Annotated in this window: 226 protein-coding genes, 8 pseudogenes, 1 riboswitch and 1 other annotated feature (1 of these 236 only partly in view); of the genes and pseudogenes, 199 read left to right on the top strand and 35 right to left on the bottom strand. The window is 37.0% G+C overall.

The window, feature by feature from the left end:
* The first annotated feature begins 127 nt into the window (after positions 1 to 127).
* The 15 genes from E8M05_RS11535 (at position 128) to queF (ending at position 16474) form a co-directional block, all read left to right on the top strand.
* On the top strand, positions 128 to 352 hold the full coding sequence (locus E8M05_RS11535; protein WP_003065296.1) for a hypothetical protein: 225 nt from the start codon (positions 128 to 130) through the stop codon (positions 350 to 352).
* A 600-nt stretch (positions 353 to 952) separates the two neighbouring features.
* Entirely contained in the window at positions 953 to 1939 is a 987-nt protein-coding gene (locus E8M05_RS06700) for an aldo/keto reductase (protein WP_003065290.1), read from the top strand.
* Between the two features lie 336 nt (positions 1940 to 2275).
* Positions 2276 to 4039 (top strand): 1-deoxy-D-xylulose-5-phosphate synthase, encoded by a 1764-nt coding sequence (locus E8M05_RS06690; RefSeq protein ID WP_041973158.1) that lies wholly within the window; start codon positions 2276 to 2278, stop codon positions 4037 to 4039.
* Positions 4040 to 4444: 405 nt separating this feature from the next.
* Positions 4445 to 5113: a glucosaminidase domain-containing protein gene (locus E8M05_RS06685; RefSeq protein WP_003065287.1), complete on the top strand. Its 669-nt coding sequence runs from the start codon at positions 4445 to 4447 to the stop codon at positions 5111 to 5113.
* Between the two features lie 125 nt (positions 5114 to 5238).
* On the top strand, positions 5239 to 5619 hold the full coding sequence (locus tag E8M05_RS06680) for a DUF1149 family protein (RefSeq protein WP_003065285.1): 381 nt from the start codon (positions 5239 to 5241) through the stop codon (positions 5617 to 5619).
* Positions 5619 to 6467, top strand: a complete 849-nt coding sequence (locus E8M05_RS06675) for a DegV family protein (RefSeq protein WP_003065283.1) — start codon at positions 5619 to 5621, stop codon at positions 6465 to 6467. The genes E8M05_RS06680 and E8M05_RS06675 overlap by 1 nt, the downstream gene beginning before the upstream one ends.
* Before the next feature lie 19 nt (positions 6468 to 6486).
* A complete protein-coding gene (gene dapB / locus E8M05_RS06670) occupies positions 6487 to 7254 on the top strand; it encodes a 4-hydroxy-tetrahydrodipicolinate reductase (protein ID WP_003065282.1) in 768 nt (255 codons plus the stop codon).
* The gene (locus E8M05_RS06665) at positions 7251 to 8456 is read left to right on the top strand and encodes a CCA tRNA nucleotidyltransferase (RefSeq protein ID WP_003065280.1); all 1206 of its coding nucleotides are present in this window, start codon (positions 7251 to 7253) and stop codon (positions 8454 to 8456) included. Before dapB ends, E8M05_RS06665 begins: the two co-directional genes overlap by 4 nt.
* Positions 8453 to 10324, top strand: a complete 1872-nt coding sequence (locus E8M05_RS06660) for an ABC-F family ATP-binding cassette domain-containing protein (protein WP_003065278.1) — start codon at positions 8453 to 8455, stop codon at positions 10322 to 10324. Before E8M05_RS06665 ends, E8M05_RS06660 begins: the two co-directional genes overlap by 4 nt.
* A 78-nt stretch (positions 10325 to 10402) precedes the next feature.
* Positions 10403 to 12142, top strand: coding sequence for an ABC transporter ATP-binding protein (locus E8M05_RS06655; RefSeq protein ID WP_136596452.1), 1740 nt, complete (start codon positions 10403 to 10405; stop codon positions 12140 to 12142).
* A gap of 2 nt (positions 12143 to 12144) precedes the next feature.
* A complete protein-coding gene (locus tag E8M05_RS06650) occupies positions 12145 to 13914 on the top strand; it encodes an ABC transporter ATP-binding protein (RefSeq protein ID WP_003065275.1) in 1770 nt (589 codons plus the stop codon).
* A 250-nt stretch (positions 13915 to 14164) separates the two neighbouring features.
* Positions 14165 to 14818, top strand: coding sequence for a 7-cyano-7-deazaguanine synthase QueC (queC, locus tag E8M05_RS06645; protein ID WP_013851967.1), 654 nt, complete (start codon positions 14165 to 14167; stop codon positions 14816 to 14818).
* On the top strand, positions 14818 to 15264 hold the full coding sequence (gene queD / locus E8M05_RS06640) for a 6-carboxytetrahydropterin synthase QueD (protein ID WP_003065271.1): 447 nt from the start codon (positions 14818 to 14820) through the stop codon (positions 15262 to 15264). The genes queC and queD overlap by 1 nt, the downstream gene beginning before the upstream one ends.
* On the top strand, positions 15257 to 15970 hold the full coding sequence (gene queE, locus E8M05_RS11300; RefSeq protein ID WP_003065269.1) for a 7-carboxy-7-deazaguanine synthase QueE: 714 nt from the start codon (positions 15257 to 15259) through the stop codon (positions 15968 to 15970). Before queD ends, queE begins: the two co-directional genes overlap by 8 nt.
* Before the next feature lie 12 nt (positions 15971 to 15982).
* Entirely contained in the window at positions 15983 to 16474 is a 492-nt protein-coding gene (gene queF, locus E8M05_RS11295; RefSeq protein ID WP_003065267.1) for a preQ(1) synthase, read from the top strand.
* Between the two features lie 55 nt (positions 16475 to 16529).
* On the opposite strand, the gene E8M05_RS06630 is transcribed toward queF, so the two are convergent.
* Positions 16530 to 17027: a DUF308 domain-containing protein gene (locus E8M05_RS06630; RefSeq protein ID WP_003065265.1), complete on the bottom strand. Its 498-nt coding sequence runs from the start codon at positions 17025 to 17027 to the stop codon at positions 16530 to 16532.
* A 245-nt stretch (positions 17028 to 17272) separates the two neighbouring features.
* On the opposite strand from E8M05_RS06630, the gene gdhA reads away from it, so the two are divergent.
* From gdhA to E8M05_RS06555, 15 genes are all read left to right on the top strand, one after another.
* Positions 17273 to 18622, top strand: coding sequence for an NADP-specific glutamate dehydrogenase (gdhA, locus tag E8M05_RS06625; RefSeq protein ID WP_003065263.1), 1350 nt, complete (start codon positions 17273 to 17275; stop codon positions 18620 to 18622).
* Positions 18623 to 18898: 276 nt separating this feature from the next.
* Positions 18899 to 19408 carry a GNAT family N-acetyltransferase gene (locus E8M05_RS06620; protein WP_117479609.1) on the top strand — a complete coding sequence of 170 codons (510 nt, stop codon included), beginning with the start codon at positions 18899 to 18901 and terminating at the stop codon, positions 19406 to 19408.
* Complete coding sequence (locus E8M05_RS06615; protein WP_136596451.1) at positions 19405 to 19815, top strand: peptide deformylase; 411 nt, start codon at positions 19405 to 19407, stop codon at positions 19813 to 19815. The genes E8M05_RS06620 and E8M05_RS06615 overlap by 4 nt, the downstream gene beginning before the upstream one ends.
* A 172-nt stretch (positions 19816 to 19987) precedes the next feature.
* Positions 19988 to 20428, top strand: coding sequence for a MarR family winged helix-turn-helix transcriptional regulator (locus E8M05_RS06610; protein WP_061100410.1), 441 nt, complete (start codon positions 19988 to 19990; stop codon positions 20426 to 20428).
* 3 nt (positions 20429 to 20431) lie between these two features.
* Positions 20432 to 22246: an ABC transporter ATP-binding protein gene (locus E8M05_RS06605; protein WP_003065252.1), complete on the top strand. Its 1815-nt coding sequence runs from the start codon at positions 20432 to 20434 to the stop codon at positions 22244 to 22246.
* Positions 22236 to 24008, top strand: a complete 1773-nt coding sequence (locus tag E8M05_RS06600) for an ABC transporter ATP-binding protein (protein WP_058692202.1) — start codon at positions 22236 to 22238, stop codon at positions 24006 to 24008. Before E8M05_RS06605 ends, E8M05_RS06600 begins: the two co-directional genes overlap by 11 nt.
* Before the next feature lie 265 nt (positions 24009 to 24273).
* On the top strand, positions 24274 to 25251 hold the full coding sequence (locus E8M05_RS06595) for a zinc-binding dehydrogenase (RefSeq protein WP_117479603.1): 978 nt from the start codon (positions 24274 to 24276) through the stop codon (positions 25249 to 25251).
* Positions 25241 to 25693, top strand: coding sequence for a MarR family winged helix-turn-helix transcriptional regulator (locus E8M05_RS06590; protein ID WP_003065246.1), 453 nt, complete (start codon positions 25241 to 25243; stop codon positions 25691 to 25693). Before E8M05_RS06595 ends, E8M05_RS06590 begins: the two co-directional genes overlap by 11 nt.
* Complete coding sequence (locus tag E8M05_RS06585) at positions 25683 to 26318, top strand: ABC transporter permease (protein WP_013851963.1); 636 nt, start codon at positions 25683 to 25685, stop codon at positions 26316 to 26318. Before E8M05_RS06590 ends, E8M05_RS06585 begins: the two co-directional genes overlap by 11 nt.
* Positions 26308 to 27228 carry a glycine betaine ABC transporter substrate-binding protein gene (locus E8M05_RS06580; protein WP_013851962.1) on the top strand — a complete coding sequence of 307 codons (921 nt, stop codon included), beginning with the start codon at positions 26308 to 26310 and terminating at the stop codon, positions 27226 to 27228. The genes E8M05_RS06585 and E8M05_RS06580 overlap by 11 nt, the downstream gene beginning before the upstream one ends.
* 27 nt (positions 27229 to 27255) lie before the next feature.
* Entirely contained in the window at positions 27256 to 28014 is a 759-nt protein-coding gene (locus E8M05_RS06575; protein WP_172473475.1) for an ABC transporter ATP-binding protein, read from the top strand.
* Positions 28007 to 28633 carry an ABC transporter permease gene (locus E8M05_RS06570; RefSeq protein ID WP_003065238.1) on the top strand — a complete coding sequence of 209 codons (627 nt, stop codon included), beginning with the start codon at positions 28007 to 28009 and terminating at the stop codon, positions 28631 to 28633. The genes E8M05_RS06575 and E8M05_RS06570 overlap by 8 nt, the downstream gene beginning before the upstream one ends.
* A 135-nt stretch (positions 28634 to 28768) precedes the next feature.
* Positions 28769 to 29392, top strand: coding sequence for a GTP pyrophosphokinase (locus E8M05_RS06565; RefSeq protein ID WP_003065236.1), 624 nt, complete (start codon positions 28769 to 28771; stop codon positions 29390 to 29392).
* A gap of 29 nt (positions 29393 to 29421) precedes the next feature.
* Complete coding sequence (locus E8M05_RS06560; protein ID WP_013851959.1) at positions 29422 to 30102, top strand: response regulator transcription factor; 681 nt, start codon at positions 29422 to 29424, stop codon at positions 30100 to 30102.
* 8 nt (positions 30103 to 30110) lie between these two features.
* On the top strand, positions 30111 to 31340 hold the full coding sequence (locus E8M05_RS06555) for a sensor histidine kinase (protein ID WP_013851958.1): 1230 nt from the start codon (positions 30111 to 30113) through the stop codon (positions 31338 to 31340).
* 151 nt (positions 31341 to 31491) lie between these two features.
* Here the strand turns inward: E8M05_RS06555 and E8M05_RS06550 are convergent, their stop codons facing one another.
* Both E8M05_RS06550 and E8M05_RS06545 read right to left on the bottom strand, forming a co-directional pair.
* Positions 31492 to 32331: an aldo/keto reductase gene (locus E8M05_RS06550; RefSeq protein WP_136596450.1), complete on the bottom strand. Its 840-nt coding sequence runs from the start codon at positions 32329 to 32331 to the stop codon at positions 31492 to 31494.
* A 66-nt stretch (positions 32332 to 32397) separates the two neighbouring features.
* Positions 32398 to 33303: a LysR family transcriptional regulator gene (locus E8M05_RS06545; RefSeq protein WP_136596449.1), complete on the bottom strand. Its 906-nt coding sequence runs from the start codon at positions 33301 to 33303 to the stop codon at positions 32398 to 32400.
* Positions 33304 to 33879: 576 nt separating this feature from the next.
* On the opposite strand from E8M05_RS06545, the gene E8M05_RS06535 reads away from it, so the two are divergent.
* From E8M05_RS06535 to fni, 9 genes are all read left to right on the top strand, one after another.
* Positions 33880 to 34884 carry a uroporphyrinogen decarboxylase family protein gene (locus tag E8M05_RS06535; protein ID WP_181965709.1) on the top strand — a complete coding sequence of 335 codons (1005 nt, stop codon included), beginning with the start codon at positions 33880 to 33882 and terminating at the stop codon, positions 34882 to 34884.
* 26 nt (positions 34885 to 34910) lie between these two features.
* Positions 34911 to 35789 (top strand): transporter substrate-binding domain-containing protein, encoded by an 879-nt coding sequence (locus tag E8M05_RS06530; protein WP_136596448.1) that lies wholly within the window; start codon positions 34911 to 34913, stop codon positions 35787 to 35789.
* A gap of 9 nt (positions 35790 to 35798) precedes the next feature.
* On the top strand, positions 35799 to 36491 hold the full coding sequence (locus tag E8M05_RS06525) for an amino acid ABC transporter permease (protein WP_003065219.1): 693 nt from the start codon (positions 35799 to 35801) through the stop codon (positions 36489 to 36491).
* Positions 36492 to 36500: 9 nt separating this feature from the next.
* Positions 36501 to 37181 (top strand): amino acid ABC transporter permease, encoded by a 681-nt coding sequence (locus tag E8M05_RS06520; RefSeq protein WP_136596447.1) that lies wholly within the window; start codon positions 36501 to 36503, stop codon positions 37179 to 37181.
* A gap of 20 nt (positions 37182 to 37201) precedes the next feature.
* Positions 37202 to 37960, top strand: a complete 759-nt coding sequence (locus E8M05_RS06515; protein WP_009854375.1) for an amino acid ABC transporter ATP-binding protein — start codon at positions 37202 to 37204, stop codon at positions 37958 to 37960.
* 122 nt (positions 37961 to 38082) lie between these two features.
* Positions 38083 to 38961: a mevalonate kinase gene (gene mvk, locus E8M05_RS06510; protein WP_003065213.1), complete on the top strand. Its 879-nt coding sequence runs from the start codon at positions 38083 to 38085 to the stop codon at positions 38959 to 38961.
* Positions 38943 to 39893: a diphosphomevalonate decarboxylase gene (mvaD, locus tag E8M05_RS06505; RefSeq protein ID WP_136596446.1), complete on the top strand. Its 951-nt coding sequence runs from the start codon at positions 38943 to 38945 to the stop codon at positions 39891 to 39893. Before mvk ends, mvaD begins: the two co-directional genes overlap by 19 nt.
* Positions 39880 to 40887: a phosphomevalonate kinase gene (locus tag E8M05_RS06500; RefSeq protein ID WP_058692212.1), complete on the top strand. Its 1008-nt coding sequence runs from the start codon at positions 39880 to 39882 to the stop codon at positions 40885 to 40887. The genes mvaD and E8M05_RS06500 overlap by 14 nt, the downstream gene beginning before the upstream one ends.
* A gap of 41 nt (positions 40888 to 40928) precedes the next feature.
* On the top strand, positions 40929 to 41927 hold the full coding sequence (gene fni, locus E8M05_RS06495; protein WP_136596445.1) for a type 2 isopentenyl-diphosphate Delta-isomerase: 999 nt from the start codon (positions 40929 to 40931) through the stop codon (positions 41925 to 41927).
* Between the two features lie 39 nt (positions 41928 to 41966).
* Here fni and trhA read toward each other — a convergent pair whose 3' ends face one another.
* The 4 genes from trhA to E8M05_RS06475 form a co-directional block, all read right to left on the bottom strand.
* Positions 41967 to 42623, bottom strand: a complete 657-nt coding sequence (trhA, locus tag E8M05_RS06490; RefSeq protein WP_003065204.1) for a PAQR family membrane homeostasis protein TrhA — start codon at positions 42621 to 42623, stop codon at positions 41967 to 41969.
* Positions 42613 to 43056, bottom strand: a complete 444-nt coding sequence (locus E8M05_RS06485; protein WP_058692214.1) for a DUF1836 domain-containing protein — start codon at positions 43054 to 43056, stop codon at positions 42613 to 42615. The genes trhA and E8M05_RS06485 overlap by 11 nt, the downstream gene beginning before the upstream one ends.
* 176 nt (positions 43057 to 43232) lie before the next feature.
* Positions 43233 to 44516: a hydroxymethylglutaryl-CoA reductase, degradative gene (locus tag E8M05_RS06480; protein WP_136596444.1), complete on the bottom strand. Its 1284-nt coding sequence runs from the start codon at positions 44514 to 44516 to the stop codon at positions 43233 to 43235.
* The gene (locus E8M05_RS06475; RefSeq protein ID WP_069788934.1) at positions 44491 to 45669 is read right to left on the bottom strand and encodes a hydroxymethylglutaryl-CoA synthase; all 1179 of its coding nucleotides are present in this window, start codon (positions 45667 to 45669) and stop codon (positions 44491 to 44493) included. Before E8M05_RS06475 ends, E8M05_RS06480 begins: the two co-directional genes overlap by 26 nt.
* A gap of 320 nt (positions 45670 to 45989) precedes the next feature.
* Here E8M05_RS06475 and E8M05_RS06470 point away from each other — a divergent pair, with 320 nt between their 5' ends.
* The 9 genes and pseudogenes from E8M05_RS06470 to E8M05_RS06435 all read left to right on the top strand — a co-directional run bounded on the left by E8M05_RS06470 (position 45990) and on the right by E8M05_RS06435 (position 52299).
* Positions 45990 to 46829, top strand: a complete 840-nt coding sequence (locus E8M05_RS06470; RefSeq protein WP_069788935.1) for a thymidylate synthase — start codon at positions 45990 to 45992, stop codon at positions 46827 to 46829.
* 87 nt (positions 46830 to 46916) lie between these two features.
* Positions 46917 to 47411, top strand: coding sequence for a dihydrofolate reductase (locus E8M05_RS06465; protein ID WP_009854361.1), 495 nt, complete (start codon positions 46917 to 46919; stop codon positions 47409 to 47411).
* 15 nt (positions 47412 to 47426) lie between these two features.
* Positions 47427 to 47597, top strand: coding sequence for a hypothetical protein (locus E8M05_RS06460; RefSeq protein WP_136596443.1), 171 nt, complete (start codon positions 47427 to 47429; stop codon positions 47595 to 47597).
* A gap of 32 nt (positions 47598 to 47629) precedes the next feature.
* On the top strand, positions 47630 to 48859 hold the full coding sequence (gene clpX, locus E8M05_RS06455) for an ATP-dependent Clp protease ATP-binding subunit ClpX (protein ID WP_003065195.1): 1230 nt from the start codon (positions 47630 to 47632) through the stop codon (positions 48857 to 48859).
* Positions 48860 to 48869: 10 nt separating this feature from the next.
* The gene (yihA, locus tag E8M05_RS06450) at positions 48870 to 49463 is read left to right on the top strand and encodes a ribosome biogenesis GTP-binding protein YihA/YsxC (protein ID WP_136596442.1); all 594 of its coding nucleotides are present in this window, start codon (positions 48870 to 48872) and stop codon (positions 49461 to 49463) included.
* Between the two features lie 224 nt (positions 49464 to 49687).
* Positions 49688 to 50431 (top strand): annotated as a pseudogene (locus E8M05_RS06445) (amino acid permease); the annotation flags it as partial.
* A 23-nt stretch (positions 50432 to 50454) separates the two neighbouring features.
* A complete protein-coding gene (locus tag E8M05_RS11215) occupies positions 50455 to 50682 on the top strand; it encodes a homocysteine S-methyltransferase family protein (RefSeq protein WP_325052498.1) in 228 nt (75 codons plus the stop codon).
* A gap of 50 nt (positions 50683 to 50732) precedes the next feature.
* Positions 50733 to 51632, top strand: coding sequence for a helix-turn-helix transcriptional regulator (locus tag E8M05_RS06440; RefSeq protein WP_117508652.1), 900 nt, complete (start codon positions 50733 to 50735; stop codon positions 51630 to 51632).
* 58 nt (positions 51633 to 51690) lie between these two features.
* On the top strand, positions 51691 to 52299 hold the full coding sequence (locus tag E8M05_RS06435) for a GyrI-like domain-containing protein (protein WP_058692219.1): 609 nt from the start codon (positions 51691 to 51693) through the stop codon (positions 52297 to 52299).
* Positions 52300 to 52380: 81 nt separating this feature from the next.
* On the opposite strand, the gene E8M05_RS06430 is transcribed toward E8M05_RS06435, so the two are convergent.
* The 4 genes from E8M05_RS06430 to E8M05_RS06415 form a co-directional block, all read right to left on the bottom strand.
* On the bottom strand, positions 52381 to 53049 hold the full coding sequence (locus tag E8M05_RS06430; protein WP_039694591.1) for a YoaK family protein: 669 nt from the start codon (positions 53047 to 53049) through the stop codon (positions 52381 to 52383).
* 108 nt (positions 53050 to 53157) lie between these two features.
* Positions 53158 to 53805, bottom strand: coding sequence for an endonuclease III domain-containing protein (locus E8M05_RS06425; RefSeq protein ID WP_048791465.1), 648 nt, complete (start codon positions 53803 to 53805; stop codon positions 53158 to 53160).
* A gap of 105 nt (positions 53806 to 53910) precedes the next feature.
* The gene (locus E8M05_RS06420) at positions 53911 to 56019 is read right to left on the bottom strand and encodes an AAA family ATPase (protein WP_136596440.1); all 2109 of its coding nucleotides are present in this window, start codon (positions 56017 to 56019) and stop codon (positions 53911 to 53913) included.
* A 315-nt stretch (positions 56020 to 56334) separates the two neighbouring features.
* Positions 56335 to 57288, bottom strand: a complete 954-nt coding sequence (locus E8M05_RS06415) for an IS30 family transposase (protein ID WP_003067143.1) — start codon at positions 57286 to 57288, stop codon at positions 56335 to 56337.
* A gap of 179 nt (positions 57289 to 57467) precedes the next feature.
* Positions 57468 to 57603: a sequence feature (ribosomal protein L10 leader region), on the top strand.
* 28 nt (positions 57604 to 57631) lie between these two features.
* On the opposite strand from E8M05_RS06415, the gene rplJ reads away from it, so the two are divergent.
* Both rplJ and rplL read left to right on the top strand, forming a co-directional pair.
* Positions 57632 to 58135 carry a 50S ribosomal protein L10 gene (gene rplJ, locus E8M05_RS06410; RefSeq protein ID WP_003065189.1) on the top strand — a complete coding sequence of 168 codons (504 nt, stop codon included), beginning with the start codon at positions 57632 to 57634 and terminating at the stop codon, positions 58133 to 58135.
* 69 nt (positions 58136 to 58204) lie between these two features.
* The gene (gene rplL / locus E8M05_RS06405; RefSeq protein WP_003065188.1) at positions 58205 to 58573 is read left to right on the top strand and encodes a 50S ribosomal protein L7/L12; all 369 of its coding nucleotides are present in this window, start codon (positions 58205 to 58207) and stop codon (positions 58571 to 58573) included.
* 281 nt (positions 58574 to 58854) lie between these two features.
* On the opposite strand, the gene E8M05_RS11530 is transcribed toward rplL, so the two are convergent.
* Together E8M05_RS11530 and E8M05_RS06390 are read right to left on the bottom strand one after the other, a co-directional pair.
* Complete coding sequence (locus E8M05_RS11530) at positions 58855 to 59019, bottom strand: hypothetical protein (RefSeq protein ID WP_233437503.1); 165 nt, start codon at positions 59017 to 59019, stop codon at positions 58855 to 58857.
* Positions 59020 to 59562: 543 nt separating this feature from the next.
* Positions 59563 to 60513, bottom strand: a complete 951-nt coding sequence (locus tag E8M05_RS06390) for a polysaccharide deacetylase family protein (RefSeq protein WP_058692265.1) — start codon at positions 60511 to 60513, stop codon at positions 59563 to 59565.
* 420 nt (positions 60514 to 60933) lie between these two features.
* Between E8M05_RS06390 and E8M05_RS06385 the strand changes: the two genes are divergently transcribed.
* The 24 genes and pseudogenes from E8M05_RS06385 to E8M05_RS11505 form a co-directional block, all read left to right on the top strand.
* Entirely contained in the window at positions 60934 to 62220 is a 1287-nt protein-coding gene (locus tag E8M05_RS06385) for a homoserine dehydrogenase (protein ID WP_136596439.1), read from the top strand.
* 57 nt (positions 62221 to 62277) lie between these two features.
* Positions 62278 to 63144: a homoserine kinase gene (gene thrB / locus E8M05_RS06380; RefSeq protein ID WP_117508655.1), complete on the top strand. Its 867-nt coding sequence runs from the start codon at positions 62278 to 62280 to the stop codon at positions 63142 to 63144.
* Positions 63131 to 64018 (top strand): EamA family transporter RarD, encoded by an 888-nt coding sequence (gene rarD / locus E8M05_RS06375; RefSeq protein ID WP_136596438.1) that lies wholly within the window; start codon positions 63131 to 63133, stop codon positions 64016 to 64018. The genes thrB and rarD overlap by 14 nt, the downstream gene beginning before the upstream one ends.
* Positions 64019 to 64252: 234 nt before the next feature.
* Entirely contained in the window at positions 64253 to 64456 is a 204-nt protein-coding gene (locus tag E8M05_RS11725; RefSeq protein ID WP_003065073.1) for a chorismate-binding protein, read from the top strand.
* Between the two features lie 71 nt (positions 64457 to 64527).
* Positions 64528 to 64686 (top strand): chorismate-binding protein, encoded by a 159-nt coding sequence (locus E8M05_RS11720; protein ID WP_253066431.1) that lies wholly within the window; start codon positions 64528 to 64530, stop codon positions 64684 to 64686.
* Positions 64687 to 64696: 10 nt separating this feature from the next.
* Positions 64697 to 64876 carry a chorismate-binding protein gene (locus E8M05_RS11520; protein ID WP_233437502.1) on the top strand — a complete coding sequence of 60 codons (180 nt, stop codon included), beginning with the start codon at positions 64697 to 64699 and terminating at the stop codon, positions 64874 to 64876.
* A gap of 217 nt (positions 64877 to 65093) precedes the next feature.
* Positions 65094 to 65381 carry an aminotransferase class IV gene (locus E8M05_RS11515; RefSeq protein WP_317581073.1) on the top strand — a complete coding sequence of 96 codons (288 nt, stop codon included), beginning with the start codon at positions 65094 to 65096 and terminating at the stop codon, positions 65379 to 65381.
* Between the two features lie 443 nt (positions 65382 to 65824).
* The gene (locus tag E8M05_RS06365; protein WP_048791459.1) at positions 65825 to 67078 is read left to right on the top strand and encodes a bifunctional folylpolyglutamate synthase/dihydrofolate synthase; all 1254 of its coding nucleotides are present in this window, start codon (positions 65825 to 65827) and stop codon (positions 67076 to 67078) included.
* 37 nt (positions 67079 to 67115) lie between these two features.
* Positions 67116 to 67679, top strand: coding sequence for a GTP cyclohydrolase I FolE (folE, locus tag E8M05_RS06360; protein WP_136596437.1), 564 nt, complete (start codon positions 67116 to 67118; stop codon positions 67677 to 67679).
* 37 nt (positions 67680 to 67716) lie between these two features.
* Positions 67717 to 68517: a dihydropteroate synthase gene (folP, locus tag E8M05_RS06355; protein WP_117567072.1), complete on the top strand. Its 801-nt coding sequence runs from the start codon at positions 67717 to 67719 to the stop codon at positions 68515 to 68517.
* Between the two features lie 66 nt (positions 68518 to 68583).
* Complete coding sequence (folB, locus tag E8M05_RS06350; RefSeq protein WP_048791456.1) at positions 68584 to 68946, top strand: dihydroneopterin aldolase; 363 nt, start codon at positions 68584 to 68586, stop codon at positions 68944 to 68946.
* The gene (folK, locus tag E8M05_RS06345) at positions 68943 to 69422 is read left to right on the top strand and encodes a 2-amino-4-hydroxy-6-hydroxymethyldihydropteridine diphosphokinase (protein WP_048791455.1); all 480 of its coding nucleotides are present in this window, start codon (positions 68943 to 68945) and stop codon (positions 69420 to 69422) included. The genes folB and folK overlap by 4 nt, the downstream gene beginning before the upstream one ends.
* A 128-nt stretch (positions 69423 to 69550) precedes the next feature.
* A complete protein-coding gene (murB, locus tag E8M05_RS06340) occupies positions 69551 to 70453 on the top strand; it encodes a UDP-N-acetylmuramate dehydrogenase (protein ID WP_003065052.1) in 903 nt (300 codons plus the stop codon).
* Between the two features lie 27 nt (positions 70454 to 70480).
* Positions 70481 to 71635 carry an ABC transporter ATP-binding protein gene (locus E8M05_RS06335; RefSeq protein ID WP_003065050.1) on the top strand — a complete coding sequence of 385 codons (1155 nt, stop codon included), beginning with the start codon at positions 70481 to 70483 and terminating at the stop codon, positions 71633 to 71635.
* Complete coding sequence (locus E8M05_RS06330; RefSeq protein ID WP_117567074.1) at positions 71619 to 72413, top strand: ABC transporter permease; 795 nt, start codon at positions 71619 to 71621, stop codon at positions 72411 to 72413. The genes E8M05_RS06335 and E8M05_RS06330 overlap by 17 nt, the downstream gene beginning before the upstream one ends.
* Positions 72410 to 73198 (top strand): ABC transporter permease, encoded by a 789-nt coding sequence (locus E8M05_RS06325; RefSeq protein ID WP_003065045.1) that lies wholly within the window; start codon positions 72410 to 72412, stop codon positions 73196 to 73198. The genes E8M05_RS06330 and E8M05_RS06325 overlap by 4 nt, the downstream gene beginning before the upstream one ends.
* Positions 73191 to 74264, top strand: a complete 1074-nt coding sequence (locus tag E8M05_RS06320; RefSeq protein ID WP_003065044.1) for an ABC transporter substrate-binding protein — start codon at positions 73191 to 73193, stop codon at positions 74262 to 74264. Before E8M05_RS06325 ends, E8M05_RS06320 begins: the two co-directional genes overlap by 8 nt.
* 154 nt (positions 74265 to 74418) lie before the next feature.
* On the top strand, positions 74419 to 75951 hold the full coding sequence (locus E8M05_RS06315; protein WP_117567078.1) for a ClC family H(+)/Cl(-) exchange transporter: 1533 nt from the start codon (positions 74419 to 74421) through the stop codon (positions 75949 to 75951).
* 196 nt (positions 75952 to 76147) lie between these two features.
* Positions 76148 to 76987: a BglG family transcription antiterminator LicT gene (gene licT, locus E8M05_RS06310; protein ID WP_003065040.1), complete on the top strand. Its 840-nt coding sequence runs from the start codon at positions 76148 to 76150 to the stop codon at positions 76985 to 76987.
* 360 nt (positions 76988 to 77347) lie between these two features.
* Positions 77348 to 79267, top strand: coding sequence for a beta-glucoside-specific PTS transporter subunit IIABC (locus E8M05_RS06305; RefSeq protein ID WP_136596436.1), 1920 nt, complete (start codon positions 77348 to 77350; stop codon positions 79265 to 79267).
* A gap of 570 nt (positions 79268 to 79837) precedes the next feature.
* Positions 79838 to 81514 (top strand): carboxylesterase family protein, encoded by a 1677-nt coding sequence (locus E8M05_RS06300; protein ID WP_013851892.1) that lies wholly within the window; start codon positions 79838 to 79840, stop codon positions 81512 to 81514.
* Positions 81515 to 81520: 6 nt separating this feature from the next.
* Positions 81521 to 82840: a DUF1593 domain-containing protein gene (locus tag E8M05_RS06295; RefSeq protein ID WP_233437501.1), complete on the top strand. Its 1320-nt coding sequence runs from the start codon at positions 81521 to 81523 to the stop codon at positions 82838 to 82840.
* The gene (locus tag E8M05_RS11510) at positions 82837 to 83061 is read left to right on the top strand and encodes a hypothetical protein (protein ID WP_233437500.1); all 225 of its coding nucleotides are present in this window, start codon (positions 82837 to 82839) and stop codon (positions 83059 to 83061) included. Before E8M05_RS06295 ends, E8M05_RS11510 begins: the two co-directional genes overlap by 4 nt.
* 91 nt (positions 83062 to 83152) lie before the next feature.
* Positions 83153 to 83326 (top strand): annotated as a pseudogene (locus tag E8M05_RS11505) (transposase); the annotation flags it as partial.
* Positions 83327 to 83408: 82 nt separating this feature from the next.
* Here the strand turns inward: E8M05_RS11505 and E8M05_RS06285 are convergent.
* Complete coding sequence (locus tag E8M05_RS06285) at positions 83409 to 84314, bottom strand: helix-turn-helix domain-containing protein (RefSeq protein ID WP_069788941.1); 906 nt, start codon at positions 84312 to 84314, stop codon at positions 83409 to 83411.
* Positions 84315 to 84773: 459 nt separating this feature from the next.
* On the opposite strand from E8M05_RS06285, the gene E8M05_RS06280 reads away from it, so the two are divergent.
* The 12 genes from E8M05_RS06280 to E8M05_RS06225 all read left to right on the top strand — a co-directional run bounded on the left by E8M05_RS06280 (position 84774) and on the right by E8M05_RS06225 (position 95362).
* Positions 84774 to 85067, top strand: a complete 294-nt coding sequence (locus tag E8M05_RS06280) for a phasin family protein (RefSeq protein WP_069788942.1) — start codon at positions 84774 to 84776, stop codon at positions 85065 to 85067.
* A gap of 8 nt (positions 85068 to 85075) precedes the next feature.
* Positions 85076 to 86647, top strand: a complete 1572-nt coding sequence (locus tag E8M05_RS06275; RefSeq protein WP_136596435.1) for an ABC1 kinase family protein — start codon at positions 85076 to 85078, stop codon at positions 86645 to 86647.
* A gap of 99 nt (positions 86648 to 86746) precedes the next feature.
* On the top strand, positions 86747 to 88180 hold the full coding sequence (locus E8M05_RS06270) for a 6-phospho-beta-glucosidase (protein WP_136596434.1): 1434 nt from the start codon (positions 86747 to 86749) through the stop codon (positions 88178 to 88180).
* Between the two features lie 72 nt (positions 88181 to 88252).
* Positions 88253 to 88492 (top strand): SemiSWEET transporter, encoded by a 240-nt coding sequence (locus E8M05_RS06265; RefSeq protein ID WP_003065019.1) that lies wholly within the window; start codon positions 88253 to 88255, stop codon positions 88490 to 88492.
* Positions 88493 to 88686: 194 nt separating this feature from the next.
* Positions 88687 to 88881 carry a hypothetical protein gene (locus tag E8M05_RS11500; RefSeq protein WP_233437499.1) on the top strand — a complete coding sequence of 65 codons (195 nt, stop codon included), beginning with the start codon at positions 88687 to 88689 and terminating at the stop codon, positions 88879 to 88881.
* Positions 88882 to 89205: 324 nt separating this feature from the next.
* Entirely contained in the window at positions 89206 to 89523 is a 318-nt protein-coding gene (locus E8M05_RS06255; protein WP_003065015.1) for a PTS cellobiose transporter subunit IIB, read from the top strand.
* Between the two features lie 49 nt (positions 89524 to 89572).
* Positions 89573 to 91561, top strand: coding sequence for a BglG family transcription antiterminator (locus tag E8M05_RS06250; protein ID WP_136596433.1), 1989 nt, complete (start codon positions 89573 to 89575; stop codon positions 91559 to 91561).
* Positions 91562 to 91568: 7 nt separating this feature from the next.
* Positions 91569 to 91883, top strand: a complete 315-nt coding sequence (locus E8M05_RS06245) for a PTS cellobiose transporter subunit IIA (RefSeq protein WP_003065011.1) — start codon at positions 91569 to 91571, stop codon at positions 91881 to 91883.
* A gap of 17 nt (positions 91884 to 91900) precedes the next feature.
* Positions 91901 to 92413 carry a hypothetical protein gene (locus tag E8M05_RS06240; RefSeq protein WP_231097578.1) on the top strand — a complete coding sequence of 171 codons (513 nt, stop codon included), beginning with the start codon at positions 91901 to 91903 and terminating at the stop codon, positions 92411 to 92413.
* A 40-nt stretch (positions 92414 to 92453) separates the two neighbouring features.
* Positions 92454 to 93779: a PTS cellobiose transporter subunit IIC gene (gene celB / locus E8M05_RS06235; RefSeq protein WP_048791447.1), complete on the top strand. Its 1326-nt coding sequence runs from the start codon at positions 92454 to 92456 to the stop codon at positions 93777 to 93779.
* Between the two features lie 51 nt (positions 93780 to 93830).
* The gene (locus tag E8M05_RS06230; RefSeq protein WP_048791446.1) at positions 93831 to 94934 is read left to right on the top strand and encodes a DUF871 domain-containing protein; all 1104 of its coding nucleotides are present in this window, start codon (positions 93831 to 93833) and stop codon (positions 94932 to 94934) included.
* A 56-nt stretch (positions 94935 to 94990) separates the two neighbouring features.
* Positions 94991 to 95362, top strand: a complete 372-nt coding sequence (locus E8M05_RS06225; protein ID WP_267899342.1) for a TSUP family transporter — start codon at positions 94991 to 94993, stop codon at positions 95360 to 95362.
* A 416-nt stretch (positions 95363 to 95778) separates the two neighbouring features.
* Here the strand turns inward: E8M05_RS06225 and E8M05_RS06210 are convergent, their stop codons facing one another.
* Positions 95779 to 96666 (bottom strand): MurR/RpiR family transcriptional regulator, encoded by an 888-nt coding sequence (locus E8M05_RS06210; protein WP_117508669.1) that lies wholly within the window; start codon positions 96664 to 96666, stop codon positions 95779 to 95781.
* 157 nt (positions 96667 to 96823) lie between these two features.
* Here E8M05_RS06210 and E8M05_RS06205 point away from each other — a divergent pair, with 157 nt between their 5' ends.
* From E8M05_RS06205 to E8M05_RS06150, 12 genes are all read left to right on the top strand, one after another.
* On the top strand, positions 96824 to 97222 hold the full coding sequence (locus E8M05_RS06205; protein WP_003065003.1) for a Lin0368 family putative glycerol transporter subunit: 399 nt from the start codon (positions 96824 to 96826) through the stop codon (positions 97220 to 97222).
* On the top strand, positions 97212 to 97553 hold the full coding sequence (locus E8M05_RS06200; protein WP_003065001.1) for a Lin0368 family putative glycerol transporter subunit: 342 nt from the start codon (positions 97212 to 97214) through the stop codon (positions 97551 to 97553). Before E8M05_RS06205 ends, E8M05_RS06200 begins: the two co-directional genes overlap by 11 nt.
* A 92-nt stretch (positions 97554 to 97645) precedes the next feature.
* A complete protein-coding gene (locus E8M05_RS06195) occupies positions 97646 to 99079 on the top strand; it encodes a 6-phospho-beta-glucosidase (RefSeq protein ID WP_117508671.1) in 1434 nt (477 codons plus the stop codon).
* 254 nt (positions 99080 to 99333) lie between these two features.
* Positions 99334 to 100152, top strand: coding sequence for a Cof-type HAD-IIB family hydrolase (locus E8M05_RS06190; protein ID WP_048791442.1), 819 nt, complete (start codon positions 99334 to 99336; stop codon positions 100150 to 100152).
* Complete coding sequence (locus E8M05_RS06185) at positions 100149 to 100976, top strand: Cof-type HAD-IIB family hydrolase (protein ID WP_136596430.1); 828 nt, start codon at positions 100149 to 100151, stop codon at positions 100974 to 100976. The genes E8M05_RS06190 and E8M05_RS06185 overlap by 4 nt, the downstream gene beginning before the upstream one ends.
* Positions 100973 to 101629 carry a GDSL-type esterase/lipase family protein gene (locus tag E8M05_RS06180; RefSeq protein ID WP_003064992.1) on the top strand — a complete coding sequence of 219 codons (657 nt, stop codon included), beginning with the start codon at positions 100973 to 100975 and terminating at the stop codon, positions 101627 to 101629. Before E8M05_RS06185 ends, E8M05_RS06180 begins: the two co-directional genes overlap by 4 nt.
* A 91-nt stretch (positions 101630 to 101720) precedes the next feature.
* Positions 101721 to 103226 (top strand): glycoside hydrolase family 1 protein, encoded by a 1506-nt coding sequence (locus E8M05_RS06175; RefSeq protein WP_003064990.1) that lies wholly within the window; start codon positions 101721 to 101723, stop codon positions 103224 to 103226.
* Positions 103227 to 103543: 317 nt separating this feature from the next.
* Positions 103544 to 104365 carry a Cof-type HAD-IIB family hydrolase gene (locus tag E8M05_RS06170; protein ID WP_136596429.1) on the top strand — a complete coding sequence of 274 codons (822 nt, stop codon included), beginning with the start codon at positions 103544 to 103546 and terminating at the stop codon, positions 104363 to 104365.
* Between the two features lie 130 nt (positions 104366 to 104495).
* Positions 104496 to 105071, top strand: coding sequence for an NAD-dependent epimerase/dehydratase family protein (locus E8M05_RS06165; protein ID WP_048791439.1), 576 nt, complete (start codon positions 104496 to 104498; stop codon positions 105069 to 105071).
* The gene (locus E8M05_RS06160; RefSeq protein WP_013851884.1) at positions 105071 to 105550 is read left to right on the top strand and encodes an RrF2 family transcriptional regulator; all 480 of its coding nucleotides are present in this window, start codon (positions 105071 to 105073) and stop codon (positions 105548 to 105550) included. Before E8M05_RS06165 ends, E8M05_RS06160 begins: the two co-directional genes overlap by 1 nt.
* Positions 105551 to 105697: 147 nt before the next feature.
* The gene (locus E8M05_RS06155) at positions 105698 to 105967 is read left to right on the top strand and encodes a hypothetical protein (protein WP_013851883.1); all 270 of its coding nucleotides are present in this window, start codon (positions 105698 to 105700) and stop codon (positions 105965 to 105967) included.
* A 29-nt stretch (positions 105968 to 105996) separates the two neighbouring features.
* Positions 105997 to 106365 (top strand): hypothetical protein, encoded by a 369-nt coding sequence (locus tag E8M05_RS06150; protein WP_003064981.1) that lies wholly within the window; start codon positions 105997 to 105999, stop codon positions 106363 to 106365.
* Positions 106366 to 106400: 35 nt separating this feature from the next.
* On the opposite strand, the gene E8M05_RS06145 is transcribed toward E8M05_RS06150, so the two are convergent.
* Together E8M05_RS06145 and E8M05_RS06140 are read right to left on the bottom strand one after the other, a co-directional pair.
* Positions 106401 to 106961, bottom strand: coding sequence for a TetR/AcrR family transcriptional regulator (locus tag E8M05_RS06145; protein ID WP_136596428.1), 561 nt, complete (start codon positions 106959 to 106961; stop codon positions 106401 to 106403).
* Positions 106962 to 107029: 68 nt separating this feature from the next.
* Positions 107030 to 108358, bottom strand: a complete 1329-nt coding sequence (locus tag E8M05_RS06140; RefSeq protein ID WP_048791437.1) for an alanine/glycine:cation symporter family protein — start codon at positions 108356 to 108358, stop codon at positions 107030 to 107032.
* Between the two features lie 135 nt (positions 108359 to 108493).
* Positions 108494 to 108683: riboswitch (glycine riboswitch) on the bottom strand.
* Positions 108684 to 109345: 662 nt separating this feature from the next.
* On the opposite strand from E8M05_RS06140, the gene pcrA reads away from it, so the two are divergent.
* The gene (pcrA, locus tag E8M05_RS06135; protein ID WP_048791435.1) at positions 109346 to 111661 is read left to right on the top strand and encodes a DNA helicase PcrA; all 2316 of its coding nucleotides are present in this window, start codon (positions 109346 to 109348) and stop codon (positions 111659 to 111661) included.
* A gap of 58 nt (positions 111662 to 111719) precedes the next feature.
* Here the strand turns inward: pcrA and E8M05_RS06130 are convergent, their stop codons facing one another.
* Positions 111720 to 112826, bottom strand: a complete 1107-nt coding sequence (locus E8M05_RS06130; RefSeq protein ID WP_231729882.1) for an MFS transporter — start codon at positions 112824 to 112826, stop codon at positions 111720 to 111722.
* Between the two features lie 66 nt (positions 112827 to 112892).
* Positions 112893 to 113846 (bottom strand): IS30 family transposase, encoded by a 954-nt coding sequence (locus E8M05_RS06125; RefSeq protein ID WP_003067143.1) that lies wholly within the window; start codon positions 113844 to 113846, stop codon positions 112893 to 112895.
* 552 nt (positions 113847 to 114398) lie between these two features.
* Here E8M05_RS06125 and E8M05_RS11930 point away from each other — a divergent pair.
* Together E8M05_RS11930 and E8M05_RS06120 are read left to right on the top strand one after the other, a co-directional pair.
* Complete coding sequence (locus tag E8M05_RS11930; protein WP_425314571.1) at positions 114399 to 114872, top strand: recombinase family protein; 474 nt, start codon at positions 114399 to 114401, stop codon at positions 114870 to 114872.
* 104 nt (positions 114873 to 114976) lie between these two features.
* The gene (locus E8M05_RS06120) at positions 114977 to 116281 is read left to right on the top strand and encodes a DUF4368 domain-containing protein (protein WP_438672069.1); all 1305 of its coding nucleotides are present in this window, start codon (positions 114977 to 114979) and stop codon (positions 116279 to 116281) included.
* Positions 116282 to 116387: 106 nt separating this feature from the next.
* On the opposite strand, the gene E8M05_RS06115 is transcribed toward E8M05_RS06120, so the two are convergent.
* A complete protein-coding gene (locus E8M05_RS06115) occupies positions 116388 to 117533 on the bottom strand; it encodes an IS110 family RNA-guided transposase (RefSeq protein ID WP_058692283.1) in 1146 nt (381 codons plus the stop codon).
* 261 nt (positions 117534 to 117794) lie between these two features.
* On the opposite strand from E8M05_RS06115, the gene E8M05_RS06110 reads away from it, so the two are divergent.
* The 12 genes from E8M05_RS06110 to E8M05_RS06060 all read left to right on the top strand — a co-directional run bounded on the left by E8M05_RS06110 (position 117795) and on the right by E8M05_RS06060 (position 127492).
* The gene (locus E8M05_RS06110) at positions 117795 to 118610 is read left to right on the top strand and encodes a VapE domain-containing protein (protein WP_136596427.1); all 816 of its coding nucleotides are present in this window, start codon (positions 117795 to 117797) and stop codon (positions 118608 to 118610) included.
* A gap of 137 nt (positions 118611 to 118747) precedes the next feature.
* On the top strand, positions 118748 to 119083 hold the full coding sequence (locus E8M05_RS06105; RefSeq protein ID WP_058692285.1) for a hypothetical protein: 336 nt from the start codon (positions 118748 to 118750) through the stop codon (positions 119081 to 119083).
* Between the two features lie 284 nt (positions 119084 to 119367).
* Positions 119368 to 119532, top strand: coding sequence for a transposon-encoded TnpW family protein (locus E8M05_RS06100; RefSeq protein ID WP_081048584.1), 165 nt, complete (start codon positions 119368 to 119370; stop codon positions 119530 to 119532).
* A 77-nt stretch (positions 119533 to 119609) separates the two neighbouring features.
* A complete protein-coding gene (locus E8M05_RS11290; RefSeq protein ID WP_197417965.1) occupies positions 119610 to 119855 on the top strand; it encodes a hypothetical protein in 246 nt (81 codons plus the stop codon).
* Complete coding sequence (locus E8M05_RS11285) at positions 119848 to 119988, top strand: hypothetical protein (RefSeq protein ID WP_197417966.1); 141 nt, start codon at positions 119848 to 119850, stop codon at positions 119986 to 119988. Before E8M05_RS11290 ends, E8M05_RS11285 begins: the two co-directional genes overlap by 8 nt.
* Positions 119989 to 120088: 100 nt before the next feature.
* Complete coding sequence (locus E8M05_RS06090) at positions 120089 to 120778, top strand: response regulator transcription factor (RefSeq protein WP_048791012.1); 690 nt, start codon at positions 120089 to 120091, stop codon at positions 120776 to 120778.
* Positions 120779 to 120906: 128 nt separating this feature from the next.
* The gene (locus E8M05_RS06085; protein WP_211116047.1) at positions 120907 to 122079 is read left to right on the top strand and encodes a sensor histidine kinase; all 1173 of its coding nucleotides are present in this window, start codon (positions 120907 to 120909) and stop codon (positions 122077 to 122079) included.
* A gap of 252 nt (positions 122080 to 122331) precedes the next feature.
* The gene (locus tag E8M05_RS06080) at positions 122332 to 122748 is read left to right on the top strand and encodes a YjdF family protein (protein WP_048791013.1); all 417 of its coding nucleotides are present in this window, start codon (positions 122332 to 122334) and stop codon (positions 122746 to 122748) included.
* A 97-nt stretch (positions 122749 to 122845) separates the two neighbouring features.
* Positions 122846 to 123280, top strand: coding sequence for a GNAT family N-acetyltransferase (locus E8M05_RS06075; RefSeq protein ID WP_048791014.1), 435 nt, complete (start codon positions 122846 to 122848; stop codon positions 123278 to 123280).
* A 116-nt stretch (positions 123281 to 123396) separates the two neighbouring features.
* On the top strand, positions 123397 to 124122 hold the full coding sequence (locus E8M05_RS06070; RefSeq protein WP_162261894.1) for a CPBP family intramembrane glutamic endopeptidase: 726 nt from the start codon (positions 123397 to 123399) through the stop codon (positions 124120 to 124122).
* A gap of 254 nt (positions 124123 to 124376) precedes the next feature.
* On the top strand, positions 124377 to 125051 hold the full coding sequence (locus E8M05_RS06065) for an ABC transporter ATP-binding protein (RefSeq protein ID WP_048791016.1): 675 nt from the start codon (positions 124377 to 124379) through the stop codon (positions 125049 to 125051).
* Entirely contained in the window at positions 125048 to 127492 is a 2445-nt protein-coding gene (locus E8M05_RS06060; RefSeq protein ID WP_048791017.1) for an ABC transporter permease, read from the top strand. The genes E8M05_RS06065 and E8M05_RS06060 overlap by 4 nt, the downstream gene beginning before the upstream one ends.
* Positions 127493 to 127651: 159 nt before the next feature.
* Here E8M05_RS06060 and E8M05_RS06055 read toward each other — a convergent pair whose 3' ends face one another.
* The gene (locus tag E8M05_RS06055; RefSeq protein ID WP_136596426.1) at positions 127652 to 127888 is read right to left on the bottom strand and encodes a DUF6061 family protein; all 237 of its coding nucleotides are present in this window, start codon (positions 127886 to 127888) and stop codon (positions 127652 to 127654) included.
* 364 nt (positions 127889 to 128252) lie between these two features.
* Here E8M05_RS06055 and E8M05_RS06050 point away from each other — a divergent pair, with 364 nt between their 5' ends.
* The 3 genes from E8M05_RS06050 to E8M05_RS06040 are packed head-to-tail and all read left to right on the top strand — an operon-like array spanning position 128253 to position 129261.
* Positions 128253 to 128648 (top strand): DUF6483 family protein, encoded by a 396-nt coding sequence (locus tag E8M05_RS06050; protein ID WP_005337294.1) that lies wholly within the window; start codon positions 128253 to 128255, stop codon positions 128646 to 128648.
* A gap of 54 nt (positions 128649 to 128702) precedes the next feature.
* Positions 128703 to 129017, top strand: a complete 315-nt coding sequence (locus tag E8M05_RS06045; protein ID WP_048791020.1) for a DUF3784 domain-containing protein — start codon at positions 128703 to 128705, stop codon at positions 129015 to 129017.
* A gap of 46 nt (positions 129018 to 129063) precedes the next feature.
* Positions 129064 to 129261: a DUF6019 family protein gene (locus tag E8M05_RS06040; RefSeq protein ID WP_048791021.1), complete on the top strand. Its 198-nt coding sequence runs from the start codon at positions 129064 to 129066 to the stop codon at positions 129259 to 129261.
* A gap of 553 nt (positions 129262 to 129814) precedes the next feature.
* On the opposite strand, the gene E8M05_RS06035 is transcribed toward E8M05_RS06040, so the two are convergent.
* Positions 129815 to 130363, bottom strand: coding sequence for a TetR/AcrR family transcriptional regulator (locus tag E8M05_RS06035; RefSeq protein WP_048791022.1), 549 nt, complete (start codon positions 130361 to 130363; stop codon positions 129815 to 129817).
* A gap of 140 nt (positions 130364 to 130503) precedes the next feature.
* Here E8M05_RS06035 and E8M05_RS06030 point away from each other — a divergent pair, with 140 nt between their 5' ends.
* The 32 genes from E8M05_RS06030 (at position 130504) to E8M05_RS05870 (ending at position 164302) form a co-directional block, all read left to right on the top strand.
* The gene (locus tag E8M05_RS06030; protein ID WP_048791023.1) at positions 130504 to 131205 is read left to right on the top strand and encodes an ABC transporter ATP-binding protein; all 702 of its coding nucleotides are present in this window, start codon (positions 130504 to 130506) and stop codon (positions 131203 to 131205) included.
* A 10-nt stretch (positions 131206 to 131215) separates the two neighbouring features.
* Entirely contained in the window at positions 131216 to 133858 is a 2643-nt protein-coding gene (locus E8M05_RS06025; RefSeq protein WP_048791024.1) for an FtsX-like permease family protein, read from the top strand.
* A gap of 212 nt (positions 133859 to 134070) precedes the next feature.
* Positions 134071 to 135846, top strand: a complete 1776-nt coding sequence (locus E8M05_RS06020) for an ABC transporter ATP-binding protein/permease (RefSeq protein ID WP_048791025.1) — start codon at positions 134071 to 134073, stop codon at positions 135844 to 135846.
* Entirely contained in the window at positions 135839 to 137503 is a 1665-nt protein-coding gene (locus E8M05_RS06015) for an ABC transporter ATP-binding protein (RefSeq protein ID WP_048791026.1), read from the top strand. Before E8M05_RS06020 ends, E8M05_RS06015 begins: the two co-directional genes overlap by 8 nt.
* Positions 137504 to 137586: 83 nt before the next feature.
* Positions 137587 to 138171, top strand: coding sequence for an MptD family putative ECF transporter S component (locus E8M05_RS06010; protein WP_048791027.1), 585 nt, complete (start codon positions 137587 to 137589; stop codon positions 138169 to 138171).
* A complete protein-coding gene (locus tag E8M05_RS06005; RefSeq protein WP_136596425.1) occupies positions 138171 to 138860 on the top strand; it encodes an energy-coupling factor transporter transmembrane component T in 690 nt (229 codons plus the stop codon). Before E8M05_RS06010 ends, E8M05_RS06005 begins: the two co-directional genes overlap by 1 nt.
* Positions 138860 to 140251: an ABC transporter ATP-binding protein gene (locus tag E8M05_RS06000; RefSeq protein ID WP_136596424.1), complete on the top strand. Its 1392-nt coding sequence runs from the start codon at positions 138860 to 138862 to the stop codon at positions 140249 to 140251. The genes E8M05_RS06005 and E8M05_RS06000 overlap by 1 nt, the downstream gene beginning before the upstream one ends.
* A 179-nt stretch (positions 140252 to 140430) precedes the next feature.
* Positions 140431 to 141027 (top strand): restriction endonuclease subunit S domain-containing protein, encoded by a 597-nt coding sequence (locus E8M05_RS05995; RefSeq protein ID WP_048791029.1) that lies wholly within the window; start codon positions 140431 to 140433, stop codon positions 141025 to 141027.
* Positions 141028 to 141106: 79 nt separating this feature from the next.
* Positions 141107 to 142621, top strand: a complete 1515-nt coding sequence (locus E8M05_RS05990) for a DUF2130 domain-containing protein (RefSeq protein ID WP_048791030.1) — start codon at positions 141107 to 141109, stop codon at positions 142619 to 142621.
* Between the two features lie 238 nt (positions 142622 to 142859).
* A complete protein-coding gene (locus E8M05_RS11495) occupies positions 142860 to 143021 on the top strand; it encodes an N-acetyltransferase (protein WP_231729901.1) in 162 nt (53 codons plus the stop codon).
* Positions 143022 to 143103: 82 nt separating this feature from the next.
* Positions 143104 to 143343, top strand: coding sequence for a DUF1858 domain-containing protein (locus E8M05_RS05980; RefSeq protein ID WP_009854267.1), 240 nt, complete (start codon positions 143104 to 143106; stop codon positions 143341 to 143343).
* Positions 143336 to 144691 (top strand): DUF438 domain-containing protein, encoded by a 1356-nt coding sequence (locus E8M05_RS05975; protein ID WP_048791031.1) that lies wholly within the window; start codon positions 143336 to 143338, stop codon positions 144689 to 144691. Before E8M05_RS05980 ends, E8M05_RS05975 begins: the two co-directional genes overlap by 8 nt.
* A gap of 85 nt (positions 144692 to 144776) precedes the next feature.
* A complete protein-coding gene (truB, locus tag E8M05_RS05970; protein ID WP_048791032.1) occupies positions 144777 to 145655 on the top strand; it encodes a tRNA pseudouridine(55) synthase TruB in 879 nt (292 codons plus the stop codon).
* Positions 145656 to 145670: 15 nt separating this feature from the next.
* The gene (locus E8M05_RS05965) at positions 145671 to 146603 is read left to right on the top strand and encodes a bifunctional riboflavin kinase/FAD synthetase (protein ID WP_048791033.1); all 933 of its coding nucleotides are present in this window, start codon (positions 145671 to 145673) and stop codon (positions 146601 to 146603) included.
* Between the two features lie 42 nt (positions 146604 to 146645).
* On the top strand, positions 146646 to 147050 hold the full coding sequence (locus E8M05_RS05960; RefSeq protein WP_003064911.1) for a Spx/MgsR family RNA polymerase-binding regulatory protein: 405 nt from the start codon (positions 146646 to 146648) through the stop codon (positions 147048 to 147050).
* 142 nt (positions 147051 to 147192) lie between these two features.
* Positions 147193 to 147468: a UPF0223 family protein gene (locus tag E8M05_RS05955; protein ID WP_003064909.1), complete on the top strand. Its 276-nt coding sequence runs from the start codon at positions 147193 to 147195 to the stop codon at positions 147466 to 147468.
* Complete coding sequence (locus tag E8M05_RS05950; RefSeq protein ID WP_003064907.1) at positions 147458 to 148216, top strand: inositol monophosphatase family protein; 759 nt, start codon at positions 147458 to 147460, stop codon at positions 148214 to 148216. Before E8M05_RS05955 ends, E8M05_RS05950 begins: the two co-directional genes overlap by 11 nt.
* A gap of 17 nt (positions 148217 to 148233) precedes the next feature.
* Positions 148234 to 148791: a DNA-3-methyladenine glycosylase I gene (locus E8M05_RS05945; protein ID WP_048791034.1), complete on the top strand. Its 558-nt coding sequence runs from the start codon at positions 148234 to 148236 to the stop codon at positions 148789 to 148791.
* 114 nt (positions 148792 to 148905) lie between these two features.
* The gene (locus E8M05_RS05940) at positions 148906 to 149730 is read left to right on the top strand and encodes a ZIP family metal transporter (protein ID WP_136596423.1); all 825 of its coding nucleotides are present in this window, start codon (positions 148906 to 148908) and stop codon (positions 149728 to 149730) included.
* Positions 149731 to 149867: 137 nt separating this feature from the next.
* Positions 149868 to 150191, top strand: coding sequence for a putative quinol monooxygenase (locus tag E8M05_RS05935; RefSeq protein WP_048791036.1), 324 nt, complete (start codon positions 149868 to 149870; stop codon positions 150189 to 150191).
* Between the two features lie 116 nt (positions 150192 to 150307).
* Positions 150308 to 150640 carry a DUF6568 family protein gene (locus E8M05_RS05930; RefSeq protein ID WP_039695217.1) on the top strand — a complete coding sequence of 111 codons (333 nt, stop codon included), beginning with the start codon at positions 150308 to 150310 and terminating at the stop codon, positions 150638 to 150640.
* 12 nt (positions 150641 to 150652) lie between these two features.
* On the top strand, positions 150653 to 152008 hold the full coding sequence (gene gorA / locus E8M05_RS05925) for a glutathione-disulfide reductase (protein ID WP_003064902.1): 1356 nt from the start codon (positions 150653 to 150655) through the stop codon (positions 152006 to 152008).
* A gap of 937 nt (positions 152009 to 152945) precedes the next feature.
* Positions 152946 to 154256 (top strand): RsmF rRNA methyltransferase first C-terminal domain-containing protein, encoded by a 1311-nt coding sequence (locus E8M05_RS05915; protein WP_048791037.1) that lies wholly within the window; start codon positions 152946 to 152948, stop codon positions 154254 to 154256.
* 152 nt (positions 154257 to 154408) lie between these two features.
* The gene (locus tag E8M05_RS05910; RefSeq protein ID WP_370695860.1) at positions 154409 to 155266 is read left to right on the top strand and encodes a phosphate ABC transporter substrate-binding protein PstS; all 858 of its coding nucleotides are present in this window, start codon (positions 154409 to 154411) and stop codon (positions 155264 to 155266) included.
* Positions 155267 to 155275: 9 nt separating this feature from the next.
* A complete protein-coding gene (pstC, locus tag E8M05_RS05905; RefSeq protein ID WP_003064892.1) occupies positions 155276 to 156193 on the top strand; it encodes a phosphate ABC transporter permease subunit PstC in 918 nt (305 codons plus the stop codon).
* Complete coding sequence (gene pstA / locus E8M05_RS05900) at positions 156183 to 157070, top strand: phosphate ABC transporter permease PstA (RefSeq protein ID WP_013851856.1); 888 nt, start codon at positions 156183 to 156185, stop codon at positions 157068 to 157070. The genes pstC and pstA overlap by 11 nt, the downstream gene beginning before the upstream one ends.
* Positions 157071 to 157080: 10 nt before the next feature.
* Positions 157081 to 157884 carry a phosphate ABC transporter ATP-binding protein PstB gene (pstB, locus tag E8M05_RS05895; protein ID WP_003064889.1) on the top strand — a complete coding sequence of 268 codons (804 nt, stop codon included), beginning with the start codon at positions 157081 to 157083 and terminating at the stop codon, positions 157882 to 157884.
* A gap of 11 nt (positions 157885 to 157895) precedes the next feature.
* The gene (gene pstB, locus E8M05_RS05890) at positions 157896 to 158654 is read left to right on the top strand and encodes a phosphate ABC transporter ATP-binding protein PstB (protein WP_013851855.1); all 759 of its coding nucleotides are present in this window, start codon (positions 157896 to 157898) and stop codon (positions 158652 to 158654) included.
* 31 nt (positions 158655 to 158685) lie between these two features.
* Positions 158686 to 159339, top strand: a complete 654-nt coding sequence (phoU, locus tag E8M05_RS05885) for a phosphate signaling complex protein PhoU (protein WP_136596422.1) — start codon at positions 158686 to 158688, stop codon at positions 159337 to 159339.
* Between the two features lie 222 nt (positions 159340 to 159561).
* Positions 159562 to 162105 (top strand): M1 family metallopeptidase, encoded by a 2544-nt coding sequence (locus E8M05_RS05880; protein ID WP_048791038.1) that lies wholly within the window; start codon positions 159562 to 159564, stop codon positions 162103 to 162105.
* Between the two features lie 192 nt (positions 162106 to 162297).
* On the top strand, positions 162298 to 162972 hold the full coding sequence (locus E8M05_RS05875) for a response regulator transcription factor (RefSeq protein ID WP_013851854.1): 675 nt from the start codon (positions 162298 to 162300) through the stop codon (positions 162970 to 162972).
* Positions 162962 to 164302: a sensor histidine kinase gene (locus E8M05_RS05870; RefSeq protein ID WP_003064880.1), complete on the top strand. Its 1341-nt coding sequence runs from the start codon at positions 162962 to 162964 to the stop codon at positions 164300 to 164302. Before E8M05_RS05875 ends, E8M05_RS05870 begins: the two co-directional genes overlap by 11 nt.
* A 115-nt stretch (positions 164303 to 164417) precedes the next feature.
* On the opposite strand, the gene rpsT is transcribed toward E8M05_RS05870, so the two are convergent.
* Together rpsT and coaA are read right to left on the bottom strand one after the other, a co-directional pair.
* Positions 164418 to 164669, bottom strand: a complete 252-nt coding sequence (gene rpsT, locus E8M05_RS05865) for a 30S ribosomal protein S20 (RefSeq protein WP_003064878.1) — start codon at positions 164667 to 164669, stop codon at positions 164418 to 164420.
* A 74-nt stretch (positions 164670 to 164743) separates the two neighbouring features.
* The gene (coaA, locus tag E8M05_RS05860; protein WP_048791039.1) at positions 164744 to 165664 is read right to left on the bottom strand and encodes a type I pantothenate kinase; all 921 of its coding nucleotides are present in this window, start codon (positions 165662 to 165664) and stop codon (positions 164744 to 164746) included.
* Between the two features lie 115 nt (positions 165665 to 165779).
* On the opposite strand from coaA, the gene E8M05_RS05855 reads away from it, so the two are divergent.
* The 6 genes from E8M05_RS05855 to E8M05_RS05830 all read left to right on the top strand — a co-directional run bounded on the left by E8M05_RS05855 (position 165780) and on the right by E8M05_RS05830 (position 172455).
* Positions 165780 to 166373, top strand: coding sequence for a class I SAM-dependent methyltransferase (locus tag E8M05_RS05855; protein ID WP_048791040.1), 594 nt, complete (start codon positions 165780 to 165782; stop codon positions 166371 to 166373).
* 455 nt (positions 166374 to 166828) lie between these two features.
* Positions 166829 to 167491 carry a deoxyribose-phosphate aldolase gene (gene deoC, locus E8M05_RS05850; protein ID WP_013851852.1) on the top strand — a complete coding sequence of 221 codons (663 nt, stop codon included), beginning with the start codon at positions 166829 to 166831 and terminating at the stop codon, positions 167489 to 167491.
* A 194-nt stretch (positions 167492 to 167685) separates the two neighbouring features.
* Positions 167686 to 168750: a BMP family lipoprotein gene (locus E8M05_RS05845; protein WP_003064867.1), complete on the top strand. Its 1065-nt coding sequence runs from the start codon at positions 167686 to 167688 to the stop codon at positions 168748 to 168750.
* A gap of 163 nt (positions 168751 to 168913) precedes the next feature.
* A complete protein-coding gene (locus E8M05_RS05840; RefSeq protein WP_041973424.1) occupies positions 168914 to 170452 on the top strand; it encodes an ABC transporter ATP-binding protein in 1539 nt (512 codons plus the stop codon).
* Complete coding sequence (locus E8M05_RS05835) at positions 170445 to 171497, top strand: ABC transporter permease (RefSeq protein WP_013851851.1); 1053 nt, start codon at positions 170445 to 170447, stop codon at positions 171495 to 171497. Before E8M05_RS05840 ends, E8M05_RS05835 begins: the two co-directional genes overlap by 8 nt.
* 1 nt (position 171498) lies before the next feature.
* Positions 171499 to 172455, top strand: coding sequence for an ABC transporter permease (locus E8M05_RS05830; RefSeq protein WP_003064861.1), 957 nt, complete (start codon positions 171499 to 171501; stop codon positions 172453 to 172455).
* Between the two features lie 64 nt (positions 172456 to 172519).
* Here E8M05_RS05830 and E8M05_RS05825 read toward each other — a convergent pair.
* Positions 172520 to 172837: pseudogene (locus E8M05_RS05825) on the bottom strand (transposase); the annotation flags it as partial.
* Positions 172838 to 173000: 163 nt separating this feature from the next.
* On the opposite strand from E8M05_RS05825, the pseudogene E8M05_RS05820 reads away from it, so the two are divergent.
* Both E8M05_RS05820 and nox read left to right on the top strand, forming a co-directional pair.
* A pseudogene (locus E8M05_RS05820) lies at positions 173001 to 173218 on the top strand (IS3 family transposase); the annotation flags it as partial.
* Between the two features lie 140 nt (positions 173219 to 173358).
* Positions 173359 to 174726 carry a H2O-forming NADH oxidase gene (gene nox, locus E8M05_RS05815; RefSeq protein WP_048791194.1) on the top strand — a complete coding sequence of 456 codons (1368 nt, stop codon included), beginning with the start codon at positions 173359 to 173361 and terminating at the stop codon, positions 174724 to 174726.
* Between the two features lie 59 nt (positions 174727 to 174785).
* Here nox and E8M05_RS05810 read toward each other — a convergent pair whose 3' ends face one another.
* Positions 174786 to 175775 (bottom strand): L-lactate dehydrogenase, encoded by a 990-nt coding sequence (locus tag E8M05_RS05810; protein WP_003064856.1) that lies wholly within the window; start codon positions 175773 to 175775, stop codon positions 174786 to 174788.
* 207 nt (positions 175776 to 175982) lie between these two features.
* Between E8M05_RS05810 and gyrA the strand changes: the two genes are divergently transcribed.
* From gyrA to E8M05_RS05745, 13 genes and pseudogenes are all read left to right on the top strand, one after another.
* On the top strand, positions 175983 to 178439 hold the full coding sequence (gene gyrA / locus E8M05_RS05805; protein WP_048791193.1) for a DNA gyrase subunit A: 2457 nt from the start codon (positions 175983 to 175985) through the stop codon (positions 178437 to 178439).
* Position 178440: 1 nt separating this feature from the next.
* Positions 178441 to 179187 carry a class A sortase gene (locus E8M05_RS05800; protein WP_003064852.1) on the top strand — a complete coding sequence of 249 codons (747 nt, stop codon included), beginning with the start codon at positions 178441 to 178443 and terminating at the stop codon, positions 179185 to 179187.
* 50 nt (positions 179188 to 179237) lie between these two features.
* Positions 179238 to 179651, top strand: a complete 414-nt coding sequence (gene gloA2, locus E8M05_RS05795; protein WP_013851848.1) for an SMU1112c/YaeR family gloxylase I-like metalloprotein — start codon at positions 179238 to 179240, stop codon at positions 179649 to 179651.
* Between the two features lie 107 nt (positions 179652 to 179758).
* Positions 179759 to 180706 carry a DUF1002 domain-containing protein gene (locus E8M05_RS05790; RefSeq protein ID WP_370695859.1) on the top strand — a complete coding sequence of 316 codons (948 nt, stop codon included), beginning with the start codon at positions 179759 to 179761 and terminating at the stop codon, positions 180704 to 180706.
* A 218-nt stretch (positions 180707 to 180924) separates the two neighbouring features.
* Positions 180925 to 181389, top strand: a pseudogene (locus tag E8M05_RS05785) (divalent metal cation transporter); the annotation flags it as partial.
* A gap of 364 nt (positions 181390 to 181753) precedes the next feature.
* Positions 181754 to 181999, top strand: a pseudogene (locus tag E8M05_RS11870) (hypothetical protein); the annotation flags it as partial.
* Between the two features lie 97 nt (positions 182000 to 182096).
* The gene (locus E8M05_RS05775; protein ID WP_061100427.1) at positions 182097 to 183008 is read left to right on the top strand and encodes a conjugal transfer protein; all 912 of its coding nucleotides are present in this window, start codon (positions 182097 to 182099) and stop codon (positions 183006 to 183008) included.
* A gap of 146 nt (positions 183009 to 183154) precedes the next feature.
* Complete coding sequence (locus E8M05_RS05770; RefSeq protein ID WP_197417989.1) at positions 183155 to 183856, top strand: lantibiotic protection ABC transporter ATP-binding protein; 702 nt, start codon at positions 183155 to 183157, stop codon at positions 183854 to 183856.
* A gap of 1 nt (position 183857) precedes the next feature.
* Positions 183858 to 184601, top strand: coding sequence for a lantibiotic immunity ABC transporter MutE/EpiE family permease subunit (locus E8M05_RS05765; RefSeq protein WP_048791190.1), 744 nt, complete (start codon positions 183858 to 183860; stop codon positions 184599 to 184601).
* The gene (locus E8M05_RS05760) at positions 184601 to 185347 is read left to right on the top strand and encodes a lantibiotic immunity ABC transporter MutG family permease subunit (RefSeq protein ID WP_048791189.1); all 747 of its coding nucleotides are present in this window, start codon (positions 184601 to 184603) and stop codon (positions 185345 to 185347) included. The genes E8M05_RS05765 and E8M05_RS05760 overlap by 1 nt, the downstream gene beginning before the upstream one ends.
* A 40-nt stretch (positions 185348 to 185387) precedes the next feature.
* The gene (locus E8M05_RS05755; protein ID WP_048791188.1) at positions 185388 to 185720 is read left to right on the top strand and encodes a NisI/SpaI family lantibiotic immunity lipoprotein; all 333 of its coding nucleotides are present in this window, start codon (positions 185388 to 185390) and stop codon (positions 185718 to 185720) included.
* A gap of 34 nt (positions 185721 to 185754) precedes the next feature.
* The gene (locus tag E8M05_RS05750) at positions 185755 to 186414 is read left to right on the top strand and encodes a response regulator transcription factor (protein ID WP_048791187.1); all 660 of its coding nucleotides are present in this window, start codon (positions 185755 to 185757) and stop codon (positions 186412 to 186414) included.
* A gap of 2 nt (positions 186415 to 186416) precedes the next feature.
* Positions 186417 to 187769, top strand: a complete 1353-nt coding sequence (locus E8M05_RS05745; protein WP_197417991.1) for a HAMP domain-containing sensor histidine kinase — start codon at positions 186417 to 186419, stop codon at positions 187767 to 187769.
* A gap of 424 nt (positions 187770 to 188193) precedes the next feature.
* On the opposite strand, the gene E8M05_RS05735 is transcribed toward E8M05_RS05745, so the two are convergent.
* Together E8M05_RS05735 and E8M05_RS05730 are read right to left on the bottom strand one after the other, a co-directional pair.
* A complete protein-coding gene (locus E8M05_RS05735; RefSeq protein WP_048791185.1) occupies positions 188194 to 189486 on the bottom strand; it encodes a sensor histidine kinase in 1293 nt (430 codons plus the stop codon).
* Positions 189480 to 190166 carry a response regulator transcription factor gene (locus E8M05_RS05730; protein ID WP_048791184.1) on the bottom strand — a complete coding sequence of 229 codons (687 nt, stop codon included), beginning with the start codon at positions 190164 to 190166 and terminating at the stop codon, positions 189480 to 189482. Before E8M05_RS05730 ends, E8M05_RS05735 begins: the two co-directional genes overlap by 7 nt.
* A 193-nt stretch (positions 190167 to 190359) precedes the next feature.
* Here E8M05_RS05730 and E8M05_RS05725 point away from each other — a divergent pair, with 193 nt between their 5' ends.
* The 8 genes from E8M05_RS05725 (at position 190360) to E8M05_RS05685 (ending at position 196875) form a co-directional block, all read left to right on the top strand.
* Entirely contained in the window at positions 190360 to 190824 is a 465-nt protein-coding gene (locus tag E8M05_RS05725; RefSeq protein ID WP_048791183.1) for a hypothetical protein, read from the top strand.
* Between the two features lie 11 nt (positions 190825 to 190835).
* On the top strand, positions 190836 to 192059 hold the full coding sequence (locus E8M05_RS05720; RefSeq protein WP_048791182.1) for an ABC transporter permease: 1224 nt from the start codon (positions 190836 to 190838) through the stop codon (positions 192057 to 192059).
* 3 nt (positions 192060 to 192062) lie between these two features.
* The gene (locus E8M05_RS05715) at positions 192063 to 193508 is read left to right on the top strand and encodes an ABC transporter permease (protein ID WP_082144662.1); all 1446 of its coding nucleotides are present in this window, start codon (positions 192063 to 192065) and stop codon (positions 193506 to 193508) included.
* A gap of 13 nt (positions 193509 to 193521) precedes the next feature.
* On the top strand, positions 193522 to 194157 hold the full coding sequence (locus E8M05_RS05710) for an ABC transporter ATP-binding protein (protein ID WP_048791181.1): 636 nt from the start codon (positions 193522 to 193524) through the stop codon (positions 194155 to 194157).
* Between the two features lie 272 nt (positions 194158 to 194429).
* Positions 194430 to 194870 carry an RNA polymerase sigma factor gene (locus E8M05_RS05705; protein ID WP_048791180.1) on the top strand — a complete coding sequence of 147 codons (441 nt, stop codon included), beginning with the start codon at positions 194430 to 194432 and terminating at the stop codon, positions 194868 to 194870.
* The gene (locus tag E8M05_RS05700; protein WP_048791179.1) at positions 194855 to 195088 is read left to right on the top strand and encodes a helix-turn-helix domain-containing protein; all 234 of its coding nucleotides are present in this window, start codon (positions 194855 to 194857) and stop codon (positions 195086 to 195088) included. Before E8M05_RS05705 ends, E8M05_RS05700 begins: the two co-directional genes overlap by 16 nt.
* A gap of 314 nt (positions 195089 to 195402) precedes the next feature.
* Complete coding sequence (locus E8M05_RS05690; RefSeq protein WP_048791178.1) at positions 195403 to 195606, top strand: excisionase; 204 nt, start codon at positions 195403 to 195405, stop codon at positions 195604 to 195606.
* Between the two features lie 78 nt (positions 195607 to 195684).
* On the top strand, positions 195685 to 196875 hold the full coding sequence (locus tag E8M05_RS05685) for a tyrosine-type recombinase/integrase (RefSeq protein ID WP_048791177.1): 1191 nt from the start codon (positions 195685 to 195687) through the stop codon (positions 196873 to 196875).
* Positions 196876 to 197116: 241 nt separating this feature from the next.
* Here E8M05_RS05685 and E8M05_RS05680 read toward each other — a convergent pair whose 3' ends face one another.
* From E8M05_RS05680 to E8M05_RS05665, 4 genes are all read right to left on the bottom strand, one after another.
* Positions 197117 to 198832 (bottom strand): phospho-sugar mutase, encoded by a 1716-nt coding sequence (locus tag E8M05_RS05680; protein ID WP_048791176.1) that lies wholly within the window; start codon positions 198830 to 198832, stop codon positions 197117 to 197119.
* A gap of 220 nt (positions 198833 to 199052) precedes the next feature.
* On the bottom strand, positions 199053 to 199625 hold the full coding sequence (locus E8M05_RS05675) for an ECF transporter S component (RefSeq protein WP_013851845.1): 573 nt from the start codon (positions 199623 to 199625) through the stop codon (positions 199053 to 199055).
* Between the two features lie 110 nt (positions 199626 to 199735).
* Positions 199736 to 200281 (bottom strand): phosphopantothenoylcysteine decarboxylase, encoded by a 546-nt coding sequence (coaC, locus tag E8M05_RS05670; protein WP_003064838.1) that lies wholly within the window; start codon positions 200279 to 200281, stop codon positions 199736 to 199738.
* On the bottom strand, positions 200274 to 200960 hold the full coding sequence (locus tag E8M05_RS05665) for a phosphopantothenate--cysteine ligase (RefSeq protein ID WP_048791175.1): 687 nt from the start codon (positions 200958 to 200960) through the stop codon (positions 200274 to 200276). The genes coaC and E8M05_RS05665 overlap by 8 nt, the downstream gene beginning before the upstream one ends.
* Positions 200961 to 201122: 162 nt before the next feature.
* Between E8M05_RS05665 and E8M05_RS11865 the strand changes: the two are divergent.
* Both E8M05_RS11865 and E8M05_RS05655 read left to right on the top strand, forming a co-directional pair.
* Positions 201123 to 201666 (top strand): annotated as a pseudogene (locus E8M05_RS11865) (phosphodiester glycosidase family protein); the annotation flags it as partial.
* Between the two features lie 609 nt (positions 201667 to 202275).
* On the top strand, positions 202276 to 203946 hold the full coding sequence (locus E8M05_RS05655; protein WP_003064828.1) for a formate--tetrahydrofolate ligase: 1671 nt from the start codon (positions 202276 to 202278) through the stop codon (positions 203944 to 203946).
* A gap of 139 nt (positions 203947 to 204085) precedes the next feature.
* Here E8M05_RS05655 and E8M05_RS05650 read toward each other — a convergent pair whose 3' ends face one another.
* Complete coding sequence (locus tag E8M05_RS05650; protein ID WP_048791174.1) at positions 204086 to 204379, bottom strand: cadmium resistance transporter; 294 nt, start codon at positions 204377 to 204379, stop codon at positions 204086 to 204088.
* A gap of 279 nt (positions 204380 to 204658) precedes the next feature.
* Here E8M05_RS05650 and cls point away from each other — a divergent pair, with 279 nt between their 5' ends.
* The 3 genes from cls (at position 204659) to dapA (ending at position 208700) form a co-directional block, all read left to right on the top strand.
* Entirely contained in the window at positions 204659 to 206248 is a 1590-nt protein-coding gene (gene cls, locus E8M05_RS05645) for a cardiolipin synthase (RefSeq protein WP_043910179.1), read from the top strand.
* A 337-nt stretch (positions 206249 to 206585) separates the two neighbouring features.
* The gene (locus tag E8M05_RS05640; RefSeq protein WP_003064818.1) at positions 206586 to 207662 is read left to right on the top strand and encodes an aspartate-semialdehyde dehydrogenase; all 1077 of its coding nucleotides are present in this window, start codon (positions 206586 to 206588) and stop codon (positions 207660 to 207662) included.
* A gap of 102 nt (positions 207663 to 207764) precedes the next feature.
* Positions 207765 to 208700 (top strand): 4-hydroxy-tetrahydrodipicolinate synthase, encoded by a 936-nt coding sequence (gene dapA / locus E8M05_RS05635; RefSeq protein WP_003064817.1) that lies wholly within the window; start codon positions 207765 to 207767, stop codon positions 208698 to 208700.
* A gap of 72 nt (positions 208701 to 208772) precedes the next feature.
* On the opposite strand, the gene E8M05_RS05630 is transcribed toward dapA, so the two are convergent.
* The gene (locus E8M05_RS05630) at positions 208773 to 210035 is read right to left on the bottom strand and encodes an aminotransferase-like domain-containing protein (protein WP_048791173.1); all 1263 of its coding nucleotides are present in this window, start codon (positions 210033 to 210035) and stop codon (positions 208773 to 208775) included.
* Positions 210036 to 210160: 125 nt separating this feature from the next.
* Between E8M05_RS05630 and E8M05_RS05625 the strand changes: the two genes are divergently transcribed.
* The 10 genes from E8M05_RS05625 to E8M05_RS05580 all read left to right on the top strand — a co-directional run bounded on the left by E8M05_RS05625 (position 210161) and on the right by E8M05_RS05580 (position 222124).
* Entirely contained in the window at positions 210161 to 211021 is an 861-nt protein-coding gene (locus E8M05_RS05625) for a pyridoxamine kinase (protein WP_061100428.1), read from the top strand.
* Positions 211018 to 211572 carry an ECF transporter S component gene (locus E8M05_RS05620; RefSeq protein ID WP_003064814.1) on the top strand — a complete coding sequence of 185 codons (555 nt, stop codon included), beginning with the start codon at positions 211018 to 211020 and terminating at the stop codon, positions 211570 to 211572. Before E8M05_RS05625 ends, E8M05_RS05620 begins: the two co-directional genes overlap by 4 nt.
* A gap of 170 nt (positions 211573 to 211742) precedes the next feature.
* Positions 211743 to 213281 (top strand): ABC-F family ATP-binding cassette domain-containing protein, encoded by a 1539-nt coding sequence (locus tag E8M05_RS05615; protein WP_048791171.1) that lies wholly within the window; start codon positions 211743 to 211745, stop codon positions 213279 to 213281.
* Positions 213282 to 213629: 348 nt separating this feature from the next.
* The gene (locus E8M05_RS05610) at positions 213630 to 215165 is read left to right on the top strand and encodes an MFS transporter (RefSeq protein WP_013851833.1); all 1536 of its coding nucleotides are present in this window, start codon (positions 213630 to 213632) and stop codon (positions 215163 to 215165) included.
* Positions 215166 to 215214: 49 nt separating this feature from the next.
* Complete coding sequence (locus tag E8M05_RS05605) at positions 215215 to 216246, top strand: sugar kinase (RefSeq protein ID WP_003064810.1); 1032 nt, start codon at positions 215215 to 215217, stop codon at positions 216244 to 216246.
* Between the two features lie 10 nt (positions 216247 to 216256).
* Positions 216257 to 218056: a beta-glucuronidase gene (uidA, locus tag E8M05_RS05600; protein WP_048791169.1), complete on the top strand. Its 1800-nt coding sequence runs from the start codon at positions 216257 to 216259 to the stop codon at positions 218054 to 218056.
* A gap of 30 nt (positions 218057 to 218086) precedes the next feature.
* Positions 218087 to 218806 carry a FadR/GntR family transcriptional regulator gene (locus E8M05_RS05595; protein WP_003064808.1) on the top strand — a complete coding sequence of 240 codons (720 nt, stop codon included), beginning with the start codon at positions 218087 to 218089 and terminating at the stop codon, positions 218804 to 218806.
* 138 nt (positions 218807 to 218944) lie between these two features.
* Positions 218945 to 219580, top strand: coding sequence for a bifunctional 4-hydroxy-2-oxoglutarate aldolase/2-dehydro-3-deoxy-phosphogluconate aldolase (locus E8M05_RS05590; protein ID WP_048791168.1), 636 nt, complete (start codon positions 218945 to 218947; stop codon positions 219578 to 219580).
* Positions 219567 to 220964 carry a glucuronate isomerase gene (gene uxaC, locus E8M05_RS05585; RefSeq protein WP_048791167.1) on the top strand — a complete coding sequence of 466 codons (1398 nt, stop codon included), beginning with the start codon at positions 219567 to 219569 and terminating at the stop codon, positions 220962 to 220964. Before E8M05_RS05590 ends, uxaC begins: the two co-directional genes overlap by 14 nt.
* 65 nt (positions 220965 to 221029) lie before the next feature.
* Positions 221030 to 222124 carry a mannonate dehydratase gene (locus E8M05_RS05580; RefSeq protein WP_048791166.1) on the top strand — a complete coding sequence of 365 codons (1095 nt, stop codon included), beginning with the start codon at positions 221030 to 221032 and terminating at the stop codon, positions 222122 to 222124.
* Here the strand turns inward: E8M05_RS05580 and E8M05_RS11280 are convergent.
* Positions 222034 to 222378, bottom strand: a complete 345-nt coding sequence (locus E8M05_RS11280; protein ID WP_193389817.1) for a hypothetical protein — start codon at positions 222376 to 222378, stop codon at positions 222034 to 222036. The genes E8M05_RS05580 and E8M05_RS11280 overlap by 91 nt on opposite strands.
* A gap of 221 nt (positions 222379 to 222599) precedes the next feature.
* Here E8M05_RS11280 and E8M05_RS05570 point away from each other — a divergent pair, with 221 nt between their 5' ends.
* The 7 genes and pseudogenes from E8M05_RS05570 to E8M05_RS05545 all read left to right on the top strand — a co-directional run.
* A complete protein-coding gene (locus E8M05_RS05570; protein WP_048791165.1) occupies positions 222600 to 223439 on the top strand; it encodes an SDR family oxidoreductase in 840 nt (279 codons plus the stop codon).
* A gap of 33 nt (positions 223440 to 223472) precedes the next feature.
* Positions 223473 to 225005, top strand: a complete 1533-nt coding sequence (locus tag E8M05_RS05565) for a hypothetical protein (protein ID WP_048791164.1) — start codon at positions 223473 to 223475, stop codon at positions 225003 to 225005.
* A 595-nt stretch (positions 225006 to 225600) separates the two neighbouring features.
* Positions 225601 to 226401 carry an HAD family hydrolase gene (locus tag E8M05_RS05560; RefSeq protein WP_082144659.1) on the top strand — a complete coding sequence of 267 codons (801 nt, stop codon included), beginning with the start codon at positions 225601 to 225603 and terminating at the stop codon, positions 226399 to 226401.
* A gap of 10 nt (positions 226402 to 226411) precedes the next feature.
* Positions 226412 to 228202, top strand: coding sequence for a glycoside hydrolase family 3 protein (locus E8M05_RS05555; protein ID WP_048791162.1), 1791 nt, complete (start codon positions 226412 to 226414; stop codon positions 228200 to 228202).
* A gap of 43 nt (positions 228203 to 228245) precedes the next feature.
* Complete coding sequence (locus E8M05_RS05550; protein WP_048791161.1) at positions 228246 to 229970, top strand: glycoside hydrolase family 3 protein; 1725 nt, start codon at positions 228246 to 228248, stop codon at positions 229968 to 229970.
* Between the two features lie 284 nt (positions 229971 to 230254).
* A pseudogene (locus E8M05_RS11860) lies at positions 230255 to 230452 on the top strand (hypothetical protein); the annotation flags it as partial.
* Positions 230453 to 230657: 205 nt separating this feature from the next.
* A protein-coding gene (locus tag E8M05_RS05545) for a GntR family transcriptional regulator (RefSeq protein WP_041973410.1) crosses the window boundary here: on the top strand, positions 230658 to 230686 show its 5' portion. 343 nt of this gene lie beyond the right edge of the window; 29 of the gene's 372 nt are visible here — the first part of the coding sequence; the start codon lies at positions 230658 to 230660; its stop codon lies beyond the right edge, outside the window.

Raw genomic sequence — 230686 nt, 5'->3', positions numbered from 1 at the left:
CGTTTTTTGTTATAATAGACACAAATAAATTAAGGTTTAAGGGGAAGAAAGATAGTTTCGATGAAGTACAAATTGGGTAAAATAGTTTAACCAATATTTTATTGCGGAAGAATGGTCAACGAATTTTGTGCCACTTATTTTACCAATGGCTTTTATTTCTCTGTTTCTTTTGTTGCAATATGTGATTGCGTATTTCAATACTAAAGCAGAAGCAGACCGTAGTTTGATTTGTCAATATTTTGGGAATACGTTCTCTGACTTTGTTTATTTCAATTTTTTACCTTATCAGTTCGGGCTGATTTTGCCGGTTTATGGTGTGCTGTTAATGTGGATTTTACTTAATCCCAAATAAGGTCATGTCTCATAGAAAAGGTGCACTATTAATTTTCTGCATTTGGTTGGAGGCTTATCACTTCTGGTGAAATGATTATCGGCATAGCCCCGTATTTTTCAGTGGATAATTTGTCTGTGGCTTCTTTCTTAATTTTCATCATTGTAACCAATCTTTTTATGGTGTATATTATTGAAATTGATCACATGATGGATGTCAGCCAAAACCGTGTGATAGGAAATGGTGCAAGCTACTATTTTCAGTTTACCTTCTTATCTTGGTATATTACTGTTTGATGCATTTTTACATCAGCATAATAATAAATCAAGTCATCAAAATACCAATAGGCTTTATGGGGTTGAATTTGGTATGCCAATACTAGGATTGCTTTTAAGTTTCTTGATGCTTCAATCCGCATTTGCTTTAATTGCAATTGCTTGTCTTGTGACACTTATCATGATTTCCTTTAACTTAAAACGAATTTAATGTGAGAGTTTATCAGTTTTTGGGGGTGATAAACTTTTTTATTTTTTAAAATAATGTTTTCACTTGACTTAGAGTTAACTCTAAGGTGTACAATGAAAGCGTTCAGAAAAAATTGAAATATCTTGGAGGTTTCGTATGGAATACACAAAATTTGGAAATACAGGTCTTGAAGTGTCAAAATTGTGCCTTGGTTGCATGAGTTTTGGTGATGCTAGTCTTGGTTTTCATTCTGGTTGGCTTTTAGATGAAGAAAAATCACGTATCATCATTAAGAAAGCTTTAGATTTGGGTATTAACTTTTTTGATACAGCAAATGTTTACGGAAAAGGAACAAGTGAGGAATATCTTGGTCGTGCTATTCGTGATTTTGCGGACCGTGATGAAGTGATTATTGCCACTAAGGTTTTCTTTGGTGATGGTTTACACGAGGGACGAAATACAACTGGTTTGTCACGAAAAGCAATTTTTAGCCAAGTTGAAGCTAGTCTTAAACGTTTAGGAACAGATTATATTGATGTGCTTTACATTCATCGTTGGGATTATAACACACCGATTGAAGAAACTATGTCTGCACTTAATGATTTAGTGCGCTCTGGTAAGGTGCATTATCTTGGTGCGTCAGCAATGTATGCTTGGCAGTTCCAAAAAGCGCAGTATGTGGCTGAGAAAAATGGTTGGACAAAATTTTCAGTCATGCAAAATCATTACAATATGCTTTATCGTGAGGACGAACGTGAAATGATTCCGTTTTGTAAAGATTCAGGTGTTGGTTTAGCGCCTTATAGTCCTTTGGCAGCAGGTCGCGTGGTGCGCGATTGGGATGCGGATACTGCACGTAGTAAGACAGATGAAACAGCCAAAATGAAATACGATAGCACTGAAGAACAAGATAAGGCTATCGTAGCGCGAGTGGCAGAAGTTGCAGAAAAATACGGTGTTACTCGTGCTCAAGTTGCTCTTGCTTGGCTATGGCAAAAAGGGATTGACTCACCGATTGTTGGAGTGACAAAAGAAAAATACTTAGATGATTTCATGGGTGCTTTTGACGTGACTTTGACAGATGACGATATGGCTTATTTGGACGAAAAATATTTACCACATAAAATCGTTGGTGCTTTGTAGGGTGATTTTTAAGCTTTGCTTTCGGTTCAAAGCGAAAGGAGAAAGTGATGCCCACATTGAAATGGATAATTTGCTGAAAAATCCTGTCAAGGGGCGTATTTTATCAAGCGAAACGTCAATTAATAGTTGGTTGGCAGATAACGGTCTGATTAGTTAGTTTATTATTATTGAAAAAAATTAAAAAAGTATTTGACTTGGAGTGCACTCTATGGTGTATGATAGCATTACTTGCAAAAATTAGTGAGTTTTTAGCTAATTTTTGAAGATATAAATCAATTTGAGAACAGAATGTTATGAAACTTTTCAATTGATTCTTAGATGAAAGAAGGAGAATTTATGGTATTTGAAACAATTTCATCACCACAAGATTTAAAACAATTATCACGTGAAGATTTGCACCGTGTTGGTGATGAAGCACGACAAGCGCTTCTTGAAAAAACAAGCCAACATGGTGGACACAACGGACCAAACTTTGGTATGGTTGAAATGACAGTTGCTATGCACTATGTCTTTAATTCACCAGTAGATAAATTCATTTTTGACGTGTCACATCAATCATACGTTCATAAAATGTTGACTGGGCGTGCGCAAGCTTTTCTTGACCCAGCGCATTATGATGACGTATCAGGTTACACAAATCCTAAAGAAAGCGAACACGACCTCTTCACAGTAGGTCATACGTCAACATCATTGTCACTTGCTTCTGGTGTGGCTAAAGCGCGTGATTTGAAAGATGAAGCTTATAATGTTGTGGCGGTTATTGGTGATGGTTCTCTTTCAGGTGGTATGGCGTATGAAGGGCTAAACCAAATCGCAACAGAAGGGACAAATACGATTGTCGTTATTAACGATAACGACCAATCAATCGCTGTTAACCCAACTGGCGGTATTTACACAGCACTTCGTGACTTACGCGAAAGCAACGGTCAAGCTGATAATAATCTTTTTAAAGCTCTCGGTTTTGATTATCATTACCTTGACGCAGGAAATGATCTCGACCAATTGATTGCTTTATTTGAAGAAGTCAAAGACGCTAGTCACCCAGTTTTGCTACACATTCATACGCAAAAAGGATACGGTGTGTCATTCATGGAAGAAAATCGCGAAGCTTTCCATGCAGGTGGACCATACAATCCTGAAACAGGAGAATATCTTGGTGGTGCAGGTGCTGCTGAAACATACAATAGCATTACAACAGATTTTGTCTTAAATAAAATCAAAAATGACTCAACAGTAGTTGCCGTCAATGCAGGAACACCAATGTTTATGTTGAGCCAAGACCAACGCAAACAAGCAGGTAAACAATTTGTTGATGTAGGTATTGCTGAAGAAGAAGCAGCTACAATGTCAGCTGGGCTTGCTAAAAACGGTGCAAAACCAGTCTGGTATGTTGCCTCTACATTTATGCAACGTACTTATGACCAATGGTCACATGACATCGCTTTGAATAATTTGCCAGTAACAGCTCTTGTTTACATGGCGTCTGTTAGCTCTTTGAACGACGAAAGTCACCTCGGTTTCTTTGATATTCCATTCTTAGCTCACATTCCAAACGTGGTTTACATGGCACCAACAAGTAAGGAAGAACATCTTGCCATGCTTGATTGGGCAATTGAGCAAAAAGAACACCCAGTAGCTATCCGCATCCCAGTTGGTCCACTTCGTGAAACTGGTATTGCAGACACAACGGATTACTCGATTCTTAATAAGAACCAAGTGACTCAAAAAGGTAGTCAAGTAGCGCTCTTTGGTCTTGGTAATTTCTACGGATTGGCAGAGGAAGTTGCTAAAGAACTGGCTGACAAACATGGTATTACAGCGACAATTGTTAATCCAAAATTCATCACAGGATTGGACGAAGAATTGCTTGATAGTTTAGAAGCTGAGCACCAAGTCGTGGTTACTTTGGAAGACGGTATTTTAGAAGGTGGCTACGGTCAAATGATTGCAAGTTACCTTGGTGATACGGAAGTTAAAGTCCAAAATTACGGTGTTGAAAAAGCCTTCCATGACCGCTACAATGCGCAAGAATTGTTAGCAGAAAATGGCATTACTGTCGAAAATATCGTTAACAACGTTTTAAAAAATTTGGCAGAATAAAAACTTTTCAGTGTAAGTAACAGTCAACATGATAAAAGGCAAAACTTGCCTTCCAAGAAGCTGAGACCAAGTGCTCAGTTTCTTTGTTTATGCAGTTACAAATCTGTAAGACGCAGTGGTTTGGACTTTAACAATTCAGAAATAGATTGTTAAAGGTCGCTGTCAAGGCATATTAAAACAGCGCTTGTCACCTTTGGTTAATTTAGATTTCCCATGCTCAATTGATTAGGCACTTTTTAATATTTGCTTTGTAAGCTAGATTTCCAACCTCAAACAATCAATTACTGGGGTCTAATACGCTGATAATCGGCACTCTTTTGGGTGCTGATTTTTATTTTTGACAACAGTTATCAGTCTCTTTTTTATTAAAAATTTGTTATACTGGAAGGTGAATTTGCGAAAGGATTGACAGATTTGACAAAAACAAGAAAACGCAAGATTAGAAAAAAAGCGAGAAGTCATCGTCGGCAGAAAAAAGTTCCTAAATGGGCTTTATATGGCATGAGTTTGTTGGCGGTTTTAGCTTGTGTCACCCTAGTGATTTTTACTTATCAAGCGCAAGAAGCAGATAATACGGCAACTGCTGACACCACAAGTCCTACTACAATACCTGACCAAATAACGATAAATTTTATTGAAAGTATTGGCGAAGCCGCACGGCAAATTGCTGCGCAAAATGACCTTTATGCTTCGGTGATGATTGCGCAAGCGATTCTAGAGTCAAACAGCGGTCAATCAGCTCTTAGTCAAGCACCTAATTATAACTTTTTTGGCATAAAAGGGGACTACAATGGGCAATCAGTCACGATGAAAACGTGGGAAGATGACGGAAGTGGTAATGCTTATACCATTGATGCCCAATTTCGCTCGTATAGTAGCCAAGCAGAGTCATTGGAAGACTATGCCCAATTTCTCCAAAAAGATATTTATGCTGGTGTGCATAAATCAAACACAACTTCCTACAAGGATGCAACCAAAGCTCTTACAGGTACCTATGCTACGGACACTTCATATGGGACAAAACTTAATCGACTGATTGAACAATACGGACTTACTGTTTATGATAGTTGGTGAGTGTGACTTTTTGTATTTTTCGATAAAAATAATGTTCAGTATTATTTCAAACTTCAAAGAAAAATGTGCAAAATATAGGCTATTTATGCTATAATGAATGGTGATATACAAAATAGGAGACCAGTATGGAATTAGTACGCGAAAAAGAATTTGTAAACCAGTACCATTATGATGCAAGAAATCTCGAATGGGAAAAGAAAAATGGTACACCAAAGACTAATTTTGAAGTGACGTTTCAGTTAGTAAGAAAAGATACAGAAAACAACCAAACGATGATTGTATCAGTATTACAATTTACGGTTGTTAAAAAAGAATTCGTTATTAGTGGTGTTGTTTCACAAATGGTTCACATTAAAAAGCGTATTGTTAACGAACCAAGTGAATTCACCAAAGAAGAAGTTGAAAATTTAGCCGCACCGCTATTAGATGTTGTACAACGTCTAACATATGAAGTAACCGAAATTGCCCTGGACCGTCCAGGGATTAAATTGGAGTTTAGAAACTAATGAAATTAGCAGTTATTACAGATACAACCGCAGTTTTGTCAGATGACATCAAACAAAAAGAGAACCTTCACATTTTGGATATTCCAATCATGATTGGTGAGATTAGCTACCTTGAAGGTAAGGATTTGAGCTTAGATGATTTTTATAAGAAAATGGCAATGTCGCCTGTTCTTCCAAAAACAAGCCAACCAAGTTTGGCAAAATTAGACGAGATTTTGTCACAGTTGTCTTCAGAAGGTTATACACACGTTATCGGTTTATTCTTATCTTCAGGAATTTCAGGATTTTGGCAAAATATTCAATTTCTAGCTGACGATTATCCCGAATTAACCATTGCTTTCCCAGATAGCAAAATTACATCCGCACCTCTTGGTAGCATGGTAAGAAACACATTGAATTGGGCAGAAGCTGGTGTGGATTTTGATGATATTTTAGCTAAATTGCAACAGCAAATTGACGGAACAAGTGCTTTTATCATGGTTGATGACTTGAATCACTTGGTAAAAGGTGGGCGTTTATCAAATGGCTCCGCACTTATCGGAAATTTACTTAGTATCAAGCCAATTCTTTATTTTAATGACGAAGGTGTTATTGAAGTTTTCGAAAAAGTGAGAACTGAGAAAAAAGCTATCAAGCGTTTAGTTGACGTTTTGTCTGAAGTGACTGTTAACGGTGATTACGAAGTTTTCATCATTCATTCACGAGCTGAAGAAAAAGCGCAACAGTTTTATCAGACTTTAGCTGACAGAGGTCAGGCTGAAAATCTTAAAATTGTCACATTTGATGGCGTTATTGCTACTCATTTAGGGGAAGGCGCAGTTGCATTTGGTTTCACACCAATTGTTTAAGTGTTAGAGAGGAAAAAACATGAGTATTAAAGTTATCATTGCAGGTTTTAAAGGACGAATGGGCTCAGCAGCAGTTAATATGGTTAAGGGAGATGACGAATTAGCCTTAGCCGCATTACTTGACCCATTTGCGACAGAATCAGACGTGGACGGTGTTCCAGTATTTACAGACAAATCACAATTAGTTGGGTTTGATGCAGATGTTTGGGTTGATTTTACTATGCCAGCAGTTGCTTATGAAAATACCCGCTTTGCTTTGGAAAATGGCTTCGCTCCCGTTGTTGGAACGACAGGATTTTCAGAAGATGAAATCGCTGAATTAATCGCTCTTTCTGAAGAAAAGAAAACAGGTGGTTTGATTGCTCCAAACTTTGCAATTGGTGCTATTTTACTCATGGAATTTGCCGCTAAGGCTGCCAAATATTTTCCGGACCTTGAAATCATTGAACTACATCATGACAATAAGAAAGATGCTCCTTCAGGTACAGCTGTGAAAACAGCGGAATTGATTCGTGAAGTTCGTCAACCTAAAAAACAAGGGGCTGCAGATGAAGTTGAAACGTTAAAAGGAGCGCGTGGAGCTGATTTTGATGGTATGCGTATCCATAGTGTTCGTTTACCTGGATTGGTTGCGCACCAAGAAGTCATCTTCGGTGCCCAAGGTGAGGGATTAACACTTCGTCATGATTCTTATGATCGTATTTCGTTTATGAGTGGTGTTAATATTGGAATTAAAGCAGTTGTCAAACGAGATAAACTCGTTTATGGTTTGGAAAAATTACTATGAAATTAAACAATCTGCCTTCTGAATTTCAGGAGGCTTTACCAATCTTGAAAAAAATTCGCGAAGCTGGCTACGAAGCTTATTTTGTCGGTGGTAGCGTTCGTGATGTTTTACTAAATCGTCCGATTCACGACGTTGATATTGCAACAAGTTCTTATCCAGAAGAGACAAAGAGCATTTTTCATCGTACGGTTGATGTTGGGATTGAGCATGGCACAGTTCTTGTTTTAGAAGAAGGTGGCGAGTATGAAATCACTACTTTCCGTACAGAAGATGTTTACGTGGATTACCGCAGACCTAGCAGCGTGTCATTTGTTCGTTCTCTAGAGGAAGATTTGAAACGCCGTGATTTTACAGTCAATGCTTTTGCACTTGATGAGACAGGTTTAATTATTGATAAATTCAACGGTTTGGCAGATTTGGAAGCTAAGTTATTACGTGCGGTGGGAAATCCTGCGGAGCGTTTTAACGAAGATGCGCTGCGTATTATGCGCGGTTTCCGCTTTGCGGCTAGTCTTGATTTTGATATTGAACCTGATACGTTTACTGCTATGGCAGCACATGCGCCCTTACTTGAAAAAATTTCGGTAGAGCGCTCTTTTATTGAATTTGATAAATTATTGATGGCACCTTTCTGGCGTAAAGGGATTAAAGCCATGATTACTAGTCAAGCTCAAAAATATTTACCATATCTTGAGAATGCTCATGACAATTTACAGCAATTACTTGACGATTTGGCTTGTAATTATCACTTTAAAACGTCTGAACAAGCTTGGGCAGCTTTGCTATTAGCTTTAGATGTCAAAGACGTTCGTGTCTTTTTGAAAGCATGGAAAACATCAAGTCAATTTCAAAAAGATGTCGAACAGATTGTGGCGATTTACCGTTTCCGTCTAGAAAATGAGCTTGATAAGATGGAAATGTACCGTTATGGCAGTTGTTTGATTGAACAAGCAGAAGATTTGCGTGCTGGTTATGGTTTGCCAGTTGATTTTAAACGTATTGAGCGTTTAGATAAAGAATTAACCATTCATGATAAACACGAAATTGTTATCAATGGCGGAGTTTTAATCAAAGAATTACAATACAAACCTGGTCCAGAATTAGGGCAGGTATTAAAAGAAATCGAGGAAAAAATTGTTCTTGGTGAGCTTGCCAATGACAAAGAAGCTATTTTTGACTTTATTAGAAAGGAAAACAAATGAGTGATTTTATCGTAGAACACTTAACAAAATCAGTCGGTGATAAGACTGTTTTTCGTGATATTTCCTTTATTATTCATGATTTTGACCGCATTGGGATTATTGGTGTCAATGGAACGGGGAAAACAACGCTCCTTGATGTCATTTCTGGTCGTCTTGGCTTTGATGGCGATGTGTCGCCGTTTGCAGCTAAGAACGGTTATAAAATTGCTTATTTGACCCAAGAGCCTGAATTTGATGATGATAAAACTATTTTGGATACAGTTTTGTCGTCTGATTTGCGTGAGATGACTTTGATTAAGACCTATGAGACCTTGATGGCTGATTACAACGAAGCCAATCAAGCTAAACTTGAAAAAGTCATGGCAGAGATGGATTCGCTTGATGCTTGGGCGATTGAGAGTGAAGTCAAAACTGTTCTTACGAAGCTAGGTTTGGACGACTTGTCACAAAAAGTTGGTGCTTTGTCTGGTGGACTTCGTCGTCGTGTTCAGTTGGCGCAAGTTTTGTTAAATGATGCAGACTTGTTATTATTGGACGAGCCAACCAACCACTTGGATATTGATACCATTGCTTGGTTGACGAATTTCCTAAAAAATTCTAAGAAAACGGTACTTTTCATCACCCACGACCGTTATTTCTTGGATAATGTGGCAACGCGTATTTTTGAATTGGCTAATAGTCAATTGACTGAATATCAAGGAAATTATCAAGATTATGTGCGTTTGCGTGCGGAGAAAGATGAGCGTGATGCTGCAACGCTTCACAAGAAAAAACAACTTTACAAGCAAGAATTAGCTTGGATGCGTACGCAACCACAAGCGCGTGCGACAAAACAGCAAGCTCGTATCAATCGTTTCAACGAGTTGAAGACTGATTTGTCAGGAGCGACACAATCAACAGAGCTTGAGATTAATTTTGAAACAAGCCGAATCGGTAAAAAAGTTATCAATTTTGAGAATGTTTCCTTTGCTTATCCTGATAAACAGATTTTGACTGACTTTAACTTTTTGGTGCAAAATAAAGACCGAATCGGAATTGTTGGTGATAACGGTGTCGGAAAATCAACGCTTCTTAATTTGATAAATGGTGATTTGCAGCCGACAATTGGGAATCTTGAAATTGGTGAAACGGTTCGTATTGGCTATTTCTCACAATTGACAAAAGACATGGATGAAAATAAACGTGTCATCAATTATTTGCAAGAAGTAGCAGATGAGGTCAAAACAAGCGTTGGAACAACAAGTGTCACAGATTTGTTAGAACAATTCTTATTCCCACGTTCAACACATGGCACATTGATTTCAAAATTATCTGGTGGTGAGAAAAAACGCCTTTACTTGTTGAAAATTTTGATTGAAAAACCAAATGTGCTTCTTCTTGACGAACCAACCAATGACCTTGATATTGCAACCTTGACAGTTATAGAAAGTTTCTTGCAAACATTCTCAGGACCAGTTATCACGGTTAGTCACGACCGTTATTTCCTTGACAAAGTGACTAATAAAATCTTGGCGTTTGAAAATGGTCATGTTCGTGAATTCTTCGGAAATTATACGGATTATCTTGATGAAAAAGCGTTTGAAGAAAATGCCGTAGCGGAACAAGCTAAAAAAGCGTTCTCACAAAAGACTGAGAAGGAAAAAACGAAGAAAAAACGCATGTCTTACTTTGAAAAACAAGAGTGGGAAGTCATTGAAGATGAGATTGCCAAATTTGAAGAGGATATCGACACTATTGAAGCGCAAATGCAGGAAAATGCCAGTGATTATGGCAAACTAGCAGAGCTTCAACGTTCATTAGACAAAGCTAATGAAACCCTACTTGAAAAATATGAAAGATATGATTATTTGAGTAACTTAGCTGAATAAGCCCAGTCACTCTTTCTTGCAGAAAGAAGGTATTTCGTTACTTAAAAATAGAGAAACAGATTAGAAGGGAAAGTTACTATGAAACTAGTTTGGACTTATTTGAAAAAATATCCCAAATGGCTCATTTTGGATGTGTTAGGAGCTTTTACATTTGTCGTGGTTAATCTTGGTTTGCCAACAGCACTAGCTCGTATGATTGACCAAGGGATAACAACTGGAAATAAAGATAAGGTTTATTTCTGGGCAATTGTCATGTTTATCGTGATTATTGTTGGAGCGATTGGTCGTGTTACTCTGGCTTATGCGGCAGGAAAAATCACAACTAATATGATTAAAGACATGCGTAATGACATGTATGATAAATTGCAGGAATACTCACACCATGAATACGAACAAATTGGTGTGTCATCACTTGTCACTCGCATGACAAGCGATGCTTTTATTCTTATGCAATTTGCTGAACAATCTTTGCGTATGGGGGTTGTGACACCGCTCATGATTATTTTTAGTGTTGTCATGATTTTGGTAACAAGTCCGTCTTTAGCATGGATTGTTGCGGTGGCTATTCCCTTTTTGGTACTTGTGGTTTATTACGTCGCGACACATACACGGCCTCTATCTGAAAAACAACAAGGCACTCTTGATAAAATTAACCAATATGTTCGTGAAAATTTGACTGGTTTACGTGTCATTCGCGCCTTTGCCAGAGAAGATTTTCAAGAAGAACGCTTTGATAGTAAAAACGAAGAATATAAAGGCATTTCAAGTCGGCTGTTCAAGCTAACTGGTTTAACAGAGCCATCATTTGTCTTTATCATCATCTCAATGATTGTTGCCATTGTTTGGTTTGCCTTGAATCCGCTCTCAAGAGGTGATTTGCAGATTGGTAATTTGGTTGCTTTTATTGACTATGGCTTCCATGCGCTCTTTTCATTCTTACTTTTTGCCAATCTCTTTACCATGTATCCTCGTGTTGTTGTCTCAAGCGAGCGTATTTCAGAAGTTATGGCAATGCCAATTTCAATTACTCCTAATGAAAATGGTGTGACTGAGACTGAAACAAAAGGTTATTTGGAATTTGACAAGGTGACTTTTGCTTACCCTGGTGAGACAGAAAGTCCAGTTTTAAAAGACATTTCCTTTAAAGCCAAGCCTGGGGAAACTATTGCCTTTATCGGTTCAACAGGTTCTGGGAAATCTTCTCTGGTTAATCTGATTCCACGTTTTTACGATGTCACACTTGGTAAAATTTTGGTTGACGGTGTTGATGTTAGAGACTATCAATTGAAAGCTCTACGTCAGAAGATTGGTTTTATTCCTCAAAAAGCGCTTTTGTTTACGGGAACTATTGCCGAAAATCTAAAATACGGTAAAACGGATGCAACAGTTGATGAATTGCAAGAAGCAGCAGATGTTGCACAAGCTAAGGAATTTATCGAAAGCCGTGATGAGCGTTACCAAACACATTTGGCAGAAGGCGGAAGCAATTTATCAGGAGGACAAAAACAACGGTTGTCCATTGCGCGTGCAGTTGTTAAGAAACCTGATATTTATATTTTTGATGATTCTTTCTCGGCTCTTGATTACAAGACGGATGCGCAATTGCGTACGCGTTTGAAAGAAGTCACTCAAGAAGCAACCGTCCTTATTGTGGCACAACGTGTGGGAACTATCATGGATGCTGATCAAATTATTGTACTCGATAAAGGTGAAATTGTGGGACGTGGCACACACGATGAATTGATGCAAACAAACACGATTTATCGTGAAATTGCTAACTCACAATTGAAAAATGCAGATGAGATGAAAGGAGAATAACAATGTCAAAACGCAATGTTTTTCTACGTTTATGGGATTATCTCCAACAATATAAAGGTGCGCTTTTTCTTGCCGTTTTCTTGAAAGTTTTCAGCAGTGTCATGAGTGTATTGGAACCTTTTATTTTAGGGCTTGCCATTACAGAATTGACGGCAAACCTTCTTGACATGGCGCACGGTGTAGCAGGTGCTCATATCAATATTTCTTATATTGCAATGATTTTAGCTCTTTATTTCTTGCGAGGTTTGGGTTATGAGCTAGGAAGCTATTGGTCAAACTATTTCATGACTGACGCTGTGCAAAAAAGTATTCATGATTTGCGCCGAGATTTAAGTGAAAAAATCAATAAAATTCCAGTTTCTTATTTTGACAGTCAACAATTCGGAAATGTCTTGGGGCGTTTTACGTCAGATGTTGAAACAGTTTCAAACGCTTTACAACAAAGCTTTCTTCAGATTATCAACGCCTTCTTAACCATTTTCTTGGTTATTTGCATGGTGCTTTATCTCAATTGGCGTTTGGCTTTGGTGGTTATTTTAATCATTCCAATCACTTATATCAGTGCTCAGTTTATTTTGAAAAAATCTCAACCCTATTTCAAAAAACAAGCTGACGCTCTTGGTGATATGAACGGTTTTGTTCAGGAAAATCTAACTGGCTTTAACGTTATCAAACTTTATGGTCGTGAAGAAATTTCAAGTGAAGAATTTCGTGAAATCACTCAAAATTTGCAAGAAGTTGGTTTCAAGGCAAGTTTTATTTCAGGAATTATGATGCCAGTTCTTAGTGCAATTTCTGATATGGCTTACCTGATTGTGGCAGTTTTGGGAGCTTTGCAAGTTCTTTCTGGGAACTTGACGGTTGGTAATATGCAAGCTTTCGTTCAATACGTTTGGCAAGTCAGTCAACCCGTTCAAACCATTACACAGTTGGCAAGTATTCTTCAAAGTGCCAAGTCATCACTTGACCGTATCTTTGAAGTTCTAGATGAACCAGAAGAAGTTGCTGATGTAACAGAGCATTTGACACATGATTTAACAGGTCAAGTTAGCTTTGAAAATGTTTCCTTCCAATACGTGGCAGACAAACCATTGATTCAAAATTTCAATCTTGATGTCAAACCAGGTGAAATGGTGGCGATTGTTGGTCCAACAGGAGCTGGTAAGACAACGCTGATTAATCTTTTAATGCGATTCTACGACGTTACCTCTGGTTCGATTAAAATTGATGGGCATGATATTCGCAACTTGTCACGTCAAGAATATCGAAAACAATTTGGAATGGTCTTGCAAGATGCGTGGCTCTATGAGGCAAGTATCAAGGAAAATCTCCGTTTTGGAAACTTGGATGCGACAGATGAAGAGGTTGTTGAGGCTGCTAAAGCTGCCAATGTTGACCACTTTATTCGCACGCTACCTGGTGGTTACAATATGGAAATGAACCAAGAATCAAGTAACGTATCGCTTGGTCAAAAACAATTGTTAACCATTGCGCGTGCCTTGCTTGCTGACCCTAAAATCTTGATTTTGGACGAAGCAACGTCATCTGTTGACACACGTTTGGAATTATTGATTCAAAAGGCTATGGCTAAATTAATGGAAGGGCGTACAAGCTTTGTCATTGCTCACCGCCTATCAACCATTCAAGAGGCTGATAAGATTTTGGTGCTTAACAATGGTCAAATCATTGAACAAGGCAATCATGAAAGCTTACTAGCTGCTAAAGGTTTCTATTACGATCTTTACAATAGCCAGTTTACTAAAAACAAATAAGCTATCTTGGTGATAATTATTAATAAAAAACAGGATTTTATTTTAAGCAAGTCCTGTTTTCTTATTCTTGCATTTTTTAGTCATTGAATATCTGTTGCAAAGATGATATGATAGTAATGTTAATAATAACGATGTTTGGGAAAAGCCATCGCTAAAAAAAACCAGCCTAATGACTGAATTAGCGCCCTTGTGGATTCCCATGAGGGCTTTTCTTTTGCCCAAATATCTGAAAAGATATAGAGGAGATAAGATGAAACGTCAATCTGCACTTGTCGTCTTTAGTGGCGGACAAGATTCAACAACTTGCCTGTTTTGGGCTTTGAAACATTACGACCACGTGGAAACTGTCACGTTTAATTATGGTCAACGTCACAGTTTGGAAATTGAAGTAGCCAAACACATCGCTGCCGAACAAGGGGTTAAAAACCATTTGCTAGACATGTCTTTATTAGGACAATTAACTGAAAATGCCTTGACTCGTGATATTGTAATCGAAAATCCAGACGATGATTTGCCAAATACTTTTGTTGATGGTCGAAATCATTTGTTTTTATCGTTTGCAGCTGTGCTGGCGAAGCGTCTTGGTATCACAGACATTATTACTGGCGTTTGTGAAACGGACTTTTCAGGTTATCCAGACTGTCGTGATGCCTTTGTCAAATCACTCAATGTTACGCTGAATTTGGCAATGGATTATAATTTTGTTATTCAAACACCGCTGATGTGGCTTGATAAGTCAGAAACATGGGAATTAGCTGACCAACTTGGCAAATTTGATTATGTTCGAGAAAATACGCTAACGTGCTACAACGGCATTAAAGGAAGTGGTTGCGGTGAATGTCCTGCTTGCAAGCTTCGTCAGGCAGGTCTTGAAAAATACCTTGCAAAGAAAGGGCAAGCCTAATGTTTGAAATACCAAAAGAGCTAAAAGTCCCAACTGGTGAATCCTTGGTTTATTGCCCACGTCGTGTCATGGTTTCAAAAGAATTCACCTTTGATGCGGCACACCATTTGTTCAATTATGATGGTAAATGTAAGGCTTTGCATGGGCATACTTATCGTTTGCAAATTGCGGTTTCTGGACTGCTTGATGACCGTGGTATGGCAGTTGATTTTGGCGACCTCAAACAGATTTACAAAAAACATTTGGAACCAAGTTTAGACCACCATTACCTTAATGAAAGCCTGCCCTACATGAACACTACAGCAGAAAATATGGTTTACTGGATTTTTAAGCAAGTCGCGCAGTATTTGCCAAAAGAACGTGAGATTCGTGTAGAATATGTCCGCTTGTATGAAACGCCGACATCATTTGCGGAATTTAGGAGGGAGTGGGAGCTTGATGACTAAACGTCAGTTAACCCTTCCGATTCTTGAAATTTTTGGTCCAACTTTTCAAGGCGAGGGCAGAGCAATTGGGCAAAAGACCATGTTTGTGAGAACGGGTGGCTGTGACTATCATTGCGATTGGTGCGATTCTGCTTTTACTTGGGATGGCTCGGAAAAGCCTAAGCGAATGACTACTGATGAAGTGATTGAGCAGCTTGACCAATTGGGAACGTACGATTATGTGACTTTATCAGGTGGCAATCCATGTTTATTGGCGAATAATATGGCAGAGCTTGTTGCCAAATTAAAGGCACGTGGGGTGACCTTAGCTATTGAAACGCAAGGCTCGCGCTGGCAAACGTGGCTAAAGGACATTGACCAAGTAACGCTTAGTCCCAAGCCACCGTCAAGTAAGATGACGGTTAATTTTGAAACGCTTGATTTTATTGTTTCGCAATTGAAAAAAGACCAAATCACCTTTAAAGTTCCAGTTTTTGATGATGCTGATTTGGTATTTGCTAAAATGATTCAAAAACGTTATCAACCTGATGTTTTGTATTTATCAGCTGGTAATCCAGAACCGCACGCCAACGGCAATATCGTGGAACACCAGCTCGAGCGTTTGCGACAACTATGGGAGACAGTAGCAACTGACCCAGAATGGCAAAGCGTGCGCGTGTTGCCACAATTACACACGCTTTTATATGACAACCAACGCGGTGTTTAAAAGGAGAATGAGATGACTAGAACAGATGAAATGAAAGATTTGACCCTTTTGGGAAATCAAAAGACGACTTACACTTACGATTACGACCCAAGTATTCTGGAATCATTTGATAATCGTCATGTTGACAATGATTACTTTATCAAATTCAATTGTCCAGAGTTTACATCACTTTGTCCGATTACTGGGCAACCAGATTTTGCAACGATTTATATTTCTTATATCCCAGATAAACTTTGCGTGGAATCAAAATCATTGAAACTTTACCTTTTCAGCTACCGTAATCACGGTGATTTTCACGAAAATTGTATTAATACGATTGGTAAAGATTTGGTTGACTTGCTTCAGCCACGCTTTCTTGAAGTCTGGGGAAAATTTACACCACGTGGTGGCTTATCAATTGACCCATATTTTAATTATGGAGAGCCAAATACCAAGTATGAAAAAATGGCAGATTATCGCCTAATAAATCACGACTTGTACCCAGAAAACATTGATAATCGTTAATTGAGAACTAAAAAGAACTTCGTTCAAAAAAACGAAGTTCTTTTTATAGTCATAGTTAAATACGGAATGAAAAGGCGATTCCTGACCCCCCAACTGCCATTAAAAGTAATCCTGTTAGACGCCCAATAAAAATAGCTGAAAGTGCAGGATTGAGCAGGAGGAAGAGTCCTAAAAGAATGGCAAGGACCGCAGAGCCTAGGAAACGATTAGCGTCATAAAACCCTGCTTTACGCATTTGGAAACCACCAATTAAACGAAGGATGCCGCTAATAAGAATCCAATAAGCAGCAATCGTGATAACAGCACTCGATAAAGACATGGCTGAGCTTGATAGAAGAATAATTCCAAAAATAATAGATAAAATACTTTGCAACAAATACCAAAATGATCGCTCGACACTATTGGTATACATCAAAAGGCTGGTGATTCCAGACATGAAAACTAATAAAGCGATTATCCAACCAATCATTGCAGTCGTGGTAAAAGGATGCACAAAAAGAAAAATACCAATAAGTAGTGCTAGAATACCTGACCATAGTGATAAACGTTTCATAATATACCTCCTAATAATATACCATTATATTACCATATTTTTCGTGAAAAGGAGAACATAAAGTCCGCCAGAATGACGAAATCTAGCCCTCAACTTCACAAACGATGTTATATTTTATGACATAAAAACGGAATTTTTTCAAAAAAGTACGGTAAATACTTGACATAAATTTTCAGAAAATTTATAATATTCCTTGTAGTCTATTGATTACAAGATTTATAATCTGATTTTCGGAGGAAATATATATGACAACAGGTAAAGAGTATGTAGCTGGTGTCTTTGATAAAGTCAAAGCGCAAAATGCTCATGAACCAGAGTTTTTACAAGCAGTAGAAGAAGTATTTGAGTCACTTGTTCCAGTGTTTGATAAATATCCAAAATACATTGAAGAAAATCTTCTCGAACGTTTGGTTGAACCAGAACGTATCGTTTCTTTCCGTGTTCCTTGGGTTGATGACAAAGGTCAAGTTCAAGTAAACCGCGGTTTCCGCGTACAATTCTCATCTGCTATTGGACCTTACAAAGGTGGTCTTCGTTTCCACCCATCAGTAAACCAATCAATCATCAAATTCCTTGGTTTCGAACAAATCTTTAAAAACTCATTGACTGGTCAACCTATCGGTGGTGGTAAAGGTGGTTCAAACTTTGATCCTAAAGGTAAATCAGACAACGAAATTATGCGTTTCTGCCAAAGCTTTATGACAGAGTTGAGCAAACACATTGGTGCGGATACTGATGTTCCTGCTGGTGATATCGGTGTTGGTGGGCGTGAAATCGGCTACCTTTACGGTCAATACAAACGCCTCCGCAATGAATACACAGGTGTTCTTACTGGTAAAGGACTTACTTACGGTGGTTCTCTTGCTCGTACAGAAGCAACTGGTTACGGTGCTGTTTACTTTGCAGAACAAATGCTTAAAGCTCGTGGTGAAGATTTTTCCGGTAAAGTCGCTCTTGTTTCGGGCTCAGGTAACGTAGCGATTTACGCTACTGAAAAACTTCAATCTCTTGGTGCTAAAGTTGTTGCTGTTTCAGATTCATCTGGTTATGTTTATGATCCAGAAGGTATTGATGTCCCTCTTCTTAAACAATTGAAAGAAGTTGAACGTGCACGTATTGTCAAATACGCTGACGCTCGTCCAAGTGCAACATTTACACCTGCTGGTGAAGGCTCAATCTGGTCAATCAAAGCTGACCTTGCATTCCCATGTGCTACACAAAATGAAATTAACGAGGAAGATGCGAAAGCTCTTGTAGCTAACGGTGTTATTGCTGTTACAGAAGGTGCAAATATGCCTTCTACACTTGAAGCTATCGAAGTTTTCCAAAAAGCTGGCGTTTCATTTGGTCCTGCCAAAGCTGCAAATGCTGGTGGTGTAGCGGTATCAGCTCTTGAAATGGCTCAAAATAGCCAACGTACACCTTGGTCATTCGAAGAAGTAGATGCTAAACTTTATGACATCATGAAAGGTATCTACGATAATTCTGCAGCAGCAGCTAAAGAATTTGGTGCTGAAGGTAACCTTGTTGTCGGTGCCAATGTTGCTGGATTCCTTAAAGTTGCAGAAGCAATGTCAGCACAAGGTATCGTTTAAAATCTTGTCTTTCACAAGACTGTTGTATAACTCTTAATGACTTAATCAACAATCTTTTATAATCTTTAATTACATTCTCTAATATCAAATAACCGAAAATGAGTCCACGAAGTGTGGGCTCTTTTGGTTGGTATCGTTGCAACTCATTTTCTTTGAGAATTAGTTATTCTCAATTTTGTTGGTGCAATAAAATCTTGTGACAAATGTGAGAAAGCGCATGGTAGCAAGGTTTTATTTATTTTGTTATAATGTTTTTAGCGAAAGCGAGGGCTTGATATGGTTATAGTGAGAAATGCTTTGGCTAGTGATGCTGGGGCTATTTTGGCATTTTGCCAGCAGATTGGTTCAGAAACAGATAACTTGTCTTATGGAGAAGAAGGGGTGTCTGTTTCTGTTGCAGATGAGGGAATCTTATTAAGTGAGATTCAAAAATCTAAGACATCACATTTCTTAGTAGCCGAAGAAGCTGGTGAGATAGTAGGAACGTGTAATTGTAGTGCTTTTCGTAAAAAACGATTGGCGCATCGTGCAGAAATTGGTATCGCGGTGAAAAAAGCCTACTGGAATCAAGAAATTGGGCGTCAGCTATTAACGCGATTGATTGCAGCAGCGCAGCAATCAGGCTTAAAAGTCTTCTCACTTGAAGTTCGGTCTGATAACGACCGAGCGATTCATCTTTATGACAGTCTTGGTTTTCAAAAGATTGGAACGTTTAAGCACTTTATGGAAATTGATGACCAAGCTATTGATTTTGATATTATGGAATTACTATTGGAGAAAAAATGATTAAACAGATTGTAAGAGACACCTTTTTCTTGGCGCAAAAGTCAGAAGAAGCAACAAAAGAAGATTTGTATTTGGCACAAGACTTGCAAGATACTTTAGTGGCAAACCGTGATAATTGTGTCGGCATGGCTGCTAATATGATTGGCGTTAAAAAGCGAGCAATTATTGTTAATATGGGAGTAGCAGATTTGGTGATGTTCAATCCAGTTTTGCTTAACAAATCACTTCCATTTGACACGAAAGAGTTTTGTTTATCATTGACAGGAGCACGACCAACACGTCGTTACCAGAAAATTGAAGTGGCTTTTTTAGACAAAAATTGGAGCCAACAAACCTTAACCTTGACAGGGTTGCCAGCACAAATTTGCCAACACGAATTAGATCATTTGGAAGGTGTTATCATTTGATTTTCAAAAAAAACAAAAACAAACGTTGATATATCAATGTTTGTTTTTGTTTTCAGAAAATAATTGAAAAAATAAAGTAGAAGTGAAGCTTTTTCTTGACAATAGTTCTCATAAGAACTATAATGTATCCTACAAGAATAAATCTTGGTATTTTTCAGAAAGTGAGTAAAAGATGCATAAGAAAGATCCGTTTTCACAGTTTAGGGATTTTATCAATTTAGCGGAAAATCGTGTCCATGCTCTTGCGGAAAGTCATGGTGTTGAAAATCTGGCTGGTCCACAGGGATTTGCAGTGTTGTATCTCCATGATAATCCTGATAAAGAAATTTATATCAAGGATATTGAGAAGAGACTAAGAATTTCAAAGTCAGTAACTAGTAATTTGATTAAGCGCATGGAGAAAAATGGTTTTATCCGAGTTATTTCGTCAATAGAAGATAAGCGTTATAAGCAAGTGGTGTTGACTGAACTTGGAAAATCAAAGGCTCAAAACATTCAAGATTTCCATGATGAAATGCATAGACAAATCTTAGCTGGTGTTGACCATGAGGATCTCAAAATTTCGTTTCGCGTCTTTGACCGCATTTTGAAAAATTTAGAAAACAAGGAGTAACGCATGTTAAAAATTTTGAAACGCTTAACAGTAAAAGAAGTTACGATGCTTATTTTTGCTGTATTATTTGTGTGTTTGAATGTTTATCTTGAGTTGAAAATTCCAGATTATATGTCGGATATCACAACCTTGCTATCAACAGAGGGAACAAAAGTAAAAGATATTTTTGCTTGGAACTTTGATGCGCCAGGGATGCGTATGGTCTTGCTTTCTTTGGGAAGCTTTGCGGCATCCGTCGTTGTCGGTTTCCTGGCTGCTCGTATTGCGGCAAGTTTTAGTACACGTCTACGTGATGACATTTTCCATAGTGTCTTGAATTTTTCAGATGCTGAAATCAAGAAATTTTCAATTCCTAGTCTTTTGACACGTACAACCAATGATATTACACAAATTCAATTGGTTTTCACAATGGGAATCCAAGTCATTACTAAAGGACCTATCATGGCAATTTGGGCAATAACCAAGATTGCTGATAAAAATCATGAATGGCTATTGGTTCTTATTGTCGCAGTTGCGGTTATGTTCTTGATGATTATGTTCTTGTTGATGATGGTGATGCCTAAACAACGCATGATTCAAACATTAACCGATAAATTGAACAGTATTACGCGAGAATCATTGACAGGTATCCGTGTGGTGCGTGCATACAATGCCGAAGATTATCAAGATGCCAAATTTGCACAAGCCAATGATAATGTTACCAATCTTAACCTCTTTATTGGACGTTCAATGGCGTTGTTATCTCCAGTAATGACAGGAATTTCAAGCGGAATGACACTTGCTATCTACTGGATTGGTGCGCATTTGATTGAAAATATTGCCATTCCGACAGATCCAACGAAAATTGCTGGCGCTATGCAAGATAAAGTTGATTTGTTCTCAGATATGGTTGTTTATTCATCATATGCCATGCAAGTTGTTATGGGATTCATGATGATGATTGTTGTATTCTTCATTTTACCTCGTGCTGTTGTTGCTGCTGGGCGTATTAATGAAGTTCTTGAAACAAAATCTTCAATTGAATATCCAGAAACAAATCAAGCTAAACCAACTGAAAAAGGTTCTGTTGAATTTGACAATGTTTCATTCCGTTACAGCAAAAATTCAGAAGCTGTTTTGGAACACGTTTCCTTTAAAGCGAAAGCTGGAGACACGATTGCCTTTATCGGTTCAACTGGTTCTGGTAAATCAACTTTGGTGAACTTGATTCCACGTTTTTATGACGCGACAGAAGGAACGATTAAAGTCGATGGCATTGATGTTCGTCAATATGACCATGATACGCTTCATAAGATTGTTGGTTATATTCCGCAAAAAGCAGTGCTTTTCAGTGGGGATATCGCTTCAAATATGGATATGGGAGAAAGCAATAGTTCGCCACTTGATGATGACAAGATGTGGGAAGCTCTTGATTTAGCTCAAGGTAAGACATTCGTTGAAATGAAAGACGGTAAGTTAAAAGCACCTGTTGCTCAAAGTGGTCAAAACTTCTCAGGTGGTCAAAAACAACGTTTGGCAATTGCGCGTGCTCTTGCTCGTAAACCTGAGATTATCATCTTTGATGATTCGTTCTCAGCACTTGACTACAAGACTGACCGAATCCTTCGTTCACAGTTGAAAGAACGTACAGCTGATATGACGAAATTAATCGTGGCACAACGTATCTCAACGATTATGGACGCTGACCAAATTTTGGTCTTGGATGAAGGTAAAGTTGTTGGTCAAGGTACGCACGAAGAATTGCTTGCAAACAACGATGTTTATCGTGAAATTGCTTACTCACAACTATCTAAGGAGGAATTAGAAAATGGAAAATAAGAAAAAAACATCTTTCTATGACAGAATGAAGCCCTATATTAGAGGTTTCCAGCTTCCATTTCTTCTTGCAGTGATTGGAGCAATTGTTTCTGCGACGGTTACGGTTATTGGACCTGATAAATTAAAAGAAATCACCAATACAATCACCAAAGGTTTGACACCAACGGCGACTGGTATGATTCCAGGAATCGACTTGGATAAAGTTGGTAAAATTGCATTAACTTTGGCAATTTTATACGTTATTTCAGCAGTAGTTGGTTATATTCAAAGCTTTACCGTAGCGACTATCGTTCAACGTTTTTCACAACGTTTACGTAAAGCTATTCAGACCAAAATTGACAAGGTTCCATTGAATTACTTTGATAGTCATTCGCAAGGGGACACCCTTTCTCGTGTGACAAATGACGTTGACTTGCTTGGTCAATCGCTTAACCAAAGTTTGGGAACTTTGGTGACATCAACCATGTTATTGATTGGATCAATTTTCATGATGTTCCATTCAAATGTCAGCATGGCTCTAACAGCGATTGGGTCTGTTCTGATTGGTTTTGTTTTGGTTATGGTTATCATGGGCTCATCACAACCATTGTTCAAACGTCAACAAAATAACTTGGCTGCGATTAATGGTTATGTTGAAGAAATTTACTCTGGTCATAATGTGGTAACAAGTTATAACGCTGCTGGTGAAACAAGCGAAACCTTTAAAAAATTAAACACCAATCTTTATAAATCAATGTGGCAATCACAGTTCTTGTCAGGTATTATGATGCCGCTTATGATTTTCGTTGGGAACTTTGGTTATGTTATGGTCTGTGTGGTTGGTGCCGTTAAAGTTATCAATGGTGATATTACCATGGGGGATGTGGTTGCCTTTATGACTTATGTTCGTATCTTCTCACAACCATTGTCACAAATTGCGCAAGCTTTCACACAAATGCAATCAGCAACAGCTGCCATGAGCCGTGTCTTTGAATTCCTTGAAGAAGATGAAATGGAAGATGAGTCTGATAAGGAACGTCAACTTAGTGATGTTAATGGTGAAGTTACCTTTGATAATGTTTTCTTTGGTTATTCTAAGGATAAAACAATTATCCATGATTTCTCCGCTGTGGCGAAACCTGGTCAGAAAGTTGCCATTGTTGGACCAACAGGCGCTGGTAAAACAACCATTGTTAACCTGCTCATGAAATTCTATGAAATCGATAAAGGTCAAATCACTATTGATGGTGTGGATACACGTTTGATGACACGTGAAGAAGTGCATGACCAATTCTCAATGGTGCTTCAAGATACGTGGTTGTTTGAAGGAACAATCAAAGAAAACTTGATTTACAATCAAGAAAATATTACAGACGAACAAGTTATTGCAGCGGCTAAGGCTGTTGGTGTTCATCACTTTATCATGACACTTCCAAAAGGTTATGACACTTATCTTGATGATTCTGTAACACTTTCAATTGGTCAAAAACAACTCTTGACGATTGCGCGTGCTCTTTTGAAAGATTCACCGCTCCTTATTTTGGACGAAGCAACGTCATCAGTTGATACACGTACTGAAGAATTGATTCAAAAAGCCATGGATAAATTGATGGAAGGTCGTACATCATTTGTTATCGCTCACCGTTTGTCAACGATTAGAAACGCTGACCTTATCCTTGTGATGAAAGATGGTAACATCATCGAACAAGGCAATCACGATGATTTGATGCAACAAGGCGGCTTCTATGCTGACCTCTACAATTCACAATTTGAAGTAGCTTAAAACTAAACGAGTCTGGGACAACGTGCTCAGCCTCGTTTTTTATTGTCTGCATAGTCTGGCTAGAAGATTTTAGAAAGTTAGGCAAGTACCTAGCTTTTTCTTTTGTTTTTATTTTGTAATGGCATTTATATAACTTGCAATCAATTTTTAAAGCAAAAGTGGCATTTGTTTAGGAATTGAAAAATAGTCAAAATATTTGACTAATTTTGGTGGATATGACATAATAATGGGAAATTATTGAAAACGTTTAAAAGGAGGGAAGAAAGTGAAAGCTGTTATTGTTAGCAAAGCAGGAGATAGTAGTGTTTTAAAGGTGACTCAGATTGCTAAACCGCAAGTGAAATCAGGTTGGTCTTTGGTGAAAATTATGGGATTTGGGATTAATCGTTCTGAAATTTTTACCAGACAAGGCTTGTCGCCGAGTGTCACCTTTCCAAGGATTCTTGGGATAGAATGTGTTGGCGTCATTGAAGAGACGACGGACGAGCAACGTTTGCCAGTTGGTCAAAAAATCATTTCGATTATGGGAGAAATGGGACGTGATTTTGATGGATCGTATGCTGAATATGTCCTTTTGCCAAATGAGCAGATTTATCCTATCTCAACGCAGTTGGATTGGGCAACGTTGGCGACGATTCCAGAGACTTATTATACTGCCTTTGGTGCTTATCAAAATTTAAAAATCACCTCCCGTGATACGGTTTTGGTGCGTGCTGGTGCTAGTGGTATCGGGACGGCTTTTGTGAAATTGGTAAAAGCTAAATTTCCTGACGTGAACGTCTATGCAAGTGTGCGCAATACTGCTAAAAAAGCGCAACTTTTGGACGCTGGATATGATGATTTGGTTATTGATGATAATGGTGTGCTAAAGACGGATGTGACATTCACGAAAATCTTAGAATTAGTTGGACCTGCCACCATCAAAGACAGTCTAGGGCATTTGCAAGAAAACGGAATTATTTGTTCCTGCGGTCAATTGGGACGAAAATGGTATCTGGAAGAATTTGATCCAATTATGGAACTTAAAAATAATGTCTATTTGACAACATTTTATTCAGGCAATGTTTCACAAGATAAGATTCAGAAAATGTTAGCTTATATTGAGCAAGAACAAGTAGATGTTCGCCCTGAGCGTGTATTTGATTTGGATAGTATCCAAGCTGCACATGATTATCTTGATAGTGTTGCAGCATTTGGCAAGGTCATTATTTTAAATAAGGAGGAAAATTTTAGTGATAAGTAATGCAAAAAAATACGCTCGTTTGCGTGATGAGCAATTTTCCCTCTATGAAAGCTACGCTAAAAAGCATGGGCTAAATAGTAAATCGTTATTAGTTTTTATGTGGATTTATCATAATCCACATGGAATGACACAGGAGAGCATTGCAAAACGAACATTTTCAACGAAACAAGTGATTCAAGCAATTGTTAAAACTTATATGAAAAAAGGAATATTATATTTGGAGCCTTCTCGAATTGACAGGCGCAAGAAGTTGATTCGTTTAACTGAAACAGGTCAGCAGTTTGCTGCTGAATTATTGGATCCGTTAGCAGATTTTGAAGCGCAAGCAATGAGCGCTTTGACTTTGGAAGAACAGGAAGTTTTATTGTCAGCGACAGCGATGTTCACTGATAGGTTAACAGAACTTTTAGAAAGTCATCAGGTAAAGGAACATGTTAAATGATATAGCTGCATATTTTGCAGATAATGGAAATACTTATTTAGGATACGTTTGGCAACACATTAGCCTAAGTTTCGAGGCTTTGGTGATTGCCTTAATCATCGCTCTACCACTTGGCTATTTTTCTTATGAAAAGCCGTTTGTACGACAATTGTCAACGCTTTTGACGCAAGGGCTACGCGTTATTCCAAGCCTTGGAATCTTATTTATTTTGATTCCATTCATTGGAGTGGGGCGCTTACCTGCCTTGATTGCTTTAGTGATTTTGGGAATACCACCCATTTTATTAAATACGATTGTTGGGTTTGCGTCGGTTTCAGAAAATTTGCTAGAAACAGCTTTGGGACTTGGTATGACAAGGTCTCAATTATTAACAAAAGTCCAGTTTCCGTTAGCTCTGCCACATATTTTAAATGGCATTAAATTGGCATTGGTGGAAATTATTGCTAGCGCAACCTTGGCGACCTATATTGGAGCAGGTGGACTTGGTACTTTGATTTTTACAGGATTAGGACTTTATCGTTATGATTTATTGCTAATTGGTGGTGGTTCGGTTGCGATATTGTCGTTCCTTAGTATGATTATTTTTGATTTAAGCATAAAAGGGGTAGAACATTATGAAAAATAAAAAGGTGATTTCAGGAGCGTTACTGGTAGTCATTTTGGTGGCAATTGTTGGTGGGATTTGGGCGTGGCGCAATAATCAATCTTCTGAAGTGCAGCAATCGTCAACCACTATTCGTGTGGGGTCGAAAGATTTTACGGAAAATCTAGTCATTGCTGAAATTTATGCGCTTGCGCTTGAGGACAATGGTTATACCGTCGAGCGTGTGTCAAATATTTCAAGTTCTTTGATTCATAATTCAATTGTCAATGATGAGATTGACTTATATCCAGAATATACAGGAACTGGTTTGCTGTCAGTTTTGGGTGAGGATATGGAAACAGACTCAGAGAAAGTTTATAAGACTGTCAAAAAAGAGTATGAGGAACAATTTAACCTGACTTGGCTTGATTACGCGTCAGCAAATGATAGCCAAGGTTTGGTTATTCGTACGGAAGTCGCCAATTCACTCAACATCAAGACGATTTCTGATTTGCAAGCTCATGCTAGTGAATTGCGCTTTGCTTCACAAGGGGAATTTGATGAACGTGAAGATGGTTTACCAGGACTTGAAAAGACTTATGGTACCTTTAACTGGCAATCTTCAAAGGTGTATGATAATAGTTTGAAATACAGTGTTCTTGAAAATGATGAGGCAGATGTAACGCCAGCTTACACGACCGAAGGTCAGTTGGTTAGTACGGATAAATTCACATTATTGGAAGATGATAAACAGTTCTGGCCACCTTATAATTTAGCGCCCGTTGTGCGAGATAATATTTTGGATGACAATCCAGATATTAAAACCATTTTAAATAATATTTCGGCAAAACTTGATACTGAAACAGTTACGGAACTTAATGCTAAAGTGGATGTTGACGGTCAAGAATATACAGATGTCGCGAAAGAATACTACGATAGCATAAAAGGTTAGAAAGATAGATTTATGACAGAAAAGACAATGATTCAATTTGAGCATGTGAGCAAAGTTTATGGTGATAAAACGGTTGTTAATGATATTAACTTAACCATTGAAAATGGCGAATTTATCACAATTTTGGGAACATCAGGTTCTGGTAAGACAACCATGCTAAAAATGATTAACAAGCTGATTGAACCAACGTCAGGGACGATTTTCTTTGCTGGGCAAGATATTGAGCAGATGGATTCCGTTAGCCTTCGTCGTCAGATTGGTTACGTTGTCCAACAAATCGGCTTATTTCCACATATGACGGTTGCTGAAAATATTGCAACTGTTCCCAAGTTATTGGGCTGGGATAAGGAACGCATTGAAAATCGTGTGGGAGAACTTTTAGATTTGGTGCAATTGCCTGCAGTGGATTACGGCGAACGTTATCCGAGTGAATTATCTGGTGGTCAGCAGCAGCGGATAGGTGTTGCGCGTGCTTTAGCTGCTGACCCTGATGTCATGTTATTTGATGAACCATTTGGTGCCATTGATGCTATTACTCGTAATGATTTACAAGAGGAATTGCAAGCGATTCATCAGAAATTAAGTCAAAAGACATTTGTTTTTATCACTCACGATATTTATGAGGCATTTAAACTGGGAACACGCGTGGTTATCATGGATAATGGTACCATTTGCCAGTTTGACACACCAGAAAATATTATCAAAAATCCAGGAAATGAATTTGTTCAAAGATTGATAACAACTGCGCAGGAACAAGAAAAACTGTGGAGGGCTAGCTATGATTGATTATTTTAAGACATCTTCTGATAAGTTAATCACGGCGCTCATTGAACATATTGAATTGACGAGCTTTTCCCTACTGTTTGCTTTGTTATTTGCTAGTGTCATCACGGTAATTTTGCTGTTTTACCCTAAAATAAGGCTGGCTTCTGTTTACGTCTTATCGCTATTGTACGCCATTCCGAGTTTTGCGCTATTTACCTTGTTGATTCCCGTGACAGGTCTGGGGACGCGAACAGCCATAATAGTTTTGGTAATCTATGCACAATATACGTTAGTTCGCACATTTTTAGCAGGATTGACACAAGTTGATGACAGTATTGTTGAAGCGGCGACTGGTATGGGGATGACAAGGTGGCAAATATTAGCAAAAATTCAGTTGCCATTGGCGCAATCCTCTATTTTTGCAGGATTACGTTTGGCAGCAAGTTCAATGATTGCTATCGCAACAATTGCCTCAACGATTAATGCAGGCGGTCTAGGTAGTATTTTGTTTGACGGACTCCGCACAATGAGTTTGCCTAAATTGCTTTGGGGTATCATTTTGACTGTTGCCCTAAGCTTATTAGTCAACCTCATCTTGTATCTTGTTGAAGAATTAGTCAAGAACGAAAGCGTGAGTTAATGCGTCTTGCAATAATAAGAACACAAACCAAGAAGTTGGGCATTTTGCTCAACTTTTTAGCTCTTAAAAATGCCCCTTTTAGCTTCTTATAAGGAATTTTGTTATAATGAAACTATCATCTAGTTAGGAAAAGTTATGACAGATATGATTTATGGAGAATATGCGGATTACCTGCCTTTGATTTTGGAGGACTTTAGTCAGCGTATTCGCAAGAAAAATGATGAGGTTAAAAAAGAGACTGGTTATAAGCTGTTTGAACATTTTATCGCTCGCGTTAAGACACCTGAAAGTATGACAGAGAAGTGTCAACGCAAAAATCTTCCAGTAACAACCGAGTCTGCCTTGAAAAAAGTGCGTGATAGTATTGGTCTGAGGATAATATGTGGTTTTGTTGATGATATTTATACTTTAGTGGACCTTATCCGTTCTTTTGATGATTGCACCATTGTTGCTGAGAAAGATTACATCAAAAATGCGAAACCAAATGGTTATCGTTCTTACCATTTGATAGTAGAGGTTGTGACGCCTTATCCTGATTGTTTGGGAAATAGGCAGGGATCATATTTTATTGAAATACAGCTTCGTACCATTGCTATGGATTCTTGGGCTAGTTTGGAACATCAAATGAAGTATAAGCATGATATTAAAGACCCAAAACGGATTGTCCGTGAGCTCAAACGCTGCGCAGATGAATTAGCGTCTTGTGATTTGACCATGCAAACCATTCGAAACCTCATCCAAGAAAGCTCCCAAGATTAATGAATATGAGCTACGATAGGAGATAGCATATGAAAATATTAGTTGCAGAAGATGAAATTCAAATGAATCGTGTGTTGACTACGGCGTTAACCCATGAAGGTTATGATGTGGATTCGGTTTATGATGGACAGGCAGCTATTGATATGGCAAATGAAAATGCCTATGACGTTATGGTCATGGACATTATGATGCCTGTCAAATCTGGCATCGAAGCTGTGCAAGAAATTCGTCAAACAGGCAACCAGTCACACATTATTATGTTGACTGCCATGGCTGAAGTTGATGACCGTGTGACAGGCTTAGATGCTGGAGCAGATGATTATTTGACCAAACCCTTTTCATTAAAAGAACTATTAGCGCGTTTGCGGTCGATGTCACGTCGTGTGGATACCAATTTCACGTCTAATATTTTGACCGTTGGAACAGTTACTTTGAATGTTGGTGAGCAGGAACTTGTCAGTCAAAACACTATTCGCCTAGCAGGGAAAGAATCTAAAATGCTAGAATTCTTCATGCTCAATGCAGGTAAGAAACTATCAACTGACCAGATTTTTAACCATGTTTGGGCAAATGACAAAGATGACCCAGAGATTGATAATGGCTATGTTTTTATCTACGTTTCCTACCTTCGTCAAAAATTGAAATCAATTGGTGCAAATGTAGTGATTGAGGGCGAGGAAATGGGTGGTTATGAGTTGAAAGAATTGTAGGTGATGCCATGTTTCGAAAATTAAGGCTTCGTTTTATTGCGATTACCTCTTTAGCAATTCTGATTGTATTGTTTTCAGTGGTTGGGGTGCTCAATTCTGCCCGTCACATTCAAAAGGTAAATGAAATCAACAAGATTTTAACCTTGATTTCAGATAATGGCGGAACCTTTCCAAGCGTCTCCAAAGCAACTAGTGAATTGGGTGATACTGTTTCTGTCGATACGCTCTTTCAATATCGGTATTTTAGTGCTGTTGTTGATAAGGATGGCAATATCACTTCGTTAAATTTGAGCAGTATTTCTGATTTGACCAACGAGCAAGTGGAAAATTACCTGATTAAGATTAATAAATCAGGTGATACGAGAGGTGATTTTCGTTACAGTAATCACACCTATTCTTATCTTGTAACGGACGAATCAGATGATTCGACATTGATTGTGGTCTTGGACTCAACAAATCAAGTCGAGGAAAATATGACACTAGTTCATCTTTCCTTATGGATGTCAGGGGTTAGTTTTGCCTTCTTTGTTCTCATGGTTTCTATTTTTTCTGGTAGGGTTATTGAGCCTTTTATCCGAAATTATGAACGGCAACGTCGTTTTATCACGAATGCTGGTCATGAATTAAAGACACCTTTGGCGATTATTTCGGCTAATAATGAATTGGTTGAGATGATGAACGGTGAATCAGAATGGACAAAAAGTACCAACGACCAAGTTGAACGTATGACTGGCTTAATTAATAGTTTGGTGGCTATGGCCCGTCTAGAGGAACAACCTGAAGTAGTATTGACTGATTTGAATTTTTCAGCAATTGCTGAAGATGCTGCCGAGGACTTTAAGGGTCCTGTCATCAAAGACGGCAAGCAATTTATTATGGAAATTCAACCTGATATTCATGTCAAAGCAGAAGAAAAATCACTTTTTGAATTGGTGACCCTTTTGGTTGATAATGCCAACAAATATTGTGATGCAGGAGGAACGGTCTCAGTTAAATTAAGCAAAGCTAATCGCCTCTCAAAAGCACGTTTGGAAATTTCCAATACCTACGTCGAAGGCAAGAACGTTGATTATAGCAAATTCTTTGAACGTTTTTACCGTGAAGATGAATCACATAATAACAAAAAATCAGGTTATGGTATCGGATTGTCAATGGCACAGACCATGGTTAAACTCTTCAAAGGAAGCATTAGCGTTTCTTATAGCGGAGATACCATTACATTCCTAGTAAGTTTGTAGGGGCGAAAACTCTAAAGCTGATTTGCAAGTAGAGTAAGCAACACTCTAATAACTTACTTTCTCCTGTTCAAAACTCGTTAACATCAACAAAAGACGATTTCCGTTTGGAAGTCGTCTTGTTTTACTATTGTATATAAACTCGTTTTCTGACTTACAAGCCCAATAAGCGTTTGACGTGTTCTGGGCTTTCATTTGGTCCGTAGTTGTTTGGAAAACGGTCGAGTGACTGAATTTGCTTGATGTCATCTGGTGTGAGTTCAAAATCAAAAATATCAAAGTTTTCTTTCATGCGTTCTAAGTGAACGGATTTTGGAATGGTAAGGATGTCGTTTTGAACTTGCCAACGTAGAATGACTTGTGCCACAGTCTTGCCATGTTTTTCAGCTATGCTATTGAGCGTAGCGTCCTTAAAAATATTATCTTCTCCACGGTTGAAAGGGCTCCAAGCTTGGGTAGCTATGCCAAATTGGGCATTGGCAGCTTGAATGATAGGGTGTTGTTTGTAGGGGTGAAGCTCAATTTGGTTGAGTGCTGGCACAACTTCGGTATTGAGCGCAAAATCTGTTAAACGTCCAGTAGAGAAGTTAGAAACCCCAATAGCACGGATATATCCTTCCTTATAAAGCTCAATCATCGCACGCCAAGCGCCATGAGTATCACCATATGGTTGATGAATGAGATAAAGGTCAAGGTAATCAGTATCCAGTTTGCGTAGCGTTTCCTCAAAAGCCTTTTTCGTTTCGGTATAACCAAGGTGGTCAATCCAGACTTTACTAGTCAGAAAGACATCTTCACGTGAAAGACCAGAAGCCTTCACCGCACGCCCGACAGCTTCTTCATTTTTATAAATAGCGGCAGTATCAATTAAACGGTAGCCCACCTCAAGGGCGTTTTCGACTGATTCTTGGCATTGTGCTTGGTCGAAAATTTGCCAAATACCAAAGCCTAAAACAGGGATTTGGATACCATTATTTAACGTTTTAAAATTCATAATGTTTCCTCCTTAGTTTCATTTTAGCACAAAAGAAAGCAAAATAATGGTATGACGATTGCTTTATCAGTTTGCTTCAGGAAAGTCATTGAGGCTTTTCTTGATTTCTTGAATAAAGGCTGTTCCAATTTTTGAAACTTTTTTCTTTTTATTGGTCACATATCCAAGGATATGTTTAGGACTATCTTGCAGAGGAATGAGGACAATTTGGTTACGAACGAAGCTATTTACAATTCCAAGACCAGAGGCGTAGGCGTCTGTTGCACAAAGTAAATTCATGACTGTTCCACGGTCATTGCTATAGAGCACGTGCTGTTCATCGTGAATTTGCAAGGCATCCTCGTCAAAATTCAAACCTGATTGTTCCTGACGGAAGCGAATTTGGTCGTAACCTTTTAAGTCGCTTTCAGAAATGACATCCTTATGTGCCAATGGGTGATTGCGTCTAAGAAAAACACGTGTTGGAAAATCACCCAAAGACGTAAATTCCAAATCATGGTGTTCCAGGGAAGATTCCAAAATATGCTTATTTTCGTCATCCAGATAAATAATACCCAAATCAGCTTCAAAACGAGCAACACTTTCTAAAATTTTCTTAGTGGTCGTTTCAATCGTTTGAAATTCTTGATAATCTTGATTGAATTCTTGGGCAACCTTTACCAACGGAATTGACAAGAAATCATAATGATGCGATGCTACCGTGAAACTCTTTTTAAATTGGTCATGGTAACGTTGCTCAAGCAAATCAAGCTCACCGATAATACGTTTGGCATATTTCAAAAAATCATAGCCATCTTCAGTTAAGCGCGTGCCTGTATTGGAACGTGTGAACAGTTGAACCCCTAATTCATTTTCTAAATCCTTAATAGAACTTGATAAATTGGGTTGAGTCATAAATAATTCCTTAGCTGCCTGACTAAAAGAACCTACACGAGCGACTGCTTCAACATAACGACATTGTTGAAAATTCATAAAACCTCATCCCTTCTTCATAATAGTTGTTGTCATTATAGCAAAAATAAGATTAAAAAATCAGTAAATTTCTGATAGAAAAAAATAAAGCCGTGATAAGATTTTTGTATAACCTGTCATTAGTTTTCTAGATTATAAGCAGATTTTATGGATAATAATAAAAAATTTAGATTATACGAATGAAAAGAGACGTGGTAAGATAGGATTACTAAAAATCTTGAAGGAAGACGTGTCTATGATAGTAACCGAAAAGCAGTTAAGAAACATTTCAATAGTAACACTAATCATTTTTATCTTATCTCTTCTTATTTTTTGAAAATATCTCCTTTTAACCCATTGATTTCTGATTACCAGAGATCTGAAATCACGAAAGAAGATTTACAGTATCTTAATTGCTTAAAAAGTTTGACACATTTGCCTTGAAGATAAAAAGTCAGTCGAGAGAATATCTTGACTGGCTTTTTCTTTGGTTTTTGCTATAAGCAAATCTTATGGCTATTCATAAAAAATATAGATTTTTCAAGTATAAAAATGCATGATAGTATAATTGTCATACCAAAAGCAAAGGAGAAACAGATTATGACAACAAAGAGAGAATGGGTTTTAAAAGCATTTAAAAATGAAAAAGTCGACAAAGTTCCTGTCGGATTTTGGTATCATTTCACAACGGATGATGAAAGAGGCGACGGTTTTAATCCTGAGATTTTCAATAAAAATATCGCAGGACATAAAAAATTCGTTTCAGACGTCAATCCAGATTTTGTCAAGGTGATGAGTGATGGCTTCTTCACTTATCCTAATGAACAAATTCATCAAGGTGTCACTTCTATCAAAGAATTAGAAGGAATTGTCTCTATCGGTGAAAATCATCCTTGGATTACACAACAAGTTGAATTAGCCAAAAAAATACGTGAAGATTTCCCAGAAGATATTGCTTCTTTCTATAATATTTTTGCTCCTGTGACTTATTTGAAGTGGCAATTGGCAGGAAAAGGTGGCAATGGTGATGAAATCATTGAAAACTTTATCAAGGAAGATGCTGAGTTGACTAAAGAAGTTTTGGACGTGGTTGCTGGCGACATTGGCATCCTAACAAAACGTTTAATTAAAGAAGCAGGAGTTGACGGTATTTACCTCAGCGTTCAAAATTTGCAAGATTCACGTTCAAGCAAAGAAGAATACAACCAAGTGATTAAACCAGGTGAGCTTCACATTTTGAATCGTGCGATTTCTGCTGGTGGTACGAATATTCTTCACATCTGTGGTTATGAAGGCGCAACAAATGACATTATGTATTACACAGATTATCCCGCAGATGTCATTAACTGGGCAGTTGAATTGGAAGGTGTCAGCTTATCAGAAGGACGTCAATTGTTCGGTGGCAAAACAGTTCTTGGTGGCTTTGAAAATACTGAAAAAGGTTTATTATACCTTGGCAGTAAAGAAGCTATTCAAGGAAAAGTCAAAGAATTGCTTGATGAAGCAGGACGTCAAGGCGTTGTGATTGGAGCAGATTGTACCGTACCAAGTGATATTTCGTCAAAACGTATTGATTGGGTGAAAGAAGCAGTTGCTTTATGAGTTTTTAGGAAAAGGAGTGGATGTATATGAGTAAGAAAAAATGGATTGTTGCTGGTGGAATTGTTGTAGCGCTTGTTGCAGCGACAGTAATTGGACGTCAATTAACAGGTAAGACGACCGCAAGTGCTCAAAGCTCATCTGGCGATTCAGACAAGGTGACTATCCTTCAAGTCGCTCATACACAAAACTATGTGCCATACGATTATGTCGATGAAAATGGTGAAAGTGACGGATTTGAAGTTGCTGTTTTGAAAGCCGTTGATAAAAAATTGAAAAATTATAAATTCGAATACACAGGAACAAGTGACGAAGATTTGCTGATTGGTCTTGAATCTGGAAAATACGATATTGGTGTCAAAGGTGCATGGTACACTGCTGAACGTGCTGAAAAATTTGTGATTCCAGACGAAGCCATTGGTGCTAGTGTGATTGGCTTTGCCATTCGTAAAGAAGATGAATCAAAATACACAGATATCGATTCATTTGCTAATAGCGGTGGTAAACTCGTTCCAATTTCACCACAAAATGCTCAATATAATGTGATTCAAGAGTACAATAAAACAGCTAAAAATCCGATTGAATTGATAGAATCAGAAAGTTTCTCTGTTGCGGATGCCTATGCTTGGGTTCTTGAAGGACGTTACGATGCTTATTTCTCAATCAAGTTGTCATTTGAAGAAGCTGTTCAAGACGAAGATGGTGCTTATCATCAATATGCTGACCAATTAACATGGTTCCCATATAAAGGCATTGAAACTTATCCATTGATTCATAAAAATGCTACTAATGAAGCCTTTGCCGAAGAATATGATAAAGCTATTAAAGAGTTGAAAGAGGACGGTACAATCGCAAAACTTTCTGAAAAATACTTTGGAGAAGATGTCTTTAGTTACGTCACAGACTAGGAGATGCCTATGGTTTCTTATGAACCGTCTCGTGTGATAACATTTCTTCCGGAAATTTTATCAGCTTTACCTCTGACTTTATGGGTTTTAGTATTGACCATTTTATTTGGAAGCCTGTTAGGACTGTTTTTGGCTTGGTCACAGTTGTCAGGTGAAAAAAGCTTACCCTCTTTTGCAAGAGGATATGTCTTTATTTTAAGATGTACGCCCCCTATTGTGCTTATCTTTTTGGTTTTTTATGGTTTACCTCGTTTTTTAGAATGGTGGTTAGGCATCGATGTCAATGGTTGGTCTCGTTCAGTGTTTGTTATTTTAGCGATGACATTGTTGTTTGCAGCTAGTATCTCAGAAGTTTTTAAATCCTCTTATCAAGCACTTCCTAAAGGTCAATTAGAAGCAGGGCTTAGTATTGGTTTAACAGATTATCAGACATTTGTCAGAATCCTTTTGCCACAGGCGTTTCGGATTGCACTCCCCAATATCACGACAGCGATTATTAATCTATTAAAAGACATTGCTTTAGCCTATACGATTGGTCTAGTTGATTTAATGGGTGCTGGAAATTTGGTTATTTCACGAAATCTGGGCAATTATTCGCTTGAAACCTATACAGCGGTTGCCATTATTTACTGGGTTTTAGCGTTAATTTTAGCTGTTGGAACACATTTCATTGAAAATGAGTTAGACACGACACGAGGTTAAGGAGGGATTATGGATTTTTCTTACATTTTAGAAACATTTGTCAAAACTCTTTCTGGGATTCCAGTAACCTTGGGAATTATGGTTATTTCCATTCTTTTGAGTTTCTTTCCAGCTCTTTTTCTAGCTTTAGGGCGGATTTATAAGGTGAAAGGTGTTACGGGATTTTCAGTTATTTATCTCGCCTTTATTCGTTCGACTCCAGCTATTTTACTGATTTTATTTTTTTATAGTCTTTTTCCAAGTTTGATTAACCAGCTATTGAAAGCCACAGGTTTTAATATTTTTGACATTAATCCTATTTATTACGCTTACATTATTTTTGGGCTTATGACTACTGGAAGCCTATCTGAGATTATCCGCTCTGCCATTTTAACGGTTGATAAAGGACAGTTAGAAGCTGCACAGGCGCTTGGGCTTTCGACCAGTCAAGCTTATATTAGAATAGTTTTTCCGCAAGCTATTCGTCAGGTGCTACCAAATCTTTGCAACTTGGTGATTAATCTCGTCAAGGGGACCTCTCTTGTTTTTGTGATGACGGTGAAAGATATCACAGCGATTGCTAAGATTGAAGCTGCTTATGGTTACCATTATTTTGAATCCTATTTTGTTATTTTCATTATTTATATTATGATTTGTGGACTTATTCAATACGGTTTTAAATTTTTAGAAAAACGTGCTCAAATTGTTTGAGGTCAAGTTAGGAGTTTTCTATGTTATCAGTTAAAAATATCGAAAAATCATTTGGAGATAAAAAAGTTTTAGACGGGATTAGTTTGACAGTCAATCAAGGTGATGTTGTTGTCATCTTGGGACCTTCGGGTTCAGGAAAAACAACTTTCTTGCGGTCTCTTAATTATCTTGAAAAAGCTGATGCTGGGGAGTTGATACTAGATGGCAAGACCTACGATTTGGCAAAAATCAGTCGCAAGGATGTCCTTGAAATTCGCAAAAAAACAGCCTTTGTTTTCCAAAATTATAATTTATTTGCTAACAAAACGGCTATTGAAAATATTTTGGAAGGATTAGTCATTGCTCGCAAGATTCCAAAAGAAGAAGCTATCCCAATTGCTGAAAATGCGCTGAAAAAAGTTGGGCTTTTAGAGAAAAAAGACTACTATCCTAGTCAATTGTCTGGTGGGCAACAGCAACGGATTGGAATTGCGCGTGCTATCGCTGTGAAACCTGATGTCATTTTATTTGACGAGCCGACATCTGCTCTTGACCCAGAATTGATTGGAGATGTTCTTGATGTCATGAAAGAATTAGCCCAAGAAGGGGTCACTATGGTAGTCGTCACTCACGAAATGAGCTTTGCGCGTGATGTGGCAACACATGTCATCTTTATGGAAGGCGGACACATTATCGAAGAAGGCGACCCAAAAGAATTCTTCAGCAAACCAAAAGAAGAACGCACCAAACAATTCTTAACCCGCATCATCCCAGAACTCAATATAGACCCAGTGATTTAAACCAGTCCTTGACTGGTTTTTCTATTTTTTTATGATAAGGGCTAACATTTTCCAGTAAAAGTCGCTTTTTTTGTGGAACAATGATAAAATGGAGTATAAACTAAAAATTGTAAGAGAAGAGCATGACTAAGAAAATTGGCGTCGGTAAGGCGCATAGTAAGATTATTTGGATGGGTGAACATTCCGTTGTTTATGGTTATCCTGCCATTGCGATTCCGCTTCAAGGAATTAAGGTTGAATGTCATATTTATCCAGCTGAAGAAAAGATTCACTTTGATTTTTATGATACGTTATCAACTGCCGTTTATGCGGCGTTAGAGTACCTAAATCACACAGATGTTTCCATTACCTATGCGATTCGTTCTGAAATTCCACAAAAACGTGGCATGGGGTCATCAGCAGCGGTTTCTATCGCAGCTATCCGTGCTGTTTTTGATTATTTTGAGCAAAGCATTGATATGAATACTCTGGAAATTTTGGTGAATAAAGCAGAGATTATTGCACATTCAAATCCAAGTGGGCTTGATGCCAAGACTTGTTTGAGTGATAAAGCCATTACTTTTATTCGTAACATCGGTTTTAGTACCCTTGATTTAGATTTGGATGCTTATTTGGTTATTGCAGATACAGGAATTTATGGTAATACGCGTGAAGCTGTTGAGAAGGTTGCACAGGCAGAAGAGGCCAATTTACCACATCTAGCAGCCCTTGGCGACTTAACCGAAATTGTTCAAAAAGCTATTCAAGACAAAGATATTCAAAAAATTGGTCACATGATGACCAAAGCACACGCTCATTTACAAGCTATTGGTGTCAGCATTGACGTTTCCGACCAACTGGTTAAGCTTTCTTTGGGAAATGGTGCCCTTGGAGCCAAGATGAGTGGCGGCGGACTTGGAGGCTGTATTATTGCCCTTGCAAGTACCAAAGCTGACGCAGAAAAAATAAGTAACGCATTAAAAGAAGGAGGAGCGGTTCAAACGTGGATCGAAAAATTGTAACGGTAAAATCATATGCCAACATTGCTATTATCAAATACTGGGGGAAAGCTGATGCTGTCAAGATGATTCCAGCAACTAGCAGTATTTCTTTGACTCTGGAAAATATGTTTACCACAACAACTGTTTCTTTTTTACCACAATCGGTTGGTCATGATGAATTTTACATCAATGGTGTCTTGCAAGATGAAAAAGAACACGCAAAAATTTCTGCCATTATCGACCAATACCGTGGTGGACGTTCCGAATTTGTCAAAGTTGAAACTAGCAATAACATGCCAACCGCTGCAGGTTTATCATCAAGTTCAAGTGGACTTTCAGCGCTTGTAAAGGCTTGTAATGAACTTTTCGAAACTGGCTTAAATCAATCAGAGTTGGCACAAAAAGCCAAATTTGCTTCAGGCTCATCATCACGTTCATTCTTTGGACCGATTGCTGCGTGGGATAAAGACAGCGGAGATATTTATCCAGTGCAAACCAATCTCAAATTAGCAATGATTATGCTTGTTTTAAGCGATAGCAAGAAACCAATTTCTAGTCGTGAAGGCATGAAACGCTGTGCTGAAACGTCAACAACTTTTGCGGATTGGGTTAAACAATCTGAGCAAGATTATAAGGATATGCTTGCTTATTTGGAAGCCAATGATTTTGAAAAAGTTGGAGAATTGACAGAACGCAATGCACTTGCCATGCACGATACTAATACACACGCTAATCCACCATTCAATTATTTGACAAATGAGACCTATACAGCTATGGATTTTGTTAAATCGTTGCGCGCTCAAGGTGAAAAATGCTATTTCACAATGGATGCAGGTCCAAATGTTAAAGTTCTTTGTTTGGAAGAAGATTTAGAGCGCTTAACAAAACGTTTTGAAGAAAACTATCGTGTGATTGCATCACGTACTAAGGTGTTACCAGATGAAAACGATTAGTGTGCAGACAGGTGGAAAGCTCTATATTGCAGGCGAATATGCCATACTAACCCCTGGGCAAACTGCTATTTTGAAAAATATTCCCATTCCTATGACAGCGATAGTCAAAGAAGCCGAAAAAATTTCCCTTTTTTCAGATATGTTTGACTACGCTACTGATATGACAGCGGATAAGAATTATGCGCTCATTCAGCAAACCATTGTCACTCTGGCTACTTACCTTGACAAATCTTTGCATGATTTACCAGCATTTAAACTCGATATTACTGGAAAGTTAGAGCGTGACGGTAAGAAATTTGGCATTGGGTCAAGTGGTTCAGTGACGGTGTTAACGCTCAAAGCCTTGTCCGCATTTTATGAGCTAAAGTTATCAGCGGATACCATTTTCAAGCTTGCTTCCTATACGCTTTTAAAACTGGGGGACAATGGTTCTATGGGCGACATAGCTTGTATTGCTTACGATGATTTGGTGGCTTTCACCTCTTTTGACCGTCAAAAAGTGTCAACGTGGATTGCAACAGAAGACATCAAAACTGTACTTGCTAAAGACTGGGGCTATCGTATCGAAATCATCAAACCTGCGTTACTATGTGACTTCTTGGTAGGCTGGACAAAACAACCGTCCATTTCAAAAGATATGATTAATTTAGTCAAATCGGCCATTACAAGAGCATTTCTTGAGGATACAGAAAGAAATGTTCAAATCTGTAAGCAAGCCCTTCAAACAGGTGATAAGATGGCTGTTAAGGCAAGCCTGCAAAAAGTTAGTGATTTGTTGCTCGGTTTAAGCTCAGCTATTTACAACGACAAGTTAAAGGCGTTGAAATCTGCTGAAAAAGGTTTAGATGTCATTGCAAAATCATCTGGCTCAGGCGGAGGCGACTGTGGTATTGCAATATCATTCTCAGAAAGCGACAGCCACGAACTCGCCCAACGTTGGCAGAAAGCTGGTATTGAAATACTATATCAAGAAAGATTAAGTGATGAAAGATAAATTAAGTTTAGTCAGACCAATTTGGATTGAGGTAACCAAGAATGATTAATCGCAAAGATGAACACATTAAGTACGCTTTAAAATATCAATCTCCTTATAATTCTTTTGACGATATGGAGTTGATTCATCATTCTCTTCCTGATTATGATTTAAGTGAGATTGATTTGCACACCCATTTTGCGGAGCGTGATTTTGAGTTTCCTTTTTATATCAATGCCATGACGGGCGGTTCAGAAAAAGGCAGAGCTGTTAATCAAAAATTGGCTCAAATTGCACAATCAACAGGGCTTGTTATGGTTACAGGCTCCTACAGTGCTGCGCTGAAAAATCCTCATGATGATTCTTATCCTAGCAAAGAAGAATTTCCAGAGTTGCTGCTAGCGACTAATATCGGAATTGACAAACCTTATGAATTAGGGTTACAAACCATTCACGAAATGCAGCCCATTTTTCTCCAAATTCATGTCAATCTGATGCAGGAGCTTTTAATGCCAGAAGGTGAACGTGAGTTTCGCCAATGGAAAGAAAATCTCGCCGATTATGCCACAAAAATGCCAGCTCCTGTCATTCTTAAAGAAGTCGGCTTTGGCATGGATTTAAAAACAATTGAAATGGCTCACAAGTTAGGTATTAAAACTGTTGATATTTCAGGACGTGGTGGCACAAGTTTTGCCTATATTGAAAATCAACGAGGGCATAATCGTTCTTATCTCGATGAGTGGGGACAAAGCACGGTTCAAACGCTGTTGAATGCTCAGCCGATGATTGATAAGATTGAAATCTTGGCATCTGGCGGCGTTCGTCATCCTTTGGATATTGTAAAATGCTTGGTTTTAGGAGCAAAAGCGGTAGGATTATCGCGAGCAATCCTAGAACTTGTCGAAAAATATTCTGTTGAAGAAGTCATCACAATCATTAATGGCTGGAAAGACGACTTGCGCCTCATCATGTGTGCTCTGAATTGCAAAACAATTGCCGAACTTAGACAGGTAGATTATCTCCTATACGGAAAATTAAACGAAGCAAACCAAAAACGCTGATTCTTTTGAATCAACGTTTTTTATATATTACTAAATTTATCACAACATGTAATAAACAATGGCAATGTAATGTAGCACTGAAGCTAGTAAAATGAAGAGATGCCAAATCATGTGGTCGTAAGGACGTTTTCTAGCGTAGAAGATTGCTCCGATAGTATATGAAAGACCACCAGCAAGCATTAGTAGCCAGAAAGCAACACCAGTTTTGCTAACAATGCTTGGAATAATGAAAATCACTAGCCAGCCCATAAGCAAGTAGAGAAAGAGTGAGAATCTTTCATTAATCTTCTTGGCAAAAATTTTATATAAAATACCAAAAATAGTTGCGCCCCATTGCAAGATAATAATAACATATCCGAGCCAGCCACCTACTAAAGAGAGAGCGACAGGAGTGTAAGAACCTGCAATAGCAATGTAAATCATACTGTGGTCGATAATCCGCAAAATGAATTTCTGTGGTGAATCATATTGCATAGAATGATAAATTGTCGATGATAGAAACATCAAGAAAAGGCTAATATCAAAGATAGACATGCCGACAGCTGCTTCTATACCATAATGTTGATAACTATAAATGGCAGTGATAGGAAGCAGGACAAGCATTGCCACAGCTCCAACAGCGTGAGTGACACTATTTGCGACTTCTTCGCCGAATGAAAGACGTTTACTTAATTTCATAGTCATGCTAGCATTCATCTTTTTCTCCTTCTAATTCTTGAACTAATTGGTGAGTTTGGTAATACAGCTGCAATGTTTGACAAGCTGAAACGACAACAGGAGGTAAGTCGTCTATCTTTTCACCATTCATGCAAGCAACAAAATCATCATAACGTTTTTGTGATTGGTTGTCCGCTGTTAAAATCGCCAATGTTTGGCTAATTTCTTGAATGGAAAAGACGTTTTTTAAACTTGTAATGACAATTAATCGTGCCACCTGCTTACGACTGTATTTTTTCTTAATCGGCTTTTCGAGATGCCCATGTTTAACATAATTGTTAATCATAGAAGCCGTTAATCCTTTTTCGTTTTGATGATTGGCTTCGCCGATTTGGTTGACATACAGCAGTACCTGATCTAAATATAAATCTATATCTGGTAATTCAGACCATTTTGGATAAGATATTGTCATAAAGTTTTATTTACCTCTTTATCTAGTATCGATAACTAGATTATATAATCTCTAAAAAATATTGTCAAGAAAAAAACTTCATTTTGGAGAAATAATGTCAAAAAAATCAGAAAACTTAATCTTTTTCGTTCATTTACAGTTATAAAAAAGCGTCCGGGAGGTTCCAGACGCTTTGTCTATTTCAGATTTTTTAGAATTGTTTTGGCAGTTTCTAAATTCATATGTGGTGCTTGCAAGAGTTGTTGAACCACTTTGCCAACTTCGTTTTCAGTGGCACCAGCAAGAAGTGCTAATGATTTGGCTTGCAATTTCATGTGTCCTGCCTGAATACCAGTAGAAGTCAAGGCTTTCACGGCAGCGAAATTTTGTGCTAGCCCAACAGAAACAATGATTTTTGCAAGTGTTTGTGCATCTGGATGCCCTAATAGTTCGTGAACGATTTTAACGGTTGGGTTAAGTCCGATAGAACCACCGCGTGTTGCGATTGGCATTGGGAGCGTTAATTGACCGCGAAGTACTTGTTGCTCTTTATCAAATGACCAAGTTGCTAAACCACGGTATTGTCCGTCTTTGCAAGCATAGGCGTTAGCGCCTGCTTCGATAGCTCGCCAGTCATTTCCAGTTGCCAAGACAACGGCATCTATACCATTAAAAATCCCTTTATTATGTGTGGTAGCACGATAAACATCAACTTGAGCAAGTTTGCTTGCCAGTTGGAATTTACTTGCTAATGCTTGGGCTTCTGTTTTGTTGCGGCTGAGGTAGCGAAGGTCAACTTGACATTCGGTGGTAACCAGCGCCTGCGTTGCATAGTTTGAAAGAATTGCCATTAGACTTTTTCCGCCAGAAAGTTCTTCCAAACTAGGCACTAAAGCCTCCATCATGGTGTTGACCATATTGGCTCCCATAGCTTCTTGTGTATCAACCGTCAAGTAAACAATCAGAAACTCATCTTTTTCTTCCACAGTCAATTCTCTAGCGCCGCCACCACGTTTTACGATAGAAGGGTGAGCTTCATTGGCTAAGGTCAATAGCTGCGCAGAATGATTCAAGATAGTTTCTTTTGCGATAGCTTTGTCTACCACATCATAAAGGGCAACTTGACCAATCATTTTTCGAGAATGAACTTTGGTCTTAAAACCACCTGAACGTTTGATGATTTTAGCTGCAAAACTAGCCGCCGCCACCACTGAAGGTTCTTCAGTTACCATTGGAACGTTGAAAGTAGCACCATCAACCTGAAAATCAGGAGCAACTGAAAACGGCAAAGAGAAAGTTCCCAAAACATTCTCTGTTAGCTGATTGGCTGTTTCAAGCGATAGCAAGGTATTTTCTTTTAAGTCATTAAGCGTTTCAGTGCTTAAAAGACGATTATTTTCCAAATGTTCAAGACGTTCAGTTATTGCTTTTTTGGAGAATCCACTCCAGTTAACTTTAGTCGATTTCGTTTGTTTTTCCATAAATTCTTTCGTGTCCACGAATTTCTTTGAGGGCAAATGTTCCAGTTTTGTAATTTGCAAAAGAAGCATTACCGTCAGCATCTAAAACAGGTTCTTCAAAGAAGATTCTTTCGTAATCTTCAACAGAAAGAGCAATACGTTGTTTGAGTTCTTGAAGTCGGCTATTTTTAAGTTTGTCTTTGAAACCTTCAACCAATGTTCCAGTGAAAATTTCAGCAACTGCGCCACTTCCATAGCTGAAGAAAGCGATATTGTCACCGCCTACCAAGTTTTCACTATTTTCAAGAAGTGAAAGGAGTCCAAGGAAGAGTGAACCAGTGTATATATTTCCGACTTGTTTACTATAAAGGATAGAACTTTCAAAGTTAGCTTTAAGTTTTCCTTGCAAATCAGCTGGCAATGTTTTATCCATAATTTTATTAAAGCCTTTAAGGGCTAATTTTGGAAATGGTAAGTGGAAACAGAAAGCTGAAAAATCAGAAAGTGATGTATTAAAGCGTTTTTGAAATTCTGCCCATGTCGTTTTCAACATATCAAGGTATTGTTTGGTTGAATAAATACCATTGACGTAAGGCGTTGTTGAATAATTAGGACGCCAGAAGTCCATAATGTCGCGTGTTTGAGCAACGAAATTATCATTTAAGAGTAAAATTTGTGGGTCTTGTGAGATAAGCATGGCAATGCTACCAGCACCTTGCGTTGGTTCCCCTGAAGTGTGGGCTCCGTAACGAGCAATGTCAGAAGCAATAACGAGGACTTTTGATTCTGGGTGTTTTTCAACGTGTAAGCGAGCGTAATCAAGCGCTGCTGTCGCACTGTAACAAGCTTCTTTCATCTCGATACTACGTGCAAAAGGTTGAATTCCCAAAAGGTTGTGAATACAAGTTGCTGCCGCTTTACTTTGGTCAACAGATGATTCTGTCGCAACGATAACCATATCAATGGCTTCTTTGTCATCATTAGTAAGAATGCTGTCAGCAGCAGAAGCACCAAGAGTTACAATGTCATCATTGACAGGTGCAATACTAAGCGTTCTTAACAGCAAACCTTTGCTGTACTTTTCAGGGTCAACTTGACGACTTTCAGCTAAATCATCCATGTTTAGCATATATTGTGATGTCGCAAACCCGATTTTATCAATACCGATTTTCATGAATAAACCTTTCTGAATGATTGAACTCACCTGATACTACAATGTTTACGAGTACCTGCCTAGCTAACTCATAATGAGCTCAAATGTCTTATGGCATATTGAGTTCGTGATTATTATTAATTGAGTGACTAAATGTCCAAAGATAATTCTACCATAAAGTTGTGAAAATGCTCTACAAAAAAATTATTTATTTCATTCGTCAAAGTAATGGCAAAATATCTTGAATACAAGAAAAATACTAGCTTTTTTTGTTTATTTCAGATAAAATAGGAAAGAATGATTTTTTTTACAAAATCAAAAAATCCAAAGGAGTGAATGGCATGACAAAAGCTGATGTGATTTTTAAAGAAAATATCAAAAAAATTATGGAAGAAGGTGTCTTTTCAGAAAATGCTCGCCCTGTTTACCAAAACGGTGGACAAGCTAATTCAAAATACGTTACGGGAGCGTTTGCTGAATATGATTTGAGTAAGGGGGAATTTCCGATTACAACCCTCCGCCCTATTCCGATTAAAAGTGCTATTCGCGAAATCTTTTGGATTTATCAAGACCAAACGAATGATTTATCAGTTTTAAATGATAAATACAATGTCAAATATTGGAATGACTGGGAAGTTGACAACTCTGGAACGATTGGCGAACGTTATGGTGCTGTTGTCAAAAAACACGACATTATCCGTAAAATATTGAAACAATTAGAGGAAAATCCATGGAATCGTCGTAATGTCATCTCACTTTGGGATTACGAAGCTTTTGAAAATACAGACGGACTTTTGCCATGTGCTTTTCAAACAATGTATGATGTGCGTCGTGTTGACGGTGAGATTTACCTTGATGCAACTTTGACTCAACGTTCAAATGATATGCTTGTTTCACACCACATCAATGCTATGCAATATGTTGCCCTTCAAATGATGATTGCTAAGCATTTTGGTTGGAAAGTGGGAAAATTCTTCTACTTTGTCAATAACTTGCATATCTACGATAATCAATTCGAGCAAGCTCGAGAATTGATTTCTCGCGAATCTACGGATTGTAAACCACGTTTGGTACTCAACGTGCCAGACGGAACAGATTTCTTTGATATTAAACCAGAAGATTTTGAATTAGTTGATTATGAGCCAGTTAAACCACAAATAAAATTTGATTTGGCTATTTAATCCCTCTTTTGTGGTCGTTTCCGTATCACATTTCTGTATTTTTTAGGGAAATCTGATAAAATGAAATAGACGAAATGAGAGGACTGTATGACAAAGAAAATCGTTGCCATTTGGGCAGAAGATGAAAATCGTTTAATCGGAGTAAATGATGGCTTGCCATGGCGTTTACCAAAAGAATTAAAACACTTTAAAGAAACAACCATGGGACAAGCCCTTTTAATGGGGCGTGTAACCTTTGACGGAATGAATCGCCGTATTCTTCCAGGACGCGAAACATTGATTTTAACAAGAGACAAGTCCTTTGAGGCAGATGGTGTAACAATCGTTCATGACATGGACGAGGTTTTTGATTGGTTTGAAAAGCAGGATAAGACCCTTTATATCGTTGGTGGGGCTAGTATCTATAAAGCTTTTCTACCGCATTGTGATGCTATTATTAAAACAACGGTTCATGGTGTTTTTGAAGGTGATACGTATTTCCCAGACGTTGATTTGACAAGCTTTAGAAAAGTCTCTGAAACCTTCAACGAAAAAGATGATAAAAATGCCTACGACTTTACCATTACAGTCTTAGAAAAATAAAATAGGGAGATAGGAATGCAAAGAAGTATTTTTGGTGTATTCACGGCTTTCTTAGCGGTTATTTGTATTTTATGTGCCCTCCCAGCACTTAGAAAAAAACGATATGGATTGGCAGTTCTTTTGTTTTTAAATGCCTTTACAAATATAGTCAATACCATTCATGCCGTGTATGCTACCTTATTTTAATTTAGAGAGAATAGAATTAGAGAGAATAAAAGATGGTTGGAAATCGAACAAATGATGTAAAAGTTTATTGCTCATTCTGTGGAAAAAGCCAAGATGAAGTAAAAAAAATCATTGCAGGAAACAATGTTTTTATCTGTAATGAGTGCGTGGCTTTGTCACAAGAAATTATCAAAGAAGAACTTGCTGAAGAAGTTCTTGCAGATTTAGCGGAAGTTCCAAAACCTAAAGAGTTGTTAGCAACTCTTGACGAATATGTCGTTGGTCAAGACCGTGCCAAACGCGCGCTTGCCGTAGCTGTTTATAACCATTACAAACGTGTTTCTTTTGCGGAAAGTCGCAACGAAGAAGATGTTGATTTGCAAAAATCAAACATTTTGATGATTGGTCCCACAGGTTCAGGAAAAACATTCCTAGCTCAAACTTTGGCTAAAACATTGAATGTACCGTTTGCGATTGCTGATGCGACATCATTGACAGAAGCAGGATACGTTGGTGAAGATGTTGAAAATATCCTTTTGAAATTAATTCAAGCAGCTGATTTTAATATCGAACGCGCAGAACGCGGTATCATTTACGTGGACGAAATTGATAAAATCGCTAAAAAAGGCGAAAATGTCTCAATTACACGTGATGTTTCAGGTGAAGGTGTTCAACAAGCACTTCTTAAAATCATTGAAGGAACAGTTGCTAGCGTACCACCTCAAGGTGGACGTAAGCACCCTAACCAAGAAATGATTCAAATTGATACTAAAAATATCCTATTCATTGTCGGCGGTGCTTTTGATGGTATCGAGGATATTGTCAAACAACGTTTAGGTGAAAAGGTTATCGGTTTTGGCCAAAATAACCGTAAAATTGATGAAAATGCTTCTTATATGCAAGAAATCATTTCAGAAGATATTCAAAAATTTGGCTTGATTCCAGAGTTTATCGGACGTTTGCCAGTTGTAGCGGCACTTGAACAGTTGACGGCTGATGATTTGGTTCGTATCTTGACAGAACCACGTAATGCCTTGGTTAAACAATATCAAACACTATTATCATATGATGGTGTTGAACTAGAATTTGATAAAGATGCTTTGCAAGCTATTGCTAACAAAGCCATTGAACGTAAGACAGGAGCTCGTGGTTTACGCTCAATTATTGAGGAAACTATGATGGATATCATGTTTGAAATTCCTAGCCAAGAAGAAGTGACCAAGGTTCGTGTCACTAAAGCGGCTGTTGAAGGCAAAGATAAACCAATTTTGGAAATTGCGTAAGGAGCTGACGATGACTGAGTATTTAAATACCCACAACGCTTCGCTTCTGTTGAGCGCAGCCAATAAATCCCATTATCCGCAAGATGATTTACCAGAAATTGCGCTTGCTGGGCGTTCAAACGTTGGAAAGTCGAGCTTTATTAATACCCTTTTAGGGCGTAAGAACCTAGCTCGTACATCTAGTAAGCCAGGAAAAACCCAATTGCTTAACTTCTATAATATTGATGATAAATTGCGTTTTGTCGATGTGCCTGGTTACGGCTATGCCAAAGTTTCTAAATCAGAACGCGCCAAATGGTGCAAGATGATTGAAGAATATTTGGTAAGTCGTGATAATTTGCGTGCCGTTGTCAGCTTGGTTGATTTGCGTCATGAACCAAGCGCTGATGACGTTCAAATGTACGACTTCCTAAAATATTATGAGATTCCCGTTATTGTCGTTGCCACAAAAGCTGACAAGATTCCACGTGGCAAATGGAACAAGCACGAATCAGCAATCAAAAAGAAATTAAACTTTAATAAATCAGATAAATTTATTATCTTTTCATCCGTTGACCGCACAGGTTTAGATGAATCTTGGGATAGTATTTTAGATGAATTATGATAAGAGGCTGGGTTTTGAACTGCACCTCAAAAGTTAGACAGAAAAAATCTAACTTTTGAAGTGTTTTTATATGAAATTAAGTTATGAAGATAAAGTAAAAATATATGAGATGATAAAATCAGGCGTTACTTGGTCATACATTCATGACCAGTTCGGTGTGAAGACTAATAACTTAATATGTTCCGCTTAATTGAACGTTATGACATAGAGATTATAAAAAAATGGTTGTTTGGCTATACTGGATTCATTGGACGGTTGCACTAGGGATAGAGTTCCTTGGGCGACTATACTAATGGGGTGTGGTTTTCCCAATGTTCCAGCGTGGCTTTTTGCGACTTTTTTTGCGCTGATTATTTTTTCGGTTAACGCTCTAAGCGTGCGCAGTTTTGGTGAAGCAGAATCTTTCTTTGTCTCAATCAAGGTGATTGCTATTATTATTTTGGGATTGGGAGCGATGTTTGGTTTAGTCTCATTTGACGGCAAACACAAAGCAATTCTTTTCACGAATCTAACAGCAGGTGCTTTTCCGAAGGGAATTGTAGCTGGTGAAATGGACAATCCTAAAGAAGCTGTGCTTAAGGCAATCAAACCAATGATTGGTCGTCTAGTGATTTTCTTTGTTTTGACAATCGTGGTTCTCGCTTCGCTATTACCAATGAAGGAAGTTGGGAGTTCGATAGCGCCATTTATTGATGTATTCGATAAAATTGGAATTCCTTTTGCTGCAGATATTATGAATTTTGTCATTCTAACAGCGATTTTATCGGCAGGAAATTCAGGACTTTATGCTTCTAGCCGTATGCTTTGGTCTTTGGCAAACGAAGGAATGTTGTCAAAAAGGTCGTCAAAATCAATGAACACGGTGTCCCAATGCGTCCCTTCTTTTGTCAATGGCAGGTGTGGTCTTGTCACTATTTTCAAGTATTTATGCGGCAGATACGGTTTATCTTGCCTTGGCATTAATTGCAGTAGCCCTGCCGTTATTTCTGGCTTGCTAAAACGGATTCGAACGGTTTCGCCCAAGCCTTTGGAGACCTATCCAAATTCTGGCGAGATTTACGACGGTGCAACACAAACTTGGAAATCCATACCAGATAATTCACACACTCTTCTTAAAAATAGCAGAGCTTGGAACCAATTAGGCGCAAAAATAGTCGGCGGTAGCTGTCGCACAAGCCCAGAAGATATCGCATGCCTAGCCCAAGCCTTTCGAGAATAACTAAAGTAGGCAGATTATGGTGAGTTAAGATATAAGGAGTAGAAACTTTTATGCAGGAAAGTCGATTGTTTAGGATTGTTTATTACTTACTCAAAAAGGGAAAAGCTACAGCTCCAGAATTAGCCAAAAAATTCGAAGTATCAGTCAGAACAATTTACAGAGACATTGACGCTATTAGCGCTTCAGGCATTCCGATTTATGCTATGCAAGGAAAAAAAGGTGGCATTGTAATTGATGAGGAATTTACCTTAGATAGATTAGTATTATCATCAAAGGAAAAAGAACAAATTCTAACAGCTTTGCAAGGTTTACAGGCTACCCATGACAAGGCTACCAATGAATTATTGACAAAAATAAGTGCACTTTTTCAGATACAAACAACGAATTGGATTGAGGTGGATTTTTCAGATTGGCGGCAAGGGCAGCCAGAGCAGAATATTTTTAATGACATTAAATCCGCTATTTTAGATAAACACATGATATCTTTTAACTATTTTAACAACCAAAAAGAGTATGTGTTTCGCTATATCCAACCCCTAAAACTTGTTTTTAAAAGTAAAGCATGGTATGTGTATGGTTTTTGTATGCTTAGAAATGACTATCGGCTTTTTAAACTAACTAGAATCGAACAGCTTAAAATTACAGAGGAGCAGTTTACACCACCTGAAGTCATTCCCAAGGTTGATACGTTCATAAAGCAGGAAAATCTGATTACCGTAACTCTAAAATTTGATAACCAAGTAGCGTTTCGTGTGTATGATGAATTTTCACGAGATTGCATTACAGAAGAAAATGATTTTTTAGTTGTAAAGACACTGTTTCCAAATAACGATGTGTTTTATTCCTATCTTTTTTCTTTTGGCGAATACGTGGAAGTTTTAGAGCCACGAGAAATGAGGGAAAGCGTACAGCGTCAAATTAAGAAAATTCAAGAAAAATATAAAACATGACAACTGTTGTCATGTTAAGTTTTATATAATGTTCTCAAAGAGAAAAGGAGAACAAATTATGAAACATGAATGGCGAAAACATGAAAAAGAGTTATATGGAGCAAAACAGTCACCACGCCTTGTAAACCTTCCTAAACAACAGTTTATTATGATTAATGGTAAAGGTGACCCAAACCAAAAAGAGTTTTCAGATAAAGTGTCCGCTTTATTTTCGTTGGCATATGCCATAAAAATGAGGTATAAAAAAGCTCCTACCTTGGAAGACATAAATGATTACACAGTGTACCCATTAGAAGCAGTTTGGAAAACGGTAGATGACAATAAAATTTTAGATAAAAATCACCTTGAATATATCGCTATGATACGTCAGCCGAATTTTATCACAGAAAATATGTTTTTGACAGCATTGGAACATACTAGCCGTAAAAAGCCTAATGCACTTTATGAGCAAATTTATTTTGAGACAATCCCTGCTGAAAATTGTGTAGAAATTCTTCACATAGGTGCTTATGATGATGAACCTATCTCTTTTCAAAAAATGGATTTATTTGCTAAAGAAACTAATGTAAAGCGTTCAAAAAATTATCATAGAGAAATTTACTTGAATAATGAAAATCGTGTTAGCAAAGATAAGCTCAAAACCATTTTGTGCTATCCTATTGAATAATGACTGGATGCTACTTTAGCATCATTTACCTAAAATACCCCTAGACTAGTATTGGTACTAATTTAGGGGTGTTTTTTAATATCAAATATTACAAGCTTGCAAACGATAGCGGACAACGACACTTGAATAATGGTAGATAATGCAAGCGAGATTTAGCGTTACTATCCAGATAGTTTTTTCATGTGTAAAATGATATAAAATAGCTGTCGTGATAGCGCCGATGACAAAACTAATAACAACAAGGGAGTAATTGATAGCTTGGCGCTTCATAGCACACGTTTTTTCATCGGCATTAAAATACTGATGCCAAGCTGTTATCATTTTACGGTAATTCCCAGACGTCATCAGAATAGAATAAGCGTGTGATTCAATCTGACTACCTGAAAATGTCAAGGTTAATAGCCCAGTTGCTAGTGCCAGCAAGACAACCCAAAGTAAACGAATATCTGGCAATAGTGGCAAAATCATTGTGACAATCAACAACGGTAGCAGAGCATAAACTCTCCAAAATGCTGTTTTGGCATTGGCACGCACATGCAAACCAAACATGAAACCAATCGAGAAGAAAAGAACAGAAAACAAGCGAATCAGCGTTTGCTGCAATGGACTATGACTAATATCGGCGATTAGAAAAAGAATATTACCAGTCTGAGTTGCGACCAAGGTGTCGAATTGTATTTGACAATAGACATCTAAAGCGCCTCCCAAAAAGCCAAGTAAAATGGCCTCAAAGCGACTGTTTTGAGGCATATATTCTAATTCATTCACATCATTTCCTTCTTTCTACAATAAGCTCAATACTTTTATTGTAGCACTTTCTCAAACAGCTAACTAGCTCATTTTCAGAAAAAATGACACTTATTTCAAAATCAACTGGTCGCCTGCCAGAAAACTTTTCTGAAAGTCCTCGACAGGATGAAAATATTGTTTGCCAAACTCATCAATTAATCCGTGGAATTCTTGTGCATCCGCAAAGGTAAATGGTTGCGGAAGTTCTGCAAGCAATATTGCTAAGCTTTTATAGTCAGTTAAATCATTAATTCCTAATTGTGTAAATAATGTACGAGCGTATTTATCAGCGATAAATTGCGGCTGGTCAAAGATATAAGCCATGAGAACATCAGCAGTTTCTGGTCCAACACCGTGCAAAGACAATAAGACTTTTCGCAGTGAGCTACCATATTGTTGAACAATCTTTGCGGGATTTTCCTCATGCGCCAAATACCAACTAGCTACTTCTTGAATAGCCTTGCTTTTATTTTTCATAAAACCAGCAGGGCGGACAAGTTCTTCTAAGTTTTCTTTAGGTATATTCACCAGCACTTGCAAATCGTAGTTGCTAGCTGCTCTGATAAGTTGTGAAGCCCTAGTAGCGTTTAATTCAGTCGTATTTTGAATGAGAATAGCCTCAATGATGATTTGTTGCTTGGAATCAGCAGGCCACCAATTCGTTGCTCCCATATGTGTTAGCATTTTTTGATAAAGATTATAAAGTGTGAGTTGCATATCATTATCCTTTGTAAACTTTTTAGTTATTCTATTTTATCAAAATACCATAGAAAAAGCCCAACTTCTGTGAGTTGAGCTTAATAGGAGTGTTTAAAATACGGATTATTTTTCGCTGATGACTAGTTCTCCGTCAACCATGTCAGCTTTAAGGTGTCTAACCTCTGTGTGATCGAGATAGAAATCAGTGATTTTATCGCGGATTTCTTGTTCAATGACACGGCGGAGTGGTCGAACACCCATGGCTTCATCATAACCTTCTTCGATAAGGTGTTGTTTAGCAGCATCACTAACCACCAAATCAATGCCTTTCTTGGCAATAGTCTTGCTAACTTCGTCAAGCATTAAGTCAACAATGTCGTTCAAATCTTCTTTAGTCAAGTGAGAGAATTCAATAATGCCGTTGAAACGGTTAAGAAATTCAGGGCGGAAGTATGGGGCGATACGATCCATAATTTTCTTGTCTTTATCATCTTGACCAGTCAAAGCTTCATTGCCAAATCCGGCATTAGAGGTAGCAATGATGACGGTATTTTTAAAGTTAATCGTATTACCTTGACCGTCTGTCAAACGACCATCATCCAAAACTTGGAGAAGAAGTGTGATGACTTGAGGGTCAGCTTTTTCAATTTCATCAAGAAGAATAATTGAGTATGGGTTACGACGAACACGTTCAGTAAGCGTGTTGCTATTGTCGTCGTAGCCAACATAGCCAGCAGTTGTACCGATTAATTTAGAAACGGCTGTGCGATCAGAGTATTCAGACATATCAAGGCGGATAATAGCATCTTTTGAGCCAAACATATCAAGGGCTAATTGTTTAGCAAGCTCTGTCTTACCAACGCCAGTAGGACCGACAAAGAGGAAACTACCAATTGGTCGATTACCTTCGTCAAAGCCAGCACGGTTACGACGAATGGCACGTGAGACGGCTTCAACAGCCTCATCTTGTCCTATGACTTTACCTTTCAAACGGCTAGCTAATTCTTTCAAGCGTTCAATATCACTTGCTCCCATATTTGACACGGGAACACCAGTTAATCGTTCGACAGATTCTGCCACATCATTAACGGTAGCTGTAACTTTTTGCCCTTCCGTATGGTTGTCAATTTGTTTTTGCAATTCTTCGATACGAACCTTGGCATTGAGAGCTGCTTCATAATCTTCTTTAGCCACAGCATTTTCTTGTTTTTCTTTTTGGTCTGCAATTTCCTTTTCAAGAGATTTGACATCAGTTGCAGGGTGTTGAGCAGCCAAATGAGCAGCAGTCATATCAATCAAGTCAATAGCTTTATCTGGTAAACTACGTTGTGGGATATATTGAATTGAAAAATCAACAGCGGCTTTTAACACATTATCGGGGAGAATAACGTTGTGGTGTTTTTCATATAAATCACGAATTCCCATTAAAATGTTAAAGCTATCTTGAGCAGAAGGAGCATTTACTTTAACTTCGTTGAAACGGCGAGCGAGCGCAGCATTTTTCAAAATAGTATTACGATACTCGTCTTGAGTTGTTGCACCGATAACGGTCAATTCACCACGAGAAAGTGCAGGTTTGAGAATGTCAGCTAAGCCTTTCGAACCAGAGTCGCCACCAGTTGACCCTGCGCCTAAAATTTGGTGGATTTCATCAAAGAAGAGAATGATATTACCAGCGTCTTTAACTTCTTTGACAAGGTTTTGGATATTTTCTTCAAAAGCACCACGATATTGTGTGCCAGCTTCAAGACCAGAAATATCAATAGAAATAATTTCTTTATTTTTGATAGCTGCTGGCACATCACCATTGACAATAGCTTGCGCTAAGCCTTCGACAACGGCTGTTTTACCAACACCTGCATCCCCAACAAGGACAGGATTGTTTTTAGTACGACGTGACAAGATTTCAGCAGTTTCTTGGATTTCTTTGTTACGTCCAATAACAGGGTCGAGTTCGTTAGCGCGTGCGCGTTCGGTCAAGTTTGTTCCTAATTTTGCCAAGATACCATCTTCTTTAGGAGCAGAACTAGGCGCCCCTTCTTGGTATTCCGCGTTTCCAGGGAGGTTACCTGTTTGGCGATATTGTGCAAATTCTTCAGGAGTAACTTCGCGCCCATTAATCAAATAGCGTCTGTTTTCTGAATTGTACCCGCCCATGTTACTCATAAGTTCGTTAAAAATATCATCCATATTTCCAAAAGGATTTCTTCCGTAAAAATTATTATTTGCCATAAATATTACCTCTTTTCAATCATATTTTCTAAAGTGATACTATTGTACGATTTAGTATCTGGAAGGTTAAATCTCTTTAGTCTTTACAAATCGTAGTAGAGAGGTCGCACTTAAAGAGATTTCTTAATTGTTCCTATCAATCACCTTCTGATACTATAATATACTATTGGTCAGAAAAAGTCAAATATTTATATGCAAAAAATATGATTTTTTTAAAAGGAAGCGTTTTATACGAAGCTAAACCGATACTATAATCTGTTTTTGAATTTCCCCATCTTTAAAGGATATTTAAAAACGCCAAATTTCAAGTTCAAATTAGCCAGTCTGTAAAAACTCTTTAGGAGATTTATAATTGAATAGTTTCTTTGGATAGTTGTTAATCCAGTTTTCAATAAATGCGACTTGTTGTTGAGTCGCATTTTTGCTTCCCTTAGGCAACCAACGCCGGATGAGTCTATTATGATTCTCATTAGTACCACGCTCCCAAGAAGAATACGGGTGGGCATAGTAGATATGAGTAGGGTCAAAAACTTCTGCTAAACGACTGAACTCAGCCCCGTTATCAGCTGTGATAGAGTTCATTTGATAATCCTTGAGGATTGCTTTCAGAGCTTGATTGACTGAAAACGCGGACTTATCGGGAATGAGTCGAATGATTTGATAACGACTCTTTCTATCGGTTAGAGTCAACAGACACTCGTTTTTTGCCCGTGTTTGAATAACTGTATCAATTTCAAAATCACCGATATTCTCACGCTTATTAATGCTTTCTGGTCGTTCCTCAATAGACTTTCCAGCTGGCTTAAAATTGGGACTAGCATGCTTTTTCTTAGCTTTCTCTTGTCGAGGATAAAGCATATCAGCCTTGGTCAATCCTAAGTGTCCATGATGAATCCAGTAGTAAATGGTAGAGATGGGAACAGGTATCCCTTTTGACTTTATCATCATCTCGGGAGAGTATTTCTGTTCGATGTAGTGAGTTATCTTTTCTTTGAGTCCCTTGGTTAGGGAGACTTGTTTAACAGAACGTTTGCGATTGTTTTGATAGGCTTTTTGAGCAAAATCAGCTGAGTAGATCACTTCAAATTTTCCTTTACGCACTTGTTGTCTAACCTGACCACGTTTGACTTCGTTGTGAATGGTTTGAGGAGCTTTAGCTAATCTCCTAGCGATTTCACGGTTTGAGAGCCCTTCTTGAAGCCAACGTTCAATCATTCTACGTTCAGTTAGTGTTAAATGTTTACTTTTTGGTGTATAATAGTTTTGCATCTCAGAGTCTTTCTAATTGTTGTTGTGGTGATTACAATTATATCTCTCTGAGATGTTTTTTGATACCCTTAGGTGGCTAACTTCATTTTAGAACTTTCCGATATTTAAAAACATGAAAAGAATAAAATATTTCATAAAAAGTGTTGACACAAGGAGAAATATTGGATATAATAATTAAGGTTTTGTAATGAAACTGACCTAAGACAGCAGGGGAGCCGTGCTCATAATATTCCTGCCGAGGCACAAAACGTAATGATGAAATAACGTATTTGTACTTTCGTGTCTAGGTTTAGGTGCGAATTTTTTTGTACCTAGCCCAAAAATAATTACGGAGGTAAAACTAATGAGTGAAGCAATTATTGCTAAAAAAGCTGAGCAAGTTGAAGCTGTTGCTGAAAAAATGAAAGCTGCTGCATCTATCGTTGTTGTAGATTCACGTGGTCTTACAGTTGAGCAAGATACAGTTCTTCGTCGTAATCTTCGCGAAAGCGGCGTTGAGTTCAAAGTCATCAAGAACTCAATTTTGACTCGTGCAGCTGAAAAAGCTGGTCTTGGCGATATGAAAGATCTTTTCGTTGGACCATCAGCAGTAGCCTTCTCTAACGAGGATGTTGTTGCTCCTGCTAAAATTATCAATGATTTTGCGAAAGATGCTGAAGCACTTGAAATCAAAGGTGGTGCAATCGAAGGTTCTGTTTCTTCAAAAGAAGAAATCCTTGCCCTTGCTACATTGCCAAACCGCGAAGGACTTCTTTCTATGCTCCTTTCTGTACTTCAAGCACCAGTTCGCAATGTTGCACTTGCTGTCAAAGCAGTTGCAGACAACAAAGAAGACGACGCGGCTTAATGCGTATGGTAGCTTAACGCTACAAACAATTATCTAATTAAAACAATTAATATTTTGGAGGAATCTATAATGGCATTGAACATTGAAAACATTATTGCTGAAATTAAAGAAGCTTCAATCCTTGAATTGAACGACCTTGTAAAAGCTATCGAAGAAGAATTTGGTGTAACTGCAGCTGCTCCTGTTGCTGTAGCTGCTGGTGGTGCTGCTGACGCTGGTGCTGCTAAAGACTCATTTGACGTTGAATTGACTTCAGCTGGTGACAAAAAAGTTGCTGTTATCAAAGCTGTACGTGAAGTTACAGGTCTTGGTCTTAAAGAAGCTAAAGCTCTTGTTGATGGTGCACCTGCTAACGTTAAAGAAGGCGTTGCAACTGCGGAAGCTGAAGAAATCAAAGCTAAACTTGAAGAAGCTGGAGCTTCAATTACTCTTAAATAATAGGGTGACTACTCAAGTAGGCTAATGAACCTTATTAAATCGCTATTCCTAGGAGTAGCGATTTTTTTGTGTTCAAAAAGGATCAAATTGTTTAGAATAAAAAAACAGACTCTATAGCAAACTAGATTTTGTATAGTTCTTTTTATCGATTTCTCCGCTATAAGCGAACCATGGAAGTGTGATGCTCATATAAACTTCCTTAGCATGCTCGTTGAATTGGTGAAAGAAAAAATGTAGTGTTGGTGTTTTATCAAGATATGCAATATTTCACGTTCTTGATGCTAAAAGTTCATTGATTTAGCCAACATATCCTGAAAATTATCCGTTTCGGTAAAATACTTTCTTTCAGTAAGGTAACGATTGATAATTTGTTCAAAATAGTGATTTAGCAATTCATTTTTATTAACAAAATATCGGTAAAATATTCGTCTTGAAATACCTGACAAATCAAGAATATCCTTAATTTTGATGTCCTCATAGCTTTCATTTTCTTGTTTTTATAGCTATATATTAATCTCATTCTATCACTCTAATCTAAAGTATAGATAAAATAATGCCCACATAAAAATGTTTTTACAAAATGATAAGATAAGTATAAAATTCTAATCCAATTAAGCTTCGTTTTATCTAGTTTTGGTAAGTTTCTTCTGTAATGCGAAAAATTTTAGATCCCTGCCCAATAATAGACAGTCTTTCTAAAATTATGATGAGATATGACAGGTTGAAGGAGCTGTGACGTATGCAAAATAATTCTTTTTATTACATGTCAGTCATCTATTTGATTATTTTCTTTGTGGCAATTATTTACAATATTGCCCATTTAAATATGGTATTTGTGTATTTATGGTCGGCGCTTTTTTTAGGAAATTTAGCTTTCTTAATATATAGTTTCGTTAAAAATCATAAGAAAAATAAATAGCAATAAGCTGATACCAATGCGATTATAGCAAGAAAGCCCTCTTTTTTTGAAAGGGGGCTTTTATGATATGTTAGCTAATACTTGCGATAAGGCTATCAGCAGTTGTTGTCGGCAAGATACGGATACGGTCTAATGATAATAAGCCGTCGCTAGCACTGGCAATACCTTCGTTGGTCGTTACGCCGAGTTTATAATTAAGGTTTGCTGCAATTTGAAGTGTTGTGTCAGAATAACGCCCAGCTGGATAGGCGATAGCGATAGTATCTTGATTAAGATTGGTATCGAGATAGTTTTTAGAATCCTCCATTTCAGAAGTCTGAGTTGCGTTATCACTAGCTGATAAGTCGGGATGTGTCACGGTGTGGTCTTGGAAAGACATGCCGTTTGCTTTCATTTCTAACATTTCATCAAGTGATAAATTTCCGCTATTTCCAACAGTGCTTGTAATGACATTGTTTGTTGCTTTTGCACCGTATTTTTGCAAGATAGGGTAAGCATTGTCATAAAAATCCCAAAGACTATCATCAAACGTTAACCAAACAATTTTACTATTGTCGTTTGGAAGCACATTTTCTGTTAAAACTTTGTAGGCTTCTTCAGGTGTTAAAAAGTAGTAACCTTCTTCAGAAAGACGTTGAATATGGCTTTCAAATGTTGTCGGATCGACGATGAGATTAGCATTTGAAGCTTCTTCCGCAGCCATAACGTGGATAGCGTGATACATAAGAATGGGAACAGAGACATTTGAATCCTTTTTTACCCAGTTAACCTCGTTTTCATTGGTATTAGCAGAAGAGCTGTCGCTTGTCACCGTTGATGCAGAAGAAGTCGTGGTAGTATTTGTATGGCTAGCACTTGATGATGACACTCGTTCGGTTTTAGTTGTTGAAAAAATGAAGTTGTTCTCCTTTAAAGCTATAAAAAGAAAAACACTTGCGACAATACAGGCTATTAATAGAATAATATTTATAATAGCTAATGGCTTGTTGCTATGTTTTTGATGTTGACGACGTTTTTCCATAATATTTAACGATCTCCTCGCAAAAGTCTACTCCTATTGTACTATTTTTTTAAGACAAAGGGAACTGTTTACTGTAAATTATGGAAAGATTTTCAAAGGACGTTATTTTTCTGTAAATTCTGAATAATTTTATGGTATAATGTAGGAAATGTTTTTATTTGAGAGTGGGACAGAGATCAGTAGTTTCTTTGAAACTTGATTTTTCAATAAGTTTTAATTTCTTATTGTTGCCTAAAACAGTTCACTGAACTGTTTTATTCCCACTTCCGCACAGTTTGAGTAGGGTTGTAAAAGCTGATTGATCAGCGAATTAGAACCCACTCAACCACTGCGTCTTATTAATGATAACAAACATAAACAAATGAAATTGGGTACTTTAGTTCAATTTCTGTTCGAAATTTGCTTATTAAGGAGAAAAAGATGTCGATAAAAATTGCTTTACTCGGTTTTGGTACTGTTGCCAGTGGTGTTCCCTTCCTTTTGAAAGAAAATCCATCAAAAATTACTGAAGCAGCCCATGACACGATTGAAATCACTAAGGTTCTTGTCAAAGATGATGACGAAAGAAATCGTTTATTAGCTGCTGGAAATGATTATAATTTCGTTACAAATATTGATGACATTTTGAGTGATGATAGCATTGATATTGTTATTGAATTAATGGGACGTATTGAGCCTGCTCGTATATTTATTACAAAAGCACTTGAAGCAGGAAAGAATGCTGTTTCTGCCAATAAAGACTTGATTGCCACTCATGGTAAAGAATTAATTGAACTTGCTAAAGACAAGGGTGTTGCTTTCTATTATGAAGCAGCTGTCGCTGGTGGTATCCCAATTCTTCGTACACTTGCTAATTCGCTTACTTCTGATAAAGTTACACGTATTTTGGGTGTTCTTAATGGTACATCTAACTTTATGATGACTAAAATGGTTGACGAAGGTTGGACTTACGAAGATGCGCTTAAAACAGCTCAAGATCTTGGTTATGCTGAAAGTGACCCAACAAATGACGTCGAAGGTATCGATGCAGCCTATAAAGCTGTTATTTTAAGCCAATTTGGTTTTGGAATGACGATTGATTTTGATGATGTTGCACATAAGGGAATCACAACAATCACACCAGATGATGTTGCTGTCGCTCAAGAACTTGGCTATGTCATCAAATTGGTCGGAGATGTACGTGAAGTTGAATCAGGTATTTCAGCAGAAGTTTCACCGACTTTTTTGCCAAAAGCACATCCACTTGCTAGTGTCAACGATGTTATGAATGCTGTTTTTGTGGAGTCAATCGGTATCGGGGAATCAATGTATTATGGACCTGGTGCTGGTCAAAAACCAACAGCAACGTCTGTAACTGCTGATATTATCCGTATTTGTCGTCGTATTAAAGACGGTAATGTTGGGAAACCATTTAATGAATTTGTTCGTGAAACAAAATTGGCAAATCCCGCTGATGTGAAGAGTCACTATTACTTTGCGATTAATACCCCCGATAAAAAAGGTCAATTGCTTCGTTTAGCTGAAATTTTCAATTCTGAAGATATTTCATTTGAACAAGTGCTTCAACAAAAAGCCAATGGTACACGTGCGCGTGTGGTTATCATCACACACTCAATGAGTAAAACACAGTTGGCTGATGTAACAGCTAAATTGGAAGCAGTAGAAGATTTCCAAGTGGTTAATACACTTAAAGTATTAGGCGAATAATAATAACTGATTAAGTGAAAGGAAAAGCTCAAGACTACTTTTGAGTATGATAATGATATGAAAATTACAGTACCAGCAACCTCTGCTAATGTTGGACCAGGCTTTGATTCGGTCGGCGTAGCGGTTTCTAAGTACTTAACGATTGAGATTTTAGAGCTTTCTGAAAGATGGGAGGTTTTACATGATTTGGGGGATGTTCCTAGTGACGAAACGAATCTTTTGATTACGACAGCTTTACAAGTGAAAGCTGACCTACAACCACATCGTATTAAAATGGTTTCAGATATCCCATTGGCACGAGGATTAGGGTCGTCTTCATCAGTTATTGTAGCTGGAATTGAGTTAGCTAATCAGCTGGCTCATTTACAGCTTTCAGCTGATGAAAAATTGGTGATTGCGACAAAAATTGAAGGGCATCCAGACAATGTTGCGCCAGCTATTTTTGGTAATCTTGTTATTTCATCTTATGTTAATGAAAAGGTCAATAGTGCCGTTGTTGCCTTTCCTGAAGCCTCTTTTGTGGCGTTCATTCCTAATTATGAATTAAAGACTAGCGATAGCCGCAATGTATTGCCAAATGAGTTTTCTTATAAGGAAGCCGTTGCTGCCTCATCAATTGCCAATGTAGCTATTGCAGCGCTTCTAACAGGTGATTTGGAAAAAGCTGGAAAAGCGATTGAAGCTGACCTTTTCCATGAACGTTTCCGCCAAAAATTAGTTAAAGAATTTGCACCGATTAAAGAAGTAGTTCACGAGGTTGGTGCCTACGCAACTTACTTATCTGGTGCAGGTCCAACGATTATGGTCTTGGCTCCAAAAGCAAAAGAAGCAGAGCTTGTTGAGCGTCTTGCAGCGCTTGCTTTGGATGGTGAAGTTGTCGCACTTCACGTTGATACTAAAGGAGTTTTTGTTGAAAAAGACTAATTTGGGGATTTTGTTTGGCTTAATAACCTATATTTTGTGGGGCTTTTTATCCCTTTATTGGAAATTACTTTCAGGTGTTAATTCATATAACACCTTTTCTTATCGCATTATTTTTACTGTTTTAACAATGTTGGTTTACATGGTTTTATCCAAAAATAAGGAGCGATACCGTGGTGAAATTCGCCAACTTATCAGTCATAAGCAAGAACTTGCTATGGCTGTTTTGGCAAGTTTTTTGATTGCATTGAATTGGTTAACTTATATCTTTGCAGTTAGTCACCAGCAGGCAACACAAGCTAGTTTTGGCTATTATATTATGCTCCTTGTGTCAATATTATTAGCATTAGTTTTCCTACATGAACGATTGAGTCCATGGATGACTGCTGCGATTATCATTGCAGGCATTGGTGTGGGAATTTTAGCAATTAATATAGGGCAACCGCCTCTTGTTTCGATACTGTTAGCAGTTACCTTTGCTTTGTATGGACTGGTTAAGAAAAATGTCAAGTTATCCAGTGATGTTGCTATGTTGGTAGAAAGTAGTGTTGTCGCCCCTTTTGTGCTTATCTATTTGCTATTCTTTTCAAAAGAAAGTTTATTAGATTATAGCTTGCTAGAAAACGTGTTACTTTTAGCATCTGGCATTGTGACGGCGATTCCTTTGTTGCTGTTTGCAGAAGCGGTAAAACGTGCGCCGTTGAATATCATTGGGTTTATCCAATACATCAATCCCACAATTCAACTGGCAATAGCCGTGTTTGTTTTTCACGAAAAGGTAGGCAATGGAGAAGTTAGTGGCTTTATTTTCATCTGGATAGCGATTGCTATTTTTATCTTAGGACAGCTGATGTCGTTGCGGAAGAAAAGCAGGTAAAAACAAGGAGTTTGGATGCATAAAAAAGACTGTGGTTGGTTTCAAAGAGTTGGGACACCAATTAATTTTTGAAAATCCAGTAAGAATATTAGCAACAAAGTTAATTGGTGATGTAGAGGCTATTCTTAAGAAGGTAGTTCACAAGGATATTGTGTTGTTGGTTATGTCAGTTATGAGGCAGGAAAAGTATTTGAAAACAATTTTTCTGTAAAGACTTTTCCTCTTGATGACGAGATGAATATCACAATGCCACAAGTTTGGGAATCTAAGACGGATAAAGATGAATATGAGAAAGCTATCTCAGAAATTAGACAACAAATTCGTCAGGGAAATATTTATCAAGTTAATTATACTGTACAACTTCATAATAGAATTAATTCGAATCTTTTTGAGCTTTACAATCGGATAGTGATTGAACAAGGTGCCAAATATAATTAGTATATTGAACATGATGATTTTGCCATCTTATCAATGAGTCCAGAATTATTTTTTGAAAAAATGGTTCAAAATTGACAATACGTCCAATGAAAGCTACCATTGCTCGTGGGATTAATGACGCGCAAGATTTTAGAAATAAACATTGGTTAGCTAATGATAGTAAGAATCGCTCTGAAAATATGATGATTGTCAATCTTCTAAGAAATGATACGGGACGTATTTTAGGGTGATTTTATTGGAATGTGTTTGCCTCACGATGACAGAGCAATTTTTAACGTTGCTATTAGAACAATTCAGGTGAAGGATGATCAAGCAATATACGGTGTTGGTGGGGGGATTACTTGGAATAGTGAATGGGAAAGTGAGTACAGAGAAACACTGCTTTTTTGTATAAATCACAGCCCACATTCGATATTTTAACAGCTGCTAAGATGACACAAAAAAGGTAATTTTCCTTAAAGAGCATACAGAGCGTTTAAAAAAGTTCGGCTCGATTTTTTGGATGGCCTTTTTCTGAAACAGAATTTTTAGATAAAATTTCAGAATTGCTTAAGACACTAGATTTGCCCTCAACGTTTTTACAGGCTAAATTGGTTCAAAGAGAAGAAGTGTGTGATTCCCCCTTACCTATTTTAAAATAAGTTATCGCCCTCATATTCCTAATTCTGATAAGGAACAAGTTTTCATTTCTAGTGATGGCTATCCGCAAGAAACTTCAATAGGGAATATTATTTTAGAAATCAATGGGACTTATTATACTCTGATAGTTGAAGTTGGAATATTAGATGGTATGCATAGGAAGTATTTTATTCAACAAGGAGAAGTAACTGCACGCTATTTAGCAAAGACAGATTTGGAGAATGCTAACCATATTTTTCTGTGTGTAATAGCGTTCGTGGGCTTTAATAAGATAGATATTATATAACCTCATTCTATTTTTTCAAGTTATTGAAGTCAAAATCATTATATATTGTTAAATAAAGCTGGATAAAATATCCTCTCTAGCGTAACAAATGATCTTCTGGTACCAAGTCATCTCGATTATAGTCTGGATTTTCGTTATGGAACATATCCTCACTTCTAGCTTGTTATTATCTCTGTTGTACTGCTCCATACAAAAAGCCCTTAGAAACTGTTGTTTCCAAGGGGAAGGGGCTTTGTCTTCAGTATGAAACTTTATTTAAAGAAAGTCTGATTATCAAGTTTTTTAGTGATTTCTTGTGCTATAATAGAAGTATTATTGTAAAGTCAAGACAGAAAGGGTAAAACATAGACCAAAAACTCATTGTGAAAAGATTTTGTTCGGAAATGACGGTTTTACTTTTCTTTATTTTATGAGTATTTTTGGTCGTATTGGGAAATTCACTAATGAATTATCAAGAAGCTTTAGATTGGATTCATAGCAAGTTAAAATTTGGAATTAAGCCTGGTTTGGAACGGATGGCTTGGATATTGGAAGAACTTGGGAATCCTCAGGAGAAGCTATCAGCTGTCCATATTGTCGGAACGAATGGTAAGGGGTCAGTGACTAGCTATTTACAGCATATTTTTTCACTAGCTGGTTATGAGGTCGGGACATTTACATCTCCTTACATTGTTAACTTTCGTGAACGTATTAGTTTAAACGATCAAATGATTTCAGAGACTGATTTTCTTGACTTGGTTGAGCGTGTTCGTCCAGTAGTGGAACGTTTGCCGCTTGAAACGACTTTAGAACCTGCGACAGAATTTGAAGTTATCACGGTCTTGATGTTTGAATATTTTGGGCATATGCACCCTGTTGATATTGCTTTTATCGAGGCAGGTATGGGTGGTCTTTATGATTCGACAAATGTTTTTAAAGCTTTAGCGGTTATTTGTCCTTCAATCGGTTTAGACCACCAGAATGTTTTAGGGCAGACTTATGCAGAAATTGCTGAGCAAAAAGCAGGTGTCCTGAAAGAACATGTTCCATTCATTTTTGCCACTGAACGTGATGATGTTCATCGTGTTTTTCTCAAAAAAGCGCAAGCTTGCGGCAGCCAAACGTATGAATTTAAAAAGGATTTTTCGGTTAATGAAACTGAAAATGGCTTTGATTATCAAGGGCAAGAAAATATCGAGGATATTCGTTTAGCAATGCCAGGTAAACATCAGATTAGCAATGCTAGCCTTGCTATTACGGCTGCGTTGCTATTAAGTAAAACGTATCCAAAAGTCACCAAAGAAATTATCAAATCTGGCTTGGCACAGACACATTGGGTTGGGCGAACAGAGCTTATGTTTCCAAATGTGATGATTGACGGCGCACACAATAATGAAAGCGTTCAAGCTCTCGTTAATGTCATGCAGGCGTACAAGGATAAAAATTTGCACATTTTATTTGCAGCTATTGATACAAAGCCGATTGACTCGATGTTAGCATTGCTTAGTCAACTAGCGGAAGTTGATGTAACGACGTTTGAGTATCACAATTCGCTTGCTTTGGAAAATTACCCAGAACAGTATCATAAAGTTCCAGATTGGAAGGACTGGGTTAAGCACATCGATAGTGACAGTAAAGATGATTTTTACCTTATCACGGGGTCGCTCTATTTCATATCACAAGTACGTCCTGTGCTTTTGTCAAGACAGCAAAATTAAGCTATAATAGAAAAAATAAAAAAGATTGGAAGAGATAATGGCAAATCAAGAAAAACTCGAAGTAGCAGTTTACCAACTTTTAGAAGCCTTGGGAGAAAATCCTGAGCGTGAAGGGTTATTGGATACCCCAAAACGTGTTGCTAAAATGTACCAAGAGATGTTTTCAGGCTTAAATGAAGACCCAAAAGATCAATTTACAGCTGTTTTTACAGAAAATCATGATGAAGTAGTTTTAGTTAAAGATATCCCATTTTATTCAATGTGTGAACATCATTTGGTTCCCTTTTATGGGAAAGCTCATGTTGCTTATTTGCCAAGTGATGGTCGTGTGACTGGTTTGAGTAAGTTAGCGCGTGCCGTTGAAGTGGCTAGTAAACGTCCACAATTACAAGAACGTTTGACTGACCAAGTTGCTACTGCACTTGAAGAAGCTTTGCATCCTAAGGGCGTTTTTGTCATGCTTGAAGCAGAGCATATGTGTATGACAATGCGTGGCATCAAGAAACCTGGTAGCAAAACCGTAACAACCGTTGCAAAAGGGATTTTCAAAGAAAATCGTGAAGAACGAAATGAAATTCTATCATTGATTTTAGGAAAATAAGACCTTACTGACACGTTAGCATATAAGGGGAGACATTATGAAAATTGGAAAATATGAGATTGACGGAACGGCTTGTATCATGGGGATACTTAATGTGACCCCAGATTCTTTTTCTGACGGCGGTTCTTACACTTCTATTGAAAATGCCCTTGCTCAGGCTGAAAAAATGATTGCAGGAGGGGCTAAGATTATTGATGTTGGTGGTGAATCAACTCGTCCAGGCTATACTTTCGTTGAAGCCGAAGAAGAAATTAATCGTGTTGTTCCTGTTATCAGTGCGCTCAAAGAACGTTTTGATGTTTTGGTTAGTATTGATACATATAAGACTGAAACAGCACGGGCTGCCTTGGAAGCAGGTGCTGATATTTTAAACGACGTTTGGGCTGGTCTTTATGACGGAAAAATGCTGGCGCTGGCAGCTGAGAAAAATGTTCCTATCATTTTGATGCATAATCAAGAGGAAGAAAAATACGATAATATCACTAAAGAAGTTTGTGATTTTTTAACAGAACGTGCCCAATCTGCTTTGGACGCAGGCGTTACGCTTGAAAATATTTGGATTGACCCAGGGTTTGGTTTTGCTAAAAACGAGGCACAAAATATCGAATTGCTAAAAGGATTAGATGCGGTTTGTAAGCTCGGTTATCCAGTTCTTTTTGGAATTTCACGTAAACGTACGGTTGATTATTTGCTTGGTGGGGGAACGTTAGCTGCCGAACGTGATATGGGAACAGCTGCTTTATCAGCTTGGGCTGTCGCAAAAGGTTGCCAAATTGTTCGTGTACATAACGTTGACGTTAATCGTGACATTGTTAAAGTGATTAGTCAACTGAGTTGAAAGGGGTAGGAGAGAGATTATCTTTGCCACTGGGTAGGGATTTTTCTTTTCTGATTGATTACTAATATGGATAAAATACATTTAAAAGGTTGCCGTTTTTATGGCTACCATGGGGCGTTCGCTGAAGAACAAACGCTTGGTCAGATTTTTGTCGTTGATTGCACCTTGTCTGTTGATTTACAAAAAGCATCACAGTCTGATGTGCTAGAAGATACTGTTCATTATGGACTGGTTTTTGAAACGATAAAAAGACAAGTTGAAGAAGAACGCTACGCTTTAATTGAACGTTTGGCAGGAGCAATTTGTCAAGATATTTTTGAACAATTTCCTCCAGTTCAAGCCATTAACATTAAGATTTTTAAAGAAAATCCGCCAATCAATGGGCATTATGATGTGGTTGGTATTGAGTTAGAACGGGAGCGCGCATGACAAAGGTTTATTTGAGCTTAGGAAGCAATATCGGCGATAAAAAAGCTTATTTACTGGCTGCGCTTGAACGCTTAGAACAATTAGCACAGACTTCTGTGACGTCGGTCTCTTCATTTTATGAGACAGCAGCATGGGGAAAGACAGACCAGGATGATTTTTTGAACATTTGTTGTGAGCTCGAGACAGATTTGACGCCGCAAGAATTATTGCTTGCTTGTCAAAACATCGAAAAAGAGCTGAAGCGTGTTAGGCATGAGCATTGGGGACCTCGTACCATTGATATCGACATTCTGTTGTATGGTAATGAGACGATTGCTACTGAAAATTTGAGCGTTCCGCACCCTTACATGACAGAACGGGCTTTTGTTTTGGTACCGTTAGAGGAAATCGCTCCGCAACTTCAACTTAATGGACAATCAATTTCATCTTATCTGGCGCATTTAAATGTCCAAGAGGTCCGAAAACTTCTGGTTTAACTATCGTCAAAAGCTGATTTTTTTGATATAATTAAGGTCGGCTTTATGCCGATTTTTTAGTAGTGAGTTCAAGTGATTTTAACAACAGGAGCCCACTATTTTATTAAAGAATTGTAGAGTTGGAAGAAATGTTAGAATTTTTAAATGAAGAATTAAAAGAAATCGATATTCGTGTTGACGAACCATTAAAAAAATACACCTATACGAAAGTTGGTGGTCCAGCGGATTATTTGGCTTTTCCGCGAAATCGTTACGAGTTAGCACGAATTGTTACATTTGCTAATAAAAATAATATTCCATGGATGGTGCTAGGAAATGCTAGTAACATCATTGTGCGTGATGGTGGTATCCGTGGCTTTGTTATCATGTTTGATAAACTTAACACCGTTACAGTCAATGGTTATGTGATTGAAGCAGAAGCAGGAGCTAATTTAATTGAAACGACACGCATTGCTAAATTCCATAGCTTGACAGGCTTTGAATTTGCTTGTGGTATCCCTGGTAGCGTTGGTGGCGCTGTGTTTATGAATGCTGGCGCTTATGGCGGTGAAATTTCACATATCTTGGTATCAGCGCAAGTGATTACCAAAGAAGGTGAAATCAAGACAATTGAAGCTCGTGATATGAAGTTTGGTTATCGTCATTCAGCTGTTCAAGATAGTGGTGATGTGGTCATTTCAGCAAAATTCGCCTTAAAACCAGGTGATTACGTTTTAATCGAACAAGAAATGGCACGTTTAACCCATTTGCGTGAGTTAAAACAACCTCTAGAATATCCGTCATGTGGTTCTGTTTTCAAACGTCCCGTTGGACATTTTGCTGGACAATTAATAAGTGAAGCAAATTTAAAAGGCCACCGTATTGGCGGTGTTGAAGTTAGCAAAAAACACGCTGGCTTTATGGTAAATGTGGCTGATGGTAATGCACAAGACTACGAAGACTTGATTGCCCATGTCATTGACACAGTTGAAAAGAATTCCGGCGTTCGTTTAGAACGTGAAGTCCGAATTATCGGCGAAAAGAAATGTTAAAGAAGCTCCAAGGAGGTTTTATGAGAATTGACTAATCCAATTATTGCGTTTAAAAACGTATCAAAAGTATTTGAAGATAACGGTACTGTTGTTTTAAAGGACATTAATTTTGAACTTGAAGAAGGGAAGTTTTATACCCTACTTGGTGCTTCAGGGTCAGGAAAATCAACGATTCTGAATATCATTGCTGGGCTTTTAGATGCGACGACAGGAGATGTTTACCTTGACGGTCAACGTATCAATGATATTCCTATTAGTAAACGTGATGTCCATACCGTTTTTCAAAATTATGCGCTTTTCCCACATATGAATGTTTTTGAAAACGTCGCTTTCCCTCTTAAATTAAAAAAAGTTGATAAAAAAGAAATCGAACGTCGTGTGGAAGAAGCTCTTAAAATGGTGCGTTTGGCTGGTTTTGAAAAACGTCCGATTCAGAAATTGTCTGGTGGTCAACGCCAACGTGTGGCGATTGCGCGTGCGATTATCAATGAACCGCGTGTCGTTTTACTTGACGAACCTTTATCAGCCTTAGATTTAAAGTTGCGGACAGAAATGCAATATGAGCTGCGCGAGCTGCAACAACGTTTAGGAATTACCTTTGTTTTTGTCACTCATGACCAAGAAGAAGCCTTGGCTATGTCAGATTGGATTTTTGTCATGAATGACGGTGAAATCGTGCAATCTGGGACACCTGTTGATATTTACGATGAACCAATTAACCACTTTGTGGCGACTTTCATTGGGGAATCAAATATTTTACCAGGAACAATGATTGAAGATTATTTGGTCGAGTTCAACGGCAAACGTTTTGAAGCCGTTGATGGCGGAATGCGTCCAAATGAAGCTGTTGAAGTGGTTATTCGTCCAGAAGATTTGCAAATCACTTTGCCAGAAGAAGGAAAATTACGTGTTAAAGTTGATACACAGCTTTTCCGTGGTGTTCACTATGAGATTATCGCTCATGACGAATTAGGAAACGAATGGATGATTCATTCAACTCGTAAGGCGATTGAGGGCGAAGTTATTGGGCTTGATTTTACGCCTGAAGATATCCATATCATGCGCCTTAACGAGACAGAAGAAGAATTTGATGCCCGTCTGGAAGAATATGTCGAAATGGAAGAACATGAAGATGGCTTGATTCATGCGATTGAGGAGGAGCGAAATGAAGAAAAACTCTAGTTTCTTCTCAATTCCTTATGTGCTATGGTTGCTTCTTTTTGTCATTGCCCCTGTGATTATGATTCTTTGGCAGTCCTTTTTCGACATTCAAGGTCATTTTACCTTTGATAATTATAAAACCTTTTTTAGTTCATGGACTTACATTCGCATGAGCTTCAATTCGATTTTATATGCTGCCATTATCACATTGGTGACCTTGCTTATCTCTTACCCAACAGCTTATTTTTTGACACGTTTGAAACATAAGCAACTTTTGTTGATGTTGGTTGTATTGCCGACATGGATTAACCTTTTGCTGAAAGCTTATGCTTTTATGGGAATTTTCGGGCAACAAGGTGGTGTCAATGCGTTTTTGAGCTTTGTTGGTATTGGACCTAAGCAAATTCTGTTCACAGATTTTTCCTTTATTTTTGTTGCCTCATATATTGAAATTCCGTTTATGATTTTGCCGATTTTCAATGCGCTTGATGACATTGATAGCAATCTTATCAATGCTAGTCGAGATTTGGGGGCAAATGAATTACAGACCTTTGTCAAAGTTGTCTTTCCTTTATCGCTTAACGGCGTGAGAAGTGGTGTTCAGTCAGTATTTATCCCAAGTTTGAGCTTGTTCATGCTGACACGCTTGATTGGTGGTAATCGTGTGATTACTCTTGGTACAGCCATTGAGCAACATTTCTTGACAACACAGAATTGGGGTATGGGCTCAACCATTGGTGTGATTTTAATCATGGCAATGTTGGCTACGATGTGGGTGACTAAGGAGAGAAGAAAATGAAAAAATTTGCCAATCTTTATTTGACACTGGTCTTTATCATTCTCTATATTCCAATTGGTTATCTGATTTTTTACTCTTTTAATCAAGGCGGAGATATGAGTGGCTTTACTGGTTTTACCTTAGAGCATTATTCGGCAATGTTTGCGGATAGTCGTTTGATGTTAATTCTCATTCAAACTTTCTTTTTGGCATTTTTGAGTTCCATTTTAGCAACAGCTATTGGGACATTTGGTGCGATTTTCATCTATCAAGCACGCCGAAAACATCAGCACGCCATTCTTTCACTGAATAATATTCTTATGGTGGCACCTGATGTGATGATTGGGGCAAGTTTCCTGATTCTCTTTACCCGTTTAGCAGAGCTATTTCATTTCAATCTTGGTTTTATGACGGTTTTGCTTAGTCATATTGCCTTTTCTATTCCAATTGTGGTGTTAATGGTTTTACCACGTTTGAAAGAAATGAATGACGACATGATTAACGCTGCTTATGATTTAGGAGCAACGCCTTGGCAAATGTTAAAAGAAGTCATGTTGCCATATTTGACGCCAGGAATTATTTCAGGTTTCTTCATGGCATTTACTTATTCATTGGATGATTTTGCAGTAACCTTTTTTGTAACAGGTAATGGTTTTTCAACCCTATCTGTCGAAATTTATTCACGAGCACGTCGCGGCATTTCTCTAGAAATCAACGCTCTTTCAACGATTGTTTTTATTTTTAGTATTTTACTGGTAATCGGTTATTACTTTATTTCACAAGATAAGGGGGATCGTGATGCGTAGATTATATTCTTTTGTATTGGGCGTGATTGCGGTCATACTTGTTTTGTTTGGTGTTTCTGTTTACATGCAAAAGACGATGAGTTCCACAAGTCAATCGAACAAACTGGTTATTTACAATTGGGGAGATTATATTGCCCCTGATTTGATTACAAAATTTACGGATGAGACAGGAATTGAAGTTCAGTATGAAACGTTTGATTCCAACGAATCGATGTACACCAAGATAAAACAAGGTGGAACGACTTATGATATCGCTGTGCCGTCAGATTATATGATTGATAAGATGAGAAAAGAAAATCTTCTTATCAAGTTAGATAAGTCAAAAATCACAGGCTTGGAAAATATCGGTGACGAATTTCTTGGGTTAAGCTTTGATGAAAACAACGATTATTCTATCCCATATTTCTGGGGAACATTGGGTATTGTGTATAATGACACCATGGTAGAAAATGCGCCAGAGCATTGGTCAGACCTCTGGAATTCGGAATACGCCAACGACATCATGCTTGTGGACGGAGCGCGTGAAGTTATGGGAATTGGGCTTGGAACGTTAGGGTATAGTCTCAATACCAAGTCATTGTCAGAATTAAATGCGGCTTCTCAGAAATTAGACGATTTAACTCCAAATATCAAAGCTATTGTCGGCGATGAAATGAAAGGGTACATGATTAATGGTGATGCTGCCATTGGAGTGACTTTCTCTGGTGAAGCTAGTGAAATGCTTGATTCTAACGAACACCTGCATTATGTCGTGCCTAGTGAGGGGTCAAATCTTTGGTTTGATAATTTGGTTATTCCAAAAACAGCCAAACATGTCGATGAAGCTTACGCTTTTATCAATTTCATGTTGAGGCCTGAAAATGCTGCGCAAAATGCGGAATACATTGGTTATTCGACACCAAATGATGCTGCCAAAGAATTATTACCAGATGACGTTAAAAATGACCAAGCCTTTTACCCTTCCGAAGATACCATTGAAAACCTTGAAGTTTATGATAATCTCGGACAAAAATGGCTAGGAATTTATAATGATCTCTATCTACAATTTAAAATGTATCGCAAATAAATAATTTTAGGAAGTTGAGACGAAGTGTTCATCTTCTTTTGATTTTACCTCGAAAAGTCATCTGAGTTTTGATAAAATAATAGGGACTAATATTTCAGGAAAATCGCAAACATCGTAAAAAGTTTGTTGCATCCAAGAAATTAAGGAGTTTTATATGGATAGTTATTATCGAGAATATGAATTTTCGCTTTCCTCTATTCTCAGTTTTGTTTGGCGAGGGATTGTGGTTGGCTGCGTGTCAGGTATCGTGGTTAGTCTTTTTCGCCTTTTGATTGGTTTCATTTCTGCCAAAGTTGTCAATTATTATGAATTATCACACGAACAGCCAAGTCTTTTAATTCTCATTTTGGGAATGACTTTGTTCATTGTTGTTGCCATTGGCTTTTTGATTAAATCCGATTCTGACATCAAAGGTTCTGGGATTCCTCATGTCGAAGGGGAATTGAAAGGATTGCTTCATCCAGATTGGTGGTCTGTTCTCTGGAAGAAATTTGTTGGTGGTGTCTTGGCGATTTCAATGGGATTTATGCTTGGGCGTGAAGGACCAAGTATTCAGTTGGGTGCCATGGCAGGAAAAGGTGTTGCCCAATCTTTAAAAGCAGAACGCATGGAGAAACGTGTTTTGATTGCGAGTGGTGCGGCAGCAGGCTTATCGGCAGCCTTCAACGCCCCGATTGCAGGTTTGCTTTTTGTTATTGAAGAAATCTATCATCAATTTTCACGTTTGGTTTGGATTACCGCTTTAGTCGCCAGTTTAGTTGCTAATTTTATTTCGCTTAATATTTTTGGTTTAACGCCAGTTCTTGATATGCCAGGAGATTTGGCGGTATTGCCATTGAAGCACTATTGGATTTTGCTGTTACTGGGTGCTTTTTTAGGTGTTATGGGATATATTTATGAAAAAACAACTTTGAAGGCAACTATCATTTACGACTTTCTAGGAAAAGTGTTTCATATTTCCAACTATTTTTACGGTATTTTTGCAGCTATCTTAATTTTGCCAATCGGCTATTTTTATCCGCAATTGCTAGGTGGTGGAAATGGCTTGATTACTTCATTATCGACAAGTCACCTGACTCTTATGATTGTTTTCATATACTTTATCATTCGCTTTGTGTGGAGTATGTTGAGTTACTCAAGTGGACTTCCTGGTGGGATTTTTCTTCCTATTTTGACTTTGGGAGCACTTTTAGGCTTTGGTTTTGGAATATTTTTTGAACAATTTGGTTTGTATTCTAGTCATTACTTGTCTTTATTTGTCGTTTTGGGAATGGCGGGCTATTTTGGGGCTATTTCAAAAGCGCCACTGACCGCAATGTTTTTAGTAACTGAAATGGTTGGTGATTTCCGTCAATTGATGACGATTGCCGTGGTGACTTTGGTTGCATATATTGCAATGGATTTGTTAAAAGGTGAACCAATTTATGAAGTCTTACTTGCCAAACTTTCTGTTCCACAAGACAGAGAAGTCATCGAACCAACGTTGATTGAACTAACGGTTTCCGATAAAATTGCTGGAAGATACGTTAGAGACTTGACTCTTCCTAAAAATGTTCTCATTACAACTCAAATCCACGCTCAAAAATCAGAAGTTGTATCAGGTAGTACGCGTCTAAATGCAGGTGATACTATTTTTTTGGTTGTTAATGAACCGGAGATTGGGAAAATCAGGGAATTGTTAATGTGATTCAAGTGATAAAAGAATTTATGAATTCCCTTTCATTTTGCTAAAAGTTTTGGTACAATGAGATGAGGTGAGAGGGTTGTTACTGGTTAAGCAGGCAAAACCTAGTGTACATATGAAGATTGTGTTAAAGTGCAGTCCTTTTTGTGTACGTTAGTTTTGCCTTTTCTTTCCGAAATTTTTTGAGGAGTAATAAAAGATGAAAATTGATAAAGTCTATAATAACAATGTCGTTTTGGCTAAAGGAGATAACGAAGAGGAAATCATTGTTATGGGAAGAGGACTTGGTTTTCAAAAAAAGTCAGGTGACGAAATTGATTCTACTTTAGTTGAAAAAACTTTTGTTATGCAGGATAATGATATAGCTAATGAGTTGACGCGTGTCTATCTTGATTTATCACCAGCAGAAACCGAGGTTGTTTTTGATATTATTAAGCATGGACAAGAAGTTCTTAAAACGACTTTTGATACTGCTTTTTATATTTCATTAGCAGATCATTTGCATTATACACTTCAACGTACTCGTGAAAATATTACTATTCAAAATCCATTATCATGGGAAATTCGTAAATTTTTCCCAAAAGAGTATCAATTGGGTAGAGATGCTTTAAAAATTATTTGTGAAAAGTTAGGTGTTATTCTGCCTGATGATGAAATTTCCTCAATTGCTTTGCACTTTATCAACGCACAAAAAGATTCGGGAATGGTAGAGCAGAATTGTCAAATTTCAAAGATTGTCACAGATATTTTAGGAATCGTCCGTCTTTTTTATGGTAAGGTTGTCGATGAAGATTCGGTAAGTTATAATCGTTTTATTACCCATATTCAGTATTTTGCTCAACGTGTTGTTAATGGCGTTATTCAAGGAAAAAATGATAGTTTTTTATACGAACAAGTCAAATTAAACTATCCTGTTGCCTTTTCATGTTCTGAAAAAATTAAAAATTATATCGAAAGTAGTTATGATTTTCCAATGAGTCGTGATGAACAAGTTTATATCACCATTCACATTCAACGCTTGGAAACCAGTCATAATTAATAAAAATCATTAGATTTCTCTTCAAAGTGATTTGAGGAGAGATTTTTTTGCGAAAATTTTAAAATGAAAACATAGTGAAAAATGTTGTAAATTAGCTTTATAACAACAAAAATCAAAGAACTTGTTTTCATGAATTGTGAAAACGTTGTTTTGTTATAAAAAAAGTTTAAAAAAGCGCTTGCAAATTATGGAAGCGCATGCTATACTATGAATTGTTAAAAGGATTGTTACTGGTTGGCAGGCAAAACCTGAATGAATACAAGATAGTTTTAGCGTTACCGCAAGGGCGCAAGAAATTGTTTAGTATTTGTTTGGGTTTTTTTCTGTTATTTAAAGCCAAAAAAGAGAAAGGAGCCGTATATGGCTAAGAAAGACTATACAGAGTTAGCAAAAGATATTGTTGCTCATGTTGGTGGTAAAGATAATGTCGTTAATGTTCGTCATTGTGTTACGCGTTTGCGATTCGTTTTAAAAGATGAATCTAAGGCAGACGATGACTATCTTAAACAACGTGATGGTGTTGTTACTGTTGTAAAAGCAGGAGGACAGTATCAAGTTGTCATCGGAAACCATGTACCAGACGTGTATGCAGCTGTCCTTGAAACTGGAGTTCCTGGTGTTGGTTCTCTTGATGTAGATGAAGGGGATGCTGGTGCAACAGGCAATCTCTTTGATCGCTTTATTGACTTAATATCAGGTATTTTCCAACCATTCTTAGGAGCTTTGGCAGCTGCTGGTATTATCAAAGGGATTGTTGCTATTATGGCAGCTTCTGGAATGGGTGTCGATAATAGTCCTTGGTATGTTATTTTAAATGCCGCTGGCGATGGTTTCTTCCAATTTTTACCAATTTTAATCGCTATCACAGCAGCTCGTAAGTTCAAAATGAATGAATTTACAGCCATTGCGATTGCTGCAGCTTTAGTTTATCCTGACATTGCTACTTCAGTATCAGGTTTAGCAGAGGCTGGTCTTAATAAAGTTTTTGGTATCCCGTTTGAGCTTCCATCATCAGGATCATATCTTTCAACTGTTATGCCAGCGATTTTAGCAATTTGGGTTGGATCACTTGTTGAAAAAACAGCTCGTAAAGTTACACCAGATGTGGTAAAACTATTTGTGGTACCATTTGTAACAATTCTCGTTACTGTACCTTTGACATTCTTGATAGTAGGACCGGCTGCCAATGTTTTAAGTGATTGGTTATCAGCAGCTTTCCAAGCCGTTCTTGATTTTAGTCCAATTGTATATGCTTTTATTTTAGGAGCAGCATGGCAAGTATTGGTTATGTTTGGTCTTCACTGGGCACTAGTACCTCTTGCTATTTTAGATGTTACAACTAATGGTGTTTCTGCTCTTCTAGTAGCAGCAGCTCTTCCAAACTTTACACAAACAGGTGTATTAGCAGCTATCATGTTGAAAACAAAAGAAGAAAAAGTCCGCACCATTGCTATGCCAGCATTCATTTCTTCAATTTTTGGGGTTACAGAACCAGCAATTTACGGTGTAACTCTTCCAATGCGTATTCCTTTCTATATTTCTTGTTTAGTTTCAGGATTTATTGGTTCAGCAACTATGATGCTTAATATTAAACAATATGCTGTAGGAGCTATGGGAATTTTCCAATATCCTGCAAATGTGGATCCTTCTACTGGTGATATGACAGGAATGTGGTGGCTAATTACTTTGACAGTTATTGCAATTGTTGCTTCATTCATTATTCAAATGATTGCTCCGGTTCCTTACCTATATGGTGGTCCGAAAGATGAATCTGCCACAACTGATAAAAAAGTAGCAGAACCTGTTGCTAATTTAAAAGAATTAAAACAAGAAATTATTGCTAGCCCAATGATGGGAAATGTCGTTAAACTTGAAAATGTTCCTGATGAAGTTTTTGCTTCAGGAGCTATGGGTAAAGGTATTGCTATTGATCCAACAGATGGTACTGTTCTTGCACCAGCAAATGCTGAAGTGACACTTGTCTTCCCAACTGGTCACGCTATTGGTATGCGAACTGAAAATGGTGCCGAACTCTTGATTCACGTTGGTATGGATACGGTATCTCTAGAAGGTAAAGGGTTTAATACCTTAGTTCAAGTTGGTGATAAAGTTGAAGCAGGACAAAAGTTATTGGAATTTGATTTAGATACTATTCGCGAAGCAAACTTACCTGTTATTTCTCCGATCATTGTTACAAACTCAGCTGATTTTGATGACGTTTTAACGACACAAGAATCACATGTTAATACAGGAGATTATCTTCTTACAACAATGAAATAAAAGTTAGAATCGCCTAGCGAAAGCTAGGTGATTTTTTGTATGCTGAGGGACACTGTATATATGATAGAGAATAGTATTTAGGAAGTAGAGGGTAGAGAAATTAAACCTAATGATACTAAAGTTAATTTTTAATAATTTCTATTGGTGTCCATTCGCTGTTAAAGGATATGCACAGTTAAGTGATACTTTACTTGATTGAAAAGAAATAAATCTTGTTATTGTATTAAACTATTAAAAAATGATATTATTATATGTCATGTTAGTAAGCGCTTGCATTGTGTTTTATTAGATGGTATGATAATGTCGTGGTGGGGTTGTTACTATTAAATTAGGCAAAACCTAGTGATTATCAAAATAGGTGGGCTTGAGCATCGCTTTTTTTGATATTGCTAGGTTTTTCTTTTGATTTTATTAGGAAAGGAGATTGAGTATGATTAATTTCATATTGATAGAATAAGAATATTAGTTGGAATTATCAATTAATTCTAAAATGATAATTGTATATAACAACTATTGGTAGAAAATAGAGTTTTATTGAATGTGTATTCAACGGATAAAGGAGATTTGAATATGAAATGGAAGAAAATAGTAATTATTGGAATAACTAGTCTGTCTTTGGGAGCATGTAGCAATGTAACCAACAGTAATTTGAGTAATTCAGGCTTTAATGCTTCTGTTAAGCAAACTATTTCAGGTGGAGATATCAAGGGACACCAAGATAAAGACAATGATGTTCTGGAATGGTTAGGAATCCCTTATGCTACAGCAAATCGATGGCAAGCGCCAGAGGAAGTTGAAGCGTGGTCGGATACTTTTGATGCGACAAAACCTGGTGAGCAGGATATTCAAGTATCTAACGGTAAAATTGTTGGTAGTGAAAGTGCTCTTAATCTTGATGTGGTTAGACCTGATTCAGATGAAGATAATCTTCCTGTTATTGTCTATATTCATGGAGGAAATAATCAAACAGGTAATGCACAGGAAATTAGGGGAAATACTCTTGTCAATGATATTAATGCTATTTATGTATCGGTTAATTATCGTTTAGGTGTTTTGGGATTTAACCCGTTAGCAGCTTTGAAAACTGGAAATGATGAAGAAAATTCTGGTAATTACAGTTTACTTGATATTGCGGCTGCTTTAGATTGGGTAAAAGAAAATATTGAAACCTTTGGTGGTGATAAGGATAATATTACTTTAGCTGGTTTTTCTGCAGGGGGGCGTGATGTTATGGCAACTTTAATTTCACCACTTTTTGCTGGAAAATATGATAAGGCTATTTCTTTTAGTGGAGGGATGACTCTGTCTGAGGAAACGGAGAGCCAGGAAATTTTTGCTGCTGCTATTTCACCGCTTGTGGTTGAAGATGGTATTAAAGCAACTGAAGAAGAAGCTAACACTTGGCTTTTAACAGCCAATAATGATGTAGAAAATTATCTTAGAGGTATTTCAGCAGAACGTTTAGCTGGACTGATGGGGAACGCTGCTATTCGTATGAAGGCTTTTCCACATCTCTATATTGACGGTACTGTTATCCCTAAATCTGGCTTTAAAACCAAAAGTTATAATGATGTCCCTTTAATGCTTGTCACTGGAACAGATGAATTTTCACTCTTTGCAGCTTCAGATGAGCGCTTTTCTAAAGATTTTACAAGTGGTCAACTATTTACAGATAAAGAAAAACTTGCTGAGTTTACCTACAGTAAAAAATATGGAGGACAACTTTATAGCCTAGCAAATGGTGTCGAAAGTGCTAAGACGATGTCAGATAATTATGACTCAGCTATTTATATCGCTGAAATTTCTTATGGTGATAATAGCAATGTAACACCAGATTTAGCAAAAACATTTGGCGCTTTCCATGGTATTTTTGAGCCAATGTTACAGACTCCATCGAATTATGCCAGTCTTATTGGAGATGCTTTTGAAACTGATGGTGCAGCAGCCATGTCGAAAGATTTCAAAGCTTATTTGAAAAATTTTCTGAACTCTGATGATCCAAATGGTAATGATTTAGCTAAATGGCAGCCTTGGACTAGTACTAATCAGATTCTATCGATTGATGCCACGCAGGATAAAGCAATTATTGAATCAAAGACTAATACAGCAACGGCAGAAGAAATTTTATCTAAAATGGAATCTGATACAAGCTTGACAGAAGAAACAAAAGAGGAATTGAATACAACAGTCCTTAATGGACGTTGGTTTAGTTCAATAATTGATAATAAATATGCTGTGAAGGAGTAGTAAGCCATGAATTGGAAGAAAATGCTTGTCTTTGGAATAGTAGGCTTATTTAGCTTAGGTCTGACAGCTTGTTCGACAAGTCCCTCTACAACATCAAGCGCAAAGAAAAATGTTACAAATAATCAGACTAGTTTAGAAAAATATAGAACAGTTATCACTACTGATGGTGAGGTCGATGATATGAATTCTATGATTCGTTATCTTTATTATTCTAATGAAATGGACCTTGCAGGTATTATACTGACAAGTTCAACTTACCATTATGCTGGGGATGAGGAAAAAGGTATTGAACCTTATCGTTGGACAGGGACAGACTGGATTTATGATATGTTGGATGCTTATGAAGAGATTCAGCCTAATTTGTCAAAACATGCTAGTGGTTATCCGACAGCTAACACACTCCGTAATATTACTAAAATAGGAAATATAAGTAACGTGGGGGAGATGGATCAAGTAACAGAAGGGTCAGAATTTTTAAAAGAACTCTTTTTAGATAAAGATGAGCGCCCACTTTATGTTCAAACTTGGGGAGGTACTAATACAACTGCTCGTGCCCTTAAGTCAATTGAGGAAGCGTATAAAGATACGAATGACTGGGAAGATATCCAAAAGAAAATTTATGATAAATTAGTTCTCTATATTATTCTTGACCAAGATGATAGCTATAGTGATTATATTGCTAAATCTTGGCCAAATCTTCAAGTTCTTAATGATCAATCTAATTTCTGGTATTTTGCTTATCTCTGGCAAGCAAATAATGAAGCTTTAACAAAAACTCTACAGGCAGATTGGCAAAAAGAAAATATACTTGATAATAAGGGTCCTTTACTTGAACTATATGCTTCTATGGGGGATGGGAATCTAATTGATGGAGAGTTGGAAGATGAGCAGCGTGGTTCGAGTGATTATTTGAAAGCTAATCCGACTTACCATCAATATGATTTTATTTCCGAAGGAGACTCACCTTCTTATTTCTACCTTTTTCAAAATGGTCTTAATAACGTGGAGCATCCTAACTATGGTGGTTGGGGAGGGTGTTTCGATATCGTTAGCAATAACCTCTCTCAGAATATTCAGTTAGATTATAATCCTTATACAGATCAGTTTGAATCGCAATATACTTTGACGCGTTGGATTACAGATATTAATAATGATTTTGCAGCGCGTGCTGATTGGGGTGTTACTGAAAATTATGAGGATGCTAATCATACACCTGAAGTAAGTGTTGCTGAAGGCACTAAGTTAACCGCAAAAGTAGGTGAGAAAGTCACTTTGAGGCAGATACATATAAAGAATATACAGGAGATAGTCAAGCGACAGAGATGATTGATGAAGAATCAGGTTTATCTTTAGGTTGGGTACGTACTCTAGAGAAAGGTGAAGTTGTTGATCCAGTAGAATTGGAGAATGCGGATACTACAACAGTGAGTTTTACTATTCCAAAGGATACAAAATCTGGTGATACTTTCCATATCATCCTAGAAGTTCAAGATGATGGTTCGCATACACTTAAAGCTTATCAGCGTGTTGTTGTTACTGTGAAATAGGTTATAAAAAGAGTCTGGAATGAAAAAGAACCACTTATAATGGACAGTATAAAAAAGTTATATACTGTCCATTATAAGTGGTTCTTTTCTCATGGCCAAAAAAGGAAGCAAGTTCACCAAATATTCACCCGAGTTCAAATTACAGGTAGTGGACTACCTAAGCGCAAAGAGCGGAGGGATGCCTTCTATTGTCAAAAAATATGGGTTAAAATCAGACAACCAGGTTCTAACTTGGACAAGAAAAATTAAAAGGTATGACTCCCTTAGAATTTAGGTAAGCGTACCTTCTAAAAAACTAACTTTTTTAACTGTCCATTTTATCTGAGGATTGACAGAACAGACTCTTTTTATAGATGAGGTCCAATATAATGCGCTTTTTTTAATTGTTTACGGTATTGGCTGGGTGTCAGTTCGTAATAGCGCTTGAATTGTCGATTGAAATTAGATAAGTTATTGAATCCAACAGCAGTAGCAATTTCTAAAATTGGGTCAGAAGTATTCATTAACAAATCACAGGCTTTATTCAGGCGAACCTGGATGATGAATTCTGTACAAGATGTACCAGCGTGTTGCTTAAAAACTGCCATAAAATGTGTTTTGCTGTAGCCCATAAATTGTGATAGAAAGTCAATTGAGAGATTTTTTTGATAGTTATTGTTAATATAATCAATCAATTCACGAATCTGCTCATTTTTACGATAAGTATCATCAGTATTCTTACGTAAAACATAACGATGATAAAAAAGAAGATATAAAAATTCGTTTAGTTTTGATTTTAGGAGTAGTTCAAAATGGCGTCCCTCATTTTTAGAGAGTTCAAAAATAGTAAAGAGACATTCTTTTATATCTTCATACCCTTCCATATCTGGCTGAATTCGTGGAACAAATTTATAGAGACTGGTTTGTAAGGGCTGCAAATATCTCAGACTAACTTGGTCAACAGTAGAATGTCCAATCATATCTAGATGAAATCGAAAAGTATCGGTAACATGTTTTTGGTTTGCAAGTGGGTGAATTGAGTGCATTCCATTAGGTCGAATGAGGATAATATCACCTGCTTGACTATTGAAATAATCATAATCAATGTGAAAACGAGCAGAACCTTCATAAATATAATTGATTTCTATTTCTGGATGCCAATGAAAAAGGACATCAGGGCGTCCATGCTCAACGACAGTACTATAGTAGTCATATGGCAAGAGATGTTTGTTTTCATCTATTTTTATTTCTAGTAAATCAGTATTGTTTTTCATATATCAATCATCCCAATAATATTATAGTATCATTATATAATGTCATTATATCAAAAATAGTTCAAAAATGGAAACGGATACTTTAAAATTTTCCGAAAACTTTCTTTTTAACATCGTTGTAAAGTATCATAATTTGAAAGGATAATGTTAGCAGTATATTAAATAAAGCATTATAATTTAATGGAATCATAGCTAAGGCCTCTCAACTTTCAGCGATTGATAGCAGGGCTAGGCATGGTTTAGTGTGTTGATAAACACGACCTCTTATACCCTTACAAACTCCGCAAGACATCGTAATCTCCTTTGGTTTAAGCGGAGTTTTATTTTTTTGAGAAAAATATTACTATGTTATCAGAAAATTACATGAAATGCTTAATTTCTTTTAGCTATTTTGAGTGAAAAGTAGTAGAATGAGATAGTAAATAGTTATAAATAATAATTGTTCAAGGAGGAATAATTATGGATGAATTGAAAAAAGTTTTGTTAGCTGGTATTGGTTTGACTTCAATGACTTTAGAAAAGGCTGATACCTTTGTTAAAGAGTTGGTTGAAAAAGGTCGTTTAACTGTTGAAGAAGGAAAAGAACTACAGTCTGAACTAAAACGAAAAGGTGAAAGTGAAGCAAAAGAGTTATTTGACCAACTGGATGTCAAAACAAAATCTGTTCAATATGCTACAAAGGCAGATGTTTCCCGTCTGGAAGATAAATTGGATGCTCTTTTGAAGCAATCAGTATCAGACGATAAAGAGTAGGATGTTTTATGTCACATAAGCGCTTAAGGGAAATCATTAGAGTTTTTAGCTCAGTTGGTTTAATAACGCTAAAAGAAAAAAGAAAACCTATAGAAGATAAGTCAACACCACGTAAATTACGTTTAGCTTTTGAAAAATTAGGTCCTAGCTTTGTCAAAATTGGACAAATTCTTTCAACGAGAAGTGATTTATTTCCTGAGGCTTATATTAGAGAATTAAGCAAGCTGCAAAGTGATGTTCTTCCATTACCTCAAGATGTTGTCATGGAGGCAATTGCCGCAGAGTTGTCAGTACCTATTTCGGAAGTTTTTGCGGACATTTCTTCAGAGCCTTTGGCAAGTGGCTCGGTTGCTCAGACACATCGAGCTACTTTGCTTAATGGCAAAGAAGTTGTTATCAAGATTCAGCGACCGCATTTACCAGAAATTATCGAAGAAGATTTAGAATTGTTGATTGGCTTGTCGCGGCGCATTCCTAAGGCAATGTTGCCCATGGTTAATTTATCAGAGGTTTTGCAGCAGCTCAAGGACAGCTTGACGAAAGAAATCGATTTTCGTAACGAAGCGCAAGCAATGATTACTTTTGCTGAGTTAAATCAATCAATAAAAAGCATCGCTATTCCAGAAGTTTTTGACGAATATACCACGCCACGTATGGTTGTCGAGGAGTATATTTCAGGGGTTCCTATTAATCATTATGAAGAATTGATTAAATCTGGTTATGATTTGGAAGATATTGGCAAGAAACTGATGCTTAGCTTTATTAAGCAAGTTTTTAAAGATGGCTATTTTCACGGTGATCCGCATCCAGGAAATCTTTTGATTTCTGAAGGAAAAATTTATTTTATTGATTTTGGAATTATGGGGAATTTAGAAAATGGCATGCGCGTAGCGTTAAATGATATTCTTTACAGCTTTACGGCACAAGATGTCGAAGGGATGATGCAGGGCATTTTGTCTGTTACAAGTTTTGATACTTCAATAAATAAAACAGCGCTTAGCCAAGACGTTGAACGAATGCTGGCAAAATATTCTAGTTTGGATTTGGGAGTCTTGTCTATCACAGATTTATTGGAAGATTTGCTGGACGTTTTCGTCAAAAATGGCTTGAAGGCTTCGCCACAGATTACGATTCTAGAAAAAGCTGCGCTACAAATTGAAGGGATTTTCCGCGAATTAGCGCCAGAAATTGACTTGATGACGCTTGCTAAAAATTATTTTCTAGAAAATATGGGACCTGATATGTTAAAACAGGCCCTGAACAAGGAAACATTATTGATTGAGCTCTTTTATCAATTGAAAAATGGGAAAAATATTCCGCGTCGGCTTAATCAGTTACTTGAACAGATGCTCAATGGTCGGATTTTAATCAATCATGATATTTATGATTATAAAAATCGTATTAAGACCGTCAGTCAAATAGCCAATCGCTTTGTTGTGAGCATTTTATTTCTGGCAGTTATGTTAACCGCAGCTTTGCTTAGTTTTAATGTCGCAATGCAAGAAATTTCCAAATGTCTTTTTGGTCTTGCTGCTCTTTTATTGGTATGGGAGCTTGTCTTGCTGCTCAAACATAAATAAAGATGTTAAAAATTTCCTAATAGTTTAGGAAATTTTTTCTATTCTCGTTTTTGTAACCGCTTGCTATAATATTCTTGTATTAATCGAGGAGGTTATGTTATGTCTAAATTACCAGAAAACTTTTTATGGGGTGGCGCAGTTGCCGCTCATCAACTTGAAGGCGGTTGGCAAGAAGGCGGTAAAGGTCTAAGCGTTGCTGATGTGATGACCGCTGGGCGCCACGGTGTTGCACGTGAGATTACTGATGGTGTTATCGAAGGAAAATATTATCCAAACCATGAAGCGATTGATTTTTATCATCATTACAAGGAAGATATTGCCCTGTTTGCTGAAATGGGCTTTAAATGTTTCCGTACGTCGATTGCATGGACACGAATTTTTCCAAATGGTGATGAGTTAGAGCCGAATGAGGCTGGTTTGCAATTCTATGATGATTTGTTTGATGAATGTTTGAAATATGGCATTGAGCCAGTTGTGACCTTATCACACTTTGAGTTGCCTTTCCATTTGGTAAAAGAATACGGTGGTTTCACTAATCGTAAAGTGATTGATTTCTTTGTCCGTTTTGCCGAAACGTGTTTCCGTCGTTACAAAGACAAAGTCAAATATTGGATGACGTTTAATGAGATTAATAACCAAGCCAATTACCAAGAAGATTTTGCACCGTTTACGAATTCTGGGATTGTTTATAAAGAGGGTGATGACCGCGAAGCGATTATGTATCAAGCTGCGCATTATGAATTGGTAGCGTCAGCGCGTGCGGTTAAAATCGGTCATGAAATCAATCCTGATTTTCAAATTGGTTGTATGATTGCTATGTGTCCTATTTATCCAGCAACTTGCAATCCAAAAGACATTTTAATGGCTCAAAAAGCAATGGAAAAACGTTATTATTTCGCTGACGTTCATGTGCATGGCTATTATCCAAATCATATTTTGAAATACTGGCAACGTAAAGAAATCAAGGTTGATGTGACAGAAGAAGATTTGGCTGATTTGACGGCTGGCACAGTTGATTATATCGGTTTTTCATATTATATGTCATTTGCGATTGATGCACACCGCGATAACAATCCACACTTTGATTATTTAGAAACAGAAGATTTGGTTCGAAATCCATATGTAAAAGCATCAGAATGGGATTGGCAAATTGATCCAGAAGGGCTACGTTACAGTTTGAACTGGTTTACGGATATGTATCATTTACCGCTCTTTATTGTTGAAAATGGTTTTGGTGCGATTGACCAAGTTGAGGCTGATGGTATGGTGCACGATGATTATCGCATTGCTTATCTTGGTGCTCATATCAAAGAAATGATTAAAGCTGTTGATGAGGACGGTATTGACTTGATTGGCTACACACCTTGGGGTTGCATTGACCTTGTTTCAGCTGGTACGGGTGAAATGCGCAAGCGTTATGGCTTTATCTACGTTGATAAAGATGATGATGGTAATGGTACTTATAAACGCTCACCGAAGCTATCATTTAACTGGTATCAAAAAGTCATTGCTTCAAATGGTGAAGATATTTAATCGGTTTAGAACTTTTATGAGGCTGCAATCTCCTGCCTTATGGAGTTTTTTTGTTAGAGAAAAGGATAAAGTATGATTGGAATAATTGCTGCTTCATTAACCACACTGGGTTTTATTCCTCAAGTGATAAAGGTATTAAAAACGAAAGATACAGAATCAATTTCTTTGGGTATGTACAGCATGTCTGTGACGGGAATGTTACTTTGGCTAGCGCATGGTATTTCAATTTCTGATATTGCTTTAATTGCTGCCAATAGTATGTCAGCAACACTAGCAGGAACGATTCTGATTTGCAAACTGATTTATAAATAATTTTTTTAAAAATTCTCTGAAGTGCTGGTACATCTGCGTTTTAGAGGATTTTTTGATTGAAAATTTGAAATGAATTATCCTATTTAATTGTCGTGAAATCCGTTGATAGTAAAGGTTTGATAGGGCTTTCAAAAAAGAATATACTAATTGCGTAAAATAAAAAAATACCATATAAGGGAAAAAGGAGGCGTAGTATGGTAGGCATTATCGTTACAATTTTTATTATTTTATTGATTGCGGCAGTTGTCCAAGCTTTCCACGCTAAGATTTGGGGAACCAAAACATTTGGGTATAATTATGTGGTTACAATGACAAATGGTGGCAAGCTGCCAGATTTAAGCCAAAATACCAAGCTAAAAAATAATGTTAGAGTTGTTGGCAAATCTTAACAGAGTTGTTCGGTGCAATCTAGGCTTAATGATACAGAGCTCAAGACGCTTTTGATGAAAGAATACCATTTGGATTCAACCGAGATTCATATTCAACCAGCACAATTATCAGGAGCTTTAGGGATGATTTAAGAAAAACAGATGAAAAAATCGTCTGTTTTTTTATTTTGTGTCAAATTCATTACGGAAAATTTATTCTATAAAGTTTATTTTTCCGTATCTATTGGATTTTTTCCTTATTAAAGAGGAAAAAGAGCACATTTACTTTTTGTAAGCGTTTTTATAAAATAAATGTGTAAATAAAAAACAAAGGAGATTTACATTATGAGTAAAAAAGCTTTAATTATCTGTGCCGGTGGTATGTCATCATCAATGATTGCCAAAAAGACAATGACATTCCTTCAAGAACAAGGCGAAGACATTGAAATGGATGCAGTTGGTGTTCCAGAAGGGCAAAAACGCATCGAAGCTGATAAGTATGATTTATACCTTGTTAGCCCACAAACTAGAATGAATTTCAAACAATTAGCTGACGCGGCAGCGAAAACAAACAAACCGATTGTGCAAATCCCACCACAAGCTTATATTCCAATTCCAATGGGGATTGAGAAAATGGCTACTTTGGTGAAAGAAAATATCTAATTCAGATGTGTTATAATAGTTCTATCATTGTTTGGAGGTACCTTTTTCTGTGTTAAATAAAAAAGAAAAGCAAATTATCCAATTTCTAATGAAAGATAAGGATACATTTGTGACGAGCAAAGAATTAGCAACACACTTGAAATGTTCGGACAGAACAATTAGAACTTACTATAAAACACTTGTTGAAAAATTAGATGATTATTCGGGTATCGATTTGATTTCCAAACAAGGTTATGGCTATAAGCTAGGTATTTCGGATGATGATGCTTATGCTGATTTTTTGGAAGAAAATCATATCAATGATAACCATTTTGATTATCATAGTATTACGGATATCAATGATCGTTACAATTATCTACTAAACAAACTTCTATTTGAACAAAATGAAATTTATTTTGATGATTTAGTTGATGAGTTGTATGTTAGTCGATCAACGTTATCTAGTGATTTAAAAAAAATAAGACAAAAATTTAAACCATATCATTTAAAGATTGAAAGCAAGGCAAATAAGGGTGTCTATGTAACAGGGTTAGAACGCGATAAAAGACGGTTCATTATGGATTATTTTATTTCGTCTGGTTTTATGGATATGATGCATTCTTATGTTGATAATGAATTGCTTAATCAACGAATTTCTTTTGAAGAATTGACTATTATTGTACTTGATGAATGTCGAGAGGGTGGACTTAAGTTATCTGATTTTGTTATTCAAAATCTAGTTATTCATATCGCTTTAGCTATTCGTCGTATTACTGAAGGTTTTAAAATCAGTAGCTTAGAGGAAGACGAGTTAAATTTACGTGAGCTACCGGAGCGTCAGATTGCGGACAGTATTTTAAAACGCGTGTCTGTATCAACTAAAATTGATTTTCCAGTAGAAGAAGTAGATTACATCACCTTGCATTTGATATCAAAAAGTCACGGAAATGCACGTTGTATTTCTGAAAAGATGCAAGAGTCTATGCGTCAAGAGCTTATTGATGGCATTGGGAAAATAGATCCAGAGGTTAAAAATGATTTTCAGCTAATCGAGGGATTATTAGCGCACCTATCAACTATGTTAATTCGCTTAGAAGGTAAGGTAGTATTAGAAAATCCTTTAACAGTGGAAATTCAGAAAAACTACCCAGATATGTTTCAATTGGCTGAACAACTCGTTACCATCATGCCAACTTTTCAATCTTTTTCTTTAACGCCAAATGAAATTGCATATATTGCTCTACATTTTATGGCTGCTAAAGAACGCTACAAAGAGCAGCGAAAATACAATGTACTTGTCATTTGTGCAACAGGATACGGTAGCGCACAGATGTTGAAAAGTAGGATTGAAAATGAGTTGGGAAATCTGATTTTAATTGCAGATGTCATAGGTTACTATGAGATTAATGATGAAAAGTTGAAAGGCATTGATTTTATCATCTCATCCATTGATTTGTCAAATTTGATTTTCAATATTCCAGTCTTTACCGTATCAGTCTTTTTGACAGATGAAGAATTGCAAGATATTAAGCACGGTATTTCACATTTAGAGACATCAACGTCGTTACGAAAAATGGAAGACAAAACATCTGAATTTAGTGTGAGAGAAGTATTTGATGGTTATTTTTCAGAAGATTCTTTCTTTATTCTGTCCAATATTTCCAAAAATGAGTTATTAAAGAAACTAGTTAAGAGCATTTCTAAGAATGAAAATGAACAGTTTGAAAAACGTTTGCTTGATATGATAAAGCGACGTGAAGAAATGAGTTCCATTATCTTTGGTGACCGCATTGCAGTCCCACATCCGGTGAAAGCTGTTGGCTGTAAGCATCATTTTGCAGTTGCGCTTATCAAAGATGATTTATTCTGGGATGAGGAATACCCATCAGTCAAGATTGTCTTTTTAATGTCTATGTCTATTCATGAAAATGATGGATTGCCAGAGCTGACTTCTGCAATCGTTGATTTGGTAGATGAACCAGAACTTCAAAAACAAATGTTAGCCTGTCAATCATTTGAAGAATTTAGAACGCTATTTTTTAAAATAAAAGAAAGGTAAGGATTATATGAATCCAGAAGAGTTACAAGTTGCAGCATTTGAAATTATTTTAAATTCCGGTAATGCACGAACGATTGTTCATGAAGCTTTTGACGCTATGCGTGAAGGAAATTATGAACTAGCAGAACAGAAGTTACAGGAATCGAATGAAGAATTTTTGAAAGCTCATCAGGCACAAACCAATTTACTACAAGAGTACGCAGGTGGTAAAGAAGTTAAGGTTGAAATCATTATGGTTCATGCTCAAGATCATTTGATGACAACAATGACACTTCGAGAAGTTGCACTCGAAATGCTAGAATTATATAAAAAAGTTAATTAGTTGAGAGGGGATAAATGATGGCAGCTTTAACAGAACAAGAGAAAAAGAAGTTAGATGAAACAAGACGTGAAAATGGGATAAAAAATATGTATTACACACGTTATTTCCTAATTCGTTATGTGGTAGCATTTTTCTTCTTTGTCAATCTCTATTGGATATTGATGTTTTTCTCTACTGATAATGTGAGTTTCATTGTTATCCCTTTCTTTATGGCTGTATTCGGTGCCATTTGTATGTGGGAACAATCACGGATGTATTCAAGAGAACAAAAACCAGCTGTTAAGACAAAACTGTATTTTCAACTGATTATTGCAGTAAATATTGTTTTAATTTTAGCGACTTTGTTTAACCAATATCATTATTTTTACCCATTCTTATCTGAATCTACGACGACTCAAATCTTTCTTATCGTGATGTTATTACTTGGGATTCTTATGGCATCATGGATGCTAGTAAAATTAGGACGTATTAATCACAATTCAGATAAGCAATATTATCGTATTCAACAATATTTGGCATCACTAAATTAATCAATCACAAACATTCTATAGTTTTTAGGAGGAGTAAAAGATGTTTGAATTTCTAGAAAAATACCTAATGGGACCAATGGGAAAAGTTTCTACTTGGCGTCCTGTTCGTGCTATTGTTGCCGCTGGTATGGCAAGTATTCCCTTCACCATTGTTGGGTCAATGTTCCTTGTATTGAGTATTATCCCACAAGCATTTCCGATTCCAGCCTTGACCACACTTTGGGCAAACTCGGTTGATAAGATTGCACCACTATACTTGCAAGCTTACAACTGTACTATGGGAATTTTATCTCTTTACTTTGCCATTGTTATTGGTTATGAATATACTAAAATTTTTGCAGAAGAAGATGACTTGAATGTAGATCCTGTTTATGGTGCTTTGCTTTCTGTATTTGCTTTCTTCTTAACCATTCCAGAATTGTTAGTCTCAAATGGTGCGTTTGATTACCTTAACGTTGACGGTACTACTATCAATGGTTGGACAATCGGTGGTAATAGCTTGGATCGTTTGTCAACATCAGGTATGTTTACGGCTATCTTGATGTCAATTCTTGCTGTTCAACTTTATAAAACATGTATCAAACGCAACTGGGTTGTAAAAATGCCAGAAGCTGTTCCAGAAGGTGTTTCACGTTCATTCTCAGCTTTGATTCCAGCAGGTGTTGTAGCCATTGTTGTTCTTGTTATTAACGGTATCTTTGTTGTTTTAGGTACTGATATTTACAACGTTGTTGCTATTCCATTTAGTTTCGTTAAGAACATTGCCAATTCATGGCTTGGTATTGTGGTTATTTACCTCCTTGTTCACGCTTTGTGGATTGTTGGTATTCATGGTGCAAATATCGTTATGGGGCTTGTTAACCCAATCCTTTTAGCAAATATGGCAGAAAACGTTGACGGTGCACATATCGCATACGCTGGTGAATTTACAAATTCATATGTCACAATCGGTGGTTCTGGTGCGATGCTCCTTGCTTGTGTATGGTTGGCTTTTGCGGCTAAATCATCTCAACTTAAAATGCTTGGACGTGCAGCTATGGGGCCTGCCATCTTCAATATCAATGAACCATTAATCTTTGGTCTTCCAGTTGTCTATAACCCAGTACTTGCATTGCCGTTTATACTTGCACCAATTGTTACTGCAACAATTGGTTACTGGTCAGTTAAGATTGGATTTGCTGCCGTATCAATCATTCAAACACCATGGCCAACCCCAATTGGTTTAGGTGCCTATGTTGGTTCAGGTGGTAGTGTTGGTGCCTTACTTACAGCCCTTGTCTGTGCGGCAGCTGCATTCTTGGTTTGGTTCCCATTCCTTAAAATGTATGACAACCAACTTCTTAAAGAAGAAGGTGTCGAAGCTTAAAATAATGAGAGTGGTTAAGCCCACTCTTTTTCATAGAAAGGACGTGAAAATATGGGAGAATTAGGAATTTCTATCTATCCATCAAAATCAAATTTAACTGAGATGAAAGATTATATAGCGCAAGCGGCTGAGATAGGTTATCAACGTATTTTTACCTCGATGTTAGAGGTAGCAGATAATCCAAGTGAAACAATTGGAAGATTTAAAGAAATCATTGACTACGGAAATCAACTCGGGATGAAAACGTCGCTTGATGTTAATCCTAAATTGTTTGCAAAACTCGGCATTTCTTATCAGGATTTGCAATTTTTTAGTGATTTAGGTATTTGGTCTGTTCGGTTAGATGAAGGGTTTACGGGACTTGAAGAAGCCAGAATGGCAATGAATCCTTTTGGAATTTTAATCGAACTCAATATTTCACGAGGGCAACATTACATTGATATGGTCATGGATTTTGGAGCTGATAAGAATCGGATAATTGGCTCACATAATTTTTATCCTCAAACTTATACAGGCTTGGACTTTGATTATTTTGTGCAAACTGCAGGGCAATATAAATCACATCATTTGCGCACAGCAGCCTTTGTTGATTCAATGAATGGTTCGGTCGGTCCATGGCCGGTATCTAACTTGATGGTGAGCACAGAAATTCAAAGACAGCTACCCATAACAGAACAAGTTCAACTGCTTAAAATGACAGATGTGATAGACGATATTATTATCAGCTCGTCATTTTTACCTAAAGAAGAGTTAGCAGCAGTCTATCACGTATTTTATTCATCTGTTCCAATGTTGCCGGTTCATTTAGCTAAAAATGTGACAGAAGTAGAAAAAGATGTTATTGTCACCCCTTTACACATGTATCGTGGAGATTATTCTGGCTATATGATTCGGTCGTCAGAAACGCGTATTACTTATAAAGACTCAAATTTTCCAACACATGACATACAATCTTTGAAAAAAGGTGACATTACGATTTGTAATAATGCAGCTGGTCAGTACAAGGGAGAATTACAGATTGTACTAAAAGACCGCCCAAATGATGGTAGCTTTAATCTTGTTGGCAGAATTAAACAGAACAATGTGCTGATACTGGATTTATTGAAACCATGGCAACAGTTTAAATTATGTGATAGTGGTAATACATATGAATAATATTATTTTTATAGTAGCGATACTGGCAGGTTTGTTGCAAGGGTTAACTGGATTTGGTGCTGGTATTGCCAAATTATTTCCCTATTTTGAAAAGTTCAGCTATGACTGGAGTTATTGCCCTTTTTCTTTGTGTAGGTATGATAATTAAATTCCGTCATATTATTAAAGTGAAAGAACTGTTCTTTCCAACAATTCTGTATATGACTGCTAGTAGTTTAGCTTTAATGATTGGTAAAGAAGTTAATAGTGCTATTTTGCAAAGGATTTTTGGGCTATTTTTGCTTATACTAGCAAGTTATTATTTAATTTTTGATAAAAATCAAAAAATTAATTTAAATAAGTTAACAAAAGTGGTTTTTATTCTTTTATCTGGTATTTGTGATGGTCTTTTTGGAATAGGTGGTCCATTAGTGGTCATTTACTTTTGAAATCAAACAGATACACAGGAGGAATACCTTGCCCAAATTCAAACCTTCTTTTTTATCAATGCATTTTATTTAACAATATTGAGAATTGCCCAAAATTGGTTATCGCTAAATGATTTTTCATATGTCTTTTTTGGTGGTATAGGAATTATTTTAGGAAGTCAGATAGGTGTCTATTTGATTCCTAAAATAAATGAAAAAATTGTCCGAAAAGTAACTTATGTCGTTATTGGTATTAGTGGAATGATTAATCTTTTTTAGCCCTCAAAAATCCCTATATTATTTTGTAATATAGGGATTTTCGTTAATTCTCTGGGACGTCAGCAGATGCTGAGAAGTCGTGGAGTTCTTTGAATTCGGTGAGTTGTTTGCTGTATTTGTCGCGAAAGAACCAAGTGGGAGACGAAGATGAAAACAAGTTACTCTTCTTCTGCTTCATTTAGAATTTTAGAACTTGATGTTCGCTCAAACTCGATAAGTTGTGACGCGTGAATTCTTAATGCTAATCGATTTTCATAATTTTGAGCAAATACTCCTGAATAAAGTAAATCTAAGAGATATGTGATTGAAGCATCCGTAGAAAAAGTGCCGATTTTTGAATAAAGTTTTTCACGAGTTGCTAGACGTAAGATACAGTTTGTGAGATTAGTTGATTTATTTTCCCCAAGACTTGTCAGCAAGATAATAGGGATATGATGACGACGTAAAAGTTTCATGACACGTTGTAAGGAAAGTGTTTCACCAGAATAACTAATAACCAAAGCACAAGATTCTTTTGGTACTAAATAAGCATCAAAAAGAATTTCGCCATGTAACTGATGAACATGAACATCCTTTTGAATGCGTTTCATATTATGTTGAAATTCTTGTGCATTTAGAAGATTATTACTAGCAGCGAAAATATGTATACTTTTTGCTTGTTCAAGTAAATTGACTGCTTGTTCTAGTGTAGCATTGTCTAAAAGAGAAACGGTATCTAATATTGCTTCTTGTTTTAACTTAGCAATTCTATTGGCAATTGTAATTAAGTTATCTTGCTTAGAAAAAGGGAGATTAGCATCTACACTTTGGGTAAGTTTATCTAGGTAATATAACTCAGTTAGAAAAGCTTTTTTAAAATCAACCCATCCACTAAAGTCAAGTTTTTTAGCGATTCTGACTAAAGCTGATTTAGAAGAATATGTTGCTTTAGCAATATCTGCAGTACTCATTCCCTCAATCGACTGCTTTTCTGATAAGAGGTAGTTAACAATGTGGCGTTCATTTGTAGAGAAAGGAAATATTTCCATTTTTTCAATTAAAAACATAAGTCTCCTTTTAAAAATTGATACAGGTTGAAACGTTGTTTTAAAAAATCATAGTTAATAAACTCAAAAAATAAAACACTGTTCTAAAATGTCATTATTCTCACTATTTTATTATAGCAAATGTTAAACTAAAAACGTTAGAAGGGGGTGTAATTACTTGAAATATAATACTAAAAAAATTATTCAAAAGTATCATCGATATTTGGTAGCGACTTTAGGATATTTTTTAGCAGGTGTTCTGGTCCCTACTATTTGGTCGTATTTTGCCAGCCCTTTTGGTTATTTAGCAGGTTTTATAGCAGCTATTATTGCTATTTTTCCTTTGTGGTATATCGTTCACTATAAGGGAATGGTCAAGCTCAATTGTGGAGATATTGGAGTTGATATGGGACTTGGTATTTCTACAGCAGTATTTATTCGCGATGCTATTGATTGTGGCTGGAATGGCGTTGCAAAAAGTTTTATGACAATGTTTCTTGTAACAATTGGGGCAATTTTAGCAGGATTTAGTGTTCATTATTTACAGGAGTTAAGGAGAAGAAAAAATGACAATTAGTCAAATGTTGTTGACAATGCTTGGAGGCTTTATTTTACCTTTTGTGATTTTATCCATTTGGGGAAGATTAGTTCTAAAGTGGAAAGCCTTTGGAGGATTTCTAGCTGCATTTATTATTATCGGACCAATTTGGTTACTTAACCATGGTATGGATTATTCTTTTATTACACAATCTGGAGATGTTTTTATTGACATGGGGCTAGCAACTGGTATTGGTGTTTATATTCACGGATTATTATCAGGTGGAAAAATCTATCAGTCGTGGGTTAATGTTATAGCTGCATTTGTAGGAGGCTCTTTAGCGGGGCTTGTGCTAAATATTATTTTTTGATAAAAAATAATTTTCTTGCATATATTTATTATTCTGTAAATCATTAGTTTTGTTTACTACTAGATACAATGATATTTAAAAGGAGTTTAATGATGACTTTTCCGAAAAATTTTCTTTGGGGTGGCGCTTTAGCTGCTCACCAATTTGAAGGCGGTGTTCTTGAAAACTCTAAAGGTTTAAGCGTAGCTGATGTCATGACAGCTGGTGCTCATGGTATACCACGTGTTATCACAAATGGGGTGATCGAAGGTAATTATTATCCTAATCATATTGGAATTGATTTTTATCATCGTTACAAGGAAGATATTGCACTTTTTGCAGCAATGGGCTTTAAATGCTTTAGAACAAGTATTGCTTGGTCTCGGATTTTTCCAACGGGATTTGAAACAGAACCTGAAGAAGAAGGATTACAGTTTTACGATGAGGTCTTTGATGAATTGTTGAAATACGGTATTGAACCAGTAATCACATTATCACATTTTGAAATGCCTTATGAATTGGCGAAGACAAACGGCGGTTTTATGAATCGTGAAACAGTTAATCATTTTGTAAAGTTTGCAGAGGTATGTTTTAAACGATATAAGTCAAAAGTAAAGTACTGGATGACCTTTAATGAAATTAATAATCAAATGAATTATGCTAATGATATTTTTGGTTGGACAAATTCAGGAGTTCATTTTGGAGACTATAAGAATCCTGAAGAAGCAATGTATATTTGTGCACACCATACCTTGGTTGCTTCAGCATTGGCTGTAAAAATTGGCAAGGAAATCAATCCAGATTTTCAAATCGGAAATATGATTGCTATGGTACCGACTTATCCTTATTCTTCACGTCCAGAAGATGTACTTCTAGCACATCAAGCGATGCATGATAAATGGTTTTTCTGTGATGTGCAAGTACGTGGACATTATCCTGCTTATGTCCTCAAGATGTTTGAACGCAAAGGATTCAATATTCCTATTACTGAAGAAGATAAGCGAATCTTAGCTGAAGGGACTGTTAATTATATCGGATTCTCATATTATATGACTAACACCGTTGATTCAACTGCTAATCGTGATATTTCTAACGCTGTTGAGGCTTCAAATTCTCATACAGTTACTAATCCTTATATCAAAGAATCTGATTGGGGATGGGCAATTGATCCTGTTGGTCTTCGTTATGCGCTGAATATTTTTTATGAGCGTTATGAAAAGCCACTTTTTATTGTTGAAAATGGTTTTGGTGCTATCGATGTTAAGGAAAAAGATGGTTCAGTTCATGATCAATATCGTATAGATTATTTAAGTAGTCATATTAAGGAGATGGAAAAGGCTATTGATGAGGATGGTGTAGAACTTATAGGTTATACACCTTGGGGATGTATTGATTGTGTTTCATTTACAACAGGAGAAATGAAAAAACGTTATGGCTTTATTTATGTGGATCGAAATAATGACGGTTCAGGAACACTAAAACGTAGCAAAAAAGATTCTTTTGATTGGTATAAAAAAGTTATTTCTTCAAACGGTAAAGTACTTTAGAAAGTTAAGCCATAAGGAGAAAAGTTGACTATTGTCATATGGAGATTAGCAAATACAGATGAATCAATGGCAGACTATCTTATTTTAAAATTAATACCTCTCATGCCAATCAAGTAGTGTTTTAGAATATATTATAAAAAATGATAATTTTTTTATGAATTATCATTTTTTCATATCATAGTATTAGTTTTTCTGATAATAAACAAGGATATTTTCAAGGAGATAGCATATAATGAATGTGGAAGGAGAGTATTATGACAATAAAAGTAATCGCAACAGATATGGATGGAACGTTTTTAACGGATGCTAAAACCTACGATAAAGTACTTTTTGAACATTTATTCGATAAATTTATGACTGATGATATTAAATTTGTCGCGGCAAGTGGCAATCAATATCGTCAAATTATTCAACAGTTTCCTAAGCACAAAGATCAGATGAGTTTTGTTGCTGAAAATGGCGGTCATATTATTGAAAATGGTAGAACGTTGCAAGAGGAGTTTGAGACTGTAGAAGCCGTTTCAGCCCTAGTAAACTATATTGAAAAGTACTACCCTGATACAGTAATTAACTTAGTTGGAAAAGAATTATCATACCTCCCTAAATCTACACCTGAAAAAATAAAAGAGTTGTTAAGCTATTATCTTCCTGTTTTAAAATATGTTGATAATCTTCATCCTATTCCAGATGATCGTTATTTTAAGGTAACTTTATTAGTTCGTGATGACTTAACTGCTAAAATTCAAACAGAAATTAATACAATTTTTGCTGATTATCAGTTAGCTGCAACTTCTAGCGGATTTGGCTGTATTGATGTAATCCCTTCACATGTTCACAAGGGAACGGGGCTTGATTTTCTATTGAATCATTGGGGATATGGACCAGAAAATCTCATGGTATTTGGTGATGGAGGCAATGATATTGAAATGTTAAAATTAGCAAAGTATTCCTTTGCAATGGCAAATGCTCCGCAGGAAATTAAATCTATTGCTTGTTATGAGGCGCCATCAAATCAAGAAAATGGTGTACTACAAATTTTATCAAATTATTTTTTAAAAGGTAACAAGTTATGATAAAGTTGATTGCAAGTGATATGGATGGAACATTTTTAAATCCTCAAGGTAGGTACGATAAAGAAAGATTTCAACAACTATTAGATCAACTAACTGAAAAAAATATTCTTTTTGTCGTGGCAAGTGGTAATCGCTTGGAAAGATTAACGACCATATTTTCAGATATATCTGGCAATATAGATTATGTTGCTGAAAATGGAGCGCTAGTCATTGATAAAGGAAGGGTTTTAGAACAAAAAGCTCTATCAGAACATCTTGTAGATGCTGTTATTGATTTTTTTGCAGATAAGCTAAGAACCTATCGTGTTATTTTATCAGGTATCAAGGCATCTTATGTTTTAGAAGGAACGATTTTTGAATCAGATACTTATTCAATTTCTCAAGATGAATTACATCAATTTTTTTCGACCCTCGTTTTTCTAGAAGATTTTGCAAAGCGCCCGAAAGACCAAATCGTTAAAATTACCATGATGATTGACTTAGATGAAATTGATGAGGTTACACTTCGTTTTAATCAAGAATTTCATGGTAACTTACGAGCTGTTTCAAGTGGTTTCGGTGCTGTAGATATTATTCAGACAGGAATTCATAAAGCTTGGGGGTTGCAAGTATTGATGACCAAATATGGTATTAAGTCTGAAGAAATTGCAGTTTTTGGTGATGGTGGAAATGATATTGAAATGCTAACGTTAGTAAAATATTCCTTTGCTGTAGCAAATGCTTCTCAGGAAGTCAAAAATGCAGCGCATTATATTATCCCGTCAAATGCTGAAAATGGTGTACTAACAGCTATTGAAAAAATCATTACGGGAGAAATTGGATGATAGAATTTCAAAAACTTTATCATAAAGCTGATGTGCAGGAGTACCGTCAGTTTATTTTAGTGGATCAACAGAATAAATTACGGGAAAAATATGCAGCCCTTAATAAAAGTGTTTCACATCCTAATATTCTATTTGTCGGTGATTCCATTACGGAATTCTTTCCGGTTCATGAATTACTAACGTCAACTGTGCGATTATATAATCGTGGGATTCATGGTATCACTAGTCAACAGCTTTTGAAGCACCTTGATAGTCAAGTGATTGATTTGAACCCCAATAGAGTGTTTCTTTTGATTGGCGCTAATGATTTAAAAACTCGTAGACCGGAAGAGGTTTATCAAACCATTCAAACAATCATTTTGGAGATTCATAATCAATTACCAGAAACAGATATTGTTTTAATGTCTGTCTTTCCAATAAATGAATCTCCCGAATTTATACGTACTCCAAGTCTTCGTACCAATCATAGCATTTCACAATTGAATGCTTATCTTAGTGAATTGACCAATGATAAGGTATATTGGCTTGATGTTCATGATTTGCTTTGTGATGAGTCTGGTCAATTAAAACGTGATTTGACACTTGATGGACTTCATTTGACAGTAGCGGGTTATCAAGTAGTTGCAGATATCATTAATCTATTCTTAATGTGATAGTATTAATTTATAAGATGATAATGCAAGATTACGCTTTCAAATAACAATATAATATTATTATACTTAATTGAAAGAAGGAAAACGATATATGACAAAAACATTTCCAAAAAACTTCCTTTGGGGAGGGGCTATTGCTGCTAACCAAGCCGAAGGTGCTTATAACGAGGACGGTCGTGGACTTGTTGCGACTGATGTGACAACAGGTGGTAGTGTGGATGCACCACGTTATATGACGTATATTGATAAAGATGGTAAACCTGGTAAAGTCTCAGCAATGGGACATAATGGTAAAATTCCAGAAGGTGCTAAGTATGCTGTACTTGACACTGAACATTACCCTAATCATGTAGCAGTTGATTTCTATCACCGTTATAAAGAAGACATTAAATTGTTTGCTGAAATGGGTTACTCAATTTTTCGTTTGTCTATTTCTTGGGCTCGTATTTTTCCAAACGGTGATGATAAGGAGCCTAATCAAGCTGGGTTAGATTTCTATCGTTCAGTTTTTGAAGAATGTCGTAAGTATAATATTGAACCTTTAGTTTCAATTTGGCATTTTGATACTCCACTTGCCTTGGAAGAAAACTATGGCGGTTGGAAAAATCGAAAACTCATTGATTTTTATGTTCGCTATTGTGAAGTGATTTTCAATGAATACAAAGGTTTAGTTAAATATTGGTTAACCTTCAATGAAATTAATAATACGACAATGTTCCTTGATATGTTTGGGGCAAAGGCAAGCGATGCCGACTACCAAGAAGGTTATCAAGTTCTACATAACCAATTCGTAGCGTCAGCCAAAGCAGTACAACTTGGGCATGCTATCAATCCTGATTTTATGATTGGTAACATGATTTGTGGTATCACATTCTATCCAGGTACTTGTGATCCGGTAGATATTCTAGCTAACGAACATAAATGGGAATCTGGTATTTATTATTGTGGGGATGTTCAAGTAAAAGGAAAATACGGTACTTATGCGAAACGTCTTTGGAAAGAACACAATGTTAACTTAGATATTACAGAAGAAGATCTTGAAGATTTGAAACGCGGCACAGTTGATATGTACACATTCTCATATTATATGTCAAACAATGTGACAACTCACGAAGGTGGTGAACAGGTATCTGGTAACTTCTCGGCAGGTGCTAAAAACCCTTATTTAACTTACTCTGATTGGGGCTGGGCACATGATCCAGTTGGTCTTCAATATTACCTTGAAAAGATTTATGATCGTTATGAAGTTCCATTAATGGTTGTTGAAAACGGTCTTGGTGCCTTTGATACGGTTGAAGAAGATGGGTCAATTCACGATGATTATCGTATTGATTACCACCGTGCTCATATTAATGCCATGGCAGATGCGATTGCTAATGGCGTTAACCTCATTGGTTACACAACTTGGGGTTGTATTGATATTGTTTCAGCAGGTACAGGTGAAATGCGTAAACGATATGGCTTTATCTATGTTGACATGGATGATGAAGGTAAAGGAACTCTTAATCGTACACCGAAAGATAGCTTTTATTGGTACAAGGAAGTTTTAGCTACCAATGGACAAAAAGCCATCGAAGAATCAACTCAAAATAGTTAATCGGTATAAAATATGTGAACTCCTGGAACTTCCGTCTTTTGGCGGAAGTTTTTTTAAAGTTGAAAGAAATAAAAGAATTGTTGTAATGTTTCTTTTATTACTATAAAGTGATAGTAAACTAATGAAATTATAGACAAATTTTATATAGTTGAATTTGGTTAAGTAATAGAAAAGCGCTTTATAAATTTTGTGCAGATGTTGCCCTTTCATTGATTGACTTTAGAGTGAATTCAGTAGTGTTTGAAGCGTTTTCTCTTTTTTGTAATTCATGATATAATGAGTTAATGTTTTAGTGAATGGTGAGGAGTAATAGACTTATGATAAAAATGATCGCAGTTGATATGGATGGAACTTTTTTAGATGAAAATGGGCGATATGACATTGAGCGATTTGAAAAAATACTTGAAGAATTAGAAAAACGTGAGATTTTATTTGTCGTGGCAACTGGTAATCAGATTTCGCGGATGCGTCATATTTTTGGTGAGCAATCAGATAGATTGGCTTACGTTGTCGGCAATGGCAGTCACGTTATTGTGAAAAATGAGACCAAGATTTTAAAAAATCTGAGTGAGAAGCAGTTGGAGCATTTGTTTGCTTACTATGAACATCATTTTGATGACTATCATGTTGTTGTTTCATCGCCAGAGCATTCTTATATGACCAAAGGGGCTTTTTCATGCGATAACTTAGCAGATAAAGCCAGTTTGGATTACTATAATAACAGCTTTCCGAATGTGATTTTACTTGATAATATGTCTGAAATGCCACAAGAAGCCATTAATAAGATAACCATGAAGGTTCCAATGTCAGCAGAAGAAAAGGTAACCAACGATTTTAGGCGTGAATTTCCTGACTTGGTGCTAATGGCAAGCGGTTTTGGAGCGCTTGATGTTGTCCTACCAAATATTGATAAAGCTTGGGGATTAAAGCAAATCATGACACTTTTTGACATTAGCCCAGATGAACTTATGGCATTTGGCGATGGAGATAACGACCTAGCCATGTTGTCTTTGGCTTATCATTCTTATGCTATGGAAAATGCGACAGAGCGCGTGAAAGAAACAGCCAGATTTATTGCACCAGCTAATACCAAATCAGGCGTTTTCCAAGTTATCGAAGCGTATTTAAAGGAAAATTAAAGTATTTTAATACCAAAATTCTTGAGATAATTAATCTTAAGAATTTTTTGAACTTATCTTTTGACAAAAAAAGTCTCAAGATATAAAATATAAACCGTAGATAAAAAACATCCAAAGAATGGAGCATGTGATGACAACAATTGTATTATTAGGTGGAAATGGTTATATCGGTCGGAATGTCACTAAAAATTGGCTAAAAAAAGACTTAAGTGCTGAATTTTACGTTTTATCGCGTTCTGGAAAAAATGAATTGAAGGATTCGCGTATTAAAAATATAGCTGTTGACGTCACATCTGTGGGAGCAGTTGAAGCAGTATTGCCAGAAAAAATTGATTATATTATCGATTTTATTGGACGACCAGAAAAAGATGTTGACCTATTTAAAAAAGTTAATAATTTACCTGCTCAAGTTATGCTTAGGGTTGCTGAAAAACATCGTGTGAAAGCAATGGGGTTTATTGGTGGTGTTCTCGGTCCGAAATCGTTTGTAAATGGGAAGAAGCTGATTATCGAATCTTTGGAAAAATCAGATATTCCATTAGAAGTGGTTGAGCCAACGATTGTCTATGGGAATGGACGAGCTGATACTTTAGCCAAAATGGTTCCTATTTTGAAAGTGGTGGGTGTTTTAGTAAAGATGCTAAAACCTGTCCATGTTGACGATGTCGCTAATGAGTTAATAACACAACTAATCAAGAGGTCATAATGAAATTAAATAAAAGCTTTGAGCAAGCAGTTTATGTGCTAACGATGTTAGCTTTACAAGAAAATCATACACCAGTTAAAAGTCGTGTTCTTAGTGATATTTTAGAAGTGTCGGATTCTTATTTGAAAAAAATCCTTGTTAAATTAACAAGAGCAGGTCTCATTCAATCAAATGCTAGTAAAGTTGGTGGGTATCAGTTAGCCCAATCTGTGACAACTATCACACTTAAAGACGTCTTTTTTGCTCTTGATTTACAAGCTAATGTTATCGAATTCAAACATATGGCTCATCACATCTATGATGATACAAGTCACGTTAAACAAGTTGAAAATAAGGTTCAACAAACATTGGAAAAAGGACTTTTTGCATTCTATCACGAGTTGGATACATTGACAATTGCTGATTTACTCCAAGAAGAAGCCTATGAGAATGGTGCTATTAATTGGAGCAATAAAGTAAAAAATCATCTCAATAAATAGCTATCCTGCAGTTAAACATTCTCTCTTATTTCTGAAAAGCACCGTAGGGTGTTTTTTTCATATCCGACACTTTCTTTAAAAGTTGTTGTGTTAAAAGGCGCTAAAAATTTCTATACTAGGATTATCAAAGGAAAGGAGTTCTTGGATATGTCAATCACAGAAAAAAATGAAAAAATTGCCGAAAAAGTTGTTGCCACTCATAAAATCATTGAAAAAACAGTTGTCGGTGCTTACAAAGCCTCAGAAACTGGCGCTGTCAATGGATTCAATAAAGTTTCAGGCAAATTCATTGAAAAATTCTTTACAAAAGATGGTGAAAGTGTCGAAGAGGCTAAAAAACGTTTAGCAGCATCAGCTGAAAAATCAAAAACACGTTCAAAAGACATTAACGAAAAAGCTAAATCTCATAAATATTAAATCGTTTTGGTAAATAGAAAGGACAAAACATGAAAAAATCAGATTTTATCACACTTATTACCTATACAGTTAGCACTTTAGTCTTGGCTCTTGGGATGTGCATGTTTACACTTCCTGATTGGCACTTGCAAAATATCGGCTTGCCAGTTGCTATCGTTGGTCTCCTGCTCGAAGTGATTTCTTGGGTGATTCAACGTCGCTTGGCTGGCAAAGGAGCCCCAAACGTCAATCCAAAACTAGTTGGAAAAGTAGTCTATTCCGTTGTTGCTGCGCTTGTTTTCGGTGGTGGTTTTGCCTTGATTAGCTCAGGAAATTTTGTTATAGGATTCGTTTTAAGTCTAGTTGGTCTGGTACTACTTATCGGTATTATTCCAGTTGTTGTCGGTTTGAAAAATTAAGAAAATAAATTAGCTGAGACAAGTGCTCAGCTAATTTATTTGTCTTCATTTGGAATACAAGTTTGAATAATTTCTGAAATAAATGAAATATCGTCAGAACAATCATTAGAAATCCAACCTCGGATAACTTGAGTAATACCTGCTAAGAAGAAGCTAGCCATATACGTCATTTTGACCTTATCTGTAACACCATGCGCATAATAAGACGGTTTAAAAATGTGGTTAACTAACCGATCAGAGCGTTCTTTATGATGAAAATCATGTTCGTGTTCGAGATAAATTTTATAAATGCGTTGATGATTCTTCACAAAAGTTAAATAGGGAATTAGATAGGCATCGTCTATAAAACGCGTCTCATCTGTCATGTTAAAATCAGCTTGATATTCTTCGAATTCAGCAATAAAAAGAGAAGTCAAGTAATCATAAGCATCTTCCAATAGTTCGTACTGATTGCTGTAGTAGCTATAGAAAGTGGAACGATTTACAGCGGATTGCCGGCAAATTTTGCTAACAGTGATATGATCAAATGTCTCATTATCCAATAACAAAATAAGAGTTTGTTGAAGTTTGAGTTTTGCTGCTTGATGTCCAGCCATACACGCCTCCTTATCCTATCTTATTTTATCATAATAAAACCTAAGCTTGCTGTAGCTTAGGATAATTTTTATTTCTTGGCAAAATAACGTTTTGTTTCATGGATAATGACAGGTGAGAGTGCCAGGAGGGCAATCAAGTTTGGTAAAGCCATAAGCCCATTAACGATATCAGCGATAACCCAAATCAATTCTAATTTGAGGAAGCCTCCGAGGGCAACCATGACAACGAAGATGCTACGGTAAAGTTTGATGCGTTTTGTTCCGAAAAGGAATTCAAAACAACGTTCGCCGTAATAAGACCAACCAAGAATTGTGGTAAAGGCGAATAAAACAAGACAAAAAGTAAGAGCAAGCGCTCCATATATACCAAAAACTGATGAAAAAGCAGCTTGTGTCAGTGGAGCTCCTTCAAGACCAGAGACAGTCCATTTTCCGGTAACAATGACAGAAAGTCCAGTTAAAGTACAAATGATGATTGTATCAATAAAAGTTCCTGTCATTGAGATTAGCCCTTGTTCAACTGGTTCTTCTGTTTTAGCAGCAGCAGCGGCTATAGGTGCTGATCCTAATCCAGATTCATTAGAGAAGACACCACGAGCAATCCCTTTTTGAATTGCCTCTTTAACAACTGAACCCGTAAACCCACCAATAGCTGCTGTACCAGTAAAAGCTCCAGAAAAAATTTCACTGAATGCAGGTATAATCTGATTAGCGTGACCAAAAATAACAGCGAGTGTGGCAATAATATAAATAATAGCCATGAAAGGTACGACTTTTTCAGCTACTTTAGAAATAGATTGAATACCACCAAAAATGATGATAGCAACAAGAACGGCAATGACAACACTTACGATTTGTGGTGCCAAACCAAAAGAATTTTCAAGTGATGATGTAATTGAGTTTACTTGTGAGAATGTCCCAATACCAAAGTAAGCAACCAAAACTCCAGCAACTGCAAAGAAAGCAGCTAAAGGTTTCCAACGTTTACCCATACCATTGATGATGTAATACATTGGACCACCAGAAATTTCACCATTATCATCTTTAGTGCGGTATTTAATAGCAAGAAGCCCTTCAGAATATTTTGTAGCCATTCCAAAGAAAGCAGCTACCCACATCCAAAAGAGAGCTCCAGGTCCACCAGCTTTAATCGCTGTAGCTACCCCAACGATATTTCCTGTTCCAATAGTAGCTGCAAGTGCGGTAGCGAGTGCAGCAAAGCTTGAGATATCTCCTTGTCCTTTATCATCAGTAAAGATTAATTTAAAAGCTTTAGGTAGTTTGATGATTTGGAGAAGCCCAAGACGAACAGTTAAGTAAACACCAGTCCCAACGAGTAAGATTAAAAGCGGTGCTCCCCAGACAATATCATCAAGTGAAGTAAAAAAGTCTAACATAAAAAGAAATAGTCTCCCCATTTTAAATATAGCGCCAAAGATGCCAATAGAAATAGAAAAAGAGTTATCTAAAAAAGATAACTCCTGAAAAGTGATAAGAAGACTTAGCAAGCCTAATGCTCGCCTGTGAATCTATTCTTATCTTCTGTCCTTTTGCCTGAGAGTTTGAGTTGACAAAGTCAACCTTGCCCCTTCGGCGCCTAATCTAGATAACCCAATTAGCATCAGTAGGTAATACAAAGTCCTTAAAAACACTACTGACTCTAGTGGAAATTCTAGCTGTCATCAAAGCATTTGATAACAAGGCCTCTCCAGAAGTCCGTCCGTCACCCAGTCCTGTCTATGACACCTGAGAGCGTAACTCCTTCGGCGAAAGGCAAGCTTTCTTCTCCTGAATGACATCATTCGGTTTGCTATTAATTTGTTTACTATATTAAAGTAAAATCCGAACTTTGTCAATAGTATTTTTTGTAATGTTTGGGAAAAGTGCTATTTTATGCAATAATAAAGGAATAATTTGCAACAAATATTAATAATCTTGTCAATGTCATATGACGTGATATTGACATAATTAACAATAAAATCCTTGTCAGACTATGTATTTTGGCAACGATAATAGCGCGATAATGGTGTCATCTACAACCATGTTTTTTAGCCAATTGTCAAACTGTTTGTTCAGATAGCTCACTTTGAATATGCAAGATGAAATGCAAGTCTGATTCTTGTCCTTTACTGGGAGAAAGAATGACCAGCTCATTTTGACAATTATTGAGGATTTGGCAGACTAATTTTGACCAAGTGGCAACGGGAAGTATTTCAGACTTATTTCTTAAAAATTTGCCAAACAAAGTGAAACCAGCCAACACTATTTTCCAAAAAATGGTACAATAGATAAGCATTATTTTATATGACTAATTAATCTAGAGAGGAATAAAACTCGGATAATTTGCTTATTTAGCGAAATAGTGACATCCGTGGTATTTTACGATGAATCCTTTACTAAATGGTATGAATGACAAGCAGGCAGAGGCTGTTAAGACAACGGACGGTCCGCTTTTAATCATGGCGGGAGCTGGTTCTGGTAAGACACGTGTTTTAACGCATCGTATTGCTTACTTAATTGATGAAAAATTTGTAAATCCTTGGAATATCCTTGCGATTACCTTTACGAATAAAGCGGCGCGTGAAATGCGTGAACGTGCTATGGCGTTAAATCCTGCGACGGCTGATACGTTGATTGCAACTTTCCATAGCATGTGTGTGCGAATTTTGCGTCGTGATGCTGACCACATTGGCTATAATCGCAATTTTACGATTGTTGACCCAGGTGAGCAGCGAACGCTCATGAAACGTATTTTAAAAAATCTGAATCTCGACCCTAAGAAATGGAATGAACGTGCGATTCTTGGGACGATTTCAAATGCCAAAAATGATTTGCTTGATGAGGTAGCTTATGAAAATCAAGCAGGTGACATGTACACGCAAATTGTTGCCAAATGTTATAAGGCTTATCAAGAAGAATTGCGCCGCAGCGAAGCAATGGATTTTGATGACCTTATCATGTTAACGCTTCGTTTGTTTGACCAAAATCCTGATGTTTTGGCTTATTACCAACAACGCTACCAATACATTCATGTAGATGAGTATCAAGATACTAACCATGCGCAATATCAATTGGTGAAACTTTTGGCGTCTCGTTTTAAGAATATCTGTGTTGTTGGTGATGCTGATCAATCCATTTATGGTTGGCGTGGTGCAGATATGCAAAATATCCTTGATTTTGAAAAGGATTATCCAGAAGCAAAAGTTGTTCTATTGGAAGAAAATTATCGTTCAACCAAGAAAATCTTGCAAGCAGCAAACGCGGTGATTAATAACAATCGCAATCGTCGTCCGAAAAAATTGTGGACGCAAAATGCTGACGGTGAGCAGATTGTCTATTACCGTGCGCGTGATGAACGTGAAGAAGCAGTCTTTGTCGCTTCTACGATTGACAATATTGTCCGCGAAGAAGGCAAGAACTTCAAAGATTTTGCAGTTCTATACCGTACTAATGCGCAATCACGTACCATTGAAGAAGCTTTGTTAAAATCAAACATTCCTTATACAATGGTTGGTGGAACAAAATTTTACAGCCGTAAGGAAATTCGTGATGTGATTTCATACCTCAATGTGATTGCAAATACTGCGGATAATATCAGTTATGAACGTATCGTCAACGAACCAAAACGTGGCGTTGGTCCTGGTACCCTTGAAAAAATTCGTGATTTTGCCAATATGCAAAACATGAGTTTGTTAGATGCATCTGCTAATATCATGCTTTCTGGCGTAAAAGGAAAAGCAGCACAAGCGGTTTGGGATTTGGCGAATCTGCTCATGAAATTTCGTGATGACTTAGACCAGATGACTGTTACAGAATTGGTCGAAGCTGTTCTTGACAAAACTGGTTACCTTGATGCCCTTCGTGTGCAAAATACCCTTGAAAGCCAAGCGCGTATTGAAAATATCGAAGAATTCTTGACTGTAACTAAGAATTTTGATGATAATCAAGAAGATGCCCCAGAAGATGAAGCTGGTATTGACAAACTAAGTCGTTTCTTAAATGATTTGGCTTTGATTGCTGATACCGATGACGGTGATGCGGAAACTGCAGAAGTGACCTTGATGACTTTGCACGCTGCCAAGGGGTTGGAATTTCCAATTGTTTTCTTGATTGGTATGGAAGAAGGCGTCTTTCCACTTTCTCGTGCCGCCGAGGACCAAGATGAATTAGAAGAAGAACGCCGTTTGGCTTACGTTGGGATTACACGTGCAGAGCAATTGCTTTTTGTAACCAATGCTAACACACGTACTTTGTTTGGTAAGACAAGCTATAACCGTCCGTCACGTTTTATTCGTGAAATTGATGACGAATTATTGCAATACCAAGGTTTAGCGCGTCCAGCTAATTCATCATTTGGTGTTCGATATAGCAATAGTAGTGATGAGCAATTGACTTTCGGACAAGGCATGAGCTTACAGCAAGCTCTTCAAGCACGTAAAGCAAAAGTTCAACCAACATCAAGTCGTGGAGCGCAGCCATTTTCAAAAGCTGGCAAAGCTGTTCCAGTTGGTCAATCAGCTAGCGCTTCAAAAGAAGCGGTCGATTGGCAAATTGGTGACATTGCTCACCATAAAAAATGGGGTGATGGTACCGTTCTAGCCGTTACAGGAAGTGGAAAAACACAAGAACTTAAAATCAATTTCCCAGAAGTTGGGCTTAAAAAACTACTAGCCAGCGTCGCACCGATTGAGAAGAAATAAACAAGTGTAAATCAAAAGGAATCTGAGACAAAACTCAGGTTCCTTTTTAGCAAGATTTTTAATCAGTATTAATTGTTTTGCTCGGTGTTGAGAATCTAAAGATAATGACTGCTACAATAAGAAATGTAAGCCAAGTGAATGTGATGTTCCACGAAGATAAGCTGCTAAATAAAACGGTTCCGACAGGAAGTGACAAGGTGAATAAAAAAGACAAGAAATTATTCGTCTGTGCTAAGGTATTAGCAGGAAGTTTGCTTAGTAATAGAGAATTAATTTTAGGATTGACTTTTCCCACCAGATAACTCGCGAATGCTAGTAGCAGCACACCGAAAATTAACGGTAGGTGAATGAGGTTAGACAGACCAACGAGAAAGAAAATAACGGCATTAATTTTTAGCAACTCCCTAACTGATTTCTTAGAAAAGTAATCGTGTGGCGTTAAGCTTCCTATCAGAATACCTCCAACTAAGATAAACTCAATAAGAAGTAGCGCTTGGCTGTAAGAAAGGTGACCGATTTTGGCAGTCAGTAGCCAAATATTATAAATGGCATTAAGTGAGCCAGCAAGCATATTTAAGCAAAGAATTGACAGAAGCAGCCGACTAAAATCTGCTGTACTAGCTTCATTGAAAATCAGCATCACATTATGGTATAAAGCTGAAAATTGCTCTTTTAATGACTGTTTTTTTCCATTGGCCAAGACATCATAATTGACGTTATCTTTGATGAGTAATACCACTAGTGCTGATAGTAAAAATGATAGCGCATTAATGAGTGCGACAAGTGAAAAGTTCTGCTTAGAAACCGTTAACAACCAGATGCCCAAGGCTTGTCCAGAAAAATTGCAGACGTAAGAGATGAATTGTGTAAAGGAATAGGCTTCGATTAAATCTTCTTGGCGAATGTATTTCTGAATAATGGGCATCCGCAGACCATTTGAAAAGTCACTTAGCATATCACTAAGCATATTAAACAGACAAATAAAAGAAAAAGCAAGCAAACTAGGCTCATTGATTATGAAAGCTAAGAATGTAAAAATAATTGCTTGAACGAAACCTGTGATAATAATCCATTTCTTTTTAGCTTGGGTTTGGTCAGCTTTTATTCCAATCCAAATGGTAAAGAGCGTCGGAACGACCATTGTCACATTAGCAATACTCACCATAATTTTTGAATGAAAAACGGTAGCAGCATAGACGACAAAAACAATATGCCAAATTTCAAGTTCAAATTAGCCAGTCTGTAAAAACTCTTTAGGAGATTTATAATTGAATAGTTTCTTTGGATAGTTGTTAATCCAGTTTTCAATAAATGCGACTTGTTGTTGAGTCGCATTTTTGCTTCCCTTAGGCAACCAACGCCGGATGAGTCTATTATGATTCTCATTAGTACCACGCTCCCAAGAAGAATACGGGTGGGCATAGTAGATATGAGTAGGGTCAAAAACTTCTGCTAAACGACTGAACTCAGCCCCGTTATCAGCTGTGATAGAGTTCATTTGATAATCCTTGAGGATTGCTTTCAGAGCTTGATTGACTGAAAACGCGGACTTATCGGGAATGAGTCGAATGATTTGATAACGACTCTTTCTATCGGTTAGAGTCAACAGACACTCGTTTTTTGCCCGTGTTTGAATAACTGTATCAATTTCAAAATCACCGATATTCTCACGCTTATTAATGCTTTCTGGTCGTTCCTCAATAGACTTTCCAGCTGGCTTAAAATTGGGACTAGCATGCTTTTTCTTAGCTTTCTCTTGTCGAGGATAAAGCATATCAGCCTTGGTCAATCCTAAGTGTCCATGATGAATCCAGTAGTAAATGGTAGAGATGGGAACAGGTATCCCTTTTGACTTTATCATCATCTCGGGAGAGTATTTCTGTTCGATGTAGTGAGTTATCTTTTCTTTGAGTCCCTTGGTTAGGGAGACTTGTTTAACAGAACGTTTGCGATTGTTTTGATAGGCTTTTTGAGCAAAATCAGCTGAGTAGATCACTTCAAATTTTCCTTTACGCACTTGTTGTCTAACCTGACCACGTTTGACTTCGTTGTGAATGGTTTGAGGAGCTTTAGCTAATCTCCTAGCGATTTCACGGTTTGAGAGCCCTTCTTGAAGCCAACGTTCAATCATTCTACGTTCAGTTAGTGTTAAATGTTTACTTTTTGGTGTATAATAGTTTTGCATCTCAGAGTCTTTCTAATTGTTGTTGTGGTGATTACAATTATATCTCTCTGAGATGTTTTTTGATACCCTTAGGTGGCTAACTTCATTTTAGAACTTTCCGACAAAAACAATATTGTACAAGGTGTAGTAAGTTTGAAGAGACTTCTTAATCACTCAATTTTAGAGAAATGGAGCTCCTAATTGATTAAAAAGTCTCTTGAGGCTTATTTTTTTACCTCAAAGGGCAAAATTGTATTTTTTTTAAAACATTTCAAAGCAATATTACTTTTTACCCTCTCCCACATGTGTTTAGTGTAGGAAACTTTTTTACCGACAAGAAATCCATGAAAATGAGAGAAGTTATATTGCGATCCTGTAAAAAGGCGTCTGAGCAATGGGTTATGTGTAAGGAATTTTTCGGTTTCTTACACGAACTTTGGCAACAGAATAGCCTGCTCATAGTGATACCAGAGAATTTTCTGGAAAATACGTCCCGGAAACATCGGGACCTGGTACAGGAACGGATATGGGGTGAAAACAGGAGCCAAATGAAAGAAAGGATGGCGTCAGAGAATGGCACAGACACAGGGATTCATGACAGTGTTGTATGAGCGTCTTAGTCGTGATGATGAATTAAACGGAGAGTCCAACAGTATTTCCAATCAGAAAAAGCTCTTGGAACAGTATGCGAAAGAGCATGGCTTTACCAATCTGATTCATTTTACAGACGATGGAATTTCCGGTACAAGATTTGACCGCCCCGGCTTTCTTGCCATGATGAAAGAAGTGGAGTCCGGGAAAGTTGGGACGATCCTGATTAAAGATATGAGCCGAATGGGAAGGTATTATCTGAAGGTCGGGCAATATATGGAACTGCTCAGACAGAAGAATGTGCGTCTGATCGCAGTCAATGAAAATGTAGACAGTTTTCGGGAAGATGATGATTTTACACCATTCTGGAATATTATGAATGAATGGTATGCAAGGGATACCAGTAAGAAGATCAAGTCAACCTTAAGGCAAAGGGAAAATCCGGCAAGCATGTAGCCAGCACAACACCGTATGGCTATTTAAAATATCCGGATAATCCTGACCACTGGATCGTTGATGAAGAAGCTGCAAAGATTGTGCAGAGGATTTTTCATATGACCATGGACGGGCGTGGACCGTATCAGATCGCAAAGATTCTGAAAGAGGAACAGGTGGAAATTCCGGCGGTGCATATGGCGAAAAAAGATGCTGGCTTATGGAAAGGCAGAGCGGATGAAATCAAAGCTCCTTATGGATGGAGTTCTTCCACTATCGCTGGAATTTTGAAGAAACGGGAGTATCTTGGTCATATGGTGAACTTCAAAACCAGAAAGCATTTTAAGGATAAGAAAAGCCATTATGTAGGGGAAGACCAGTGGACGGTGTTTGAGGACACACAGGAGCCTATCATAGATCAGGAAACCTTTGATAACGTCCAGCGGATCAGAAGCAATGTGAGAAGATACCCGGATGGATGGGGAGAAGCACATCCCCTGACGGGACTGATGTATTGTGCAGATTGTGGAGCAAAAATGTATGTCCACCGGGTAAACAATGGAAAAAGAGTCCCACAGTATACCTGTTCTGCCTATTCAAAAGTTCCGGTTGGAACACTCTGCCCGACACAGCACAGGATCAACGCAGATGTGGTCATGGAGCTGATTAAGGAGCTTTTAAAGGCGATTGCAGAATATTCCCAGTTGAACTGGGAGGAGTTCATAGAGACGGTGAGAAAGGCACAGACCTCACAGCAGTCCAGTGAGATCACAAGACTGAAAAGCAGACTGTCAGAAGCACAGAAACGTGTGCAGGATCTGGAAAAACTGCTCTGCCGGATTTATGAGGATAACATTCTTGGCAAGCTGCCGGATGAACGATATGCGATTCTGGACGGACAGTATTCCAAAGAGCAGAAAGAGTTATCAGCAGAGATCGCAGGAATGGAAGCAGAGTTATCCGGTTATGAGGAAGGTCGCAGATCTGCGGAGAAGTTCATTGCCATGGTCGATAAGTATCAGAATTTTGAGGAACTGACTACTTACATGCTGAATGAGTTTGTGGAGAAGATCGTTGTGCATGAGCGTGACCGGAAAGGCAGTATTGAAACAACACAGGAAGTGGAAATCTATTTTAATTTCATCGGACGGTATTTGCCACCACACTTCGGAGAGGTGGAGCTGACACCGGAAGAAATCGAAGAAATGAAAAAGAGGGAAGCCAGAAAAGACAGGCTACATCAAAATTACCTGAAAAGAAAAGCAAATGGCAAACAGCAGGAATACTATGAACGAACCAAAGAGAAAAAGAAAGCAGAGATGGATGCGAAGAAAGAGGAAATCCGGAAGGAAGATATTGCGAAAGGTGTCTTTATTCCATGCTTCCACCTGCGAAACCAACGAAAGACAAACTATAAGAGTTGTCAATAGTTTGTTCTAAATTTTTTTTAAAAAATTTTAGAACGTGTTTTAGGCACGACAAAAAGCTTTTTAAAACAGTAGTTTTAAAAAGTCTTTCATCTATGTTTTTGTTGGTTTATCTTAGTTTATCCTCTTCAGAGGCTTCATTGTTCTGAAGTAGATGAAACAGCACTCGAATGAGTTTCTTAGCCACATGAGAAATAGCGACATTGTAGTGTTTTCCTTGCGCTAACTTGGTTCTAAAATAAACTTTAAACGCAGGCGAGTATCTAGCTACTTTAATGGCAGCTTGTATGAGTGCCCAACGTAGATGTGATGACCCTCGTTTGACCATTTTCCCTCGAGTATCTAACTGTCCAGATTGGTAGATAGCTGGTTCTAATCCTGCAAAAGCTTGGAGTTGAGCTGGGTTATTGAAAGTATTAATATTTCTGATTTCAGATAGAATAACAGAACCTAGACGGTTACTAATCCCTGGTACCGTAGTAATGACCGAATTGAGTTCAGCCATCAGCTCATCAATTTTCTTTTCAGCTTGTTTGATGAGTTTTTCGTAGTGTTGGATATTTTCAATAATCTCAATCAATTCCAATTCACGAGCAAAAGAAGTTGTGCCAATAGAATCTGGAGCTAGTTTGAGAATATCCAATGCATGTTTAGCTGTTAATCGTTTAATCTCAATAAGTTTATTAAAGCCAGCAGTTACCATTTTCTCAGGAGAAGGAAAACATTTGAGCAACTCATAAACATAGTCAGAGTGCTTCGTAACGACCTGATGTAGTTCAGGGAAAATAATATCTAAACACTTGGTATATTGGACTTTCCAATCTGATTGATGTTTCTTTAAACGATTCATGTGACGTGTCATAATTTTAAGTTCTTCTTGCCTGTTGTCATGCATAAATAGGGCACGATTAGGGTCTGAAAGTAACTTAAGAGCTATTGTACGTGCATCTTTCTTATCCGTTTTCGTTTTACGAAGTGAGAGAGATTTTGTAAATTCTTTGATGAGTAAAGGGTTATAGGTGTATATTTGATAATTTTTCTGATGTAAGAATGTTAAGAGATTTAAGGCATAATGTCCGGTATCTTCCATGGCGATAAGACAATTCTGGTTGAGTTGTTTCAAGGTATTATGAAGTAGTTCAAATCCTTGTTTACGGTTTGTAATAGTGATAGGTTTTAGAACAGTTTTTCCTGTATCATCAATAACTGTCACATCGTGTTTGTTCTTAGCGACATCAATGCCAACATAGAGCATAAGAGTACCTCCAGATATTAAGTATTAAGCCTACTTGGTATCCACTTACTTTTTGCCTTGTCACCTTACTGAAGATTAAACATCTAGCATTATCAAACTCATTACCAATGAAAACAAAAAGCTGTGTTTAGAACCTTTCTGAAATCGTCAAAGCGATTGGAGTAATGAACTAATCCACAGTGGCTTTTTCCAAGTATAACACTTGGGCTTTGGCAGTAGCTAACTGCACTAAATATAATATAAGGAGCGGTGAAAGCAACCGTGGATAATTATGTGCTTGTATTGAGAAATGATCCATATATTAGTGAGAGCCTGAAATACAACGAACTGACCGGACGGATTGATATTGTAAAGATTCTCTGGTGGAATGACGAGATCTGTAAGCTGGATGATGATGCAAGGACGTATTACTACTATTACTGTGAACGCTATTACGGTCTTTGCAGTGAAAACTGTATGGATAAAGCATTGAGGATAGAAGCGAAAAACCGGGCATATCATCCAATCTGTGAATATCTGGAAGAACTGAAATGGGACGGGCAGGAGAGGATTCGGTATGTCCTGCAACGGTATATGGGAGCGGATGCTTCAGACTTTGTGTATGAGGTAATGAAGCATTTCCTCATGGAAGCGTTGAGCAGGATCTACCGTCCCGGATGCAAAGCGGATGAAATGCTCTGTCTGGTCGGTCAGCAGGGAGCCGGGAAATCTACTTTTTTCCGATTCCTTGTCTTAAATGATGACTGGTTTTCCGATGACTTGCGAAACCTTGGCGATAATAAAATCTATGAACATCTGCGGGGACACTGGATCATAGAAATGCCGGGGATGGTCGCAACGATCAGTGCAAGAAATAATGAAGAGATCAAATCATTCCTGACCAGACAGAAAGATACTTACCGTGATCCCTATGCAAAATATGCGGAAGACCGGAAGCGTCAGTGTCTCTTCGCCGGATCAGCGAATACAAGGCAGTTCATTCCCTTTGACCGTACCGGGGCAAGACGTTTCCTGCCGATTGCCATAGACAGCAGCAAGGCAGAGAAGCATATCCTAGATGATGAGAAAGAAGCCTGAGCCTATTTTGACCAGCTGTGGGCAGAAGCCATGGTATCTACTGGACAACGGAAAATAAAAACAGTCTGTTGAGGTTCTCAAAAGAAATGGAACAGGAAATCAATGAATACCGGAAACAGTTCACACAGGAAGATACCATGGCAGGAACGATTCAGGGGTGGCTGGATGCCTACAAGGGAACCCATGTATGTTCAGTGCAGATCTGGAAGGAAGCCTTTGACCGTTTTGACCGGGAACCGAAGAAATTTGAGACCAATGAGATCTGTTCAATCATGGATACCCAGATCACAGGCTGGAAGAGAGCCGGAGTCCACAGATTTGAAAAAGAAGGTTATGGCAGACAACGGAGCTGGATTCGGGAAGGAAAGGAGGATGAGAGTGTCAACGAACCGGATAAAGACGGATTTACGAAGCTGACAAAGGCAGAGCAGTTAGAACTTCCATTTGACCTGACCGACAGAGAGAAATGCTGATTTTAGCACCGGAAAGCTGTCGATTTTCCCGAAAATGGATCGCTTGTTGACATTCTTGTTGACAGCTGAAATCCTTATATTTACTGGTGATTTTGATATTTTACCAGTTGTCAACAAAGATATTCAAAAAACTCTTGGGATGTATTTGGAAGACAAGAAAAAACATTCTATAAGAAGTTTGAACCCTCATGTTGACATTTATGTTGACAGTTTACAGATAAACTTCCGGCAGAGACAATACGAACCTCTCTCTGTCGGGCATAGAAGAAAGGAATTTGATGATTATGGAAAAAATGATGAATACAGAGACACAGGGACACACTTTTACAAAGAAGATCGGACAGACAGTGTATGTTGTCCGCTATCATTTCAATGAAGATGCGAAAGAAACCATGCAGGAGAAGAACAACCGGATGCTGGTGATGGAAGCAAGCAGAATGGAAGTATAATGAAAAATAGATAGATGTAATTGTAGGAGAAGTATGATATTATGTGAGTAACAAATCGTAATTTAGGAGTGATATAAATGATTAAAGATTTAATGTATATTGAACTAAAAACAGGATATTCTGATGATGGTCCAGCATGGATTGGATATGTGAAAACTTCAAAAGCCAAGAAAACCATTTACTTTAATGACCATGCTTTTCAAAAATATAATGGTGGTTATTCTAACTATGTAGATATTGAAAACGGCGATGAATATTGGATTTCTGGCTTGAAAAAGAGAGAGCAATCGTCATTGGGACGGTCATGGGAAAATTATGATTGATCGCAGAGCTATTAATGAATATCTTACTCTGATTGGAGAGAAAGAATTACCCCTAAATTTGTTTGAAATAATTGACATTGAAGACAGATTTCCAGGTGAAAGAGTAAATAATCTTTTGAACGACAAAGAATAAAATTTCAGTTGTCTTAATTGGATAAATCGGAATTGACAGAGGTAATGAACTAGGTCTTAACGAAGAGGAGAAATAGTTAACAAAGAGAGGTGCATATGCTATGCCAGGTATACTCGTGGTTGAAGATGATGAAAATTTAAATCGTGGAATTACATTCTCACTGAAAAAATCCGGATATGAGGTTTTTTCAGCAGAATCAATGAAAAAAGCGAAAAGAATTGCAAGTGATAATAATGTGGATGTTACCATTTGTGATGTGAATCTTCCGGATGGAAATGGACTGGAATTTGTAAGGTGGATGAGATGCAATTATAATACATACATTATTTGTCTTACAGCACTAGATCAGGAGATGGATCAGGTCATGGGATATGAAGCAGGGGCAGATGATTATATTACAAAGCCGTTTAGTCTTTCGGTACTTCTTTTGAAAATAGAAGCACATTTCCGCCGCAGACAGGAGAAAAAGGAAGCCGGAAAGATGATTTCGGGAGATATCATATTTATCGCAGGAGAAATGAAAGTCTTGATAAAGAGTCGTGAAATCAGTCTGACAAAAACGGAGTTGAAAATGCTGACTTTTTTTCTTCAGAATCCGAAACAGGTTCTTTCAAAAACACAAATATTGGAAAATGTGTTTGATCTGGAAGGGGATTTTGTGGATGAAAATACAATCGCTGTCAATATCAGAAGACTCCGTGAGAAAATCGAAGACAATCCGGCTGCACCGGTCTATATAAAGAATATCAGAGGTCTTGGGTATATATGGAATCAGGAGGTAAGGCAGTGACAAAGAGATATCGCAAGAAGATTACAGTAGTGCTCTCCTTGGTATTGCCTGTCATATTATTGTTTGCAATATTAAATTGCTTTACCACGTATGTGTTTTATGAAGATTATAAATATAAAATGAATCTTATGACAGAAATTGCAGCAAAGGAAAAATTTTCCGGGCTGGATGCTGTTTCGGAATTGCTTAAGGATAAGGATATTGAAACCAACGAACAGGGAAGGCGATTATTGGAGCAATATGGATACTGGGGAGATAAAGGGAATGTGTTTTATTCGCAATTCCGGCATCAGGTTATGGTGACCGGTGCTGTAAGCACTGTGATATGCGTGCTTCTTTTGATTATTTTATTTTATTGGAAGAAGACAGAAGATGCGTGTCATCAGAAAATTTTAGACCAGTTAGAAGAAATTCTGATCAGATTCCGTGAAAATAAAGTTGATGATTTACTGAAAACGGAAAATCACGCTGAACTGGAAAAATTGAATGACCAGCTTGAAGCAATCGGACATCATATTCAGTTGCTAAAGGAAGAAGCACGGGCAGAAAAGGAGAACACGAAAGAAATGGTTTCTGATATTTCTCACCAGTTAAAGACACCGGTTGCAGCTTTGGATACATGTTTTAGTGTGCTGATGCAGAATGACTTAAGTGCCACAGAACAGGAGGAGTTTCGTATCCGTTGTCGGAGTGCTCTGGATGGACTGGAGACATTATTGCAGTCGCTTCTTGAAATATCCAAGATGGAAACTGGACTGATTCAGATTAATAAGAAAAAACTTCCGCTTATGGATACTGTCATATCTGCTGTAAACCGTATTTATCCCAAAGCGGATGAGAAAGAAATAGAATTCGTTTTTGACTATGAAAAAGAGCTGGAAACATGCACGATTATGCAGGATAAAAGGTGGCTTGGTGAAGCTGTGATCAACGTTCTGGATAATGCAATCAAGTACGGTCCGTGTGGTTCAAAAATATTTATCCGGTTACAAAAAAGAAACGATCTTGTAAGAATGGAAATTGAGGATCAGGGAATTGGTATTCCGCAGAATGAGTATCACAAAATTTTTCAACGATTTTACCGAGGAAGTTCCAGGGAGGTCATGGAAAAGAGTGGTACAGGAATCGGACTTTTTCTATCGAGAGAAATTATCGAAAAACACGCAGGTACGATTACGGTAACCTCTGGCAAAAAGAAAAAAGGAAGCACGTTTGTGATTCAATTACCATATGCAGAGAGCAGAAACGATGACTGTAAATATGCAGAACTTGCAACGCAGGAGGACTTCGACAGGTTCTGATTGAGAATACAGTCGTTTTCTGTTATACTTATCAGCAGAAAAGGGCTGAGTATTCTCAGCTACAAATCGGAATTGACCGAATAAGTTAATCGTGCCATATGGCTTGATTATAAATACAAAGATAAAAACGCAATGTACATTAAAAATGTACTAGAGCTGGTAGGTAGCCCAGCCGTCCTATGCAAATAGGGTAAGTAACTTGCCCCTCCGGGTTGTCCATTCTTTGTTCAATTCATTTTAGGAGGGATTCTTATGGACAAAGCAAGTGGAAAACTGACGGTATATTTTGAAGAACCATTTTGGGTAGGTGTATTTGAACGTATTGAAGATGGTAAACTATCTGTGGCAAAGGTAACATTTGGTGCAGAACCAAAGGATTACGAAGTGCAGGAATATATTCCAAAATACTATTTTAGTTTGAAATTCAGTCCGGCTGTTGAAACTGTTGTAAAGGATATAAAAAGAAATCCAAAGCGTATGCAACGAGAAGCAAAAAAGCAGACGATGGAAACAGGCATCGGCACAAAATCGCAGCAGGCATTAAAATTACAACAGGAACAGAACAATCAGGAGCGTAAAGAGAGAAGCCGCAAGAAAAAAGAGGCTGAAGAACAGCAAATGTTTGAGTTGAAACAGCAAAAGAAAAGAGAAAAGCATAAGGGACATTAAAGGTCCTTGGGCTTTTGCACAATTCGATATTTAACGGAGGAATCATTATGTGTGGAATGACAACTGATTTATGAATAAAAATAAATCGTAGGTTTATATGAATTATTCAATAAGAGAATTAAAACGAGATGAAAATAAGATATTAGATACTTTTTTATACGAGGCAATTTTTATTCCTGAAGGTGTTCCAGCACCGTCCAAAGATATCATTAACAAACCAGATTTGCAGGTATATATAGAGGACTTTGGTGGGAACAAGGGAGACTTATGTTTGGTTGCTCAAGTTGCGGATGAGATTGTTGGTGCTGTATGGGTTCGGATTATGAATGATTACGGTCATATAGATAATGGAACACCGTCTTTTGCAATTTCACTTCTTAAAGGGTATAGAAACTATGGTATCGGAACAGAATTAATGAAACAGATGCTAATGAAATTAAAACTAGAAGGATATAAACAAGCATCATTAGCTGTTCAAAAGATGAATTATGCTGTCCGTATGTATAGGAAGGTAGGATTTGTAATGGTATAATGATATCGTTTTTATATGCAGTGAAACTTTCTTGGTATTTTGTTTTGTGTGTTAGCTTAATAATAAATACTTTTGAGAAAGTAATCAACTGCCTTTTTAATAAAAGAACAAAAACTGTGTTGTGGCGTTGGCAGGCTATCGCACAGCGATTTTGTTTACTTAGAATTTTATGGAGAAACGCTTTTATGAAAAGTATAAATAAAATATGGAAACGAATTGCAGTTATTTTATTTTTTTACTTAATTAATTTCGGGTTATGGGAATTAATTGCACCTATCATATCAGATGAATGGGCTTCCTTTATGGTATATGTAATACTTTTTTTAATTGTAATCGCGTTGTTTCACAGAGAATTGAAAGAAGAGTGGGATTTTATCCGCAATACTAAATTAACAGATAAAAAGTATTATATAGGTTTAATTATAACTTTGATAATAGAATTGGTTTTAACATTGGTTATGCTTTGGATAGCTCAAAATGTGTGGGTAGAGATATTGCCTGCTAATAATGAAAATGTAAAAAATCAAATGGCCTCTGTTCCTGTTATATTAAGTGTAATACAAGGGTGCGTTTTGGCTCCTGTAATTGAAGAAATGACCTTCCGATATGGAATAATAGGAAAAACAAAATCTAAATATGTATTATTCGTTACAACAGTTATTTCGATTGTTCTTTTCGATTGTATTCATATAGTTTCGATACCTGAGTTTTTTTATTATATTGTGCCATCGGTTATCTTAACACTGTTTTATGTTAGACATAGAAATGTATTTGCATCAATAATGCTTCATTCTTTAATTAATATTGTGGGCTATTTAGCATTACTTATTGACGTATTATAGAAATATTTTGTTTACTTTCAGGTTCTAAAATATGACGACAATCCAACTTGTAGTTTTGATTGACTAATGTTGGTTAAATTTTAAGTGAGCAGAAATCTTACAATTCTGTAAGATTTCTGCTCGTTTTTTGAAAGTGAAATGAAAGATTGTCCTGATACAATTTGGACGTAGGTTAAAAAATGACCAAATATATAAACAGGCAAAGAAAGTGCGCTGAAAAGGTACGCTTTACAGAATTGAAAAGGAGGCAACACATGAGTGTGATATTAGAAACCAGGCAGCTTTGTAAGTTTTATGGTGCAGGTGAGAATCAGGTCAAAGCGGTAAATCAGGTGGACATTCAGATTGAGCAGGGAGAATTTGTCGCAATTGTTGGAAAGTCAGGTTCCGGTAAAAGTACATTACTTCATATGCTTGGAGGGCTTGATACCCCGACAAAAGGCAGAGTTACTTTAGCGGGGAAAGATTTATACAGGATGAAGGAAGATGCCCTTGCTGTTTTCCGCAGAAGAAAAATCGGATTTGTTTTTCAGGCATTTAATCTGGTTTCAGCTGTTAATGTCTGGGAAAATATTGTACTGCCACTGGGGCTGGATGGAAGAAAAGTGGATGAAGCGTATGTAAATGATATTATTGCAACTCTGGGGATTGAAAACCGGATTTATAATCTGCCAAATCAGTTATCCGGAGGACAGCAGCAGAGAGTAGCAATTGCAAGAGCACTGGTGAATCGTCCGGAGATTATATTTGCGGATGAGCCGACAGGAAATCTTGATTCCAAGACCAGTGATGAGGTAATCGCCCTGCTTAAGATGACAGCAAAAAAATATGGACAGACAATTGTAATGATTACCCATGATGACGAAATTGCACAGGTCGCTGACCGTATTCTGGTGATTGAGGACGGACAGGTGGTGGATTTCAGATGAAGACAATAAGCAGGATTGCATATAGCAATGACAAAAAGAACAAGACAAGAAGTATACTGATCATGATGTCCATATGTCTGACTACGATGCTGCTTGTGATTATCAGTACTGTGGGAAATGGGGTAATTCATTTACAGAAAAGTCAGGCGGCAGGATCATATGGAAGCAATTATGGTCTGTTTGTTTCCGCAGACGGATCGCAGTTAAAAGAAGTAAACCGCCGTGCGGAAATAGATGCTACAGGCACTATGTGTACCGAAGGTATCATAAAAGGCAATGAAAAAGGCGGGTTTGTCTGCATGGATGAGACTGCAAGAAAAATGCTTCCTTATAATAAAGAATATGAGTTGAAGGAAGGAAAGTATCCGGAAAAAATGCAGGAAATTGCCGCAGGAAGAGCATTTTTTCGTGCAATGGGGTATGGTGATGTAAAGATTGGAGATACGGTTACACTGGATTACCGCGCAGGGATGCAGTCAGAATATAAGCCGGAAGAATTTGTTGTCAGCGGAATCCTATATGATCGGGATGAGTATACCATCGAGGCATCTTATGTTGCTTTCGGGTCACAGGCGTTTTATGATGAGCACGTCGCAGAGAATGACAGACAGTATAATATTTATTTTACTTTAAATGATTCTGCAAATGTATCTATGAATAATATTGAACCGGTTATAAAGCAGATTGCAGCAGCTTGTGGGATCGAAGAAAAAAACGTTATAGTCAATGATCTCTATTTGCAATGGGTCTTGCAGCCGAGTTATGAAACGATTGCGGTATGCGGGGGTTTGATTCTTGCAATTGTACTTTTCTCTGTTGTGGTCATTTATAATATTTTTCAGGTCGGTATTGCCAACAAGATACAGGAGTATGGAAAAATCAAGGCTTTGGGAGCAACAAAAAAGCAGATGAAACAACTGATCTTCAGAGAGGGCATTTTTTTGACAATTTTTTCAATACCGGTTGGATTGCTTCTGGGCTTTCTGATTGCAAAATGCGGTTTTAACTGGCTGGTAGAACAGGGGAATCTTGTATCAACTGGAACTGACTCTATGGGAGTCCAAAATCAGCAGGTGTCACTGTTTTCCCTGCCTGTTATGCTTCTATGTATTTTCGTATCATTTCTTACCGTTGCTTTGGCACTGCGTAAACCAATGAAAATTGTTTCACGGATTTCACCTATCGAAGCAACACGGTATTTAGAAAATGCAGAAAAACACAAAAAAGGAAAACGAAATGGCAGAAAAAATGTCACCGTGTTTTCTATGGCAATGGCAAATGTAATGGGTAACCAAAAAAGAACCATTGCTACCATCCTCACACTGGGGCTTTCCTGCGCATTGTTTGTGATTATTTCTAATTATGTGGGAAATATTGACACGGAGCATGAAGCACGTCTTTCCGTTAATCATGGACAATTTGAACTGCAGCTTGACTATTCTGCTGAGTATGATGAAAGATATCCGGAGAATAATCTGGATACGATTCTGACGGATGATCCATTGAATGATTCGCTGATTGAAGAAATCAAAAGCATTCCGGGAGTGACAGATGTCATGACGAGAGAGATTGTCTCTGTAAATCTGAACGGAACAAGATTTCCGGCTGCTGTTGTGAGTAAAAAGGATTTTGATTTTATGCGCCAGGACGGGGATATTGGCTCTATGGACTATGATCAGGCGGTAAAGAATGGTGAAATTTTCTTTGGTTGGTCGATGTGGATGGAACAAGATGGATATGCTCCGGGTGAATCCATTGCATTTGACTTTGAGAATGGAAGTGGAACCTATACCTATCAGGGAAAGATTGCAGGATCCTTTGTAAGTGCGGACACTTACCTTGTCATTCCGGAAGGCGTATACCGTTCCATGAATCCGAGAGGAACAGCCTATGGCTATCTGTGGGTGGACTGTGACAAAAAAGATGTGGCATCTGTGGAGCAAAATCTGAATACATTGATTTCTAATACTTCGCATATAAAAATGGATACTTATCATGCGCAGTTACAATCTGCAGAATTCTCAGCTCGCATGATGAAGCTTGGCTGTTATCTGTTTATGGCGGTTGTAGGATTCATCGGTTTTATGAATATGGCAAACACCATGATCATGAATATTACGACAAAAAAGCAGGAATATGGTGTATTACAGGCTGTGGGTATGACAAATAAACAATTAAATTTATGCCTGCAGTTACAGGGACTGATTTTTACGGTTGGCACCATATGTGTAGCACTTGTCGTTGGTCTGCCACTTGGCTACGTGCTCTTTGCCTATGCAAAGCATAATGGGATATTTGGAATGAATGTCTATCATGTTCCAATGACACCAATTCTTGCTATGATTTTGCTGGTCAGCCTTTTGCAGATTGTGCTTTCCTGCGTTTTAAGCAGTAATCTGAAAAAGGAAACGCTGGTAGAAAGAATAAGGTATCAGGGATAGCAAGTATTGCTGGGATATCCTCAGTATCATAACAGGAATTAAAAGCACTTGGCTTCAAAAAGTTTTGTACTTTTGACAAAATGCAACCGATTTTTCATCAATTATAATAAATTTGATTAAGCAGCCTGTGTGTAATGAAGCATACAGGCTGCTTGCATTTTATAACTCTAATGAATCTTCTGCATCTACCCACATCTGTAAATTGCCCTCAAGATATAATCTCGCATATTCAAATGGTTCATCGACTGCAAGTGAAGTCAATGCACAGTCTGATCCGGGTGTGGTTTTTAAATCCTTTTCGGCTTCCCAGCAGTCAATGCGAAGCATATAGCCAACATTTGTATAAATGTCAATGCTGTTTCGTTGTGGATTGTATTCTGCAAATATTGTTCTCATCGTATCCCATCTCCTTATCATTTAATCAATCATTAGTAGCAAAAATTAAGAAGCATTTCAATCAGTCCACCATGTCACTTTTATTTTATGTTATACTGTTTTATATAATTTTTTTGGTCTCCGCTGCCGCTTCGGTCGGCACAGAGCAGATGTCCGCCGGACATCTTGTGCCCTTGTATTTGCCCTTATCAGAGTTCATAAACACTGATGGGACGATATAACACAAGGGAAAAAATAAGGGAAAGCTCACCTGCGACAAATCCAGTGTTTTCAAGGGTTTTCGGAGAATTTAATGACAAAATATAACAGTTATTAAATCTCTTAAAACAGGTGAAATCTCAATCGGAAGTTATGGAGATGAAAAATGTATTTCACAGACGAAAAAGACTATATTATGCGAATGATAAAAGAAATGGTAAGAGTATTATTTTCTTTAATGTTTGGGAAAAAGTATGTTTCTGTTGAACTTGAAAAAGAAAATAAATATGAAGTATCAGGGAAAAATTTGAAAGATTTTCTTGATATGATTGATTCTGGGAAAATTAACGAAGCAGAGAATATACTTTTAGACAGCATTGATTATACAGACAGAAATGAGGTAATGGCAGCAGCTCTTTTCTACCAATACCTTAGTGAGAAGGATAGTGAGTTTTTGAAAAATAATAATTATACAAAAGAAGAAGTGATGTCTGGTTTTAAGCAATTACTTATGCAGTCAGGATATACTGATTTGCTATGTTTGGTCAAAGCTGAAGAGTAATGTAGAAAATTCAAAGAGATAAGAGTGATTGGCTGAAAGGAGAAATTGTATTATATGTTCTATATTGTTTTTGACTTTATGATGGTAGTGATTATGTTTTTGTTTGGAATGTGGTTTTATAAATCAGAAGGAAAAGCTGCTAAATTCTTGTCGGGTTATAATATGAAATCAGCGGATGAACGAAAGAAATACGATGAGAATGATATATGTAAGGCATATGGAAAAAGAATGATGTTTATGTCAGTTCCTTTTATTATTGGAATAATCATAGATATCCAATATCAAGGAATAGGCTGTTGGATCGCATGGGGGATATGGTTTATTATGTTTGTTTTGTTGCTTATTGATAGACATAAAAGAGAACGTTAAATTCCAATTTTTGAAACTGAGAAATCTGAATTTGGAGGATTGAATTATGTGGAATGAATTAGGCATAAGCGGAGGAACCGCAATTGTTATTTTGATAGCATTATATTTTATCATCAAGTGGGCTGTGAAGAATGGTGCGAAAGAAGCATATAAGGATATTACTGGAAAGAAACCTGTTGAAGATATAAAAAATGAAAAAGAGCTAGAAGAACTGGTGAATGATTCACAAGACGCAAAAATTTAATATGAAATCTGAAAGTGGAGCGTATAGAGAAATCTATACGTTCTATTTTTTTGCCCATTTTTGAAAAAAGTGATTAAAAAACTATTGACATTTTGTTACTGGAGGAGCCGATAGTATTTAGAAAACGAGAAACGGTCAAAAGGTGGTAAATTTTATTTTTTAAAAATAATCTCATGATTTTGTCTCCTTAATTGATTTGAAACATTATAATATGATTATCTTTTAAGGAAACAAAATGTTGAATATATTCAAATAGCTATGATTATAGTAAAGATGAATAGTTCTTAAATTTAACCATTAACAGCTAAGACAAATATAAAAAAAACAGTCCAGTGGACTGTTTCAGAGCGTAGACAAACCCTCTCAGAAGTATAAATATTGTAAATTTAGAGTGTGTCTATCGATTTGAATAAACTCTTAGAAATGCTGATATAATGGTGTTCATAAGGATTTTTATTTTTTAAGAAAAAGAAAAAAGATTGAAGAAAAATATCCAAAATGGACTTTTTCTTCAATCTGACTCACTTAAATAACTAAGTGAGTTTTCATGTTTTCAAATCATTTTTTCTAGTGCGGCGACTTTTAGGATAATGTCTGTGATTTCTTCGGTACTTTCTTCGCCACCCTTGGCTACCCAGAGCGAAATGATGCTTTCAATGCTTGACAAATATACCTCCAAGGCATACTGGTAGGGAATATCGTAGTAGGCAGTGATTGTTTCCTTGAATTCAGGAACAGTCAGAAGAAATTCATAGACAAAGTCCTTGATTGTTTTTGGAAAATCAACATAAGCTGATTTTGAAATGGCATAGATAAATTCAAAATTTTCTTTAACATAGGTTAATGTTCTAAAAAGAACTACACGTGTGTCGGTATAAATGCTTTCGTCACTTAAAATATGAAATAAATCATCCAGAGTATCATTTTTGAATTGGTCTGCCATATCGTATTTATCAACATAGTGCAGGTAAAATGTTCCGCGGTTTATTCCCGCGGTTCGTGTCAAATCAGACACTGTGACCTCTTCAAAATTCTTCTCCAACAGCAATTTCGCAAGGGCTTGCTTGAGGTAATTTTCAGTTTCAGTATGACGTTTTTTCATAATGAGTAAAATCCTTTTATTAATTTCTTAAATGAACAGAATGTCTATTTTTGTCCTTGTTTAATCTTCGTGCAAATTATATAATAAACCTCGAAATAAATCAACATGTTGTTCAAATAAGACTTTGAAGAGGAGACTATATGGCTTACATTGAAATGAAGCATTCTTATAAACGTTATCAAACTGGTGATACAGAGATTATTGCTAATAATGATATTAATTTTGCGATTGAAAAAGGTGAATTAGTTATTATTTTAGGGGCGTCTGGTGCAGGAAAATCAACTGTCCTTAATATCTTGGGTGGCATGGACAATAACGACGAGGGACAAGTGATTATTGATGGTGTTGATATTGCTAATTATAGTCAAAAGGAGTTGACAACCTATCGTCGAAATGATGTTGGTTTTGTTTTTCAATTTTACAATTTAGTTCCAAATTTAACCGCCAAAGAAAATGTTGAATTGGCTTCGGAAATCGTTGAAGATGCTAGAGATGCTGAGCAAACCTTGATTGATGTCGGACTAGGAAAACGTCTGAATAATTTTCCTGCGCAGCTGTCTGGTGGTGAACAACAACGTGTTTCCATTGCGCGTGCAGTCGCTAAAAATCCTAAATTATTGCTGTGTGATGAGCCGACTGGAGCGCTCGATTATCAAACAGGAAAGCAAGTGTTGAAGATTTTACAAGATATGTCTCATCAAAAAGGCTCAACGGTTATTATCGTGACACACAATTCTGCCCTTGCGCCAATTGCTGACCGTGTCATCCATATGCACGATGCCAAGGTGAGCAGTATTGAGCTAAATGAACACCCACAAGATATTGAAACGTTAGAATATTGAGGTGGAGAAGATGGCGAAAAAGACTTATTGGAAAGATATCCGAAAATCATTTGGCAGTTCAAAGGGACGTTTTTTATCCATTATGCTTTTGATGATGTTGGGTGCGTTTGCCTTCGTTGGTTTAAAAGTAACTGGACCTGACATGCAGGCAACTGCTAGCCAATATTTGAAAAAACATAATACAATGGACTTGTCTGTCATTGCAAGTTACGGCTTTAGTGATGTTGACAAAGAAGAACTAGATAGTATTAAAAATGCCGATGTTGAATATGGTTATCTGACAGATGTTACCGTTAAGAATACCGATGATGCTATTCGTGTATTTTCAAAAAGCACAAGCATTTCTACCTACGAACTTGTATCAGGAAGGTTTCCAAAATCATCTGATGAAATTGCGCTTGCTTCAACGATGAAAGATGATTATAAAGTCGGCAATATGATTAGCTTTATGCAATCAGATGAGGATGGAATTTTAAAAAATACCACCTATAAAGTCGTTGGTTTTGTGAATTCATCTGAAATTTTGTCAAAGACAAGCTTGGGTTCTTCGACGGCTGGTGACGGTTTTTTGTCAAATTATGCTGTCGTTACAGAATCGGCTTTTGACACAGATACTTACACGATTGCTCGCATTCGTTACGACAATTTAAAAACGTTAAATCCATTTTCAGAAAGTTACAAGCAAAAAGTTGCAGATAAGCAAGATGAATTAGATGATTTACTCTCTGATAATGCTGAGCAACGTTTGGCAAGTCTAAAATCAGATGCACAAGCAGAAGTAGATGCTAATCAGGAAAAGGTTGATAGCGCTAAAGCGCAATTGGCTGCGCAGGAGTCGGCTCTTGCTAGTTTGTCTGCTGAACAACAAGCTGCCGCACAAAGTTCAATTGACCAAGCACAAGCTGAAATTACAGAGAGCGAAAGCGAAATTCAAGAAGCGCAAGCTAAAATTGATGCCATGACAGAGCCGACTTATACGTCATACACACGATCGACATTACCAGGGGGAGAAGGTTATCAGACTTATGAATCTAGTACGTCAAGTATTAGCAGCATTGGGAATATCTTTCCTGTCGTGCTTTATGTCGTCGCTGCACTGGTGACATTTACCACAATGACCCGTTTTGTTGATGAAGAGCGTACCAATTCTGGAATTCTCAAGGCGCTTGGTTACAGGAATTCTGACGTTATTAAGAAATTTGTTATTTATGGTTTCGTTGCCAGCATGATTGGAACTGTTCTTGGAATAGTTGCTGGGCACTATTTGTTATCACGTATTATCGCACAGATTGTAACCAGTGATACAACACTTGGTGAGACTCATCTTTATTTCTATTGGAACTACACAGCGATTGCCTTAGTCTTAGCCTTGATTAGTGCGGTTTTACCTGCCTTTCTCATTGCCAAAAATGAACTGAGTGAAAAACCAGCACAGCTGTTGCTACCTAAGCCACCTGTCAAAGGTTCTAAAATTTTCTTGGAACGTATTGGAGTTATCTGGCGTAGTTTATCATTCACGCATAAAGTTACTGTGCGCAATATCTTCCGTTACAAGCAACGAATGTTGATGACGATTTTTGGGGTTGCTGGGTCAGTCGCTCTGCTTTTTGCAGGACTTGGTATTCGCTCATCCTTAGGAAATGTTATCGAAAATCAGTTCACTAATTTAATGCCGTATGACATGATTGTCGTTAAAAACGATGATAACAGCAGTAGTGAAAATCAAGAAGTCAAAGATTTCATGGATTCAAATAAAGTATCGCAATACCAAAGTATCTATTTTACGACTTTATCAGAAACGATTTCAGGTTTAAGCGATAAACAGACCGTATCAATTATGGTCAGCAGCGGTGATGATTTTGGTGATTTTATTCATTTGAAAGATGCTTCGAGTGGCGATAGTCTGACCTTAGCTGATGATGGTATTATCATATCAGAAAAATTAGCTTCGCTTTATCATGTGGAGGCTGGCGACAGCTTTATATTGAAAGACAGTGATGGTAAAAAGCATACCGTGAAAGTCGCTGCAGTAGCTGAAATGAATGTCGGGCATTATCTCTTTATGTCACATAAAGTTTATCAAAAGATTTTCGGAGAAATACCTGATGATAATGCTTACTTGGTAACGTTGAAAAATGATTCTAGCAGTAATATTGAAAAGCTCTCAACGAAATTACTTGCCATGTCTGGTGTTTCAGCTGTCAGCCAAAATTCATCGCTAGTTAAAACGGTTAAATCTGTCGTTGCTTCTTTAAATGGTGCCATGACAATCTTAATCGTGGTTTCTATCTTGCTTGCAGTGGTTATTCTCTATAATTTGACGAATATCAATGTTGCAGAGCGGATTCGTGAACTTTCAACTATTAAGGTTCTTGGTTTCTATGACAAAGAAGTGACAATGTACATTTATCGTGAAACAATCAGCCTATCCTTAATTGGTATCATTGTCGGCTTAATTGGCGGGAAATACCTTCACCAAGTGATTATGGGAATGATTGGTTCGGATAATATTATGTTTGGCACAACTGTTGGCTGGGATGTTTACGCTATACCAATTGCTGTTATTGTTATCATTCTATTAGCATTAGGTTGGCTCGTTAACCATATCCTAAAAACAGTTGATATGCTAGAAGCGTTGAAATCAGTAGATTAGTACTAAACAGGCTTTTGCCTGTTTTTTCTTTGCAAAATTTGTGAATAATTTATTAATTCTAAAGCGTTTTTATGGTATAATGGCGAACATATGGTTAAAAATCATATGATGATGAGCTGAGGACTTTTTAAGATTGGGCGACAAACGTCAGATAAATGGTCCTCCTAATTTCTTAATGTCCGAGTGGCTCTGTTTATCAGAAAGGAGCTGTTATGGCTGAGAATCAACAAAAGCGTATATCGCGCGAACGGCGGAAGAGGTTGCTTCGTCGCTTGAAGTCAGAAGTCGGTCCGCATAAACGCGATCTTTATATCACGGCAGTCTTGTCGTGGATACAATTTTTAATGCGTATTCTCTCATTTTTCCTGATTGGGAAAAGTGTAGAGCACTTATATAAAGGTGAGGAAATCTCACTCATTACCCTTATTTGCCAGCTATTGATACTAAGCGCTATCGGTTTTGCCGTATCCTTGCTAGCTAAAAATTATCAAGGAACAGCTTCACAATATGCTCGTAATCATTTAAAAGGAGCTTTTTTTGAAGCGTTTCAAAATCATGGCGGTGAATTTGACGACAAGGACTTTTCTGTTGCTGATATCATGAATGTGGCATCGCAAGGGATTGACACCTTAGACACTTATTTCAACCACTACTTAACAATTTCGTTAAGAGCTTACTTTAACTGTGCAACGGTTCTATTATTAGTTGCGTTTATCTATCCTATTGGTGGTTTGATTTTTCTAGTCAGCCTACCGTTTATTCCTGTGTCTATTATTTTGATGCAAAAGCGTTCTAAAAAGATTATGAACCATTATTGGGCGACTTATATGGACGTTGGTAATCTTTTTATGGATGATTTAAAGGGAATGAATACTCTTTACACCTATGATGCTGACGAACGCTATGAAAAGACATTTGTTGAAAAAGCGGAAGAATTTCGTCAATCAACCATGGAATTGTTGAAATTTCAATTGCAATCTGTTGGTTATATGGACGGTGTCATGTACATTGGTGTCGGGGTTTCAGGATTTGCAGCAGCAGTTTCACTATCACATGGTCATCTTTCATTGTTTAGTTTGATTTTCTTTGTTCTCATTGCAACCGAATTTTTTGCACCAATTCGTGAAATGGGCTATGGTATGCACTTGGTAATGATGAATACTAAAATGGCTGACCGCATTTACACTTTTTTAGATAGCGCAGCGGTAGATGATTCTCAAGAAAACAAAGCATCGCTACCAACTGATATTAAAGAAATTCGTTTTGATAATGTCAGCTTTTCGTATGACAATACTAAGATTTTATCGAACTTGTCATTTACAATTCCTAAAGGGAAAATTTTTGCTGTCGCTGGTGAAAGTGGTCGTGGGAAAACGACTATTGCGAAACTTCTTCAAAAACAATTATCGGTATCAGAAGGAAAGATTTTCTTTGGTCAACAAGATTTAGCGGATGTTAGTTTGGATGCTGTCAAAGAAAGTGTGGTGTATGTATCGCCAGAATCATATCTATTTAATGGAACAATCTATGAGAATCTTGCTCTAGCGATAGATATGTCTCAGGCGCAGTTGCTGACTTGGTTGAATCAACGTCACCTCATGACTTTCTTACAAGATTTACCAGAAGGATTGCAAACCGTGGTCGGAGAAAATGGAAATCTTTTGTCACCAGGTCAACGCCAACAAATTATTTGTGCCCGTGCTCTCCTTGCTAAACGCCCTATCTATATTTTTGATGAAATGACATCAAGTATTGATAGTGAAAACGAGCAATTGCTTTATGACTACATTAAATTAACTGCTCAGAATGCCATTGTTTTGGTTATCTCACATAAAATGAAGCAAGTTTTACAAGCAGAGCAAGTTCTTTTTATTGATAGCAAGCGCACCATTTCATTTGGGCGACCAGAAGCATTATTAACAACTAATGCGGAATTTAAAAAACTCGTGTCAACTCAAGAAGAATTGGAGGCGATTTTACATGGCTAGTAAAGAATTATCAATAAAAACACTTGTTAAACGTCTTGCAAATTTGGTCAAAGGCTTATGGCTACAATATGTTTTAGCAGTTGGCGGAGCTGTTTTGGGATTTTTGATGACCATTCTTATTCCAAGTTTAGTCATTCGTCTAGCTTGGCAAGCTTTAGAAGGTCAGACACCGCACTTTTCTTTTGTGGTTATCTTGTTTGCCTTGGGGCTCATGCGGGGGATTTTACGCTACATTGAGCACTTTTTTGGGCATTATGTCGCCTTTAAAACACTTTACGATTTTAGATGCATGGTTTTTGCAAAACTACGTCGTTTAGCACCAACAAAATTGGAACAACAAGATAGCGGAAACATGCTAAAAATGATTGGTGAAGACATTGAAGCAATGGAAGTTTTCTTTGCTCACACCCTTCCACCAGTAATGACAGCCAGTCTAGTAACGATTATTTTAGCGGTTTATTACTGGTCAGTTTCACCTGTGATTGCTGTGATTAGTTTATTGGTTTATGCGATTTTAGCGATTTTCCTACCACGAGCACAAACACGACAGTTACAACCATTATTGCAGAAGCAGTCACAAACACGCAAAGCTTATATGTCTCATTTTTCGGACAGTTTGCATGGCATGAAAGAATTGCTGCAGTTTGGGCAAATTAAATCAGACTTGGAACACTTAAATAAAGAAAGCGAATTGGTTAATGCGCGTGAAAAAGAGGTGGCACAAGCACAGCACCTGCAAGCAAGTCTATCATTTCTAGTAATTGGATTAGCTATCATGCTAGTAGCAGTTTTGGCTATCTCACAAGCAAACCAAGGAGAAATTTCTCTTGTTTCTGCAACAACAATTATTGTTGTCTTTTCAACGTCATTTGCGCCATATTTGGAATTGAGTCGCCTGCCACTTGGCTTTAAACGGGCGATGACAGCAGCTCGTCAAGTTTTTGAATTATTAGATGAGAAAGAATTTGATAAATCAGGTCAAACCTTTGATGAAACAATAGATAGTATTGTCTTGGAAGATGCTTCATTTGCGTATGAGAATCGTAATCAAAGCATTTTTAATCACCTGTCAGTTGCCTTTGAAAATCATAAAATCATTGGTTTAGTTGGACAATCTGGTTCTGGTAAATCCACTCTGATGAAGCTTGTCATGAGATGGTATGATAATACTAAAGGACAAATTTTAGTGAATCATAAGCCACTTTCAACTCTGGCAGCACGTGATATTCAAAATCGTATTGCCTATATTCCACAAATTCCTCAAGTATTCAGCCAAAGTATTCGTGAGAATTTGACGCTTGGCAATCCAGATATTACAGATGACATGATTTTAGAAACGGCAGCAAAATGTCGCATTAAAGACAAGATTTTGTCAACTGAGAATGGGTTAGATACGCTCTTAAACAGCGAGCAAACGCTATTTTCAGCAGGTGAATTACAACGCTTAGAGTTGACACGAGCTTTACTAAAAGATGCTGATTGTTACATTTTTGATGAACCAACAAGTAACCTCGATTCACTTAACGAGGCAGCATTTTTACAAGTTGTTCGTGAACATTGTAAAGGCTATGTTTTTCTTATTTCTCATCGTTTGAGTACAGTAGCAGCTAGCGATGTTATTTACAAAGTTGAAAATGAAACCTTGACCCAGATATAGCATATGAATATATGTTGGTATTTTAATACTAAATTTAAAAATTCTGTCTTAAAACGAGACAGCTTATATAGATTGGAGTTATTTTGAAAACTAAAGATATTATTACAACAGGAATTTATACAGCACTTTATTTTGTTTTTTTATGTTTAGGAACATTATTATCTGTTCTATTGGCGTATAGTGCAAATATGAAATATGCGCCAGCTTTCATTGCTTTGTTGGCAGGAACAGTTTATATGCTCTTAATTGCTAAAACAAAGAAATTTGGTTGTTTAATACTAATGTCAGCTGTTATTTCCGTTTTCTTCTTTATGTCAGGACATTTCGCTTTTTCATTTCTTCCAAATTTAATTAGCGGTATTTTAGCGGATATCATTGCAAAATTTGGTAAATATGAAAATAAACTTTACAATTTGATTTCTTATATTGTCTTTTCATTCGGAAATTTAGGTCCTGTCATTATGATGTGGGTTGTTCGAGACGCTTATATTGAACATTTGGTTGCGATTGGAAAAGACACGAGTTACATCAATGAAGTAATGGTTAATTCTGATTTTTCAAACGTTGCTTGGCTTTCTTTAACTATCATTATCGGTGGTTTACTTGGCGGTTTATTCGGACAATATATGCTGAAAAAACACTTTAATAAAGCTGGTATGGTAGAGTAATGAATGCAGTTACTATTGATGTTCGTACTAAAATAATCTTACTTTTTTTTACCAATATTTTACTGTTGCTTCATATTTCTGATGGCTATGAATGCCTTTTAATGATTGGCTTAGGGCTATTGTTTTTTCTGGAAGGTGACCGAAAAAGAGCGCTATATTATGTCATTCCGTTCCTAGCATTGATTGTTTTAGAAGATTATCTATTATCACCAGAGTATGTGACGTCTTATATTGCTTTGTTTCTAGTTGGTGGGCGTAGATTTTTACCTTGTTTTATGATTGGTGGTAGTATTTTAAAAGGTTCGGTGCATGAATTCATCGTCACTATGCGTACATGGCACATGCCAGAAGGACTTTTAATCGCTATTGCCGTCATGATGCGCTTTTTACCAATGATAAAAGAGCATTACCGAATGATTTGTGATAGCCTAAAAATCAGAGGAATTTTTACGAGTCGTTGGATGATTATTCGTCATCCACTGATGTTTTTTGAATATATTTTAGTGCCTTTGCTGATGAATGCTACTCGTATCGCACAAGATTTGACAATCGCTAGTATGACAAAAGGTGTTGCTAGTCAAAACAGAAAAACGTCCTACATGACTTATAGATTTGGCTTAGTTGATTATGCTGCCTATGGCTTTATGGTTATTTTTGTATTAGCTCTCATAATGGGGGTGACATTGTGATGATTTCCGTTAAAAATCTTAAATTCACTTATTTGAATAGTAAGAAATTAAGTCTGAAAATCGATTCTCTCCAAGTTGCTAAGGGAGAATGTTTGGTGCTCTGTGGAAAAAGTGGTAGTGGTAAGACAACCTTTGCAAGATTATTGAATGGTTTAGTACCAGAATACTATCAAGGTAAATTAGAAGGTGACATTCAAGTTGTTGGCATGCAACCAGGGCAAAATTCTGTCGAAGAAATGTCACAAAAAATCGCCTCTGTATTTCAAAATCCTGCCACACAGTTTTTCCATCGCAAAGTTGAACACGAGCTAGTTTTTCCTTGTGAAAACCAAGGGATTGCTCAAGCTGACATCCAAAACCGTCTAAAGCAAACAATCGAGTTATTTAATCTTGAACAGTTGTTGAATTATGATTTACTAAACGCTTCAGGTGGGGAGCAACAGCGTGTTGCCATTGCGACAGCTAACATGCAAAATCCTCAACTTTTGATACTAGATGAGCCTAGTGCCAATTTAGACCAAACAAGCGTTGAAAGGTTAAAATCACATCTTAAGGATTTAAAATCACTCGGAGTGACGATTGTGATAGCTGAGCACCGTCTAGATTTCTTAAAAGATTTAGGTGATATCTATCTGTACTTTGAAAATGGTGAGGTGACTCATACTTGGTCACGTAAGGAGTGGCTAGCCCTAAGCGAAGATAACCGACATAAGCTTGGTTTACGCAGTGGCGAAAACCTTTCTTTTGCTAGTCAAACATTACCAGAAGTGCCTGCTCAAAATGACCTTCGGGTACACGAGCTTACGCTGACAGCAGGGAAAAAATCTTTGGGGGCTATAAGTCATTTAGCTTTTCCAGCTGGGAAAATAATAGCTATTCTTGGGCAAAATGGTTTTGGAAAATCGAGTTTTGCAAAGCTTCTTTCTGGTTTAAATAAATCAAATGGTATTATTTCTCTTGCGGGACGTCCCCTTTCAGAAAAAGAACGCCTTAAAGAGACAGCCTACGTTATGCAAGAAATCTCCCTTCAACTCTTTTCAGATAGTGTTAAAAAAGAGTTGCTTCTTGGCAATCATCAGAAAAAGGATTATCAAAAAATTGCTGATAATTTAGGTTTGCAAGACTTATTACAACGTCATCCGCTATCTTTATCAGGCGGTGAACAACAACGTGTTCTTATTGGAAATGCTTTGCTATCGGATAAGAAAATTTTCATCTTTGATGAGCCAACAAGCGGTCTTGATTACGAGCACATGTTAGCTGTTGGGAAACTTTTGCAGGAGTTAAAAGCAGCAGGAAAAATCGTTCTTGTTATCACACACGATAAAGAATTAGTCACGACTGTTTGTGACTATCAACTAGATTTTGCAAAATATATTTCGAATGAATAAGATAGTGGCAAATAAAGTCACTAATAGAGACTTGGGGGCAATGGTTTTGTAGCAAAAGATTCCTCTGAAATTTTTGCTTTCTTGTTGTTAATCTAATTAAAAACGGTCTAGGGATAGACCGTTTTACTTGTCAAAAAATAGTTTTAGTATTATAATACTAAAATATAAAGGAGATAGCTATGAACGGACTTGTTGAAAATTACAAATCAAATAAGATTGCTAAGGTTCCTTTAAAGGAGATTACAGAACATTTTAAAGGTAAGGCAGTTTCAAAATTAGGAGATGGTGGTAATATTTCTGTAATTAATTTAAGCGACATGGACGACACGGGGATTGACTATGTTCATTTAAAGAAAATTGATTGTGATGAAAAAAGTGTCTCACGTTATCTGTTGCAAGAAGGAGATGTGTTAATCGCTTCTAAAGGTACAGTGAAAAAAATTGCTGTTTTTGCTGAACAAGCCGAACCAGTAATTGCTTCGGCTAACATTACTGTTTTACGTCCTACCAGCGATATTTCAGGGGGTTATATCAGACTGTTTTTGGCATCTGATTTAGGACAAGCACTACTGGATGAGACAAATACTGGTAAGAATGTGATGAATTTAAATACTCAAAAAATTATCAGTATTGAAATACCAAAGATTCCTGTTATTCGCCAAGCTTACTTAATTCAAGGATACGAACAAGGTTTGAAAGACTATAAACGTAAACTAGCCAGAGCAAAACAAGAATGGCAACGTATTCGTAGCGAGGTTGAAAAAAACTTATTTTAATATAGGTATAAGTAAAAGAAGCTAATCGAGCTTCTTTTTTGCTATAATGGTGATATTAGAAAATTCAAGTGAGGAATTTATGAATAATATTAAATGCCCGCATTGCGGAACTGTTTTTACAATCAATGAGACAGAGTATAGTCAGCTTTTAGCACAAGTCCGTAGCAATGAATTTGACAAAGAAATCCACGACCGTCTTGAAAAAGAAAAGGCTTTGCTAGAAGAAAAATCAAAAAACGATTTGCAGACCCAAGCTAGCGCGAAAGATAAAGAAATCAGCGAGCTAACCACGCAGCTAGAACAGCTAAAACAGACACTATCCTTAGAAAACCAACGCCTTCTAAGTCAAAAAGAGCAAGAAATCGCTGAGTTGACAGTACAATTGGAAAACTTAACTTCCGTAAAAGACCTTGAATTGACACAAGCATTGACCGAAAAAGATAAGGAATTGTCAGATTTATCCGCTCAAATCGAGCAGTTAAAACAATCTTTTACCTTAGAAAATCAGCAAGCACTTAGTAAAAAAGAAACAGAAATCGCAGAACTTAAAGCACAATTGGAGAATTTATCTTCCGTAAAAGAACTAGAACTAAATCAAGCGTTATCTAAGAAAGATAAGGAATTGGTTGAGGTTCAAAATCAACTGGAACGTTTATCACTTGAAAACAAAAACAGTCTAGTTGAAGCCGTTGCGGCTGTTGAAAAAGAGCGTGATGATGCTAAATCAAAATTAGCTCTTCAAGAAAAAGAGGCAGAATTATCCTTAGCTTCTGTCAAGAGTGACTATGAAGCGCAACTAAAAGCGGCTAACGAGCAGGTGGAATTTTACAAAAATTTCAAAGCGCAACAATCTACAAAAGCTATCGGAGAAAGTCTAGAAGTCTATGCTGAAACGGAGTTTAATAAGGTTCGTGCTTACGCCTTTCCAAATGCCACTTTCGGTAAAGACAATGAAGTATCAAGTCGTGGTTCAAAAGGGGATTTCATTTATCGTGAAACAGACGAAAATGGTATTGAAATACTATCCATCATGTTTGAGATGAAAAATGAAGCTGATGAAACAAAAGCGAAGCACAAAAATAGAGATTTCTATAAAGAATTAGACAAAGACCGTCGCGAGAAAAATTGTGAGTATGCCGTTTTAGTAACCATGCTAGAAGCAGACAATGATTACTTCAATACTGGTATTGTTGACGTTAGTCATGAGTATGAAAAAATGTACGTTGTCCGTCCGCAACTATTCATTCAGTTGATTGGTATTTTGCGAAATGCTGCGCTCAACTCACTCAAATACAAGCAAGAGTTAGCTTTGGTACGTGAACAAAATATTGATATCACACACTTTGAAGATGACCTTGAAACCTTCAAAAATGCTTTTGCTAAGAACTATACTTCAGCAAGTAATAACTTCAAAAAAGCCATTGATGAAATTGATAAATCAATCCGCCGCATGGAAGAAGTTAAGCGTTTCTTGACAACTAGTGAAAATCAGCTCCGCCTTGCTAATAATAAATTAGACGATGTTTCCGTCAAAAAATTAACACGAAAAAATCCAACCATGCGTGCCAAATTTGAAGCATTAAAAGAAGAATAGGACCTTTCAATGTGGTGTTGTTTCTTTTCCTGAAATGTGTGAGGATTGAAAATGATTATTAGACCTGATCAACTATTAGATATTGAAAAGTTATCCCCTCTTTTCCTGTCAAGGAAGCTGAATTGGTTAGACGATTCTGATTGGGTTATACTAAAATGTTATTTTTTGAAAATGAAGGTGCTACTATCGTATTCTTATTCTGGCAGTATTACAAAACTATCGCCGTAAGGGTGTTGCGATGACCTTGATAGATGCTATCAAAAATCGTGCACTATCTGAAAATATTCACGCTTTAGCGCTAAATAGTGAGGATGCTTTAGAACGACAAATAGCTCGTCGTTTTTATGAAAATTATGGTTTCAAGCAAGCTAGTCGTGGTTATTCTCTCTATCTAAAATAATGTTAATTTGTCAGTAGATTCAAAATTATTGTCACTTTTCTAATGTGTTATAATAAAGCTATCAAATATTGAGGTAATTATTATGAACAATATTATAGATTTATCAAAACCAGTCGCTGAGACGATTAAGGAACACCCAGAAGTGAAGGAGATTTTGGTAGATTTGGGGTTTAAGCCATTGTCAAAACCTGCCATGCTAAACACAGTTGGGAAAGTAACATCTCTGAAAGCTGGTGCAAAGTTAGCTAATATTTCACTTGAAAAAATTCAACGAACACTTGAATTTAATGGTTATGAGGTGATTGGAGGCAGTTATGACTGAAAATCGTATTGAAATACTAAAAGATATTCTGTTACGTTTGCATCATGGTGCTGATGCTAAGTCTGTTCAAGAGGATTTTGACCAGCATTTTACAGGTGTGTCAGCCTTGGAAATCTCAATGATGGAACATGAGCTAATGGGGACTGATACTGGCATTACTTTTGAGGATGTCATGAGCTTGTGCAATGTTCATGCTAATCTTTTTAAAGGTGCTATCTCAGATGTTGATGTGCCAGATGCGGAGCAAGAAGGGCATCCAGTCTATGTTTTTAAACAAGAAAATCTTGCTTTGCGTGCTGCCATGTTACGCATTCGTCGTATTATTGAAAATTATGAAAAAGCTGAAAACGAGGAATTTCATCCAGATTTGATTCGTGGATTGAAGCATCAGTTGAGTCTTTTAGGGCAATTCCAGAATCATTATAATCGTAAAGAAAACCTCTTTTTCCCAGTAATGGAACGATATGGGCATGATGCACCGCCAAAAGTCATGTGGAGTGTTGATGATAACATTAGAGCACTTTTTGAAAAAGCGCAAACTGCTGTGGAGCAGTTACCTGACCTAACAATCGAGGAAATTTCTTCAGCCTTTGAAGCATTCGCAAAAGAATTCGAGGAAATGATTTTCAAGGAAGAAGCTATTCTCTTAATGATTTTACTAGAAACATTAACTCAAGACGATTGGCTTGCGATTGCCGAAGAAAGTGATGCTTATGGTTATGCTATTGTTAAACCAACAGCTAAATGGCAGCCTCATCGTGAAAATTTTGAGGATACAAAACAAGACCTTGCGCATTCGACAAACCAAACAGAAGATAGTCAAGAAAATTCAACAACTGATAATCAATTTACCAAAGTCATTGATACGCCAGAAGGGCAGTTCACTATTAGCTTTACACCTAAAAAGGAAAGTCAAAGTTTTGACCGTACGAGTCAACAACCATTTGGTAACGGTTACCTATCCGTTGAGCAAGCTAATCTTATTCTCAATCATTTACCATTAGAAATCACTTTCGTCAATAAAGATGATATTTTCCAATATTACAACGATAGTAAAGCACCAAATGAAATGATTTTTAAACGGACACCAAGTCAGATTGGACGCCATGTTGAGCTTTGTCATCCACCAAAAGTTTTAGATAAAGTCAAGAAAATTTTTACGCTTTTGCGCTCTGGTGAACGAGATAAAGTTGTGATGTGGTTCAAGTCAGAAAAACTCGGCAAATTTGTTCATGTCACCTACGCTGCTGTTCGTGATGAAAATGGTGAATTTCAAGGCGTCTTAGAATACGTTCAAGAAATTCAAGATTTCTTTGAGTTAGGTAGCGATAACAATCGCAACATTTAAACAGAATAGATAAGAATATAGCTAAAACTCTCATAATGGTGTTTTAGCTTGTCTTTTGTTAGTAAAAAAAGTTATAATAAAGGTTATGATTAACGGAATTATTAATTTAAAAAAAGAAGCAGGAATGACGAGTCACGACGCAGTCTTTAAGCTTCGAAAAATATTGCATGAAAAGAAAATTGGTCACGGAGGAACGCTAGACCCTGACGTTGTTGGAGTTCTGCCAATTGCTGTCGGTAAAGCAACACGTGTGATTGAATACATGACAGAAGCTGGCAAGATTTACCGTGGGCAGATTTGTCTAGGGTATTCGACAACAACGGAAGATGCTAGTGGTGAACGTCTTGAGACAATGCCAGTTAGTGATGTAGCAGTAGAAGAAGTTGACTTGGCTTTGAGAAGTTTTATCGGCGAAATCACTCAAATTCCTCCTATGTACTCAGCAGTTAAAGTCAATGGCAAACGATTATATGAATATGCTCGCGCTGGTCAAACAGTTGAGCGACCTGAACGCCATGTGACAATCTATGATTTCAAACGCACTAGCCCGTTAGAATTTAAAGATGATTGTTGTTATTTTGATTTTGAAGTGGCTTGTAGTAAAGGAACTTACATTCGTACGTTGTCAGTTGATTTAGGAAAAAAACTTGGCTACGCTAGTCATATGTCGTATTTGGAACGCGAAGCTTCAGCTGGTTTACGACTAGAAAACGCCTTAACGTTGGCAGAAATCGCTGACAAAGTAGCTTTGGAAGAATTTTCATTTCTTCTTCCTGTCGAATACGGCGTTATGGATTTACCACGTGTTGATTTGACCGAAGACCAAAAAATAGAGATTTCTTTTGGACGAAAAATTGCTTTAGATAGAAAAGATGGACAACTTGCGGGATTTTATGAGGATAAGTTGGTGGCAATTCTTGAGCCGCGAGATGACCTTTACAAACCGCATAAAGTATTTATCTGATTTAGAATGGAAAAAATGGAAATTCAACGAATAAAAGATTACAAAGACATAACAAATGCCAAAGATAGTGTGTTAGTATTAGGATACTTTGATGGGCTTCATCGAGGACACAAGGCATTATTTGATAAAGCAAAAGAGATTGCTAAACGTGATAATTTAGCACTAACTGTCCTAACGTTTAATGAGTCTCCACGTCTTGCTCTATCACATTTTACGCCTGATTTATTGCTTAGTTTAACCTCGCCTGAAAAGCGCTATGAGAAGTTTGCGGAATATGGTGTTGATTATCTGTATTTGATTGATTTTACGTCAACTTTTTCAAAACTCTCTGCAAAAAACTTTTTAGAAAACTACATCAAACAGTTGCGTGCCAAGATAATTGTTGTCGGATTTGATTATAAATTCGGACACGACCGTAAAGATGCTACTGATTTAGCGCAACAATTCAACGGTGACGTTGTCGTTGTGCCAGAAGTTCAAGATAATGGTGAAAAAATTAGTTCAACACGGATTCGTCAGTTGATTTTTGATGGCAATATTAAAGAAGTTAATCGTTTATTAGGTTACAATTTTAGTACGCGTGGTATTGTCGTACATGGTGATGCGCGTGGGCGAACTATTGGTTTTCCAACGGCTAACCTAGCGCCGATTGATAACGTTTTTCTACCTGGAGACGGCGTTTATGTTTCCGATGTTATTGTCAACGGAAAATCTTATCGTGCCATGACAAGTGTTGGCAAAAATATCACCTTTGGTGGTACTGAATTACGTCTGGAAGCCAATATTTTTGATTTCAAAGATGAGATTTATGGTGAGACACTTGAAATAATCTGGTTAGATAAAATCCGTGATATGGTAAAATTTGCAGGCGCTGATGAATTGATTGAACAATTGAAATCTGATAAGGAAGTTGCTGCAAATTGGAAAAAAGATAGCCAAGTTCCTTAAAATTTTGTATAATAAAAGCAACAGTATGGGAGAGGTGGGTATATGATTACTTTATTTTTGTCACCAAGTTGTACGAGCTGCCGAAAAGCTCGCGCTTGGTTAAATGAACACGACGTGAAATTTCAAGAGCATAATATTATCACCAGTCCTCTCAGTCGTGAAGAATTAATGTCGATTTTGGCATTTACCGAGAATGGAACAGAAGATATTATTTCAACACGTTCTAAAGTTTTCCAAAAATTAGATGTTGATGTTGATGAATTATCTGTTTCAAACTTGATTGATTTGATTTCAAAAAATCCAGGATTATTGCGTCGTCCGATTATTTTAGATAACAAGCGAATGCAAATCGGATTTAACGAAGACGAGATTCGTGCCTTTCTGCCACGAGACTATCGTAAACAAGAATTGCGTCAAGCAACCATAAAAGCAGAAATTGAAGGATAGAAAGGAATAACTCAAGCTAGTTTCTGATGGCCTTGCTAGACTAGTGCACTGCAAAGTTGTCAGAAAGCAAAAAGTGAGATTGCTTTTTGTTAGTTTAATAACTTGATGATTCAAGTTATTTGAGAGTTTTTGGTATCTTAAGATGAAAAATTACAGCTATCCTCTTGATTTGTCTTGGAGCACTGAAGAAATTGCCTCAGTGCTTCATTTTTTGAATCAAGTTGAAGCCGCTTATGAAACAAAGGGTTCTGTAAAAGATATCTTGGACAGCTATGCTATTTTTAAAACCATTGTGAAGAGTAAAGCGCAAGAAAAGCAAATTGATCGTGAATTTGAAAGAAACAGTGGTTATTCAACTTATCAAGCTGTAAAAGCCGCAAAAGCTAAGGAGAAAGGATATATTTCTCTTGGAAAATAAGTTTACATTTGCTAAAGCTTTAATTCATGCTGCGGGGGATTTTATCAAAAATAATATGGTTCAGGATCTGCAGATTGAAGAAAAAACGCGTTTTGATGATTTGGTGACAAATCTCGATAAGGCAACTCAGGAATTATTAATTACTAAGATTAAGCAAGCTTATCCTAATGACAATATTATGGCTGAAGAAAATAATATTCATCATCCTATTTCAGACGGCAATGTTTGGGTATTAGATCCGATTGACGGTACGGTTAATTTTGTTGTTCAAGGGGCTAATTTTGCGGTAATGATTGCTTATTACGAAAATGGCAAAGGGCAGTTTGGTTTGATTTATGATGTTGCTAACGACATCTTGTATAGCGGTGGTGGACAATTTGATGTTTATGCCAACGACAAACGACTTACACCTTACCAAGATGTGGCGCTTAAACGAACTTTAATTGGCTGCAATGCTAGTATGTTTTCATGCAATTATTGTGGAATTCGTGACCTTGTTGACCAGACGCTAGGTGTTCGTGTTTATGGCGGAGCTGGTCTTAGTATGGCGTATGTTATGACAGGGCAATTGTTAGCTTATTTCTCATATATTCAACCATGGGATTATGCTGCGGCAAAAATCATGGGAGAGAAATTAGGCTATGTTTTGTTAACGCTTGACGGAAAAGAGCCAGATTTTGCAACGCGCCAGAAAGTGATGTTTGTTCCTAAGCAGAAACTATCAACGATTCAAACTTATTTGGATTGATACAGAAAGGATTGTCAATGACTGACGGAAAATGCCGCGCATGGTACGAAGGTGACCATATTTTAGAAGAATACCATGATAACGAATGGTGTAAGGTGGCACATGACGACCAGTTTCAATTTGAAATGCTTTGCCTAGAAGGGGCAAGTGTTGGCTTGTCATGGAAAACAATCATGCACAAACGTGAAAGCTATCGCCGTGCTTTTCATGATTTCGACATCGACACCTGCGCTAAAATGTCAGATGACGAATTGGAACAATTATTGTCAAATTCGGGCTTGATTCGCAACCGAAATAAGATTTTTAGTGTTCGAAAGAACGCTCAAATTGTGCAAGAGATTCAAAAAGAATTCGGCTCTTTTGATACCTATCTTTGGAGTTTTATAGACGGCAAGCAGATTGATAATAAGTGGAAAACGCTAGAAGATGTGCCGACGGTGTCTGATTTATCAGAGAGACTAAGCAAAGACATGAAAAAACGTGGCATTGGATTTGTCGGACCCGTTATTACCCACTCATTCCTACAAGCTGTTGGTATTGTTAATGACCATCTCGTTAATTGTGATTATCGATAGTATAACCTAGTGAAATCACTAGGTTTTTTTGGTACTTTTTGCTACAATGAAATAAATTCACAGAAATGATTTTGATGAGATAAATAATTATTAATTTTATAAAGGAGACTTTTTATGATAGATTGGCTGATGACACAGAACGTTGTTTTGTTAGCCTTGTTAGCAGGATTATTTACATGGGGATGTACCATTCTTGGTTCTGCTGGTGTTTTTTTCTTTACAAAAGTTAGTCGTAAATTGCTTGATATGATGATGGGGTTTGCTGCTGGAGTTATGATTGCTGCTTCTTTTTGGTCCTTGTTAGCGCCAGCTATTGATTACGCACAAGCAGACTATGGTAAACTTGCTTGGTTACCAACAGCGGTTGGTTTTCTGTTGGGTGGTTTTAGTTTACGCTTAATTGACGCCCTTGTTCCACATTTGCACTTGGGAAAAGATGTTTCAGAGGCAGAAGGGATTCAACCGAAGAAAAAATTGTCTAAAATAGCGTTGCTCTTTTTAGCCATTACGATTCATAATTTTCCAGAAGGTTTAGCTGTAGGTGTTACTTTTGGAGCGTTAGCATTTGGCAATATGACGAATGCTGCTCTTATCGGAGCAATTGGACTTGCGGTTGGTATTGGGTTACAAAATATTCCTGAGGGGGCGGCGCTTTCCATTCCCATTCGTGCTGATGGTAGTTCACGTTGGCATGCTTTCTTTATGGGAGCAATGTCTGCGATTGTAGAACCTATCGGTGCTGTTTTAGGAGCAGCTCTTGTTATTGTCATGCTACAAATCATCCCATATGCTCTTGCCTTTGCGGCTGGTGCTATGATTTTTGTTGTTGTCGAAGAACTTATTCCAGAGTCGCAAAACAACGGTAATACCGATATTGCCACACTTGGACTTATGATTGGTTTTGTCATTATGATGGTGATGGACGTTGCCTTGGGATAATGTAGTCGTGGAACGCTAAGTTTATTTTGATTACCCCTAGCGGACATTCGCTAGGGGCTTACTGATTTTTTGTATATTATTTGGAAATGTTTTCAAAATGTAATAAAATAAAGAAAAAGACTAGAAAAGGATATTTTATGGCAATTACAGTTAATTTGTATTACAAGGGTACTAATGGCAACGCTAAAAAATTCATGGAAGAAATGGAAAAATCAGGCACGGCAGCAGCAATTCGAGCTGAAAAAGGAAATTTGAGATATGATTATTTCTTTCCAGCAAATGATCCTGAAACGGTTTTGTTAATTGACAGTTGGGAAAATCAGGAAGCCATTGATGTGCATCATGCTTCACCGATGATGACCACTCTAGCTGAACTTCGAGAAAAATACGACTTACACATGACCGTAGAACGTTACGTGTCTGATGATAGCAAAGTCGATAGTGAATTTATCCGAAAATAATGACATGTGATAAGAGGATTGGGCAAAATCAATCTTCTTTTTGATTTTCGAATCAGAAAGTTGAGAAATTTATTCGTATGAGATATGATAAGGGTAATATTTTTGGAGGTATTGTTATGACAACATTTGCAGATTATTTTACACCTATTTCAGCCAAGGAGGCTAATGCACAACTTCAAACTGCGGATAATTTTATTCTTTTTATCGGACGTCCGACTTGTCCATATTGTCGCCGTTTTGAGCCAAAACTAACGCAAGTGGCGAAAGATAATCAATTAACTGTTCATTTCTTAAATAGTGAAAATCAAGATTCAGACACGCAAGAGCTTCGCACAACTTATGATGTTCCAACAGTTCCAGGGCTTTTGGTAGCCAAATCAGGTCATGTGAAAGTGGTCTGCGATTCATCCTTATCAGAAGAAGCTATTTTAGATTTTATAACGCATTGATTAGGAGACTGTATGGAAGTAAAACAATATGATTACATTGTTATCGGTGGTGGCTCTGGCGGAATTGCTTCAGCTAATCGTGCCGCTATGCACGGCGCAAAAGTCATTCTTTTTGAAGCAAAGGAAGTCGGTGGAACTTGTGTCAATCTAGGATGTGTTCCTAAAAAAGTCATGTGGTACGGCGCACAGGTAGCTGAAACGTTAAATACCTACGCTAGTGAATACGGTTTTCAAGTTGGTCAAACTTCTTTTGATTTTAAAACTCTGAAAGCCAATCGTGAAGCCTATATTGATCGTATTCATGCTTCTTACGAACGCGGTTTTGATAATAATGGTGTTGAGCGTGTCTATGATTATGCGACCTTCGTTGACGCACATACTGTTGAAGTGGCAGGAGCGTATTACACAGCGCCGCATATTTTAATTGCTACTGGTGGTCATGCACTTTATCCCGATATTCCTGGGGCGCAATACGGTATCACATCGGACGGATTTTTTGAGTTAGATGATGTGCCAAAACGTACTGCGGTAGTCGGTGCAGGGTATATTGCCGTGGAAGTAGCTGGTGTCTTGCATGCACTCGGTTCAAAAACGCACCTTTTTGTTCGCCGTGAGCGTCCTCTACGAACTTTTGATAAGGAAATCATTGATACTTTGGTGGATGCTATGGCTGAAAATGGTCCAACGTTGCACACTTTTTCGATTCCTAAAGAAGTTATCAAGAATGATGATGATAGTTTGACATTGGTTCTGGAAAATGGTGAGACTTATACAGTTGACACGCTTATTTGGGCAATTGGTCGTAAGGCAAATGTTACTGGGTTTGGTCTTGAAAAGACGGGTGTAGAACTTAATGATAAAGGATTTATCAAAACTGATGACTACGAAAACACATCAGTTGACGGCATTTACGCTCTTGGTGATGTCAATGGTAAATTGGAATTAACACCAGTCGCTGTCAAGGCGGGTCGTCAGCTGTCAGAGCGTCTTTTCAATGACAAACCAAATGCTAAAATGGATTATAAAGATGTAGCGACTGTTATTTTTAGTCACCCAGCAATTGGTTCAATCGGCTATTCAGAAGAAAAAGCCATTGCAGAGTTTGGCGAAGAACAAATCAAAATCTATCGTTCAAGTTTCACACCAATGTACACAGCTTTAGGCAGTCATCGTCAACCAAGTAAGATGAAGCTAGTTACTCTTGGAAAAGATGAAAAAATCATTGGCTTGCATGGAATCGGCTATGGCGTCGATGAAATGATTCAAGGCTTCTCAGTTGCTATCAAAATGGGCGCTACCAAGGAAGATTTTGATAATACGGTAGCCATTCACCCAACAGGAGCAGAGGAATTTGTGACGATGAGATAGTTTTGATGTAGGAAAGTATTGTAATACCATGATTAGAGCTTGAGACGTAATTGTTTCAAGCTTTTTAGTATGTTAATGATTGGTATGTAATTTCTTTTATGCAATTTTGAAATTAAATCGTTATGTTATCGAATGAAAAATAAAAATTTCTCAGAGTTCACCTAAATAAGGAGCACGTTCCAAAATGTATTTAGGAGGATTATGATGAAAGGAAATCATTACCAGAATTTTATCGTCACTTTGGTGATTGGGATTATTTTTTAGCCGACGGTGTAGTGATTGCTATTGTTAATTACAGAAATAATACTGTCACAACTTTATTGACAAAAAATTAAGTTTTTAACGGTGAAAACACATCTGCAGACAGTGGAGCAATGGTTGTGGTTAATGTGTATGGCATTTACGGAGAGCTAATTGCGAATATAGACAGACACAACACGCTTATTTGATTAATTACCTATGATAATAGTTATATCGGAGTGGAGGCAAAAGAAGATAATTAGCAAATTGCGGCTCTAATTTCAAAAGGGAGTTATTTTAGTTAACACCCATAGCCTATGGTCCCTTTACTAGCATGGATTTAAATGATGTTCAACAACTTTATCATTATGTTATTAAAATCAAGCGGACTTTCATTACAATTGAACGAAATTCAATACCTATCGGTATTACAGAAAATAAAAAGCAGAAAAGCATTTCAATTAAAAATATTAGAAAATGATTGACAACGAACTTCAACTGATGTTCGAATATGTTGCACAGTATTTCCCCGAAATCAAATCGGGCAAGAATTAGTTTTTCACAACTTAATCAAGTTAATATGGTAGTAGTTTAATACTAAATAAGACAGTAAAGCTAAGGTTTGTTGCCTTAGCTTTTTTATTAAAAAAGCCGTGCGATAGTTGTAATTGGTATGTTAAATTGTTATCATATAAGTATGTTATTACCTGAAAAATTTATTGAAAAATATCGTAATATTTTTGGAGATGAAGCAGATGATTTTTTAGCGTCATTTGACCAAGAGGCTATCTCAGGATTTCGTGTGAATCCTCTAAAAAATACTCAACAGACATTTGATAACCCAATTCCTAACACACCATGGGGGTATTATGGCAAGGTTTCTGGCAAGTCTCCAGAACATGTTTCAGGGCTTGTTTATTCGCAGGAACCAGCCGCACAAATGGTTGCTCAAGTTGCAGCGCCACAGGAAAATATGCGCGTACTTGATTTGGCAGCAGCACCAGGTGGCAAATCGACACATTTACTTAGCTATATGAATAATACTGGCGTCTTAGTCAGTAATGAAATTTCTAGCAAGCGTAGTAAAGTTCTAGTAGAAAATATTGAACGTTTTGGGGCTCGAAATGTCGTTGTTACTAATGAAAGTTCACAAAAACTTTCCAAAGTATTTAAAGATTACTTTGACCTTATCGTTTTTGACGGACCGTGTTCAGGTGAGGGAATGTTTCGTAAAGACTCCTCGGCCACGCAATATTGGCATGAAGACTATCCTGCAGAATGTGCGGTGCTTCAAAAAGAAATTTTAGAAGAAGCCATGAAAATGTTAGCCATTGGTGGAACACTTGTTTATTCAACATGCACTTGGTCACCAGAAGAAAATGAAGGAGTGGTTAAGTGGCTTTTGGACAAGTATGATTATCTGGAACTTGTTGATATCGAAAAAATAAATGGCATGGTGGAAGGAATAGACATGCCACAAGTTGCGCGCATGTGCCCACATCATTTTAAAGGAGAGGGGCAATTCGTTGCAAAATTACGTGATACAAGAATGCCAGAAGCACGTTCTGTTAAGCCTGTAAAATCTAACCTTACCAAAGCTCAATTAAAACTTTGGCAAGATTTCGCAAAACAACATATCAAAGTTGGTTTAACAGGAATCTTACAAACTTTTGGAGATAATCTTTACCTATTGCCGGAAGGTCTGCCAGATTTAGGAAACCTAAAAATCGCACGTAATGGACTTCATCTGGGCATCTTTAAGAAAAATCGATTTGAACCTTCATTTGCTTTAGGACTTGCATTATCACCTGATGACGTAGAACAGTTTGTGAAAATTGATATAGAACAGTTTAGGGTTTATGTATCTGGAAATATTGTCAAATTGGAAGAACCGATTCAAAACGGCTGGTATCTGGTGGTGATAAATGGCAATGGCATGGGCTTTGCCAAAATTACTGGAAATATTCTGAAAAATCACTTCCCTAAGCGACTGCGTTTTTATTCCTAAACTGTTACAGATACAATTTATGTTAAATGGGGAGAAAAGCACTTTGCAAATGCCTATTCGATATGGTACTATTTTCTTTGTGAGGTATTTGTAACACTTCATGTAAATTACTTTTTATTTTCAAGATTAAGTAGGAATCACAAATGAAAAAAATGAAAAAACTTAGCTTTTTACTGCTAATTACTTTAGTTTCTATCATTTTGTCAGGTTGTGCTAGTTGGATTGATAAAGGTCAATCAATTACCAGCGTTGGTTCAACAGCGCTTCAGCCTCTTGTTGAAGCTGCAGCTGATGAATTTGGAACAGCTAATATTGGAAAAACAGTTAATGTTCAAGGTGGAGGATCTGGTACAGGACTTTCCCAAGTTCAATCAGGAGCAGTCCAAATTGGGAATAGCGATGTTTTTGCTGAAGAAAAAGACGGTATCGATGCTGACCAATTGGTTGACCATCAAGTAGCAGTAGCCGGACTTGCTGTTATTATTAACGATAATGTCAAAATTAATGATTTAACGACAGAACAGCTTCGAAAGATTTTTACAGGTGAAATTACAAACTGGAAAGAAGTTGGCGGTCAAGATTTAAAAATTTCAGTTATCAACCGTGCAGCGAGTTCAGGATCACGCGCAACATTTGATGGTGTTATTATGAACGGTGAGTCAGCCGTGCAAAGTCAAGAGCAGGATTCAAATGGTATGGTAAAATCTATCGTATCACAGACTCCAGGTGCAATTTCATATCTTGCTTTTGCCTATGTTGATGATTCTGTAAAGACAATCAGTCTAAATGGCTATGAACCAACTGCTGAAAATGTAACAACAAATAATTGGCCACTTTGGTCATATGAACATATGTACACTAAAGGTGAACCGACAGGCTTGACAAAAGAATTTTTGGATTATGTCATGAGTGATGAAGTTCAAAAAGGCATTGTTGAACAAATGGGTTATATTTCAGTTAATGATATGCAAGTTACTAAGTCAGCTGATGGCACAGTAACTGAAAAATAAGGAGACGTTATGAGAAATCAAGAACTTGAGAAACAATTAACCTCACCTTCAAAAAATTCTCGATTAGAAAAATTCGGGAAAGGATTAACTCTTTTCTGTTTGGTACTAATTGTTTTTATCGTTGCAATGATTTTAATTTTCGTTGCACAAAAAGGGTTGTCTACTTTCTTTGTTGATGGTGTCAATCCGCTAACATTCCTTTTTGGAAGTAAATGGGATCCAAGTTCAGGCTCTTTTGGAGCTCTACCAATGATTTTGGGTTCATTTACTGTAACAATTCTATCTGCTTTAATTGCAACTCCGATTGCTATTGGAGCAGCGGTATTTATGACAGAAGTATCACCAAAATATGGTGCTAAGATTTTACAACCAGCTATCGAATTATTAACAGGAATTCCTTCTGTTGTTTATGGTTTTATTGGTCTGCAAGTTATCGTACCATTTGTTCGTTCGATTTTTGGTGGGACAGGTTTTGGTATTTTATCAGGTGTCTGTGTACTTTTCGTCATGATTTTACCAACAGTTACCTTTATGACAGTGGATAGTTTGAAAGCAGTTCCAAGACATTATAAAGAAGCCAGTCTTGCTATGGGGGCTACTCGTTGGCAAACCATTTGGCGTGTTATTTTAAACGCAGCTAGACCTGGTATTTTTACAGCTATTATTTTTGGTATGGCTCGTGCTTTTGGTGAAGCACTTGCCATTCAAATGGTTGTTGGAAATTCAGCCGTTGTTCCAAACTCATTAACAACGCCAGCAGCGACCCTAACGTCCGTTTTGACAATGGGAATTGGTAATACTGTTATGGGGACTGTTCAAAATAATGTTCTTTGGTCACTAGCTTTAGTCTTGCTTATTATGAGTTTAGGTTTTAACATGCTCGTGAAGTTTATTACAAGAGAAAGAAAGAGAAATTATGCACGCTAAAAAAATTGATAAATTAGCAACAGGAATTCTCTATACCATCGCTGGAATTATTGTTGCAATTTTGGCTTCTTTGTTACTTTATATTTTATTAAAAGGGCTACCACACGTTAACTGGTCTTTCTTGACAGGAAAATCATCATCTTATCAAGCTGGTGGTGGTATTGGTATTCAACTGTACAATTCTCTTTTTCTTTTAGTGATTACATTGATTATTTCAATTCCGCTATCAATGGGAGCAGGAATTTATTTATCTGAATACGCTAAAAAAGGGCGTTTTACAAATTTCATTAGAACTTGTATTGAAATCCTATCATCTCTCCCATCAGTTGTTGTTGGATTGTTTGGTTATCTTATTTTTGTTGTTCAATTTCAATATGGTTTCTCAATTATCTCTGGTGCCCTTGCCTTAACCGTATTTAATCTGCCACAAATGACACGTAATGTTGAAGATGGTCTTCGTAATGTTCACCATACGCAACGTGAAGCAGGGCTTGCGCTTGGTTTATCACGTTGGGAAACAGTTGTTCACGTTGTTGTGCCAGAAGCTTTGCCAAGTATTGTTACTGGTATTGTGCTTGCTTCAGGACGTATCTTTGGTGAAGCAGCTGCGCTCATTTACACAGCGGGGCAATCTGCGCCAGCTCTTGATTGGTCAAATTGGAACCCACTTAGTGTGACAAGTCCTATTTCTATTTTCCGACAAGCTGAAACATTGGCCGTTCATATTTGGAAAGTTAACAGTGAAGGAACTATTCCAGATGCAACACAGGTTTCCCAAGGCAGTGCTGCAGTATTATTGGTGTTCATCCTTATTTTCAACTTATCAGCTCGTTATATTGGTAAGAAGCTTCATGCGAAGTTAACGTCTGCAAACTAAAGGAGAAGAGATGACAGAATATAATTGGAATGAAAGACATATTATTACTTTTCCAGAAGAAAAACTCGCCCTAACAACAAAAAATTTACATGTTTATTATGGTCAAAAAGAGGCGATTAAAGGAATTGACATGCAGTTCGAAAAGAATAAAATTACTGCACTTATCGGTCCGTCTGGTTGTGGCAAATCAACATTTCTTCGCAGTTTGAATCGAATGAATGATACCATTGATATTGCCAAAGTAACGGGTGAAATTTTATATGAAGGTATCGATGTTAATGCTAAAAATATCAATGTTTATGAAATGCGTAAACACATCGGTATGGTTTTCCAACGCCCCAATCCTTTTGCTAAGTCAATCTATAAGAATATTACATTTGCTTACGAACGTGCAGGTTTTAAGGATAAACAATTCTTAGACGAAATTGTCGAAACCTCTTTAAAGCAGGCTGCACTCTGGGATCAAGTGAAAGATGATTTACATAAATCTGCCTTTACACTTTCCGGTGGTCAGCAACAACGTTTATGTATTGCGAGGGCAATTGCTGTTAAGCCTAACATTCTTTTGATGGATGAACCCGCCTCTGCACTTGATCCAGTTGCCACAATGCAATTAGAAGATACAATGTTTGAATTGAAGAAAAATTATACGATTATCATCGTAACCCATAATATGCAACAAGCTGCTCGTGCTAGTGATTACACAGCTTTCTTCTATTTGGGAGACTTGATTGAGTATGATAAAACTAACAACATTTTTCAAAATGCTAAGCTACAATCTACTAGTGACTATGTATCTGGACATTTCGGTTAGAAAGGGAAGCGATGACAGATCCTATTTTAAAAGTAAGTGATTTATCCGTTTATTATAACAAGAAAAAGGCTTTAAATAATGTGTCTATGGATTTCTATCCTAATGAAATAACGGCTTTAATTGGTCCCTCTGGTTCAGGAAAATCTACACTTTTACGTTCAATTAATCGTATGGGGGACCTTAATCCTGAGGTAACTTTGACGGGTGCAATTGCCTATAACGGTCATAATATTTATAGTCCAAGAACGGATACTGTGGAGTTACGTAAAGAAATTGGTATGGTTTTTCAACAACCTAATCCATTTCCTATGTCAATCTATGAGAATGTTGTCTATGGTTTACGTTTGAAAGGAATTAAAGATAAAGAAATTCTAGATGAGGCTGTAGAGAGGTCGCTTATCGGTGCTTCCATCTGGAAGGAAGTCAAAGATAGGCTCCACGATTCTGCTCTTGGTTTATCTGGTGGTCAGCAACAACGTGTATGTGTAGCACGTGTTTTAGCTACAAGTCCTAAAATTATTTTATTAGATGAACCAACATCAGCGCTTGATCCGATTTCAGCAGGTAAAATAGAAGATACACTTTATGATTTGAAAGATAAGTATACTATGCTCATTGTAACACGATCAATGCAACAAGCATCACGCATCTCAGATCGAACAGGTTTTTTCCTTGATGGTGATCTTATTGAATATGGAAAAACACATGAAATGTTCATGGAACCTAAGTGCAAAGAGACAGAAGATTATATTACAGGAAAGTTTGGCTAAGTTTTAGTAGCCTGAGAAAGGAGATGATATTATGTTGAGATCAAAATTTGATGAGGAACTAGAAAAATTACACAATCAATTTTATGCTATGGGAACTGAAGTTCTTTCGCAGATTAATAAGACTGTTCGAGCATTTATTAGTCATGATCGCGAGTTAGCTAAAGAAGTTATTGAAGGAGATGAAGTAGTTAATAATTTTGAGACAAAATTAGAAAAAAAATCACTTGAAATTATTGCACTACAGCAACCTGTATCTCAAGATTTGCGTACAGTTATTACAGTTTTGAAAGCTTCAAGTGACGTTGAACGTATGGCTGATCACGCAGCTTCAATTGCTAAGGCTACAATTCGCGTTAAAGGTGAGGAGCGTTTACCAGAGGTTGAAGCAGAAATCAAAAAAATGGGTAAAGCCGTCCGCAGTATGGTAGAAGAAGCCTTAGATGTATATATTACAGGCGATGAAGAACGTGCTTATGAAGTAGCTGCATTAGATGAAGTTGTTGACAACTACTTCCGTGATATTCAAAATATGGCTGTCGAGTCAATTCGTCACCAACCTGATGCTGTTTTTGCAGGAAAAGAATATTTTCAAGTTATCACTTATTTAGAACGTATTGGTGACTACGCTCGTAATATCTGTGAATGGTTTGTTTATCTTAAAACTGGAAAAATTATTGAATTATAAGAAAAAATAAACAAAAAGGAGGTGAACCTTCTTTTTGTTTATTTGTAAAAACTGACAGATATTTAGGATTGTGGTATAATGATATGGTTCGATGGTACTTAAGCATCATTAATTTTAAGATATGAGTATTATTGCTATCAAGTATTATCAGAATTAATTACACGATTCAATGATATGGGGAAATGGTTGCTAATCCTCATTCCTACATTCTAAAGGAGTTATATGAAAACTGTAGAACATTTTATTGAAAAGTTTATTCCTGAAAATTATAATATTTTTCTTGATATTAACCGTCAAGAAAAGACTTTTTCAGGTAATGTAGCTATTAGTGGTGAGGCTTTAGATAATGTTATTTCGTTTCACCAAAAAAATTTAATCATTGCTTCTGTCTTATTAGACAATCAAAGTTTGGGGTTTACTATTGATAACAACAACGAAGCTGTTCATGTTGAATTACCAGAAACAGGTATAATGACACTTGTTATTGAGTTTTCTGGTAAGATTACAGATAATATGACAGGTATCTATCCATCATATTACACTGTAAATGATGAAAAAAAAGAAGTTATAGCGACACAATTTGAAAGTCATTTTGCTAGAGAGGCTTTTCCTTGTGTGGATGAACCAGAAGCGAAAGCTACTTTTGATTTAAGTATTAAATTTGATCAAACAGAAGGTGAAATTGTCCTTTCAAACATGCCAGAAGTAGACACAGAACGTCGTAAGGAAACAGGTCTGTGGACTTTTGATACAACGCCTCGTATGTCATCATACCTTCTCGCATTTGCTCTTGGGGATTTGCAAGGTAAAACTGCAAAAACTAAAAATGGCACGGAGGTTGGTGTTTTCTCAACAAAGGCACACGTTCTTAGATCATTAGACTTTGCTTTAGATATTGCTGTTCGTGTCATTGATTTTTACGAAGAATATTATGGTGTTAAGTATCCAATCCCACTTTCATACCATATTGCTCTGCCTGATTTCTCAGCTGGCGCTATGGAAAATTGGGGATTGGTTACTTATCGTGAAGTTTACCTTTTAGTTGACGATAATTCTACTGTTAAGAGTCGTCAAAACGTAGCGCTTGTCATTGCTCATGAACTGGCTCACCAATGGTTTGGTAACCTTGTGACAATGAAATGGTGGGATGATTTATGGCTAAATGAATCATTCGCCAATATGATGGAATACGTTTCTGTTGATGTTATTGAGCCATCATGGAATATTTTTGAAGATTTTCAAACAGCAGGTCTGCCACTAGCACTTCAGCGTGATGCAACTGATGGTGTCCAATCGGTGCATGTTGAAGTTAAGCATCCTGATGAAATCAATACTTTGTTTGACCCAGCCATTGTTTATGCTAAAGGAAGTCGCTTGATGCACATGCTTCGTCGTTGGCTTGGTGATGACGATTTTCGTGCTGGCTTAAAAATTTATTTCAAAAAACACCAATATGGCAATACTATTGGTCGTGACCTTTGGGATGCGTTATCAGAAGCATCTGGAAAAGATGTTGCAGTCTTTATGGATGCTTGGTTAGAACAACCTGGTTATCCTGTTGTGACAGCAGAAGTTGTTGATGACACACTTGTTCTTAGTCAAAAACAATTCTTCATTGGGGAAGCTGTTGATAAAAATCGTATTTGGCCAATTCCACTTAATAGTAATTGGCAAGGACTTCCAGAGACGTTGACTGAAGCCCGTCTTGAAATTCCAAATTACAGCCAATTGGCGATGCAAAACGAAGGAGCTCTTCGTCTCAATACAGAAAATACTGCTCACTACATCACAAATTATAAAGGCGAATTATTGAATGCTGTTCTTGAACAATTGATTGAACTTGATACTGTTTCAAAACTTCAAGTCATCCAAGAACGCCGTTTGCTTGCCGAAAGTGGTGAGATTTCATATGCAGAACTTGTTCCGTTATTGACAAAACTTGCTGATGAAACTTCTTATTTGGTAGCGGAAGCTATTTCACAAGTTGTTGAAGGTTTGGATGTTTTCTTGACAGAAGGAAGCCAAGCTCAAGCACAATTTAAAGCCTTGGTTAGCCACCTCATGCAAAAGAATTACGACCGCCTTGGCTTTGAACCACAAGCAGATGAATCTGACGAAGATGAAATGGTTCGTCAAAATACGATTTCATTGATGTTGTACGCAGACAACGAAGATGCTGTGACAAAAGCGGAAACTATTTTCCATCAATACAAAGATAATATCGAAGCTATTCCAGCTTCAATCCGTCTATCAGTTTTGGCAAATCAAATTAAGCACGCTGAAACAGAAGAACTTGTTTCTCTGTATTTTAATACTTATGTGAAGACTAATGATGGTAATTTCCGTCGTCAGTTAGCTTCTGCTTTATCAAATACAAAATCAGAAGCCACAATTGAACGTATCTTAAGCACTTTGAAGAACAAAGATATCGTGAAACCACAAGACTTAGCAATGAGTTGGTACCGCCCATTCCTTGAAAAAGATTTTGCACAAGGAGCATTCTGGACTTGGGCACGTGAAAACTGGTCTTGGATTCAATCAGCTCTTGGTGGTGACATGAGTTTTGATAAATTTGTTATTTACCCTGCCAATTCATTCAAAACAGCTGAACGTCTTGCAGAGTACAAGGCTTTCTTTGAACCACAACTTGGTGATATGGCAATCAGCCGCAATATTGCAATGGGAATCAAAGAAATCTCTGCTCGCCTCGATTTGATTAGTACAAGTAAGGTAGCTGTTGAAGAAGCGCTTGCAGAAGTTAAATAGAAGCGACATCTGAGTATTTCTCAGATGTTTTTCTTGAATTTTGTTTATGTAATGACAGTATTTTAGATAATCTTAAGTTATATTAGATATGCTTTTTATCAAGAATTGCTATTGAAATTATAAAAGCTATGGTAAATTTTAGACCAAAGCTGTAAGTCATGATATAATGATATAAATATGAGGAGTGTGCGTATGATTAAAATATTATTAGTAGAAGACGATTTGAGTTTATCTAATTCCATTTTTGATTTTTTAGACGATTTTGCTGATGTAATGCAAGTGTTTGATGGCGAGGAAGGTTTGTATGAAGCAGAGAGTGGTGTATATGACCTTATTCTACTTGACCTAATGTTACCTGAGAAAGATGGCTTCCAGGTTCTAAAAGAATTACGAGAAAAGTCTGTATCAACACCTGTACTTATTATGACTGCGAAAGAAAGCCTCGACGATAAAGGACATGGATTTGAGTTGGGAGCTGATGATTATTTAACTAAACCCTTTTACCTTGAGGAATTAAAAATGCGTATCCAAGCTCTTTTGAAACGTTCTGGTAAGTTTAGTGATAATAATTTGTCTTATGGAGAGCTAACTGTTACTACTTCTACTAATACAACAACTATTAATGGTAAAGAAGTGGAAATGCTTGGTAAAGAATTTGACTTGTTGGTTTATTTCTTACAAAATCAAAATGTTATTTTACCAAAATCACAAATTTTTGATCGTATTTGGGGCTTTGATAGTGATACAACGATTTCGGTTGTTGAGGTTTACGTTTCAAAAATTCGAAAAAAACTTAAAGGCACTACTTTTGCTAAAAACCTTCAGACCCTACGGAGTGTAGGTTATATTCTGAAAAATGCTGAATAAATTACAGAAAAAATTATCATCAGGGACATTTTCACATTTCTTTCATTTCTTTGCTGTCTTTACAGGGATTTTTGTCATCATGACAGTGATTATTTTGCAGATTATGCGTTATGGACTTTATTCCTCTGTTGATACGAGTTTGCAAAATGCAGCAGACAATGCTGATGATTATGTCGCGCGAACTATGGAACGTAGTGATACTTTGCAATCGGACGATTCTTCTACGGACGCTTTTTCAGGAGGAACAGGTAGTTCTGGGAAAGCGAAACCTAGTACCGGCGGAGTTGGTCTAAGCAACGTTAGCGTTCTTCTTTATGATGAAGACGGTAAAATTTTAAATGCTTTGGATGCTTTTGTTCAATTTGGAACCTTATCGACAACTTTTGATGAAGATAGTGTCGGTGAAATCAAAGAACAGAAGATTACGACCATTTTTGGTCAAACCGAGAAATATCATGTGTTGGCTGTAAAAGTGAGTAGTAGCGAGTATCCTAGTATAAAATACGCTACTTTCCTTGTTAGTGTTCGTCAGTTAGATGAAGCTAACGAACGATACGTGACAATTACGATTACTGTTATGGTTATTTTCTGGATTATTTCGGTCGTAGCAAGTGTTTATCTTGCCAATTGGACAAGAAAACCAATTATGGAAAGCTATGAAAAACAAAAATCCTTTGTCGAAAATGCTAGTCATGAGTTGCGTACACCGCTTGCTGTTTTGCAGAATCGTTTAGAAAGTCTCTTTAGGCGACCTGATGCTACAATTTTGGACAATAGTGAAAGTATTGCTGCCAGTCTAGACGAAGTTCGAAATATGCGAATTCTGACCACAAATCTGTTAAATTTAGCACGTCGTGACGATGGTTTGAAAGTTGAGTTAGAGGATATTCAACCAGCAACTTTCAATGAAATCTTTGAAAATTACGATATGATTGCTGAAGAAAATGGCAAGACGTTTATCGGACATAATTTGGCAGAGCGACCAATCAAATCAGACCGTACATTGTTAAAACAACTGATGACTATCTTATTTGATAATGCCATAAAATACACCGACGATGATGGTGTCATTGAATTTACTGTTAAAACAACAGATAAACAAACAATTCTGACAGTTGCTGATAACGGCCCAGGGATTAGCGACGCTGATAAAGTTAAGATTTTTGACCGTTTTTATCGTGTGGATAAAGCACGGACACGTCAAAAAGGCGGTTTTGGTCTAGGATTGTCACTTGCTAAGCAAATTGTTGATGTTTTAAAAGGCGATATTCAAGTCAAAGATAACCAACCAAAAGGAACTATTTTTGAAGTTCGTTTTAATCGTCATTAATAAAAAATATAAAGGAAGCTGATAAATTCTCAGCTTCCTTTTTGTTATCTCTAATTTACCAGAAAAAACTATTTTCGAAAAAGAAAAAAACTCCATTTGGAGTTTTCATTGGATATTAGTTAGCCAATTTAGCAGCAAGACGTGCTTTATCGCGGCTAGCTTTGTTTTTGTGAATCAACCCTTTTGATTCAGCTTTATCGATGCTAGAAGAAGCAGCGCGGAAAAGCTCTTCAGATGGGTTAGCTTCGAATGCTTTGATAGCAGAACGCATAGCTGATTTTTGTGCTGAGTTCTTTTCGTTTTGTTTAACGTTAAGTTCAGCGCGTTTGATAGCTGATTTAATATTTGCCAATGTTTTCACCTCCAAATTAATCTAACTACATTATTATATAGAAATTATTGACTTTTGGCAAGTATTAATCACTCTTTCAAAAAAATTACTTATTTTTTCAAATAAATACTATCGATTTTATGATCCACAGTCTTGTGTAAAATTAATTCAGCACGGTTTCGCGTTGGTTCAATGTATTTTTCAAGATTGACTAAATTGATTGTTTTCCAAGTGTTCTTAGCTAAAGCTAAGGCTTCGCTTTTCGACATGTCAACAAAACGGTGATAATAGTTGTTTTTGTCTGCTTTTGCCAATTCTAATAAACTTTCAAAACGTTCCAAATACCATTTTTCGATATTATCATTTTCTGCGTCAATATAAATTGAAAAATCAAAATACCCTGTCATGTACAATCGTTTATTCTTCTGGTTTTGAAAAACGTTGATTCCTTCGACAATCAGAAAATCAGGGGTATCAATCGTTTGTTTTTGGTCAGGAATGATGTCATAAATTTCATGCGAATAAATAGGAATCTCAGCCATCATGCCGTTTTTGACGGTATCAAGGAAATTTAGCAGAAGTTCCATGTTATAACTTTCGGGAAAACCTTTGCGGTCAAGTATATTTCGCTCAATTAAAACATCATTTGGATAAATGAATCCGTCAGTTGTTACCATTTCAACTTTGCTGTCTTTGAAAGTCCGTGATAGGAGAAGCTGCAAAAGGCGGCTAGTCGTTGATTTTCCAACAGCAACTGACCCGGAAATACCAATGATAAACGGGCGTTTACTTACTTCTTTTTTCAGAAAAATACTTTTTGAAAACGAAAGATTCTCTTGAGCATTTTTGTAAATCTGAATTAAGCTAATCAAAGGAAGATAAACCTCAACCACATCTTGAATGCTGATATTGTCGTTCAAACTTTTAATTGATTCCAATTCTTCGGCAGTTAGAAGCGGTTGTATCTTACGATGCAATTCTTGCCAAGTTTTTCGAGAAATATTATCAAAATTAATAAATTCGTTCGTCATACGAAGCTCCTTACAGAGAGGGATATGTGGTCTATTATAGCATTTTAATCCTTAATTGAAAACCGTTACAATTTATGTTAAAATGGAAAAGCATTCTAGGAGGAAATGGTAGAAAATGACAAAGATGTATTATGCAGAAAATCCTGATAGTGCTCATGATATTCATGAGTTGAAGGTTACTCTTTTGGGGCAGCCGTTCACATTTTTAACTGATTCAGGTGTTTTCTCTAAAAAAATGATTGATTATGGCAGCCAAGTGCTTTTGAGTACGTTAGATTTTGAAAAAAGCAAAACACTTTTGGATTTAGGCTGCGGTTATGGTCCACTAGGTATTTCTTTAGCAAAAGTTCAAGGTGTTCAAGCGACTATGGTTGATATTAACAACCGAGCTATTGATTTGGCGCAAAAAAATGCTGAAAAAAACGGTGTTACAGCAAATATTTTTCAATCTAATATCTATGAAAAAGTATCTGGTACTTTTGATTATATTATTAGCAATCCTCCGATTCGTGCAGGAAAACAAGTTGTTCATACGATTATTGCTGATAGTATTAATTATCTTAAGGATGGCGGTCACCTAACAATTGTTATTCAAAAGAAGCAAGGAGCACCAAGTGCTAAAGCGAAGATGGTAGAAATTTTTGGCAATGTTGATATCCTAAAACGTGATAAAGGGTATTATATTTTACGAAGCACAAAAACTGAATAAGTGAATAAAAAATCTTTATTAAATTGAGATGATAAATCTTGTTTAATAAGGATTTTTTATAGATTCCCATAATATCAATACTTGTGACAGATGTCAGTTTCGGCGGTATAATTATGCTTTGAAAAACCACAATATAAAGCGCTTACAAAATGTAAAAATATTATTTCAAATGTTGTAAATTCCTTCCGTTAGGAGCAATTTCATCTCAAAAAGTTCAGAAATGCCGAATGTGACACATGACACAAATGTCATATATAAATCAAAAAACTTGCTGTAATAAGGCTTTCTTTGAAGATAGTGAATTATAAAATCATTTTAATATTTTTTCGGTTTTTGCCATTTTTACTATTTATTAAAAAATCGGCAAAAAGTACTTACATATTTTAAAAAAAATGGTAGAATAAAGAAAGTGTGATTATTAATCAATTGAAAAATTTTTTCGGAAGGAAGTAAAAATGGCTATTAATAGGTATATTGATCATACTTTATTAAAACCTGAAAGCACTCAAACTCAAATTGATAAGCTGATTGCAGAAGCAGTAGAGTATCAGTTTGCTAGCGTTTGTGTTAATCCAACTTGGGTATCGTATGCTGCTAAGGCTTTAAAAGGTACTGAAGTTAATGTTTGTACGGTTATTGGTTTTCCTCTTGGGGCAAACACTAGTAGTGTGAAAGCTTTTGAGACGAAAGATGCTGTTGCTAATGGTGCCGATGAGATCGATATGGTTATCAATATCGGTCAATTAAAATCAGGACAATATGATGCTGTTGAAGCTGATATTCGCGCTGTTGTAGAAGCAAGCGGTGATAAGTTAGTAAAAGTTATCATTGAAACTTGTCTTTTGACAGACGGCGAAAAAGTAAAAGCTTGCCAATTAGCGGTTGCAGCAGGTGCAGATTACGTTAAAACTTCAACTGGTTTTTCAACTGCAGGTGCAAATATCGCCGACGTGACATTGATGCGTAAGACTGTTGGACCAAATATCGGAGTAAAAGCCGCAGGCGGTACACGCTCATATGCAGATGCTGAAGCTTTTATTAAAGCAGGTGCAACACGAATTGGAACTTCTGCAGGTGTAGCGATTGTCAACGGTGAAACTGCTAATAGTAGTTACTAACATTAATAATATTTTTTACGTTATGAGATGGAAGAGAAAAGGGTGGACGGTCGTGATGACGGTCAAGTGGCTTATTACCACAGTCTATAAGGCTTGAAAAAGTCTTATTAAAAGTGTCATTGAGCCACTTGGCTTGATATATATTTAGCAACTGTGTTGCTTAGCTTATAAGTTTTTTAGGAGGTTTCATTTTCATGAACAAGAAAATTGTTGGTCTTGGACTTGCTGCAGTAGCAACATTAGCACTTGGTGCTTGTAGCCGTTCAAATTCATCTAGCTCTAGCTCCGATTCTAGCGTAAAAGCTGCTATTATAACGGATACGGGTGGTGTTGATGATAAATCATTTAACCAATCAGCTTGGGAAGGTTTACAAGCTTGGGGTAAAGAAAATGATTTAACAAAAGATACTGACTACACTTACTTCCAATCAGATAGTGAGTCAGACTATGCAACTAACCTTGATTCAGCTGTTTCAAACGGTTATAACTTGATTTTTGCTATTGGTTACAACCTTCATGATGCAGTTGAAGAAGCTGCCCCAGAAAACAAAGATGTTAACTATGTTATCGTTGACGATACTGTTTCTGATCAAGATAACGTTGAAAGTGTCTTGTTTGCTGATAACGAAGGTGCTTATCTTGCAGGTATCGCAGCTGCTATGCAAACAAAAACAAAACACGTTGGTTTTGTAGGTGGTGTTGAATCAGATACAATCACACGTTTTGAAACTGGTTTCAAAGCAGGTGTAGCATCAGTTGATAGCTCAATCAAAGTTGATGTTCAATACGTTGGTTCTTATTCAGACTCTGCCAAAGGTAAAACAGTCGCCGCTACTATGTATGCAGGTGGTGCAGATGTTATCTACCATGCCGCAGGTGGTTCTGGTACAGGTGTCTTCTCACAAGCCAAAGAAATTAATGAAAAATTAACAGCTGATAGCGACCAAAAAGTTTGGGTAATTGGTGTCGATCGTGACCAATCAGAAGAAGGTGACTACACATCATCTGATAATGTTGATTCTAACTTTGTTTTGACTTCTACAATTAAAGAAGTAGGACAAGTCGTTCAAGATATTTCTAACAAACAACTTAAAGGTGAAAAATTCAACGGAAACACAACAAAAACATACGGTCTTGCAGACGGTGGTGTTGATGTTGTCACAGATAACCTTTCTGATAGCATTAAAGAAGCGCTTGAAACTGCCAAACAAAAAATTATCGATGGTGAAATCACTGTTGATGATGGTTTGAGTGATTAAAAATTATCATTCTTGAAGGAAGCGACCAAATAGGTCGCCTTTTTTCAGGGCTGAGGGAAATAGCAATTTTACCTCAGTTAAGTTCATTAAAAAACTCTTTTTAGAGAATTTAGTGGGCTTAGCTGACCTAAAATTATTAATTATTAGACTGAAAGGATCACATATGACACAAGAAAAAGTCATTGAAATGCGTAAAATTACTAAAAAATTTGGTGATTTTGTAGCTAATGACCATATCAATTTAGAAGTCAAAAAAGGTGAAATCCATGCCCTTCTTGGGGAAAACGGTGCCGGGAAATCGACTTTGATGAATATGCTTGCCGGTCTTTTACAACCAACAAGCGGTGAAATTTTAGTGAAGGGAGAAGTTGCTCGCTTAGATTCACCTTCAAAATCAGCTAAAATGGGAATCGGAATGGTTCACCAGCACTTTATGTTGGTTGAAGCTTTTACAGTGGCTGAAAATATTATTTTAGGTAACGAGGTAACCAAAAAAGGTGGGATTCTTAATCTAAAAAAAGCAACTGAAGAAATCAAAGAGCTATCTGAAAGATACGGTCTAGCAGTTGATCCGTCAGCTAAAATTTCAGATATTACTGTTGGAGCACAACAACGTGTTGAAATTTTAAAAACACTTTATCGTGGTGCCGATATCATTATCTTTGACGAACCAACAGCTGTTTTAACACCTTCTGAAATCGCTGAATTACTTGATATTATGCGTAACTTGGTTAAAGAAGGAAAATCTATCATCTTAATCACGCATAAATTGGATGAAATTCGTGCCGTTGCTGACAGGGTCACAGTTATTCGTCACGGAAAATCTATTCAAACAGTACCAGTTGCTGATTCAACAAGTGAAGAATTAGCAGAGATGATGGTTGGACGTGCTGTCTCGTTTAAAACCGAAAAAATTCCTGCTAATCCAAAAGATGTTGTTCTTTCCGTTAAGGATTTAGTTGTTAACGAAAATCGTGGTGTTCCTGCGGTCAAAGAACTTTCTCTGGATGTCCGTGCAGGTGAGATTGTTGGTATTGCTGGTATCGATGGTAATGGGCAAAGTGAACTTGTTGAAGCAATCACTGGTCTTCGTAAGGTCGAATCAGGTAACGTCATCATTAAAGGCGTGGACATGACAAATGAACGCCCTCGTAAGATTACGGAGTTAGGCGTTGGTCATGTTCCTGAAGATCGTCATCGTGATGGTATGGTTCTAGATATGACAATTGCTGAGAATATCGCTCTTCAAACATACTATAAAGAACCATTTAGTAAACACGGTTTCATGAACTATAATAAATTAAACGAACATGCCCGTGAGTTGATGGCAGAATTTGATGTCCGCGCTGCTAGTGAATTGGTAGCAGGCGGTGCGCTTTCTGGTGGTAACCAACAAAAAGCAGTTATCGCTCGTGAAATTGATCGTAACCCAGATTTATTGATTGTTAGCCAACCAACACGTGGACTAGATGTTGGTGCGATTGAATATATTCGCAAACGTCTTGTCGCTGAGCGTGATAAAGGAAAAGCTGTACTCGTTATTAGTTTTGAATTAGATGAAATCCTTGATGTTTCCGACCGTATTGCCGTTATTCATGATGGTAAAATTCAAGGTATCTTAGACGCTGCCCAAACCAATAAACAAGAACTTGGTATTTTAATGGCTGGCGGAAAAGTGAAAAAGGAGGATGCTAATGTCTAAGAAAACACAAAAATGGGCTGTTCCTTTAATTGCCGTTGTTCTCGGTATGTTATTAGGGGCAATCCTCATGCTTTGCTTTGGTTATAATCCTCTTTGGGGGTATAACGACCTACTTTATACTGCATTTGGTTCTATTAAAAATATTGGTGAAATCTTCCGTGCCATGGGTCCGCTTATCTTAATCGCTCTTGGTTTCTCGGTTGCTTCAAAAGCTGGTTTCTTCAACGTTGGACTTCCGGGTCAAGCTTTAATCGGTTGGGTAATGTCAGTGTGGTTCGCACTTTCTTTCCCTGATTTACCAAAACCAATTTCAGTGATTTGTACTATTGTTGTTGGACTTGTTGCTGGTGGTATTGCTGGTGCAATTCCTGGTATTTTACGTGCATTCCTTGGAACAAGTGAAGTTATTGTCACAATTATGATGAACTATATCATCTTGTATTCAACACAGTACCTTATCCAAAATGTTTTTCCTGACAATATCATGCGTACAACAGAAGCAACTATCAAAGTTTCTGAAAATGCCTCTTATCAGACAGAATGGCTCTCAGCACTAACAAACAATTCACGTATGAATATTGGTATTTTCATCGCTTTTATCGCTGTTATTATCATCTGGTTTATGATGAAGAAAACAACACTTGGCTACGAAATCACATCTGTTGGTATTAACCCACATGCAGCAGAATACGCTGGTATGTCTGCTAAACGCCTAATTATCATTTCAATGATTATCTCAGGAGCACTTGCTGGTCTTGGTGGAACAGTAGAAGGTCTAGGAACATTTGAAAATGTTTATTCTCAAACAAGTTCATTAAGCATTGGTTGGGATGGTATGGCGGTTTCGCTTCTTGCGGTTAATAATGCTATTGGTATTCCATTTGCTGCGTTCTTGTATGCTGTTCTTTCAATTGGTAAAACAGGTATGATTGGTATTCCGTCAGAAGTTATTGATGTTGTTTCTGCTTTCATTATTTTCTTCGTTGGAGCAGATTATATGATCCGTCATTTTCTTAAAACTAAAAAAATAGAAGGAGGAAAGTAAAATGAGTTTTACAACAATGTTAGCCCTATTAGTTTCTTCCATGTTAATCTATTCTGCACCTTTAATTTTTACTAGTATCGGCGGAACTTTCTCTGAACGTGCCGGTGTTGTAAATGTGGGACTTGAAGGTATTATGGTCATGGGGGCATTTTCTGGTGTTCTCTTTAACCTTAGCTTTTCAGAGGTTTTCGGCAATGCTACACCATGGGTTGCCTCAATCGTTGCTGGATTCGTCGGTTTGCTTTACTCACTAATCCACGCTGTCGCAACAATTAATTTTCGAGCAGACCACGTTGTTTCTGGGACTGTATTGAATTTGATTGCCCCTTCATTTGCAGTCTTTCTATGTCGTTACCTTTTTGGTAAAGGACAGACGGATACCATCTCAGAGACATTCGGACGTTTTTCATTCCCAATTTTGAAAGATATCCCAGTTATTGGACAAATTTTCTTTAACAATACATCATTAGTTGCCTACGTTGCAATTTTAGTATCGTTTATTTCATGGTTTATCATTTTCAAAACACGTTTTGGACTTCGCTTGCGTTCTGTTGGTGAACATCCACAAGCTGCTGATACGCTTGGAATCAATGTCTATCTTATGCGTTATGCTGGAGTTATGATTTCAGGTTTCTTTGGTGGTATCGGAGGCGCTGTTTACGCGCAAACAATCTCTAATAACTTTGCGGTCACAACAATTGCTGGTCCAGGTTTCATTGCTTTGGCTGCTATGATTTTTGGTCGTTGGAATCCAATCGGTGCAATGCTTTCGAGTTTGTTCTTTGGTTTGTCACAGTCACTTGCGATTATCGGTGCACAATTGCCACTCTTCTCAAGTATTCCATCTGTTTACCTAAAGGTAGCACCATACGTTTTGACAATTGTTGTTTTGGCTGCCTTCTTTGGTAAAGCAGTAGCACCTAAGGCTGATGGTGTTAACTATATTAAATCTAAATAAAGTAAAAATAAGCTGGTAAAACCAGCTTATTTCGGCTTCTTGTCAATCGTAATGGGGGTCAAAGTTAAGCTCTAGCGAGAACAGATATTGTTCTCGCTTTTTTGATGTTTAAAGCGAGGTAAATGCGTTTTTTAAAGTTATTAAAGTGCCTATAACCAAAAGCATTGCGTTTAATATTTTTGATGAGCTTGTTGGTTGCTTCAAGTTTGGCGTTAGTAATGTATTTCTTATAGTGAATGAAAGTTGTTAGTGCTGTTTTAAAAGAGTGGTTGTGTTGAGGTAAGGTTTCCTCAATTAATCCAAAGAATTGTTCGGTATTCTTTTCTTGTAAGTGAAAAAGGAGTAATTGATAAAGGTTGTAGTAATTTTTTAGTTGTGGAATGTGTTGAATCAACACTACACTAGACAGAAATTATAAAGTGCTCTACATTAAATAAAATAGGCAAATACCATGTCTAGAAAAATTCGCCGTCATTTCACAGATAACTTGAATTGCTTACACAATTCTTCACTACGAGCAAGGGTGGTAATATCAGCACTAGTCTTTAGCATCCAAAGGGATTCGTCCAACTATGTCACGCAAGGGAAATAGCCCGGACAACGGCATGATGGAGTCCTTCTTTGACAGCTTAAAGTACAGTTATGAAAAGTCTTTTAAGTCGCTGGATAATCTGGAGGAACAAGCAACTCCAGATTATATTTTTATAACAACAATAAACGTATTAAGGCCAAACTTAACTTTGTACAATATAGAACTAAATCCTTATCAAAATTAATAGTCCGACTTTTGGGATGTAGTTCATTCAAAAGCCATCTTATTTTTTATAATCAAATTATTTGTAAGCGTTTTATAAATATGGTATATTAATCATGTTAAATTTAATTAGTTAGAGGTTATTTTCTATGAGTAAAATTGTTGTTATTGGAGCAAATCATGCTGGTACAGCTTGCATAAAGACAATGTTAACCAATTATGGTACTGAAAATGAAGTAGTTGTTTTTGACCAAAATTCAAATATTTCATTTCTCGGTTGTGGTATGGCATTATGGATTGGTGAACAAATCGCTGGACCTGAAGGATTATTCTATTCAGACAAGGATGAATTAGAACAACTTGGCGCTAAGGTTTATATGAATTCTCCTGTGGAATCGATTGATTATGATAAAAAAGAAATCACAGCACTTGTTGATGGGCAAAAACATTTTGAAACATATGATAAATTGATTTTTGCAACAGGCTCACAGCCAATCATCCCACCAATTAAGGGTGTTAGCATGAAAGAAGACTCGCTTGAATTTGAATCAAAACTCGAAAATGTTCAATTTGTTAAACTTTACCAAAATGCTGAAGATGTCATCGAGAAATTGAAAGAGAAAGATATTTCTCGTGTAGCTGTTGTAGGAGCAGGTTATATCGGTGTTGAGTTGGCAGAGGCTTTCCAACGCAAAGGAAAAGAAGTAACGCTTATTGACGTTGCAGAGACTTGTTTAGCTGGGTATTATGACCGCGATTTGAGTGATGCAATGGCAAATAATTTGCAAGAACATGGCATTCATTTAGCATTTGGAGAAGCTGTGCAGGAAATTGTTGGTAAAACAAAAGTGGAAAAAATCATTACTGATAAATCAGAATACGATGTCGATATGGTTATTCTAGCAGTTGGTTTCCGTCCTAATACAGCATTGGCTCAAGATAAAATTAAATTGTTCCCAAATGGAGCCTTTTTAGTTGATAAATACCAAGAAACAAGTATGTCTGGTGTCTATGCTATCGGGGATTGTGCTACGATTTATAACAATGCGACACAATCAACAGACTATATCGCCCTTGCTTCAAACGCTGTCCGTACAGGGATTGTTGCCGCACACAACGCTTGCGGTCATAAGTTAGAAGGAGCAGGTGTTCAAGGTTCAAATGGTATTTCAATTTATGGATTGAATATGGTTTCGACAGGATTGACTTTAGAAAAGGCAAAAGCCAAAGGTTTCGATGCTCTTGAAGTCGAGTATGTAGATAATCAAAAGCCGGAATTTATTCAAAAAGATAATTTTCAAGTTACTCTAAAAATTGTTTATGATAAAACATCACGTGTCATTCTTGGTGCACAAATAATGGCGAAAAAAGACATTTCAATGGGGATTCACTTGTTCTCACTTGCTATCCAAGAACAAGTGACGATTGATAAACTTGCTTTAACAGACTTATTCTTCCTACCGCATTTCAACAAACCATACAATTATATTACAATGGCAGCGTTAAATGCGAAATAAGTGGAGTACAAAAAAGCTATCCTGATTCAGGATAGCTTTTAGTGTGCTAAAAACTAAAATTAGTTTTTAGCTGCAGAAGCAAATTCTTCTTTAGAGAAAGCTTCGTCGATGATAGCTTTCAATTCTTTAGCAGAAGCTTCCATTTTTTGTTGTTCAGCGTCATTCAAAGGAATATTAACTGGACGAACGATACCATGAGCACCAACGATAGCTGGTTGACCGATGTAGCAGTCAGTTACGCCAGGGTATTGACCTTCTTGGAATACAGAAAGTGGAAGAACTGCATTTTCGTCATTAAGGATTGCTTTAGTGATACGAGCAAGCGCAACAGCGATACCATAGAATGTAGCACCTTTTTTGTTGATGATTGAGTAAGCAGCATCACGAACACCTTCGAAAAGTTCAACCAATTCAGCTTCGTTAACGTTTTGAACATCTTTTAGGTAGTTTTCAAGGTTTACACCTGCAACGTTAGCGTGTGACCAAACTGCAAACTCTGAGTCACCGTGTTCACCCATGATGTATGCGTGAACTGAACGTGCATCAACATCAAGTTTTTCAGCCAATGCTTGACGGAAACGAGCTGAGTCAAGTGAAGTACCTGAACCAATAACGCGTTCTTTAGGGAAGCCAGAGAATTTCCATGTAGAGTAAGTCAAAACGTCAACTGGGTTAGCAGCGACTAAGAAAATTCCGTTGAAACCAGATTTAACAACTTCAGTTACGATTGATTTGTTGATAGCAAGGTTTTTACCAACAAGGTCAAGACGAGTTTCACCTGGTTTTTGAGGTGCACCAGCAGTGATAACAACAAGGTCAGCATCTGCACAGTCTTCGTATTTAGCAGCATAGATTTTTTTAGGTGAAGTGAAAGCAAGAGCGTGGCTAAGGTCTTCAGCATCCCCAACAGCTTTGTCGAACAATTGTGGGATTTCGATGATACCAAGTTCTTGTGCGATTCCTTGGTTTACAAGTGCGAATGCGTAAGATGAACCTACGGCACCGTCACCAACAAGGATAACTTTTTTGTGTTGTTTAGTTGCAGTCATTTATCTAAACATCTCCTTAATTTTTTTAGGGACTCTCGCCCATACGATAATATTTTAACACGTTAAGTAAGATATGTCACGAACTAAATTGTAAAAACTTTGAAAAAAACAAGAAAGCAAGTGATTCTGGCGAAAAAGCGCTATTTTTGCCAAAAATGTGGTATAATGAAGTAGAGTTTTACACTAGAAAAGGAGTGTTTTTCCTTAATGCAGGATAAGAATTTAATTGACGTAAATCTGACTTCAGAAATGAAGACAAGCTTTATTGATTACGCCATGTCTGTTATTGTCGCTCGTGCGCTTCCGGATGTACGCGATGGATTAAAACCAGTTCATCGTCGTATTTTATATGGAATGAATGAGCTCGGTGTGACACCAGACAAACCTCATAAGAAATCTGCGCGTATCACTGGGGATGTTATGGGTAAATATCACCCACATGGCGATTCGTCTATTTATGAAGCCATGGTTCGTATGGCACAGTGGTGGAGCTATCGTCATATGCTTGTTGATGGGCACGGGAACTTCGGTTCTATGGATGGTGACGGTGCTGCTGCTCAGCGTTATACAGAAGCACGCATGAGCAAAATTGCTCTTGAAATGCTTCGTGATATTAACAAAAATACCGTTGACTTTCAAGATAACTACGATGGTAGTGAGCGCGAGCCGCTTGTTTTGCCGTCACGTTTTCCAAACTTGCTTGTTAATGGCGCTACAGGGATTGCTGTTGGTATGGCAACGAATATCCCACCGCACAACTTAGGAGAGTCTATTGATGCCGTCAAGCTGGTTATGGATAACCCTGACGTAACAACACGTGAACTAATGGAGGTCTTGCCTGGTCCTGACTTTCCAACAGGTGCACTTGTTATGGGAAAATCTGGTATTCGTAAAGCTTACGAAACAGGTAAAGGATCAATCGTTTTACGTTCTCGCACTGAAATTGAAACAACTAAGAGTGGACGCGAACGTATCGTTGTCACAGAATTCCCATACGGTGTTAACAAGACGAAAGTACATGAACACATTGTTCGCTTAGCGCAAGAAAAACGTATTGAAGGAATTACAGCTGTTCGTGATGAATCAAGCCGTGAAGGTATTCGTTTCGTCATCGAAGTACGCCGCGATGCCTCAGCAAATGTTATCTTAAATAACTTGTTTAAATTAACCAGTTTACAAACAAACTTTAGCTTTAATATGCTCGCTATTGAAAATGGTGTACCAAAGATTCTTTCTTTAAAACAAATCATTGTTGATTATATTGAACATCAAAAAGAAGTTATTGTTCGTCGTACAGAATTTGATAAAGCTAAGGCTGAAAAACGCGCTCACATCTTAGAAGGGTTGCTGGTTGCACTTGATCACCTTGATGAGGTTATCAGCATTATCCGAAACAGTGAAACAGATGTGATTGCCCAAGGTGAATTGATGAGCCGTTTTGATTTGTCTGAACGTCAAAGCCAAGCTATCCTTGATATGCGTCTTCGTCGTTTGACAGGTTTGGAACGTGAAAAAATCCAAGCTGAATATGATGATTTGCTTGCTTTAATTGCTGATTTGGCTGATATTTTAGCAAAACCAGAACGTGTTGTCGCGATCATCAAAGAAGAAATGGATGACATCAAGCGTAAGTATGCTGACCCACGTCGTACAGAATTGATGGTTGGGGAAGTTCTTTCTCTTGAAGATGAAGACTTGATTGAAGAAGAAGACGTTCTTATTACTCTTTCAAATAAAGGGTATATTAAACGTTTGGCGCAAGATGAATTTCGTGCCCAAAAACGTGGTGGACGTGGTGTTCAAGGTACTGGTGTTAATGATGATGATTTTGTTCGTGAATTGGTATCCACAAGTACCCACGACCATGTTTATTTTATGACAAACAAAGGTCGCGTTTATCGCTTGAAAGCTTATGAAATCCCAGAATATGGACGTACAGCCAAAGGATTGCCAATTGTTAACCTTTTGAAATTAGATGAAGGTGAAATCGTTCAGACAATCATTAGTCAGTCTGGGCATGATGACAAAGAAAGTTATCTTTTCTTCGTTACGCGTCAAGGTGTTGTTAAACGTACCCTAGAATCTGAATTTAGCAATATTCGCCAAAATGGACTAAAAGCCCTTAATCTTAAAGATGGTGATGAATTAATCAACGTTATCAGAACAAATGGTAACAACGATATTATTATCGGTACTAAAACTGGTTACAGCGTTCGTTTCAATGAGTCTGCCGTGCGTAGCATGAGCCGTTCTGCTACAGGTGTTCGTGGTGTCAATCTTCGTGAAGGTGATGAAGTGGTCGGAGCTTCACGTATTTCAGATGACCAAGAAGTACTTGTTATTACGGAAAAAGGTTACGGAAAACGTACATTAGCTTCAGAATACCCAACCAAAGGTCGTGGTGGTAAAGGTATTAAGACTGCAAATATTGCTGAAAAGAATGGCCAGTTAGCAGGCTTAGCAACCGTGAATGGCGATGAAGATATTATGGTTATTACTGACACAGGGGTTATTATTCGTACAAATGTTGCTAGTATCTCACAAACAGGTCGTGCCACATTAGGTGTAAAAATCATGAAACTTGACCAAGACGCTAAACTTATGACGTTTGCACTTGTTGAGCCAGAAGAAGAGGAAGAAAAAACTGGAGAAGACCTAGAGTAATATGGTAAAAAAAGAGAAAAAAACATATCGGTTCTGGAACACTCTTAGATTGTTTTTATGTTTGCTTTTATTGGTTGTTGGCATAGCTTTGATTTTTCACAAATCTATTTGTAATTTTTTGATTGGTCAAGAGTCAAATCATTATCAAATCACTAAAGTTTCTAAAAAGAAAATCAAGGAAAATGAGAGTGCTGATGTTACTTATGATTTTTCATCAGTAGAACCCGTTTCCACTCAATCTGTTTTAAAAGCTCAGGCAAATAGTGCTAATCTGCCCGTTATTGGTGGCATAGCAGTGCCAGATGTTGGTATTAATTTGCCAATTTTTAAAGGACTAGGAAATACAGAATTATCCTATGGAGCTGGAACAATGAAAGAAAACCAAGTCATGGGTGGTGAAAATAATTACGCTCTAGCTAGTCATCACGTATTTGGCTTGGTTGGTTCTTCCAAAATGCTTTTTTCTCCTCTAGAAAACGCAAAAGTGGGAATGAAAATTTATTTAACAGATAAATCAACCATTTACACTTATGTGATTACAGAGGTTGAATCAGTTACCCCAGATCGTTCAGAGGTTATCAACGACGTTCCTGGACAATCTCAAGTGACACTTGTTACTTGCATGGACCAAGAAGCAACTGAACGTATTGTCGTTAAAGGAAACCTTGAATCTTCCGTGGCTTATAACGAGGCATCAGATGATATTCTTGAAGCATTTGAGTATTCCTATAATCAAATGACATTTTAAGGTAAAAGTTGGGACAACCCCAGCTTTTATTTCTTGTTAAGGAGAAAATAATGAAATTAAATGCAGTTCACCATGTCGCACTCATTGTCTCTGACTATGAAAAATCACGTGATTTTTACGTCAATAAACTAGGTTTTGAGATTATTCGTGAAAATCATAGACCAGAGCGCCACGATTACAAACTTGATTTAAAATGTGGAACGATTGAATTAGAGATTTTTGGAAATAAGCTTAGTGATCCATATTATGTTGCACCGCCAAAACGTGTTGGGCAACCTAAGTATCATATGGAGGCTTGTGGGCTACGTCATTTGGCTTTTTATGTTAATGATGTTGACGCTTACAAAGCTGAGTTGGAAAGCAAGGGAATTTATGTTCAACCTGTTCGCTATGATGATTATACAGGTAAGAAAATGACCTTCTTTTTCGACCCGGATGGTTTGCCACTAGAATTACATGAGTAGTTTAGCGTGAAATAAAACAGTTTTTTCAGACTGAATTCTCAATAAATGGTATAATAAGGTCTCTAAGAGAAAGGAAAATGATTAAGATGAAATTTAAAAAGACATTGATGACTTGTGCTTTAGCAGCTTTATCTATTATCACTGTTAACAGCGTTCAAGCATCAAGTAACTCTGTTCAGGATGTTATTGATGAAACTTATGTTCAACCCGACTATGTTTTAGGATACTCTTTGTCAGATGACCAACGCTCACAAACGCTAGCTTTGTTAGGGTATGACAGTTCAAAGGATACAAGTGTTAAGACCATTACAACAAGTGCCTATGCTAATATTATGAACGTTGCAGACGATTCTAGCTTGCAATTGTATTCATCTGTTAAAATTCAAAAATTAGGTTCTTCAGAAACATTGACGGTTAATATTGTCACACCAGAGAATATTACAAAAGTTACCGAAGATATGTATCGAAATGCAGCTGTTACATTAGGAATTGAGCATGCAGCTATTACAGTAGCTTCGCCAATCGCTGTTACAGGTGAGTCAGCGTTAGCTGGAATTTATTATTCTTTAGAAGAAAATGGTGTTGATGTTTCTGATGAAAGCAAAGAATTAGCTCAAGAAGAGTTAGAAGCTCTATCGACTATCAATTCTGAGAATCAAGGAACAGACGGTTATGATGCTGACAAGTTGAACGTTGCCTTAACCGACATTAAATCAGCCGTTGCAGATGCTGGTGATGGCGTTTCAAAAGAAGATGTTCGTAAAATCGTTGAAGAAACCCTTGATAATTATGAGCTAAAAGATGTTTTGTCAAGTGACCAAATTACCTTGATTGTTAACTTTGCTTTTAATCTTTCAAAATCAAGTATCATTGATAGCAGTAGTTTTAAATCGACACTTGCCTCTTTGAAAGATAGCATTGTTTCAAATGCAAGTTCAACATTTAAAGGAATTAATCTTAATTTTGATGCCACAAACGCTTTGGAATCAAGCAAAGGCTTCCTAGCGAACATTTGGCAAGCAATTGTTAATTTCTTTAAAAATCTATTTAACTAAGCTGTAAATTTATGATTTTCCTCGCTTTGAAAAGCGGGGATTTTTAATACTCATTTTTTTCAAACTTTTTCCTAAAATAAGGTTGACTTTCTGATAGGTAAGTTGTAAAATTGCGTTTACACAAGTCGGGATTATCTGAATATTGAAAACCTTATTTAGAAAAAGGTCTGTTTTATGACTGAAAATATAGAACAACAATCGAATTGGCGAACTAAGCAAAAAGCGCTTCAGCAGCTTACATTGCTCAATCTATCAATATGTACGCTTCTGTTCTTGGCGAATGGTCTCGTTTCTTGATTACGCTTATTGCTTTCCTATGTATTTTCGGAACGGTTATCACAGTTATTGACGGATATTCACTTGCGAATAACGAAGCGCTCCGTCTACTTCTTGACAAAAAGGAAGCTTCTCAAAAAGTACTTTATGGTTGGATGACATTGACAGCAGTTATTGGATTGGTCATTGTTTATCTTTTTGCTGGTAATGTTGCAACAATGCTTCGTTTTGCAATGATTGCATCATTCATCACAACGCCATTCTTTGCTTATCTTAATTATTCATTAGTAAATAACAAAGAACATCAAGTTAAACCTCGACTTAAAAGGTTATCAATCATCGGTCTTATTTATCTATTTGGTTTTACTTTATTGTTTATCATCGCATGGCTAACTGCTAACTGCTAACATCTAACCTTGGTTCTTTAGCTATTTATATATTTGACTACCTCATAATAATGGGGGACTTTTTATTTTAAAATCAATATAATTAAGTATTTTCTTAAACTATCCAACAAAAACATTTATTTTAAGGCATATTTAAGGGTTTTGAGCTATTGAAATACTACTAATTTACTACTGCGGATTGAGCTTTGATATATGAGATTGCCCCGAATATGCGGACTTATGACAAAACACATTAGTATTGAAACAAGAAAAAATTGAATAACTTATAGACTATGGAACGCCTAAAATGACGTTCCTTTTCTATTTCCAGCCGTTCTTGTTGGACGGCTATTTTATTACCAAAAACGAAAGGAACATTAGATTTATGAAAAAGATGTTAAAACGGTTGTGTACGGGCTTCTTAGCTCTTGCAACTGTCGTTACTGCTTTACCAACTACATCCGTCCATGCAGAAAGCAAGTAATACTGGACGGAAAGTGCAGAGCGTGTCGGTATCATTGAAAAGGTAATGAATGACGGTTCTATCGGTTCTACATTCAATGAGGGCATGATGAAAGTTGAGGGCGAAACTGCTTATTGTATTGACATTAACACAGATTTTAAGAATGGTTGAAGCTGTGGCTGGTGCAGTAGTTGGAAGTGCCGTTACTGGCAACAGCACTTAATCGGTGCAGGACGAGTAAAATAATAGAAAGGACTTGAAAAATATGTTTAAGAAGAATAAGAAACAGACAGAAACTATCAAAGAACCGAAAGAAAAAAAGGTGCGTACCGTCAAGGTAGGCACACATCAGAAAACCGTGATTGCGTTGTGGGTGGTGCTTATCGCAAGCGTAAGCTTTGGGGTATATAAGAACTTTACCGCTATCGACCAGCACACGACCCATGAAAAAGAAATCATTGAACTTCGCTTGCAGGACACCAACGGGATAGAAAATTTCGTGAAGAACTTTGCAAAGTCCTATTATACATGGAATAACAGCAAAGAAGCGATTGAAGCAAGGACGCAGACAATCAACAGTTATTTGACAAAGGAATTGCAGGACTTGAATGTTGATACAATTCGAACCGATATACCGACCAGCTCTACGGTTACAGATGTGATTGTATGGAGTATTGAACAGTCGGGGACGGACACTTTTTCTGCTACCTACGAAGTAGATCAGCAGATAAAAGAGGGAGAACAGACAAGCAATGTCAAGGCAACCTATACGGTAAAAGTCCATGTGGACGCTGACGGGGATATGGTAATTGTTCAGAACCCTACCCTTGCACCAGCAATCGAAAAATCAGACTATGAGCCTAAAACACCAGAAGCAGACGCAAGCGTGGACGCTGATACCGCAAATGACGCTACCGCATTTCTGGAAACATTCTTTAAGTTGTACCCGACAGCCACAGAAAAAGAGCTTGCCTATTATGTATCGGAAAATGTGCTTGAACCTATCGGCAGGGACTACCTTTATTCTGAATTGGTAAACCCTATCTTTACAAAGGACGGGGGCAATGTGAAAGTCAAGGTTGCCGTAAAATTCCTTGATAATCAGACAAAGGCAACGCAGGTATCGCAGTTTGAGCTAGTGCTACATAAAGATAATAACTGGAAGATTGTAGGGTAAACAATAAAATGCCGTAGCTGTATTTTACATTTAATGCGAGTTACATGCTACAGCTGGATTAAAATAAATTCTTATCAAATCTTTATGAAATCTTCAAATTTGCTTTTTATACTTTAACCAAACATAAGGAAAGGATATAAACAATTATGAAAGAAATTTTAAAAACAGACAATTTATGTAAGGATTTCAAAAAGCAAAAGGCAGTAAATAATGTATCTATAACTGTTCGTGAAAACTCAATATATGGGTTACTCGGTCCAAATGGTGCTGGAAAATCTACCACTTTGAAAATGATTACAGGTATGCTTCGTCCTACTAGTGGAAAAGTTCTTTTTAATGGGCACGACTGGAATAGAAAAGATTTAGAACAAATAGGGGCTTTGATTGAAACACCACCACTTTATGACAATCTTTCCGCGGTAGAAAATTTAGAAGTCCGTGCAAAGTTACTCAATGTTCCTAAAGCCCGAATAAATGAAGTTTTGGAAATAGTTGATTTGCAGAATACGGGAAGAAAAAAAGCAGGACAATTTTCAATGGGAATGAAGCAACGTTTAGGAATAGCTATTGCTTTGTTAAACAATCCTAAATTATTGATTTTAGACGAACCAACAAATGGTTTAGACCCTATCGGTATACAAGAATTACGTTCTCTTATTCGTTCTTTTCCCTCTCAAGGGATTACCGTTATTCTATCCAGTCATATTTTATCAGAGGTACAGCTTATTGCTGATGATATTGGCATTATTTCAAATGGTATTTTAGGATATGAGGGACAGATGAATAAAGATGAAAATTTAGAAAACTTGTTCATAGAAGTTGTAAGAAAATCGCAGGAGGGACGATAATATGGAAAATTATATATCTTCTGAACATCTAAAACATAAAAATACTTTTGTAAAAAAATTAGTCTGGTTAGCTCCTGTACTAACTTTATTTTTGAATGTACTTGCTCCCATGTGGTATCAACAAAATTCATATAACTGGTGGTATGTATTATTATATCCTAGTTATTTAACGCTATTATCTATTTTGATAATTCAAAGAGATAACGGAAAATTAAAGTTCAGAGCAATTTTATCATTGCCTATTGATTTAAAAAAAGTATGGTATGCAAAAATAATTACTTGTATAATATACATTGTACTTGCGAATACAATTTTGATGTTGTGCAATGTCGCAGGTGGTTTTATCATTCAACAAATTTTTGATATATCTATGACAATCAGCCTGATACAGGCACTATTGGGAACGTTTTGCATTATTCTAACAAGTATATGGAATGTTCCGTTATGCTTGTGGTTTGTAAAAAAAACAGGTGTATTCGCCACTCTCATATTAAATGTTGGAATGAGCTTTATACTGGGAACATTAGGCGCAAACACAAGTTTCTGGTTCATATGTCCTTATAGTTGGGTTACTCGCCTTATGGTTCCTACATTAGGAATATTGCCAAATGGAGAACCGGTAACGGGAAATGCTTTATTAACTCCTTTACCGTTGATTATTATGACAGTCTGCTTGTCATTGGTTTTACTCTATGTGATTTCAAAATTAACAGCTAAATCTTTTATAAAGCAGGAGGTTCTTTAATGTTTAGCAGTATTATTAGATGTTTTCAAGTAGAATGGCTTAAAAGCAGACATACACCATTACTTTTAGTTCATGTACTTTTTCCAGTAATAGGAGCTGGTGTTTTTGCAGGATATTTTCATATATCTGGTTGGAATGATGTCACAAATGTAACGACCTTTTTAGAGGTATTATCGATTATTTTTCCATTTGTTATTGGAATTGTTGTAGGTATGGTAGTTGAACTAGAAAATGGGGCAGGTCATTTTCAGTTAATCTTAGGTACGTTCCGTTCACGCACAGCGGTATATATTGGAAAATTATTATATCTTGTTGTTTTGGCAACCCTTGCAACAATACTTGGTGTTTCCTTATTTGCAGTACTCTATCCAGTTATGCCGTTTTCATTTTATATAAAACCTTTTATTATGTTAATATTGTCTGTAATACCAATTTATCTTATTTCTATACTTGTCGGTTTCAGTTTAGGGAAAAGTGTAGCTATGGGCATGGGTATTGTAGGAAGTCTATTATCTGCATTGTTGGTTACAGGACTTGGTGATTTTATTTGGAAATTTCTGCCGTGGGGCTGGAGTGTAAGGTTTATGGATTATTGTATTTTGAAATATGTTAATGAGGGACAGTTTTATTCTAACTTCCCTGAGTTTCAACTAGGTTTTATATTTATGCTGGTTTTCACAGTAGTGCTGTTTATAATAAGTTTAATGTGGTTTCAGAGATGGGAAGGGACAAAAGAAAATGAGTAAAAAAATATTAAAATAGGTTGCGATAGCTATTGTCCTTGTCTTGGCTTTTGGAACTTTAAAAGTTTTATTTGATTTGAAAGAAAACGCAGATAGAAATAAATCATTAAACCAAACTTTGCCAATCGTGGAGTTAAATACAGCAAATCAGGATACCATACAAATAGATAAAAAAATTTATACTCTGACAGATGAAACTGTGGAATATTCAAGTTTGAAGCAGGAAATTGCTCAAATTTCAAAAAGAATTGAAGAAGCTGACGGTACAATATTCAGTTACGGATATATATACAGTATAAAAGAAACTTCCACAGAAGAAAAGATTGCTGTTAATATTAACAATAAATATTACGTAGCAGTAAATACAATAGAATAAGACTTGGATATAGGAATTGTAGGAGGTGTAGATATTGGCAAATATATTAGCCGTTGATGATGAAGAAATGATTTTACAGTTAATCAAGAATGGGCTTGAGAAAGATGGACATATTGTAACTGTATATTCTTCTGCAAAAGAAGTTCCTTTAGACACTCTGAACTACTATGATTTAGTTATTTTAGACGTTATGATGCCCCATATAGACGGTTTCTCTTTCTGTAAATCTATAAGAGATTTTATTGACTGTCCTATTCTTTTTCTGACGGCAAAAACGATGGAAAATGATATTACTTTGGGCTTAGGATTAGGAGCTGATGATTATTTAACAAAACCATTCCGTATTGCAGAATTGCGGGCGCGTATCAATGCTCACTTGCGTAGAGAGAAACGTGAAAAACATAGAACACTAAATTTAGATAAGATAAGAATAGACTTATCAGCAAAGGCGATTAGCGTTGATAATAAACCTATCGCCTTTACTAAAAGTGAATATTTGATTTGTGAGTATCTTGCAAGTAACAAAGGACAGGTTTTTTCAAAGGAACAAATATACGAAGCTACATTTTCTTTTTACGGAGAAAGCGATAGCTCTACAATCTCTACACATATAAAAAATATAAGAGCAAAATTTGAAAAAATGGGTGTTCAGCCAATTTCAACAGTCTGGGGGATTGGTTATAAATGGGAATAAAAATGAAAACATCACTTACAAAAACTTTCCGTAAATTTCTTGTTTGTCTACTTGGGGGAATATGTCTGTCCGTGGTTGTCCCATTTGTCTGTATGTTATTAGCTTCCAGCATGGGGATTGTAACACTTGCGGATAATAATGAAAGACAAACGGAAGATCTAGTACCTATACTGACTGCAACGCCGAATGTATCAGATATACATTTTCCTACTGGTACTAAATTTCTTCGATTAACGAAAAACTATGAATACATTGATACAAATATGAGCGAAGAAGTAAAAGAAAAGGCTTTGATGTTTGCTAAAACTGGGTTAATGGATACAAGTGGTAAAACACAGTTTATTTTCGTTACACGAAATGATGAATATATTGTCTTACAGTATGTTATAGGTTCTCAATATTTAAACCCACAACTTAACCATTATTTACCGTCCCCAGAAATTTTGATGATTACGTTAATGATTATAAGCAGTTTAGGGGTATGTGTTTATTTAACTGTTCATTTTGCTAAAGAACTGAGAAAAGAATTGACCCCTATTTTAGAAGCTACCAAAGAAATTGAAAATCAAAACTTAGATTTTACTATCGGACATTCTAAAATATTGGAATTTGAAAACGTGATTATATCTTTTGACAGCATGCGGAACAGCTTAAAAGAGTCATTAGAAAAACAGTGGCAAAGCGAAAAATTACAAAGAGAACAGATTGCTTCTCTAGCCCATGATTTGAAAACTCCATTAACTGTTGTGCAAGGGAACATTGATTTGTTAGATGAAACAGAACTTGATGAAGAACAAAAGCTATATTTATCGTATGCAATGAGTAGTTCTGAACAGATGAAACAGTACATAAAAATTTTGATTGATATATCTAAAACAACTGTCGGTTATCAATTACAAATGGAAGATATTAAATTGCCAGAGTTTTTGAAACATATTTTATCCCAAACAGAAATCATTTGCAAGGACAAAGGTATTATTATTCAGCAGACACAACATAATTTACCACAAAATATAATTGGGGATAGAATGTTACTGGAACGAGCATTTATAAATTTGATTTCAAATTCTGTGGAGTTCTCTCCTGAAAACTCTACATTATATATAGATGTAGATAACAAGGATAATTACTTGAATATCTGTATTACTGACTGTGGTTGTGGTTTTTCAAAAGAGGCATTGGAGCACGCAAAAGAACGCTTCTATATGGCAAACCAAAGCAGAAGTTCTAAACTGCATTATGGAATGGGGTTATATATTGTTGACAGCATTATAAAACAGCATAAAGGAAAACTTTTGCTAGATAATTCGATAGAAACCAAAGGAGCTAAAGTTACTATACAGCTACCATTATGAAAGAACGGCTTTATTTGTCGTTCTTTTTTATATCTTTATGAAATCTTCAAAATTAAGGGTTATCCTTTAAATGAAGATAAAGATTGTAAGTTAGCATTATAACATTTATATATATCGGTAACTGACGTTAATATTGAAAAGGAGTATGAGTATTATGATAGGTCTTAAAAAACGAGATATTAAAAAAGCATTGAAAGCAGGTGCAAAAGCTGGCGGTGTTTCATTGGCTGATGTATGAGCTGATATTGAAGCGACGATTGATGAAGCTATGAATAGTTCAGACCCAGAGGTGCAGGCAAATTTCAAAAAGTATTTTGGTAATAAACGCCCTACCCCAGAAGAATATATTTACAAGATTACCAAAAAGACAAAGATTTGAAAAAAGGCTTGCTCCATACATATTGTATGATCTGCAAGCCTTAATCTATTTCAGAGGAAATTTAACAGTAAAGGCAGCACCGCCACCAACAGTATCATTAATAGTGATAGTACCGTTCAGCATTTGGGTTAATTCTTTGGCGATACTTAGTCCCAGTCCAAAATTCGCTTTGTTAGCATGGGACTTGTCGCCACTATAAAATCGGTCAAAGATATACTGCTTATCTTCATCAGAAATGCCTTGCCCGTGGTCTACCACAGAAAAAGCAATATTCTTTTCGGTGGCGATTACTTCTATCTCTATCAAAGAATTATTCTTGGAATGTTGAATGGCATTATCCATAAAGATACACAAGATTTGAAATAATCGGTCTTTGTCGGTAAGCATGGCAGGATAACTTTCCTCGGATAAATGCAGTTTTAGTTCTAAATTCTGCTTCATGCAGACGGGTTCGTATGTTTCATATAACGTAATGAGCAAGGTATCTACATTGATTGTACTTTTATGCAATGTCCATGTTTTAGCATCGGAAGAAGCCAGAAGCAACATATCTTTGACTAAACGGGATAACCGCATACATTCAAAATCTATGGTCTGTAAGGCTTGCTTTGCCTGTTCGTTTAAGGAAACATCATCAAGAAGCATATCCGTGTTGGAAATCATAACAGCTAGTGGAGATTTTAATTCATGGGAAGCTGTTGCAACAAAATCTTTTTGGCTTTGCAATATTCGTTCTGTTGGGGCAAAAGACTTTTTCAGCAGATAACGGGTTAGTATGATAACAACGATACAAGCCAAAAGCCAGATAAGAAGATATATCGGTAATGTCTTTTGTAAAATATCCGTCAAGCCAGCTGTCTGATAAAGAAAATTCCCATGATATACGGTATCATTTGCTGTCATAATTGTAGCAGGAATAACAAAATAAGTATCGTGATGTTTTCCTTTTATTTCCAGAAAACCGCCTTGTGAAGTTGCGGTGCTTTCTGTTTGTGATAATGGCTGTGTAGAAATCTGTTTTTCTACATCATGCAACAGCTTGTCCGCAGAAGTTGGAAATGGAAAATCACTTTGATAAATGGTATTCCCTTTTGTATCGCTAATCAAGGAAAAAATATGATCACTTTCTTCGTAGGCTTTGAGTGCTTTATCCATATCCGAAGAATCACTTTCCGCTTGATAAATCAGCAAGGTTGTTAATCTTTGAAACAAGGTACTTTCGTTGATTTTCTCCGTATAAACCGTATTCGCAACAACAAAGAAAATCACAAGGGTAATAATCAGCATAACAGAACTTGCAAACAGAATATGAAGTTTTCGGTATAAGTTATTTAACATGTTTCTTTCTCCAGTTTGTACCCTGCACCGTAGACCGTTGTTATTTTACAGGAACTTTTTAACTCCTTTAGACGTTTTCGCAGAAAAGAAATGTAGCTGTCTACATTGCCAGTTTCTACTTCGGAAGAACTACCCCAGATTTTAAGGATTAGCTGTTCACGGGAAAATAGTGTTTCTGGGTTCTGCATAAATACAAAAGTCAACTCGGTTTCTTTTGAAGTTAATAAAAGAGAATTATTTGGTGTGGATAAGGTTCTGCTGTCTTTATCGAAAGTTAAATCTCCCCATTGTAATTTGGGAGATAATTGGATATTGGCAGGTCGCCTTGTCAACGCCCGAACCCTTGCAAGCAATTCTTTGATATGAAATGGTTTTACTAAGTAATCATCAGCACCTCCGTCTAAACCCTCAACCCGATCATCAAGGGTACTCATGGCTGTAATGATAATGATAGGAATAGATATTCCTTTTTTACGCATAGATTTTATGATTGTTAAACCGTCAATAATCGGTAACATACGGTCTACAATGGCAAGGTCATAAGAATAGTCTGTATTTAAGGCATACAGCATAGCAGTTTCCCCGTCATTGCAACAATCAACCATATAGTTTTCTTTTTCCAGCGAAATTTTTATATTTTTACATAACTCTAAATCATCTTCCAGAAGAAGTATTTTCATAATGTATCAATCCTTTTCTATATATCATCTTGGACATTAGCAGTCCAAGAAGGTTTAATTATAGACAGTGTAACAGAAAAGTCTGTAAAAATCCTCTAAAAAATGATGATGATTTTCTTGCTTTTTTACAGGATTTTTAGAATGGTTTGCTTTTACAATAGTGGCATATCGAATAAGAAAGGTGGAATACAAAATGAAAAAAACAAACATCAGTAAATTTGTAGCAGTTGGATTATGTATCTGTGCATTGACGGGGTGTGGTGCAAGTCCAGATGAGAAGCCAGATACGTCTAATCCTATTGTCAATTCTAATACGAATGAAGAAAACGACATATTAGAGTCTGCTAATTTGATAGGAAGTGTTTTGGAATTTACAGATAATGGTTGTTCCGTAAGTCAAGCAAAAGAAATTGAGGGGGGAGCAGGGATAAAATCAGAAGCACCGGGACTGGAAAATAAAGACAATGCTGTTTCTGTAACCTATAACCCAGATTGTGAATTTGTCATTGCCACAGTAAGTGCCCACTCTGGTGTTACGAATGTAACGACGGGTTCTATCTCCGATGTAAAGAAACAATCAAATGTATATCTCTATGGAGAATTTGCAGACACAAATCATTTCAATGCAACAAAGGTTGTCATAGCCCATTGGGAATAGAGGTGTGAAGTATGAAGTTTTATCAACTTGGTTTTCGCTATTTACAGCGAAAAAAAGGGAAAACTATTCTTTTGTTGATTGTTCTGATACTTGTAAACAGTATGATTTTAGGTACAAGCATGATTTTAAGAACTACAAATGAGTCTAAACAAGCTATGCAGGAAAAAACAAACTCTAAAATAGTGGCTGAAATTACAAGTAAGGACAGCAAAATAACCGAGAATGAAGTAAACAAGATTGAAACGCTGGAAGATGTTTCAGCTATCAACCGTATAGGTAGGCAAGAGGTATTTCCAGATAATTTTTATCCCGTTACTCTCAATACCTCTACAAATGAGGAAAATTTGAAAATAGCGTTGCTCTCCTATGATGATTTGGAAAAGGACAGTCCTTTTTCAGAAATGCAGTACCGCTTATCTTCTGGTGATTATATCAAACAAGAGAAAAAAGGTGCTGTTATCAATACAAACCTTGCAAATCAGAATGGGCTAAAGATTGGAGATACCATTGAACTAAGTACAAAAAGCGGAACAAAAGTATCTGTTCAGATTATTGGAATGTTCAAGTCCGCAGGAAATGTGGAAAAAGACCAGCCAGCAGAAACTACGGCGGTCAATCGAATAGAAAATCAAATCTTTATTGACAACAGCGCTTATAAAGAATTGTTAAAAGAACCTGCATTTGAAAAAATCTGCATTTACTCAAAAAGACCAGAAAATTTAGATGTGCTGGAAACCAGTCTGCAAAAAATATTTGGAAATGACATAGCACTTAGCACGTCTGATACCCTTTATCAACAGATGTCTGCTCCATTAGAGCAAATCAGCAAGGTGGCAAACCTTATGCTGATACTTACCTTGATGACTGGTACTGTCGTTGTTTCCCTGCTGTTATGTATGTGGATGAGGACAAGACAAAAGGAAGTGGCAATCTTTATGAGCCTAGGTAAAGCAAAAAGTGAAATTTTCCTGCAAACTTTATTAGAAGCAGGTAGTGTATTTACGCTTTCGGTTTTTGGAGCAACAGCGATTGGTAAATTGTTCTCTGGTGTTTTGCAAAACGTCATTACTGGTTCAGAAACAGTAACAGAAAATCTAAAAGTGGTTTTGCAGATACAAGATATTGGAATGTTGTTCCTTTTAGGCGGTGCAGTTATTTTGGTAGCATTGTGTTGCTCCATTCTTCCCATATTACGGGCAAACCCAAAAGATATATTAGCAAAAATGGAGGGATAGTACATGAATTTTTTTGGATTGGCAAGGCGTTCTGTGTTCAGAAAGCCCGTAAAAAGTATTCTCTTATTGTTGATTGTTTTTGCAATCAGTACCTTGCTTCTTGCAGGTGTGGCGAGCAAAAATGCCAGTATTGAGGTGCAGGACAAAACCAGACAAGCCATAGGTGCAGGCTTTCTTTTAGAAAGAAATGCAGAGTACCGAACAAAGCGAGTTCGTGAATACTCAGAAAAGATTGGTAATGATAAGGAAGGTAGTTTTGGTGGCTACCATCAGGAAAAAGAGATTATCAATGGTGTGGAGACTTGGACAGGCTGGACAACAAATGAATTTGAAAGCTTAGATATAAAAGACATTGAGAAATTGGCAAAAGCAAAAGGAATTGCTGATTACAATATTACAACAGTAACAACTCCCGTAAACCCTGTAAATTTCAAAAGAATTGAAGATAAAGATGTAGACCAGAGTGCAGACGTTGGCGGTGTAAGTTTAATTGGAAACAGAGATATGAAACTTGACAGAAATGTTTTATCTGGCAACCTGCATATCAAAGAGGGACGAATGATAACACCAGAGGATAAAGATATGTGTGTCATTTCAGAGAAACTTGCAAAGCAAAATAATTTGAAAATCGGCGATAAGATTTCTTTTAATGATTATCACGATACCGAAAATTCAAAGGTATCAGAAGCCGAGATTGTGGGAATTTATCAAGTGGATCAAAAGATGTCCCCACTTATGCAGGGCGATACTTACCGTTCGGAAAATGTGATATTTACTGATTTGAGATTTCCAGAAAAGGCAGAAAGTGAAACAAGTCCATTATATGAAAGAGCATATTTCAAAGTGGACGATGTGGAAGCTTACGACGAAGTAAAACAAAATCTTCAAAAAGCGGACATCAACTGGGAACAGTATGATTTGATTGACAATAACGGAAATTCTGAAACCATGTCCTCAAACTTTAATGATTTGGCAAAAGTAAGTGAAATGATGATATTGGTAATTTCCATTGCAAGTTTTGTTATTCTTGTTTTAGTATTTCTGTTCTGGCTGAAAAATCGAGTGCAGGAAGTCGGCATTTTCTTATCTCTCGGTGTTCCGAAATTTAGAATTATCGGGCAAATTTGGAGTGAAGCGATTATGATTACTATTTTTTCCCTTATGTTATCCTTTGCTGTCGCTCCTGCCGTTTCCAAAGTAACTGCAAATTATCTGGTATCACAGCAGGTTCAGCAAATGCAGGAAGAAGAAAAGAACAATGAGGGAAAGGTATCCACAGAATACGTTGCACCAAAGCAAGACGTGCAGAGTATCAGCGTAGAGGTTACGCCAGAAATGTATCTGCTTGACGGTGTAAGTGTTCTTGTGTTGATAACGGCTTCTGTTCTGGTATCTGGAATTGTAATACTAAAGAGAAACCCGAAAGATATTTTATCGGAAATGAGTTAGGAGGACGACGAAAATGTTAGAAGTAAAGAATGTAAGCTATGCTTACAAAACAAAAAAAGATAAAACCATTTTGAATAATGTATCTGCTACTTTCGAGGAGGGTATCTTTTATACCATAATCGGTCCGAGTGGTGCAGGAAAAACAACACTCTTATCTCTGTTAGCAGGCTTAGATACAGCAGTAAAAGGGACTGTCCTTTGCAATGGCGAGGATATTACAAAAAAAGGGCTGAATTACCATAGAAAGCATAATATCTCATTGGTATTTCAAAATTATAATCTGATTGATTATTTGACAACCGTTGAAAATGTCAAATTAGGTGGAAGTGGAAATGCTGAAAAATTATTGGAAGAAGTCGGCATTGGAAAAGAATACTGGCAGAGAAATGTATTACAATTATCTGGCGGACAGCAACAGCGTGTAGCGATTGCAAGAGCATTAGCCAGCAACGCTCATGTACTTTTGGCAGACGAACCAACGGGAAATCTTGATGAAACTACCGCTGATGAAATCATTGCTTTGCTGAAAAAGACTGCACATGAATTAGGAAAATGTGTTGTTGTGGTTACACACAGTAAGCATTTGGCAGAAGAAGCCGACGAAATCTTAGAAATTAAAAACGGTGCAATTTCTTTTTTGTCTGAATAAACAAGAATAGTGCCGTAAAGGAGCTGTCATTATGGAATATTTTAGATATACCTCGACACAATCAATTTGACTCTAACGGCATTCTTATAACAACTGAATACAGTACAGTTTTAAAAGCTCGTACAGACTATATGTTTTGTGCGGGCTTTTTTCATGCCAGAAAAAAATTTTTAAAGTTTTTTTGATTTTGGTTACGCTGTCCCCCACTTTCAACGCGGTATATATGAAAAGGGGCAGACACCTCTTTTCGACTAGCGAAAGGAGGTGGGAAAATGAAAACGTCAGAACTACAAGAAAAAACTTGTCATCAATTCGATTGTGCTATTAAAACAGTTATACGTCATAGAGCGATTGACTTCTATCGAGCGATACTCCGTTCAGAGAAAAAAGAAATGCCATTTGCCGAAATTATGGACGACCTCTTAAATTCCATAGGTACAGAAGATACATATTCTACGGATTATGTTGCAGTATTTGAAGTCTGTGGAGAAAAAGTATCAATCGAAGATGAACAACTGGCTCGTGCATTGAAAGCTATTGAAGAACGAAAGCGTAATATCGTTTTACAGTATTTCTTCATTGGAGATACGGACACTTATATTGGAAAAATGCTTGACTGTTCCAGAGCGAATGTAACGAAGTGCAGAATACAAACACTAGACAAGTTAAAGCAACTGATTGAGGAGGAAAAAGAAAAATGCCAAAAGAGCTGACACCGACTTTCACGGTTATTTCCAAAGCCTGCGACGGCGATGAAACAGCTATTTCAAAAATCTTGGAATTTTATGACCCATATATCAATCAATGCTGTATGCGTCCGTTTTACGACGATAACAACAACTTGCGTCTTGCGGTAGATTTGGAAATGAAAGGTTTTATCAAAGAAGCGATTATTCGTAAAATTTTAAACTTTTATATTAAACGCTTCTAATTTCATATCGGGATTGATTATGCCCGTCTGGTCTTTGACAACTGAATAAAGCAGACAGATACGTTTGTGAGATAGCAAGCCACGGGGACTGTACGCCATGACCTTTCCAAAATAAAGCGAGCGACCCACGCAGTGATCCGAGAGCGACTGTTGGAAAAGTCGCTTTGCCACGACCTATCCTCACAGAATAATGATACGTCCGCATGATGCGGTTCTTCCCACAAGAATGGGAATAGTTGAAATACTAACGGAGCTTTCCAAAGCCGTCTGCCTGCTTGTAAAAAACGACACACAGTAAAGGGGGTGCATAGATTATGAACAATACTGATGTGCCTATCTGGTTGAAATATTCTTTAACTTTGGAAAAAGCTTCAACATATTTTAGAATTGGCGAAAAGAAATTGCGTAGGCTGGTAGAAGAAAATCCCGACGCTGACTGGTTTATTATGAATGGAAACCGTATTCAGATAAAGCGTAAACCCTTTGAAAAATTCTTTGATACCTTGAATGTTATATAGTGAAAACGGGCTTCGTATGTGGTATAATTATAATATCTCATATCGAAGCTCTTTCCGTTCTGAAAGGAGCGAAAAGCAATGTCTGAAAAAAGACGGGATAACAAAAATCGTATATTAAGAACGGGTGAGAGCCAGCGAAAAGACGGGAGATACGCATATAAATATGTGGACGCATTTGGAAAAACGCAATTTGTTTACGCATGGAAACTTGTACCGACAGACAGAACGCCAGCAGGAAAACGTGAAGATATTTCCTTACGGGAAAAAGAGCAAGAAATACGTCAAGACATCAACGACGGCATAGACACCGTTGGAAAGAAAATGACGGTGTATGAGCTTTTCAAGAAATATCTGAAACAACAGAGAAATGCAAGGCTGACTACACAAAACACTTACAGTTACCTACTGGAATTTTTGAAAAAGGACAAGCTTGGTGCAAAAAGCATTGATACGGTTAAAATTTCAGATGTTAAGACTTGGCTACTTGAATTAAAGGACAATGGGCTGGCGTATGGTACGGTTCTTTTTTATAAAAGAGCATTGAAGCCAGCGTTTAAAATGGCATTGCATGATGATTGTATCAGAAAGAACCCATTTGATTTTAGTTTAAGTAGTGTAATGAAAAATGACACGGAGAACCGACAAGCCTTGACGCAGGAGCAGGAAGAACAACTGCTGACCTATGTTAAAAGTGATGTATGTTACCGAAAGCATTATGATGAAATCATCATTTTGTTACGGACTGGACTTCGTATTTCTGAATTTTGCGGACTGACAGTAAATGATTTAGACTTTAAAAACAGAATAATCAATATCGACCACCAGCTTATCAAAGTATCGAAAATTGGTTATGTGGTGCAACCACCAAAATCAGAAAATGGTATCAGACAGATACCTATGAGCGACGAGGTGTATCAATCATTTAAGAACATACTGAAACACCGCAGGAAACAGAAAGACCTTGTGATTGACGGTTACAGAGATTTTCTATTTATCAATCGCAACGGCAATCCGCAAGTGGCAGTAAACTATAAAGCAATGTTCAGAAACCTTGTAGAGAAGTACAACGGTAATCACGAAGAACAGCTACCTAGAATTACACCACACATCATGCGTCATATATTCTGCACAAGATTAGCAAATGCAGGAATGAACCCAAAGGCATTGCAATATGTTATGGGACATTCAAATATAACTATCACGCTGAACCTTTACGCTCATGCTTCGCTGGAAACTGTAAAATCAGAATTACAGCGATTTGTAGCCTAGTAGTAAAAGACAGAATTACTACTGATTTACTACTTTTCAAGGCAGATTGAAGCGGAAATAAGCGGAGTTATGCAATGTATCAACCGATAAGAAAGTTAAAAAAAGTCCGTAAATACGGGATATTCCAGCATTTGCGGACTTATGGATAGATAATAGAAAAAGATTGATGTAAATTCTTTATTAAATAAGTAAAAAAACAACTCCTCATGATAGAAGGAGTTGTTTTGATATTAATCAATCATTATTTAACGAAATTGTTGATTTCTTTTTCGATATTAGTAATTTTAGCTTCTGCATCAGCTAAGTCTGTACCAACTGTAGCGATATAGAATTTGATTTTTGGTTCAGTACCTGAAGGGCGAACGGCAATCCAAGAATCGTCTGCAAGTGTGTATTTCAATACATTGCTTGGTGGAGTTGTCAATTTTTCAACGCCGTTTGCGCTTGTGGCTGTTTGAGTCAAGAAGTCTTCAGTTTTTACAATATCAGTTGTGTTGAATTGTGCAGGGGCATTGTCACGGAATTTATCCATAATTTTCTTGATTTCAGCAGCTCCATCAACACCGCTAAGCGTAACTGAGATTGTTTTTTCCGCGAAGTACCCGTATTCTTTGTAGATTTCTTCAATACCGTCAGCCAATGTCAAACCACGTGAGCGATAGTAAGCTGCAATTTCAGCAACGATAAGAACAGCTTGAATAGCATCTTTATCACGTACGAACGGTTTAATGAGGTAACCGAAGCTTTCTTCGAAACCAAACATGTAAGTGTGGTTATGTTTTTCTTCAAATTCTTGAATTTTTTCAGCGATAAATTTGAAACCAGTCAAGACATTAAACATTGTAGCGCCGTAGCTTTCAGCAATTTTTGTTACCAATTCAGTTGAAACGATTGATTTTGCCAAAGCTGCATTTTCTGGAAGAGTTCCAGCTGTTTTGTGAGCTTCAAGAATATATTTAGCGATAATGGCACCGATTTGGTTACCAGAAAGGTTACGGTATGAACCGTCTGCTTGACGAATTTCAACGCCGAGACGGTCAGCATCTGGGTCAGTTGCGACAAGAACATCAGCGTCAACTTTACGACCAAGTTCTTCAGCAAGAGCAAAAGCTTCTTGGTTTTCTGGATTTGGAGATTTTACAGTAGAGAAATCTGGGTCTGGAACAGCTTGAGCTTCAACAACTTGAACTGAATCAAAACCAGCTTGAGCAAGTGCGCGACGAGCAAGCATTTCACCAGTACCATGAAGTGGTGTGTAAACAATCTTCATGTCTTTACCGTATTCATCAATCAATTTTTGGTTGATGTTAACATCTTTGACTTCTTTAAGGTATTCAGCATCGACAGCTTCACCGATAACTTCGATAAGACCAGAAGCCTTGCTTTCTTCAAGGTCAGCCAATTCGATAGCAAATGGATCTTCGATAGCACGGATAAAGTCAGTCAAAGCGTCAGCGTCAGCTGGTGGCATTTGTCCACCGTCTTCACCATAAACTTTATAACCGTTAAATGGAGCTGGGTTGTGACTAGCAGTTACCATGATACCTGCAAATGTGCCAAGATGACGAACTGCAAATGACAATTCTGGTGTTGGACGAAGTGATTCAAAGACATAAGTTTTAATACCATGTTTTGCTAAAACTTGAGCAGATTCAAATGCGAATTCTGGTGAGAAGTGGCGAGAATCGTAAGCAATCGCAACACCACGTTTTTTAACGTCTTCACCTTTAGTTTCGATGAGTTTTGCCAAACCTTCAGTTGCTTGGCGGACAACGTAGATGTTAATGCAGTTAGTACCAGCACCAATGATACCACGCATGCCTGCAGTACCAAACTCAAGATTTGTATAGAAGGCGTCTTCTTTGGTTTTCTCATCCATGGCTACCAATTCTTCGCGGAGATAGTCGGGTAGTTCCGCAAAGTCAAGCCATTTTTGATAGTTTTCAGTGTAAGTCATAATGGAACTCCTTTTTCTGTTCTTCTAAACGCTTTCATTATACCACTTTGTAAAAGATTTTTCTAGTCCTAATTTGAGATAAGTGAATATATTGATATATAAGGGTTTTGAGGAATTTTTTGAAGATTACGCAAACGGTTGTTTAACTCTTGAAAACACTTGAAAATTTTACTAGCTTTAAGTAAAAAATCACGAGCTTTTTAGCCCATGATTTTCAACATTAATTTTTAATTTTTTGTAAACTTGGAACAAGTGCAAGTGTTAAAATGGCAGAAATAATCATTTCAGCGATAGCATTTGTTCCAAAAACAATAGCAAGCAGAGCTTGGATATTTCCGTTATAAACGTTTGAGAAGAGTAGGAAAATGCCTCCCAAAACGAAAATGGTATTTGTCATCGAACCAATCGCACCAGCGATAACAAGTCCAGTTCTATTATGTAGCCATTTATAAACAAAATAAGGTGTTATACCGATTAGAATACGTGGAACAAGAGCAATGATTAGCGAAGCAAAATTCCCGTTTTCAACGAATGGAGAAAAGAGATAACTTGTTGGTAACAATGTCAGAGTGTTTACGGTAACACTCATAATCCCCATTAATCCACCTAGGATAGCGCCAATTCGTGGTCCATAGACAATAGAAGCGATAATAACTGGAACATGCACGAGCGTAGGCTTGATTGGAACAGGCCAAAGGTTAAACACTAAGCTTGTTAGAAAATTTATCACAAGCATAATAGCAAAGAAGATAGCAATAATAGCAACATCGGTTGCTGCTTTATTTTTTTTCATAATTCCTCCTAAATGGACTGAAAAATGTAGCATTTGAAATTTTTAGTTTTCCAAATGTCCAATTCATTATACCAATTTACAGCTGTCTCGACAAGTGTCGGTTTTGATTTTTAGTTCTCAATGGTGTCTTGAATTTTTTGAATGATAGCGTCTAATTCAGCAAGAGCACCACGTCCAACATCACCGCAGGCAAGCATGCTTGAACGCGGTTCAATTTCTTGATAACCGACTTCTTGCAAGATTTGTAAATTGCGTTGCGTTAGTGGATTGTCATACATCTTGGTATTCATAGCTGGCGCAATCAATTTGGGAGTATCTGTCGGCAAAGCTAGCGCAGTTGCTGTAACAATATTATCTGCGATACCATGAGCTAATTTAGCGATTGTATTAGCAGAAGCAGGAGCAACTACGAATAAGTCGGCTTGTTTTGCTAGTTCAATATGATTAACAACTTTTGGGTCGTCTTCTTTCATAACATCAAGATGAACAGGATTTTTTGATAAAACTTGCAATGTTAGTGGCGTTATAAATTGCGTTGCAGCCTCAGTCATTAAAACGTGCACTTGATACCCTAATTTGGTTAACTGATTGCTTAAATCAGCTGCTTTATAGGCAGAAATGCTCCCTGAAACAGCCAGTACGATTGTTTTAGTCATGATTTGTCACCCTTTCAAAAATTAATTTAGCCAGCTCAGCTTTTGTTTCGGCTTCGGTTACGTCGTTTTCACTGAGCAAATAAGCGTGGTGCTGTGTCCCATTGATTTCACTTAAATCATTGGCGACGATATAGTGTGCTTTATTTTTCTTCAAACTAGCACGCGCCACCGCAAACAATTCATCCTTGCTGATGTTAACCAATAATTTAAAGCCAATCAGCATGATATCAGGATTCCATGTTTTGATCAAGCTGATAACTTTAGGCGTTTTCTTTAAAAAGAGCACTTGATAGTCTGCTTTAGATGAAATTTTTGATTCGGTATTTTGCTGTGTCAGCAAATCTGAAATGTGCTCAGCATTTTCAATCTCATCTAAATCAGTCATATAGAGAGGAGTGTAATCAGACACAGCCATGCTATGAATAAAAATGTCATGTGTCTTAACAAGTGGCTCTAAAGTTTCAACCAAACTATCAACATTTGAGACGATATAGGTTGTCAAATATGGTTGTTTTTGTGGTTTGACAGCTCCTTTGGTTGTTACTAAAGTCACCTCGTGCCCATTTTGTAAAAACATTTCTGCAATGTATTTTCCTAAACTTCCTGTTGCGTGATTAGTAATACCACGAACAGAATCGATTTTTTCGGTTGTTCCACCAGATGTGATTAAGATTTTCATAGATTTATTGTACACAAAAACATTTTTTTCGTAAATTGATTAATACAAAAATCAAGAATTTGGTTTTCTTTTAGCTATTTTTCAGAAGATCTTTGGCCAAATTTGATAGGCTTAACTAAGTTTATGTTGGATGAACAGAGAAGGTGATGAGACTTCTAAAAAATATGCTTACACTTTGTTATATTATCTGCAAATGTTTATGTTCTTTTGAAAACATTTGTGATACCATCAGCGGTAACTAAAGTTGCAGTAGCACGACGGCATCGACAGAAACAGGCGAAGTGACGACAACAGATACTTCATATCAAGATGACAATATCTCTATCATCATTACGACAGGAAACACAAGCAATACAACGTATTATGTAGCAGATATTACACTTTCTAGTACAGATTATTTAAAAACAGCGTTAGCGCAGGACACTTTGGGAACGAATATTACAGAAACCACGTCTAGTATAGCTTCAAGTAAAAATGCATTTTTGCCATTAACGGTGACTATTACAGCGCTAATACGTCAGGTTATGTGATTAAAAACGGTGTGATATATCGTAGTACCAATCGACAATCTGATTATGATGATTTAGCTATCTATTCAGATGGTAGTTTTGGAACGTTACGACAGTAGTGTTGTCAATACCTTTACTGTTAGTCCACCCTTTATTTAAATGGTTTAATTGCTGTTTCTGAATCTGAAGAAGTTAGATAAGCTATGGCAGAAAATCCACGAATACTAAACGAACATACGGTGAATCTTCCATTTTCATGCGATTAATGTTTCTAGCGCCTTTAGCAGGAGTGGTGGCATCATTTTTATCAGGTCTTAATTTGACTTCTACCGAAGGTGCTATTCATTCCGATAATAATAACGAAGATACTTCTTTAAGAAATATCTACACTCAATATTGATGGTGGAATAATTAATATCACCAAACAATCAGCCTTATCAGTGCAACAATCCAAGGCTTACTAAATACAAATCTTGTTTTCAACCGAAGTAATCTACTTTTGACCTTGATTGTTCGGTATTTCTTATTAGTAACTGTCCTTTTGACTTGTAATTAGTTTATTAAAAGTTCTGATTAGTACTGGGATTGGTTTAATACTCTCAAAACTCTTTTACCGAGACAATCATATATTAGCCTAAGTTATCGTATTTAACGAAAAGTTGTTTTTAATTAATTTAAAACTATTGTTGTAAATTTCATAAACACAAAAAACGAACATTGATATTTACAAAAGGAAATAATGTGCGTTTTTGAAAAAGTATGTTATAATATTTTTATTAATCATTAACTAACCAGAGGAGAATCCCGTGAAATCTGATATCGAAATTGCACAAAGTGTCGCACTCAAACCAATCACAGAAGTTGTTGAAAAAGTCGGTATTACATTTGATGATATTGAACTTTATGGCAAATACAAAGCTAAATTGTCTTTCGATAAAATCAAATCTATCCAAGAAAACAAACCAGGTAAATTGGTTCTTGTAACAGCGATTAACCCAACACCGGCAGGTGAAGGAAAATCAACAATGTCAATCGGTCTTGCTGATGCTTTAAATAAAATCGGCAGAAAAACTATGCTTGCTTTGCGTGAACCATCTCTTGGTCCTGTCATGGGAATCAAAGGTGGAGCAGCAGGTGGTGGTTACGCCCAAGTTCTTCCAATGGAAGATATTAATCTCCACTTTACAGGTGATATGCATGCGATTACGACGGCAAACAATGCCCTTTCAGCAATTATCGATAATCACCTTCATCAAGGAAACGAGCTTGGCATTGACCAACGTCGTATTATTTGGAAACGTGTTGTTGACCTCAATGACCGCGCCCTTCGTCATGTCACAATTGGTCTTGGCAGCCCTGTTAATGGTATTCCACGTGAAGACGGTTTTGACATCACTGTTGCCTCAGAAATCATGGCAATCTTGTGCTTAGCAACTGATATCAACGATTTGAAAGAACGTTTGGCAAATATCGTGGTTGCTTACCGTTATGACCGTACACCAGTTTACGTTCGTGATCTTAAAGTCGAAGGTGCTTTGACACTTATCCTTAAAGACGCTATCAAACCAAACCTTGTTCAAACGATCTACGGAACACCAGCTTTTGTTCACGGCGGACCATTTGCTAACATTGCTCATGGTTGTAACTCAGTTCTTGCAACAGCAACAGCGCTTCGCTTAGCTGATTACACAATCACAGAAGCAGGGTTTGGTGCTGACCTTGGTGCTGAAAAATTCCTTGATATCAAAACACCAAATCTTCCAACAACACCAGATGCGGTTGTTATTGTTGCTACAATTCGTGCCCTTAAAATGCATGGTGGCGTAGCTAAAACAGACCTTGGTGAAGAAAATGTTGAAGCAGTTCGTGCTGGATTTGCTAACCTTAAACGTCACGTTGAAAATGTTCGTAAATTTGGCGTACCAGCAGTCGTAGCAATCAATGAATTTGTCGCAGATACTGAAGCTGAAATTGCTGTGCTTAAAGAACTTTGCGCTGAAATCGACGTTCCAGTAGAACTTGCTAGCGTTTGGGCAAATGGTGCTGACGGTGGTATCGACCTTGCCAATGCTGTTGTTAATGCTGTTGAAAATGGTAATGCCGATTACAAACGTCTTTATTCAGATGAAGATTCTCTTGAAGAAAAAGTTACTAAGATTGTGACTGAAATCTATGGCGGTGACAAAGTTATCTTTGGCAAGAAAGCCAAAACACAATTGAAACAATTTGCCCAATTCGGCTGGGATAAATTGCCAGTTTGTATGGCTAAAACACAATACAGCTTCTCTGATAACCAAGCACTCCTCGGAGCACCAGAAGATTTTGATATCACAATCCGTGAATTTGTACCAAAAACTGGTGCAGGCTTCATCGTCGCTCTCACAGGTGATGTGATGACAATGCCTGGTTTACCTAAAAAACCAGCTGCACTTAACATGGACGTCGCTGAAGACGGCACAGCTATCGGATTGTTCTAAAATTGAAAACAAAAAAGATTGGTAGCGTTAGGCACCAATCTTTTTGTTTTCAGTAAACTATTCTAAAGGTAGTTTTTAACAAGAATACTTACTCCCAAAATAATTAGAACTAAAGGAACAAGAATCTGTTGATAGCATGTTATTTTTTTCTAACATAAGAAATATTTGCTATATGGTGTCCTATATAACACCACAAATAAATCATGCCAGCGAAGATAATTAAAGTAGTGAAAAAATCAACTAAGTCATATTGGCTAAATACAGGAATATATACTCCAATATTATCTGCTCCGTTTGCCTTCGTTTTTTCTTTGTTATGATAATCAAACCAAGCCTTTCTTCCAAGAATTATTGGAAGAAATCCTAACAATCCTACATATTGTGGTGGAAAAAGCTGTGTTCCTAATGCACCTAAAATGTTTATCGCAACCAAACACCCAATTCCAGCATACTGTCCGAGAACGACTTATTTTAATCCATGGCGCGTTGTTACCTCTGCATACAAAATTAATACAAAGATATCATCGATATTTGTACCAACAAAAGACAGAATAGCTGTTAAAATCGTTGTTAACATATTGCTCCTCCTATACCATTTATAAGTTCGGTACATTATATCACGACTCAGAAGTCTCTTCGATAGTTCAAAGTTATAAAAACATCTTTCAAAATATGATATAATGGTTAGCAAGAACAGACGAACATGGAGGTTATGATTATCGAAAATAAAAATAAAAACAAAGATAAAGCTATGCGCTTGTTGGATAAGAGCCGACGTAGTTTTCTTCGAGGGATTTTTAGTCGAACAACCGTTATTTCTGTTCTCTTGATACTGCAACTGTTTTTCTTGATAGCTTCATTTGCTTGGGTTGATCAATACCGCATTTGGATGGAAATTATCGAGCGCGCTTTGGCTATTACAGCTGTTTTGTATTTGGTAAATAGTGAGATGGATGCTCTCTCGCGTGTCACATGGCTGATTTTGGTTATGATCGCGCCATTATTGGGGTCGCTTTTTCTCATTTACACCAAACGTGATTGGGGGTATCGCGGACTCAAGCAACGAATGAACGAATTGGTTGATAGTAGTGCTAAATATTTGCCAGACAATCAAGAGATTTTGAAAGTTTTAAAAGGTAACACATCAACAACCTATCATTTGGTACAATATTTTGACCGCAGTCGTGGAAATTTCCCAGCTTATCAAAATACAGAGGTCACTTATTTTCCGATTGGTGAAGCTTTTTTTGAAGAATTAAAAAAACAGCTACTGAAAGCCGAAAAGTACATTTTTATGGAATTTTTCATCATCGCTGAAGGAATTATGTGGGGTGAAATTCTTAGTATTCTCGAGCAAAAAGTGAAAGAAGGTGTCGAAGTCCGTGTTCTTTATGACGGTATGATTGAATTTTCAACCTTGTCTTTTGACTATACACAACGTCTGAAAAAACTAGGAATTCAAGCTAAAGCATTTTCACCAATTTCACCATTTATCTCGACTTATTATAATTACCGTGACCACCGAAAAATCATTGTTATCGACGGTAAAGTCGGCTTCACAGGTGGTGTGAATTTGGCAGATGAATACATTAATAAATTAGAACGTTTTGGTCATTGGAAAGATACTGCAATCATGCTTGAGGGCGAAGCTGTTAACAGTTTTGTCGTGCTTTTCTTGCAAATGTGGTCTGTAACCGAAAAAGAATTGGTTGTTGAGCCTTATCTGGTTGAACATGAGAAATCAAGGCGTGCCAACGGCTATGTCATTCCTTACGGGGACTCTCCTTTAGATATCGACAAAATAGGAGAAAATGTTTATATTGATATCCTCAACCACGCCAGAGACTACGTTTATATCATGACACCTTATCTTATTTTGGATAGTGAAATGGAGCATGCTATCTGTTTTGCGGCTGAACGTGGTGTAGATGTCCGAATTATTATGCCAGGAATCCCTGACAAACCAATTCCATATGCTCTAGCCAAGACTTATTTCAGTAAACTCATGCGCTCTGGTGTTAAAATTTATCTTTATAAACCAGGTTTTGTTCATGCTAAAGTCTTTATTAGCGATGATAGCAAAGCTGTCGTTGGGACAATTAACCTTGATTACCGCAGTTTGTATCACCATTTTGAATGTGCTACCTATATGTACAAAGTCGATGCCATTCAGGATATTTATAAGGACTGTTTGCAAACCTTAAAAGACTGCAAACGCGTTACCCCTGAAATGGTTAATAATCGCCCAGCATACGAAAAAATCATTGGACTCCTTGTCAAAACCATCGCACCGTTGATGTGAGAGTAGCTCTTTGCAAATCTTACTATCTGTGATATACTAGTTGCATGCGATGAGCCGAATTAACTCAACTTGAGAGTTTATTTGCGCAGAGGAGGTCATTCTAGTTCGACTAGAAACGCAGGAGCGGACTTTGACAATTTGTGTGAACCTTTTTGTCACACTCATTTGAGTGCCTCGTTTCCCTACTTTTTGGTAGGGATTTTTTTGTTGTCAAAATATTTTTAAAATTAAGTAAAATTCAGTCTTTTCTTTTACCTCAAAAAATTGTATAATGTATCTACTATAATTTTTTAGAAAATTGAGAATAGTACACTATTTTCCAGGAAGAGGTATTGAAATGGGCTATACAGTCGCTGTCGTTGGTGCCACAGGCGCCGTTGGAACTCGCATGATTCAACAATTAGAACAATCAACACTCCCTATTGACAAAGTACGTCTTTTGTCATCTTCACGTTCTGCTGGAAAAGTATTGAAGTATAAGGGACAAGATGTTACTGTTGAATTGACAACCGAGGATTCATTTGAAGGCGTTGATATTGCTCTTTTCTCTGCAGGTGGTTCTGTGTCAGCAAAATTCGCTCCATATGCTGTTAAAGCAGGAGCAGTTGTTGTCGATAACACATCATATTTCCGTCAAAATCCAGATGTGCCACTTGTCGTACCTGAAGTCAATGCTCACGCCTTGGATGCTCACAACGGTATCATTGCTTGTCCAAACTGCTCAACTATCCAAATGATGGTTGCTTTGGAACCTGTCCGCCAAAAATGGGGCTTGAGCCGTATTATCGTCTCAACATACCAAGCCGTATCTGGTGCAGGTCAATCAGCTATTAACGAAACTATTCGTGAAATCAAAGAAGTAGTCAATGACGGTGCTGAACCAAAAGATGTTCACGCTGATATTTTGCCATGCGGTGGTGATAAGAAACACTTCCCAATCGCATTTAACGCTCTTGCGCAAATTGATGTCTTTACTGACAATGACTACACTTACGAAGAAATGAAAATGACAAACGAAACGAAGAAAATCATGGAAGAACCAGACCTTCCAGTTTCTGCAACTTGTGTTCGTGTGCCAGTTCTTTTCTCTCATTCCGAATCTGTTTATATCGAAACAAAAGAAGTAGCACCAATTGAAGAAGTTAAAGCGGCAATCGCTGCCTTCCCAGGAGCTGTCCTTGAAGATGATGTTGCTAACCAACTTTACCCACAAGCTGCTAATGCTGTTGGCAAACGCGAAACATTCGTTGGTCGTATCCGTAAAGACTTAGATGTTGAAAATGGTATCCATATGTGGGTTGTTTCAGATAACCTCCTTAAAGGTGCAGCATGGAATTCTGTTCAAATTGCTGAAACTCTCCATGAACGTGGTCTTGTACACCCAACTAAAGAACTTAAATTTGAACTCAAATAATCATAAATAACTCAAGCCAGTTTCCTAGGAGACTGGTCTTTGAGCATATTTACTGTAAACCAATTCCTAAATCTCACACAATTAACAGAATAGGAGATTACTATGACTATTGAAGATTTAAGAAATGTAAAAATCATCACTGCGATGATTACCCCATTTAATGCCGACGGCTCAATTAATTTTGATGCTCTGCCAAAACTTGTTGAACATTTGCTTGCTCACCACACTGATGGAATCTTGTTAGCAGGAACAACTGCTGAAAGTCCAACACTAACCCACGATGAAGAATTAGAGCTCTTTGCTGCTGTTCAAAAAATCGTTAATGGTCGCGTACCGTTAATTGCTGGTGTTGGTACAAATGACACACGCGATTCTATCGAATTTGCGCGCGAAGTAGCTGCATTTGGTGGCTTTGCTGCTGGTCTTGCTATTGTTCCCTATTATAACAAACCGTCTCAAGAAGGTATGTATCAACATTTTAAAGCAATTGCCGATGCGAGCGAGCTTCCAATTATCATTTATAATATTCCTGGTCGTGTTGTTGTTGAAATGACACCAGAAACCATGTTGCGTTTGGCTGAACACCCAAATATTATTGGTGTGAAAGAATGTACAAGCCTTGCTAATATGGCTTACCTTATCGAGCACAAGCCTGATGATTTCTTGATTTATACAGGTGAGGATGGCGACGCTTTCCATGCGATGAATCTTGGGGCTGACGGTGTTATTTCTGTTGCCTCTCACGTTAACGGTGACGAAATGCACGAAATGCTTACAGCGATTGAAAACAGCGATATTAAAAAAGCAGCAGCTATCCAACGTCAATTCATTCCGAAAGTCAATGCATTGTTCTCTTATCCTAGTCCTGCACCAGTCAAAGCGGTGTTGAATTACCTTGGATTTGAAACTGGTCCATTGCGTTTACCATTGGTATCATGCCCACCAGAAGATGCAAAACGCATTATCGACGTTGTCATTGACGGTGATGTTGAAGCTACCAAAGAAACAGTCACAGGTGTTTTACGTCCAGATTATTAATGTAAACATAAAAATCCTCAGAAAGCTAAATTTCTGGGGATTCTTTGCATTATCAGAACTCATAATATTAGATTATTTTGCAATAATATTTAGCGTTTCTGATAAATGAATATCATTTGGAATTTGGATAAAACGCTTTTGAGGAGTTGTCAGATAACTATTTTCTAAATAATTGATTTTATTGGTAAATTTGAGTTCTCCTAAATGTCTATCTTGTGGCAATTCGATCAGAAGGTGCTGGAGAGATGCGCTGTAATGCTGAATATTTGGAAATTGTGAGAGAAGCACGGTCGTTTTAGCAACTTGTTCATGAAATACCTGACTCAGATAATTCAGATTTTTTTCAAACATGCCACTATCCAAATAGAGAGACAAGGCTTTTTGCATAATGAGATTGGTGTCATAGTCAATCATTTTTTTGTATTCCAGAAAAGTCTGCATTAGTGGCTGAGGAAGCACAATTGTCCCAAGACGCAAAGCTGGAAAAATGGTCATTGAAAATGATTTTAGGTAGATAACATGACCTGACGTATCATAATAATGCAGGGGCAAATCCGTTGATTTCGTGAAATCTCCCATGTAATCATCTTCGATGATGTAAACGTCATATTTTTGAGCTAATTCTACAATTTTTTGCTTTTCAATTGCGGTATAAGATAGCCCGAGTGGGTTTGAAAAACGTGAAATCGTGTAGAAAAACTTGATATCTTGCGTTTTAAACAATCGTTCTAATGTCGTCAAATCAATGCCGTTAAAATCACGCTCAATCGTCTGGTAAGGAAGATTTTGCGAAGCCACTAAATCAATCATACGGTGATAAGTCGGCTGTTCTAAGAGAATCGTTGTCTTTTTATTTGGAAATGAAACTTGTGAAAGAATATAAAGCGCTTGTTGGGTTCCTGAAGTGACTAAAATATCGTTTTCCTTAGCATAAATAGCCCCTTTTTCCAAGTAGTTTTTTAAGGATAGAATTAACTCTTGCAACCCTTGTTGTTGATAGTAATAGTTAAAAAGGTAATTTTCACGATTAACTAACGTTTCTGTCAAACACGTCGTGAAATCCTCGTACGCCATGTTATTATATTCTGTCAAACTCAAATTAAGTGGCTCTTCTTTTTGACTTTTGCCTTCAAGAACATAATAACCACTTTTGTTAACAGCATAGATATAATTTTTAAATTTGAGTTCCAAAAGTGCCCGTTGTACCGTGTCTTTGCTGCAATGATAAGTTTGACTAAGGACACGAATTGAAGGGATTTTATCCCCTTTTTTTAAGATTCCAGATTCGATTTGTTCTACAATAGCCGTCATGATTTCTTGATATTTACTTGTCATAGACTGTCCCCGTACAGTTTTTAATTGTTTCTATTGTATTATAAATTGAATTTTCTTACAATATTTTTAATCTCTTAATCTAAAGATATCGCTATTTTAGAGAAAAGATTAGAAAGTTGCTTTTTATGAAGAATCCTACAAAGTCAGTTATCGTTGCCAATGATATTGTCGGTTTGGGCAAGGTCGCCTTGTCAACGGCCTTACCTATTTTGTCAGCTTGTCAGATTGAGGTCATTCCGTTGCCAACAGTGCTTTTATCGTCGCATACAGGTGGTTTTGAAAATATTAGTATTACAAAATTGAATCAAGCGACAACAGGCTTCTTAACCCAGTGGAATACTATAAATTTTTCTGTTGATGGCTTGATGACTGGTTATTTCAACTCTCAAGAACAATTGCATCAAATAGCAGAATTTGCTAAGCAAAGAAAACTGGCACGTTTTGTTGACCCTATCATGGCTGACAATGGGCGTTTGTATGCAGGCTATCAGCAAGATTTTGTGACCGCCATGCAGCAATTTTGCCAAAATGCTGATGTCATTACGCCAAACATTACTGAAGCTTGTTTATTAGCAGATGTTCCTTATCTCGGTGAAGATTATACAAGAAAAGATATTGAAGAATTGCTTTTAAGGCTTAAAAAATTTCATAATAAGCACGTGATTTTAACGGGTGTTTCTTTCAAAGCAGGGCAAATCGGATTAGCACATTTCAATCAACAGAGCGGCAGCGTCACTTATCATATGTCTAAGGCCTATCCGCATCATTTTTTTGGAACAGGTGATTTATTGTGTGCTGTTTTGGGAGCTGGTTATTTTCATGGCTTATCGTTGGATAAAACAGCAGAAGTAGCGCTTGATTTTATTGATAAAACCTTGCAATTGACTTTAGAGTTGAAACGAGATTTGAAATTAGGACTTTGTTATGAACCTTATTTGTTGGACTTAGCTATTCAAATGAAGCACTTGAAGGAGGAAAAAGAATGAAACATCTCACTACACGTCAACTTGTCGAATTAAGCTTATATGCAGCTTTAATTTTCATTAGTGTCCAATTTTTGCGTATTCCTCTTGGAGCTCAATTTGTCCATTTCGGAAATGCTTTAGTGGTTGTTGCAGTTTTACTTTACGGTTCACGATTAGGTGCGCTAGTAGCAGCTATCGGACTAGGTTTATTCGATGTGTTAAATGGATACGCTGCAGAAGTTTGGATTACCATATTAGAGTCTTTGATAGTTTGTCTGGTTCTTCATTTTGTGTTTGAAAAATTAATGCACTCTGATGATAAAAGGCGCAACGTTATTATTGTTGGGATTATTGCAGCGATAACAAAAATTATTAGTAATCTTGTCAAATACACGATTATCAATAGCGTTGCTGGTGGTCTCCAGTTTCAAGTTGCTTTCCTAGCAGCCTTGGTTAAAATCGGTGGTACATTTGGTTCAGCTCTGGTAACGATTATCTCTGTTCCAATTCTCTACCCAATTCTCAAACAAATCTTTTCACATCACGCACAACCCAAAACCATTTCTGAATGATTTTTCAAGCTCTTGAACAAGAGCTTTTTTACTTACTGAAAATCAACGTTTTCATAAAAGAAAACATTGATTTAGGCTTTAAACTCATGCTATAATTGAAAAGATTATTTGAAAATTAGGCTGCTAGCGCAGCTATTTTCAATAAAAAACGAATGAAAGTAATATAAATAATGAGTATTTTAGAAGTTAAACATTTAAGTCATGGTTTTGGTGAGCGCACGATTTTTGAGGATGTCTCATTTCGTCTGTTAAAAGGGGAGCATATCGGTCTTGTCGGAGCCAATGGTGAGGGAAAATCAACCTTTATGAGCATTGTTACTGGTCATTTGCAGCCAGATGAGGGAAAAGTAGAGTGGTCAAAATACGTAACGGCTGGTTATTTGGATCAACACACGGTTCTTGAGGCAGGAATGAGCGTGCGTGACGTTTTGCGAACAGCTTTTGATGAGCTTTTCAAGACAGAAGCACGTATCAACGAGATTTATATGTCTATGGCGGATGATGGCGCTGATATGGACGCTTTGATGGAAGAAGTAGGGGAACTACAAGACCGTCTGGAATCACGTGATTTTTACACCTTAGACGCTAAAATTGATGAAGTCGCGCGTGCCCTTGGTGTGATGGATTTTGGTATGGATTCTGATGTTACCGAACTTTCTGGTGGGCAACGTACCAAGGTGTTATTGGCAAAACTGTTGCTTGAAAAACCAGATATCTTACTTTTGGACGAACCGACTAACTACCTTGATGCCGAACACATCGAATGGTTGAAACGTTATTTACAGAATTACGAGAATGCCTTTGTCTTAATTTCACATGACATTCCATTCTTAAATGATGTTATCAATATCGTTTATCATGTGGAAAATCATGATTTGGTGCGTTATACTGGTGATTATGATAATTTCCAAGCTGTTTATGCCATGAAAAAAGCACAATTAGAAGCAGCTTATGAACGTCAACAGAAAGAAATCGCAGACTTACAAGATTTTGTTAATCGTAACAAGGCGCGTGTTGCCACACGTAATATGGCAATGTCACGTCAGAAAAAATTGGATAAGATGGAACGCATCGAGTTACAATCTGAAAAGCCGAAACCTTCTTTTGAATTTAAAGAGTCGCGTACACCAAGTCGTTTCATCTTCCAGACACAGAATTTAGAAATCGGTTATGACCACCCATTGACAAAACCACTCAATCTCACTTTTGAGCGCAATCAGAAAGTGGCTATCATTGGTGCCAATGGTATCGGTAAAACGACTTTGCTGAAAAGCTTGCTTGGTATTATTCCGCCAATTTCAGGTAGTGTTGAACGTGGCGATTACATTGAACTTGGTTATTTTGAACAAGAAGTCGTAGCAGGAAATCGTCAAACGCCGCTCGAAGCTGTTTGGGATGCTTTCCCAGCGCTCAATCAAGCAGAAGTCCGTGCAGCACTTGCACGTTGTGGATTGACTTCAAAACACATTGAAAGCCAAATTCAGGTGCTTTCAGGTGGTGAACAAGCCAAAGTTCGCTTCTGTTTATTAATGAATCGTGAAAATAACGTTCTTGTCCTTGACGAACCAACCAACCACTTGGACGTTGATGCCAAAGAAGAACTCAAACGTGCCCTAAAATCCTACAGAGGAAGCATTCTCATGGTTTGCCACGAGCCTGATTTCTACGAAGGCTGGACAGAAGTCTGGGACTTTAACAACATGATGTAAAATAAAAAAGAAATGTTGTGTCTTGAACTCTAAGAGTTAAGATAATAAATGACAATATTAAGTAAAAGATTTAGTTCTATACCACGTAGGACTAAATCTTTTTTATTAAGCTTGATAAAATATTCTACTGCTATTTTTGTTGATTCACCCCATGACTCTCTAAAAATATGGATGTTTTTAATTTCTAATAAGTTGCCCTTCTTAATTATCAGATGATTTATGCGCGTTTTTAATAAAAAAACATTATTTTTAAAGTTTTTCAAATTTTATATTGACAATTCATCTGATGAATAATAAAATATAACTAAATAAAAACGCTTTCATAAAAAGCGACAAGGAGGACTTCAGATGAGTCACAAAATGGAGAGAAGCGATACAGTCGCTTACAATCGAGCAAAATTATGGCAAATTGTATGTTTTGCGATGAACAATTCATCTAGTAACATGTACATTTTTACTTTTAGCTATATCACTTATTTTGCGACAGGAATACTTGGATTGGCAGCAATTGCTATCAGTCAAATTATGGGGTATATTCGTATCTTCGATGGTGTGATTGACCCTGCTATCGGAATCATTATAGATAAGACAGATACAAAATTTGGAAAGTATCGTCCAATTATTATTCTGGGAAATTTAATAACAGCGGCATCTTTTTGGTTCCTATTCAACATTGATATGTTTGGACAATCTTTACGATTCCCGATGTTTTTACTTGCTTTAATTGTGCACAAAATCGGTTATTCATTCCAACAGACTGTCACAAAGGCTGGTCAAACAGCTTTAACTAACGATCCAAAGCAACGTCCTATTTTTAACATGGTAGATGGCATTGTTACTACTGCATTATCAACAGCTGTTGCTTATGTGATTACAAATATCTTGGTTAAACAATACGGTGGTTTTACAGGTGAGATGTTTGATGTTCTTGTCTTTTGGGTAATTAGCATTTCAGCGGTTTTAGGTGTGATTGCTATTATTGGAATTTGGCAAAAAGATCGCAAAGAATACTTTGGCTTAGGTGAAAAAACTCAAAAAACAGATTTAAAAGATTATTGGAAGGTTCTTAAAGGGAATAAACCACTTCAAGTATTATCGTTATCTGCTGCTTTAGTAAAATTTGTGACACAATTATTTAGTGATGCTGTTATGACAGTAATGCTCTTTGCTATTTTATTTGGCAATTATGATTTAGCAGGAAACTTTAGTTTACTTGTGATTATTCCTGGAATGATTATTAATTTTGCTTTTTCTGCCTTTGCTCGTCGTAAAGGACTTAGAACAGCCTATGTTTTAGCCCTAAAAATCGGCATTATTGGTTTGTTATCTTTTGCAGCCGTTCTATTCTTTGGTGAACCTGGAAAATTAAGTTTAACACATGTGAATTTGTATACGATTCTATTCTGTATTACTTATATCGTTGGGCGTTATGTATCAAGTGTCCCTTCAGGACTAGTTTTAACAATGGGGGCTGATATCTCAGATTACGAAACTTCTGTTTCTGGGCGTTACGTTTCTGGTATGATTGGGACTATTTTTTCACTAACAGATTCTATTGCCTCTTCTTTTGCACCTATGGTTATTGGTTGGGGTGTAGCTGCAATCGGCTTTACAAAAGAATACCCTACTGTTGGAACACCACTGACACCTGAATTAAAGTGGGTTACTATCTTATTGATTGCTGTTATTCCAGCGGCTTTCCTTTGCATTTCTCTTTTCCTAATGCATTACTACAAGTTAGATGTTAAAGAAATGACTCGTATTCAAGAAAAAATACATGTTATGAAAGCCGCAAAAGATGAAGAACGTGTTAGAGACATTGCTAAGAATGTTCCACTTTCTGATATGGAATATGTGGATTTATCTAAATATCCGTTAGATTAAGGAAAAATAATTTTTTACAAATACTCGTTTATTATAAGGAGGGGTTGAAATGAAGGTTGTTGCTTTTGGAGAAATTATGTTAAGGTTATCACCTCCACAGCATCAAACGCTCACTCAGGCTACACAGTTAGACTGCCAATTTGGAGGTTCAGAACTTAATGTTCTTTCAACCTTAGGACAGTTGGGGCACAAAGTTTCTATAGTATCTGCTATACCAGATAATGACTTAGGTCACATGGCAGAGTCTTTCTTGTTTGCACATCAAATAGATCAAGAACATTTAGTTAAAACAGGAAATAGGCTTGGAATTTATTACTATCAAAAAGGTTTTTCTTTAAGAAGTAGTCGTGTTTTGTATGATCGTAAGTATTCATCATTTTATGAATCTCAATTATCAGATTACGATTTAGATGCTATTATAGAAGATATGGATTGGCTTCATATTAGCGGTATAACAGTAGCATTAAATCCTAGAATTTACGATATTGCACTTGCTTTAATGGCTAAAGCGAAAGACCAAAACATTCCTATTTCATTTGACTTGAATTACCGTGAGAGTCTTTGGAAATCATTTCAAGATGCACGGGAGCAGTTATCAAAACTAGTTTCTTTAGCAGACGTATGTATTGGAATTGAGCCTGTTTCGATAGTAAGTGAACGTGGAACTGACTTAAAAGATGATTTAGGCTTATCAAGACCTTATAAAGATCGCGATGCATTGTTAATGGTTTTAAAAGCAATGGTTGATCAGTATGATTTGAAGTATATTGCTTTTACAGAACGCGAAATCGGTGCGACTAATGAGTATCTTTTAAAAGCCTATTTATATGATGGACAAGATGAGAAATTATATGAAACAGACCGTGAGTCAATACAGGTGTTGGATCGTGTAGGAACTGGTGATGCATTTACAGCAGGTATTATTTATGGTCTTATTGAAAACGCTTCAGTTAAAGAAACTTTAGAACTTGGAATGGCTAGTTTTAAATTCAAGCACACTATCGAGGGTGATATTAATATAGTGACTAAAAAAGATATTACACAGTTTATGACAAAAGGTGATTTAGATATTAAACGATAGGAGAAATGATATGTTATATCCAATATTGACAAAAACACGGAGTATTTATGATTTAAACGGATTATGGAACTTTAAACTTGGTAGTCATGATCCAAAAAAACTTTTGAGCTCAAGTGAAGTTATGATGGTACCAACATCATTTAATGATGTTGTTGTAGATGAAGAAAAAAGGAATTATATTGGAGATTTCTGGTACGAGCGCTTTATAGAATTACCTCCAATTGGAGAAAATCAAGAGGCAGTCTTGCGTTTTGGATCAGTCACACACCACGCTAAAATTTATGTGAACGGAGAATTTTTAGGAGAACATAGTGGGGGATTTACTCCATTTGAAGTTATCATTCCAGAAAAACTTCTGTCAGAAGACAGAATAAAAGTTTCTATTTGTGCCAATAACGAACTTAATTATAAGACGCTTCCGGTCGGTAACTATAGCGAGGAAGTGAGAGAAGATGGAAGCGTTAAGAAGAAGGTTCAAGAGAATTTTGATTTCTTCAATTATGCAGGAATTCATCGACCAATCAAACTCATTGTTCGACCTAAGATTCACATTTCAGATCTAGTGATTACAAGTCAGTTATCTGATGATTTAAAGTCAGCGATTGTTAATGTTGATGTAACTTCTAGTCAAGAAGTAGATGATATCAATATTACGATATTTGATGAGGAGCATAAAGAAGTAGCTATTTTAGAAAATGGCTCAACTACACTTCATAATGTTAGGCTATGGGAAGTTTTGGATGCTTACTTATATACAGTCCATGTTGAATTAATAAAAGACGAGGAAGTTGTCGATACTTATGATGAGCCATTCGGTGTCCGAAGTATCCGTGTTGCAGATGGACAGTTTTTAATTAATGAAAAACCGTTTTATTTCAAGGGCTTTGGAAAACACGAAGACACCTTTATCAATGGAAGAGGCTTGAACGAAGCGGCTAACTTATTAGATTTGAATTTATTAAAAGAAATTGGAGCTAATTCATTCAGAACCTCTCATTATCCTTATTCAGAAGAAATGATGCGTTTAGCTGATAGATTAGGTGTTGTTGTTATCGATGAAGTTCCAGCAGTTGGTTTATTCCAGAACTTCAATGCCTCTTTAGATTTATCTCCTAAAGATAATGGGACTTGGAATGTCATGAAAACGAAAGAAGCACATGAGCAAGTTATTGCAGAATTAGTTAAGAGAGACAAAAATCATCCTTCGGTGGTTATGTGGGTTGTTGCTAATGAACCAGCAAGTCACGAAGAAGGAGCACATGAGTATTTTGAACCTTTGGTCAAGTTATATAAAGATTTAGACCCTGAAAAACGTCCAGTTACTCTCGTCAATATTATGATGGCAAATCCAAAAAACGATAAAGCTATGGATCTTGTTGATGTTATCTGTCTCAACCGCTATTATGGTTGGTATGTTGAACACGGAAATTTGGTGAAAGCAGAAGAGGAATTAGGGAAAGAGTTAGAAGAGTGGCAAGCACTATACCCTGATAAACCTATTGTGATGACAGAATATGGTGCTGATACTCTTCCTGGCCTTCATTCTATGTGGCATACTCCTTATACTGAAGAGTTCCAAATTGATTTTTATGATATGAGTCACAAAGTATTTGATAGTATTCCTAATCTGGTTGGTGAGCAAGTCTGGAATTTTGCTGATTTTGAAACCAACTTAATGATTCTTCGCGTACAAGGGAATCATAAAGGTCTATTTTCTCGAAATCGACAACCTAAAAGCGTAGTAAGACACTTCAAAAAACGTTGGGAATCTATTCCTAATTATGGTTATAAGTCTAAAAAAATAGTATAATAGTCCTAAACTGATTTAGGAGGAAAGATTATGGCAGATCGGCCACTGGTTGACAAAACTGCTGAGCGTTTGATGGCATTTATTTTAGATAATGGTTACGAAGTTGGGCAAAAATTGCCTAACGAATATGATCTATCTGAAGCACTTGGAGCAGGACGCAGCACTGTTCGTGAAGCAGTCAGGAGTCTTGTGGCTCGCAATATCCTTGAAGTGAGACAAGGCTCAGGAACTTATATTAGTTCTAAGCGAGGAGTAGTAGAAGATCCTTTTGGCTTTGCTTTTGTGAAAGATCGCATTAAGTTAACGACTGATTTATTTGAATTAAGGTATTTATTAGAGCCTAGAATCGCTGAACGCGCAGCCCAATTCGGAAAGGAAGAGGATATCCAGCGACTGGAACAAATTGCGATTGAGATCGAAGAAGCACTAGCAGCGGACGATCCGAAACATCTAGAACTGGATGTGCAATTCCACAGCTTATTAGCAGAAATGAGTGGTAATGTTGCTGTTAAAAGTTTAATCCCTGTTATTAACGAATCCATCCAAATCATTAATGAAGATTATACAAATCGTCGGATGAAACAATCAAGTATTGAAGCACATAGGAATATCTTAAAAGCGATTCAATCCAGACATCCTATAGCTGCTTACGATAGTATGTTGTCACATATTTTAACAGTTAGGCAAACAGTGTTAAACGATTGGTACGAAAAGGATATAGACATTCAAGGGTTACCAAAATCAAAATAAATTTGTTTATAGAATTAAAATAAAAAAAGGTTGAGTACCTCTCAATCTTTTTTTATTTTTTCAGTAAAAAGCTTGACAAATCATCTGATGACTTCTATAATGTAATTATGATAGCGATTACAAATACAGGAGGAATATATGTTAACTATTTTAAAAAAAAATTATTTCTTTGCTGTTATACGTGGCAAGGATGAAAAGGATGCAAAAGAAATTTCACGCCGTGCTATCGCAGGTGGGATTCGTAATATTGAAATTACATTTTCGACGCCAAATGCGGTACAAGTCATCAGTGATTTATCTGAGGAATTTGCAGATTGTGAAGATGTAGTTATAGGAGCTGGAACAGTAATGACACCAGAACTTGCTCATAAAGCAATTGCAGCAGGAGCGCAGTTTTTAGTGAGTCCATATTTTTCTCAAGATATTGCAACTATCGCTAACCAAGAAGGAAATCTTTATTTTCCTGGTTGTGCTACAGCAACAGAGATTGTGACAGCAATGAAGGCTGGATGTCCAATTATTAAAGTATTTCCAGGAGGTGTCGTAGGACCGAGTTTTATCAAAGACATTCATGGCCCTATTCCTCAAGTAGATTTAATGCCTTCTGGAGGCGTTTCAGCAGTCAATGTTGCTGAATGGAAAAAAGCTGGAGCCTGTGCAGTTGGTATAGGATCGGCTCTAGCTGCTCGAGTGGATAGTGAAGGGTATAATTCGGTGACAGAAATAGCTAAAGAATTTGTAGCAGCAATAGGAGGTCAAAATGGGATTCAATGATAAAAATTTTATGTTAACTAATGAAGCAGCTTGTAAATTGTATGAGCAGATTAAAGATCAACCTATTTTTGATTATCACTGTCACCTTGATCCAAAAGAAATCTTTGAAGATAAGGTTTATGATAATATTGTTGATTTATGGCTTGGTGGGGATCACTATAAATGGCGTCTTATGCGAGCTCAAGGCATCTCCGAGGAAGAAATCACGGGGTCAGCTAGTCGACTAGATAAATTTAAAGCTTTTGCACGCAGCCTATCTAGAGCGTACGGTAACCCTGTTTATCACTGGTCAGCTATGGAATTGAGAAATGTCTTTGGCGTAGAGGAAGTCTTAACGGAAGAAAATGCTGAATCTATCTATAATCGTGTCAATCAATATCTTATAGATAAAAAAATCAGTCCTCGTAAATTGATTAGAGATAGTAAAGTTACTTTTATCGGAACAACGGATCATCCGTTAGACACATTAGAATGGCATAAAAAGTTAGCTGCGGACAAAACTTTTGAAACAGAAGTTGCTCCAACTTTTCGTCCAGACGAAGCCTTCATCGAACATAAAAACTTTAGTAGTTTTACACAACGGTTAAGTCAGGTAACAGAAATTTCAATAGAGACATTTAAAGATCTTATCTCTGCCTTAGAACAACGAATTGCTTATTTTGCTGAAAATGGTTGCAAAGCCAGTGATATTAGTTTTACTGAGATTGTCTACGAAGAAACAACTCCTAAAATGTTAGATCATCTTTTGAAAAAAGTACAAGTAGGATATCGGCCAAATCAGTTAGAAATTAACCAATGGCAAACAGCTGTTTTTGCAGAGTTGTGCCGTTTATATAAGCAATATGGTTTTGTAACTCAGGTGCATTTTGGAGCACTTCGCAATAATCACACAGGTATTTATGAAAAATTAGGAGCGGATGTAGGAGTAGATTCCCTTGGTGATCAAGTTTCACTTGCAGTCAACATGAATCATCTTCTAGATAACCTTGCTCAAAAAAATCAGTTACCTAAAATGATTTGGTATAATTTGAATCCAAGTTATAACATCACTGTAGCCAATACTATAGCTAATTTCCAAAGTAATGAGGAGAACGTCAAATCTTATCTTCAGTTTGGAGCAGGTTGGTGGTTTGCAGACACCAAGTCAGGTATGCTGAGTCAAATGACTGCTTTATCTGAACAAGGTGTATTAGCTAATTTCGTTGGTATGTTGACAGACTCTCGTAGTTTCCTATCGTATCAACGACACGATTACTTCCGACGTATCTTAGCTTCCTTCTTGGGGCAATGGATAATAGATGGAGAAGTTCCTGAAGACTATGAAGCAATTGGTCAACTAGCAAAAGATATTGCTTACAACAATGCAGTAGAATATTTTAACTAAGAAAGGAAAAAATCAGTTTTATTTTCATTTTAGAAATGATAAAAACTGAGGTTTGAGGAATTATTATGAAAATGTCGTTTCGCTGGTATGGGAAAAATGATCCCGTATCACTTGAAGAAATAAAAGCTATTCCAGGAATGCAAGGGATAGTGACAGCTGTTTACGATGTTCCGGTTGGACAAGCTTGGCCATTAGAAAATATTTTAGAGTTGAAAAAAACAGTTGAAGATGCTGGTCTTGAAATTACTGTTATCGAATCAATTCCGGTTCATGAAGATATCAAACAAGGTAAACCTAATCGAGATAAATTGATTGAAAATTATAAGACATCTATTGAAAACGTTGGAAAAGCAGGGATTCCAGTTGTTTGTTATAATTTTATGCCAGTCTTTGACTGGACGCGTTCAGATCTTAATCACCCACTACCAGACGGTTCAACGTCATTAGCCTTTTTGAAATCGGATTTAGAAGATGTTGATCCTATAGCAGATGATTTAAATCTACCGGGCTGGGATTCATCTTATTCAAAAGAAGAGATGAAAGCTATTATTGAAAATTATCGTCATAATATTTCAGAAGAAGATTTATGGATGAATCTAGAATACTTCATCAAAGCAATTATGCCAACTGCTGAGGCTGCTGGAGTAAAAATGGCAATTCACCCTGATGATCCTCCGTATAGGATTTTTGGTCTCCCTCGAATTATCACTGGACAAGATGCTGTTGAACGGTTTTTGGATATTTATGATTCAGAAAACAACGGTATTACCATGTGTGTAGGTTCTTATGCTTCAAATCCCAAAAATGATGTTATCGCCATGACTGAATATGCCCTAAAGCGTAATCGCATTAACTTTATGCACACACGCAATGTAACTGCTGGAGACTGGGGCTTCCAAGAGACAGCTCATTTATCACAAGCAGGTGATATTGATATGAATGCCATTGTGAAGTTATTAGTTGCATATGATTGGAAGGGAGCACTTCGTCCTGATCATGGTCGACGTATTTGGGGAGATCAGACGAAAACTCCTGGGTATGGCTTGTATGATCGTGCATTAGGTGCTACCTACTTCAATGGCTTGTATGAAGCTAACATGCGTGCAGCAGGAAAAACACCTGATTTTGGAATTGTTAAAAAAACAGTTGAAGATATGTAATCGTCCCTATCTATTTGATAACGTTCAATGGTCACGTCAGAGCGTAGCTTATGAGCCATTAAAAGGGCATCTTTCCTACCTGTCTTAGTTTTTCTAAGAGATTGTGATTTGGCAAGCTTAAAGTTAGTCATCACCATTTCTCCAGTCTCACTGATACAGGCTAAATCGTGTTTATTTTTAGCAATATTAACACCAACATAGAACATAAGGTTTTGGTTCATTTCAAAACGATTAGCGACTGTTGTTCGTTCCACGGACATTTTATCTTGTGTAAGAATACAAGATAAAATGTCAAAGCGTTATCATTCTCATTACCAATTAAACAAAGAGCTGTGGTTAGAGCTTCTTTTAAATCACCAAATCGATTGGTAAACGATACTAATCCACAGTTAAGTATAAAGCAACTCTAAAGATAATTAAAGAAAGGGTTTATATTGGTGGGAGTTCCCCACTAACATAAATATAAGGTAAACTTATGTCTAAAGTTATTGAATTTAAAGATAAAGTAGTAGTGGTTACTGGAGCTGGGGGTGTACTCTGCGGTTACATGGCAAAGGAATTCGCCAAAGCAGGTGCCAAAGTTGCATTATTAGATTTGAATCAAGAAGCGGCACAAAAATTTGTTGATGAGATTGAAGTCAATGGAGGTGTCGCTAAAGCATACAAAGTTAATGTTCTAGATAAAGATAATTTAGAAGAAGTCCGTCAAGCGGTACTGGCAGACTTTGGACCAACAGATATTCTCATTAATGGTGCAGGTGGAAACAATCCTAAAGCTACTACCGATAATGAATTCCATCAAACAAATTTACCTGAAGATACAAAAACATTTTTTGATCTTGACCAATCAGGTATTGAATTTGTGTTCAACCTTAATTACTTGGGCACATTGCTTCCAACTCAAGTCTTTGCACAAGATATGGTTGGGCGTAAAGGAGCAAACATTGTCAATATTTCTTCTATGAACGCTTTTACTCCTTTGACTAAAATCCCTGCTTATTCTGGTGCTAAAGCCGCTATTTCAAACTTTACCCAGTGGTTAGCAGTACATTTTTCAAAAGTTGGTATTCGTTGTAATGCTATCGCTCCAGGTTTTCTTGTAACTAACCAGAATAGAGGTCTTCTTTTTAACAAAGACGGTTCACCTTCAGAGCGTGCGGAAAAAATTCTTAATCAAACCCCAATGAATCGCTTTGGGGAAGCAGAAGAATTGATTGGTGGTCTCTTCTTTTTGGCAGATGAAAAATCAGCAAGTTTTGTAAATGGAGTTGTCCTTCCTATTGACGGTGGTTTTTCAGCTTATTCTGGTGTTTAAATAACGCTCTAACAATTTAATAAGGAGAGTATTATGACTAAAACTATTACACTTGATTTAGATAATTTACATAAAATTCGTGATATCAATCCACTTTTAGCTTCATACAATGTGGAGTTTGCTGAAGTAACAGGTGGAACTTTTTGGAAGGCTTACTCAGACGATCAGATTTCTGGTAAAGAAGCGTTTTATGTTGAACCTTCAAATGATGGGATTGAGGCTATGTATAAGGATTTGATGCAAGAATATGATCCTATTGACTTGTCAAATGAAAAACTTCGTTATTTAACCAAAGCTCTAGGGGAAGCATGGATTAGAGTTTCAGGAACTTGGTCAACAAAAACTTACTATGATTTTGTTGATGAAACAGGAGGTAAACCTCCTCAAGGATATCTTAATGTTCTTACTAAAGAACAGTGGATTGGGGTTCTTGATTTTGTTAAAGCCGTTGGAGGCCATTTAAAAATTTCAATGGCCAATTGCCCAGGTTTACATTCAGCTGAAGAGCCTTGGCATCCGACTGAAGCTGAAAAAATCTTTGAACTAAGTCAGGCATATGGTGTTCCGATTGAAGCTGTTGAATTCGCCAATGAACCAAATATGTTAGAAGATACTGGATTTCCAAAAGGTTACACTGCTGCACATTACCGTCGTGACCAAGATTTATTTTTCCAATGGTTGGAAGAACATTATCCAAATTGTTTAAAAGTCGGTCCAAGTTCAACTGGTGGAGATGATATCACTTTCGGAAATCCAAATAATCAAAGTGGTGCTGGTGGTGTTGAGCAGGTAGCTCGTGAAACTGTTAATTGCGAAGATTTATTAGAAGGTACGAGGGTTCCATTAGACATCTTTTCTTACCATTACTATAACGGTATTTCAGAACGTCTTGCTTCGGTTATGCCAGAAGGCCATTGGTCGTCAGAAGATGCATTATCAGAAGCCTACTTGTCTGTAGCCTCAGATTTTTGTAAAACTTACCTGCCATTACGTGATCGATTTGTTCCGGGTGCAGAAATGTGGGTAACTGAGTCAGGTGATGCTGGTGGGGGAGGAAATACTTGGGCCTCTACTTACTTAGATGTTCCGCGGACCTTAAATGAAATGGGAACATTTGCAAAACTTACCGACGGTATTATTTTCCATAATACCTTAGCTTCATCAGATTATGGTTATTTAGCACGTCAAGTATTTGATCCAAGACCAAACTATTTTGCGGTATTATTATGGAACCGTTTGATGGGAACAGAAGTTTTTGATAGTCAAATTCCAATCCAAGAGGGAGCCCATGTTTTTGTTCATTCTCGCAAAGACCAAAAGGATGGAAAAGCAATTTTAATTATTAATAATTCCGAGCTGGAAGCGACTAGTTTGAAGTTAGAATCAGAAGCACATATTTACCGTTTATCTGGTAAGGATGGTCAAAAACGCGCTGATAAAATCACTCTAAATGGTGAAACACTATCCTTAAGAGAGGATGGAACCTTGCCTGAACTAGTAGGAGAAGTATTTTCAGGTAGTGAACTAATTATTAATCCAACAGAATGCGTATTTATCATAATTTAAGAAGATAAAAAAGACAAACCTCGTTTTAATATACTCCCCTAATAGTTAGTGGACAGTGAAAAACAAAAATTCACTAGACATTACTAAGAGGGGTTTTTATATGTTTAAAATCAGTATAGGGGAAACTAGAGATTGTTCAATTAGTAGTTCTTAATCATGAAAACAATCAAGTCAATAGGATCAAGTGAGTCAATCGACCATCAGTAGATAGCTAACTCGTTATTAAAAATTTTGTTCTACTGAAAGTTGTGGTTTCTTCATAATTGCATTCGCAACAAGCCCTTGACAAAACGCAAACTAATAAGTTTTAGAACAATCAAGCAGAAATGAAATAGTCTACCCTTTTACGGCATAGAAAAAGACAGTCAATTTCAAGTGTTGTTCTTCTATAACTTTCTATAAGTCGTTACATAAGGCTATTTCATTAGTTGTAAATTTCCTGATATTTTTTTCTTTTAAATACTGTATTTATGCGGATAATTTACATTTTAGCACTGTTTTTTTAGTTAAAAAATCGATTATCAATTGACAGCGCTTTCCTGAGGTGATATACTTAATTCATCAGATGATTTTAGAGTAAAAAGGAGTTATAATCATGTCTAAAAATAAAGAATATGCTTTTTGCATTGACTCAGATGGTTGTGCAATGGATACAATGACCTATAAACATCAGCTCTTTTTTGGACCATTAGCTGCTAAAGTTTTTAAAGTTCCAAATCAAGAAGATTTTTTGAAAAAATGGGATTATATCAACCTTTTTAGTAGAACAAGAGGAGTCAATCGTTTTGTTGGATTAGTCATGGGATTAGAGTATGGTGATATTGGTGGTATTGATAAATTGAAACAATGGGTTGATTCAACACCATCTCTATCTAATGCCTCTTTAGAGAAGGAGTTAAAGCAAAATCCATCAGATGATTTAGAGAAAGCATTGAAGTGGTCAAAGGAGGTAAATCAACATATTAAAGAATATCAAGGTGATGCTCTTGCGTTTGTAGGCGTTCAAGAAGGTTTAGCTATGCTTCATGAGTTAGGAAAAGTCTATGTAGTATCATCTGCCAACCGTGAGGCTGTTGAAGAAGAGTGGAGTGACCAAGCACTAATTGGTTACGTGGATAACTTATATTGTCAAGATTTTGGAAAAAAAGAGGATGTTATTGCTGCTCTAGTAGCTGAAGGATACAAGCGAGACCATCTTTTAATGGTTGGAGATTCTCCAGGTGATTTAGCTGCTGCTGAACAAAATCAGGTTGCGTTTTATCCCATATTAGTTGGTAAGGAAACAGAATCGTGGAAAAATCTTAAAGATTCTTTTTCACAAAAGTTTATAAGCGGACATGTCTCTACAGAAGAATTAGAACAGTTAAAACAATCATTTTGGGAAAATTTAGAATAGGAGAGTCTTTATGGCACATTTAGTAGATTTAACACAAAAACCCTATTGCTTAGATGCTCAAGCCATTACATGGGTCGAATCAACCATAGCTTCTATGAACTTAGATGAAAAAATTGGTCAACTTTTTGTCAATATGGGATCTAGTCGCACAGAAGAGTATTTGACGCAGGTATTGAAAGATTATAAGATTGCTGCCGTTCGTTACAATAAAGGGAAGGCTGATGAAATTTGGGAACAAAACCATATTTTACAAACTAAGTCAAAAATCCCTTTGTTAATAGCTGCTAATACAGAGGCTGGTGGAGATGGTGCTGTTACTGATGGTACCAAAATTGGAGATGAAATTAAGATTGCTGCCACCAACGATCCAAAATATGCTTACGAAATGGGACGTATAGCAGGTATTGAAGCGGCAGCAGTTGGTTGTAATGTATCATTTGCACCTATAGTTGATTTAACACGCAACTGGCGTAACCCAATTATCGCTAATCGTAACTGGGGATCCAATGTAGACCAAGTTATTACCTTGTCAAAAGAATATATGAAAGGAATCATGGAGCAGGGGATTATGCCATTTGCCAAACATTTCCCAGGAGACGGAATTGACGAACGTGATCATCATTTGTCTTTTGCTTCAAATCCAATGACTAAGGAAGAGTGGATAACTACTTTTGGTCGTATTTATGGCGAACTGGTTGATGCAGGACTTCCTGGTATTATGGCAGGACATATTCATTTGCCAAAAGTGGAAAAAGAAATGCACCCTGAACGAGATTGGGATGATATGTTGCCTGCCTCACTCAATAAGACTCTGCTAGATGAATTATTACGTGGCGAACTTGGTTACAACGGAGTTATTGTGACAGACGCCTCACACATGGTTGCTATGACAGCTTCTATGCCACGTCGTCTCATGTTACCAACAGCTGTAGAAGCAGGTTGTGATCTCTTTCTATTCTTTAACGCCCCAGAAGAAGATTTACAATGGATGAAAGAAGGATATGAAGCGGGTATTCTTACTGAAGAAAGGTTACATGATGCCCTTCGACGCACCCTTGGTTTGAAAGCACGTTTGGGACTACATTTATTTGAAGGGCGCCGTGAGGAAATTATGTTACCAAAAGAAGAAGCGCTATCCCTTATTAACACTAAGGAATCACAAGCTATTGCAGATGAAGTTGCTGATAAAGCCATTACCCTTGTTAAAGATAAACAAAAAGATATTTTGCCTGTTACCCCTGATCGCTACAAACGCATTTTGATTGTTAATGTGGAAGGGCATAAAGGAGGTTTTGGGGCCATGATTGCCGGTCAGAAAAAACGAGCTTCAAATGTAGTTAAAGACCTACTACAAGCACGGGGACATGACGTAACAGTTTGGGAATCAACTGAAGAACGAATTATGCAGTTACCTGAAAATGAACGCGCAGCGGCTATCGCTAATGTTTATGCTCAAAAGCAACCAATTTCAAATTTAACAGATCATTATGATTTAATCCTTAACTTAGTGGATGTCAATTCTGGCGGAACTGTTCAAAGAATTGTATGGCCAGCAGCTAAAGGCACACCAGATCAGCCGTTTTATGTGCATGAGATTCCAACTATTGTAGTTTCTGTACAACATGCTTTTGCCCTTGCGGACATGCCACAAGTAGGAACTTATATTAATGCTTATGACGGCAAAGATAATACGATGAAATATCTGGTTGAAAAATTAGCTGGCGAATCAACTTTCACAGGTGTTTCTCCTGTGGATGCCTTCTGTGGTCTAATTGATACTCACTTATGGCGAGAGTATTAAAGTAATAAACGCTTAATCTGATAAAAAAAGAAAGGAATAGTATATGCCAAAAACAGTCAATTTAAAACAAAAACCTTATCAACTTAATGATCAACAACTAGCTTGGGTAGAAAAGACTCTAAGCCAATTAAGTGATGAAGAAAAAATCGGACAACTCTTTGTTAACCTCTTTTTCTTTGGTGAAGATGCTTTTAGCGGCAATCAATTAACCAATAAAGAAATTTTAGAAAAATACCATATCGGTGGTGCGCGTTACATGAATGGTACTCCTGAACAGGTGCAGACTCTCTTGAATGACCTACAAAGCCACAGTAAAGTTCCTTTATTAGTAGCAGCTAACTGTGATTCTGGTGGAGATGGTGCAGTGACGGGAGGAACTTATATTTCTTCTGGAGCGCAATCAGAAGCCAGTCGCGATCCATGGGTTGCGTACCATGCTGGTCTTGTTTCAGCTAGAGAAGAAAAAGCCCTAGGGGTCAATGTTAATTTTGATCCATGTGTAGACATTCTAGAAAATTGGCGCAACACCATCGTCAACACGCGAGCATATGGTACAACAGCCCAAGATGTGATAACCTACACTTCAGCCTATCTAGACGGATTGACAGCAGAGGGAGATATCATTCAGTGTATTAAGCATTTTCCCGGTGATGGAACTGAAGAGCGCGATCAACATCTAGTCTTGGGGGTCAATGAATTAAGTCCAGAACGTTGGGAAGAAAGTTTTGGGCAAGTTTATCGTCATCATATAAATCGTGGGGTTGAAATGATTATGGCTGGCCATATCGCATTACCTCATTATCAAAAAGAACTAAACCCAGAGCTGACTGATGAGGATATTTTACCTGCTACTTTAGCACCAGAATTGATTACAGATCTCTTAAAAACTCGCCTTGATTTTAACGGATTAGTGATTACTGATGCCTCACATATGCTTGGAATGACCTCGGCTATGCGGAGAGAGGACTATGTACCAAGAGCCATCGCAGCAGGCTGTGACATGTTCTTATTCTTTAATGATATGGAAGAAGATTTTAACTTCATGCTCAAAGGTTACCAAGAAGGAGTGATTTCTAAAGAACGTTTAGATGACGCAGTACGTCGTATTTTAGGTCTAAAAGCAAAATTAAATCTCCATATCAAACAAGCTGATGGTAGTCTTCTTAAATCTCCTGAAGAACTTGCCGTTATCGGGTGTGAAGAGCACCTGGCTTGGCAAAAAGAAGCTTCGCAAAAGGCTATTACTCTTTTAAAAGATACCCAAGGAAATCTCCCAATTAGCCCAGAAACTCACAGACGCATTCGTCTATACTATTTGGAGGGGGAAAAAGGAGGTATTATGGCTACAAATGATGAAGTACTTGAAAATCTGAAACAAGCCCTAGAAGCAAGGGGCTATGAAGTAACGATTAATGATGGTAACACTCGTGTCAAAGGTGAAACTTTAACTTATCGTCACAACGTAGATTTGGCATTGACTGTTGCTCATGTCATTGGCTATGGGGCTCAAAATAACTATCGTATCCAATGGAAGACAGCCATGTCTAATGAAGTACCATGGTATGTTCACGAAGTACCAACAGTCTTTGTTTCCCTCAACTATACAACCCATCTGCATGATGTTACTATGGTTAAAACGGCTGTTAACGCTTATCATCATAATGCTAATACTATTGAATCCCTCTTAGACTGTCTAGAAGGAAAAGCAGCCTTTAAAGGTCAAGCCAATGACTTAGTTTGGGCTAATAAGTGGCAAGCAAAATTATAATTGACAAAAAACTTTCATAAATCTAACCTCCTTATTAGAAATCAATGTTAAAATTAACTTAAAAACAACAGTAGATACACCTCTGAGTCTAACAATAAACTCAGAGGTGTTTTCATATGCCATTCAAAAACTATTATCAATTGGTCGTTTGGAAGTCACTCTTCAAGCAAACCATATCAAAAGAAATCCTCACAAAATGAGGACAGGTCATTGCTATATGGAAATAGAACGACATGCATTAAAAAGCTAATTGAACCGCACTGCTTTACCAACTACACCCGTTCGTTTATGCTGAAAGCAAACAATGCTGGACGAAGAATGCAGAGCATGTCGATATCATTAAAAAGAAATAAATGACGGTTATATTGGTACTACAACAATGAAAGTTGGGGTGAAACTACCTATTATATTGACATCAATACAAATTTTAAGAATGGCTACAAGATCATAGCTCATACATGAGTGCCGACCAGATTTCAGATGATGAGATTCCAAAGGCAATGCAGGTATGGTAGTAGGCGTTTGTGCTATATAAGGATAGTAACTGGAAGATTGTGTAGGATAAATTATATAGCGTGCATTTCTTATCAGATTTGCACGCCTCACTCTTTTTTGTGAAAACACTATATAACACTTGACAACAGTATCGTTCTGTTATACACTGTTTATACAGAAAGGGGCTGTGAGATGAGAATTATTATAAACCATTCTTCAAT

The sequence above is a fragment of the Streptococcus pasteurianus genome (genome assembly GCF_004843545.1).
GTDB lineage: Bacteria > Bacillota > Bacilli > Lactobacillales > Streptococcaceae > Streptococcus > Streptococcus pasteurianus.
The sequence above is the reverse complement of the archived record's forward strand: the minus strand, read 5'-3'. Positions and strand labels throughout refer to the sequence as shown.

Excerpts from the sequence above, each read along its gene's own strand:
- E8M05_RS06700 (WP_003065290.1), top strand. The coding sequence starts at position 953 with ATGGAATACACAAAATTTGGAAATACAGGTCTTGAAGTGTCAAAATTG.
- E8M05_RS06690 (WP_041973158.1), top strand. The coding sequence starts at position 2,276 with ATGGTATTTGAAACAATTTCATCACCACAAGATTTAAAACAATTATCA.
- E8M05_RS06680 (WP_003065285.1), top strand. The coding sequence starts at position 5,239 with ATGGAATTAGTACGCGAAAAAGAATTTGTAAACCAGTACCATTATGAT.
- E8M05_RS06675 (WP_003065283.1), top strand. The coding sequence starts at position 5,619 with ATGAAATTAGCAGTTATTACAGATACAACCGCAGTTTTGTCAGATGAC.
- dapB (WP_003065282.1), top strand. The coding sequence starts at position 6,487 with ATGAGTATTAAAGTTATCATTGCAGGTTTTAAAGGACGAATGGGCTCA.
- E8M05_RS06665 (WP_003065280.1), top strand. The coding sequence starts at position 7,251 with ATGAAATTAAACAATCTGCCTTCTGAATTTCAGGAGGCTTTACCAATC.
- E8M05_RS06660 (WP_003065278.1), top strand. The coding sequence starts at position 8,453 with ATGAGTGATTTTATCGTAGAACACTTAACAAAATCAGTCGGTGATAAG.
- E8M05_RS06655 (WP_136596452.1), top strand. The coding sequence starts at position 10,403 with ATGAAACTAGTTTGGACTTATTTGAAAAAATATCCCAAATGGCTCATT.
- E8M05_RS06650 (WP_003065275.1), top strand. The coding sequence starts at position 12,145 with ATGTCAAAACGCAATGTTTTTCTACGTTTATGGGATTATCTCCAACAA.
- queC (WP_013851967.1), top strand. The coding sequence starts at position 14,165 with ATGAAACGTCAATCTGCACTTGTCGTCTTTAGTGGCGGACAAGATTCA.
- queD (WP_003065271.1), top strand. The coding sequence starts at position 14,818 with ATGTTTGAAATACCAAAAGAGCTAAAAGTCCCAACTGGTGAATCCTTG.
- queE (WP_003065269.1), top strand. The coding sequence starts at position 15,257 with ATGACTAAACGTCAGTTAACCCTTCCGATTCTTGAAATTTTTGGTCCA.
- queF (WP_003065267.1), top strand. The coding sequence starts at position 15,983 with ATGACTAGAACAGATGAAATGAAAGATTTGACCCTTTTGGGAAATCAA.
- E8M05_RS06630 (WP_003065265.1), bottom strand. The coding sequence starts at position 17,027 with ATGAAACGTTTATCACTATGGTCAGGTATTCTAGCACTACTTATTGGT.
- gdhA (WP_003065263.1), top strand. The coding sequence starts at position 17,273 with ATGACAACAGGTAAAGAGTATGTAGCTGGTGTCTTTGATAAAGTCAAA.
- E8M05_RS06620 (WP_117479609.1), top strand. The coding sequence starts at position 18,899 with ATGGTTATAGTGAGAAATGCTTTGGCTAGTGATGCTGGGGCTATTTTG.
- E8M05_RS06615 (WP_136596451.1), top strand. The coding sequence starts at position 19,405 with ATGATTAAACAGATTGTAAGAGACACCTTTTTCTTGGCGCAAAAGTCA.
- E8M05_RS06610 (WP_061100410.1), top strand. The coding sequence starts at position 19,988 with ATGCATAAGAAAGATCCGTTTTCACAGTTTAGGGATTTTATCAATTTA.
- E8M05_RS06605 (WP_003065252.1), top strand. The coding sequence starts at position 20,432 with ATGTTAAAAATTTTGAAACGCTTAACAGTAAAAGAAGTTACGATGCTT.
- E8M05_RS06600 (WP_058692202.1), top strand. The coding sequence starts at position 22,236 with ATGGAAAATAAGAAAAAAACATCTTTCTATGACAGAATGAAGCCCTAT.
- E8M05_RS06585 (WP_013851963.1), top strand. The coding sequence starts at position 25,683 with ATGTTAAATGATATAGCTGCATATTTTGCAGATAATGGAAATACTTAT.
- E8M05_RS06580 (WP_013851962.1), top strand. The coding sequence starts at position 26,308 with ATGAAAAATAAAAAGGTGATTTCAGGAGCGTTACTGGTAGTCATTTTG.
- E8M05_RS06575 (WP_172473475.1), top strand. The coding sequence starts at position 27,256 with ATGATTCAATTTGAGCATGTGAGCAAAGTTTATGGTGATAAAACGGTT.
- E8M05_RS06570 (WP_003065238.1), top strand. The coding sequence starts at position 28,007 with ATGATTGATTATTTTAAGACATCTTCTGATAAGTTAATCACGGCGCTC.
- E8M05_RS06565 (WP_003065236.1), top strand. The coding sequence starts at position 28,769 with ATGACAGATATGATTTATGGAGAATATGCGGATTACCTGCCTTTGATT.
- E8M05_RS06560 (WP_013851959.1), top strand. The coding sequence starts at position 29,422 with ATGAAAATATTAGTTGCAGAAGATGAAATTCAAATGAATCGTGTGTTG.
- E8M05_RS06555 (WP_013851958.1), top strand. The coding sequence starts at position 30,111 with ATGTTTCGAAAATTAAGGCTTCGTTTTATTGCGATTACCTCTTTAGCA.
- E8M05_RS06550 (WP_136596450.1), bottom strand. The coding sequence starts at position 32,331 with ATGAATTTTAAAACGTTAAATAATGGTATCCAAATCCCTGTTTTAGGC.
- E8M05_RS06545 (WP_136596449.1), bottom strand. The coding sequence starts at position 33,303 with ATGAATTTTCAACAATGTCGTTATGTTGAAGCAGTCGCTCGTGTAGGT.
- E8M05_RS06530 (WP_136596448.1), top strand. The coding sequence starts at position 34,911 with ATGAGTAAGAAAAAATGGATTGTTGCTGGTGGAATTGTTGTAGCGCTT.
- E8M05_RS06525 (WP_003065219.1), top strand. The coding sequence starts at position 35,799 with ATGGTTTCTTATGAACCGTCTCGTGTGATAACATTTCTTCCGGAAATT.
- E8M05_RS06520 (WP_136596447.1), top strand. The coding sequence starts at position 36,501 with ATGGATTTTTCTTACATTTTAGAAACATTTGTCAAAACTCTTTCTGGG.
- E8M05_RS06515 (WP_009854375.1), top strand. The coding sequence starts at position 37,202 with ATGTTATCAGTTAAAAATATCGAAAAATCATTTGGAGATAAAAAAGTT.
- mvk (WP_003065213.1), top strand. The coding sequence starts at position 38,083 with ATGACTAAGAAAATTGGCGTCGGTAAGGCGCATAGTAAGATTATTTGG.
- E8M05_RS06500 (WP_058692212.1), top strand. The coding sequence starts at position 39,880 with ATGAAAACGATTAGTGTGCAGACAGGTGGAAAGCTCTATATTGCAGGC.
- fni (WP_136596445.1), top strand. The coding sequence starts at position 40,929 with ATGATTAATCGCAAAGATGAACACATTAAGTACGCTTTAAAATATCAA.
- trhA (WP_003065204.1), bottom strand. The coding sequence starts at position 42,623 with ATGAATGCTAGCATGACTATGAAATTAAGTAAACGTCTTTCATTCGGC.
- E8M05_RS06485 (WP_058692214.1), bottom strand. The coding sequence starts at position 43,056 with ATGACAATATCTTATCCAAAATGGTCTGAATTACCAGATATAGATTTA.
- E8M05_RS06480 (WP_136596444.1), bottom strand. The coding sequence starts at position 44,516 with ATGGAAAAACAAACGAAATCGACTAAAGTTAACTGGAGTGGATTCTCC.
- E8M05_RS06475 (WP_069788934.1), bottom strand. The coding sequence starts at position 45,669 with ATGAAAATCGGTATTGATAAAATCGGGTTTGCGACATCACAATATATG.
- E8M05_RS06470 (WP_069788935.1), top strand. The coding sequence starts at position 45,990 with ATGACAAAAGCTGATGTGATTTTTAAAGAAAATATCAAAAAAATTATG.
- E8M05_RS06465 (WP_009854361.1), top strand. The coding sequence starts at position 46,917 with ATGACAAAGAAAATCGTTGCCATTTGGGCAGAAGATGAAAATCGTTTA.
- E8M05_RS06460 (WP_136596443.1), top strand. The coding sequence starts at position 47,427 with ATGCAAAGAAGTATTTTTGGTGTATTCACGGCTTTCTTAGCGGTTATT.
- clpX (WP_003065195.1), top strand. The coding sequence starts at position 47,630 with ATGGTTGGAAATCGAACAAATGATGTAAAAGTTTATTGCTCATTCTGT.
- yihA (WP_136596442.1), top strand. The coding sequence starts at position 48,870 with ATGACTGAGTATTTAAATACCCACAACGCTTCGCTTCTGTTGAGCGCA.
- E8M05_RS06440 (WP_117508652.1), top strand. The coding sequence starts at position 50,733 with ATGCAGGAAAGTCGATTGTTTAGGATTGTTTATTACTTACTCAAAAAG.
- E8M05_RS06435 (WP_058692219.1), top strand. The coding sequence starts at position 51,691 with ATGAAACATGAATGGCGAAAACATGAAAAAGAGTTATATGGAGCAAAA.
- E8M05_RS06430 (WP_039694591.1), bottom strand. The coding sequence starts at position 53,049 with ATGCCTCAAAACAGTCGCTTTGAGGCCATTTTACTTGGCTTTTTGGGA.
- E8M05_RS06425 (WP_048791465.1), bottom strand. The coding sequence starts at position 53,805 with ATGCAACTCACACTTTATAATCTTTATCAAAAAATGCTAACACATATG.
- E8M05_RS06420 (WP_136596440.1), bottom strand. The coding sequence starts at position 56,019 with ATGGCAAATAATAATTTTTACGGAAGAAATCCTTTTGGAAATATGGAT.
- E8M05_RS06415 (WP_003067143.1), bottom strand. The coding sequence starts at position 57,288 with ATGCAAAACTATTATACACCAAAAAGTAAACATTTAACACTAACTGAA.
- rplJ (WP_003065189.1), top strand. The coding sequence starts at position 57,632 with ATGAGTGAAGCAATTATTGCTAAAAAAGCTGAGCAAGTTGAAGCTGTT.
- rplL (WP_003065188.1), top strand. The coding sequence starts at position 58,205 with ATGGCATTGAACATTGAAAACATTATTGCTGAAATTAAAGAAGCTTCA.
- E8M05_RS06390 (WP_058692265.1), bottom strand. The coding sequence starts at position 60,513 with ATGGAAAAACGTCGTCAACATCAAAAACATAGCAACAAGCCATTAGCT.
- E8M05_RS06385 (WP_136596439.1), top strand. The coding sequence starts at position 60,934 with ATGTCGATAAAAATTGCTTTACTCGGTTTTGGTACTGTTGCCAGTGGT.
- thrB (WP_117508655.1), top strand. The coding sequence starts at position 62,278 with ATGAAAATTACAGTACCAGCAACCTCTGCTAATGTTGGACCAGGCTTT.
- E8M05_RS11725 (WP_003065073.1), top strand. The coding sequence starts at position 64,253 with ATGAATATCACAATGCCACAAGTTTGGGAATCTAAGACGGATAAAGAT.
- E8M05_RS11520 (WP_233437502.1), top strand. The coding sequence starts at position 64,697 with ATGTGTTTGCCTCACGATGACAGAGCAATTTTTAACGTTGCTATTAGA.
- E8M05_RS06365 (WP_048791459.1), top strand. The coding sequence starts at position 65,825 with ATGAATTATCAAGAAGCTTTAGATTGGATTCATAGCAAGTTAAAATTT.
- folE (WP_136596437.1), top strand. The coding sequence starts at position 67,116 with ATGGCAAATCAAGAAAAACTCGAAGTAGCAGTTTACCAACTTTTAGAA.
- folP (WP_117567072.1), top strand. The coding sequence starts at position 67,717 with ATGAAAATTGGAAAATATGAGATTGACGGAACGGCTTGTATCATGGGG.
- folB (WP_048791456.1), top strand. The coding sequence starts at position 68,584 with ATGGATAAAATACATTTAAAAGGTTGCCGTTTTTATGGCTACCATGGG.
- folK (WP_048791455.1), top strand. The coding sequence starts at position 68,943 with ATGACAAAGGTTTATTTGAGCTTAGGAAGCAATATCGGCGATAAAAAA.
- murB (WP_003065052.1), top strand. The coding sequence starts at position 69,551 with ATGTTAGAATTTTTAAATGAAGAATTAAAAGAAATCGATATTCGTGTT.
- E8M05_RS06330 (WP_117567074.1), top strand. The coding sequence starts at position 71,619 with ATGAAGAAAAACTCTAGTTTCTTCTCAATTCCTTATGTGCTATGGTTG.
- E8M05_RS06325 (WP_003065045.1), top strand. The coding sequence starts at position 72,410 with ATGAAAAAATTTGCCAATCTTTATTTGACACTGGTCTTTATCATTCTC.
- E8M05_RS06320 (WP_003065044.1), top strand. The coding sequence starts at position 73,191 with ATGCGTAGATTATATTCTTTTGTATTGGGCGTGATTGCGGTCATACTT.
- E8M05_RS06315 (WP_117567078.1), top strand. The coding sequence starts at position 74,419 with ATGGATAGTTATTATCGAGAATATGAATTTTCGCTTTCCTCTATTCTC.
- licT (WP_003065040.1), top strand. The coding sequence starts at position 76,148 with ATGAAAATTGATAAAGTCTATAATAACAATGTCGTTTTGGCTAAAGGA.
- E8M05_RS06305 (WP_136596436.1), top strand. The coding sequence starts at position 77,348 with ATGGCTAAGAAAGACTATACAGAGTTAGCAAAAGATATTGTTGCTCAT.
- E8M05_RS06300 (WP_013851892.1), top strand. The coding sequence starts at position 79,838 with ATGAAATGGAAGAAAATAGTAATTATTGGAATAACTAGTCTGTCTTTG.
- E8M05_RS06295 (WP_233437501.1), top strand. The coding sequence starts at position 81,521 with ATGAATTGGAAGAAAATGCTTGTCTTTGGAATAGTAGGCTTATTTAGC.
- E8M05_RS11510 (WP_233437500.1), top strand. The coding sequence starts at position 82,837 with ATGATTGATGAAGAATCAGGTTTATCTTTAGGTTGGGTACGTACTCTA.
- E8M05_RS06285 (WP_069788941.1), bottom strand. The coding sequence starts at position 84,314 with ATGAAAAACAATACTGATTTACTAGAAATAAAAATAGATGAAAACAAA.
- E8M05_RS06280 (WP_069788942.1), top strand. The coding sequence starts at position 84,774 with ATGGATGAATTGAAAAAAGTTTTGTTAGCTGGTATTGGTTTGACTTCA.
- E8M05_RS06275 (WP_136596435.1), top strand. The coding sequence starts at position 85,076 with ATGTCACATAAGCGCTTAAGGGAAATCATTAGAGTTTTTAGCTCAGTT.
- E8M05_RS06270 (WP_136596434.1), top strand. The coding sequence starts at position 86,747 with ATGTCTAAATTACCAGAAAACTTTTTATGGGGTGGCGCAGTTGCCGCT.
- E8M05_RS06265 (WP_003065019.1), top strand. The coding sequence starts at position 88,253 with ATGATTGGAATAATTGCTGCTTCATTAACCACACTGGGTTTTATTCCT.
- E8M05_RS11500 (WP_233437499.1), top strand. The coding sequence starts at position 88,687 with ATGGTAGGCATTATCGTTACAATTTTTATTATTTTATTGATTGCGGCA.
- E8M05_RS06255 (WP_003065015.1), top strand. The coding sequence starts at position 89,206 with ATGAGTAAAAAAGCTTTAATTATCTGTGCCGGTGGTATGTCATCATCA.
- E8M05_RS06245 (WP_003065011.1), top strand. The coding sequence starts at position 91,569 with ATGAATCCAGAAGAGTTACAAGTTGCAGCATTTGAAATTATTTTAAAT.
- E8M05_RS06240 (WP_231097578.1), top strand. The coding sequence starts at position 91,901 with ATGGCAGCTTTAACAGAACAAGAGAAAAAGAAGTTAGATGAAACAAGA.
- celB (WP_048791447.1), top strand. The coding sequence starts at position 92,454 with ATGTTTGAATTTCTAGAAAAATACCTAATGGGACCAATGGGAAAAGTT.
- E8M05_RS06230 (WP_048791446.1), top strand. The coding sequence starts at position 93,831 with ATGGGAGAATTAGGAATTTCTATCTATCCATCAAAATCAAATTTAACT.
- E8M05_RS06210 (WP_117508669.1), bottom strand. The coding sequence starts at position 96,666 with ATGTTTTTAATTGAAAAAATGGAAATATTTCCTTTCTCTACAAATGAA.
- E8M05_RS06200 (WP_003065001.1), top strand. The coding sequence starts at position 97,212 with ATGACAATTAGTCAAATGTTGTTGACAATGCTTGGAGGCTTTATTTTA.
- E8M05_RS06195 (WP_117508671.1), top strand. The coding sequence starts at position 97,646 with ATGACTTTTCCGAAAAATTTTCTTTGGGGTGGCGCTTTAGCTGCTCAC.
- E8M05_RS06190 (WP_048791442.1), top strand. The coding sequence starts at position 99,334 with ATGACAATAAAAGTAATCGCAACAGATATGGATGGAACGTTTTTAACG.
- E8M05_RS06185 (WP_136596430.1), top strand. The coding sequence starts at position 100,149 with ATGATAAAGTTGATTGCAAGTGATATGGATGGAACATTTTTAAATCCT.
- E8M05_RS06180 (WP_003064992.1), top strand. The coding sequence starts at position 100,973 with ATGATAGAATTTCAAAAACTTTATCATAAAGCTGATGTGCAGGAGTAC.
- E8M05_RS06175 (WP_003064990.1), top strand. The coding sequence starts at position 101,721 with ATGACAAAAACATTTCCAAAAAACTTCCTTTGGGGAGGGGCTATTGCT.
- E8M05_RS06170 (WP_136596429.1), top strand. The coding sequence starts at position 103,544 with ATGATAAAAATGATCGCAGTTGATATGGATGGAACTTTTTTAGATGAA.
- E8M05_RS06165 (WP_048791439.1), top strand. The coding sequence starts at position 104,496 with ATGACAACAATTGTATTATTAGGTGGAAATGGTTATATCGGTCGGAAT.
- E8M05_RS06160 (WP_013851884.1), top strand. The coding sequence starts at position 105,071 with ATGAAATTAAATAAAAGCTTTGAGCAAGCAGTTTATGTGCTAACGATG.
- E8M05_RS06155 (WP_013851883.1), top strand. The coding sequence starts at position 105,698 with ATGTCAATCACAGAAAAAAATGAAAAAATTGCCGAAAAAGTTGTTGCC.
- E8M05_RS06150 (WP_003064981.1), top strand. The coding sequence starts at position 105,997 with ATGAAAAAATCAGATTTTATCACACTTATTACCTATACAGTTAGCACT.
- E8M05_RS06145 (WP_136596428.1), bottom strand. The coding sequence starts at position 106,961 with ATGGCTGGACATCAAGCAGCAAAACTCAAACTTCAACAAACTCTTATT.
- E8M05_RS06140 (WP_048791437.1), bottom strand. The coding sequence starts at position 108,358 with ATGTTAGACTTTTTTACTTCACTTGATGATATTGTCTGGGGAGCACCG.
- pcrA (WP_048791435.1), top strand. The coding sequence starts at position 109,346 with ATGAATCCTTTACTAAATGGTATGAATGACAAGCAGGCAGAGGCTGTT.
- E8M05_RS06130 (WP_231729882.1), bottom strand. The coding sequence starts at position 112,826 with ATGGTGAGTATTGCTAATGTGACAATGGTCGTTCCGACGCTCTTTACC.
- E8M05_RS06125 (WP_003067143.1), bottom strand. The coding sequence starts at position 113,846 with ATGCAAAACTATTATACACCAAAAAGTAAACATTTAACACTAACTGAA.
- E8M05_RS11930 (WP_425314571.1), top strand. The coding sequence starts at position 114,399 with ATGGCACAGACACAGGGATTCATGACAGTGTTGTATGAGCGTCTTAGT.
- E8M05_RS06120 (WP_438672069.1), top strand. The coding sequence starts at position 114,977 with ATGGACGGGCGTGGACCGTATCAGATCGCAAAGATTCTGAAAGAGGAA.
- E8M05_RS06115 (WP_058692283.1), bottom strand. The coding sequence starts at position 117,533 with ATGCTCTATGTTGGCATTGATGTCGCTAAGAACAAACACGATGTGACA.
- E8M05_RS06105 (WP_058692285.1), top strand. The coding sequence starts at position 118,748 with ATGGCAGGAACGATTCAGGGGTGGCTGGATGCCTACAAGGGAACCCAT.
- E8M05_RS06100 (WP_081048584.1), top strand. The coding sequence starts at position 119,368 with ATGGAAAAAATGATGAATACAGAGACACAGGGACACACTTTTACAAAG.
- E8M05_RS11290 (WP_197417965.1), top strand. The coding sequence starts at position 119,610 with ATGATTAAAGATTTAATGTATATTGAACTAAAAACAGGATATTCTGAT.
- E8M05_RS11285 (WP_197417966.1), top strand. The coding sequence starts at position 119,848 with ATGATTGATCGCAGAGCTATTAATGAATATCTTACTCTGATTGGAGAG.
- E8M05_RS06090 (WP_048791012.1), top strand. The coding sequence starts at position 120,089 with ATGCCAGGTATACTCGTGGTTGAAGATGATGAAAATTTAAATCGTGGA.
- E8M05_RS06085 (WP_211116047.1), top strand. The coding sequence starts at position 120,907 with ATGACAGAAATTGCAGCAAAGGAAAAATTTTCCGGGCTGGATGCTGTT.
- E8M05_RS06080 (WP_048791013.1), top strand. The coding sequence starts at position 122,332 with ATGGACAAAGCAAGTGGAAAACTGACGGTATATTTTGAAGAACCATTT.
- E8M05_RS06075 (WP_048791014.1), top strand. The coding sequence starts at position 122,846 with ATGAATTATTCAATAAGAGAATTAAAACGAGATGAAAATAAGATATTA.
- E8M05_RS06065 (WP_048791016.1), top strand. The coding sequence starts at position 124,377 with ATGAGTGTGATATTAGAAACCAGGCAGCTTTGTAAGTTTTATGGTGCA.
- E8M05_RS06060 (WP_048791017.1), top strand. The coding sequence starts at position 125,048 with ATGAAGACAATAAGCAGGATTGCATATAGCAATGACAAAAAGAACAAG.
- E8M05_RS06055 (WP_136596426.1), bottom strand. The coding sequence starts at position 127,888 with ATGAGAACAATATTTGCAGAATACAATCCACAACGAAACAGCATTGAC.
- E8M05_RS06050 (WP_005337294.1), top strand. The coding sequence starts at position 128,253 with ATGTATTTCACAGACGAAAAAGACTATATTATGCGAATGATAAAAGAA.
- E8M05_RS06045 (WP_048791020.1), top strand. The coding sequence starts at position 128,703 with ATGTTCTATATTGTTTTTGACTTTATGATGGTAGTGATTATGTTTTTG.
- E8M05_RS06040 (WP_048791021.1), top strand. The coding sequence starts at position 129,064 with ATGTGGAATGAATTAGGCATAAGCGGAGGAACCGCAATTGTTATTTTG.
- E8M05_RS06035 (WP_048791022.1), bottom strand. The coding sequence starts at position 130,363 with ATGAAAAAACGTCATACTGAAACTGAAAATTACCTCAAGCAAGCCCTT.
- E8M05_RS06030 (WP_048791023.1), top strand. The coding sequence starts at position 130,504 with ATGGCTTACATTGAAATGAAGCATTCTTATAAACGTTATCAAACTGGT.
- E8M05_RS06025 (WP_048791024.1), top strand. The coding sequence starts at position 131,216 with ATGGCGAAAAAGACTTATTGGAAAGATATCCGAAAATCATTTGGCAGT.
- E8M05_RS06020 (WP_048791025.1), top strand. The coding sequence starts at position 134,071 with ATGGCTGAGAATCAACAAAAGCGTATATCGCGCGAACGGCGGAAGAGG.
- E8M05_RS06015 (WP_048791026.1), top strand. The coding sequence starts at position 135,839 with ATGGCTAGTAAAGAATTATCAATAAAAACACTTGTTAAACGTCTTGCA.
- E8M05_RS06005 (WP_136596425.1), top strand. The coding sequence starts at position 138,171 with ATGAATGCAGTTACTATTGATGTTCGTACTAAAATAATCTTACTTTTT.
- E8M05_RS06000 (WP_136596424.1), top strand. The coding sequence starts at position 138,860 with ATGATTTCCGTTAAAAATCTTAAATTCACTTATTTGAATAGTAAGAAA.
- E8M05_RS05995 (WP_048791029.1), top strand. The coding sequence starts at position 140,431 with ATGAACGGACTTGTTGAAAATTACAAATCAAATAAGATTGCTAAGGTT.
- E8M05_RS05990 (WP_048791030.1), top strand. The coding sequence starts at position 141,107 with ATGAATAATATTAAATGCCCGCATTGCGGAACTGTTTTTACAATCAAT.
- E8M05_RS11495 (WP_231729901.1), top strand. The coding sequence starts at position 142,860 with ATGACCTTGATAGATGCTATCAAAAATCGTGCACTATCTGAAAATATT.
- E8M05_RS05980 (WP_009854267.1), top strand. The coding sequence starts at position 143,104 with ATGAACAATATTATAGATTTATCAAAACCAGTCGCTGAGACGATTAAG.
- E8M05_RS05975 (WP_048791031.1), top strand. The coding sequence starts at position 143,336 with ATGACTGAAAATCGTATTGAAATACTAAAAGATATTCTGTTACGTTTG.
- truB (WP_048791032.1), top strand. The coding sequence starts at position 144,777 with ATGATTAACGGAATTATTAATTTAAAAAAAGAAGCAGGAATGACGAGT.
- E8M05_RS05965 (WP_048791033.1), top strand. The coding sequence starts at position 145,671 with ATGGAAATTCAACGAATAAAAGATTACAAAGACATAACAAATGCCAAA.
- E8M05_RS05960 (WP_003064911.1), top strand. The coding sequence starts at position 146,646 with ATGATTACTTTATTTTTGTCACCAAGTTGTACGAGCTGCCGAAAAGCT.
- E8M05_RS05955 (WP_003064909.1), top strand. The coding sequence starts at position 147,193 with ATGAAAAATTACAGCTATCCTCTTGATTTGTCTTGGAGCACTGAAGAA.
- E8M05_RS05945 (WP_048791034.1), top strand. The coding sequence starts at position 148,234 with ATGACTGACGGAAAATGCCGCGCATGGTACGAAGGTGACCATATTTTA.
- E8M05_RS05940 (WP_136596423.1), top strand. The coding sequence starts at position 148,906 with ATGATAGATTGGCTGATGACACAGAACGTTGTTTTGTTAGCCTTGTTA.
- E8M05_RS05935 (WP_048791036.1), top strand. The coding sequence starts at position 149,868 with ATGGCAATTACAGTTAATTTGTATTACAAGGGTACTAATGGCAACGCT.
- E8M05_RS05930 (WP_039695217.1), top strand. The coding sequence starts at position 150,308 with ATGACAACATTTGCAGATTATTTTACACCTATTTCAGCCAAGGAGGCT.
- gorA (WP_003064902.1), top strand. The coding sequence starts at position 150,653 with ATGGAAGTAAAACAATATGATTACATTGTTATCGGTGGTGGCTCTGGC.
- E8M05_RS05915 (WP_048791037.1), top strand. The coding sequence starts at position 152,946 with ATGTTATTACCTGAAAAATTTATTGAAAAATATCGTAATATTTTTGGA.
- E8M05_RS05910 (WP_370695860.1), top strand. The coding sequence starts at position 154,409 with ATGAAAAAACTTAGCTTTTTACTGCTAATTACTTTAGTTTCTATCATT.
- pstC (WP_003064892.1), top strand. The coding sequence starts at position 155,276 with ATGAGAAATCAAGAACTTGAGAAACAATTAACCTCACCTTCAAAAAAT.
- pstA (WP_013851856.1), top strand. The coding sequence starts at position 156,183 with ATGCACGCTAAAAAAATTGATAAATTAGCAACAGGAATTCTCTATACC.
- pstB (WP_003064889.1), top strand. The coding sequence starts at position 157,081 with ATGACAGAATATAATTGGAATGAAAGACATATTATTACTTTTCCAGAA.
- pstB (WP_013851855.1), top strand. The coding sequence starts at position 157,896 with ATGACAGATCCTATTTTAAAAGTAAGTGATTTATCCGTTTATTATAAC.
- phoU (WP_136596422.1), top strand. The coding sequence starts at position 158,686 with ATGTTGAGATCAAAATTTGATGAGGAACTAGAAAAATTACACAATCAA.
- E8M05_RS05880 (WP_048791038.1), top strand. The coding sequence starts at position 159,562 with ATGAAAACTGTAGAACATTTTATTGAAAAGTTTATTCCTGAAAATTAT.
- E8M05_RS05875 (WP_013851854.1), top strand. The coding sequence starts at position 162,298 with ATGATTAAAATATTATTAGTAGAAGACGATTTGAGTTTATCTAATTCC.
- E8M05_RS05870 (WP_003064880.1), top strand. The coding sequence starts at position 162,962 with ATGCTGAATAAATTACAGAAAAAATTATCATCAGGGACATTTTCACAT.
- coaA (WP_048791039.1), bottom strand. The coding sequence starts at position 165,664 with ATGACGAACGAATTTATTAATTTTGATAATATTTCTCGAAAAACTTGG.
- E8M05_RS05855 (WP_048791040.1), top strand. The coding sequence starts at position 165,780 with ATGACAAAGATGTATTATGCAGAAAATCCTGATAGTGCTCATGATATT.
- deoC (WP_013851852.1), top strand. The coding sequence starts at position 166,829 with ATGGCTATTAATAGGTATATTGATCATACTTTATTAAAACCTGAAAGC.
- E8M05_RS05845 (WP_003064867.1), top strand. The coding sequence starts at position 167,686 with ATGAACAAGAAAATTGTTGGTCTTGGACTTGCTGCAGTAGCAACATTA.
- E8M05_RS05840 (WP_041973424.1), top strand. The coding sequence starts at position 168,914 with ATGACACAAGAAAAAGTCATTGAAATGCGTAAAATTACTAAAAAATTT.
- E8M05_RS05835 (WP_013851851.1), top strand. The coding sequence starts at position 170,445 with ATGTCTAAGAAAACACAAAAATGGGCTGTTCCTTTAATTGCCGTTGTT.
- E8M05_RS05830 (WP_003064861.1), top strand. The coding sequence starts at position 171,499 with ATGAGTTTTACAACAATGTTAGCCCTATTAGTTTCTTCCATGTTAATC.
- nox (WP_048791194.1), top strand. The coding sequence starts at position 173,359 with ATGAGTAAAATTGTTGTTATTGGAGCAAATCATGCTGGTACAGCTTGC.
- E8M05_RS05810 (WP_003064856.1), bottom strand. The coding sequence starts at position 175,775 with ATGACTGCAACTAAACAACACAAAAAAGTTATCCTTGTTGGTGACGGT.
- gyrA (WP_048791193.1), top strand. The coding sequence starts at position 175,983 with ATGCAGGATAAGAATTTAATTGACGTAAATCTGACTTCAGAAATGAAG.
- E8M05_RS05800 (WP_003064852.1), top strand. The coding sequence starts at position 178,441 with ATGGTAAAAAAAGAGAAAAAAACATATCGGTTCTGGAACACTCTTAGA.
- gloA2 (WP_013851848.1), top strand. The coding sequence starts at position 179,238 with ATGAAATTAAATGCAGTTCACCATGTCGCACTCATTGTCTCTGACTAT.
- E8M05_RS05790 (WP_370695859.1), top strand. The coding sequence starts at position 179,759 with ATGACTTGTGCTTTAGCAGCTTTATCTATTATCACTGTTAACAGCGTT.
- E8M05_RS05775 (WP_061100427.1), top strand. The coding sequence starts at position 182,097 with ATGTTTAAGAAGAATAAGAAACAGACAGAAACTATCAAAGAACCGAAA.
- E8M05_RS05770 (WP_197417989.1), top strand. The coding sequence starts at position 183,155 with ATGAAAGAAATTTTAAAAACAGACAATTTATGTAAGGATTTCAAAAAG.
- E8M05_RS05765 (WP_048791190.1), top strand. The coding sequence starts at position 183,858 with ATGGAAAATTATATATCTTCTGAACATCTAAAACATAAAAATACTTTT.
- E8M05_RS05760 (WP_048791189.1), top strand. The coding sequence starts at position 184,601 with ATGTTTAGCAGTATTATTAGATGTTTTCAAGTAGAATGGCTTAAAAGC.
- E8M05_RS05745 (WP_197417991.1), top strand. The coding sequence starts at position 186,417 with ATGAAAACATCACTTACAAAAACTTTCCGTAAATTTCTTGTTTGTCTA.
- E8M05_RS05735 (WP_048791185.1), bottom strand. The coding sequence starts at position 189,486 with ATGTTAAATAACTTATACCGAAAACTTCATATTCTGTTTGCAAGTTCT.
- E8M05_RS05730 (WP_048791184.1), bottom strand. The coding sequence starts at position 190,166 with ATGAAAATACTTCTTCTGGAAGATGATTTAGAGTTATGTAAAAATATA.
- E8M05_RS05725 (WP_048791183.1), top strand. The coding sequence starts at position 190,360 with ATGAAAAAAACAAACATCAGTAAATTTGTAGCAGTTGGATTATGTATC.
- E8M05_RS05720 (WP_048791182.1), top strand. The coding sequence starts at position 190,836 with ATGAAGTTTTATCAACTTGGTTTTCGCTATTTACAGCGAAAAAAAGGG.
- E8M05_RS05715 (WP_082144662.1), top strand. The coding sequence starts at position 192,063 with ATGAATTTTTTTGGATTGGCAAGGCGTTCTGTGTTCAGAAAGCCCGTA.
- E8M05_RS05710 (WP_048791181.1), top strand. The coding sequence starts at position 193,522 with ATGTTAGAAGTAAAGAATGTAAGCTATGCTTACAAAACAAAAAAAGAT.
- E8M05_RS05705 (WP_048791180.1), top strand. The coding sequence starts at position 194,430 with ATGAAAACGTCAGAACTACAAGAAAAAACTTGTCATCAATTCGATTGT.
- E8M05_RS05700 (WP_048791179.1), top strand. The coding sequence starts at position 194,855 with ATGCCAAAAGAGCTGACACCGACTTTCACGGTTATTTCCAAAGCCTGC.
- E8M05_RS05690 (WP_048791178.1), top strand. The coding sequence starts at position 195,403 with ATGAACAATACTGATGTGCCTATCTGGTTGAAATATTCTTTAACTTTG.
- E8M05_RS05685 (WP_048791177.1), top strand. The coding sequence starts at position 195,685 with ATGTCTGAAAAAAGACGGGATAACAAAAATCGTATATTAAGAACGGGT.
- E8M05_RS05680 (WP_048791176.1), bottom strand. The coding sequence starts at position 198,832 with ATGACTTACACTGAAAACTATCAAAAATGGCTTGACTTTGCGGAACTA.
- E8M05_RS05675 (WP_013851845.1), bottom strand. The coding sequence starts at position 199,625 with ATGAAAAAAAATAAAGCAGCAACCGATGTTGCTATTATTGCTATCTTC.
- coaC (WP_003064838.1), bottom strand. The coding sequence starts at position 200,281 with ATGACTAAAACAATCGTACTGGCTGTTTCAGGGAGCATTTCTGCCTAT.
- E8M05_RS05665 (WP_048791175.1), bottom strand. The coding sequence starts at position 200,960 with ATGAAAATCTTAATCACATCTGGTGGAACAACCGAAAAAATCGATTCT.
- cls (WP_043910179.1), top strand. The coding sequence starts at position 204,659 with ATGATTATCGAAAATAAAAATAAAAACAAAGATAAAGCTATGCGCTTG.
- E8M05_RS05640 (WP_003064818.1), top strand. The coding sequence starts at position 206,586 with ATGGGCTATACAGTCGCTGTCGTTGGTGCCACAGGCGCCGTTGGAACT.
- dapA (WP_003064817.1), top strand. The coding sequence starts at position 207,765 with ATGACTATTGAAGATTTAAGAAATGTAAAAATCATCACTGCGATGATT.
- E8M05_RS05630 (WP_048791173.1), bottom strand. The coding sequence starts at position 210,035 with ATGACAAGTAAATATCAAGAAATCATGACGGCTATTGTAGAACAAATC.
- E8M05_RS05625 (WP_061100428.1), top strand. The coding sequence starts at position 210,161 with ATGAAGAATCCTACAAAGTCAGTTATCGTTGCCAATGATATTGTCGGT.
- E8M05_RS05620 (WP_003064814.1), top strand. The coding sequence starts at position 211,018 with ATGAAACATCTCACTACACGTCAACTTGTCGAATTAAGCTTATATGCA.
- E8M05_RS05615 (WP_048791171.1), top strand. The coding sequence starts at position 211,743 with ATGAGTATTTTAGAAGTTAAACATTTAAGTCATGGTTTTGGTGAGCGC.
- E8M05_RS05610 (WP_013851833.1), top strand. The coding sequence starts at position 213,630 with ATGAGTCACAAAATGGAGAGAAGCGATACAGTCGCTTACAATCGAGCA.
- E8M05_RS05605 (WP_003064810.1), top strand. The coding sequence starts at position 215,215 with ATGAAGGTTGTTGCTTTTGGAGAAATTATGTTAAGGTTATCACCTCCA.
- uidA (WP_048791169.1), top strand. The coding sequence starts at position 216,257 with ATGTTATATCCAATATTGACAAAAACACGGAGTATTTATGATTTAAAC.
- E8M05_RS05595 (WP_003064808.1), top strand. The coding sequence starts at position 218,087 with ATGGCAGATCGGCCACTGGTTGACAAAACTGCTGAGCGTTTGATGGCA.
- E8M05_RS05590 (WP_048791168.1), top strand. The coding sequence starts at position 218,945 with ATGTTAACTATTTTAAAAAAAAATTATTTCTTTGCTGTTATACGTGGC.
- uxaC (WP_048791167.1), top strand. The coding sequence starts at position 219,567 with ATGGGATTCAATGATAAAAATTTTATGTTAACTAATGAAGCAGCTTGT.
- E8M05_RS05580 (WP_048791166.1), top strand. The coding sequence starts at position 221,030 with ATGAAAATGTCGTTTCGCTGGTATGGGAAAAATGATCCCGTATCACTT.
- E8M05_RS05570 (WP_048791165.1), top strand. The coding sequence starts at position 222,600 with ATGTCTAAAGTTATTGAATTTAAAGATAAAGTAGTAGTGGTTACTGGA.
- E8M05_RS05565 (WP_048791164.1), top strand. The coding sequence starts at position 223,473 with ATGACTAAAACTATTACACTTGATTTAGATAATTTACATAAAATTCGT.
- E8M05_RS05560 (WP_082144659.1), top strand. The coding sequence starts at position 225,601 with ATGTCTAAAAATAAAGAATATGCTTTTTGCATTGACTCAGATGGTTGT.
- E8M05_RS05555 (WP_048791162.1), top strand. The coding sequence starts at position 226,412 with ATGGCACATTTAGTAGATTTAACACAAAAACCCTATTGCTTAGATGCT.
- E8M05_RS05550 (WP_048791161.1), top strand. The coding sequence starts at position 228,246 with ATGCCAAAAACAGTCAATTTAAAACAAAAACCTTATCAACTTAATGAT.